The following is a 206,257-nucleotide window of genomic DNA, read 5'->3' on the forward strand; positions in this document are numbered from 1 at the left end:
CTTTGCCTGATGACCATAGCGAGTCGGTCCCACCCCTTCCCATCCCGAACAGGACCGTGAAACGACTCTACGCCGATGATAGTGCGGATTCCCGTGTGAAAGTAGGTAATCGTCAGGCTCCCCTCAAGACAGAAACCCCCGCCCGATCAGGCGGGGGTTTTTGCATTTCGGCGCCAAGAAAAAGCACGTGGAGAAGCGCCGTTGTGGCAGGAGCTGGGTGTCGACCGAAGGTGTCGGCTCAAATCGGAGCCGCCTCCGCGAGATTGGCACAAATGCACCTCGTCTCTCGGGGTGCCTGCACGCCAGCGTGTTGCTGAAAAACTGTCCTCTTACTTACTTCTCGTTTGTGTGGGCGGTCATCAGATGCGCAACGAGAAATCGCCTTGGCACTTCTCCGTGGCAATCTCCGCCCGGCCTTGCTCAGCACCGGCGCAAACGAGATGTTGCGAGTTCTCCTCATCCGATAATCGATCAGCGTGCGTTGACCACCGGTGTATTTGGCCCATCTTCTACCTCGGTACGCTATGGCTATCGTCTGGCAGCGGGACATGTCTCGCGCTCGCTCTGTCTCCTGCGCGTAGTTGGCAGAACGGGCAGAATGTTGGCGCTCTCAACCCTCTTGTCGCCGCCGCTAATTGTTCGTTCCCCATGGAGCCGCGCGACTGAACTGCGTCAAGAGACGAACGATGTCGCTATCAAGCGCTACTTTTAGTCTATTCGCAGCATTTCACATCGAAATAGCCGTATTGGTACGTGACCCACGCCTGAGTCGGGGCAGGAGGTGCCCCCAGGTCGAGGACTGGCTGCGCCGTGTGCGTATAGCGGGCCAAAGAAGATCAAAAGTCGGCGCGGTTCTTCTCGACGGTCATCTGCAGACCGTCTCATCACGCGTAAATTTTCTTGATGAGCGAATAGGCGGCATTGCCTGCGTGGCATCGCGTTTTTCCCATCTGAAGGGCGTGCAGTCTGCGTCGACGCCTAGAGCCAGGCTTGTATGTGTCGTATTGGGATCGCCGAACGGAGGGCCTCCCACAGCGGAGGGGGCTGTGTTCCGGTCGTGATTCCGGGCCGGCTCGAACATTGCCGGGCAGTGCTCGTCGGATGTCGATGCTCCGGCGCCACATATCGGCTTTCCGACGTTTTCGGGAGTGGGAGGCGTGGTGAGGGTACTCGCGCCGAACCCAGCGCCGGCATTTGCGCCCAGCTGGACGAGGCGGGCACCGTACGAGCGGCTGCGAGGTCGCATGTGCATGTATGTCGACGAGTCGCTGCGGTAAGGCGGTCCGACGACGACGTTGGGCGACTTGCTCGACGAGATGCAGCGGCGCAGACCATCGGAACATTCGACGCGGCGACAAGGCATGGAGAGACCGGAACAGGGAGCTCGTCGTCACCAGGTAGCGGCCATAAGCACATCGAGGCACGCAGAACCGCCGGATGCATCCCGCGAGACGTCGTTGGGCCATCGCACTCCGATCCATCCGTTGTGCCGCGTGCTAGTCGACGCCCATCCAAACCCCCACAAAGCAACCGGGGCTTCGGTCCCGACCGTTGAGCCGCTCCGAGCGTGGAGCGCGCCTCCGGCGCTCCGCGGCGAAGCGGTGAGTCACGCTGCCGTCGGATCACCTGATCGGTATCGCGAGCGGCACCAGGAGTCTGCCAAAGCCGTGGAATGTACCGTTGCGACCACAAAGGAATGCGGTTCAGGAGCAAGCGGGCACATGGGAAGGTAGGCGGGCGATTCCTGCAGGAATCGCCGTCGAACCTCTCGAGAACCATCGGTGCCGGCTCGCCAAGTCGGCCCGGCACGAAATTTGCCGAAATTTCGTGCGTACCGCTTGGCATTGCGCGAAAGAGGCCGTATGATGGCGGTCTTTCGTTTTTAGCGCAGATGTAGATCGGCGTTGAAGACGGAGTCTGACGAAGATGTGGTGCCGATCGGCAACATCTCGCGCTTGCCTTAGCCGGGCGAGGGCGAGGATCGGAGGGAAGCGGAAGTCGGGAAGAGAATGAAAATAATCTTCCGGATGTGCTTGACAGGAGTGCGATGCACCCCCATAATCGTCAGTTCTCTACGGAGGGGTGCCCGAGTGGCTAAAGGGGGCAGACTGTAAATCTGTTGGCTTACGCCTACGTTGGTTCGAATCCAACCTCCTCCACCAAGATATCAGCGCAGTGAGCGGCAAGGAATCGTTAGTGGCCCGTGCGGGTGTAGCTCAATGGTAGAGCAGAAGCCTTCCAAGCTTACGACGAGGGTTCGATTCCCTTCACCCGCTCCAGACCGCTAAGTTGAAGCGTAGCGCCCATGTGGCTCAGTGGTAGAGCACTCCCTTGGTAAGGGAGAGGTCGGCAGTTCGATCCTGCCCATGGGCACCAGCAGTAAAAAGTCAGTGTCTTGTTTGCGCGCGGCGCAACCTGTGAAATTCCTTTTGGGAGTTGAAAATGGCCAAGGAAAAGTTTGAGCGGACCAAGCCGCACGTGAACGTTGGTACGATTGGTCACGTTGACCACGGCAAGACGACGCTGACGGCAGCGATCACGACGGTTCTGACGAAGAAGTTCGGCGGCGAAGCGAAGGCGTACGACCAGATCGACGCGGCACCGGAAGAAAAGGCGCGCGGCATCACGATCAACACGGCGCACGTCGAGTACGAAACGGCTAACCGCCACTACGCACACGTCGACTGCCCGGGCCACGCTGACTATGTGAAGAACATGATCACGGGTGCGGCGCAGATGGACGGCGCGATCCTGGTTTGCTCGGCAGCAGACGGCCCGATGCCGCAAACGCGCGAGCACATCCTGCTGGCACGTCAGGTTGGCGTTCCGTACATCATCGTGTTCCTGAACAAGTGCGACATGGTGGACGACGCTGAACTGCTCGAGCTGGTCGAGATGGAAGTTCGCGAACTCCTGTCGAAGTACGACTTCCCGGGCGACGACACGCCGATCGTGAAGGGTTCGGCGAAGCTGGCGCTGGAAGGCGACACGGGCGAGCTGGGCGAAGTGGCGATCATGAACCTGGCGGACGCACTGGACACGTACATCCCGACGCCGGAGCGTGCGGTTGACGGCGCGTTCCTGATGCCGGTGGAAGACGTGTTCTCGATCTCGGGCCGCGGTACGGTGGTGACGGGTCGTGTCGAGCGCGGCATCATCAAGGTCGGCGAAGAAATCGAAATCGTCGGTATCAAGCCGACGGTGAAGACGACCTGCACGGGCGTTGAAATGTTCCGCAAGCTGCTGGACCAGGGTCAGGCAGGCGACAACGTCGGTATCCTGCTGCGCGGCACGAAGCGTGAAGACGTGGAGCGTGGCCAGGTTCTGGCGAAGCCGGGTTCGATCACGCCGCACACGCACTTCACGGCTGAAGTGTACGTGCTGAGCAAGGACGAAGGCGGCCGTCACACGCCGTTCTTCAACAACTACCGTCCGCAGTTCTACTTCCGTACGACGGACGTGACGGGCTCGATCGAGCTGCCGAAGGACAAGGAAATGGTGATGCCGGGCGACAACGTGTCGATCACGGTGAAGCTGATCGCTCCGATCGCGATGGAAGAAGGTCTGCGCTTCGCAATCCGCGAAGGCGGCCGTACGGTCGGCGCCGGCGTCGTCGCCAAGATCATCGAGTAAGCCAGTTATTCGTTGATCGACAGTTTTGGGGCTGGCGGCAGCCGGCCCCAACATGGTTTAGGGGTATAGCTCAACTGGCAGAGCGTCGGTCTCCAAAACCGAAGGTTGGGGGTTCGATTCCCTCTGCCCCTGCCAAAAATCGCCACGTGTCCTACGTGGCATTTGTTTTAAGGTGTTATGGCGAATCCATCCGTCGAAACTGTAAATACCTCCGGCGATAAGCTGATGCTGGCCCTGGGCGTATTGCTGGTCTTGGCCGGATTCGTGGGCTTCTTCTGGCTGGCCAATCAGCAGTGGTATGTCCGCGGTGCCGCATTGGCGGTAGGTATCATCGCCGGCGTGGCCGTCGGGCTCATGTCCGCCCCTGGCAAGGGTCTCATCGCATTTGCCAAGGATTCGTACAAGGAAGTCCGGAAGGTCGTATGGCCCACCCGCAAGGAAGCAACGCAAACCACACTCGTCGTGTTCGGTTTCGTGCTCGTGATGGCGATTTTCCTCTGGTTGAGCGACAAATCGATCGAATGGGTGATTTTCTCGGTGATTCTGGGTTGGAAATGATATGAGCGATACTCCGGCATCCCCGAGCGGAAAACGTTGGTACGTCGTGCACGCCTACTCCGGTATGGAGAAGAGCGTGCAACGTGCGCTTCAGGAGCGCATCGAACGTGCTGGCATGCAGGACAAATTCGGTCAGATCCTGGTCCCGACCGAAGAAGTGGTCGAAGTCAAAGGCGGTCACAAGGCAGTGACCGAGCGTCGTTTCTTCCCCGGCTATGTGTTGGTGGAAATGGAAATGACGGACGAAACGTGGCATCTCGTGAAGAACACCGCGAAGGTCACCGGTTTCGTCGGCGGTGCGCGTAACCGCCCGACCCCGATTTCCCCGAAGGAAGTCGAGAAGATCATGTCGCAGATGCAGGAAGGCGTCGAAAAACCGCGCCCGAAGACCCTGTTCGAAGTCGGCGAGATGGTGCGTGTCAAGGAAGGTCCGTTCACGGACTTCAACGGCACCGTCGAAGAAGTCAACTACGAGAAATCGCGCGTGCGTGTGTCGGTCACCATTTTTGGCCGCTCCACCCCCGTCGAACTCGAGTTCGGTCAGGTCGAAAAAGTTTGATCCCGATTCGGTGGGCAGCCTCGGCTGCCCACCTTCGCGCTTACGGCCCGCGTCATGGCCGTTGAGGAGCGTCAGTAGCCAGCGGCGAAAGCGCGTTATCACTCACCGAACGCCTTCCCCGGCGTTCCAATGAGGTTTCAAATGGCAAAGAAGATTATCGGCTTTATCAAGCTGCAGATCCCTGCAGGTAAAGCCAACCCGTCGCCGCCGGTCGGTCCGGCACTGGGCCAGCGCGGCCTGAACATCATGGAGTTCTGCAAGGCGTTCAACGCGCAGACTCAAGGCATGGAGCCGGGTCTGCCGGTGCCGGTGGTCATCACGGCATTCGCTGACAAGAGCTTCACGTTCGTGATGAAGACGCCGCCGGCGACCGTCCTGATCAAGAAGGCGGCGAAGGTGGACAAGGGTTCGAGCAAGCCGCACACCGACAAGGTCGGTTCGATCACGCGCGCTCAAGCCGAAGAAATCGCGAAGACCAAGATGCCGGACCTTACGGCAGCTGATCTGGACGCAGCCGTTCGCACCATCGCTGGTAGCGCACGCTCGATGGGTATCACTGTGGAGGGCGTGTAAATGGCTAAGATCTCCAAGCGCCGTCAGGCATTTGCCGCCAAGGTCGACCGTCAGAAGCTGTATGCGATCGAAGACGCACTGAGCCTCGTGAAGGAATGCGCGAGCGCGAAGTTCGACGAGTCGATCGACGTCGCAGTCCAGCTCGGCATCGATGCGAAGAAGTCGGACCAAGTCGTGCGTGGTTCGGTCGTTCTGCCGGCAGGTACGGGCAAGTCGGTTCGCGTTGCCGTGTTCGCGCAAGGCGAAAAGGCCGAGCAGGCTCGTGCAGCAGGCGCGGAAATCGTCGGTATGGAAGACCTGGCAGAGCAGATCAAGGCTGGCCAGATGGACTTCGACATCGTGATCGCTTCGCCGGACACGATGCGTATCGTCGGTACGCTCGGCCAGATCCTCGGCCCGCGCGGCCTGATGCCGAACCCGAAGGTCGGTACGGTCACGCCGGACGTCGCAACCGCCGTCAAGAACGCGAAGGCTGGTCAGGTGCAATTCCGTGTCGACAAGGCCGGTATCATCCACGCGACCATCGGCCGTGCATCGTTCGAGCCGACCGCGCTGCGTTCGAACCTGTCGGCGCTGATCGACGCGCTGCAGAAGGCAAAGCCGGCAACGAGCAAGGGCGTGTACCTGCGCAAGATCGCACTGTCGAGCACGATGGGCGTCGGCGTGCGTGTCGACCAGGCTACGCTGGCAGCACAGTAAGCAAGTATTCGGGCCGCTTCGTTCGCGAAGCGGCCTACATGGGCTTTGGGCGGTTGTTCGTGCAGCAGGGCGGACAACCGGTTATCAAAGACCGTTGGTGGGGCGCAGCAGTCAGGTGATCCCTTAATTCAAGCCAACGCAGATGGCGAACCCGAAAAAGTTTTGCAGTGGTGAAGCCGCAGGCCGCGAAGCGATTCGCGGCGTGAGGTGGAAATACTCCTAACGAGGTCGGACGCCGTTGTTGAACGAGGTACGTGAGGTTTCGACCATGCCGGTCGCGCCCAACGTATCGTTTCTGGAGGCTAACCGTGCCGCTTAATAGAGAAGACAAGCAAGCCGTCGTCGCTGAGGTTTCCGCGCAAGTCGCGAAGGCCCAGACCGTTGTGCTGGCTGAGTATCGTGGAATTGCGGTTGGCGATCTGACCAAGCTGCGCGCGCAAGCGCGTGAGAAGCAGGTGTACCTGCGCGTGTTGAAGAACACGCTGGCGCGTCGCGCTGTCGAAGGTACGCCGTTTGCTCCGCTGGCAGAGCAGATGACTGGTCCGCTGATCTACGGCATCTCGGAAGATGCAATTGCCGCTGCTAAGGTCGTCAACGACTTCAGCAAGAGCAATGACAAGTTGGTCATCAAGGCTGGTTCGTTCGATGGCAAGGTGATGGACAAGGCTGGCGTGCAAGCGCTGGCAAGCATCCCGAGCCGCGAAGAACTGCTCTCGAAGCTGCTGTTCGTTATGCAATCGCCTGTTTCGGGCTTCGCGCGTGCTCTGGCCGCGCTGGCCGAGAAGAAGCAAGCAGAAGCTGCGTAAGCGAACGTGCATCAGCGTTACTGATCGCTGGCTGTATCCGAATTCAATTTAGGAGTATTTCAAATGGCAATCGCAAAAGAAGACATCCTGGCAGCAGTCGAAGGGATGACCGTTCTGGAACTGAACGAACTGGTCAAGGCGTTCGAAGAGAAGTTTGGCGTGTCGGCAGCTGCAGTGGCAGTCGCTGGCCCGGCAGGCGGCGGCGCAGCTGCTGCAGCAGAAGAGAAGACCGAATTCACGGTCGTCCTGGCTGAAGCCGGCGCCAACAAGGTTTCGGTCATCAAGGCCGTTCGCGAACTGACGGGCCTGGGCCTGAAGGAAGCGAAGGACCTGGTTGACGGTGCACCGAAGCCCATCAAGGAAGGCGTCGACAAGGCTGCTGCTGAAGAAGCCAAGAAGAAGCTGGAAGAAGCTGGCGCGAAGGTCGAAGTCAAGTAAGTTTCGGCGCGCTGTGCGAAGGCTGGCGGTATTTTCACCGCCGGCCTTTTTGTGCTTTGTGGGGACGTTATTCTGGCACTCATTCGGGAGCCCGAATAATCGACCCCAGAAGCCAAAGAAAACCGCCTGATCGTTGTGATCGTTGTGACGCATCACACGCGATTGGCGGTTCTCTTTGTCTTCTGAAGCGACTGCAGAAGGCAAGTTTGGTCGGGTAGCGGGCAACACAGGCATCCGCTGCCGTCAGCCAGCGGTTGGTAGCGGCCAACCACCAAGCTTCTCGGCTCGTTCAAGCCGTCGAACGGCCATCGGGTCTCAGTCGGTGAACACTCGGGTTTGAAACGTCCAGGTATTCCGCCTCGATAGCACCCGCCGTGATTCGGAGATCGTATGCAATATTCCTTCACCGAGAAGAAGCGCATTCGCAAGAGTTTCGCGAAGCGCCCCATCGTTCACCAAGTTCCGTTCTTGCTGGCTACTCAGCTTGAATCATTCAGCACGTTTCTGCAAGCCGATGTGCCGGCGACGCAACGCAAGCCTGAAGGTTTGCAGGCCGCGTTCACATCGGTATTTCCCATTGTTTCGCACAACGGTTTCGCGCGCCTCGAGTTCGTGAGCTATGCGCTGTCCTCGCCGGCATTCAACATCAAGGAATGCCAGCAGCGTGGCCTGACGTACTGCTCCGCGCTGCGCGCGAAGGTCCGCCTCGTCATCCTCGACAAGGAATCGCCGAACAAGCCGGTCGTCAAGGAAGTGAAGGAGCAGGAAGTGTACATGGGCGAAATTCCGCTCATGACGCCGACGGGCTCGTTCGTCATCAACGGCACCGAGCGTGTCATCGTCTCGCAGCTGCACCGTTCGCCGGGCGTATTCTTCGAACACGACAAGGGCAAGACGCACAGCTCGGGCAAGCTGCTGTTCTCGGCACGGATCATTCCGTACCGCGGCTCGTGGCTCGACTTCGAATTCGATCCGAAGGACATCCTGTACTTCCGCGTCGACCGTCGCCGCAAGATGCCGGTGACGATCCTGCTGAAGGCCATCGGCCTGACGCCGGAACAGATCCTCGCGAACTTCTTCGTGTTCGACAACTTCACGCTGATGGACGAAGGCGCGCAACTCGAGTTCGTGCCCGAGCGCCTGCGTGGTGAAGTCGCGCGTTTCGACATCACGGATCGCGACGGCAAGGTCATCGTCCAGAAGGACAAGCGGATCAACGCGAAGCACATTCGCGACCTCGAAGCCGCGAAGACCAAGTTCATCTCGGTGCCGGAAGACTATCTGCTCGGCCGCGTGCTGGCGAAGAACGTCGTCGACGGCGACACCGGCGAAGTGATCGCGAGCGCGAACGACGAAGTCACGGAAAGCGTGCTCGAGAAGCTGCGCGAAGCGGGTATCAAGGACATCCAGACGCTCTACACGAACGATCTGGATCAGGGTCCGTACATCTCGTCGACGCTGCGTGTCGACGAAACGACCGACAAGACGGCCGCGCGCATCGCGATCTACCGCATGATGCGTCCGGGCGAGCCGCCGACCGAAGAAGCGGTCGAGGCGCTGTTCAACCGCCTGTTCTACAGCGAAGAAGCGTACGACCTGTCGAAGGTCGGCCGCATGAAGTTCAACCGCCGCGTCGGCCGTGACGAGATCGTCGGTCCGATGACGCTGCAGGACGACGACATTCTCGCGACGATCAAGATTCTCGTCGAGCTGCGTAACGGCAAGGGCGAAGTGGACGACATCGACCACCTCGGCAACCGTCGCGTGCGTTGCGTCGGCGAACTGGCGGAAAACCAGTTCCGCGCGGGCCTCGTGCGTGTCGAGCGCGCGGTCAAGGAACGCCTCGGCCAGGCCGAAAGCGAAAACCTGATGCCGCACGACCTGATCAACTCGAAGCCGATTTCGTCGGCGATCCGCGAGTTCTTCGGTTCGTCGCAGCTGTCGCAGTTCATGGACCAGACCAACCCGCTGTCGGAAATCACGCACAAGCGCCGTGTTTCCGCACTGGGCCCGGGCGGTCTGACGCGCGAGCGCGCAGGCTTCGAAGTCCGCGACGTGCACCCGACCCACTACGGCCGCGTGTGCCCGATCGAAACGCCGGAAGGTCCGAACATCGGCCTGATCAACTCGCTCGCGCTGTACGCGCACCTGAACGAGTACGGCTTCCTCGAGACGCCGTACCGCAAGGTCGTGGACGGCAAGGTGACCGACCAGATCGACTACCTGTCGGCGATCGAGGAAGGCCGCTACATGATCGCTCAGGCGAACGCCGCGATCGACGAGGACGGCCGACTGATCGACGAACTCGTGTCGTCGCGTGAAGCCGGCGAAACGATGATGGTCACGCCGGACCGCATCCAGTACATGGACGTCGCGCCGTCGCAGATCGTGTCGGTCGCAGCGTCGCTGATTCCGTTCCTCGAACACGACGACGCGAACCGTGCACTGATGGGTTCGAACATGCAGCGTCAGGCCGTGCCGTGTCTGCGTCCGGAAAAGCCGGTCGTCGGGACGGGCATCGAGCGCACCTGCGCGGTCGACTCGGGTACGACGGTCCAGGCGTTCCGCGGCGGCGTCGTCGACTACGTCGATGCAGGCCGTATCGTGATTCGCGTGAACGACGACGAAGCGGTCGCGGGTGAAGTCGGTGTCGACATCTACAACCTGATCAAGTACACGCGTTCGAACCAGAACACGAACATCAACCAGCGTCCGATCGTGAAGATGGGCGACAAGGTCTCGCGCGGCGACGTGCTGGCCGACGGCGCCTCGACGGACCTGGGCGAGCTCGCGCTCGGCCAGAACATGCTGATCGCGTTCATGCCGTGGAACGGCTACAACTTCGAGGATTCGATCCTGATCTCGGAGAAGGTGGTCGCGGACGATCGCTACACGTCGATCCACATCGAAGAGCTGAACGTCGTTGCACGCGACACGAAGCTCGGGCCGGAAGAAATCACGCGCGACATCTCGAACTTGGCGGAAGTCCAGCTCGGCCGTCTCGACGAATCGGGCATCGTGTACATCGGTGCCGAAGTCGAAGCGGGCGACGTGCTGGTCGGCAAGGTCACGCCGAAGGGCGAGACCCAGCTGACGCCGGAAGAGAAGCTGCTGCGCGCGATCTTCGGCGAGAAGGCTTCGGACGTGAAGGACACGTCGCTGCGCGTGCCGTCGGGCATGAGCGGCACCGTGATCGACGTCCAGGTGTTCACGCGCGAAGGCATTCAGCGCGACAAGCGTGCGCAACAGATCATCGACGACGAACTGAAGCGTTACCGCCTCGACCTGAACGACCAGCTGCGCATCGTGGAAGGCGACGCGTTCCAGCGTCTCGCGCGCATGCTCGTGGGCAAGGTCGCGAACGGCGGTCCGAAGAAGCTCGCGAAGGGCACGAAGATCGACCAGGCTTACCTGGAAGACCTCGACCACTACCACTGGTTCGACATCCGTCTCGCGGACGACGAAGCAGCGGCGCAGCTCGAAGCGATCAAGAACTCGATCGAGGAAAAGCGTCACCAGTTCGACCTCGCGTTCGAAGAGAAGCGCAAGAAGCTCACGCAAGGCGACGAACTGCCGCCGGGCGTGCTGAAGATGGTCAAGGTGTACCTGGCGGTGAAGCGCCGCCTGCAGCCTGGCGACAAGATGGCGGGCCGTCACGGTAACAAGGGTGTCGTGTCGAAGATCGTCCCGATCGAAGACATGCCGTACATGGCCGATGGCCGTCCGGCAGACGTCGTGCTGAACCCGCTCGGCGTGCCGTCGCGGATGAACGTGGGTCAGGTTCTGGAAGTGCACCTCGGCTGGGCCGCGAAGGGCCTCGGCTGGCGTATCGGCGAAATGCTGCAGCGTCAGGCGAAGATCGAGGAACTGCGCGCGTTCCTGACGAAGATCTACAACGAGTCGGGCCGCCAGGAAGATCTGGAAAGCTTCACCGACGACGAGATCCTCGAACTCGCGAAGAACCTGCGCGAAGGCGTGCCGTTCGCAACGCCGGTGTTCGACGGTGCGACCGAGGAAGAAATGGGCAAGATGCTCGACCTCGCGTTCCCGGACGACATCGCCGAACAGCTCGGCATGAATCCGTCGAAGAACCAGGTCCGCCTGTACGACGGCCGCACGGGTGAAATGTTCGAACGTCGCGTGACGCTCGGCTACATGCACTACCTGAAGCTGCACCACCTGGTCGACGACAAGATGCACGCGCGTTCGACGGGCCCGTACTCGCTCGTCACGCAGCAGCCGCTGGGCGGTAAGGCGCAGTTCGGTGGCCAGCGTTTCGGTGAAATGGAAGTGTGGGCACTCGAAGCGTACGGCGCGTCCTACGTGCTGCAGGAAATGCTGACGGTGAAGTCGGACGACGTGACCGGCCGGACGAAGGTGTACGAAAACCTCGTCAAGGGCGATCACGTGATCGATGCAGGCATGCCGGAATCCTTCAACGTGCTCGTGAAGGAAATCCGCTCGCTCGGTATCGATATCGATCTCGACCGCAATTAATCGGACTACGGAGAGAAAGCAATGAAAGCTCTGCTCGATCTATTCAAGCAAGTCCAACAGGAAGAAGTTTTCGACGCGATCAAGATCGGTCTGGCCTCGCCCGACAAGATCCGTTCGTGGTCGTTCGGCGAAGTGAAGAAGCCGGAGACCATCAACTACCGTACGTTCAAGCCGGAACGCGATGGTCTGTTCTGCGCGAAGATCTTCGGGCCGATCAAGGACTACGAGTGCCTGTGCGGCAAGTACAAGCGCCTGAAGCACCGCGGCGTGATCTGCGAGAAGTGCGGCGTCGAAGTGACGCTGGCGAAGGTGCGTCGCGAACGGATGGGCCACATCGAGCTGGCCTCGCCGGTCGCGCACATCTGGTTCCTGAAGTCGCTGCCGTCGCGTCTGGGCATGGTGCTCGACATGACGCTGCGCGACATCGAACGCGTGCTGTACTTCGAAGCGTACGTGGTGATCGAACCGGGCATGACGCCGCTGAAGGCGCGGCAGATCATGACCGAAGAGGATTATTACAACAAGGTCGAGGAATACGGCGACGAATTCCGTGCCGAGATGGGCGCGGAAGGCGTGCGTGAACTGCTGCGCGCGATCAACATCGACGAGCAGGTCGAGACGCTGCGCACCGAGCTGAAGAACACCGGCTCGGAAGCGAAGATCAAGAAGTACGCGAAGCGCCTGAAGGTCCTCGAGGCATTCCAGCGCTCGGGCATCAAGCCCGAGTGGATGATCCTCGAAGTGCTGCCGGTGCTGCCGCCGGAACTGCGTCCGCTCGTGCCGCTGGACGGCGGCCGTTTCGCGACGTCGGACCTGAACGACCTGTATCGCCGCGTGATCAACCGTAACAACCGGTTGAAGCGCCTGCTCGAGCTGAAGGCCCCTGAAATCATCGTCCGCAACGAAAAGCGGATGCTGCAGGAAGCCGTCGACTCGCTGCTCGACAACGGTCGTCGCGGCAAGGCGATGACGGGCGCGAACAAGCGTCCGCTGAAGTCGCTCGCCGACATGATCAAGGGCAAGGGCGGCCGTTTCCGTCAGAACCTGCTGGGCAAGCGCGTCGACTACTCGGGCCGTTCGGTCATCGTGGTCGGCCCGACGCTGAAGCTGCACCAGTGCGGTCTGCCGAAGCTGATGGCGCTCGAACTGTTCAAGCCGTTCATCTTCAACAAGCTGGAAGTGATGGGCGTCGCGACGACCATCAAGGCTGCGAAGAAGGAAGTCGAGAACCAGACGCCGGTGGTGTGGGACATCCTCGAAGAGGTGATCCGCGAGCATCCGGTGATGCTGAACCGTGCGCCGACGCTGCACCGTCTCGGTATCCAGGCGTTCGAGCCGGTGCTGATCGAAGGCAAGGCAATCCAGCTGCATCCGCTCGTCTGCGCGGCGTTCAACGCCGACTTCGACGGTGACCAGATGGCCGTTCACGTGCCGCTGTCGCTCGAAGCGCAGATGGAAGCGCGCACGCTGATGCTCGCGTCGAACAACGTGCTGTTCCCGGCCAACGGCGATCCGTCGATCGTGCCGTCGCAGGATATCGTGCTGGGTCTGTACTACGCGACCCGCGAAGCGATCAACGGCAAGGGCGAAGGCCTGTCGTTCACGGGCGTGTCGGAAGTCATCCGCGCGTACGAGAACAAGGAAGTCGAGCTGGCCTCGCGCGTCAACGTCCGGATCACCGAAATGGTCCGCAACGAGGACACGTCGGAAGGCGCGCCGGAGTTCGTGCCGAAGATCACGCTGTACGCGACGACCGTCGGTCGCGCGATCCTGTCGGAGATCCTGCCGCATGGCCTGCCGTTCTCGGTGCTGAACAAGCCGCTGAAGAAGAAGGAAATCTCGCGCCTGATCAACACGGCGTTCCGCAAGTGCGGTCTGCGTGCGACGGTGGTGTTCGCCGACCAGCTGATGCAGTCGGGTTTCCGTCTCGCGACGCGCGCCGGCATCTCGATCTGCGTGGACGACATGCTCGTGCCGCCGCAGAAGGAAACGATCGTCGGCGACGCCGCGAAGAAGGTGAAGGAATACGACCGCCAGTACATGTCGGGTCTCGTCACCGCGCAGGAACGCTACAACAACGTGGTCGACATCTGGTCGGCAACGTCGGAAGCGGTCGGCAAGGCGATGATGGAGCAGCTGTCGACGGAGCCGGTGATCGATCGCGACGGCAACGAGACGCGCCAGGAGTCGTTCAACTCGATCTACATGATGGCCGACTCGGGCGCCCGGGGTTCGGCGGTTCAGATTCGTCAGCTGGCCGGTATGCGTGGCCTGATGGCGAAGCCGGACGGCTCGATTATCGAGACGCCGATTACCGCGAACTTCCGCGAAGGTCTGAACGTGTTGCAGTACTTCATCTCGACCCACGGTGCACGTAAGGGTCTGGCTGATACGGCACTGAAGACCGCGAACTCGGGTTACCTGACGCGTCGTCTCGTCGACGTCACGCAGGACCTGGTGGTGGTCGAGGACGATTGCGGCACGTCGAACGGCGTGGCGATGAAGGCGCTCGTCGAAGGCGGTGAAGTCGTCGAAGCGCTGCGCGACCGTATCCTCGGCCGCGTCGCGGTTGCGGACGTCGTGAATCCGGAAACGCAGGAAACGCTGTACGAATCGGGCACGCTGCTCGACGAAACGGCGGTCGAGGAAATCGAACGCCTCGGCATCGACGAAGTGCGCGTGCGCACGCCGCTGACCTGCGAAACGCGTTACGGCCTGTGCGCATCCTGCTACGGCCGCGACCTCGGCCGCGGCTCGCTGGTGAACGTCGGCGAAGCAGTCGGCGTGATCGCGGCGCAGTCGATCGGCGAACCGGGCACGCAGCTGACGATGCGTACGTTCCACATCGGTGGTGCGGCATCGCGTGCGGCCGTGGCTTCGTCGGTCGAAGCGAAGAGCAACGGTATCGTCCGCTTCACGGCGACGATGCGCTACGTCACGAACGCGAAGGGCGAGCAGATCGTCATTTCCCGTTCGGGCGAAGCGATGATCACCGACGACTTCGGTCGCGAGCGCGAGCGTCACAAAGTGCCGTACGGCGCGACGCTGCTGCAGCTCGACGGCGCGACCATCAAGGCCGGCACGCAGCTCGCCACGTGGGATCCGCTGACGCGTCCGATCATCACCGAGTACGGTGGTACGGTGAAGTTCGAGAACGTCGAGGAAGGCGTGACCGTCGCGAAGCAGATCGACGACGTGACCGGCCTGTCGACGCTGGTCGTGATCGACGTGAAGCGCCGCGGTTCGCAGGCTTCGAAGAGCGTGCGTCCGCAGGTGAAGCTGCTCGACGCGAACGGCGAAGAAGTGAAGATTCCGGGCACGGAGCACGCGGTGCAGATCGGCTTCCAGGTCGGCGCACTGATCACCGTGAAGGATGGCCAGCAGGTGCAGGTCGGTGAAGTGCTCGCACGTATCCCGACCGAAGCGCAGAAGACGCGTGACATTACCGGCGGTCTGCCGCGGGTGGCGGAACTGTTCGAAGCGCGTTCGCCGAAGGATGCCGGCATTCTCGCGGAGGTCACCGGTACGACGTCGTTCGGTAAGGACACGAAGGGCAAGCAGCGTCTCGTCATCACGGATCTCGAGGGCAACCAGCACGAGTTCCTGATCGCGAAGGAAAAGCAGGTTCTGGTTCACGATGCCCAGGTCGTCAACAAGGGCGAAATGATCGTGGACGGTCCGGCCGATCCGCACGACATCCTGCGTCTGCAGGGTATCGAGGCGCTGTCGCGCTACATCGTCGACGAAGTGCAGGACGTGTACCGTCTGCAGGGCGTGAAGATCAACGACAAGCACATCGAGGTGATCGTTCGCCAGATGCTGCGTCGTGTGCAGATCACCGACAACGGCGATACGCGCTTCATCCCGGGCGAACAGGTCGAGCGTTCCGACATGCTGGACGAGAACGATCGCATGATCGCCGAGGGCAAGCGTCCGGCTTCGTACGACAACGTGCTGCTCGGTATCACGAAGGCGTCGCTGTCGACCGACTCGTTCATCTCCGCGGCATCGTTCCAGGAAACGACCCGCGTGCTGACCGAAGCGGCGATCATGGGCAAGCGCGACGATCTGCGCGGCCTGAAGGAAAACGTGATCGTCGGCCGTCTGATTCCGGCCGGTACGGGTCTCGCGTTCCACAAGGCACGCAAGGCGAAGGAATCGTCGGATCGCGAGCGTTTCGACCAGATCGCAGCGGAAGAGGCATTCGACTTCGGCACGCCGAGCGCGCCGGCGGAAGAGCCGCAACACCCGGCAGCCGAGTAAGCGCGGGGCGGCGCAAGCCGCCTTGCCTTGCTATCATCGCTGTCACCGAAACCGCCCGGTTCTGCCGGGCGGTTTTTTTTCATCCTTCGTTCACGTGCATCACGGGCCGGCACAGCGCCGGCGCATGCGTCGCGATCGCGTCCGGTACGGGCGCGGCAGGCCCGTGATGCACGCGAACGAACCCTGACCGAACGGCCAATATCGCGCGATTCGCCCCGCGTCGCGCGAGCGGGTTGTTAAAATTGCGGTCATCGCTTAGCCGTCCCTGCTCTCATTCATGTCCCGCGCCCTCGAAATACTCGACGAAGTCTTTGGTTATTCCGCCTTTCGCGGCCAGCAGGGCGAGATCGTCGAGCACGTCGCCGGCGGCGGCGATTGTCTCGTGCTGATGCCGACCGGCGGCGGCAAGTCGCTGTGCTACCAGATTCCCGCGCTGCTGCGCCGCGAGGCCGGGCAGGGCGCCGGCATCGTCGTGTCGCCGCTGATCGCGCTGATGCAGGACCAGGTCGCCGCGTTGAGCGAAGTTGGCGTGCGCGCGGCCTATCTGAATTCGACGTTGTCGGGCGCCGAGGCAGCGGCCACCGAGCGCGCGCTGCGCGAGGGCGAAATCGACCTGCTGTACGTCGCGCCGGAGCGGTTGATGACGGGGCGCTTCCTCGAGCTGCTCGAGCGCGCGAAGATCGGCCTGTTCGCGATCGACGAAGCGCACTGCGTGTCGCAATGGGGGCACGATTTCCGCCCGGAATACATCCAGCTGTCGGTGCTGCACGAGCGCTTCCCGTCGGTGCCGCGCATCGCGCTCACCGCCACGGCCGATGCGATCACGCGCGACGAGATCATCCATCGTCTCGCGCTCGACGATGCACGCGTGTTCGTGTCGAGCTTCGACCGGCCGAACATCCGCTACCGGATCGTCGAAAAGGACAACGCACGCGCGCAGCTGCTCGATTTCATTCGCGCCGAGCACACGAATGCCGACGGCACGACGGACGCGGGTGTCGTCTATTGCCTGTCGCGCCGCAAGGTCGAGGAAACGGCCGAATGGCTGAAGGCGCAGGGCGTGCGCGCGCTGCCGTACCACGCGGGAATGGAGTTCGAGATGCGGCAGAAGCACCAGGAAATGTTCCAGCGCGAGGAAGGCATCGTGATGTGCGCGACGATCGCGTTCGGCATGGGCATCGACAAGCCCGACGTGCGTTTCGTCGCGCATCTCGACTTGCCGAAGAGCGTCGAAGGCTACTACCAGGAAACCGGCCGCGCGGGCCGCGACGGGCTACCCGCGAACGCGTGGATGGCGTATGGCCTCGGCGATGTCGTCCAGCAGCGCAAGATGATCGACGAGTCCGATGCGGACGACGCGCACAAGCGTGTGCAGACGTCGAAGCTCGATGCGCTGCTCGGCTTGTGCGAGACGATCTCGTGTCGCCGCGTGCGGCTGCTGAACTACTTCGGCGAGGCGAGCCAGCCGTGCGGCAACTGCGACACGTGCCTCGAGCCGCCCGCGTCGTGGGACGCGACGCGCGAGGCGCAGATGGCGCTGTCGTGCGTGTTCCGCGCGCAGCGCGCGAGCGGCTTCAATTTCGGTTCCAGTCACCTGATCGAGATCCTGCGTGGCGGGCGCACCGAGAAGGTGTTGCAGCGCGGCCACGATCAGCTCAGCACGTTCGGAATCGGCGCAGCGCTGTCCGAGCCCGAGTGGCGCGCGATTTTCCGGCAGCTGGTCGCGTACGGCTACCTGGCCGTCGACCATGGCGGCTTCGGCGCGCTGATGTTGACCGAGGCCGCGAAGCCCGTGCTGAAGAACGAGGAAAAGGTCACGCTGCGCCGCTATGTGAAGCCGCAGCGCACCCGCCAGTCGTCGAGCCGCAGCGCCACGCGCGTCGATCCGACGGCTGGCATGGGCGCCCGCGAGCGCGCACGGTGGGATGCGCTGCGCGCATGGCGGGCGGAAACCGCGAAGACCGACGGCGTGCCGGCCTATGTGATTTTCCACGACGCGACGCTCGCCGAAATCGCGCGCAACGCGCCGGAGACGATCGACGACCTGCGTCACATCCCCGGCATGGGCGTGCGCAAGCTCGAACGCTTCGGCGACGAGATCATCGACGTCGTCGAATCGGCCTGACACAGGTGTTCCGCCCCCTTCTGTAAACCGCGCGGTCGGTCGGCACATCACGCAAGCCGTTGACTTAGTTGGTATTTCCGGAATATCATGTTGGGTTCCGGTATTCGGTGGGCCGAGTCGCGTTCGAAGGTTCGTGTCCGTCTCGCCGGTTCGGAAGTCAACTGTGCGTCGATTTTCGCTTTGCCCGAAATCGATGTGCAGATTTTGTTCAATTTCAGGAATAAACAATGCCAACCATCAACCAACTGGTTCGCAAAGGCCGTCAGTCGGAAACGACGAAGAGCAAGAGCCCGGCCCTGCAGGACTGCCCCCAGCGTCGCGGCGTGTGCACCCGTGTGTACACGACAACGCCGAAGAAGCCGAACTCGGCACTCCGTAAGGTCGCCAAGGTTCGTCTGACGAACGGCTTCGAAGTGATTTCGTACATCGGCGGTGAAGGCCACAACCTGCAGGAGCACTCGGTTGTGCTGATCCGCGGCGGCCGTGTGAAGGACTTGCCGGGTGTGCGTTACCACATGGTTCGCGGCTCGCTGGATACCCAGGGCGTCAAGGACCGTAAGCAAGCGCGCTCGAAGTACGGCGCGAAGCGTGCAAAGGCTGCCAAGTAAGCAGTTTTTGATCAGGGATCGCCGCAGGGCGGTCAAGGCGGGAGTGCCGGATTGCCGGTGCTGTCGAGTAAGTGGTCACCCGGCCAAGCTGGTTAGTCGTGAAGATGTGATCGGGTTTGTTGGTGGCCGCGGAGCTGGTTGCAGCTCCAACTGAACAAGTAAAGGAAGAATCATGCCGCGTCGTCGCGAAGTCCCCAAGCGGGAAGTGTTGCCGGATCCGAAGTTCGGTAACGTTGATGTTGCCAAGTTCATGAACATGCTGATGCTGTCCGGCAAGAAGTCGGTCGCAGAGCGCATCGTTTATGGCGCATTCGAACAAATCCAGACCAAGGGTGGCAAGGACCCGCTGGAAGTGTTCACGGTTGCGCTCAACAACGTGAAGCCGGTGGTCGAAGTGAAGAGCCGCCGCGTTGGTGGTGCCAACTATCAAGTTCCGGTCGAAGTGCGCCCGTCGCGTCGTATGGCATTGGCGATGCGCTGGCTGCGTGAGGCTGCGAAGAAGCGCAGCGAGAAGTCGATGGCTCTGCGTCTGGCAGGCGAACTCACCGAAGCGGCCGAAGGCCGTGGCGGCGCGATGAAGAAGCGCGATGAAGTTCACCGCATGGCAGAAGCCAACCGCGCGTTCTCGCATTTCCGTTTCTAAGCGCCTGGCTGGGCTGTTTGCGGAAATAAATTCCGGGCGGGTGCGCTTTTCAGGCGCCTCGCCCGTTTGTGTTGAGGCGTGATGCAGCAGGGCTGCATCACGTCATCCCAGTAGAGGATCAAAGTGGCTCGCAAGACTCCTATCGAGCGCTACCGCAATATCGGTATTAGCGCTCACATCGACGCCGGCAAGACGACGACGACCGAGCGCATTCTGTTTTACACCGGTGTGAACCACAAGATCGGTGAAGTCCACGACGGCGCAGCCACGATGGACTGGATGGAGCAGGAACAGGAACGTGGCATCACGATCACGTCCGCTGCTACCACGGCCTTCTGGAAGGGCATGGGCGGCAACTATCCGGAACACCGCATCAACATCATCGACACCCCGGGCCACGTCGACTTCACGATCGAAGTGGAGCGTTCGATGCGCGTGCTCGACGGCGCGTGCATGGTGTACTGCGCAGTGGGCGGCGTGCAGCCGCAGTCGGAAACGGTGTGGCGCCAGGCGAACAAGTACAAGGTGCCGCGTCTCGCGTTCGTCAACAAGATGGACCGTACCGGCGCGAACTTCTTCAAGGTCTACGACCAGCTCCGTCTGCGCCTGAAGGCGAACCCGGTTCCGGTCGTGGTGCCGATCGGCTCGGAAGAAAACTTCAAGGGCGTGGTCGACCTGATCAAGATGAAGGCGATCATTTGGGACGAAGCGTCGCAAGGCACGAAGTTCGACTACGTCGACATCCCGGCCGAACTCGCAGAGACCTGCAAGGAATGGCGCGAAAAGATGGTCGAAGCGGCTGCCGAAGCCAGCGAAGACCTGATGAACAAGTATCTGGAAGAAGGCGATCTGCCGGAAGCCGACATCGTCAAGGCGCTGCGTGACCGTACGATCGCGTGCGAAATCCAGCCGATGCTGTGCGGTACCGCGTTCAAGAACAAGGGCGTGCAGCGTATGCTCGACGCCGTGATCGACTTCCTGCCGTCGCCGGTCGACATTCCGCCGGTCAAGGGCGAGCTCGAAAACGGCGAAGAAGCAGAGCGCAAGGCATCGGACGAAGAGAAGTTCTCGTCGCTCGCGTTCAAGATCATGACCGACCCGTTCGTCGGCCAGCTGATCTTCTTCCGTGTGTACTCGGGCGTCGTCAACTCGGGCGACACGCTGCTGAACTCGACCAAGGGCAAGAAGGAACGCCTCGGCCGTATTCTGCAGATGCACGCGAACCAGCGTGAAGAAATCAAGGAAGTCCGCGCAGGCGACATCGCTGCAGCGGTCGGCCTGAAGGAAGCCACCACGGGCGACACGCTGTGCGACCCGGCGAACCCGATCGTTCTCGAACGCATGGTGTTCCCGGAGCCGGTGATTTCGCAGGCGGTCGAGCCGAAGACCAAGGCCGACCAGGAAAAGATGGGCCTCGCACTGAACCGTCTGGCTCAGGAAGACCCGTCGTTCCGCGTGCAGACCGACGAAGAGTCGGGCCAGACCATCATTTCGGGCATGGGCGAGCTCCACCTCGAAATTCTGGTCGACCGGATGAAGCGTGAATTCGGCGTGGAAGCGACCGTCGGCAAGCCGCAGGTTGCATACCGCGAAACGATCCGTTCGACGGCGAAGGACGTCGACGGCAAGTTCGTCAAGCAGTCGGGTGGTCGCGGCCAGTACGGTCACGCGGTCATCACGCTCGAGCCGAACGAACAAGGCAAGGGCTACGAGTTCTTCGACGAGATCAAGGGTGGTGTGATTCCGCGTGAATACATCCCGGCGGTCGACAAGGGTATCCAGGACACGCTGAAGTCGGGCGTGCTGGCAGGCTTCCCGGTCGTCGACGTGAAGGTTCACCTGACGTTCGGTTCGTACCACGACGTTGACTCGAACGAAAACGCGTTCCGCATGGCCGGTTCGATGGCGTTCAAGGAAGCGATGCGCAAGGCGAACCCGGTCGTCCTCGAGCCGATGATGGCTGTCGAAGTCGAGACGCCGGAAGACTACATGGGCAACGTGATGGGCGACCTGTCGGGCCGTCGCGGTATCGTCCAGGGCATGGAAGACATGGTTGGCGGCGGCAAGATCGTGCGCGCCGAAGTGCCGCTGTCGGAAATGTTCGGCTACTCGACGTCGCTGCGCTCGCTGACGCAAGGTCGTGCAACGTACACGATGGAGTTCAAGCACTACGCTGAAGCTCCGCGCAACGTTGCCGAAGCGATCATCAGCGCAAAGTCGAAGTAAATCTTTAGCTACCAATCGATTATTTTTTGAAAGAAGAGAATCATGGCAAAAGAAAAGTTTGAGCGGACCAAGCCGCACGTGAACGTTGGTACGATTGGTCACGTTGACCACGGCAAGACGACGCTGACGGCAGCGATCACGACGGTTCTGACGAAGAAGTTCGGCGGCGAAGCGAAGGCGTACGACCAGATCGACGCGGCACCGGAAGAAAAGGCGCGCGGCATCACGATCAACACGGCGCACGTCGAGTACGAAACGGCTAACCGCCACTACGCACACGTCGACTGCCCGGGCCACGCTGACTATGTGAAGAACATGATCACGGGTGCGGCGCAGATGGACGGCGCGATCCTGGTTTGCTCGGCAGCAGACGGCCCGATGCCGCAAACGCGCGAGCACATCCTGCTGGCACGTCAGGTTGGCGTTCCGTACATCATCGTGTTCCTGAACAAGTGCGACATGGTGGACGACGCTGAACTGCTCGAGCTGGTCGAGATGGAAGTTCGCGAACTCCTGTCGAAGTACGACTTCCCGGGCGACGACACGCCGATCGTGAAGGGTTCGGCGAAGCTGGCGCTGGAAGGCGACACGGGCGAGCTGGGCGAAGTGGCGATCATGAACCTGGCGGACGCACTGGACACGTACATCCCGACGCCGGAGCGTGCGGTTGACGGCGCGTTCCTGATGCCGGTGGAAGACGTGTTCTCGATCTCGGGCCGCGGTACGGTGGTGACGGGTCGTGTCGAGCGCGGCATCATCAAGGTCGGCGAAGAAATCGAAATCGTCGGTATCAAGCCGACGGTGAAGACGACCTGCACGGGCGTTGAAATGTTCCGCAAGCTGCTGGACCAGGGTCAGGCAGGCGACAACGTCGGTATCCTGCTGCGCGGCACGAAGCGTGAAGACGTGGAGCGTGGCCAGGTTCTGGCGAAGCCGGGTTCGATCACGCCGCACACGCACTTCACGGCTGAAGTGTACGTGCTGAGCAAGGACGAAGGCGGCCGTCACACGCCGTTCTTCAACAACTACCGTCCGCAGTTCTACTTCCGTACGACGGACGTGACGGGCTCGATCGAGCTGCCGAAGGACAAGGAAATGGTGATGCCGGGCGACAACGTGTCGATCACGGTGAAGCTGATCGCTCCGATCGCGATGGAAGAAGGTCTGCGCTTCGCAATCCGCGAAGGCGGCCGTACGGTCGGCGCCGGCGTCGTCGCCAAGATCATCGAGTAATATCGACGATCCGCGGATCCCTGCGGGGTCCGCGATTCCACGGTAAGCAACTCGTACCGTAGAAACCGGGTGTCCAGTTCGATCTGGCACCCGGTTTTTCTTTGTGGCGTGCGAACCGCTCGATTGACAAACGCCCACCGCCGCGAATTTTCGTGTAGAATCGCGGGCTTAGCAGTGGAAGTACCGCCCGGAACCTGATGCTTCGCTCCCCGCTGGCGTCGTGTTTCACGTTCTTTTAGTGTCCGGTGATGCAACATCGCCTCGCTCTTTTCAAGGAATCGTCATGCAGCAACAGAAAATCCGCATTCGCCTGAAGGCCTTCGACTATCGTCTGATCGATCAATCGGCTGCCGAAATCGTCGATACCGCGAAGCGGACTGGCGCAATCGTCCGTGGCCCGGTGCCGCTGCCGACGCGCATTCAGCGTTTTGACATCCTGCGTTCGCCGCACGTCAACAAGACGTCGCGCGATCAGCTCGAAATCCGCACCCACCAGCGCCTGATGGACATCGTCGACCCGACGGACAAGACCGTTGACGCGCTGATGAAGCTCGACCTGCCGGCTGGCGTCGACGTGGAAATCAAGCTGCAGTAAGGCTTCCGGCGCCGGCCGGCGAGCCGGGTGGCGCTAAGTCTTTGTATTGCTTGCGGAAATCGAGAAGTCGGGCTATACTGCTTGGCTTTTCGCGTATTCGCGTAAAAAAGTTGGGCCTTGCGTGCCCGGCATTTTGTAAATCAGCCCCGACCAATCGCAGTCGGGAATGGAGAAAATGATGAGCCTTGGACTCGTAGGTCGCAAGGTTGGCATGACCCGTATCTTCACGGCTGAAGGGGATTCGATTCCCGTCACCGTGCTGGACGTGTCGGACAACCGCGTGACGCAGATCAAGACTGTTGAAACCGACGGCTACACGGCCGTGCAGGTTGCATTCGGCTCCCGCCGCGCATCGCGCGTGACGAAGCCGCTGGCAGGTCATCTCGCCAAAGCCGGTGTCGAAGCCGGTGAAATCCTCAAGGAATTCCGCATTGACGCGGCCAAGGCAGCCGAGCTGTCGAATGGCGCCGTGGTCGGTGCAGATCTTTTCGAAGTGGGCCAGAAGGTCGACGTGCAAGGCGTGTCGATCGGTAAGGGCTACGCCGGTACGATCAAGCGTTACAACTTCTCCTCCGGCCGTGCCACGCACGGTAACTCGCGCTCGCACAACGTGCCGGGCTCGATCGGTATGGCGCAGGATCCGGGTCGTGTTTTCCCGGGTAAGCGCATGACGGGTCACATGGGTGACGTGACGGTGACGGTGCAGAACCTCGAAATCGCCCGTATCGACGCAGAGCGCAAGCTGCTGCTCGTGAAGGGTGCGATTCCGGGCGCGAAGGGCGGCAAGGTCTTCGTGACGCCGGCCGTCAAGACCAAGGGGGCGAAATAATGGAACTCAAGCTCCTGAACGAAAATGGTCAGGAAGGTGCAGTGGTCAACGCATCGGACGTCGTGTTCGGTCGTGACTACAACGAAGCGCTGATCCACCAGGTCGTCGTCGCTTACCAGGCGAATGCTCGCCAGGGTAACCGCGCACAGAAGGACCGCGAGCAAGTCAAGCACACGACCAAGAAGCCGTGGCGCCAGAAGGGTACGGGCCGCGCTCGTGCCGGTATGTCGTCGAGCCCGTTGTGGCGTGGCGGTGGTCGTATCTTCCCGAATTCGCCGGAAGAAAACTTCTCGCACAAGGTCAACAAGAAGATGCATCGCGCAGGCCTCTGCTCGATCTTCTCGCAGCTGGCCCGCGAAGGCCGTCTGTCGGTCGTCGAGGACATCATCCTCGAAGCGCCGAAGACCAAGCTGCTGGCCGACAAATTCAAGACCATGGGTCTCGACTCCGTGCTGATCATCACCGACACGGTTGACGAAAACCTGTACCTGGCATCGCGCAACCTGCCGCACGTGGCAATTGTCGAGCCGCGCTACGCTGACCCGCTGTCGCTGATCTACTTCAAGAAAGTGCTGGTCACGAAGGCTGCGGTCGCCCAGATCGAGGAGTTGCTGTCATGAGCGAGATTCGCAAGAACGATCATCGTTTGATGCAGGTCCTGCTCGCACCGGTGATTTCCGAAAAGGCGACGCTGGTTGCCGACAAGAACGAGCAAGTCGTGTTCGAAGTCGCACCGGATGCCACGAAGCAGGAAGTGAAGGCGGCTGTCGAGCTGCTGTTCAAGGTTGAAGTTGATTCGGTCAACGTGCTGGTTCAGAAGGGCAAGCAAAAGCGCTTCGGCCGTTCGATGGGCCGCCGCAAGGACGTGAAGAAGGCGTACGTTTGCCTGAAGCCCGGCCAGGAAATCAACTTTGAAGCGGAGGCCAAGTAATCATGGCAATCGTGAAAGTTAAACCGACTTCGCCGGGTCGCCGCGCGATGGTCAAGGTGGTCAACAAGAATCTGCACCAGGGCAAGCCGTACGCGGCACTGCTCGACTCGCAGAGCTCGACCGCCGGCCGTAACAACAACGGCCGTATCACCACGCGTCACAAGGGTGGTGGTCACAAGCAGCACTATCGTATCGTCGATTTCCGTCGCACGAAGGATGGCATCCCGGCAAAGGTCGAGCGTCTCGAGTACGACCCGAACCGCAGCGCGAACATCGCGCTGGTGCTCTACGCAGACGGCGAGCGTCGCTACATCATCGCCCCGAAGGGCCTGACCGTCGGCCAACAGCTGATGTCGGGTTCGGAAGCGCCGATCCGTGCAGGTAACACGCTGCCGATCCGCAACATTCCGGTCGGTACGACGATCCACTGCATCGAGATGCTGCCGGGCAAGGGCGCGCAAATGGCGCGTTCGGCTGGCACGTCGGCCATGCTGTTGGCGCGTGAAGGCGTCTACGCGCAGGTTCGTCTGCGTTCGGGCGAAATCCGCCGCGTGCACATCGAGTGCCGTGCAACGATCGGTGAAGTCGGCAACGAAGAGCATAGCCTGCGCCAGATCGGCAAGGCTGGCGCGAACCGCTGGCGCGGTATCCGCCCGACGGTGCGTGGCGTTGCGATGAACCCGGTCGATCACCCGCACGGTGGTGGTGAGGGCAAGACGGCTGCAGGTCGCGACCCGGTGAGCCCGTGGGGTACGCCGGCTAAGGGTTACCGCACCCGCAGCAACAAGCGCACGACGACGATGATCGTCCAGCGCCGTCACAAGCGTTAAGGAGTAGGCAATGGCACGTTCTGTTAAAAAAGGTCCGTTCTGCGACGCCCATTTGCTGAAGAAAGTTGAGGCGGCTGCAGCTTCGCGCGACAAAAAGCCGATCAAGACCTGGTCGCGTCGCTCGACGATTCTGCCGGATTTCATCGGCCTGACGATCGCTGTTCACAACGGCCGTCAACACGTTCCGGTGTACATCTCGGAAAACATGGTCGGCCACAAGCTTGGCGAGTTCGCACTGACCCGTACGTTCAAGGGTCACGCAGCCGACAAGAAGGCCAAGAAATAAGGGGCAATCAAGATGGAAGTGAAAGCAATTCATCGCGGTGCCCGCATCTCGGCGCAGAAAACGCGCCTTGTGGCTGACCAGATCCGCGGTTTGCCGGTCGACAAGGCGCTGAACGTTCTGACGTTCTCGCCGAAGAAGGCGGCTGGCATCGTGAAGAAGGTTGTGCTGTCGGCAATCGCGAATGCGGAGCACAACGAAGGCGCTGATATCGACGAGCTCAAGATCAAGAGCATCTACGTCGACAAGGCTGCATCGCTCAAGCGTTTCACCGCGCGCGCCAAGGGCCGCGGTAACCGCATCGAGAAGCAATCCTGTCACATCACTGTGACGGTCGGGAATTAAGGAGCCATACGATGGGACAGAAAATTCATCCGACTGGCTTCCGCCTGGCTGTCAGCCGCAATTGGGCTTCGCGTTGGTACGCGAACAACAACAATTTCGCGGCGATGCTGCAGGAAGACATCGGTGTTCGTGAATACCTGAAGAAGAAGCTGAAGAACGCTTCGGTCGGTCGGGTGGTCATCGAGCGTCCGGCGAAGAACGCGCGCATCACGATTTACAGCTCGCGTCCGGGCGTGGTCATCGGCAAGAAGGGCGAGGACATCGAACAGCTGAAGACGGAACTGCAACGCCGCATGGGCGTGCCGGTTCACGTCAACATCGAGGAAATCCGCAAGCCGGAAACCGATGCTCAGCTGATCGCTGACTCGATCACGCAACAGCTCGAGCGCCGGATCATGTTCCGTCGCGCGATGAAGCGTGCGATGCAGAACGCGATGCGTCTGGGTGCCCAAGGCATCAAGATCATGAGCGCAGGCCGTCTGAACGGTATCGAAATCGCTCGTACGGAGTGGTATCGCGAAGGTCGCGTGCCGCTTCACACGCTGCGTGCTGATATCGACTACGCGACTTCGGAAGCGAAGACGACTTACGGGATCATCGGTGTCAAGGTGTGGGTCTACAAGGGCGATACGCTCGGCCGCAACGATGCACCGGTGGTGGAAGAAGTAGCCGAAGACAAGCGTCCGCGTCGCAATGCGCGTCCGGGCGACCGTCGTCCGCGCCGTGACGGCGAAGGCGGCGCTCCGGGTGCTCGTCGTGGCGCACCGCGCCGTGGCGCCGGCAAGCCCGAAGACGGCAAGACTGGAGAATAACGATGCTGCAACCGAAACGCAGAAAGTATCGTAAAGAGCAGAAGGGTCGTAACACCGGCAAGGCGACGCGCGGCAACGCAGTGTCGTTCGGTGAATTCGGCCTGAAGGCGATCGGTCGCGGTCGTTTGACCGCACGTCAAATTGAAGCGGCGCGTCGTGCAATGACGCGTCACATCAAGCGTGGCGGCCGCATCTGGATCCGGATCTTCCCGGACAAGCCGATTTCGCAGAAGCCGGCCGAAGTGCGTATGGGTAACGGTAAGGGTAACCCGGAGTACTACGTCGCCGAGATTCAGCCGGGCAAGATGCTCTATGAAATGGACGGCGTAACCGAAGAACTGGCACGCGAAGCGTTCCGTCTGGCTGCAGCCAAGCTGCCGCTCAAGACGGCATTCATCGTGCGCCAGCTCGGCGCCTAAGGAGAAAACATGAAGGCTTCCGAACTTCTCCAGAAAGACCAGGCCGCGCTCAACAAGGAGCTGGCGGACCTGCTGAAGGCGCAATTCGGCCTGCGCATGCAACTCGCGACCCAGCAGCTCACGAACACGAGCCAGCTGAAGAAGGTTCGTCGCGACATCGCACGTGTGCGGACCGTCATGACTCAGAAGGCGAACCAGAAATGAACGATAGCGTGAAAACCTCGCTGAAGCGGACGCTGGTCGGTCGGGTCGTCAGCAACAAGATGGACAAGACCGTCACCGTGCTGATCGAGCACCGCGTCAAGCATCCGATCTACGGCAAGTATGTCGTGCGTTCGAAGAAGTACCACGCGCACGATGAAGCGAACACCTACAACGAAGGCGATCTCGTCGAAATCCAGGAAACGCGTCCTGTTTCGAAGACGAAGGCCTGGACGGTGTCGCGCCTCGTCGAAGCCGCTCGCGTCATCTAAGCGGGCAGCGCAGTAGGCAGTAACGGGCACTTCTCCACGAAGTGCTTGAAATCGCAAAGTTTTTGCTTGCGTGACCGGGATTATTTGTTATAATCCCGGTCTTCCCTCTTTATGGGAGCCCCGTCGCGGGCGAAGTTGGTGGGGGAAGCGGACTGGCGCCTGCCTGTCCGAAAGATTCACCGAATTGCGATGGCGGGTTTCGTTTGCCGTCGCTGCTGTTCCAACCCAAGCAGCCGATTGGCTGACGGGACCAAGACTGACCGAATGCATCATGGTGGTGCATCCGGATTAAGTTGGGAAAGACAAACCATGATCCAGACCGAATCTCGGCTCGAAGTAGCCGACAACACGGGTGCACGTGAAGTCCTGTGCATCAAGGTGCTCGGCGGCTCGAAGCGTCGTTATGCCGGCATTGGCGACATCATCAAGGTGAGCGTCAAAGAGGCAACGCCGCGCGGGCGCGTGAAGAAAGGCGAAATTTACAACGCCGTGGTGGTCCGCACCGCCAAGGGCGTGCGCCGTCAAGACGGCTCGCTGATCAAGTTCGACGGCAACGCCGCTGTGCTTTTGAATAACAAGCTCGAGCCGATCGGCACCCGTATCTTCGGGCCGGTGACGCGTGAGCTGCGTAGCGAACGATTCATGAAGATCGTTTCGCTGGCGCCGGAAGTGCTGTAAGGAGTCGCGATGAACAAGATTCGCAAAGGTGACGAAGTCATCGTCGTCACTGGCAAGGACAAGGGCAAGCGCGGCGTCGTGCTGGCTGTCGGTGCTGAACATGTGACGGTTGAAGGTATCAACCTCGTCAAGAAGCATGTGAAGCCGAACCCGATGAAGGGTACGACGGGCGGCGTGGAAGCGAAGACGATGCCCCTGCATATTTCGAACGTCGCACTGGTCGACGCGAATGGCAAGGCGTCGCGTGTTGGCATCAAGGTCGAGGAAGGCAAGAAGGTTCGCTTCCTGAAGACGACCGGTGCCGTACTGAGCGCCTGACGCAGCGGAGTAAAAAATGGCTCGTTTTCAAGAGTTTTACAAAGAAAAGGTTGTGCCCGGCCTGATCGAGAAGTTCGGTTACAAGTCGGTCATGGAAGTGCCGCGCATCACCAAGATCACGCTGAACATGGGTCTTGGCGAAGCGATCGCTGACAAGAAGATCATCGAGAACGCCGTTGGCGACCTCACGAAGATCGCCGGCCAGAAGCCGGTCGTCACGAAGGCCCGCAAGGCAATCGCAGGCTTCAAGATCCGCCAGGGTTACCCCATCGGCGCGATGGTGACGCTGCGTGGCCGCGCGATGTACGAATTCCTCGACCGTTTCGTGACGGTTGCCCTGCCCCGCGTGCGTGACTTCCGCGGCGTGTCGGGTCGTGCTTTCGATGGCCGTGGCAACTACAACATCGGTGTGAAAGAGCAGATCATTTTCCCCGAAATCGATTACGACAAGATCGACGCACTGCGTGGGCTGAACATCAGCATCACGACGACTGCGAAGACCGACGACGAAGCAAAGGCTCTGCTCGCCAGCTTCAAGTTCCCGTTCAGAAACTGAGGTTACCGTGGCTAAACTGGCACTGATCGAACGTGAAAAGAAGCGCGCCCGCCTGGTCGCGAAGTTCGCAGCAAAGCGCGAAGCGCTGAAGGCGATCGTCGAAGACCAAAGCAAGTCGGAAGAAGAGCGCTACGAAGCACGCCTGGAGCTGCAGCAACTGCCCCGCAACGCAAACCCGACCCGCCAGCGTAACCGCTGCGCGATCACGGGCCGTCCGCGTGGCACGTTCCGTAAATTCGGCCTCGCGCGTAACAAGATTCGTGAAATCGCATTCCGTGGCGAGATTCCTGGCCTGACCAAGGCGAGCTGGTAATAGGAGAAACGTAAATGAGCATGAGTGATCCTATCGCCGATATGCTGACTCGCATCCGCAACGCGCAGATGGTCGAGAAGGTATCGGTCGCGATGCCCTCGTCGAAGGTCAAGGTTGCAATCGCGCAAGTCCTGAAGGACGAAGGTTATATCGACGATTTCGCCGTGAAGGCGGAAGGTGCGAAGTCCGAACTGAATATCGCGCTGAAGTACTACGCAGGTCGCCCGGTCATCGAACGCCTTGAGCGCGTGTCGAAGCCTGGTCTGCGCGTGTATCGCGGCCGTAACGACATTCCGCAGGTCATGAATGGCCTCGGTGTGGCAATCGTGTCGACGCCGAAGGGCGTGATGACCGACCGCAAGGCGCGCGCTACCGGCGTCGGCGGCGAAGTCATCTGCTACGTCGCTTAAAGCCGAGGAGAGAGAAACATGTCTCGAGTAGGTAAAAGCCCGATCGCGCTGCAAGGCGCGGAAGTCAAGCTGGCCGACGGTGCAATCACCGTCAAGGGCCCGCTGGGCACCATCACGCAAGCGATCAATCCGCTCGTGAACGTGGCGAACAACGACGGCACGCTGAATCTGTCGCCGGTCGACGAAAGCCGCGAAGCAAATGCACTGTCGGGCACGATGCGCGCGATCATCGCGAATGCCGTGCACGGCGTGACCAAGGGTTTCGAGCGCAAGCTGACGCTGGTTGGCGTCGGTTACCGTGCGCAAGCGCAAGGCGACAAGCTGAACCTGTCGCTGGGTTTCTCGCACCCGGTGGTGCACCAGATGCCGGAAGGCGTCAAGGCTGAAACCCCGACGCAAACCGAAATCGTGATCAAGGGGATCAACAAGCAACAAGTCGGTCAAGTGGCTGCGGAAGTTCGCGGTTACCGTCCGCCGGAGCCCTACAAGGGCAAGGGCGTGCGTTATGCCGACGAGGTTGTGATCCTCAAAGAAACGAAGAAGAAGTAAGGGTGCGCAATCATGGATAAGACTCAATCTCGCCTGCGCCGCGCTCGCCAGACGCGTATCAAGATCGCTGAGCTGCAGGTCGCGCGTCTCGCCGTGCATCGCACGAACACGCACATCTACGCTCAAGTGTTCTCGCCGTGCGGCACCAAGGTGCTCGCCAGCGCGTCGACGCTCGAAGCAGAAGTGCGCGCAGAACTGGCCGACAAGTCGGGCAAGGGCGGCAACGTCAATGCTGCGACGCTGATCGGCAAGCGTATTGCCGAGAAGGCAAAGGCTGCCGGCATCGAATCCGTCGCCTTCGACCGCTCGGGCTTCCGCTACCACGGCCGCGTCAAGGCGCTGGCTGAGGCAGCTCGCGAAGCTGGGCTCAAGTTCTAAGGAAGGAATTCGTCATGGCAAAGATGCAAGCGAAAGTTCAGGCTGACGAGCGCGACGACGGCCTTCGCGAAAAGATGATTTCGGTCAATCGCGTGACCAAGGTCGTGAAGGGTGGCCGTATTCTCGGCTTCGCCGCACTGACCGTGGTTGGCGACGGCGATGGCCGCATCGGTATGGGCAAGGGCAAGGCGAAGGAAGTGCCGGTTGCTGTCCAGAAGGCAATGGAACAAGCTCGCCGCAACATGTTCAAGGTGCCGCTCAAGAACGGCACGCTGCAGCACGAAGTGCACGGCAAGCATGGCGCATCCGCTGTCCTCCTCGCTCCGGCGAAGGCAGGTACGGGCGTGATCGCCGGCGGCCCGATGCGCGCAGTGTTCGACGTGATGGGCGTTCAGAACGTCGTGGCGAAGAGCCACGGTTCGACGAACCCGTACAACCTCGTTCGCGCCACGCTGGACGGTCTGCGCAAGCAGTCGACCCCGGCAGACATCGCGGCGAAGCGCGGCAAGTCCGTCGAAGATATTTTGGGCTAAGCCCGGGTGGTCACCATGTCTGAAAAAACTGTCAAGGTTCAGCTCGTCAAGAGCCTGATCGGGACCCGCGAATCGCACCGCGCAACCGTGCGTGGCCTGGGCCTGCGCCGACTCAACTCGGTTAGCGAGCTGCAGGACACGCCGGCGGTCCGCGGCATGATCAACAAGGTCTCGTACCTCGTTAAGGTCATCGCGTAAGCGGCCCTACGGATCAAGGAGTTGATATGGAATTGAATAACCTGAAGCCGGCCGCTGGCGCCAAGCACGCCAAGCGTCGCGTCGGTCGTGGCATCGGTTCGGGCCTCGGCAAGACGGCTGGCCGTGGTCACAAGGGTCAGAAATCGCGTTCGGGCGGCTTCCACAAAGTCGGTTTCGAAGGCGGTCAGATGCCGCTGCAACGTCGTCTGCCGAAGCGCGGCTTCACGTCGCTGACGAAGGAATTCGTCGGTGAAGTGCGCCTGGGCGACCTCGAGAAGCTGCCGGTCGACGAGATCGATCTGCTCGCACTGAAGCAAGCCGGCCTGGTCGGCGAGCTGACGAAGAGCGCAAAGATCATCGCGACGGGCGAACTGAAGCGCAAGATCGTCGTGAAGGGTCTCGGTGCCACCAAGGGTGCGCGTGCTGCGATCGAAGCGGCTGGCGGTTCGTTCGCCGAGTGACACGCGTAGCGCGTCGTCACTTGCATTCATCGGAGAAGGTACTTGGCTAACAGCCCGAGTCTTGCAAAACCCGGTCGAAGCACGGCGAAATTCGGCGATCTGCGCCGGCGAGCGATGTTCCTGCTCCTGGCGCTGATCGTCTATCGCATCGGCGCGCACATTCCCGTGCCGGGCATCGATCCGGATCAACTGGCTAAGCTGTTCCAGAGCCAGGCGGGCGGCATCCTGGGCATGTTCAACATGTTCTCGGGTGGCGCGCTTTCCCGCTTCACGATCTTTGCGCTGGGGATCATGCCGTACATCTCGGCGTCGATCATCATGCAGTTGCTGGCGATCGTTTCGCCGCAACTCGAGGCGCTGAAGAAGGAAGGGCAGGCAGGGCAACGGAAGATCACGCAGTACACGCGGTATTTCACCGTGGTGCTCGCGACCTTCCAGGCATTCGGTATCGCGGCTGCGCTGGAAAACCAGCCGGGCCTCGTCACCGATCCCGGCATGCTGTTCCGTCTGACGACGGTCGTGACGCTGGTTACGGGCACGATGTTCCTGATGTGGCTCGGTGAGCAGATTACCGAGCGTGGTCTGGGCAACGGTATCTCGATCATCATCTTCGGCGGGATCGCAGCAGGGTTCCCGAATGCCGTGGGTGGGTTGTTCGAACTGGTGCGTACGGGTTCGATGAGCATCATTTCGGCGATCATCATCGTCGTTCTGATCGCCGCGGTGACTTACCTGGTCGTGTTCATCGAACGCGGTCAGCGCAAGATCCTCGTGAACTACGCGAAGCGTCAGGTCGGCAACAAGATCTACGGTGGGCAGTCGTCGCATCTGCCGCTGAAGCTGAACATGTCGGGCGTGATTCCGCCGATCTTTGCATCGTCGATCATTCTGTTCCCGGCAACGATTCTCGGCTGGTTCAGTACCGGTCAGCCGACAGGAAGCTGGATTTCCAATACGTTGCATAACGTTGCGGAAGCGCTGAAGCCGGGCCAGCCGGTCTACGTGCTGCTGTACACGCTGGCAATCGTGTTTTTCTGCTTCTTCTACACCGCACTGGTGTTCAACAGCAGGGAGACCGCGGACAACCTGAAGAAGAGCGGCGCGTTTGTTCCGGGCATCCGTCCGGGCGATCAGACCGCACGATATATCGACCGCATCCTCACGCGTCTGACGCTGGCCGGTGCGATCTACATCGTCTTCGTGTGTCTGCTGCCGGAATTCCTGGTGCTGCGCTGGAACGTGCCGTTTTATTTTGGTGGAACGTCGCTGCTGATCATTGTCGTCGTCACGATGGACTTTATGGCGCAGGTGCAGTCGTACGTTATGTCGCAACAGTATGAGTCGCTGCTCAAGAAGGCTAACTTCAAGGGCGGCAACATCCCGATGCGTTGAAAAGGACTATGGCCAAAGACGATGTAATCCAGATGCAGGGTGAGGTAATTGAAAACCTCCCGAATGCGACCTTCCGCGTGAAGCTGGAAAACGGCCATGTCGTGTTGGGGCATATTTCCGGGAAGATGCGGATGCACTACATCCGCATCCTGCCGGGCGACAAGGTGACGGTTGAATTGACGCCTTACGATCTGTCTCGTGCGCGGATCGTGTTCCGGGCGAAGTGATTTGAAAAAAGGGTATTATCATGAAAGTGATGGCATCGGTTAAGCGCATTTGCCGCAATTGCAAGATCATCAAGCGCAAAGGCGTCGTTCGCGTGATCTGCAGCTCGGATCCGCGCCACAAGCAGCGCCAAGGCTGACCGCGCGTTTGTTTGCGCTTTTTGTTTGAGGAAAAACAATGGCTCGTATCGCAGGGGTTAACATCCCGAATCACCAGCATACCGAGATCGGCCTGACGGCTATCTTCGGTATCGGCCGCACCCGTTCGCGCAGCATCTGCGTGGCAGCTGGCGTCGATTTTTCGAAGAAGGTCAAGGATCTGACCGACGCAGACCTGGAAAAGCTGCGTGAAGAAGTAGGCAAGTTTGTCGTCGAAGGCGATCTGCGCCGTGAAGTGACGATGAACATCAAGCGCCTGATGGACCTCGGTTGCTACCGTGGCGTCCGTCATCGCAAGGGCCTGCCGATGCGCGGTCAGCGTACGCGTACGAACGCACGTACCCGCAAGGGTCCGCGTCGTGCAGCGCAAGCGCTGAAGAAGTAAGCGGAACTGACAGTTACAGGAAAACGTAATGGCTAAGGCTTCGAACACCGCGGCGCAACGCGTTCGCAAGAAGGTTAAGAAGAACGTCGCTGAAGGCGTGGTTCACGTTCACGCGTCGTTCAACAACACGATCATCACGATCACCGATCGCCAAGGCAACGCTCTGGCATGGGCGACGTCGGGCGGTCAGGGCTTCAAGGGCTCGCGCAAATCGACGCCGTTCGCTGCTCAGGTCGCAGCCGAGTCGGCTGGCCGCGTCGCGATGGAATACGGCGTGAAGAATCTGGAAGTGCGGATCAAGGGCCCGGGCCCGGGTCGCGAGTCGGCAGTGCGCGCACTGCACGGCCTCGGCATCAAGATCACCGCGATTTCGGACGTCACCCCGATTCCGCACAACGGCTGCCGCCCGCCGAAGCGTCGTCGTATCTAAGGATGTGCTGGCACGTTCGTGCTAGCGCATTGCCTGTCGCCGCTCAGCGTCGACGGGCGTTGCTCTTTTGATTGACTAAGCCCACCGTTCGCCCCAAAGGGAGCGGACTAGCGCGGATTTCGATCCGCGTGACTGATTGATAAAGGAATGCAAAGTGGCACGTTATATCGGCCCCAAAGCCAAGCTTTCCCGCCGTGAAGGCACCGACCTGTTCCTGAAGAGCGCACGCCGCTCGCTCGCCGACAAGTGCAAGCTCGACAGCAAGCCGGGTCAGCACGGCCGTACCTCGGGCGCACGTACGTCCGACTACGGTACGCAGCTGCGCGAGAAGCAGAAGGTCAAGCGTATCTACGGCGTGCTGGAACGTCAGTTCCGTCGCTACTTCGCTGAAGCCGATCGCCGCAAGGGCAACACGGGTGAAAACCTGCTGCAACTGCTCGAGTCGCGCCTCGACAACGTCGTGTATCGCATGGGCTTCGGCTCGACCCGCGCTGAAGCGCGTCAGCTGGTGAGCCACAAGTCGATCACCGTGAACGGCGTCGTTGCAAACGTCCCGTCGCAGCAAGTGAAGGCAGGTGACGTCGTCGCGATTCGCGAAAAGGCGAAGAAGCAGGCGCGTATCGTCGAAGCGCTGTCGCTGGCTGAGCAAGGCGGCATGCCGAGCTGGGTTGCAGTCGATGCGAAGAAGTTCGAAGGCACGTTCAAGCAGATGCCGGAACGCGCTGAAATCGCAGGCGACATCAACGAAAGCCTGATCGTCGAATTGTATTCGCGTTAATCCGATTGACGGCCGAGGTACCCCGATTGCGTTGCGCAAGGACGGGCCTCGGCTGTTTATTTTCTGGTTGTTACCGGTCAGCCTTATCGGTGTAACGAGCCGAGGGTATTGAAAAGGAAAGCCCATGCAAACCAGTTTGCTGAAACCCAAGATCATCGCCGTGGAATCGCTGGGCGAGAACCACGCGAGGGTGGTCATGGAACCGTTCGAACGCGGTTACGGCCACACCTTGGGCAATGCGCTTCGCCGCGTGCTGCTGTCGTCGATGGTGGGCTACGCGCCGACCGAAGTCACGATCGCAGGCGTGGTGCACGAGTACTCGACGCTGGATGGCGTGCAGGAAGACGTCGTCAACCTGCTGCTGAACCTGAAGGGCGTGGTGTTCAAGCTGCATAACCGTGACGAAGTGACGGTTACGCTGCGCAAGGAAGGTGAAGGCGTCGTGACGGCCGGCGATATCGAGCTGGCTCACGATTGCGAAGTCATCAACCCGAATCACGTGATTGCGCACCTGTCGAAGGGCGGCAAGCTCGACGTTCAGATCAAGATCGAAAAGGGTCGCGGCTACGTGCCCGGCAACGTCCGTCGCTACGGCGAAGACACGGCCAAGATCATCGGCCGCATCGTCCTCGACGCATCGTTCTCGCCGGTTCGCCGCGTGAGCTACGCTGTCGAAAGCGCGCGTGTCGAGCAGCGTACCGACCTCGACAAGCTCGTGATGAACATCGAGACGAGCGGCGTGATCACGCCGGAAGAAGCGATCCGCCAGTCGGCCCGCATCCTGGTCGACCAGTTGTCCGTGTTCGCGGCGCTGGAAGGCACGGAAACGGCAGCCGAAGCGCCGTCGCGTGCACCGCAGATCGATCCGATCCTGCTGCGTCCGGTGGACGATCTCGAGCTGACGGTTCGTTCGGCGAACTGCCTGAAGGCCGAGAACATCTACTACATCGGCGACCTGATCCAGCGCACGGAAAACGAGCTGCTGAAGACGCCGAACCTCGGTCGCAAGTCGCTCAACGAGATCAAGGAAGTGCTCGCTTCGCGCGGTCTCACGCTGGGCATGAAGCTCGAGAACTGGCCGCCGGCTGGTCTCGACAAGTAAGCCCGGTCGTAGCCTGGCTATAGCCGTAGTTGGCAAAGATGCGGATTTTCCTTTAAAATCCGCATCTTGCTTTTTTTCGTTACCGGCCCGTGCGCCCTCCGAGGTGCGATAGAAGAGCTGGACCAAAACTTTGAATCAAGGAAACTGAAATGCGCCATCGTCATGGTCTGCGGAAACTGAACCGCACGAGCAGCCACCGTCTGGCTATGCTCCGTAACATGTCCAACTCGCTGATCGAGCACGAAGTCATCAAGACGACGCTGCCGAAGGCGAAGGAACTCCGTAAAGTCGTCGAGCCGCTGATCACGCTCGGCAAGAAGCCGTCGCTGGCAAACCGTCGCCTGGCGTTCAACCGCCTGCGCGATCGTGACTCGGTCGCGAAGCTGTTCGACGTGCTCGGTCCGCGTTTCGCGAACCGTCCGGGCGGCTACCTGCGCGTGCTGAAGTTCGGCTTCCGGGTGGGCGACAACGCACCGATGGCACTGGTCGAACTGCTCGACCGTCCGGAAGTCGACGAAACGGAAAACGTGCAAGAAGCCGAGTAAGCTTCCGGTACGCAGCAGGATCAGAAAGGGGCCGAGCGTTTTGCTTGGCCCTTTTTGTTTTTGAGATGCCGGCTGCGATCGATTGTCGCAGGCCGGTGCCGGCAGCGGCGCGCGGGCTGCGCTACGATACGGGGCAACCGGTGCGGTCGCCGAGCGGGTAGCCGGCGCCGGCAGGAGCCGGCAGACCAGTGAGGAGGGCGCGGATGATAGTGGTGCTGATGCTGACGACGGTACCCGATGCGGCGACGGCTGCGGTGCTGGCCGACGGCGCGCTCGACGCGCGCCTTGCCGCGTGCGTGTCGGAGCTCGGTGCGATCAAGTCGCGCTATCACTGGCAGGGCAAGGTCGAAACGGCCGACGAGATCCAGTTGCTGTTCAAGACGAGCCCCGTGCGGGCGCTCGAACTGGAGCGATTTATCCTCGCGCATCATCCTTACGAGACACCCGAAATCGTCTCGTGGCAGGCGACGGCATCGGCCGCGTATGGCCAGTGGGTGACCGGCGAAACTCAACGTCTATTTCATGTTTAACGGTATGGCGCTTTCGGTGCGCGTGCGTGCGCTGCGGTTTGTTGCGGTCCTGTTGTCGTTCGTGCTCGTACTGGGCGGCCTGTCCGTCGCGCGCGCGGCCGACGATTTCCTCGATCCGGCGGTTGCGTTCAAGTTCAGCGCGAGCGAAGCGCCGGGACAAGTGGACGTGCGTTTCAAGATCGCCAACGGCTATTACATGTACCGCGAGCGGTTCGCGTTCGCGGTGAAGAGCGGTCAGGCGACGCTCGGCGAACCGCAATTCCCGGCCGGCCACGTGAAATTCGACCAGACGTTCCAGAAGAACGTCGAGACCTATCGCGACGAAGTCGTCGTTCACGTGCCGGTGAAGCAGGCAGCCGGGCCGTTCGAGCTCGCGGTGACGTCGCAAGGGTGTGCGGACGAAGGGATCTGTTATCCGCCGGCCGAGCACGTGATGAAGGTCGATGGCGCCGCGCTCGGCGCCGCATCGTCGTCCGGCGATACGGCTGTCGCGGGCAACTGGTTCGACAAGGTCACGAGTGCGGATTTCGCGCAGTCGCTGCTCGAAGGCCACGGCTTCTTCACGATCGTCGCACTCTATTTCGTCGCGGGTGTCGTGCTGAGCCTCTTGCCGTGTTCGTACCCGATGATTCCGATCGTGTCCGCGATCATCATCGGCCAGGGCACGCGTGCGACGCATGCACGCGGCTTTGCGCTGTCGCTGACCTACGTGGTCGGCATGGCGCTGGTCTACACGGTACTCGGCATCGCGGCCGCGCTGGTCGGCCAGAGCCTCGGCGCATGGCTGCAGAACCCGTGGGTACTCGGCGCGTTCGGCGTGCTGCTGACCGCGTTCGCGGTGTCGCTGATCTCGGGCAAGGACATCGCGCTGCCGGCGCGCTGGCAGAACGGCGCGGCCGAGGCATCGAGCGCGCGCCAGGGCGGCCACTTCGTCGCGGTTGCAGTAATGGGCGCGTTGTCGGCGCTGGTCGTCGGCGCGTGCATGACGGCGCCGCTGTTCGCCGTGCTCGCTTTCATCGCGCACACCGGCAATGCGTGGCTCGGCGGCGCGGCGCTGTTCGCGATGGGGCTGGGGCTCGGCGTGCCGCTGCTGGTCGTCGGCGTCGGGGCCGGGACGGTGCTGCCGCGCGCAGGTGCGTGGATGGACGGCGTCAAGGTGTTCTTCGGCATCGTGCTGCTCGCGGCCGCGCTGTGGATCGTGTGGCCGGTGCTGGCGGCCGGGCTGAAGATGGTGCTCGCGGCGTTGTGGCTGCTGATCGCGGCCGCGGCGCTCGGCCTGTTCACGCCGAATGCCGGTGCTGCGTCGGTGTGGCGCCGCCTGGGCCGCGGCGTGGGCGCCGCGTTCGCGATCTGGGCAGCGACGTTGCTCGTCGGCCTGGCCGCGGGCTCGACCGATCCCGTCAAGCCGCTGGCCGTGCTCGCGGCGCGTACGGTGGCGTCCGGCGGTGTGGCGGCGGCTGGCGCGGCTGCCGCGCAGGACGGCCCGGCGTTCGCCCCGGTGCGCTCCAGCGGCGAACTCGACGCGCTGCTGAAGACGTCGGGTCGGCCCGTGATGCTCGACTTCTACGCCGACTGGTGTGTTAGCTGCAAGGAGATGGAGCATCTGACGTTCACCGACGCGCGCGTGCAGGCGCGGCTCGCGCAGCTTCACCTCGTGCGCGCGGACGTCACCGCGAACAATCCGGACGATCAGGCGCTGCTCAAGCGCTTCAACCTGTTCGGGCCGCCGGGCATCATCTTCTTCGATCGCCACGGCAACGAGATCGGCCGCGTGGTCGGCTATCAGGCGGCCGACACGTTCCTGCGCAGCCTCGATCGGGCGGCCGTTCCGACGGCATGACGGCGGCCGGCCGACGCGAACTGGCGAACGGAAGCTTCCGGGCTGGCTGACGGTCTCGATCGACGGTCAACGAAAAACGGCGGAACACCGAGGTGTCCCGCCGTTTTTGCTGGTGCAGCCGGCGCGCGATCAGCGCTGCGCTTTCAGCAGACGCGCGGCATCGAGCGCGAAGTACGTGAGCACGCCGTCAGCGCCTGCACGCTTGAACGCGAGCAGCGATTCGAGCACGACCTTGTCGTGGTCGAGCCAGCCGTTCATCGCGGCCGCCTTCAGCATCGCGTACTCGCCGCTCACCTGGTACACGTAGGTCGGGAAGCGGAACTCGTCCTTCACGCGGCGCACGATGTCGAGATACGGCATGCCGGGCTTGACCATCACCATGTCGGCGCCTTCGTCGATGTCGAGGCGCACTTCGCGCAGCGCTTCGTCGCTGTTCGCCGGATCCATCTGGTAGGTCATCTTGTTACCCTTGCCCAGATTGGATGCCGAACCGACCGCATCGCGGAACGGGCCGTAGAACGCCGATGCGAACTTCGCCGAGTAGGCCATGATCCGCGTATGAATATGGCCGTCGCTTTCCAGCATCTCGCGGACCGCGCCGATGCGGCCGTCCATCATGTCCGACGGCGCGACGATGTCGACGCCGGCTTCTGCCTGCGCACGCGCCTGGTCGACCAGGATCTCGATCGTGTCGTCGTTGATCACGTAGCCGTTTTCGTCGAGCACGCCGTCCTGGCCGTGGCTCGTGTACGGATCGAGCGCGACGTCGGTCAGCACGCCGAGTTCGGGGAAGCGCTTCTTCAGCTCGCGCACGGCGCGCGGGATCAGGCCTTCCGGATTGGCCGCTTCGCGGCCATCGGGTGTTTTCAACGACGGCTCGATGGCCGGGAACAGCGACAGCACGGGCACGCCGAGTTCGACGCACTGTTCGGCGACGTGCATCAGCAGATCGACCGACACGCGCTCGACGCCGGGCATCGACGGGACTGGCTGGCGTTCGTTGGTGCCTTCGACGACGAACACCGGATAGATCAGATCGTCGGTGGTCAGGCGGTTTTCGCGCATCAGGCGGCGAGAGAAGTCGTCGCGGCGCATCCGACGCGGACGATGAAGCGGATGGAAGCTCATGGCGATTTGGCAGAAATCAGGGCAAGAAGGACCTTACGGAACCCTTAGGTCATTTTCGAGATCGTTGGTATATGATAGCGATCGAGCGGTACGCGTTGCGTGCAGCTCCCCGCTTCTCCTCCCTGAGCGGGTGCCTGTCGTTTTTCGATTAGGCTGTTTGACCCGCCGTTCGACGGCGGGTTTTTTTATGAGCCGGCCGAATCCGCAGGTGCCGTCAGGTGCGCACAGCCGATCCCAGCCGCGCGTTGCCCGCTCATTGTGCTACAGGCTCGCTTTTTTCGTCGGCGACGGACGGCCGCAGCCAGCTCTCGATCAGTTCATGGGCCTCGTCGAGCCCCGTGCGCTTCAGCGCCGAGAACAGCTGGACCGTCAGCTTGCCCTGCACGCCCTGGTCGCGATACGCGTCGAGCCCCTTCTGCGTATTGCGCAACGCGTTGATGCTTTCCTGGCGCGTCAATTTGTCGCACTTGGTCAGCAGCGTGTGGATCGGCTTGCCGGTCGGCGCGAACCACTCGATCATGCGTCGATCGAGATCGGTCAGCGGACGGCGCGAATCCATCATCAGGATCAGGCCGCAAAGCTGCGAGCGCGTCGCCAGATAGGACGACAGCAGCATTTCCCAATGTGCCTTCGCGGCGCCGGGCACTTCCGCATAGCCGTAGCCGGGCAGGTCGACGAGGTTCGCGACGGGCTCGGCGGCCGGGCCGACGGAGAAGTAGTTGATATGCTGCGTGCGGCCGGGCGTCTTCGACGCGAAGGCCAGCCGCTTCTGGTTGCAGAGCACGTTGATCGCCGTCGACTTGCCGGCATTCGAGCGGCCCGCGAACGCGATTTCCGGCTGAACCGTCGGCGGCAGGTCGCGCAGATGGTTGACGGTCGTGTAGAAGCGGGCTTGATGGAGCAGAAAGGCCATGGGAACCGGAAGGACGGGCGGCGCGAGCCGCTTGGTGGAGGCGGGGTAGCCCCGATAGGCGCGGGAGCTTTCAACACGATATTGTACAATACGGCGGTTTTACCGAAGGCCACCGGGCGCCTGCCTCGCGCTTTTATGTGGCTTCTGCGGTAGACTGGACGCCGTCGTTTTTTGCAGAACCTCAAATTCCCACAAGACGAAACAGGGTGTGCGAATGAATCGACTGTGCAAGTCTCTGATGGTGCTTCAGGTTGCAGCAGGGTTCGTAGGTTTCGTAGCGGAGGCAAACGCGGCAGATGCGGCCAAGCCGGATCTCGACCGCGGCAAGGCGATTGCCGGGCAGGTTTGCGCGTCGTGTCACGGCGCCGACGGCAATAGCGCGTCGGGCAGTTTCCCGAAGCTTGCCGGCCAGCATCCCGAATATCTGGTCAAGCAGTTGAACGACTTCAAGACGCAGCCGGGCGCGAAGGGGCCGGTGCGGAACAACGCGGTGATGGTTGGATTCGCGAGCGCGTTGAGCGCGGACGACATGCGCAACGTCGCCGCGTACTACGGGTCGCAGACGACGAAGCTCGGTACCGCACGCGATGCGGCGACCGTGCCGGTCGGCCAGAAGATCTATCGAGGCGGCATCGCGGAAAAGGGCGTACCCGCCTGCGCGAGCTGCCACGGCCCGACGGGGCAGGGAATCCCGGTCCAGTACCCGCGTCTGTCGGGGCAATGGGCCGATTACACGGTCGCGCAGTTGACCGCGTTCCAGCAGGGTGCCGGTGCGCGCAACAACAACGAGGCGATGCATCAGATCGCGTCGCGGCTGTCGGATACCGAGATCAAGGCCGTCGCGGATTACATCGCGGGCCTGCGTTGAGCGGTCGGCCGCGAATGGAATGACCGGGCGCCCGAAGGGCGGCCGGAGTCAGAACAAGAAAAGGGTGGGGCGCCGCGCCGTCGCGGTTGCCTCGCCCTTCTTTTTTGTCGGCACTCGCCGGGCCGAGCCGGGATGGAGCGGCTTGCCGGCGATGGGGGCTGCGCCCCCGAAGCGAACATAGTGAGCGTGGGGGCTGTTTCCCCTTAGTCGGAGTTTGAATGAGCGTTACCACGTCGGGGTTGCAGTCGAAGTCGAGCCAGGGTGCATCGAAACGCGCGGTCGAGCTGCTGAGCTCGATGCGCTTCGCGATCGCGCTGCTGGTGGTGCTGTCGATTGCGAGCATCATCGGCACGGTCCTGACCCAGGACGATCCGTATCCGAACTACGTGAACCAGTTCGGGCCGTTCTGGGCGGACATCTTCCGCTCGCTCGGCCTGTACAACGTGTACAGCGCGTGGTGGTTCATGCTGATCCTGATCTTCCTCGTCGCGTCGATCTCGCTGTGCGTGATCCGCAACGCGCCGAAGATGCTCGCCGATGCGAAGAGCTGGAAGGACAAGGTCCGCGAGGGCAGCCTGCGCGCATTCCACCACAAGGCCGAGTACACGGCGTCCGGCACGCGCGCGAGCGTCGCGACCACGCTCGCCGCGTTCGTCACGAAGGCCGGCTACAAGCACGTCGTGCGTGAAACCGACGGCGCGACGCTGATCTCCGCGAAGCGCGGTGCGATGACCAAGTGGGGCTATATCTCCGCGCACCTTGCGATCGTCGTGATCTGTATCGGCGGCCTGCTCGACAGCAACCTGCCGATCAAATTCCAGATGTGGATGTTCGGCAAGAGCCCGGTCAACACGAGCGCGACGATCAGCGAGATCTCGCCCGACCATCGCCTGTCCGCGTCGAACCCGACGTTCCGCGGCTATGCATGGGTGCCGGAGGGCCAGTTCGTGTCGACCGCGATCCTGAACCAGCCGAGCGGCTCGCTGATTCAGGATCTGCCGTTCTCGATCCAGCTCGACAAGTTCATCGTCGATTACTACACGACGGGCATGCCGAAGCTGTTCGCGAGCGACATCGTCGTGATCGATCGCGAGACCGGCCGGAAGATCCCGGCGCGGGTCGAGGTCAACAAGCCGTTCACGTACAAGGGCGTGTCGATCTACCAGTCGAGCTTCCAGGACGGCGGCTCGCAGATGCAGATGACGGCCTATCCGATGACGGGCAGCCACGCGGCGACCGTCCCCGTGAAGGGTACGATCGGCAGCTCGGTGCCGCTGCAGGTTCCGGGGGCCGACGGCGACACGATCGAGTTCTCCGATTTCCGCGCGATCAACGTCGAGAACATGGCCGACGCGACCGGCAAGCCCGACGTGCGCGGCGTCGCGACGACGAGCTCGCTGAAGGAAGTGTTCGACGAGCGGCTCGGCTCGGGCGCGAAGACGTCGAAGCCGACGCAGCTCCACAACATCGGCCCGTCGGTGCAGTACAAGATCCGCGGCAAGGACGGCCAGGCGCGCGAATTCAACAACTACATGCTGCCCGTCGACATGAACGGCGAGCGCGTGTTCCTCGCCGGCGTGCGCGCGAGCCCGAACGACCCGTTCCGCTATATGCGGATTCCGGCCGACAGCCAGGATTCGATCGGCGAATGGATGCGCCTGCGCGCCGCGCTCGAGGATCCGGCCGTGCGCACGGAAGCCGCCGCACGCTTCGCGCAGCGCTCGCTGCCGGGCGACGCGTCGCTGCGCGGCCGTCTGCAGGACAGTGCATCGAAGGTGCTGACCCTTTTTGCGGCAAGCGACGACAGCATCGGTCGCGGAGCGGACGGCCAGCCGGTCGGCGGCTTCCAGGCAGTGGCGACCTTCATCGACCGCTCGGTGCCGAAGGGCGAGCAGGAGAAGGCTGCGAGCCTGCTGCTGCGGATGCTCGAGGGCTCGATGTGGGAGGTCTGGCAGATCGCCCGCGAGCGTGCCGGCGAGCCGGCGGCGCAGCAGGGCACCGACACGATCCGCTTCGTGCAGAACGCGATCAATGCGCTATCCGACAGCTTCTTGTATGGATCGCCGGTCTATTTGCAGCTTGACTCGTTCAAGCAGGTGCAAGCTTCGGTATTTCAGCTGACGCGCGCACCCGGCAAGAATCTGGTGTATCTTGGCAGCCTGTTGCTGGTCGCCGGCATCTTCTCGATGTTCTACGTGCGCGAGCGGCGACTCTGGTTCTGGCTGAAGGACGCCGGTTCGGGCGTCGATGTGGTGATGGCAATGTCCACGGCCCGCAAGACCTTCGATTTCGAGAAAGAATTCGTGCAGACGCGCGACGCGGCCGGCGCCGCCTTGCGCGCCGCACCTCGCGACGCCGCGCCTGCCGGTGCGGCTTCGACGGCCCGCCCGCCTGCCGGCGGCGGTTCCGATTCCGAGAATTCCACCCGGTAACATCATGGATCTCACGCAAGTTTCCTCTTCCCGTACGGCGTCGGCTGCGGCGCCGGCATCGTCGCCGCTGTTCGACGACCGTCCGTTCCTCGCGCGCCTGTCGCTGTTCGACTGGCTGTTCGCACTGGCGCTGGTGGCGGGCGCGGGCTATGCGCTCGTGCACTACAACGCGCACATGGATTACTACGACAAGGCGGTGATGATCGGCACCGTGCCGGCGCTCGTCGCGCTCGGCTGGCGCTGGAAGCCCGCGCGGCTGATGATGGCGTCGATCGCCGTGCTGTCGCTGCTGTCGATCCAGATCTACCAGGGCGATCTCGCCCGCGCCGATTCGGCGTTCTTCCTCAAGTATTTCCTGTCGAGCCAGTCGGCGATCCTGTGGATGAGCGCGCTGTTCGTGCTCGCGACGATCTTCTACTGGATCGGCCTGCTCGCACGCTCCGAAACGGGCGCCGCGATCGGCCAGAAGCTCACGTGGGTTGCCGTGCTGATGGGCTTCACGGGGTTGATGGTGCGCTGGTACGAGTCCTACCTGATCGGTGCGGATGTCGGGCACATCCCCGTGTCGAACCTCTATGAAGTGTTCGTGCTGTTCAGCCTGATCACCGCGCTGCTTTATCTGTATTACGAAGGCCACTACGGCACGCGCTCGCTCGGCGCGTTCGTGCTGCTGGTCATCAGTGCGGCGGTCGGCTTCCTGATGTGGTACTCGGTCGCGCGCGATGCGCAGCAGATCCAGCCGCTCGTACCGGCACTGCAAAGCTGGTGGATGAAGATCCACGTGCCGGCGAACTTCATCGGCTACGGCAGCTTCGCGCTGTCGGCGATGGTGTCGGTCGCGTACCTGATGAAGGAGCGCGGGGTCCTCGCCGATCGCCTGCCGACGCTGGAAGTGCTCGACGACGTGATGTACAAGTCGATCGCGGTCGGTTTCGCGTTCTTCACGATCGCGACGATCCTCGGTGCGCTGTGGGCGGCCGAGGCGTGGGGCGGCTACTGGAGCTGGGATCCGAAGGAAACCTGGGCGCTGATCGTGTGGCTGAACTATGCGGCGTGGCTGCACATGCGGCTGATGAAGGGCCTGCGCGGCGCGGTGGCCGCGTGGTGGGCACTTACCGGCCTGCTGGTCACGACGTTCGCGTTCCTCGGCGTCAACATGTTCCTGTCTGGGCTGCACAGCTACGGCAAGCTGTAAGGTTTCCGCCGCTCGTCCGACCATATGACCGCCGGTGCACTGCGTGCCCGGCGGTTTTCTTTTGTAACGGGCGGGCGAACCGGGCGTCGAACGGCGCGTGACGGGCCGGGTCGAACGCTTATGAAGCATGCGCGCCGCGCATGCGGGAGGAGCTGCACGATGTGGATCAAACGCCCTTTGCGTAACGTACTGACCGGCGCGGATATCGCGCCGAGCGAGATCACCCCGCGCGCGGTGTTCGAGAACCGGCGGCGCGTGCTGCAGGCAGCCGGCCTCGCGGCCGCAGGCGGCCTGTTCGGCGCCAGCGGCGCGGCGCTCGCCGCGTATGCGTCGCCCGATCCGCGGGCGGCGAAGCTCGCGGCAAAAACGAACCCGACATTCGTCGCCATCGACAAGGTGACGCCGTTCAAGGACATCACGTCCTACAACAACTTCTACGAATTCGGCACCGACAAGAGCGATCCGGCGCAGAACGCCGGCACGCTGCGGCCGCGCCCCTGGCGTGTGAGTGTCGAAGGCGAGGTGCAGCACCCGAAGGTGTTCGATCTCGACGAGTTGCTGAAGCTCGCGCCGCTCGAGGAGCGCGTGTACCGGCTGCGCTGCGTCGAGGGCTGGTCGATGGTGATTCCGTGGATCGGCGTGCCGCTGTCCGAGCTGATCAAGCGCGTGCAGCCGACCGGCAACGCGAAATACGTGCAGTTCGTCACGCTGGCCGATCCGTCGCAGATGCCGGGCCTGTCGACGCCCGTGCTCGACTGGCCGTATTCGGAAGGGCTGCGCATGGACGAGGCGATGAATCCGCTGACGCTGCTGACGATGGGCGTCTACGGGCAGGTGCTGCCGAACCAGAACGGCGCACCGGTGCGGATCGTCGTGCCGTGGAAGTACGGCTTCAAGAGCGCGAAGTCGCTCGTGAAGATCCGCTTCGTCGACAAGCAGCCGAAGACGAGCTGGAACACGTACGCGGCAAACGAATACGGCTTTTATTCGAACGTGAACCCGAATGTCGATCATCCACGCTGGAGCCAGGCGACCGAGCGGCGCATCGGCGAGGACGGCTTCTTCACGCCGAAGCGCAAGACGCTGATGTTCAACGGCTACGGCGATCTGGTCGCATCGATGTATCAGGGCATGGACCTGAAGAAGAATTTCTGAGTGCGACCGTGAGAAACGACATGCCTCCTTCGACGCTCACGTCCGCCCGCGCCGCGGGCGACGGGCCGCTCGCGCGCACGGCGCGGGCCGGTGCGATCCGTCCCGCCGCGCCGCGCTGGCTCGCACCGGCCAAGGTGCTGGTGTTCGCGGCCGGCCTCTATCCGCTCGCGCGCATCGTGCTGTTCGGGCTGACCGATCGGCTCGGCGCGAACCCGATCGAATTCGTCACGCGCTCGACGGGTTTGTGGACGCTCGTCCTGTTGTGCATCACGCTTGCCGTCACGCCGGTGAGGCGCATGACGGGTTTCGCGCCGCTGCTGCGCTTTCGCCGGATGATCGGGCTGTTCGCGTTCTTTTACGCGACGCTGCATTTCACGACCTACCTGTGGTTCGACAAGTGGTTCGACGTCGTCGCGATCCTGAAGGACGTCGGCAAGCGTCCGTTCATCACGGTCGGCTTCGCGGCGTTCGTGCTGCTGATTCCGCTCGCCGCGACGTCGCCGCGCGCGATGGTGCGCCGGCTCGGTCGCCACTGGGCGACGCTGCACAGCGCGATCTACGCGATCGCGCTGTTCGGCGTGCTGCACTTCTGGTGGATGCGGGCCGGCAAGCACGATCTCGCGCAGCCGAAGCTCTACGCGGCGATCGTCGCCGCGCTGCTCGGCTGGCGACTGGTTGCGTGGGGATGGCGGCGCGTGCGCGCATGACGGGGCGGCCCGGAAAAAACGAAAGGCGATGACCGAATGGTCATCGCCTCGTTTCGAGCGCCGCGCGGGCGGCAGCGCGGCGTTACTTCGTGGCGGCCGGGCCCGATGCCGGGGCGGGCAGCGTCGATGCGCTGCTCGACAACTCGGGCGACAGCGTGAGCGGCGAGCCGGATGTGTCGGGCATCTCGTCGGACGACGCGTTTTCGTCGGTCGGTTTCACGTCCGACGGCGGCGTGTCCTGTTGCTGGATCGGCTTGGGCATCGGAGGCACGGTGGGCAGATAGAGCGCGCCGCTTTGACCGCAGCCGGCAAGAATCGCCAAAGCCGCTACAATCGCGCTCATCCGGAAAACGACTCGCATGATCGTCCCTGAACAATTTAACCGATAGAGTTTAGCATGTCCGATACTGAATACCTGGCCCGTGCAGAGGCCGTGCTGGCGGCCGTCGAGCGTACCGTGGACGTCGCGAACGACGGCGATCACGACATCGACCTGGAGCGCAACGGCAGTGTGCTGACGCTGACGTTCGAGAACGGCTCGAAGATCATCGTCAACCTGCAGCCGCCGATGAAGGAGGTGTGGATTGCCGCGAAGGCGGGCGGATTCCACTATCGTTTCATCGACGGCGCATGGCGCGATACGCGCACGGGCACCGAGTTCTTCGCAGCGCTCACCGAGTACGCGACCCAGCAGGCCGGCCTGCCGATCACGTTCAGCGCGTGACGGCCGGGGCACTGGGCTCCCAATGTCGTGCCCGAAGAAAAAGCGCCCCGCGGGGCGCTTTTTTCATGTCCGGGCCGCCGGTCAGTGGCCGCGGAACAGGTTCATGATGTCCTGCTTTTCCTGTTCGTCGACGTGCGGCACCGCCTCGTCGACGTTCTGCGCGGCCGGCGCCTGCGGCACGCCGACCGTCGACACGAAGCCGTGACCCGGCGTGAACTCGGTGAAGTACAGTTCGCCGCCGAGCGATTCGACGCCGTCAGGCGCCGTCGGCTTGAACTCGGGCACGCCCTTCAGCGCCGCACCCATGTAGTCGATCCAGACCGGCAGCGACAGGCCGCCGCCGGTTTCGCGATCGCCGAGGCTGCGCGGATTGTCGTAGCCGATCCATGCGATCGCGGCGAGCGTGTGCTGGTAGCCGGCGAACCACGCGTCGTGCGAGTCGTTCGTCGTACCGGTCTTGCCCGCGAGGTCGGTGCGCTTCAGCACGTTGGTCCGCGCGCCCGTGCCGCGCTGCGCGACGCTCTGCAGCAGGCTGTTCATGACGTAGGCGTTGCGCGCGTCGATCGCGCGCGGCGCGTTCTGCTCGGCGACGAGCGGCTGCGCGCGCGCGACGATCGCGCCGTTCGGATCGGTGACTTCGGCGATCAGGTACGGATTGACGCGGTAGCCGCCGTTCGCGAAGACCGAATACGCGCCCGCCATCTGTAGCGGCGTGACCTGACCGGCACCGAGTGCCATCGGCAGGTAGGCGGGATGGCGCTCGGCGTCGAAGCCGAAACGGGTGATGTATTGCTGTGCGTATTTCGTGCCGATGTGGTTCAGGATCCGGATCGACACGAGGTTGCGCGAGCGCTGCAGCGCGGTGCGCATCGACATCGGGCCCTCGAAGCCGCCGCCGTAGTTCTTCGGCTCCCACGGCTGGCCGCCGGTTTCCGCGGCGCTGAAATACAGCGGGCCGTCGTTGATCACGGTGGCCGGCCCGAGGCCCTTGTCGAGCGACGCCGAATAGATGAACGGCTTGAACGACGAACCCGGCTGCCGCCACGCCTGCGTGACGTGGTTGAACTTGTTCTTGTTGTAGTCGAAGCCGCCGACGAGCGAGCGGATCGCCCCATCCTGCGGGACGATCGACAGGAACGCGCCTTCGACCTGCGGCAACTGCGTGATCGACCATTTGCCGGCGTCGTTCTTCACGACGCGGACGATCGCGCCGGGGCGGATGCGGCGGTTCGGCTGCGCGTTGGCGGACAGCGCGCCCGACGCGAAGCGCAGGTTGTCGCCCTCGATCGTCGCAGTGCTGCCGTCGATGAACGCAACCGTGATCTGGCGCGGGCTCGCGGCCGTCACGACCGCGGCGATCAGCTCGCCGTTGTCGGGGTGCTCGAGCAGCGCGTCGTCGATCGCCTGTTCGCGATCGTCGGCGCCGGCCGGCAACTCGATGAAGCCCTCCGGCCCGCGATAGCCGTGGCGGCGCTCGTAATCCATGATGCCCTTGCGCAGCGCGGTGTACGCGACCTGCTGGTCCGCGGAATCGATCGTCGTGACGACGTTGAAGCCGCGCGTGTAGGTTTCCTCGCGATACTGCGCGTACATCATCTGTCTGACCATTTCGGCGACGTATTCGGCGTGCACGCTGAAATCGCGGCCCGGCCCCTTGACGACGAGCGGCTGCGCGGCGGCTTCGTCGTACTGTTCGCGCGTGATGAAGTTCAGCTCGAGCATCCGCTGCAGGATGTATTCCTGGCGCACCTTCGCGCGCTTCGGGTTCACGACCGGGTTGTACGCGGACGGCGCCTTCGGCAGCCCCGCGAGCATCGCGGCTTCCGCGAGCGTGATGTCCTTCAGGTCCTTGCCGAAATAGACCCGCGCGGCGCTCGCGAAGCCGTACGCGCGCTGGCCGAGATAGATCTGATTCATGTAGACCTCGAGAATCTGATCCTTCGTCAGCGCGCGCTCGATCCGGTACGCGAGCAGCATCTCGTAGATCTTGCGCGTGTAGGTCTTCTCGCTCGACAGGAAGAAGTTGCGTGCGACCTGCATCGTGATCGTGCTCGCGCCCTGCGACGCGTGGCCGTTCGTCAGCGCGACGAAGCCGGCGCGGACGATGCCGGTGAGATCGACGCCGCCGTGATCGTAGAAGCGCGCGTCTTCGATCGCGAGAATCGCCTTCTTCAGCGAGTCGGGTACGTCCTTGAAATGGACGACGTCGCGACGTTCCTCGCCGAATTCGCCGATCAGCACGTGATCCGACGTATAGATGCGCAGCGGCACCTTCGGCCGATAGTCGGTCAGCGCGTCGAGCGACGGCATGTTCGGCCACGCCACGACGAGCGCGTAGCCGAGCACGAGGCCGCCGGCCACGACGAGGGCCACGCACATCGCGGCGAAGCCGAGCAGGACTTTTTGCCACCAGGGTCGCTTCTTCGGCTCCGGGGCGGGAGGCGGGGACGTAGGAGTCGTGGATTGCATAGGCATACCGGAAAACAGTCCCGCGATTATAGCTGCCCGGTAAGACCGGTCCTGACGCGGGGCCGCTCGTCGGAAAGCCGTGGGGCGGCGTGCCGTCAGCATAGTCCTGCATGGCCCCCGTGAGCGGATGCTGGCCATTTGGCCGACTGTCGGCCGCACGCGTCGCTTTGCAGAATCAGGTCTCGGAAACGCGGCGTGGGCCGCGACGATCTCGGGAGGCTGGGATGGCAGGACGATGGGTGGCGCGGTTTGCACAGGGCAGGCACCGGTCGACGGGAATCGACGTCGGTGCGCACGAAGTAAGGGTGGCCGTGCTGAGCCGGCGCGGCCGGGACGCGGATGTGCGCGTCGAGGGGCTCGAGCGGGAACCGGTCGGATTGGCGGACGGGCCGGAAGACGCGCGATGGGCGGCGGTCGCGCGGTCGCTGGCGGCGGCCGTGGCGCGGCTGTCGGCGTCCGATGTGCGGTGCGACGCGCGCGGCGTGATGGCGCTGCACGACGAAGAGATGCGTACCGCGACGCTCGATCTGGCCGGGCGCGGCGATATCCCGGACGCCGCGCGGCAGGCGGCCGAGCGCATCTCGGGGCTGGCGCCGGACAGTCTCGCGTTCGACTGGCGGCACTACGGCGGCGCGCGGTCCGGCGAGATCGCGGTGGCGGTGGCGCCGCTGGCGCTGCTCGAGCGGCGGATCGACGTGGCCGCCCAGGCCGGTATCGACCTGACGGTGATCGACGGCGAGTCGGCCGCCGTGCTGCGCGCGCTGCGCTATGCCGCGCAGTTCGAACTCGACGCCCAGGGCGCCTACGCCGCGCTCTGGTTCTGCGACGCGGGCGTGCGCGGCTGGCGAATCGATGGCCCGTCGATCACCCCGGCGCTCACACTGTCCGGCACGTTGCCGGAGGCACTTCCCGATGCGTTGCGCCGACGCGTGCTCGGGGCCGTGCGGTGCGTATTCGTCGCCGGGGACGAGCGATGTATCGCCCGCTTCGATACGTCCGTCGCCGGGATTGGCGATGTGCTCGGCACGGCAGTGGTCCCGTTCGACTGCACGGGCTGGGACGGCCAGCCGTGCGCGCGCGCCGGCATGCCGGGCGGCCCGGCGTTTGCCGTTGCATTCGGGCTGGCGTTGCGCGGGGTGTCGGAATGATGGCCAATCACGTGGCGGCAAACGGAGGCGGGGCGGTGGCGGCCGAGCAGGCGGTACGGGCGGTATTCGGCGACTTCAACCTGCTGCCGTACCGCGAACGATTGGCGCAGGCGTTGCGGCGTCGTCGGGCCGCGCAGTGCGGTGTGGCGATCCTGCTCGGCGTGCTCGGCGCCGGCGTGTGGACGGGCGCTGCTGTGTTATCGCGATGGCGGGTGGACGCCGAGCGCGCCGGCGTGGAGGCACGGTTGCGGCAGTTGCAGCCACAAGTGGCCGTTGCGACGCACGCCGCCCACGCCGCCGCCGCCATCGCGCAGCGCGAAGCGCAGGCGGCTGCGCTGGCCGCGCCTTACCGGCGCGTGACAGGGTTGCTGGCGACCCTGAAGCAGGTGCGCGCCGATCATATCCGGCTCGACGCACTGCGCATGACGACGACCGGCGCCGTGCTCGACGCGCGCGCCGCGAGTTACCGGGCGGCTGCGCGGTGGCTCGCCGCGATGGCGCGCGAGCAGCGCGACTGGCGGATCGATATCGAGACGTTGAAGCCTGCGTCGGATGCGCCGGCTGCCGCGGCCGGGATGCCGTTCCGGTTCTCGGTGCAGTTGCGCTGGCACGACGCGATGTCGTCGCGGACGGTGCCGGGAGGTGGCGCATGACGGCGCTCGTGCGTTGGCCGGCGCTGCGCTCAGGCGCCGGGCCGGGCCGCATGCCGCACGTGTCGCCGGCGGCCGTGCATGCCGCGGGTTGCGTGCTGGCATTCGGCGCCGTGTTGGCAGGCGGCATTCATCTGGCGAATACGGCCGACTGGAGCGGCCTGGCACATAGTCGCGCGTTGCTCGCCGCAGCGCAGGCGCGTGCGGCCGACGCGCAACGCGTGCTCGCTTCCGCCGGACAGCGGCGCGACGGGCATCGTGCGTCGACGCGCGACGATCGCTTGCCGCATGCGCCGGAATGGGCCGAGTTGATGCTGGAGCTGGCCGATCTCGTTGCATCGAGCGGGCTGCAGGGCGTGTCGATCGAACCGCAGCGCGCCGATGGCGCGGCACCGGACGGCCGGCGCACCGTGCGCATCGTCGCGGATGGCGGTTTTCGCGCGCTGGTGCATATGGTCGGCGGGCTGGCGCGCTTCCCGGTGTTGGCCGTACCGTCGGCGCTGCGTATCGAGCGTGGCATGTCGGCGGCGCGCGTGGATATGTCCGTCGACGTGTTTCCGGCGCTGCCGGCAGCAACCGCCGCGGCGGCCGACACGCCGGTTCGCGCCGCTGCGTCCGACGCCGATCCGTTCGGCGAGGCTGGCCCGACCGAAGCGGCGGGGCGCGCAGCCCGCCTTGCCGGCACGATTCGCGATGCGCGTACCGGTCTCGCGTTGTTCGACGACGGCGACGGCGTGTTCACGGCCGTCGCACCTGGCGAGGTGCTGGGGGCTGCGCGCGTGGTGCGTGTCGATCGCGCTGCCGTGACGCTTGCAACGGCAGACGGGTCGCAGCGGCTCGTCCTGGACGACGGAGGCCGGCCATGACGAAACACGGCTGTTGGGTGTTTGTCGTCTGGGCCGGCGTGACGGCGGCTAACGCTGGCGCGTCGTTGCCGCCGTTACCGCCGCTGCCGGCGGTCTGGCCGGCCGGGTCGACGGCGGTGTCGGTGCCGGGCCTGTCGCAGCCGTTGCGCGTGGCTGACGGCGTGGACGGCGCGGTAGCGGAGGACGCCGGCCCCTCGCCGTTCGATCAGGCCGCGCGTGCGGCGCTGCAGACCGAAACCGTCCCACCGCTTTCCACGCTCGAGGGGCCGCCGATCCCGCTGGCGCCGCCGGCCCGAATGAGCGACGCCGCGGCGCGGCAACCCGGCGATGCCGACGACGCGCGCCGGATCTCGCTGAATCTGCAGGGCGCCGGGCTCGCGGCTGCGTTCGACGCGATCGCGCGGTTCACGGGGCTCAATATCGTCGTCGGCGAGCAGGTGCGCGGCACGGTGACGTTACGTCTGAACAATGTCCGCTGGCGCGAAGCGTTCGACACGCTGCTCGACACGCACGGGCTCGCGATGTCCCGGCGCGGAAACGTGATCTGGGTCACGCCGGCAGCCGAACTGGCTGCGCGCGAACGCGAGCGCTTCGAAATGCATGCGCGGGCCGCCGATCTGGAGCCGCTCGCGAGCCGTACGTTCGCGCTGCACTATCCGCGCGCGCAGGACGTGCAACGGCTGCTGGCCGGCGCGACCGGCCAGCGTCTGCTGTCGAAGCGTGGCGCCGCGGCGGCCGATCCGCGCACGAACCTGCTGTTCGTGACCGATCTCGCGCCGCGCCTCGCTCAGATCGCGGCCCTGATCGACGCGATCGACCGGCCGTCGCGGCAGGTCCGCATCGAGGCCCGCATCGTCGAGGGCGAGCAGGGTTTCTCGCGCAACCTTGGCGCGCGCGTCGCGCTGCGTGCGCAGGGACGGCCGTCGTCGGCCGAGGGCGCGTCATTCACGGCGGATGCGCGCAACGCGCTGGATCTCGCCGCGCGGCCGCTCGGCGGTTTCGACGCGGCGACTGCCGGCTTCACGCTGTTCGCCGCGCCGCTTAGCCGCGTACTCGACATCGAGCTGAGTGCGCTCGAGGCACAGGGGCGGGGCCAGATCGTTTCGCGTCCGCGGGTAGTGACGGCGGACCGCGTCAAGGCCATCGTCGAACAGGGTTCCGAACTGCCGTACCAGGCGAAGGTCGGCAATGGCATGAGCGGCGTGCAGTTCCGTCGCGCGACGCTCAAGCTGGAGGTCGAGCCGCAGATCACGCCGGACGGGCGCGTGGTGCTCGATCTCGACGTGACCAAGGATAGCGTCGGCGAGCCGACCGCGGCCGGCCCTGCCATCCATACGAAGCACGTGCAGACGCGCGTCGAGGTCGAGAATGGCGGGACGGTCGCGATCGGCGGCATCTATGAACAACTGAACCGGAACGATGTGACGCGCGTGCCGCTCTTGGGCAGAATACCGTTTCTGGGCGCGCTTTTCCGGCACCGCGCGCAGCGCGATCAACGCAACGAACTGGTCGTCTTCATCACGCCGACCGTCGTCGAGGCGCGTTGCGGCGCATCCGACACGGGCGACGTGGACGCCGAGAAAACGGGGCCGGAAGCCGGCGGCGCAGGCTCGACAAGGCAGCCGCTTTGCCAGTAAGCTGCGCCACACACCAGCAAGATTGAAGCAGAGGAAGCCGTTGCAAGCGCGGGACCCACATGCAAACGTATTTTTCGTCGGCCTTATGGGAGCGGGTAAGACCACCGTGGGCCGTGCGGTCGCGCGTCGTCTCGACAGGACGTTCTTCGACTCCGACCACGAAATCGAGGCCCGTACGGGCGCGCGCATTCCGGTGATCTTCGAGCTGGAGGGCGAGGCCGGGTTTCGCGATCGCGAAACGCAGGTCATCGCCGATCTCGCGCAGCGCGAGAACATCGTGCTCGCGACGGGCGGCGGCGCGGTGCTGCGCCCGGAAAATCGCGACAGCCTGAAAACCAACGGCATCGTCGTCTACCTGCGCGCCAATCCGCACGATCTGTGGCTGCGCACGCGCAAGGACAAGAACCGCCCGCTGTTGCAGACGGAAGATCCGAAGGGGCGTCTCGAAGCGCTGTACGAAGTGCGCGACCCGCTGTACCGCGAATGCGCGGATTTCGTCATCGAGACTGGCCGTCCGTCGGTCAACGGTCTCGTCAACATGGTGCTGATGCAACTCGAACTGGCCGGCGTCGTCGCCAAGCCGCTACAAGCATGATTACTGTCAACGTCGATCTGGGCGACCGCGCCTATCCGATTCATATTGGCGCCGGCCTGATCGGCCGCACCGAGCTGTTCGCTCCCCACGTCAAGGGTTCGTCCGTCACGATCGTCACGAACACGACGGTCGATCCGCTCTACGGCGACGCGCTGCGCGCGGCGCTCGCGCCACTCGGCAAGCGCGTGTCGACGGTCGTGCTGCCGGACGGCGAGGCGTACAAGAACTGGGAAACGCTGAACCTGATCTTCGACGGCCTGCTCACGGAGCACGCGGATCGCAAGACGACGCTCGTCGCGCTCGGCGGCGGCGTGGTCGGCGACATGACGGGTTTTGCCGCCGCGTGCTACATGCGTGGCGTGCCGTTCATCCAGGTGCCGACGACGCTGCTGTCGCAGGTCGATTCGTCGGTCGGCGGCAAGACGGGCATCAATCACCCGCTTGGCAAGAACATGATCGGCGCGTTCTACCAGCCGCAGGCCGTGATCGCGGACATCGGCGCGCTGACGACGCTGCCCGATCGCGAACTGGCGGCGGGCGTCGCCGAAGTCATCAAGACGGGCGCAATCGCCGATGCCGGGTTCTTCGACTGGATCGAGGCGAACGTCGGTGCGCTGAACCGTCGCGAGCCGGCTGCGCTCGCGCATGCGGTGAAGCGTTCGTGCGAGATCAAGGCGAGCGTCGTCGCGGCCGACGAGCGCGAAGGCGGCCTGCGCGCGATTCTGAATTTCGGCCACACGTTCGGCCATGCGATCGAGGCCGGGCTCGGCTACGGCGAATGGCTGCACGGCGAGGCGGTCGGCTGCGGGATGGTGATGGCGGGCGACCTGTCGGTGCGGCTCGGTCTCTTCGACGAAGCGTCGCGGCAGCGCCTCGATGCGGTGATCGCGGCCGCGCATCTGCCGACCCGCGGGCCTGCGCTCGGCGACGCGCGCTACATGGACCTGATGCGCGTCGACAAGAAGGCCGAGTCCGGCGCGATCAAGTTCATCCTGCTGAAGCGATTCGGCGATACGCTGATCACGCAGGCGCCGGACGAAGCGGTATTCGCTACACTGGCGCAGACGACCCACTAACGGTGGCCCGGATGTGCCGGCGCCTTGACATGGAGGAGACGTGAGCGAGACATCCAGCCGCACACTGCCCGAAGCCGGCCGCGCCTGCGCCGCGCCGGTGGCCGAGCCGCCGACGCTGGCGGCGCTGGAAGCCCATCTCGCTCCGTATGCCGCACACGCGTCGCAGTCGCGTGGCCGCCGCCATCCGGAAACCCCGCCGGCGGCGCGCACCGAATTCCAGCGCGATCGCGACCGCATCGTCCATTCGACCGCGTTTCGCCGGCTCGAATACAAGACGCAGGTCTTCGTCAATCACGAAGGCGACCTGTTCCGCACACGCCTCACGCACAGCCTCGAAGTCGCGCAGATCGCGCGCTCGGTCGCGCGCAACCTGCGCCTGAACGAGGATCTCGTCGAAGCGATCTCGCTCGCGCACGATCTCGGCCATACGCCGTTCGGCCATGCCGGGCAGGACGCGCTGAATGCGTGCATGCGCGAGCACGGCGGCTTCGAGCACAACCTGCAAAGCCTCGCCGTGGTCGACGAGCTCGAGGAGCACTACGGCGCGTTCAACGGATTGAACCTGTGCTTCGAGACGCGCGAAGGCATTCTGAAGCACTGTTCGCGCGAGAATGCGCGCAAGCTCGGCGCGCTCGGCGAGCGCTTCCTGCAAGGCCGCCAGCCGTCGCTCGAAGCGCAGCTCGCGAACATCGCCGATGAAATCGCGTACAACAACCACGACGTCGACGACGGCCTGCGCTCCGGGCTGATCACGATCGAGCAGCTCGCGGAAGTCGAGCTGTGGCAGCGTCACTACGAAGCGGCGCTCGCCGAATTCCCGCATCTCGAAGGCCGCCGTCTCGTGCACGAGACGGTGCGCCGCATCATCAACACGCTGATCGTCGATCTGATCGACGAGACGACGCGCAATCTCGCGCGCGTCGCGCCTGCGTCGCTCGACGACGTGCGCGACGCACCGCCGCTCGTGTCGCACAGCCCCGAGGTCGCCGCGCAGGCGGCCGCCCTCAAGCGCTTCCTTTTCAAGAACCTGTATCGCCACTACAAGGTGATGCGCATGGCGAGCAAGGCGCAGCGCGTCGTCACGGGGTTGTTCGACGCGTTCATCGACGATCCGCGCCTGCTGCCGCCGCCGTACCAGTCCGACGACGCGGCGCAGCAGCCGCGTCTCGTCGCGCATTACATCGCCGGCATGACCGACCGCTTCGCGCTGAAGGAATACCAGCGCCTGTTCGTCGTCAACGACAACTGACTGTCACAAACGATCACTAGACTTCGCCGGTTCAATGGCGACGGGAATGTTGCACACGCTGTTGGTAACGTTTTCATAGGAGAGGTCGATGAAGAAGAAGCCTGCGGGGACACTGGTTCGGTCGATCGCGCTCGGCGGCGCGTTGATGTTCGGGGCGCAGCACGTCGCGCTCGCCGCGACGGAAATCCAGTTCTGGCATGCGATGGAGGCCGCGCTCGGCGAGCGGGTCAATGCGATCGCCGACCAGTTCAACGCGTCGCAAAGCGACTACAAGATCGTGCCTGTCTTCAAGGGCACCTACGACCAGGCGCTCGCGGCCGGCATTGCGGCCTATCGCAGCGGCAACGCGCCGGCGATCCTGCAGGTGTATGAAGTCGGCACGGCGACGATGATGCAGGCGAAGAAGGCGGTGGTGCCCGTCTACGACGTGTTCAAGCAGGCCGGCGTGACGCTCGACGAAAAGGCATTCGTGCCGACCATCGCGAGCTACTACAGCGACGCGAAGACGGGCCACCTGGTCTCGATGCCGTTCAACAGCTCGACGCCGGTGCTGTACTACAACAAGGACGCGTTCAAGAAGGCGGGCCTCGATCCGAACCAGCCGCCGAAGACGTGGGCCGACGTGAAGGCGGATGCCGAGAAGCTGCGCAAGTCGGGGATGGCCTGCGGCTTCACGACCGGCTGGCAGGGCTGGATCCAGCTCGAAAACTACAGCGCGTGGCACGGGCTGCCGTTCGCGAGCCGCAACAACGGCTTCGACGGTACGGACGCGGTGCTCGAGTTCAACAAGCCGCAGCAGATCGCGCATATCGCGTTCCTGCAGCAGATGGCGAAGGACGGCACGTTCACGTACGCGGGCCGCAAGGATGAAGCGTCGGCGAAGTTCTACAGCGGCGACTGCGGGATTCTGACGACGTCGTCGGGGGCGCTCGCGAACGTGCAGAAATTCGCGAAGTTCAGCTACGGCACGGGGATGCTGCCGTACGATGCGGACGTGAAGGGCGCGCCGCAGAACGCGATCATCGGCGGCGCGAGCCTGTGGGTGCTGGCCGGCAAGGATCCGGCGACCTACAAGGGCGTCGCGAAATTCCTCGCGTACCTGGCCACGCCTGCCGTCGCCGCGAAGTGGCACCAGGATACGGGCTACCTGCCGGTCACGACCGCCGCGTACGACCTGACGCGCCAGCAGGGCTTCTACGCGAAGAACCCGAGCGCCGAAACCGCGATCAAGCAGATATTGAACAAGCCGCCGCTGCCGTACACGAAGGGGCTGCGGCTGGGCAACATGCCGCAGATCCGCACGATCGTCGACGAGGAGTTCGAACAGGTCTGGGCGCAGAAGAAGTCGCCGAAGGACGCGCTCGATTCGGCCGCCTCGCGCGGCGACGAACTGCTGCGCCGCTTCGAGAAGTCGGGCGGCTGAGCACGCATCGCGTTCGTGCCGCCGGCGGCGCCGCGCGTCAGCGCGTGCCGTCCGGCGGCACGGCTTCCCTTCCGTTTCGCCTGACCGGACACCCGCGATGCAATCCCGTTCCCGTTTCGGTACGAGCCCGGTGCCGTACCTGCTGATCGCGCCGCAGCTCGCGATCACCGCCGTGTTCTTCCTGTGGCCGGCCGGCGTCGCGCTGTGGCAGTCCACGCAGATGCAGGACGCGTTCGGCACGTCGAGCGAGTTCGTCGGCTTCGCGAACTTCGCGCACCTGTTCGCCGATCCGCTGTATCTCGATTCGTTCCGCACGACGCTCGTGTTCAGTTCGCTCGTCACGGTGAGCGGGCTCGTCGTGTCGCTGCTGCTCGCCGCATGCGCCGACCGCGTGATCCGCGGCGCGCGCGCGTACCGCACGCTGCTGATCTGGCCGTACGCGGTCGCGCCGACGATCGCGGCCGTGCTGTGGGCGTTCCTGTTCAACCCGAGCATCGGCCTGATCACGTATGCGCTCGCGAAGGGCGGCATCGTGTGGAACCATGCGCTGAACGGCGGTCAGGCGATGTTTCTCGTCGTGCTGGCGTCGGTATGGAAGCAGGTGAGCTACAACTTCCTGTTCTTCTACGCGGGGCTGCAGGCGATCCCGCGCTCGCTGATCGAGGCGGCGGCGATCGACGGCGCGGGGCCGGTGCGGCGCTTCTTCAACATCGTGCTGCCGCTGCTGTCGCCGACGAGTTTCTTCCTGCTGGTCGTGAACCTCGTCTACGCGTTCTTCGACACCTTCCCGGTAATCGACGCGGCCACGGGCGGCGGCCCGGCGCAGAGCACCAGGACGCTGATCTACAAGATCTTCGCGGAAGGCTTCCAGGGGCTCGACATCGGCAGCTCGGGCGCGCAGTCGGTCGTGCTGATGATCATCGTCGTGGGGCTCACGGTGATCCAGTTCCGCTTCGTCGAACGCAGGGTGCAATACGCATGATCGAGAATCGCAAGGGCTTCGACCTGTTCTGCCACGCGGTGCTGATCGCCGGTGTCGTCCTGATCGTGTTTCCCGTCTACGTCGCGTTCTGCGCGGCGACGATGAATGCGCAGGAAGTGTTCACGGTGCCGCTGTCGCTCGTGCCGAGCACGCACCTGTTCGAGAACGTCGCGTACATCTGGGGGCACGGCAGCGGCGGCACGACGGCGCCGTTCGGGCGCCTGCTCGTGAACAGCTTCGCGATGGCGCTCGGGATCGCGGTCGGCAAGATCGCGGTGTCGATCCTGTCCGCGTACGCGATCGTCTATTTCCGCTTCCCGTTTCGCAACACGGCGTTCTGGCTGATCTTCGTCACGCTGATGCTGCCGGTGGAAGTGCGGATCTTCCCGACCGTGCAGGTCGTGTCGACACTGCATCTGACGAACACCTATGCGGGGCTCGCGATGCCGCTGATCGCATCGGCGACCGCGACGTTCCTGTTCCGTCAGTTCTTCATGACGCTGCCCGACGAGCTGATGGATGCGGCGCGTATCGACGGCGCGGGGCCGCTGCGGTTCTTCTGGGACGTCGTGCTGCCGCTGTCGAAAACGAGCATCGCCGCGCTGTTCGTGATCACGTTCATCTACGGCTGGAACCAGTATCTGTGGCCGATCCTGATCACGACGGAAGCGTCGCTGTCGACGGCGGTGGTCGGCATCAAGACGATGATCGCGAGCGGCGACGCCGCGACCGAATGGCAATACGTGATGGCGGCGACGCTGCTGGCGATGATTCCGCCGCTCGTCGTCGTGCTGGCGATGCAGCGCTGGTTCGTGCGCGGCCTCGTCGATTCCGAGAAATGAACGACCGACGGTAACTCCGGGAGAAGGACCAGGTATGGCTGCACTGAGCTTGAAGGGCGTCAGGAAATCCTACGACGGCAAGCAGCACGTGCTGCACGGCATCGACGTGGAGATCGCCGACGGCGAATTCATCGTGCTGGTCGGCCCGTCGGGCTGCGGCAAGTCGACGTTGTTGCGGATGATCGCGGGGCTCGAGTCGGTGACGGACGGCGAGATCGCGATCGGCGACCGGGTCGTCAACACGCTGGAGCCGAAGGATCGCGACATCGCGATGGTGTTCCAGAACTACGCGCTGTATCCGCACATGACGGTCGCGCAGAACATGGGCTACGGGCTGAAGATTCGCGGCATCGAGCGCGCGACGATCGATTCGCGGGTGGCCGCGGCCGCGAAGATTCTCGAGCTCGAGCCGCTGCTCGCGCGGCGGCCGCGCGAGTTGTCGGGCGGCCAGCGGCAGCGCGTTGCGATGGGGCGCGCGATCGTGCGCGAGCCGTCGGTGTTCCTGTTCGACGAGCCGTTGTCGAACCTCGACGCGAAGCTGCGCGTGCAGATGCGGCTCGAAATCCAGCGGCTGCACGCGCGACTCGCGACGACGAGCGTGTACGTGACGCACGACCAGATCGAAGCGATGACGCTCGCGCAGCGGGTGATCGTGATGAACCGCGGCTACGCGGAGCAGATCGGCGCGCCGGTCGACGTGTACGAGAAGCCGGCGACCGTGTTCGTCGCGGGCTTCATCGGCTCGCCCGCGATGAACCTGATGCACGGCCGGCTGTCGGAAGACGGCGCGACCTTCACGGTCGCGGGTGGCGGCCCCGCGCTGCCGGTCGCCGGCGCGCCCGGCATCGGCAGCGAGATCGCCACCGGGCGCGACTGGGTGCTCGGCGTGCGTCCCGAACACATGACGCCGCAGCCGGGCGTCGCGCAGGCGACGCTGCCGGTCGATTCGTGCGAGCTGCTCGGCGCGGACAATCTCGCGCACGGCCGCTGGGGCAATCACGACGTCGCGGTGCGCCTGCCGCACGCGGACCGCCCCGCGCGTGGCACGGCGCTGGCGGCGGCGTTGCCCGCGCACCGGCTGCATTTCTTCGATCCCGAAACCGGCAAGCGCGCCGGCTGAAACTGTCCGACTGCCGGGAGACCGACGATGACGATCCGCACCGACTGGCCCTATCCGCGCGTCGTCGCCCATCGCGGCGGCGGCACGCTCGCGCCGGAGAACACGCTTGCCGCGCTCGACGAGGGCGCGCGGCGCGGTCACCGGATGGTCGAGTTCGACGCGAAGCTGTCGGCCGACGACGTGACGTTCCTGCTGCACGACGACACGGTCGACCGGACGTCGAACGGCCATGGAGCGGCGGCGGGCATGCGTTATGCGACGCTGGCCGCGCTCGACGCGGGCGCGTGGCGCGATGCGCGCTTCGCGGGCGAACGGATGCCGACGCTCGAGGCCGCGGCGGCGCGCTGCATCGCGCACGGGCTGGCCGCGAACGTCGAGATCAAGCCGTGCCCGGGGCGCGAGCGCGAAACGGGGCGGCGCGTGGCGGCCGACGCGGCCGCGTACTGGCGCGATGCCGCCGTGGCGCCGCTGTTGTCGTCGTTCTCGTTCGACGCACTGCAACAGGCGCGCGCGTCCGCGCCGGCGCTGCCCCGCGGAATTCTCTACGAAATCGTGCCGGACGACTGGCATGCGCAGGTCGTCGACGCGCTCGGCTGCGTGTCGTTGCATGCAGACCACACCCGCCTCGACGAACCGCTCGTGCGCGCGATCAAGGCTGCCGGGCTACGCATCCTGGTTTACACGGTGAACGACCTCGAACGGGCGCGCGAGTTGGCGCGCTGGGGCGTCGACGCGGTCTGCACGGACCGCATCGACCTGATCGCGCCCGATGCACTGGACGATATCGACGTCGTCTGACACCCACGGCGGCGGTCGCAGCTGCGGCGGCGTCCGGTAAAACCCTTGCCCGGGACGGGCCCGACGCGAAAAAACGACGCCCCGACGGGATTCCCGCCGGGGCGTTTTGCATCGTGGAGACGTTACGCCACGAAAAATCCGCTACAAATTGCAGCAGAATTAACCATTCCCCAAATATTCGACTACGCTTAGAAACGGTAGCCGACGTTCAGGTACGTGACGATCGGGTTCAGCGAGATGTGGGCCTTCGACGTTTCCGTCAGCGTCCCGACCGGCGTGCGGCGGGCCGTCGTGAAGGTCGCGGTCACGCTGACGGGGATGTACGAGAGCGACAGGCCCGCGAACCAGTGTTTCGTGAAGTTGTACGTGAAGCCGGCGTTGAAGACGGGCGCCCACTGATTGCTCGTCGTGGCGCTGGTCGGGCCGCCGAGCACGCCGTTCTCGAACGCGCCGTTGGTGATCTTGGCGCCGGTGAACCAGACGTACGTCGCGCCGACGCCGACATACGGACGGAACTTCGCATTGGCGTCGTTGAAGTGGTAGCGAAGCAATACGGCAGGACTCCACTGGTACGCGCGGCCGAGTACGCCGAATCTTTCGAACTGACCCTTGCCGGTAATGTCGAACTTCGGCGGTATCCCCATCACGAGCTCGGTGGAGATATGGTCGGTGATGAAGTAGCCCGTTGCGAGCCCGAGCGTGTCGGCGTCGTTGATACCGGCGCCGGTGTTGGGAATCGACTGGTTGATGGGCGTGCCGCCTACGCCGTAGACGAACAGCGGGTCGCTGCTGTCCTGCGGCGAAAGGTGGAACCAGCCGGTGCTGACGTAGAAATCGCCTGCGGATTGTGCATGTGCCGTACCGCCCGCGAATGCGAGCGCTACGGCCCCCGTAATGGCCAGTTTTCGTTTCATTGTGTCTCCTCCGATCAAAGGCGTGCTCATTATGACGACTGCGTTTAAAACCAAACAAGCTCGTAAGTTAGAGTTTTCTCCCTAGGATTCGCACGACCGTACGCTTACGCGCGCCGCAGGGACGGGCATTCTACGCAGGTGCGCAATTTCGGACCTCCGGGTATTTCCTAACGCGTTCAAACGGACATTCAGCATGGCACGGTTAGCACGACTCTACGTTCCCGACCAGCCGCAGCACGTGATACTGCGCGGCCTGGATCAGCAACCCGCGTTCGTCGACGACCAGGACTACGAACTCTTCATCGATTGCCTGAAGGCCGCCGCACGCGATCATCACCTGTCGGTGCATGCCTACGTGCTGCTGCCGCGCCAGGTGCAACTTCTCGTGACGCCGAGCGACGAGGCGAGTCTGCCGAAGGCGATGCAAGCCGTCGGCCGTCGCTACGTCGCGCATTTCAACCGGCGCTATTCGCGGCGCGGCACCCTGTGGGAAGGCCGCTATCGCGCGACGGTGATCGAAGGCGAGCGCTATTTCCTGCTCGCGAGCCGCGTGGTCGAGATGAGCCCGGTGCGCTCGCAGCTCGTCGCGACGCCCGAGGCCTATCGGTGGTCGAGCTACCGGCATCACGTCGGGCTCACCGTCGACAGCCTGATCACCGACCATCCGCTCTACTGGGCGCTCGGCAATACGCCGTTCGACCGCCAGCGCGCGTACAAGGAGCTGTGCGAGCAACCGCTCGACGAGCGGCAGGCCGACCAGCTGCAGCAGGCGACGCTGAAAGGCTGGGTGCTCGGCGGCGAGAATTACCGCGAGTGGGCGGCGCGTACCGCGAACCGGCGCGTGTCGCCGTTGCCGCGCGGGCGCCCCAGAAAGGTGCGCGAGAACACGCCGCCGATCCAGCAATAAGGCCGGAAAGGCGGGCCAGAAGCGGCGCTGCGGGCGCCGCTTCTTTTTGCACCAAAACGATACGGCACCAATAAAACGGCACCATATCAAGGCATTCATTTAATTGGGGTTCGATCAAGCGGTTTTTGTTGCTATTCCCTTGATTCGTCGCGTATATTCCGAATTCCGGTGGCCCGGGCGCAGCCTGCCCAACCACTGTCGGCCGCGCCGTCTCCCGTCGGGAGCGGGATCGATGGCAACAAGAAAACGGTTCAACGGCCTCCAGGCCCCCTTTACGACGGTGTCCCCATGAACGACCACCAGCAGCCGCTCGCCGCGGTGCCCGCCGCACAAGGTCTGTACGACCCGCAAAACGAACACGACGCCTGCGGCGTCGGCTTCGTCGCTCACATCAAGGGCAAGAAGAGCCACGAGATCATTCAGCAGGGTCTGAAGATCCTCGAGAACCTCGATCACCGCGGCGCGGTCGGCGCCGATCCGCTGATGGGCGACGGCGCGGGCATCCTGATCCAGATTCCGGACGCGTTCTATCGCGAGGAAATGGCGAAGCAGGGCGTGAATCTCCCGCCGGCCGGCGAATACGGGGTCGGGATGATCTTCCTGCCGAAGGAGAACGCATCGCGTCTCGCGTGCGAGCAGGAGCTCGAGCGTACGGTGAAGGCCGAAGGCCAGGTCGTGCTCGGCTGGCGCGACGTGCCGGTCGACCATGCGATGCCGATCTCGCCGACGGTGAAGGCGAGCGAGCCGCTGATCCGCCAGATCTTCATCGGCCGCGGCAAGGACATCATGGTGACGGACGCGCTCGAGCGGAAGCTGTACGTGATCCGCAAGACGGCGAGCCACCGCATCCAGGCGCTGAAGCTCAAGCACGGCAAGGAATACTTCGTGCCGTCGATGTCGGCGCGCACGGTCGTCTACAAGGGGCTGCTGCTCGCGGGCCAGGTCGGCGTGTATTACCGCGACCTGCAGGATCCGCGCGTCGTGTCGGCGCTCGCGCTCGTGCACCAGCGCTTCTCGACCAACACGTTCCCGGCGTGGGAGCTGGCTCACCCGTACCGGATGATCGCGCACAACGGCGAGATCAACACCGTGAAGGGCAACGTGAACTGGCTGAACGCGCGTACCGGCGCGATCGCGTCGCACGTGCTCGCCGACGATCTGCCGAAGCTGTGGCCGCTGATCTACCCGGGCCAGTCGGATACCGCCTCGTTCGACAACTGTCTCGAACTGCTGGTGATGGCCGGCTACCCGCTCGTGCACGCGGTGATGATGATGATCCCGGAAGCGTGGGAACAGCACACGCTGATGGACGAGAACCGCCGCGCGTTCTACGAGTACCACGCCGCGATGATGGAGCCGTGGGACGGCCCGGCCGCGATCGCGTTCACCGACGGCCGCCAGATCGGCGCGACGCTCGACCGTAACGGCCTGCGCCCCGCGCGCTACATCGTGACCGACGACGACCTCGTCATCATGGCGTCGGAAGCCGGCACGCTGCCGATCCCCGAATCGAAGATCGTCAAGAAGTGGCGCCTGCAGCCGGGCAAGATGTTCCTGATCGACATGGAACACGGCCGCATCATCGACGACAAGGAGCTCAAGGACAACCTCGCGAACGCGAAGCCGTACAAGAGCTGGATCGACGCGGTGCGCATCAAGCTCGACGAGATCGAGCCGAAGGCCGAGGAAGTCGCGGCCGGCCGCACGCAGGGCGCCGCGCTGCTCGATCGCCAGCAGGCGTTCGGCTATACGCAGGAAGACCTGAAGTTCCTGATGGCGCCGATGGCGCAGCAGGGCGAAGAGGCCGTCGGCTCGATGGGCAACGACTCGCCGCTCGCGGTGATGTCGAACAAGAACAAGACGCTCTATCACTACTTCAAGCAGTTGTTCGCGCAGGTCACGAACCCGCCGATCGACCCGATCCGCGAGAACATGGTGATGTCGCTCGTGTCGTTCATCGGCCCGAAGCCGAACCTGCTCGACACGAACAACATCAACCCGCCGATGCGTCTCGAAGTGTCGCAGCCGGTGCTCGACTTCAAGGACATCGCGAAGATCCGCGCGATCGACCAGTACACGGGCGGCAAGTTCAGCGCGTACGAACTGAACATCTGCTACCCGGTGGCGTGGGGCAAGGAAGGCATCGAGGCGCGCCTCGCGTCGCTGTGCGCCGAAGCCGTCGACGCGGTGAAGTCGGGCTACAACATCCTGATCGTGTCGGACCGCAAGACCGACGCCGAGCACGTCGCGATTCCGGCGCTGCTCGCCACGTCGGCGATCCACACGCACCTCGTCCAGCAAGGGCTGCGCACGAGCACGGGCCTCGTCGTCGAGACGGGCTCCGCGCGCGAAACGCACCACTTCGCGCTGCTCGCGGGCTACGGCGCGGAAGCCGTGCACCCGTACCTCGCGATGGAAACGCTCGCGAAGATGGCGGAAGGCCTGCCGGGCGACCTGTCGCCGGAGAAGGCCATCTACAACTTCACGAAGGCGGTCGGCAAGGGCCTGCAGAAGGTGATGTCGAAGATGGGCATCTCGACGTACATGTCGTACACCGGCGCACAGATCTTCGAAGCGCTCGGCCTGTCGAGCGACCTCGTCGAGAAGTACTTCAAGGGCACGGCGTCGAAGGTCGGCGGCATCGGCCTGTTCGAAGTCGCGGAAGAAGCGATCCGCCTGCACCGCGACGCGTTCGGCGACAGTCCGGTCCTGCGCGACATGCTCGACGCGGGCGGCGAGTACGCGTATCGCGTGCGCGGCGAAGACCACATGTGGACGCCGGATTCGATCGCGAAGCTGCAGCACGCGACGCGCAGCAACTCGTACCAGACGTACAAGGAATACGCGCACCTGATCAACGACCAGACCAAGCGTCACATGACGTTCCGCGGCCTGTTCGAGTTCAAGGTCGAGCCGACCAAGGCGATCCCGATCGACGACGTCGAGCCGGCGAAGGAGATCGTCAAGCGCTTCGCGACGGGCGCGATGTCGCTCGGTTCGATCAGCACCGAAGCGCACGCGACGCTCGCGGTCGCGATGAACCGGATCGGCGGCAAGTCGAACACCGGCGAAGGCGGCGAGGACCAGAAGCGCTACCGCAACGAACTGCGCGGCATTCCGATCAAGTCGGGCGAGACGCTGAAGTCGGTGATCGGCGACGAGATCGTCAGCGACATTCCGCTGAAGGACGGCGACTCGCTGCGCTCGAAGATCAAGCAGGTCGCGTCGGGCCGCTTCGGCGTCACCGCCGAGTACCTCGCATCGGCCGACCAGATCCAGATCAAGATGGCGCAGGGCGCGAAGCCGGGCGAAGGCGGCCAGCTGCCGGGCCACAAGGTGTCCGACTACATCGGCAAGCTGCGTTACTCGGTGCCGGGCGTCGGCCTGATCTCGCCGCCGCCGCACCACGACATCTACTCGATCGAGGATCTGGCGCAGCTGATCCACGACCTGAAGAACGTGAACCCGGTGGCGAGCATCTCGGTGAAGCTCGTGTCGGAAGTGGGCGTGGGCACGGTCGCGGCCGGTGTCGCGAAGGCGAAGGCCGACCACGTCGTGATCGCCGGCCATGACGGCGGCACGGGCGCGTCGCCGCTGTCGTCGGTGAAGCATGCGGGCACGCCGTGGGAACTCGGCCTCGCCGAAACGCAGCAGACGCTGGTGCTGAACCGCCTGCGCGGCCGCATCCGCGTGCAGGCCGACGGCCAGATGAAGACCGGCCGCGACGTCGTGATCGGCGCGCTGCTCGGCGCGGACGAATTCGGCTTCGCGACGGCGCCGCTCGTCGTCGAAGGCTGCATCATGATGCGCAAGTGCCACCTGAACACGTGCCCGGTCGGCGTCGCGACGCAGGATCCAGTGCTGCGTGCGAAGTTCAAGGGGCAGCCCGAGCACGTCGTGAACTACTTCTTCTTCGTCGCCGAGGAAGTGCGCGAGATCATGGCGCAGCTCGGCATCGCGAAGTTCGACGACCTGATCGGCCGCGCCGACCTGCTCGATACGCGCAAGGGCATCGAGCACTGGAAGGCGAAGGGCCTCGACTTCTCGCGCGTGTTCTACCAGCCGGAAGAATGCGAGGACGTCGCACGGCGTCACGTCGACGTGCAGGATCACGGCCTCGAGCGCGCGCTCGACCACGTGCTGATCGAAAAGGCGAAGGCCGCGATCGAGAACGGCGAGCATGTGTCGTTCATCCAGCCGGTGCGCAACGTGAACCGGACGGTCGGCGCGATGCTGTCGGGCGTGATCGCGAAGAAGCACGGCCACGACGGTCTGGCCGACGACGCGGTGCACATCCAGCTGAAGGGCACGGCCGGCCAGAGCTTCGGCGCGTTCCTCGCGAAGGGCGTGACGCTCGACCTCGTCGGCGACGGCAACGACTACGTCGGCAAGGGCCTGTCGGGCGGCCGGATCATCATCCGTCCGACCAACGACTTCCGCGGCAAGTCCGAAGAAAACATCATCTGCGGCAACACGGTGATGTACGGCGCGATCGAAGGCGAAGCCTTCTTCCGCGGCGTCGCGGGCGAGCGCTTCTGCGTGCGTAACTCGGGCGCGACGGCGGTCGTCGAAGGCACGGGCGACCACGGTTGCGAATACATGACGGGCGGCACGGTCGTCGTGCTCGGCGAGACCGGGCGCAACTTCGCGGCCGGCATGTCGGGCGGCATCGCGTACATCTACGATCCGGAAGGCACGTTCGCGGCGAAGTGCAACAAGTCGATGGTCGCGCTCGATCCGGTGCTGCAGCAGGCCGAGCAGGAGCGCACGGTCGACCGCGCGCTCTGGCACGAAGGCACGACCGACGAAGCGCTGCTCAAGGGGCTCGTCGAGCGTCATTTCCAGTTCACGGGTTCGCCGCGGGCGAAGTCGCTGCTGGAAAACTGGGACGCGGCGCGCCGCCAGTTCGTGAAGGTGTTCCCGCACGAATACAAGCGCGCGCTGGGCGAGATCGGTGCGAAGAAGGCGGCGAAGGAAGTGCTGGCCGCCTGAGCGACGAACGACATAGCGAATGCCGCGCGCGCCTGACGGCCGCGCGCGGCTCCCCCACCCGATACACCGAACAGAAGAGCACCTTATGGGCAAGGCAACCGGTTTTCTGGAGTTCGAACGCCGCCACGAGGCGTACGAAGCACCGCTCACGCGCGTGAAGCACTACAAGGAATTCGTCGCGGCGCTGACCGACGCGGACGCGAAGATCCAGGGCGCGCGCTGCATGGATTGCGGCATCCCGTTCTGCAACAACGGCTGCCCGGTCAACAACATCATTCCCGACTTCAACGATCTCGTTTACCGCCAGGACTGGCAGCAGGCGATCGAAGTCCTGCATTCGACCAACAACTTCCCCGAGTTCACGGGCCGCATCTGCCCGGCGCCGTGCGAGGCGGCCTGCACGCTCGGGATCAACGACGACCCGGTCGGCATCAAGTCGATCGAGCACGCGATCATCGACAAGGCCTGGGCGGAAGGCTGGGTGAAGCCGCTGCCGGCCGAGCACAAGACCGGCAAGAAGGTCGCGATCGTCGGTTCGGGCCCCGCGGGCCTCGCCGCCGCGCAGCAGCTCGCGCGGGCCGGCCACGACGTGACGGTGTTCGAGAAGAACGACCGCATCGGCGGCCTGCTGCGTTACGGGATTCCCGATTTCAAGCTCGAGAAGTGGCTGATCGACCGACGCATGCGCCAGATGGAAGCGGAAGGCGTGACGTTCCGCACGAGCGTGTTCATCGGCAAGGATCCGCTGCCCGAGTCGATCGGCAGCCTCGCGAAGGAAACCATTTCGCCGGACACGCTGAAGGAAGAATTCGACGCGGTCGTGATCGCCGGCGGTTCGGAAACGCCGCGCGACCTGCCGGTGCCGGGCCGCGAGCTCGCGGGCGTTCATTTCGCGATGGACTTCCTGCCGCAGCAGAACCGCGTGAACGCCGGCGACAAGCTGGTCGACCAACTGCTCGCGAAGGGCAAGCACGTGATCGTGATCGGCGGCGGCGATACGGGTTCGGACTGCGTCGGCACGTCGAACCGTCACGGCGCGAAGCAGGTCACGCAGTTCGAACTGCTGCCGCAGCCGCCGGAAGAGGAGAACAAGCCGCTCGTGTGGCCGTACTGGCCGATCAAGCTGCGCACGTCGTCGTCGCACGAGGAAGGCTGCGAGCGCGACTGGGCGGTCGCGACGAAGCGTCTCGAAGGCAAGAACGGCAAGGTCGAGAAGCTGATCGCGGTGCGCGTCGAGTGGAAGGACGGCAAGATGCAGGAAGTGCCGGGTTCCGAGTTCGAAATGAAGGCCGATCTCGTGCTGCTGGCGATGGGCTTCACGCAGCCAGCCGCGCCGGTGCTCGACGCATTCGGCGTCGCGAAGGATGCGCGCGGCAACGCGCGTGCGGCGACCGAAGGCGATCGTTCGTACTACACGTCGGTCGACAAGGTGTTCGCGGCAGGCGACATGCGGCGCGGCCAGTCGCTCGTGGTGTGGGCGATCCGCGAAGGCCGCCAGTGCGCGCGCTCGGTCGATGCGTACCTGATGGGGCATTCGGAACTGCCGCGCTGAGCTGAATCGCGCAAGCGGGTTTCGACCAAAACCGGGCGCCCGAGAGGGTGCCCGGTTTTTTTATTTCCGAAGCGGTGGGCGATCGTGGGCTTGTCCGGTCGGGGCGCCCAGCGGATCGACGGTTCGTCCGTAGCTTGCAAGCTGCTCGTTGCAGTCGATCATCGCGGTATATCGGATTTCGTCCACGCGCAGCGGCCATTCCCACACACCCAGCTTCCACGCGTGATACTGCGGCGCGCCGTCGAACCGAATGCTGTCCGGCCGTATCCCATGCTCCTTGAGGAGGCGGATCTCGACCGTTTTTCGGAGCGTATCGACAGCCATGTCGGGGCAACTGCCTTCGGTCCGCTCATATCGGGAAGTCGCGACGACGAAAAATAGGAGCGCGTAGATGCAGATCGTTACGGTCACCACCCGGAGAACCAGCCGGAACCATCCGCGTACGATTCTGGAAATCATGGCGCTCTCAATGCGGGATGAACAACGGGAGGGGTAACCCCGGCAGCAGAATGCCCGGCGCCGGCAGAGGCCTGCCAGCGCACCTGTCCCAAATCGCGTGTCGGGCCCGCGTGCCCGCAAGACATTGCGACGTCCGGATTTTCACGTCAGGCGCACGCGCCAGCCAACAGCCTGGACCGGAAGGGTCATCGCCTCGCTACCGCCGCATTTTCACGAAGCGTCGTCTAACCTGACGACATCCGGCCTTGATTTTTCATCATCTCAATTTCTTTCGTTTTGTAATAATCCTTGAAAACTGTCATATCATGTCGCCCCTCGGGCCGCGTTCGCGGTCGTCGCACATGACTGACGCTATTTACAAGGACTCTGGATGGAAGCATTCGTGCAAGGGCTGGTCGACGCCGTCAACGGCGTGTTGTGGAATTACGTGCTGATCGCACTGCTGCTCGGCGTGGGCATGTGGTTCACGCTGCGATTCCGGATGATCCAGCTGAAGGCGCTGTTCCTCAGCATCAAGCTGGTCGGCAGCAAGGGCGAACCGGGCAGCATTTCGTCGTTCCAGGCGTTCGCGACCGGGCTTGCGAGCCGCGTCGGCACCGGCAACATCGCCGGCGTCGCGGTCGCGCTGACGGTCGGCGGGCCGGGCGCGATCTTCTGGATGTGGATGACGGCGCTCGTCGGGATGTCGTCCGCGTTCGTCGAGGCCACGCTCGCGCAGATCTTCAAGGTGTCGCACGCGGACGGCAGCTATCGCGGCGGCCCCGCGTACTACATCCAGACGGGCCTGCGCTCGCGCGGCTTCGGCGTGCTGTTCTCGCTGTCGCTGATCCTCGCGTTCGGCTTCGTGTTCAACGCGGTGCAGGCCAATGCGATCGCCGATGCGTTCGACACGTCGTTCGGCTGGAGCCGCGCGAGCGTCGGTCTCGGTCTCGTGCTGCTGACCGCGCCGATCATCTTCGGCGGCATCCGCCGGATCGCGGCGGTCGCGCAGGTGATCGTGCCCGTGATGGCGATCGGTTATCTCGCGCTCGCGGTCTATGCGGTCGCGACGCACATCGCGCTGGTGCCGGGCGTGATCGCGCTGATCGTGAAAAGCGCGTTCGGCCTCGAGCAGGCGGCGGGCGGGCTGACGGGCTATGCCGTCAGCCAGGCGGTCGCGATGGGCGTGAAGCGCGGGCTGTTCTCGAACGAGGCCGGCATGGGCAGCGCGCCCAATGCGGCGGCGACCGCCAGCACGCGCCATCCGGTGGTGCAGGGGTTGATCCAGATGCTCGGCGTGTTCGTCGACACGATCGTGATCTGCAGTGCGACGGCCTTCGTGATCCTGCTGTCGGGCCAGTACGAGCTCGGTACCGGCATGGAAGGCGCGGCGCTCACGCAGCGCTCGATCGCGAGCCACGTCGGCGACTGGGGGGGCATCTACATGGCGTTCGCGATCTTCTTCTTCGCGTATTCGTCGGTGATCGGCAACTACGCGTATGCGGAAGGCAACGTCGAATTCATCACGAAGCGGCGCGGCGTGCTGCCGCTGTTCCGCGTCGCGGTGCTCGGCATGGTGATGTTCGGCAGCGTCGGGCAACTGCCGCTCGTGTGGGCGATGGCCGATACGAGCATGGGGCTGATGGCGATCATCAACCTGATCGCGATCCTCGCGCTCGGCAAGTACGCGCACGCCGCGTGGGCCGACTATCGCCGCCAGCGCGCGGCGGGTGTTACCGATCCGGTGTTCACGCGCAACACGATCCCCGAACTCGCGCGCGTGCTGCCGGGCGATGTGTGGGGCGAACACGGCCCGCTGCCGCAGCGTCCGGCGTCGGCCGATGCATCGAACGCGCCGCGGGCGGCCGTGAGCGAGTCATGAATGGAGACCGGCTCCGTGCGTTCGTCGCGCTGATGCCCGATACGGCGTCGCGCGACGCGCTGCGCGCGTTGCCGGTCACCCGTGGCGCGCGGCGCACGCTGCCCGCGCAACTGCACATGACGCTCGCGTTCGTCGGCGCGATCGAGCGGGAACGGTGCGACGCGCTGGCCGCGCACCTGCCCGCGCTCGCGGCCGCGCATGCGTTGCCGTCGTTGCCTGTCGAGCGGATCGCGTGGTGGCCCAGCCTGCCGCGCGCGAGGCTGATCGTTGCGGAACTTGCGGCCGACGCCGCTTGCGTCGCGCTGAATGCGGGGCTCGCGGCGCTGCTGCGCGAACTCGGGGTGCCGGCCGATCGGCGGCCGTTCCGGCCGCACGTGACGCTCGCGCGGCTGCCGCACGACGCGGTCGGCCAGCCGGCGCACGGCGGTGCGGTGGGGCGTGCCGTCGCGCTGCGGTTCGACGCGCTCACGCTGTTCGAAAGCCGGTTGTCGCACGAAGGCGTGTCGCACCGGCCGATCGTGTCGGCGCCGATTGCCCGGGCGGACGACGCGGCGACGGGTTGAGCCGCCCCGGCGCGTCCGGCGAATCGTTGAGACCGGTCGCCCTCCCGATCGTTTCGGATGCCGACGTGCCGCTCTGCATCGTGCCGCGCACGTCGCCCGGCGTCCTGCCTAGCGCTCGTAGCGCGCGAGCGTCAGCCCCGACAAATCGATCTCCGGCTCCCGCCCCGTGACGAGATCCGCGAGCACCTTCCCCGATCCCATCGACATCGCCCAGCCGGTCGACCCGTGACCGACGTTCAGCCACAGTCCGTCGATGCGGCTCGCCCCCAGCAACGGCGGCCCGTCGGGCGTCATCGGGCGGCGGCCGACCCAGAAGCGGGCGGACGCGCGCTCGGCCGCGTGCGGGAACCAGTCGTCGAGCACCTTCATCAGCGTATCGAGCGCCTGCTGCCGCAGCGCCGCGTGCCGGTTGCCGAGTTCCGCGGTGCCCGCGACGCGCAGCGTCGGGCCGAAGCGCGTAATCGCCGTCTTCAGCGATTCGTCCATCAGCGCGGCGCGCGGCGCCTTTTCGTCGTCGACGACCGTGAGCGTCGCCGAGTAGCCTTTCACCGGATACAGCGGCACGTCGATGCCATGCGGCCGCAGCAGGGCGGCACTGTCGACGCCGAGCGCGACCACGATCGCGTCGGCCGCAAGCAGCCCGTCGCGCGGCAGGGTTCCGGCCGACGCGGCGCGGTCCGGCGCCGGGCGGCTGGGCTGCCCCCCGTCACGCAAGCCGGTGCCCGCGCCTTCATCGCACGGCGCGCGGCCATCCGTTCCGGCCGCGCCTACTCGCACGCCGCGCACCTTGCCGCCCGCGACGTCGAGCGCATGAATCGCGGTGCGGAATCGGAACGTCACGCCGTTCGCTTCGCACAGCGCCCTCAGTTCGCGCGTGAAGCGCGCGCAATCGCCGGCTTCGTCGTCGGGCAGGTAGATGCCGCCGACGGGGGCCTGTCGCGCCCAGCGCAAGCCGGGCTCGATCGCGGTGCAGCCGGCGGCGTCGAGTTCGCGAAACGCGATGCCGGCGTCGCGCAGCACCTTCAGCGCCGGTTGCACCATCTCGACGTCGAATGCGCCGCGCAGCAACTGCAGGTAGCCGCGGCTCGCACCATAGTCGAACGGATGACGGTCGCGAAACGCATGCAGGCACGCGCGGCTGTAATACGCGATGCGCTGCATCCGCTGCTTGTTCACGCGGAATCGCTCGAACTCGCATTCGCGTAGCCAGCGCGCGATCCAGCGCCACTGCGCGGCATCGAGCGTCGGCCGGAAGATCAGCGGCGACGCAGGCTTGAACAGGTATTTGAGGATCTTGCCGGGCATCCCCGGCGCGGCCCACGGCGTCACGTAGCCGGGCGCGATCACGCCCGCGTTGCCGAGGCTCGTCGCTTGCGCGACATCGGCCTCGCGTTCGATCACGGTGACGTCGCAGCCTGCTTCGCGCAGGTGCCAGGCAGTGGTGACGCCGATCACGCCGGCGCCGAGAACGATCACGTGCATGCGGGTTCCCGAACGGGCAAGGTGCTTACGATGCGACGGCCGGATCGTCGGCGAGCGACTTGCCGCGCGTTTCCGGCAGCACGAGCGCGGCGACGATCACGAGCAGGTAGCCGCCGCCGGCGACGAGCCCGATCGCCTTCACGAGCGACATCGACTGCGACAACGATCCGACCAGGATCGGGAAGAACGAGCCGAGCCCACGGCCGAGGTTGTAGCAGAAGCCCTGGCCCGAGCCGCGGATCGCGCCTGGATACAGCTCCGACAGATACGCGCCGACGCCCGCGAAGATGCCCTGCACGACGATGCCGAGCGGGAAGCCGAGCAGCAGCATCGCGGTATCGGTGATCGGCAGCATCGTGTAGGCCATGCCGAGCGAGAACGAGCCGACCGCGAACAGGATGAACGACGCGCGTCGGCCGAGCCGGTCGGACAGGATCGCGCCGACCACGTAGCCGACGAACGAGCCGACGATCAGCACGACGAGATAGCCGCTCGTGTTGAACACCGACAGGTGGCGCACGGTTTTCAGGTAGGTGGGCAGCCACGTCGTGATCGCGTAGTAGCCGCCGAGCATGCCGGTGCACAGCGCGCTGCCGAACAGCGTCGCGCGCAGGTGCGGCGGCGAGAAGATCTCGAGGAAGTGGCCCGACACGCGGCCTTCGTCGCGGGCGCGGCGCGTGGCCGTGTAGATGTCGGGATCGCTGACGTTGCGGCGGATGTACAGGATCCACAGCGCGGGCGCGAGACCGATCCAGAAGCACGCGCGCCACGCGAGCTGCTCGGGCAGCAGCGCGAAGAACGCCCAGTACAGGATCGCGGCCGCGCCCCAGCCGAACGACCAGCTGCTCTGCACGGTGCCGACTGCCTTCGCGCGATGCTCGGGCGAGCGGATCGTCTCGGCCATCATGATCGTCACGACCGACCATTCGCCGCCGAAGCCGAAGCCCTGCAGCGTGCGCGTCGCAAGGAGCTGCCAGAACGAATGCGTGAAACCGGACAGGCACGTGAACAGCGCGAACGTCGCGATCGTCCACTGCAGCACGCGCACGCGGCCGAAGCGGTCTGCGAGGATGCCGGCGACCCAGCCGCCGATCGCCGACGAGATCAGCGAACTCGTCGCGATCATCCCGGCCTCGCTCTTCGTCATGCCCCAGGTGGCGATCAGCGTCGGAATGAGGAACGAATAGATCATGAAGTCGAACGCATCGACCGCATAGCCGCCGAATCCGGCGTACAGCGTTCGTCGCTCGCGCGTCGACAATTCGTTGAACCACTGGAATGCCTGCATGCCTGCCGCCCCCTCTTGTGTCGTCTCTCGTATCGCGCTGCCGTACGGCGGCTATTTTACGGGCGGGATGAAGGGCGCCAAAAAGGTGCGTGCGGGGGCAGGCGCGGCAGCGCGGCGGGTGGACGGTCGGGCCAGGAGCGACGCTCGATCGTGCGTGAGCGCTATGTGGACGCCGGCGGCTACCTGCGCGCCGGCACGGCTGGCACGCGCTCGCGTCAGAGCGTCAGGCCGCCGTCCACGTGGATGACCTGGCCGGTGATCTGCCGTGCCGCGTCCGACAGCAGGAACGCAATCAGCGCGGCGACGTCGTCGGGTTCGGCGATCCGGCCGAGCGGCGTCGCCTGTTCGGCGCGGACCCAAGCGGCCGCATTGTCCGCGCTCGGGCCGTGGTCCTTGCGCGTGAAGCCGGGCGCGACCGCATTGACGGTGATGCCGCACGCGGCGAACTCGGCTGCCGCCGAGCGCACCAGCGATTCGAGCGCGGCTTTCGCGGCGGCGGTCGCCGCGAACGGGGCGTCCGCCCGATAGCGGTGCGCGACGAACGAGCTGACCGCGACGATGCGCGGCGCCGTCGACGCTTCGAGCAGCGGCCGTGCGCGGGCCGCGAGCGCGGAGAACGCGCCGGGCATCGCGGCGAAGGCGGATGCGAGCGCGTCCGCGCAGAGGTCGGAAAAGGATTGCCGCGCGGCGAAGCCGGCGTTCGCGACGAGCTGGTCGAGCCCGCCGAAGCGGGCAGCGGTGGCGTCGACGAGCGCGGCGGCGACGCCCGCTTCGGCGAGATCGCCGGTGAGCGTCACGCATTGCGCGCCCGCTGCCGTACATCGGTCGGCGACGTCGGCGACGCGTGCGCGGGCTGCCGGGTCCGCGCCGCGCGCATGCAGCGCCAGCGCGACGCCGGGCGCCGCGAGTCGCCGCGCGAGCGCCGCGCCGATCCCCGAACCTGCGCCGGTGATCAGCGCGATCCGCGCGATGTGCGCGGCGCGTGCGTTCACGCGGCGACCTTGTCGTCGCTGTTCACGCGCTCGACGTTGATCGTGCCGCCGTGGAACGCGGCCAGCGATTCGCGGTGCGCGATGCTGACGATCGCCGCCTTCGGCAGCCGTTCGGCGAACAGGTGATAGAGGCGGGCTTCGTTGTCGGCGTCGAGCGCGCTGGTCGCTTCGTCGAGGAACAGGAAGTCGGGCTTGTGCAGCAGCACGCGGGCGCCGGCCAGGCGCTGTTGCTCGCCGGGCGACAGCACGCGGGTCCAGTGCGCGGTTTCGTCGAGGCGCTCGACGTAATCCTCGAGGCGGCACGCGCGCAGCGCGTCGCGGCACGCTTCGTCGCTGAACGTGTCGGGCGTCGCCGGGTAGGTGAGCGCGGCCTTCAGCGTGCCGATCGGCAAATAGCTCGTCTGCGGCACGAACATCATCCGCGCGCCGACCGGCGCATCGATCGCGCCGTCGCCGAACGGCCACAGGCCCGCGAGCGCACGCATGAACGTGCTCTTGCCGGATCCCGACTTGCCGACCACGAGCCAGCGCGAGCCGGGCTCGATCGTGACGTCGCCGATGTTCGCGAGCGCGTTGCCGTTCGGCAGCGCGAGCTTGAGCGACGACGTGGACAGCTTCGCCGCGTCGATGTAGTGCAGGTTGATGCCGCCGTGCTCGGTCGCAGGCGACAGGCTTTCCTTCAGGTGCGACGTGCCCATCACGCGCTTGAATTCGCGCAGACGGTTGACGGTGGCGCGCCATTCGACGAGGGTCGAGTAGCTGTTGACGAACCACGAGAACGAATCGCTGACGGTGCCGAACGCGGACGAGATCTGCATCAGCACGCCGAACGAGAACGCGCCTGCGAAGTAGCGCGGTGCGGCGACGACGAGCGGGAAGATGATCGCGATCTGCCCATAGAAGCTCAGCACGAACGTGAGCCGCTTCGTGTACTTCATCACGCGCCACCAGTTGTCGCGGATGCGCATGAAGAGGGTCTGCGCGTTGCCGGTCTCGGTCTTTTCGCCGTCGTAGAACGCGATCTGCTCGGCGTTCTCGCGCACGCGGATCAGCCCGAAGCGGAAATCGGCCTCGACGCGCTGCTGCTGGTAGTTGATCGACACGAGCGGATGGCCGACCTTCTGGATGATCAGCGAGCCGACCACCGCGTACAGCGCGGCCGCCCACACCATGTAGCCGGGAATCGCGATCGGCGTCGCGCCGAGCGTAAACGTCAGCGCGCCGGCGAGCGACCACAGGATCGTGATGAACGACACGAGCGTGACGACCGTCGACAGCAGGTCGAGCGACAGTGCGAGCGTCGTGGTCGCGAACGACTGGAGGTCGTCGGTGATCCGCTGATCGGGGTTGTCCGCGAGGCGGTCGCGCTCGATCCGGTAGAACGCGCGATCGCCGAGCCACTGGCCGAGAAAGCGCTCGGTGAGCCACTGGCGCCAGCGGAAGCCGAGCATCTGCCGCAGGTAGCGGCCGTACACGGCGAGGATGATGAACGCGAAGGCGAGCGCGGAGAACTGCATCAGCAGGTTCGGGAAGTCGTGGACGTCCTTCGACTGCAGCGCGTTGTAGAACTGCGCGTTCCACTTGTTCAGCCGGACGTTGATCCAGACCACGCAGAGGTTGATCGCGATGATCGTGACCAGCAACCCCCACGCGATTTTCCATTCGGACGATACCCAGTAGGGCTTGATGAGGCTCCATGCGGATACCGGGCGCTCGTCCTGCGGCGCGTCGGAGACGGAGCGGACGGGGTCGATCGATTGGGTCATGTGCTTCCTGATGAGTAGCCGGCGCGCGGGCCGGGCGAAGCCGGGCGCGCGCCGCGATACGGCATGCCGGGGCGCGGCGCCGACTGACGGCGGGCGTCCGGATGGTCGCCCGTGCGTCTTAAATGGCACTTAAAAACCGGCGGTGACGCGGCAACCGGCCACTCGCGCGGCCGGCCTGCGGGCATTGTGCCAGAGCGGCGCAGCGCGCCGGCGAATTTGCCGCAAGGGGGACAGTTTGCGGCGCTTTCCGCTTTTATGGTCTAATGGCCGACGACGAAACAGGGGTGCTTCGTGGCGTGGCCGGCAGATGTTCCGGGCAGCGCGGCGAGGCTGAGAAAGACCCTTCGCACCCGATCCGGGTAATACCGGCGAGGGAAGTTTCTGATCCCGCCGGGCCGCGCTGGCCGCCATCCCACATGGTCAGCGCCCGAGTCCCGCCCGGCCGGCCTTTGCTGCCGGTTTCGTCCTTTTGGGTACGCGCATTGCGCGTTACGGAAGGAATGATGACCGCACAATCCTCAGTCTTTTGCATGATTCCCGGCCCGGTGTCGCGTGCGTTCGCATGCGGCGGCGCGTGCGCGTCGACGTTCGTCGCGCGTGGCCGCGCGGAGGGTGCGCGATGAACGTCCGCGATACACGGCCCGATTTCGCGGTGCTCGGCGGCGGGCTCGTCGGCCGCCTGATCGCGTGGCGGCTCGCGGGCGACGGGCATCGCGTCGCACTCTACGAGCGCGGCGGCCCAGACGGCGAGCAGTCGGCCGCGTGGATCGCGGCCGCGATGCTCGCGCCGCTCGCGGAAGCGGCGAGCGCGGAACGGCTGATCACCGAGCTCGGCGCCGCATCGCTCGCGCGCTGGCCGCAGTGGCTCGCCGAACTGCCCGAACCCGTCTTTTTCCAGCATCGCGGCACGCTCGTCGTCTGGCATCACGCGGACCGCGCAGAGGCGCCGCTGTTCGAGCGGCGCCTGCGCGCGAACGCGCCGGCGGAGCTGTTCGACGGCGGCTTCGTGACGCTCGCCGGCGCGCAGGTCGACGCGGCCGAACCCGCGCTCGCGGGCCGCTTCGCGCGCGGGCTGATGCTGCCGCGCGAAGGGCAGCTCGACAACCGCCAGGCGCTGCGCGCGCTCGCGGCGGGCCTCGCGGAACGCGGCGTCGCGCTGCACTGGCACGCGTCGGTCGACGACGCGAACCGGCCTGCCGCCCATTTCACGATCGATTGCCGCGGGCTCGGCGCGAAATCCGCGCTGCCCGGGCTGCGCGGGATCCGCGGCGAAGTCGCGCGCGTGCATGCGCCGGGCATCGGGCTCACCCGGCCCGTGCGGTTGCTGCATCCGCGTTACCCGCTGTACATCGCGCCGAAGCAGGACGATCTCTATGTGATCGGCGCGACCGAGGTGGAGGGCGAGGACATGTCGCCCGTCAGCGTGCGCTCCGCGCTCGAACTGCTGAGCGCGGCGTTTTCCGTGCATCCGGCGTTCGGCGAGGCGCGCATTCTCGAACTCAACGCGCAGTGCCGGCCGACGCTGCCCGATCATCGCCCGGCGGTGATCTGGGACGGCGCATCGACGCTCGCCGTCAACGGCCTTTACCGGCACGGCTTCATGATCGCGCCGGAAGTCGCGCAGGCGGCCGTCGCGTTCGCGCAGGCCGCGCTCGGCGGCTCGCTCGGCGATGCCGACGCGTTCGCCGCATGGCGCGACGCCGCACGCTGGCCGACGCTGCTTCATCACCGCAACGACGCGCGCCAGCCGGCCTGACGCGCGCCGCCGACCGAATCCGACCCAGCCTCATGGATATCCAGATCAATCAACAGACCCTGACGTTGCCCGACGGCGCGACGGTGGCCGACGCGCTTGCCGCGTACGGCGCGCGTCCGCCGTACGCGGTGGCGCTGAACGGCAACTTCGTCGCGCGCACGCAGCATGCGGCGCGTGCGCTCGCGGCGGGCGACAGGCTCGACGTCGTGCACCCCGTCGCAGGCGGCTGAGCGCCGCCGTTTCGCCCCGCTCTTCCAGGAAAACGACATGACGTCCCACACCTCCGCCGACGCGCTCACGCTATACGGCGCCACTTTCGCAAGCCGCGTGCTGCTCGGCACGTCGCGCTATCCGTCGCTGCAGTCGCTGTCCGATTCGATCGCCGCGTCGCGCCCCGGGATGGTGACGGTCGCGCTGCGCCGCCAGATGACGGGCGGCACGGCCGAAGCCGGCTTCTTCGATCTGCTCAAGCGCCACGCGGTGCCGCTGCTGCCGAACACGGCCGGCTGCCAGACCGTCGCCGAAGCCGTGACGACCGCGCACATGGCGCGCGAGGTATTCGACACCGACTGGATCAAGCTCGAACTGATCGGCGACGACTACACGCTGCAACCCGACCCGGTCGGGCTGATCGAAGCCGCCGCGCAACTGATCAAGGACGGCTTCAAGGTGCTGCCGTACTGCACCGAGGATCTCGTGATCGGCCGGCGCCTGCTCGACGTCGGCTGCGAGGCGCTGATGCCGTGGGGCGCGCCGATCGGCACCGGCAAGGGCGTCGTGAATCCGTACGGCCTGCGCGTGCTGCGCGAGCGGCTGCCGGACGTGCCGCTGATCGTCGACGCGGGGCTCGGCGTGCCGTCGCACGCGTGCCAGGTGATGGAGTGGGGCTTCGACGGCGTGCTGCTGAATACGGCCGTCTCGCAGGCCACGCACCCGGAGATCATGGCGCGCGCGTTTGCGCAGGGCGTCGAGGCCGGCCGCGCCGCGTATCTCGCCGGCCCGATGGACGCGCGCGAAACCGCGCACGCGAGTACGCCGGTCGTCGGGATGCCGTTCTGGCACCAGGACGGGGGCGGCGCATGAGCGCGCGCTTCGCCGATGCGTTCTGGCCGCCGGCCGACGAACTGGCCGAAGCGGCCGAGCGGATTCGCGCGCGGCTCGGCGACTGGCCGGACGGCGCGGCGCCGTGGCGGCTCTGCGTGGCGGCGCCCGACGTGCCGGCCGACGGCGACGTGCTGATCGTGTCGGCCGGCGATCGTGCCGCGCAGGCGCGTGCGTCGGCCGTGTCGCGGCCGGCGTCGCCGGCGGCGGTGGCGATCGAATTCGACGAGCAGGGCGCCGTGCTGCATGCGGCCGGCGTGCGCTACGCGCTCGACGCCGCGCATCCGCTCGCGGACGACTGGATCGCGGCGCTCGCTGCGTTCCTCGATTGCGGCTTCGCGCCGGTCGACGCGCTGGTGCTCGCGCTGGCGTGGCGCGACGGCGACGAGACGCGCGCCGCCGACGCGTGGCCGGTCGATGCCGCGCAATTCCCGCGCGTCGCCGGGTTGCCGCCCGCGCCGGAGCCCGCGTTCGCCCCGTGCCCCGCGCAGCTCGGCCTCTATCCGGTCGTGCCGAGCGCCGAATGGGTCGAGCGCGTGCTCGACGGCGGCGCGCGAACCGTGCAATTGCGCGTGAAAGACGCGACGCCGGACGCGCTGCGCCGCGAAATCGCGCGCGCGGTCGCGGCAGGGCGCCGTTATCCCGATGCGCGCGTGTTCATCAACGATCACTGGCAGATCGCCGTGGAAGAGGGGGCGTACGGCGTACATCTCGGCCAGGAGGACCTCGAAACGGCCGATCTGGCGGCGATTGCGCGCGCGGGCCTGCGGCTCGGACTGTCGAGCCACGGCTATTACGAGATATTGCGGGCACTGCACGAGCGGCCGAGCTACCTCGCGCTCGGCCCCGTGTACGCGACCGCCACCAAGGCGGTCGCCGCGCCGCCGCAGGGCCTCGCGCGGATCGCCCGCTATGCGCGCCTGGCCGGCGCGCGGGCGCCGCTCGTCGCGATCGGCGGGGTGGGGATCGACGCGCTGCCGGCCGTGCTGGCGACGGGCGTCGGCAGCGTCGCGGTGGTCAGCGCGGTCACGGGCGCGGCCGACTATCGGACGGCGCTTATTGCACTGCAGCAGTGCTTTGCCGGACAATTTGACAATCATTGACCGCGGGGTCCGGAACGGCGTCACGACATCATTCCAATGCAGGCCCTATAATTCGGCGTTCTGCGTAAAAGGACTGTCAGCTCCGTGAGCCCCACTCCTACCGAGACCCTGCTGGAACTTCGCGACGTCGACTTCGGCTACGGCGATCGCCTCGTCCTGTCCAACCTGAACCTGCGCTTCGGGCGTGGGCAGGTCGTCGCGGTCATGGGCGGCTCGGGTTGCGGCAAGACCACCGTGCTGCGCCTGATCGGCGGCCTCGTGCGCGCGCGCCGCGGCCAGGTGCTGTTCGACGGCGCCGACGTCGGCGCGCAAACGCGCGACGGTCTGTATGCGCTGCGCCGCAAGATGGGCATGCTGTTCCAGTTCGGCGCGCTGTTCACCGACATGTCGGTGTTCGAGAACGTCGCGTTCGCGCTGCGCGAGCATACCGACCTGCCCGAAGACCTGATCCGCGACCTGGTGCTGATGAAGCTGAACGCGGTCGGGCTGCGCGGCGCGCGCGACCTGATGCCGTCCGAGGTGTCGGGCGGGATGGCGCGCCGCATCGCGCTGGCGCGCGCGATCGCGCTCGATCCGCAGCTCATCATGTACGACGAGCCGTTCGCGGGCCTCGATCCGATCTCGCTCGGCATCACCGCCAACCTGATCCGCACGCTGAACCAGGCGCTCGGCGCGACGTCGATCCTCGTCACGCACGACGTGCCGGAATCGTTCGCGATCGCCGACTACGTGTATTTTCTGGCTAACGGCGGCGTGCTCGCGCAGGGCACGCCCGACGAGCTGCGCGCGTCGACCGATCCGAGCGTGCGGCAATTCATCGACGGCGCGCCGGACGGCCCGTTCAAATTTCACTACACGAGCCCGCCGCTGGCGGCGGATTTCGGGCTCGGCGGAGGGCGCGCATGATCAGCGCGATCGGACGTTACGTCATCGGCGGCCTCGAGCGGGCGGGCTACGGCACGCGCCTGTTCGTGCGCCTCGTGCTGGAATTCTTCCCGCTGCTGCGTCGGCCGCGGCTGGTCACGAAGCAGATCCACTTCCTCGGCAACTATTCGTTCGTGATCATCGCCGTGTCGGGGCTGTTCGTCGGCTTCGTGCTCGGCCTGCAGGGGTATTACACGCTGAACCGCTATGGTTCCGAGCAGGCGCTCGGCCTGCTGGTCGCGCTGTCGCTCGTGCGCGAGCTCGGGCCCGTCGTCACCGCGCTGCTGTTCGCGGGCCGCGCGGGCACGTCGCTCACGGCCGAGATCGGCCTGATGAAGGCCGGCGAGCAGCTCACCGCGCTCGAGATGATGGCGGTCGACCCGATCAAGAACGTGATCGCGCCGCGCATGTGGGCGGGCATCATCGCGATGCCGCTGCTGGCCGCGATCTTCAACGCGGTCGGCGTGCTCGGCGGGTACTTCGTCGGCGTCGTGCTGATCGGCGTCGATCCGGGCGCGTTCTGGTCGCAGATGCAGGGCGGCGTCCAGGTCTGGGCCGACGTCGGCAACGGCGTGCTGAAGAGCATCGTGTTCGGCTTCGCCGTGACCTTCATTGCACTGTTTCAGGGGTATGAAGCGAAGCCCACGCCCGAAGGCGTGTCGCGCGCGACCACCAAGACGGTCGTGTTCGCGTCGCTCGCCGTACTCGGCCTCGATTTCCTGCTGACCGCGCTGATGTTCAGCTAAGCCTCAGCCAAGCCAAATTTTGGGATGACGATGAAAAAGACTGCTCTCGACTTCTGGGTCGGCCTGTTCGTGGTGGTGGGCTTCCTTGCGGTGCTGTTCCTGGCGCTGAAGGTCGGCAACATGAGCTCGCTGTCGTTTCAGCCGACCTACTCGGTGAGGATGAAATTCGACAATATCGGCGGGCTGAAGCCGCGCGCGGCCGTGAAGAGCGCCGGCGTCGTGGTCGGCCGCGTGAAGTCGATCGGCTTCGACACGAACACCTACCAGGCGCTCGTCACGATCGACATCGACGGCCAATACCCGTTCCCGAAGGATTCGTCGGCGAAGATCCTGACGTCGGGCCTGCTCGGCGAGCAATATATCGGCCTCGATCCGGGCGGCGACACCGAAATGCTGAAATCGGGCGATACGATCGCGATGACGCAGTCGGCGATCGTGCTCGAGAACCTGATCGGCCAGTTCCTGTACAGCAAGGCCGCCGATGCGGGCGGTGCGAAGCCGGCAGCCGGCGCATCGGCTGCTCCCGCCGCTCCCGCCGCTCCGGCGCCGGTGGCGATACCGGCGTCGGCGGTGTCCGGTTCGGCCGGCCAATAACCACACGAGAGAAAACAAGAGGGTAATGACATGCACACGATCCGCATCAGGCACGCCGCGCTGGCGGTAGCGGCAGTCGCCGCGTTGAGCGGCTGCGCGACCGTGCAGACGCCGACCAAGGGCGATCCGCTCGAAGGCTTCAACCGGACGATGTACAAGTTCAACGACACGGTCGATACGTACGCGCTGAAGCCGGTCGCGAAGGGCTACCAGTACGTGGTGCCGCAGCCGGTGCGCGACAGCGTGACGAACTTCTTCTCGAACATCGGCGACGTCTACATCGCGGCGAACAACATCGTGCAGCTGCGGATCGCGGACGGCGTCGGCGACATCATGCGCGTCGTGATCAACACGGTGTTCGGCGTCGGCGGCCTGTTCGACGTCGCGACGATCGCGAAGCTGCCGAAGCACACGGCCGACTTCGGGATCACGATGGGCCGCTACGGCATGCCGTCGGGTCCGTACCTCGTGCTGCCGCTGCTCGGCCCGAGCACGCTGCGCGACACGGCCGGCCTGGGCGTCGACTACGTCGGCAATCCGCTCACCTACGTGAAGCCGGACGGCCTGAGCTGGGGCCTGTTCGGCGTGAACCTGGTCAACACGCGTGCGAACCTGCTGGGCGCGGGCGACGTGCTCGATGCCGCGGCGCTCGACAAGTATTCGTTCGTACGCAATGCGTACCTGCAGCGTCGCCAGATGCTGATCAACAACGCGCGCGGCGAGGCCGCCACGACGTCGAGCAACGACGCGCTGCCGAAGTACGACCTGCCGGAAGACGGTGCGGCACCGGCGGCAGCCGGCGCGGCCGGTACGGCGGGCGCGGCCGCGGTGGGCGGCGCCGCGCCGGCGGGCGCATCGGGCGCGGCGGTTGCTGCGCCTGCGTCGGGCGCGGCCGAAGCGCCCAACCCGGCGAGCGAAACGAACGTGCCGGCCATGCAGGTGGCGCCGCCGTCGCCGGGCGGGTTCCGGTTCCCGAGCATCCGGCTGCACTGACGGATTTACATTCGTTACAGCCGGAAACGATTCAGTCGGTAGCGTATGCGAACTTGCGCGTAAGCTACCTGCTCCAACCTTCGCATCGACTCATTCATGCAGGCCACTATGATGAAAAAACTGTTCCTGATCTCCGTTTTCGCGGCGCTGTTCTCGTTCGGCAGCGCAGCTCACGCGCAAGTCGACCAGTCGAACCCGCAGGCGCTGATCAAGACGGCGACGCAGCAGGTGCTCGACGAAGTCAAGCAGCAGACGATCAAGCAGGGCGACACCAACCGCATCATCACGATCGTCAACAAGGACATCCTGCCGTACACCGATTTCCGCCGCACCACGCAGCTGGCCATGGGCCGCAACTGGCGCACGGCGACGGTCGAGCAGCAGCAGCAGGTTCAGGAGCAGTTCAAGCTGCTGCTGATCCGCACGTATTCGGGCGCGCTCGCCCAACTGAAGCCAGACCAGCAGATTCAGTACCCGCCGTTCCGCGCCGATCCGGCCGATACCGACGTCGTGGTCAAGACGATCGCGATGAACAACGGTCAGCCGGTCCAGATCGACTACCGCCTGTACAAGACGGCGAACGGCTGGAAGGTGTATGACCTGAACGTGCTCGGCGCGTGGCTGATCCAGACGTACCAGCAACAGTTCAACGAGAAGATCCAGCAAAGCGGCGTGGACGGCCTGATCAAGTTCCTGTCGCAGCGCAACCAGGAACTTGCCGCGGGCAAGCAAGCGTCGTGAGCGGCTTCGCAGCCGCTTCCTCGCTGACCGTCGCGAGCGCGAAGTCCGCGCTCGCGGACGGTCTTGCGCGCATCGGCGCCGGCGCGACCGCCGTCGATTGCGCGGCGCTGACGCAGTTCGACTCGTCGGCGCTCGCCGTGCTGCTCGCATGGCAACGTGCCGCCAAAGCGCGCGGCGCGACCCTCGACATCCTCAATCTCCCTCCGAAGCTCGCCAGCCTCGCGCGCGCCTACGGCGTCGACACGCTCATCGACGGCACCGGGCGACATTGACCCTGTCCGACCGAAGCCTGCCGCGCCAGCCGGCGCGCGCACGCTTCAGGCCGCGCGCCGCCGGCGCCGGCTCCACCAGCCGGTTTGCCCTATAATCAAGCGTTTTGCGGGGCAGCCAATCGGCGTCCGGCCCCCATTTTCTTTCGCAGCAAGCACAGAATAGGCGTCGCGGCCCTTGCGTCGCGCACAGTCATGTCAGCCATAGAAATCCGTCACGTCAAGAAGCGCTACAAGTCGCTTCAGGCGCTCAAGGGCGTCAGCCTGTCGGTCGAGGAAGGCGAGTTTTTCGGTCTGCTCGGCCCCAACGGCGCAGGCAAGACCACGCTCATCAGCATCCTCGCCGGGCTCGCCCGGGCCGACGAAGGCAGTATCTCGGTGCTCGGTCACGACGTCGTCCAGGACTTCCGCAGCGCGCGCCGCGCACTCGGCGTCGTTCCGCAGGAGCTCGTTTTCGACCCGTTCTTCACCGTTCGCGAAACGCTGCGGATCCAGTCCGGCTATTTCGGGCTGCGCCGCAACGACGACTGGATCGACGAAGTGATGGCCAATCTCGATCTCACCGAGAAAGCCGACGCGAACATGCGCGCGCTGTCGGGCGGGATGAAGCGTCGCGTGCTCGTCGCGCAGGCGCTCGTGCACCGGCCGCCCGTGATCGTGCTCGACGAGCCGACCGCCGGCGTCGACGTCGAATTGCGCCAGACGCTGTGGAAATTCATCTCGCGCCTGAATCGCGAGGGTCACACGATCGTGCTGACCACCCATTACCTCGAGGAAGCCGAGTCGCTGTGCGACCGCATCGCGATGCTGCGCCGTGGCGAAGTCGTCGCGCTCGACCGCACCGACGCGCTGCTGCGCCGCTTCGCGGGCCTGCAGCTGTACCTGCGGTTCGCGACGGGCGCGCTGCCGGCCGAGCTGCGCGGGCTGGAAACCGATCCGGCCGCGCGCGCGCCGGGCGAGCACCTGCTGCGCCTCACGAGTTACGACGAGGTCGAACGCATCCTTGCGCAATGCCGCGCGGCGGGCTGCACGTTCGACGAGATCGAGGTCCGCAAGGCCGACCTCGAGGACGTGTTCGTCCAGGTGATGAACGGGGCCGAGGTGATCGAGGGTCTGGCATGAATCAACACTCCCCACGCGAACTGCGTTCGCTGTCGTCCGAGGGGACGGCCCGGCGCGTGCCGGGAAGCGGGTTCCGCACGCTGTTCTACAAGGAACTGCTGCGTTTCTGGAAGGTGTCGTTCCAGACGGTGCTCGCGCCGATCGTCACCGCGCTGCTGTATCTGACGATCTTCGGCCATGCACTGTCGGGCCGCGTCGAGGTCTATCCCGGTGTCGAATACGTGAGCTTTCTCGTGCCGGGCCTCGTGATGATGAGCGTGCTGCAGAACGCGTTCGCGAACAGCTCGTCGTCGCTGATCCAGTCGAAGATCACCGGCAACCTCGTGTTCATGCTGCTGCCGCCGCTGTCGTACCGCGATATCTTCGGCGCGTACGTGCTCGCGTCCGTCGTGCGCGGGCTCGCGGTCGGCGCGGGCGTGTTCGTCGTGACGATCTGGTTTATCCCGATGCACTTCGCGGCGCCGCTGTTCATCATTGCGTTCGCGCTGCTCGGCTCGGCGATTCTCGGCACGCTCGGGCTGATCGCCGGGATCTGGGCCGAGAAGTTCGACCAGCTCGCCGCGTTCCAGAACTTCCTGATCATGCCGCTGACGTTTCTGTCCGGCGTGTTCTATTCGACGCACTCGCTGCCGCCCGTGTGGCGCGAAGTGTCGCGTCTCAACCCGTTTTTCTACATGATCGACGGCTTCCGTTTCGGGTTCTTCGGCGCGTCCGACATTAACCCGTTCGCGAGCCTCGCGATCGTCACCGGTTTCTTCGTGCTGCTCGCGCTGATCGCGATGCGGCTGCTCGCGACCGGCTACAAACTGCGTCATTGATATCGACAGGCCGCGGCCGCCCCGGGGCGGCGCGCGCCGACAGGAGCCCTACACCATGTTGCCGACTCCCGAACAGGTCAAGCAATACATCGCCAGCGGTCTCGCCTGCACACATCTGGAAGTCGAAGGCGACGGCCAGCATTTCTTCGCGACGATCGTGTCGGCGGCCTTCGAAGGCAAGCGGCCGATCCAGCGGCACCAGCTCGTCTATGCGGCGCTCGGCGATCGCATGAAGCAGGAAATTCACGCGCTCAGCATGAAGACGCTGACGCCCGCCGAATGGCAGAACGCATAAACGGAAATCACTGAGTGCAAGTCACCGCCAACGAGCGCGACGCCGTCCAGAGCGTCGCCACGGCACACCCGGCCGCCAACGGGGAATCGCAGGGACAGGGGATGGACAAGCTGGTGATCGAAGGCGGTCGCCGGCTGTCCGGCGAGATCGTCGTGTCGGGCGCGAAGAACGCCGCGCTCCCGATCCTGTGCGCGGGGCTGCTCAGCGCCGAGCCGGTCGAGCTCGACAACGTGCCGAACCTGAAGGACGTGCGCACCACGCTGAAGGTGCTGAACCAGATGGGCGTGAAGAGCGAGACCGACGGCTGCCGCGTGCAGCTCGACGCGTCGCGCGTCGACAACCTCGTCGCACCGTACGAGCTCGTGAAGACGATGCGCGCGTCGATCCTCGTGCTCGGGCCGCTGCTCGCGCGCTTCGGCGAGGCGAAGGTGTCGCTGCCGGGCGGCTGCGCGATCGGCGCGCGGCCGGTCGACCAGCACATCAAGGGCCTGCAGGCGATGGGCGCCGAGATCAGCATCGAGCACGGCTTCATCGAAGCGCGCGCGAAACGCCTGAAGGGCGCGCGCATCGTGACTGACATGATCACGGTGACGGGGACCGAAAATCTGCTGATGGCCGCGACGCTCGCCGACGGCGAGACGGTGATCGAAAACGCCGCGCGCGAGCCGGAAGTGAGCGATCTCGCACACTTGCTGGTCGCGATGGGCGCGAAAATCGACGGCATCGGCACCGACCGCCTCGTGATCCAGGGCGTCGAGCGGCTGCACGGCGCGCGCCATTCGGTGATCCCCGACCGCATCGAGGCCGGCACGTTCCTGTGCGCGGTCGCGGCGGCCGGCGGCGACGTGAGGTTGACGGGCGTGCGCCCGCACATCCTCGACGCGGTGATCGACAAGCTGCGCGAAGCGGGCGTGTCGATCGAGGAAGGCGACAGCTGGCTGCGCGTGAAGATGGACCGCCGCCCGTCGGCGGTGACGATCCGCACGTCGGAATACCCGGCGTTCCCGACCGACATGCAGGCGCAGTTCATGGCCCTCAATACGGTCGCGACGGGCACCGCGCAGGTCGTCGAAACCATTTTCGAGAACCGCTTCATGCATGTGCAGGAGCTGAACCGGCTCGGCGCGAACATCACGATCGACGGCAACACGGCGCTCGTGACGGGTGTCGAGAAGCTGTCGGGCGCGAACGTGATGGCGACCGACCTGCGTGCGTCGGCGAGCCTCGTGATCGCCGGGCTGCGCGCCGACGGCGAAACGCTCGTCGACCGCATCTATCATCTGGACCGCGGCTACGACCGCATGGAAACCAAACTGACCGCCGTCGGCGCGAACGTGCGCCGCCTTTCCGGGAGCCAAGCATGACCGCGCCGCTGACCCTCGCCCTGTCGAAGGGCCGGATCTTCGAGGAAACCCTGCCGCTGCTGGCGGCTGCCGGCGTGCAGGTGGCCGAGGATCCGGAAACGTCGCGCAAGCTGATCCTGCCGACGACCGATCCGAACCTGCGCGTGATCATCGTGCGCGCGAGCGACGTGCCGACCTACGTCGAATACGGCGCGGCCGATTTCGGCGTGGCCGGCAAGGACGTGCTTGTCGAGCACGGCGGCTCGGGCCTGTACCAGCCGATCGATCTGAACATTGCGCGCTGCCGGATGTCGGTGGCCGTGCCGGCCGGTTTCGACTACGCGAGCGCGGTGCGCCAGGGCGCGCGCCTGCGGGTCGCGACCAAATACGTCGAAACGGCGCGCGAACACTTTGCCGCGAAGGGCGTGCACGTCGACCTGATCAAGCTGTACGGCTCGATGGAGCTGGCGCCGCTGGTCGGGCTGGCCGACGCGATCGTCGACCTCGTCAGCTCGGGCGGCACGCTGAAGGCGAACAATCTGGTCGAGGTCGAGGAGATCATGGCGATCTCGTCGCGCCTCGTCGTGAACCAGGCCGCGCTCAAGCTGAAGCGCGCGGCGCTCAAGCCGATCCTCGACGCGTTCGAACGCGCGTCGCAGAATGGCGGTTGAGCGCATCACCGTAACGGAACTCCCATGTCCATCACCATCCGCAAGCTCGACTCGACGAACGAAGGCTTCGGCGCCGCCCTGCGCGCCGTGCTCGCGTTCGAGGCGAGCGAAGACGAGGCGATCGAGCAATCGGTCGCGCAGATCCTCGCCGACGTGAAGTCGCGCGGCGACGCCGCGGTGCTCGAGTACACGAACCGCTTCGACCGGCTGAGCGCGGACAGCGTCGCCGCGCTCGAACTGCCGCAGGACGCGCTGCAGACGGCGCTCGACGGCCTCGCGCCGAAGGCGCGCGCGGCGCTGGAAGCCGCCGCGGCGCGGGTGCGCGCGTACCACGAGAAGCAGAAGATCGAGTGCGGCACGCATAGCTGGCAGTACACGGAAAGCGACGGCACGGTGCTCGGCCAGAAGGTCACGCCGCTCGACCGCGTCGGCCTGTACGTGCCGGGCGGCAAGGCCGCGTATCCGTCGTCGGTGCTGATGAACGCGATTCCCGCGCGTGTCGCGGGGGTCGGCGAGATCGTGATGGTCGTGCCGACGCCGGACGGCGTGAAGAACGACCTCGTGCTCGCCGCGGCGCTGCTCGGCGGCGTCGATCGCGTGTTCACGATCGGCGGCGCGCAGGCGGTCGGCGCGCTCGCGTACGGCACGGCGACGGTGCCGGCCGTCGACAAGATCTGCGGCCCCGGCAACGCGTATGTCGCGTCGGCGAAGCGCCGCGTATTCGGCACGGTCGGCATCGACATGATCGCCGGGCCGTCGGAAATCCTCGTGCTGTGCGACGGCACGACCGATCCGAATTGGGTCGCGATGGACCTGTTCTCGCAGGCCGAGCACGACGAACTCGCGCAGTCGATCCTGCTGTGTCCGGACGGTGCGTTCCTCGATCGCGTCGAGAAGGCGATCGACGAGCTGCTGCCGACGATGCCGCGCCAGGACGTGATCCGTGCGTCGCTCGAGGGGCGCGGCGCGCTGATCAAGGTGCGCGACATGGCCGAGGCGTGCCGGATCGCGAATGACATCGCACCGGAACACCTCGAAATCTCGGCGCTGGAGCCGCAGCAATGGGGTCAGCAGATCCGCCATGCGGGCGCGATCTTCCTCGGCCGCTATACGAGCGAAAGCCTCGGCGACTACTGCGCGGGGCCGAACCACGTGCTGCCGACGTCGCGCACCGCGCGCTTCTCGTCGCCGCTCGGCGTGTACGACTTCATCAAGCGCTCGAGCCTGATCGAGGTCAGCGCGGAAGGCGCGCAGACGCTCGGCGAGATCGCGTCCGAGCTCGCATACGGCGAAGGGCTGCAGGCGCATGCGAGGAGCGCCGAGTTCCGGATGAAGGGCTGAGCGCGCCGTGCGCGGGGCCGGGCGCGCGCCGACGCGCCGGCACCGGCGGCCCCCGGATCGACGCAGGAGACGAGCGCAAGGCGGCAGCCGCCGCCTTGCCAACCATTTGACGCCGGCGCGACGCACGCCGGCTTGAGACCATGACGACGCCACAAGACATCATCCGCCGCGACGTGCTCGCGATGACGAGCTATCCGGTTCCCGACGCGAGCGGGTTCGTGAAGCTCGACGCGATGGAGAACCCGTATCCGCTGCCGGCGCCGCTCGCCGCGGCGCTCGGCGAGCGGCTCGCGCAGGTCGCGCTGAACCGCTACCCGGCGCCGCGCCCGGCCGCGCTGCTCGACAAGCTGCGCCACGCGATGCGCGTGCCGGCCGGTTGCGACGTGCTGCTCGGCAACGGTTCCGACGAAATCATCAGCATGATCGCGGTCGCGTGCGCCCGGCCGGGCGCGAAGGTGCTCGCGCCGGTGCCGGGCTTCGTGATGTACGAGCTCTCGGCGAAGCTCGCGCAGCTCGAATTCGTCGGCGTGCCGCTGAAGGCCGACCTGACGCTCGACATCGATGCGATGCTCGCGGCGATCGCCGAGCACCGGCCGGCGATCGTCTATCTCGCGTATCCGAACAACCCCACCGGCACGCTGTACGACGATGCCGACGTCGAGCGGATCGTCGCGGCCGCGCGGCACAGCCTGATCGTGATCGACGAGGCGTACCAGCCGTTCGCGGAGCGCTCGTGGCTGCCGCGTGCCGCCGAGTTCGACAACGTCGTCGTGATGCGCACGGTGTCGAAGCTCGGCCTCGCGGGTATCCGCCTCGGCTATCTCGTCGGCTCGCCCGCGTGGCTGAACGAATTCGACAAGGTGCGCCCGCCGTACAACATCAACGTGCTGACCCAGGCGACCGCCGATTTCCTGCTCGACCACCTCGACGTGCTCGATGCGCAGGCGGCCGAATTGCGCGCGGAGCGCGCGCGCCTCGCGCAGGCGGTGGCCGCGCTGCCGGGCGCGACGGTGTTTCCGAGCGCCGGCAATTTCCTGCTGGTGCGCGTGCCGGACGCGGCTGCCGTGTTCGATGCGCTGCTCACCGAGCGGGTGCTGGTCAAAAACGTGAGTAAAATGCATCCGTTACTGGCCGAATGCGTGCGGCTGACCGTCGGTTCTCCCGACGAAAACGCCCGCCTGCTGGCCGCCTTGAAACTCGCGCTGCCCGGTTGAGCCCAGGGCGCGGCGGCGCGCGACGATCAATCCCCATTTACATCAGACTCAATCAAGGAATTGCCATGCGTGTGGCGGAAGTCGTTCGCAATACCAGCGAAACGCAGATCCGTGTGAAGCTCGATCTCGACGGCACCGGCCGGCAGAAGCTGGCCACCGGCGTGCCGTTTCTCGACCATATGCTCGACCAGATCGCGCGACACGGTCTGGTCGATCTCGAGGTCGAAGCGCATGGCGACACGCATATCGACGATCACCACACGGTCGAGGACGTCGGCATCACGCTTGGCCAGGCCGTCGCGAAGGCGATCGGCGATCGCAAGGGCATCCGCCGCTACGGCCATTCGTACGTGCCGCTCGACGAGGCGCTGTCGCGCGTCGTGATCGACTTCTCGGGCCGGCCCGGCCTCGAATTCCACGTGCCGTTCACGCGCGCGCGGATCGGCACGTTCGACGTCGACCTGTCGATCGAGTTCTTCCGCGGCTTCGTGAACCATGCGGGCGTGACGCTGCACATCGACAACCTGCGCGGGATCAACGCGCACCATCAGCTCGAGACGGTGTTCAAGGCCTTCGGCCGCGCGCTGCGCGCGGCGGTGGAGCTCGACGAGCGCGCGGCGGGGCAGATTCCGTCGACGAAAGGAAGCCTCTGAACGTCCGAACGGACTGCGCTCGGGACAACCTCACGGCTTCGGCGCGCGGCGCCGGCTTGCGATGGATCTGCTCAAATCGTTCATTTCGCTGCTCGCGCTGATCAATCCGGTCGGTGCGGTGCCGTTCTTCCTGAGCCTGACGGCGCAGCAGACGGAGGCCGAGCGGCGGCGCACGATCCGGATCGCATCGGTGTCGGTGTTCTGCGTGATGACGGTGACCGCGCTGCTCGGGCAGCAGATCATCAACTTCTTCGGCATTTCGGTCGGGTCGCTCGAAGTCGGCGGCGGGATCATCATGCTGCTGATGGCGATCAACATGCTCAACGCGCAGATCGGCAACACGCGATCGACGCCCGAGGAGCGTGACGAAGCCGAGCTGAAGGACAACATCGCGGTCGTGCCGCTGGCGATTCCACTGCTCACGGGCCCCGGCTCGATCAGCACGGTGATCGTCTATGCGGCGAGCGCGCATCACTGGTATGAACGGGCCGGGCTGGTCGCGATCGGCGCGGTCCTGGCTTTTCTGTGTTTCGTCGCGATGCGGCTCGCCGAGCCGATCGCGAACTGGATCGGCCGCACCGGCATCAACATCGCCACGCGGCTGATGGGTCTGATGCTGTCGGCGCTGGCGGTGGAATTCATCGTCAATGGACTGAGGGCGCTACTGCCTGCACTGAGATGAAAACTTCGATTGCGATTGTGGATTATGGGATGGGCAACCTGCGCTCGGTCGCGCAGGCGCTCAAGAAAGCCGAACCGGCCGCCGACGTGGCGATCGTCGACACGCCGGCCGCGATTCGCGCGGCCGACCGCGTTGTGTTGCCCGGCCAGGGTGCGATGCCCGACTGCATGCGTTGCCTCGGCGAATCCGGCCTGCAGGAGGCCGTGATCGACGCGTCGCGCACGAAGCCGCTGCTCGGCGTGTGCGTTGGCGAGCAGATGCTGTTCGACTGGAGCGCGGAAGGCGACACGAAGGGCCTCGGCCTGTTGCCCGGCAAGGTTGTGCGCTTCGAGCTCGACGGCCGGCTGCAGGACGACGGCTCGCGCTTCAAGGTGCCGCAGATGGGCTGGAACCGCGTGCGCCAGGCGCAGCCGCACCCGCTGTGGGACGGCGTGCCCGACGACGCGTATTTTTACTTCGTGCACAGCTATTACGTCGTGCCGGACAACCCGGCGCACACGGTTGGCGAAACGGCCTACGGTGCGCCGTTTACGTCAGCGGTCGCGCGGGACAATCTCTTCGCGACCCAATTCCACCCCGAGAAAAGCGCGGAGGTCGGGTTGCGTCTGTATCGCAACTTCGTACACTGGAAACCGTAAACGTGGTGCGCGAGCCACAGTCGAACTGGCCGAACGGCCTGTCGCGCGGGGCTTGCCCGCTTAAGCGCCGAAAGAGTTGTACTAAACTAGCGAGACGGCGCGGCACCGGTTTGGCCGGTACGCGCCGGATTCTTTTCATTTTCCACGACGACACCCGATTGCTATGTTGCTGATTCCGGCCATCGACCTCAAAGACGGTCAGTGTGTGCGCCTCAAACAGGGCGATATGGACCAGGCCACGATTTTCTCCGAGGACCCGGCGGCGATGGCCCGCAAGTGGGTCGATCTCGGCGCCCGGCGGCTCCATCTCGTCGACCTGAACGGCGCATTCGCCGGCAAGCCGAAGAATCTCGAGGCGATCGAAGCGATCCTCGACGAAGTCGGCGACGAAATCCCGGTACAGCTCGGCGGCGGCATCCGCAGCCTCGAGACGATCGAGAAGTATCTCGACGCCGGCCTGTCCTATGTGATCATCGGCACTGCCGCCGTGAAGAATCCGGGCTTTCTGCAGGACGCATGCACCGCGTTCGCGGGCAACATCATCGTCGGGCTGGACGCGAAGGACGGCAAGGTCGCGACCGACGGCTGGAGCAAGCTGACCGGCCACGAAGTGATCGATCTCGCGAAGAAGTTCGAGGACTATGGCGTCGAATCGATCGTCTACACGGACATCGGCCGCGACGGGATGCTGCAGGGCATCAACATCGACGCGACCGTGAAGCTCGCGCAGGCCGTCGGCATTCCGGTGATCGCGAGCGGCGGCCTGTCGAATCTCGCGGACATCGACAAGCTCTGCGAAGTCGAGGAACACGGCGTCGAAGGCGTGATCTGCGGCCGCGCAATCTATTCCGGCGATCTCGATTTCGCGGCCGCGCAAAAGCGCGCGGACGAACTGAACGGCGAACTCGACAACGCGTAACCGCGGTTGTCCCGTTCGCCGGGGCTGCCCGCGAGCAGCCCCGACCGGACGCCTCGTGCGAGGCCTCCGCAACCGGCCGTCCCAGCGCGGCATTTGGCGCAACATCATGGCTCTAGCTAAACGCATCATCCCCTGCCTGGACGTGACTGCCGGGCGTGTCGTCAAGGGCGTCAATTTCGTCGAGCTGCGCGACGCCGGCGACCCCGTCGAAATCGCCCGCCGCTACGACGAACAAGGTGCCGACGAACTCACGTTCCTCGACATCACCGCGACGTCCGACCAGCGCGACCTGATCCTGCCGATCATCGAAGCCGTCGCGTCGCAGGTGTTCATTCCGCTGACCGTCGGCGGCGGCGTGCGTGCCGTCGAGGACGTACGGCGCCTGCTGAACGCGGGCGCGGACAAGGTCAGCATGAATTCGTCGGCGGTCGCGAATCCGCAGCTCGTGCGCGACGCGGCCGACAAGTACGGCTCGCAGTGCATCGTCGTCGCGATCGACGCGAAGCGCGTGTCGGCCGACGGCGAGACGCCGCGCTGGGAAGTGTTCACGCACGGCGGCCGCAAGAACACGGGCCTCGACGCGATCGAATGGGCACGCAAGATGGCCGAGCTCGGCGCGGGCGAGATCCTGCTCACGAGCATGGACCGCGACGGCACGAAGTCGGGCTTCGACCTTGCACTCACGCGCGGCGTGTCTGACGCGGTGCCGGTGCCGGTGATCGCGTCGGGCGGCGTCGGCTGCCTGCAGGATCTCGCGGACGGCATCAAGGACGGTCGCGCCGACGCGGTGCTGGCCGCGAGCATCTTCCACTACGGCGAGCACACGGTCGGCGAGGCGAAGCGCTTCATGTCCGACCAGGGCATCCCGGTGAGGCTGTGATGAATACCGAAACGAAATCCCTGCCCGCGTGGCTCGACAAGGTCCGCTGGGACGACAACGGCCTCGTGCCGGTGATCGCGCAGGAAGCGTCGACGAACGACGTGCTGATGTTCGCGTGGATGAATCGCGAGGCGCTCGCGAAGACGATCGAGACGCAGCGCGCGGTCTATTATTCGCGCTCGCGCAAGCGCCTGTGGTTCAAGGGCGAGGAGTCGGGCCACGTGCAGCACGTGCACGAGGTGCGGCTCGACTGCGACGAGGACGTCGTGCTGCTGAAGGTCGAGCAGGTGTCGGGCATCGCGTGCCACACCGGCCGGCATTCGTGCTTCTTCCAGAAATTCGAAGGCACCGTGGACGGCGGCGACTGGGTCGCGGTCGAGCCGGTGCTGAAAGACCCCGAACACATCTACAAATGACGCAATCGACCGAAGACACGCTGCTGCGCCTCGCGGCCGTGATCGATAGCCGCAAGGGCGGCGATCCCGATCAATCGTACGTGTCGCGCCTGTTCCACAAGGGCGACGACGCGGTGCTGAAGAAGATCGGCGAAGAGGCGACGGAAGTCGTGCTGGCCGCGAAGGACGTGCGCCAGGGCGGCGCGCCGGCCGCGCTCGTCGGCGAGGTGGCCGACCTGTGGTTTCACTGCCTCGTGATGCTGTCGCATTTCGACCTGAGCCCTGCCGACGTGATCGCCGAACTCGAGCGCCGCGAGGGCTTGTCGGGCATCGAGGAAAAAGCGCTGCGCAAGCGCCGCGAGCGCGAGGAAAACGGCGGGTGACGGACAGACCCCGCCGCGGTGGCAACAGTGCGGTAAGCTGTAAGAATTGTCATCTGACGGGGGTAGCATCATGAACGAAACGTCGAACCAGTTTCCGACGCCGGCGGTGCCGGGAGCAGCGGATGCCGAACGCCTGAACGGGCTGCGCACGCTGACCCACGTGCTGTACGGCCTCTATGCGATTCACTGGCTGACGGGCGGCGTCACCGGCATCATCGCGATCATCATCAACTACGTGAAGCGCGGCGACGTGGCCGGCACGCCGTACGCCGATCACTTCGAGTGGCAGATCCGCACGTTCTGGCGCGCGCTGATCGCTTACGTGATCGGGATCGCGCTGCTGTTCGTCGCGGTCGGATTCGTCGTGATGTTTGTCACATGGATTTGGACGCTGTACCGTATCATCAAGGGTTGGCTGTACCTGAACGACAACAAGACGCTCGATTCGCAGGCGTGGTTCTGACCGGCCGCGTGCGGGCGTTTGCAGGAGCAACATGAGTCACGATCCGAATTGCCTGTTCTGCAAGATCGCGGCAGGCGAGATCCCGAGCACGAAGGTGCACGAGGACGACGAATTCGTCGCGTTCCGCGACATCCGCCCGGCCGCCGAGACGCACGTGCTCGTGATTCCGCGCCGGCACGTGCCGACGCTGTCGGCGGTGGGCGACGCCGATGCGCCGATGCTCGGCCGGCTGATGCTGCTCGTCGCGCGTCTGGCCGACCAGCTCGGGGTCGCGTATACGGGCGGCGAAACCGGTTTTCGCACGGTGATCAACACGGGCCCGGGCGGCGGGCAGGAGGTCTACCACCTGCACGCGCATATCCTGGCCGGCCCGCGCCCGTGGCAACGGATGGGTTGACGAAGCGGGGCGTTTCCCCGCATCCGATAGTCGAAGCCGGCGCGTCGCCGGCGATTTGCGCCGCATCGCGGCGTGGTTGAGGAGAGGTTTCATCATGGGTGGATTGAGCATTTGGCACTGGCTGATCGTGCTGCTGATCGTCGCGCTGGTTTTCGGTACGAAGAAGCTGCGCAACATCGGCAACGACCTCGGCAGCGCCGTGAAGGGTTTCAAGGACGGCATGAAGGAAGGCGAAACGCCGGCGGACGCGCAGCAATTGCCGCGTTCGGGCACGGTCGACGTCAACGCGAAGGAAACGACGCGTTCCGATTCGAACAAGGCGTAACGCCGGCACGCTGACAGGCATTCGCGATGCTGGATCTCGGTCTTTCGAAGATGGCGCTGATCGGCGTCGTCGCGCTCGTGGTGCTCGGCCCCGAGCGCCTGCCGCGCGTCGCGCGTACGGCCGGCGCGCTGTTCGGCCGCGCGCAGCGGTACATCAACGACGTGAAGGCCGAGGTCTCGCGCGAAATCGAACTCGACGCGCTGCGGACGATGAAGACCGATTTCGAATCGGCCGCGCGCAATGTCGAGACGACGATTCACGACAACCTGCGCGAGCACGAGAAGGCGCTGAACGACACGTGGCATTCCGCGGTCGGCGGTGTCAACGAAGGCTCGGTCGATGCCGGCACGTACGGTGGCGACACGCCCGCAGCGCCGTCGTGGCGTGGCGGCAGTTCGGCCGCGCTTGCGCCGAAGCGTCGCAACTGGCGCATCAAGCAGGCGGCGACGCCTGTCTGGTACAAGCGCGCGACGACCCGCCGCACGCACGTGCAGTCGGGCGCCGCACGTGTCGCGCGCCACCAGCCGGCCAGCCTGCGCCGGCCGACGCGCTTCTTCTGAGTCGAGCGCATGCTCGCTCGTCAATCCTACCGAGGGCCGGTGTGAGCGACCCCCAGCAGAACCCGGGCGACGCCCCGGAAGAAACCTTCATTTCCCATCTCGTCGAGCTTCGCGATCGCATCATTCGCGCGGGGCTGGCCGTGATCGTCGTTTTCGTCGGGCTCGTCTACTGGGCGCCCGACATCTTCAGGCTGCTCGCGCGGCCGTTGATGGAGAACCTGCCGAAAGACGGCAAGATGATCGTCACCGACGTCACCGGCTCGTTCTTCGTGCCGATGAAGGTCACGATGCTCGTCGCGCTCGTGATCGCGCTGCCGATCGTGCTGTACCAGATCTGGGCGTTCGTCGCGCCGGGGCTGTACCAGCACGAGAAGAAGCTCGTCACGCCGCTCGTCGGCAGCAGCTACGTGCTGTTTCTGTGCGGGATGGCGTTCGCGTACTTCCTCGTGTTTCCGACGATCTTCCGCGTGATGGCGCACTACAACGCGCCGCTCGGGGCCGAGATGACGACCGACATCGACAACTACCTGAGCTTCGTGCTCGGGATGTTCATCGCGTTCGGCGTCACGTTCGAGGTGCCGATCGTCGTCGTGCTGCTCGTCCGGATGGGCGTGCTGTCCCTGCAGAAGCTGAAGGAGATGCGACCGTACGTGATCGTCGGCGCATTCGTGGTCGCGGCGGTCGTCACCCCGCCGGACGTGTTCTCGCAATTGATGCTGGCGCTGCCGCTCGTCGTGCTGTTCGAGATCGGGCTGCTGGCCGCGCGGTTCTTCGTGCCGAAGAAGCCGGTAGAAGAGGGCGAGGCGGGGAACGGCGAAGCCGCGGGTTGACGGCGCGGCGCCGGGCGGCTTTCCGGGCCAAGCCGGAGGGGCCGGTACCTGTGGTTGGCCGCCAGCCAGCGCATGCCAACGCGGCCTTCCCGGCACCAGACATCGTTGGAAGCAAAGCAAAAGGGCAGCCAGCCGGCTGCCCTTTTTCATTTCTGCGCCGCATCAAATCGCATCGCGAACGGCAAGCGGCGTGCCGCCCGCCGAGCCTCATTCGCTATCGTTGTCCTGCTCGTCGAGCGTCTGCTTCGGCGGCGGCGGACGCTTGCCGATCACGACGTTCACGTCGAACTGCTTGCCCTTGCGGACGACGTGCACCTTGGTCGGCGTGCCCGGCTTGATTTGCGCGACGACGTTCAGCAGCTTCGTCGTGTCGGTGATGTCCTCGCCGTTGACGCTCACCAGGATGTCGCCCGGCTTGATGCCGGCCTTGTCGGCAGGGCCGCCCTGCAGCACGCCCGCGACGATCGCACCCGATTTCTGCTGGAGCCCGAACGACTCGGCGATTTCCGGCGTGACGTCCTGCGGCTCGACGCCGATCCAGCCGCGCGTGACCGAGCCCGTCGTGATGATGCTTTCGAGCACCGTGCGCGCGGTCGAGACCGGAATCGCGAAACCGATGCCGAGCGAGCCGCCCGAGCGCGAGTAGATCGCCGTGTTGATGCCGAGCAGATTGCCGTTCACGTCGACCAGCGCGCCGCCGGAGTTGCCGGGGTTGATCGGCGCGTCGGTCTGGATGAAGTTCTCGAACGTGTTGATGCCGAGGTGGTTGCGGCCGAGCGCGCTGATGATCCCCATCGTCACCGTCTGGCCGACGCCGAACGGGTTGCCGATCGCGAGTACGACGTCGCCGACGCGCGACTGGTCGGAGCGGCCGAGCGTGATCGTCGGCAGGTTCGTCATGTTGATCTTCAGTACCGCGAGATCGGTTTCGGGATCGCTGCCGATCACTTTCGCGGTGGCCGTGCGGCCGTCGGCGAGCGCGACTTCGATCTGGTCGGCGCCGTCCACGACGTGCTGGTTCGTTAGAATGTAACCTTCAGGGCTCACGATGACGCCGGAGCCGAGGTTGGCGGCCGGCTCGTCCTGCTGCTTGCGGGCGTTGCGGTCCCCGAAGAAGTAACGGAACAGCGGATCCTTTGCGCGCGGGTCGGGCGGTAGCGAGCCGTCCTTGCTGGAGAACACGTTGACGACGGCCGGCATCGCCTTCTGCGCGGCTTCGGCATACGACGTGGTCGCCGGTGCGCCGCCGATGCCCGGCGCGACTTCGCGCAGCGCGACGATCGGCGTGGCGAGCTGCTTGCCGAGCTGTCCTTGCCGTTGCAGCCATTGCGGCTTGAGCGTCACGACGATGAACATCAGCGCGAGCAGTACGGTCACCGCTTGCGCGAAGAACAGCCAGAAGCGTCTAAGCATCTGAATGGATTAGAGGTTTATATGGATCGGATCGAACTTGAATTGTACTTGAACAATACCCTTGAAACCGCGCGCTTCAAGGACTATTGCCCGAACGGCCTTCAGGTCGAAGGGCGCCGCAAGATCGAGAAGATCGCCACCGGCGTGACGGCGTCGGTCGCGCTCCTCGAAGCCGCGCTCGAATGGGGGGCGGATGCCGTGCTCGTCCATCACGGCTATTTCTGGCGCAACGAGGCGCCGCAGATCACCGGCCGCAAGTATCGGCGCCTGAAGCTGCTGCTCGCGAACGACCTGAACCTGTTCGCGTTTCACCTGCCGCTGGATGCGCATCCCGAGTTCGGCAACAACGCGCAGCTCGGCGAAAAGCTCGGCCTGATCGGCGAGCAGCGCTTCGGCGAAGGCGACCTGGGCTGGATGGCGACGCTGCCGATGCCCGTCACGCTCGAGCACTTCGTCGCGAAGGTCGAGCGCACGCTCGGCCGCGCGCCGCTTGTGCTGGGCGACCCGGACACGCAGTTGCGCCGCATCGCGTGGTGCACGGGCGCCGCGCAGAGCTATTTCGACGCGGCGATCGATGCCGGCGCGGACGTGTTCCTGACCGGCGAGGTGTCCGAATCGACCACGCACGCGGCGGCGGAGAGCGGTGTCGCGTTCGTTGCGGCGGGGCACCATGCGACCGAGCGCTACGGAATCCAGGCGCTGGGGCGCCACTTGTCCGAAGAATTCGATCTCGAACACCTTTTTATCGATATTCATAATCCGGTCTGAGCGACGGATTTGCGGCAGCGCATCGAAATTTCACAATGTAGCATTTGCTTAAAAGTGAAATGATTTAATCGCTCCGATAGTGGGGGATAACCCTTAACTATCAATCACTTCGAAGGGATTTTCATCGCCGGGCCTTGTAAATGGCGACTCCATTCGCGCAAACTAGCGGCGGAATGAAAAGTCGTGACGGAAAATCCAACTCAGAAGTGGGGCGTGTGATGCGAGACAAGGAAGAGAAACGCGTCGACAGCGGCCGCCGTACCTGGCTGATTGCGACATCCGTAGCAGGTGGCGTAGGAGGCGTAGCCACCGTCATACCTTTCGCGGCGTCGCTCGCGCCGTCCGCGAAAGCGAAAGCGGCCGGTGCACCGGTCGAGGTCGATATCAGCGGCCTGAAGCCCGGCGAAATGGTCACCGTGCCGTGGCGCGGCAAACCCGTCTGGATCCTGAATCGCACCGATTCGATGCTGGCCGACGTGGTCAAGGCCGACAAGGAAGTGGCCGATCCGACCACGAAATCCCCGTATTCGATGCCGTTGCCCGCGTATTGCGCCAACGAATATCGCGCGCGGACCGATCGCAAGAACATTCTCGTCGTGATGGCCGTGTGTACGCACCTCGGCTGCACGCCTAGCCAACGCTTCACGCCGGGTCCGCAGCCGAACCTGCCGGACGACTGGCCGGGCGGTTTCCTGTGCCCGTGTCACGGTTCGACCTACGACCTCGCCGGCCGCGTGTTCAAGAACAAGCCGGCGCCTCAGAATCTCGACATCCCGCCCTACATGTTCACGTCGGCGACGACCCTCGTGATCGGCAAGGACGAGAAAGGAGAAGCGTGATGGCCGCCGACAACAAGGAAGTCTCCACGACAGGTTTCACCGGCTGGATCGATCAGCGCTTCCCGCTCACGTCCACCTGGAAGAAGCACGTATCCGAGTACTACGCGCCGAAGAACTTCAACTTCTGGTACTTCTTCGGCTCCCTCGCGCTGCTGGTGCTCGTCAACCAGATCGTCACGGGCATCTTCCTGACGATGAACTACAAGCCCGACTCGACGCTCGCGTTCGCGTCGGTCGAGTACATCATGCGCGAGGTGCCGTGGGGCTGGCTGATCCGCTACATGCACTCGACCGGTGCATCGATGTTCTTCGTGGTCGTCTACCTGCACATGTTCCGCGGGCTGCTGTACGGGTCGTATCGCAAGCCGCGCGAGCTCGTGTGGATCTTCGGCTGCGCGATCTTCCTGTGCCTGATGGCCGAGGCGTTCTTCGGCTATCTGCTGCCGTGGGGCCAGATGTCGTTCTGGGGCGCGCAGGTGATCGTGAACCTGTTCTCGGCGATCCCGTTCGTCGGCCCTGACCTGTCGCTGTGGATTCGCGGCGACTACGTCGTGTCCGACGTCACGCTGAACCGCTTCTTCGCGTTCCACGTGATCGCGATTCCGCTCGTGCTGGTCGGGCTCGTCGTCGCGCACCTCGTTGCGTTGCACGAAGTCGGGTCGAACAACCCGGACGGCATCGAGATCAAGGCGAAGAAGGACGAGAACGGCATCCCGCTCGACGGCATCCCCTTCCACCCGTACTACTCGGTGCACGATTTCCTCGGCGTGTGCGTGTTCCTGATGGTGTTCGCGCTGATCGTGTTCTTCTCTCCGGAGATGGGCGGCTACTTCCTCGAGGCGAACAACTTCGTCCCGGCGAACCCGCTGCAGACGCCGCCCGAGATCGCGCCGGTCTGGTACTTCACCGCGTTCTACGCGATGCTGCGCGCGACCACCGACCCGTTCAAGATCGTGCTGATGATCGTGATCGCGCTGCTCGGCGTGCTCGCGCTGATCCGCGCGCGCGGCAAATGGAAGGTGGGGTTGCCGGTGCTGGCCGCCGCGATCGTCGTGTTCATGTACCTGACGGAGTCGAAGTTCTGGGGCGTCGTCGTGATGGGCTCGGCGGTGATCACGCTGTTCTTCCTGCCCTGGCTCGACCGCAGCCCGGTGAAGTCGATCCGCTACCGGCCGCTGTTCCACAAGGTGTTCCTCGGGATCTTCGTCGCGGCGTTCCTGACCCTCGCGTTCCTCGGCACGCGCCCGCCATCGCCGGCGGCGACACTGATCGCGCAGGCCTGTGCGTTGATCTACTTCGCGTTCTTCCTCGGCATGCCCGTCTGGACGCCGCTTGGCACGTTCAAGCAGCCGCCGGAACGGGTGCGCTTCAAGCCCCATTAACGTGAGCGAGGAGAGAACGACATGAAGAAACTGCTTTCGACACTCGCGCTGATCGGGGCGACCGCCTGTGCGCTGCTGGCGGCGCCGGCCGTGCGGGCGGAGGGTAATTTTCCGCTCGACCGGGCGCCCGATAACACGGAAAATCTCGTTTCGCTTCAGCACGGCGCGCAATTGTTTGTAAACTATTGCCTGAACTGCCACAGCGCGAACCTGATGCGCTACAACCGTCTGACGGATCTGGGCATATCCCAGAAGGAGATCGAGAAGAATCTCCTGTTTACGACCGACAAGGTCGGGAACACGATGTCCGTCGCGATGCGGCCCGACGACGCGAAGAACTGGCTCGGCACCACGCCGCCCGACCTGTCGGTCGAGGAGCGCGCGCGCGGCCGCGACTGGCTGTACACGTATCTGCGCAGCTTCTACCGCGACGATACGCGGCCGACCGGCTGGAACAACGCGGTGTTCGAGAACGTCGGCATGCCCCATGTGTTGTGGCAACTGCAGGGGCAACGCGTAGCCAAATTCGAAGACAAGACGGACGAGGAGACGGGCGAGAAGGTCCACACGCTCGTCGGCTTCCAGCAGGTCACGCCGGGGACGCTCTCGTCGCCCGACTACGATGCTGCGGTGGCCGACCTGGTGGCCTATATGACATGGATGTCCGAGCCGGCCCAGCAGACCCGCAAGCGCCTCGGCGTGTGGGTGCTGATCTTTCTCGGTGTCCTGACTTTCCTGGCCTGGCGGCTGAATGCCGCGTACTGGAAAGATATCAAGTAAACACGCCTGACCGGCGTGGGGCCGGCGCAAGGCGGAACCCGTGAAAGGGGTTTCGCCGCGTGCCGGCCCTCGGCTTTTTTGAGGAAACGCAAATATGATGGTTCTGTATTCCGGCACAACTTGCCCGTTCTCCCAGCGTTGCCGGCTGGTGCTGTTCGAGAAGGGCATGGACTTCGAAATCCGTGACGTCGACCTGTTCAACAAGCCGGAAGACATTTCGGTGATGAACCCGTACGGTCAGGTGCCGATCCTGGTCGAGCGCGACCTGATCCTGTACGAATCGAACATCATCAACGAGTACATCGACGAGCGCTTCCCGCATCCGCAACTGATGCCGGCCGACCCGGTGCAGCGCGCGCGTGCGCGCCTGTTCCTGCTCAACTTCGAGAAGGAACTGTTCGTCCACGTCAGCACGCTCGAGAACGAGAAGGGCAAGGCGGCGGAGAAGAATCACGAGAAGGCCCGCCTCGCGATCCGCGATCGCCTGACGCAGCTCGCGCCGATCTTCGTGAAGAACAAGTACATGCTTGGCGAGGAGTTCTCGATGCTCGACGTCGCGATCGCACCGCTGCTGTGGCGCCTGGATCACTACGGCATCGAGCTGTCGAAGAACGCCGCGCCGCTGATGAAGTATGCCGAACGGATCTTCAGCCGTCCGGCCTACATCGAAGCACTGACGCCGTCCGAAAAGGTCATGCGTCGTTAATGTTGCAATGAAGGCATGACGGAGCGGGTGGCGCGGCGTGCCGCGTGCCCGCTCCGGGTTCGAGGATTGTGATGCAAGAGATTTCAACGAAGCCTTATCTGCTGCGCGCGTTGTACGAGTGGTGCACCGATAACGGTTACACGCCGCATATCGCGGTGAGGGTCGACAACTCGACGCGCGTGCCGCGTCAGTTCGTGCGTGACGGCGAGATCGTGCTCAACATCAGCTTCGAGGCGACGAGCCAGTTGCAGATGGGCAACGAGTGGATCGAGTTCACGGCCCGGTTCTCCGGGAAGGCGCACAAGATCGAGATTCCGGTTGCCAACGTGCTCGCGATCTATGCACGCGAGAACGGGCAGGGCATGGCGTTCCAGGTCGATGCGGTCGCGGGCGAAGGCGAGGATTCGGGCGCGTTCGACGATGATGCCGTGCCGGCCGATGACGCGCAGCGCGACGAATCGCCAGCTGTGCTGACGCCGGTGGCGGACAGCGGCGCGAACGAGGAGCCGTCCGAAGGGGCCGACGAACCGCCGAAAACCGACGGCGACGGCTCGAAAGGCGGCAGCAGACCTCGCCTCAAGATCGTGAAATGAGGTAGAATCTCGCGCTACGCCGGCTTAGCTCATCTGGTAGAGCAGTTGATTTGTAATCATCAGGTGGCGGGTTCGAGTCCTGCAGCCGGCACCAAACACCCTTCCAAGGCCATCCTTGGAAATCCAGAAACCCGTGATAGCACAAGGCTTCACGGGTTTTTTTTATTCCTGATTTGTCCAGCCTGACCCGTGTGAATCCGGGGGCATGCGGGGGCACCTCTGGGGGAACTTTGGTTGATGGTTGATGCCCCTGACAAAAAATGCCCCTGGGGCTGTAAGGTGCACTATGCCGCTGACCGACATCGCTATCGGAAAGGCCTCTCCGCGTGAAAAGCCGTACCGCCTCGCTGATGGCGGCGGGATGTATCAACATGCGGTTTGTGCCCATCAAGAACGTCGATCAACAGGCGGTTCTTGCATTGCACCGAGCCCGCCAAGGGTTCGTTCGGCCGCGTACCGCGCAGGCCAATCAGATGCGCGGGCTGCTGGGGGAATTCGGTTTGGTGATGCCGCGGGGGATCACCAGCATTGCCCAGCACGTACCTCAGCTCATCGAAGACGCAAGCAATGAACTGCCGGGGTCATTCCGTCTGTTGATACAGCGCTTGACGGACCACTTGAAGGAACTTGACCGGCAGGTCGCAGAGATCGAGACGCAGATCAACGCGTGGCATCACGCGAGCGACGCCAGTCGCCGACTGGCAGAGATTCCCTGCCTCGGCCCGATTACGGTCCGCGCTCTGGTTGCCTCGATCGGCGACGGCAAGTGCTTCAGCAATGCCCGGCAACTGGCGGCCTGGTTAGGTCTGATACCCAGACAGCATTCGAGCGGAGGCAAGCCGACGCTGCTGGGTATCAGCAAGCACGGCGATACCTACCTGCGGACACTGATGGTGCACGGCGCGCGGGCTGTCGTTCGCTATTGCGCCAACAAGGACGATGCGTTCTCGGGCTGGCTTCATCGCTTGCTCACGCGCCGGCACAAGAACGTTGCCGTGGTAGCAGTGGCGAACAGGAACGCCCGGATTGCCTGGGCGCTGCTCACACAAGGCACTGCGTTCCGATCGGATTACGCGCCGTCCGCGGCCGCTGCGTAATCCGATCGGGTTCGGTCAAGGCTCTCCCAGGAGGTTGCTTGGGCAATCGTGACGTGATGGCAAGACAGGTTGGACCGGGATCGGAATACTCTGCCCTCCCACAGGCGCTTCGAGCGCGAGGTGGTGAATAGAGTCCGATCAGCTGATTCCATCAGGGACAGAGGCGTCTCGCTAGCCTCCTGAACAGTCCGGATGTATGGCCGCAATCTCAATCTATCTGCCGATCGTGCTGCCGGCCTTGCGGGCGCGATTGCGCGTGTCGATACGCGAGGACAGACAATGCGGGCAGCGGATTGATGACCCGGACGATGTCGGCGCGGCGGCCTTGGTTGGCGCCGGATCAGGCTTGCTCGGTTCGCCCATCAACGATTCGATCGCGTCGTGCAGGTCGTGGCGAGCTTCGGTTGCAGAGGACGCGTAGGCAGGTTCTTCGCGCCGGCCGAGCGGCGGATAGCTATCGCTCGATTCGACGCTGGCTTCATGTGCCGTGTGGACGACGTGATCGGGATACGGGGCGAACGCTTCCCATTCTTCGAATTCGTCGACAGCGACGGCACGCGGGATGGCAGCGTCGGGAGCCAGCGGTGGAGCGGCGGGGGGAATGTGGGCGTGTCGGCCGGTCCTTGGTGGCGAGCCAATAGAAACCCACCGCGAACATGGCGACGAGCGCGAGGCCCAGCCCGATCAGCACAAAGGTAGGGGGATCAGAGATCACGGAAACTCCTGAGCGAAGTGCGCCGATGCGGAAATGCCGGCCGTAGCCGGCCGTGCTCGGGAAAGTGATATGTGTCCGAAAAAACTGGAATGCGGTTTCGAACTCGGCTTTGCCTTCGCAGAGACCGTTGTAGATACGCGACACGTTGACGTGTGCGATTATCGTGAACGAACCGGCATTTCAATGCATAAAAAAACGATGAAAAAGTTAATTCTGTCAATATTTTTGCTTGACGAGATTGTTTAAGTGATCGAGTTTGCTGGCAAGAAACAGTTCGCGACTGTCTTGAAATTAATTTGCGAAATGGGAGTTCGGTAACGGCGAGAATTGATTTTGCAGAAAAAACAAAGAGAGAGCCGTGTGTTCGATGCTCTGAGGTGTCGAAAGAGGCGGAAGGAAGAGTGCTTCTGGTATCTCTAAATGCGTGAATGGCTAACTTGTTTAAATGTTTATAATTGTTAAATTATAATGGGTGATTGTAGTCGCTTTAATAGAAGTTATCGGGCCAAGAGAGTCGCTACAGCATCGGACCTGGGCGGTCAATCGATTAACCGTCTTTGCAATCCCTGACAATGCACGGGCGAATACTTCGATAGATTACAGCGCGAGAGACCAACCATTACGCCGCTAACAAGTGAAGAAACGAGAAACTTCGGCAGCGTTGATTTCGGCGTTGGCGAGCGTTTCTGCGCTGGCCCAAGGTATTCCGCCATCCGAAACTACGTCCGGCCCACAAATCCAGCGTTTGCAGCAGCAGCAACTTGAGGCTACCAAGGAGCTGAATCCGCGCCCCAACGTATTGACGCCGACAGGAGAGAAGACTTCGATCCCCAGCGTCACGAACCTGCCGCTCGATAATCCGTGTTTTCCGATCAAGGAAATCGCGCTGGAAGACAATGCGTTCGGCTGGCTCGCGCGTTTCCTTCAGCCGGTCGTGGGCCAGTGTGTCGGCAAGACCGCACTCAAGCAGATCCAGGATGCAGCCAATAATGCGCTGATCGAGCGCGGTTACGTGACGTCTCGCGTGCTCGTGCCGACGCAAACGTTGCAATCGGGCACGTTGACGCTGCGCGTTGTGCCGGGGCGCATTAGCGAGGTCCGAGCAGACAAGCCCACAATCGGCTGGTTGCGCGCGGCGTTGCCGACGTCGGGCGGGGTGCTGTTGAACCAGCGCGACATCGATCAAGGGCTGGAGAACCTGCGTCGTCTTCAATCCCAATCCGATGCCACGTTCGACATCGCGCCGGGCCTGAATCCGGGAGACTCCGAACTCGTCTTTCACCCCGGAACCGGCAAGCGCTGGCATGCCGTTATCGGTACGGACAACGCGGGCCTCGATTCCACAGGCAAGTACGAACTGTCGGGCTCGTTCACGTTCGACTCGCCGTTCCACCTCTACGACCAGCTGCAAATCGCCGGCACGACGAATGCGAATTTCGGCGCGTCCGACAAGGGCAACCAGTCGGTGTCTGCGAACTATAGCGTGCCGATTGGCTATGCGATGCTGACGTTGAATGCGAGCCGCTCACGCTATAAGCAGACGGTGGCCGGCTTCGATGCGCCGATCGAATATAGCGGCGTGCAATCACAGCTTCAGGCTGGCCTTTCGGGCGTGATCTATCGGAACGCTCACGCGCGTACGGAGCTTCACGGCAACCTGTTTCACAAAATCAGTCGCAACTCGCTGGATGGTGTCGATCTTCCCGTGCAGCATCGCGACATCATCGGTTACGAGCTCGGCATCGCGCATCGCCAGTACATCGGCGATGTTGTCCTCGACGGCTCGTTCGCTTGGCGCGCATCGCTGCCGGGCCTGTCCAGTAATTCGGGCACGGTGGTTGGCACGCCCGACTTCAACGGCAAGACACAGATCGAGTTGGCGAGCCTCAGTGCACAGGTCCCTTTCAAGATAGGCGGTCAAACGTTCTCGTACCAGTTCGGCTGGAACATGCAGAACGCACGTACGCCACTGACCCCTTCCGACTATTTCACGATCGGCACGCGTTACGCCGTGCGCGGCTTCGATCAGCAACTGACGCTGGCTGCCGAGAGCGGCTGGGTCGTTTCCAACGAACTTGACTGGTACGTGCCGACGCCGGTTGGCACGCAGGCCCTGTATTCCGGCGTCGATGCCGGGCGCGTGCGCGGGCCGGCAGCACAGTACCTGCTTGGCGAAACGTTGGTCGGCGCCGTAGTTGGCGTGCGGGGCAATCTCGCGCCGAAGAACGTGCTCGGCGCGGCGCTGAACTACGACGTGTCACTGGGATTCCCGCTGTCAAAGCCGCAGGGTTTCAAGACAAGTTCGCCGACGCTGCTGTTCCAGGTCAGCACGTTGTTCTAAGCAGTAGGGGCGGTCCGAGCGGAACGACATGTTGCGACTCGGGGTGTTTTTGTCGATCGAGAAAGAGAAGAAGGAAAGACTATGCAGAGCGTGTACGAGAAGCGCCGTGTTTTTCAAGCTGTAACGGCAACGTTTGCGGTGGTGGCTGCGCTGGGCCTGAGCGCATGTGGCGGTGGTGACGATGGTGGCAGCGGTAGCAATGCCGCATCGAGTGGCGCGTCGTCGAACGGAGCACAGTCGGGCAGCGCGTCGTCTTCGTCGGGGATTCGTGTGGAAGGGCAATCGCAATCGATCTCGAGCCAGGTTTCGACGGTTCGTGTTCTGATGCCGCCCGCGTCGTGGAACGGCGGGCAGATGCCGAACGGGAATTACACACTGGTGGCGCTCTCTCAGCCTGTATCGACGCTCAAGGAACACGCGCCGGGTGCGTATGTCGCGATTCCGTATGGTTCGTCGGGCACGATCAAAACGCTGACGAAGGGCGTCGTGACGGACCTCGCTGGAAATGGTGACATCGCGATCGGCCGCTGGACAGACGGCGCCGATTCATCGGGCGCTACGTATAACGCCAATCAAGGCCAGGTCTGGGCAGTCGGCGTACCGGTTGCAATCGATGTGACCTCGGCTGTGCAGATGCAATGTTCGCTCGCTTTTGCAACGCGTCCGACGTCGGCAGACGGCAATACGGCGCCGGGTTCGCTGACTGGCGCTACGGCGACGCTGACGAGCGGAACGGACACGTTCGGCAATACGGCCATCAACTACACGTTGAATCTGCAGTACTCGATCGGGAACGACCAGAACCAGTCGTTCGTCGGGACTTCCTCGGTCGGCCTCACCGAACTCAGCGCCAAAACGAAGTCGACTCTGATGAGCACGGTCATGGGCTCGGATGCGAAGCAACCGTATCTGATCGTGTCGTACGGCATACCGGCTACGACGACGGGCAACATCAACGGCTTGGTGGCACTGAGCTGCAAGTAACGTGAGTGGGGCCGGTCGTTTGCGCGATGTGCGCAATGCCGGCCTGACATGCATTCAAGAATAAAACGATCATGAATTCCGGAATCTTTCGCTTGGTATTCAGTGCCGTGCGCGGCATGCTGGTGGCAGTTGACGAAAACGCATCGGCGCATGGGGGCGGCGAGCGCTCTCGTGTACAACGTGTCGTTCGTCCGGCCGAGGATTCCGGGGTCTCGATCTGGTTCGCGGCACGGGCGACAGTCTTTGCCGCGCTCTGCACATTTGGCATGCAGCCCCTCGTTGCGGAAGCGCAGGCTTCGCTACCGATCACGCCTGATCGAAGCGGTCCGACCCATCCGGTCGTTGGCGTGTCGGCATCAGGCGTGCCGCTCGTCAATATCACCGCACCGAAAAACGGCGTCTCGCTGAACAACTTCGCGCAGTACAACGTGGGTACGAAGGGCGCGGTGCTGGTCAACAGTGGCCAGAATTCGCAAACGCAGCTCGCCGGCTGGGTCCAAGGCAATCCATTTCTCGGCAACAGCTCGGCCCGCGTGATCGTCAACCAGGTCACGTCGGGTAACCCCAGTCAGTTGCTCGGACCGACCGAGATCGCGGGCAATCGCGCAAACCTCGTGATCGCGAACCCGGCAGGCATCACCTGTTCGGGTTGCGGTTTTCTGAATGTGCCGCGTGTCACGCTGACGACCGGCGTGCCGACGTTCAATCCGGACGGCACGTTGGCGGGTTTCAATGTGACGCAAGGACAGATCGGCATCGCCGGGGCAGGACTCGACGCGCACGGCAGTGCGATCGACCTGATTTCGCGTGCGATGACGATCAACGGTCAGGTGTGGGCGGACTCGATCAATGCGGTAGCGGGCGCGAACCGGGTCGACTATGCGAGCAATGCCGCGCAGGCCCAGGCCGGCACTGGCGCGGTGCCGGGCGTCGCAATCGACGTGCAGGCATTGGGTAGCATGTTCGCCAATAGCGTCCGGATGATCGGGACCGAGGCCGGCGTGGGCGTGCGAGACGCGGGTGCTGTCACGTCACTGACCGGCGATATTGAAGTCTCGAACAACGGCGATGTGACGATTGCGCCGACCGCGCGTCTGCAGTCGGCCGCGAACACCCGGATCGATGGCGCCAACGTTTCTCAGCAAGGCACGATTGTCAGTACGCAGGCCACCGATCTGAACGCGTCGCAGGCATTGTCGAACGCCGGAACGATTTCGTCAGGCGGCAACACGAACCTGACAGCCGCCACGTCGTTCAGCAACAGCGGGCAGGCATACGCGGGGGCAGATTCCGCCGGTAATCTCGTCGGCGGTGGCTCCGTCGCGGCACGCGCTGCGAACGTCACGAGCAGCGGCACGCTGGCAGCGGGTGACAACGTTAATCTGTTCGCAAACGACGTCACGCTGGACCACGGGACCGTGAATGCGGCCAGCGCAGTCAACGTCACGGCGAATGGCACGTTGTCGAACGTCGCCGGCATGATGAGCGGCCAGAACGTGACGCTGAATGCGGGGCAACTGGTCAACGACTCGGGCATCATCAGCTCGCAGAACCTCGCGAACGTGACCGCGCAATCGGTATCGAACCGGTCCGGCACGCTGGCGGCCGATGCGTTGTCGCTGAACTCGTCCGGTGCGCTCGACAATACCCAAGGGCACATCACGGCGCGCACGGCGCAGATCGCTGCAACCGACCTGACGAACGTGGCCGGTGAGATCGGCACGTCGACGGGCGTGTTGGTACTGACGGCGACCGGGCGCGTCGCGAACGATAACGGGAAGATTGCAGGCGGCAATGGCCTCACGCTGACGGCGAATACGGTTTCCAACGCACAAGGCCAGATCGGCTCCGTGGCGGGTGACACCTCGCTCGATGTCACGCAATCACTGAACAACGCAAACGGCAAAGTTGCGTCCGGTAATGACCTGTCGATTCACACGGCCCATCTCGACAACTCGGCCGGATCGATCAGCGCACATGCGGCACAGATCACAGCGGCCGATGTCGTGAATACGGGCGGCAAGATCGGCACTACTGACGCACTGACCGTGGCGGCGACGGGCGACGTCTCGAATCAGTCGGGCTCCATGGTCGGCGGCAATGGCCTGTCGGTGACGGCAAACAGCATTGGCAACGCGGCGGGTACGATCGGATCGGCCGCTGGCGACACGACGCTGCGTGCGACGCAGTCGCTGACGAGTACTGGCGGGACGGTGAGCTCGGCCAATGCACTTACCGTCGCAAGCGACACGATCGACAACACGAACGGCAGTATGACGGCCGTGCACGGTGCGCAAATCCAGACGGGGGACCTGGTCAATGCGGGCGGCCAGATCGGATCAACGTCGGATGCATTGTCGCTGACTGCCACGCGCACGCTGTCGAACGATAGCGGCAAGATGGTGGGGTCGACCGGGTTGATCGCAACCGCTGGCACGCTGAGCAACCGTGCGGGCCAGATCGGCACGTCCACCGGCGACATGGCGCTGACTGTCTCTCAGGCACTCGACAATACGCAGGGCAAGATTACCGCAGCTGGCGCGCTGAACACGCAGGCCGGTACGTTCGACAATTCGCAAGGCACGGTGTCGGCGGATGCGGCGAAGCTCACTGTAGCAGGCGCACTGACGAATGCAGGCGGTACGATCGCGGCGACACACGACACGACCGTGGCGGCGCAGACCGTGTCGAACCACGGTGGCACCATCGGTTCGGTTTCCGGTGCGTTGTCAGTGACGACATCCGGCACGACGGACAACGCAGGCGGCAAGCTGCTCGCGTCGGGCGACACGACCCTGACCAATGCGGGATTGCTGAACTCGGGCGGCACGATCACGGGGGCGAACGTCACGCTTGCATCCGGACACGGTGCGATCGACAACACGCTCGGCAAAGTGGCGGCAAGTCAATCGCTGACGAGTCGGGCGGGGGCGGTGGATAACCGGTCGGGTTTGGTGCAGGCAACGGGAGCGGTCGACATCGATACGCGCGGCCAGACGTTCGACAACGGCATACTGGCAGGGCAGTCCACAGGTGGTCAGGTTCTCGGCAATGGTGTCACGCTGACAACCGGAGCACTGAGCAACGTGGGTGGTGCAATCTCGTCGAGCGGTGCGGCGACCGTCAATACCGCATTCGTGACCAACGATGCGGGTTCGCTCGTGGCGGACGGCGCATTGACCGTACGGAGCGCCGGCACGGTGTCGAACGTGGCCGGCCAGATCGGCGGCAACAGGGATGTCACGGTGTCCGGTACGACGGTCGACAACACGCGCGGGGCCATGCACGCGAGCGGCGCGCTGTCGGTGACGGGCGATACGATTCGCAATGCGCAGACAGCCAATTCGACGCTGCCGACGACCGCAGGTGTGCCGGGGCTGACGGCCGGAATGGAGGGCGCAAGCGTTATGTTGAACGCCAACCAGGCGCTCGACAATACGTCCGGCTCGATTCGTGCGGACAAGGATGCCAAGCTGATCGCACCGACCATCGACAACACGTCGGGTAGCATTCAGTCGAAAGGCACCGCAACATTGGGAGCGTCGAATGCGCTGGTCAACAGCCGGGGCGACATCAACGGAGGCCAGCAACTGACGGTCTCGACCGGGACGCTGAACAACGACGGCAAGCTCCAATCGGCGGGCGACGTCAATGTGACGACGCAAGGCGATCTGACCAACACCGGACAGATTGTGGCGGGCCATGATCTGACGACCACGGTCGGCGGCGCGCTCGACAACAGCGGCACACTGTCGGCGGGCAATGTTGCCAACGTGAATGCCAATTCGATCCAGAACCGTGCGGCAGGCGAGATTTTTGGTGGGAATGCTACGAACGTCCACGCGAATCAGTCGATTACGAACGAAGGTCTGATCGATGGTGGCACAACGACGGTGACCGCCGGAGACACCATCACGAATGCCGGTGGCCGGATTTATGGCGATACGGTCGCAGTCGGGGCGAACACAGTCATCAACGACCAGAACGCCCAAGGCGTGGGGGGCGTGATCGCATCGCGTGGCGATCTCGACATCGGCGCGCAGACTTTCAAGAACCAGAACAATGCACTGATCTACGCGAGCAACGACATTCGCGTTGGCGGCGCGCTGGATGCGAATCGTCAGGCAACCGGCAGCGCCCAACTCGTGACGAACAATGGCGCGCAGATCGATGCGGGCCGCGACATCACGATCAGCGCGAACCGGTTCGAGAATCTGAACTCGAACTTCCAGACTTCGAAGGTTACGACCGACAGTGGCAACCAGTTGTGGTATCAGGTGCCGGGCTCGACGGAGAAGATCGATCCGTCGACCGTTTATCTGTACCAGAAGAACAGTCAGGAAATTCATCCGGGCACGGACTATCAGTGGGCGCTGGACGACGACCAGAAATTCATTCTGCTGCCGTCGACCAAGTATCCGTTCGCCGAGTACGCGAAGTACACGATGAACGGCGTGGCCGGCAAAATCGACAACACGGCGTACGCCGCCGATTACTTTGGCTCGGGGGCGGCGGCGGCCCAGACTGGCGCGTATCGTACGGTGCCAGCTGACATCTGGGCGACGTTCGGCGTGACGCCGCCGCCCGAGGCAAACCCGGCGTGGGTCACGCAGGGGCCGTTCGCCATGACGGCGCCCGCCGCGCTAATTTTCGGACGAAGGGGCGTCGGCAGCGACTGGTTTTCCATCAAGGCTCCCACTGAAGCGGACGTAACGGGTGCAAAACCGAATCCCTTCGATCCGGCGAGCCCGTCGTGCCTGACCTCGACCAACGCGGCATGTGCGCCTTTCCAGCAGTGGTACAAGGCGACCGTTGCCGCCTATCAGAGCCTGAATCAGGCGCTGGTCGGGTATAACGCGGACGTGGCGAGCCGCCTCGTCCAGACGTACACCGTTTATACGGCCAACGTGACATCGACCAAGGATGTTGTCACGGCTTCGCAACCGGGCACGATCACGTCTGGTCGTAGTATCACGATCAATACCGTCTCGGGCGTCAACGACAAGAGTCAGATCGTGGCCGGTGACGGTAACAATCCGAAAAACGTACAGAACATCGGTGCGCAAGGCACGGAAACGTTCACGGGTTCAGGCCAGGCGATCTATACGTGGGTTCAGTCTGGCGGTGCGTTCAGCGGTGACGAGCGAGCGACCAGTTCGACTCCCTTCATGCCGGCCATTCCGGCGCAGACCATCGATCTGCCGGTGGTGCTGACCGATCCGAGCAAGCCGTCAAATCCGATCAAGAGCGTGGCGGCAGCGACGTCCGTTGCGCAGGGCGCAAGCGGTACGGGCGTGACGCCGGTGGCGGGCAAGGATATTGGCGGGCAATTGGTGGTCGACTCGGGCGTGTCTGGTGTCGGTGCGGGTAACGTATCGGCCGTAAAGGCCAATGTCGGTGATGTCGTCGTGCGCACGGTGACGCCGAACACGCGTTTGCCCAACAACGCGCTGTATCAGGTCACGAGCGACCCCGGCAGCCACTTCCTGATCGAGACGGACCCGCGCTTTACCGATTACCGGAAATGGCTGTCGAGCGACACGATGCTGGACGCACTCAAGGTCGATCCGAACACGGTTCTCAAGCGCATCGGCGACGGCTTCTACGAGCAGCAGCTGATTCAGCAGCAGATCATCCAGACCACCGGCCAGCGTTTCATTGGCGACTATACGGACAACCAGAGCGAATATCAGGCGCTGATGGCGAATGGCGTGAAGGCATCGCAGCAGTTCGGATTGAACGTCGGTACGGCGCTGACCGATGCGCAGATGGCCGCGCTGACGAGCGACATCGTCTGGCTCGTGAGTCAGACGGTGACGTTACCGAATGGTAGCCAGCAGACGGTGCTGGTGCCGCAGGTCTATCTGCACGCGAACGCGGCGGATGTGACGGGCGAAGGTACGATCATCTCCGGCAAGAACGTCACGATGAATGCCGACGGTGCGTACAAGAACTCGGGCATGATCGCGAGCCGCAACGTCACGATCATCCATGCGGATTCGATCGACAACAGCGGTACCGTGTCGGGCGGAACCGTGCTCGCGAGCGCGAACCAGGATCTCAATAATATTGGCGGGTTGATTCAGGGCAATACCGTAGCGCTGTCGGCCGGGCGGGACCTCAACCTGACGACTACGACGAGTTCGGCCACCACGAAGACCGGTAGTGCAACCGGTCTCGACCGTATTTCGACGATCAATGCTGGCAGCTTACAGGCGGTCGCCGGTCACGATCTGAACGCCAATGCGGCCGTAATCGCGACGACTGGCAATGCAGTACTGGCAGCCAACAATGACGTGAATCTGAATTCGGTTCGCCAAAGTAGCCAGGACGCGGTGAAGTGGGATGCTCGCAACCACGCGGAACATACGGCGTCGAGCGACACGGGCACGCAGATCGCGACGGGCGGCAACTTGGCGATAGTGGCCGGCCATGACGTGAATGCGACGGCTGCATATGCCAACGCGCAGGGCGCAATCGGCGTGAGCGCCGGCCATGATGTCAACCTGAAGGCCGGTGAACAGAGCGCGAGCGCGAACGACGAGCACTACCGCAAGGAAAACGGCTTCCTGTCGTCGAAATCGACGCATACGATCGATTCGAGCAGCTACACCAATGCGGTCGGCACGACGTTGTCGGGCAGCACGGTTGCGGTGCAGGCTGGCAACGATCTGACGGCGAAGGCGGCGACGATCGCGGCGACCAACGACGTGAGCCTTTCTGCCGGCCACGACCTGACGGTCACGACGGCGGATACGGCTTCGAGCGAGTATCACTACAAGGATGTGAAGAAGTCCGGCCTCGGTAGCGCGGGCGCAGGGATCTCGTATGGCACGAACCAGACGATCGATACCAGCCGCGATACGGTGAAGGGTTCGCAGGGCAGCCTGATCGGCAGCACGGACGGCAGCGTGTCGATGGTGGCTGGTAACAAGCTCCATGTGACCGGTTCGGACATCGTCGCCGGTCAGGATGTGACCGGCATCGCGAAGGAAGTCACGATCGATGCATCGCAGACGGATCGTCATCACGAAGAAACGCACGAGGTGAAGAGTTCGGGCTTCACGCTCGCGGTGAAGTCGCCGGTGATCGACGCGATCCAGAACGTGAATCAGCAGGCGCAGGGCGCGGGCGGCAGCAAGGACGGCCGGGCGGCAGCGCTGCACGCGATCGCGGCGGCGGGCGGGATGGCGGATCTTGTCGGTGCAACGGGCAACATGACGAATGCGCTGAACGATCCGAAGGGCAAGGTCGAAGCGAAGATGGAGCTGAGCTTCGGCTCGTCGTACAGCAAGTCGACGTTCACCGAGAACAGCACGCAGAACAACGGCAGCAGCGTGAAGGCGGGCGGTACGGCCGCGTTCGTCGCGACGGGTGACAAGAACGCCGGGCAGGGCAACGTGACGATCCAGGGATCGGACGTGAGCGCGAAGGATGTTCTGTTGCAGGCGACCAACAAGGTCAATCTGGTCAACAGCACGGATACCGACAGCACGCGCAGCACGAACGAGTCGAAGAGTGCGAGCGTGGGTGTCTCGTATGGCACGGGCGGGTTTGGCGTGTCGGCGGCAATGTCGCGCGCGCACGGTGATGCGAATTCGGATGCGGCGACGCAGAACAATACGCACATCAACGCGAGCAATACGGCGACGATCATCAGTGGCGGTGACACCAATATCGTCGGGGCGAACGTCAACGCGAACAAGGTGATTACGGATGTCGGCGGCAACCTGAATCTCGCGTCGGTGCAGGATACGAGCCGCAGCGAGGCTCACCAGAGCAGTTCGGGCGGCGGATTCAGTGTTAGCCAGGGCGGCGGCAGCGCGAGTTTCAGCGCGCAGAGCGGTCATGCGAGCGGCAACTACGCTGGCGTGAACGAGCAATCGGGTATTCAGGCCGGAGACGGTGGTTTTGACATCACCGTGAAGGGCAACACCGACCTGAAGGGCGCGTACATCGCGAGCACGGCGACGCCTGACAAGAATCAGCTGACGACTGGGACGTTATCGTTCTCGAACATCCAGAACAGCTCAAGCTATAACGCGAGCAGCTTCGGGATTAGTGCGGGCGGGGGCGTGGGTGATGGTGGCAACAATTACGCTACGCATGGGCCGACGAGCGGTAAGAATACGGGTGGTGCGTTGCCGCTGTACGTGAGCGAGAGTGATAGCAGCAATGCAACCACGAAGAGTGCAATCAGTGCCGGCAACATCACGATCACAGACAAGGCGAACCAGAAGCAGGATGTGGCGACGCTGACTCGTGATACGTCGGACCTGAATGGCACGGTTAGCAAGACGCCGGATCTGCAGCAGGTGCTGAGCAATCAATCGGATCTCATCAACGCGGCGCAGGCGGCATCGGAGGCGATTGCAAAGCAGATTGGCAGCTATGCGGACAAGAAGCAGCGTGAAGCATTGACGGCGGCGGCAAACGAGACCGATCCGAAGCTTCAGGCGCAATATTTGCAAGATGCGAAGGACTGGGCCGAAGGCGGCGACAACCGCGTCGCGTTGCATATCGCTGGTGGTGCATTGACGGGCGGGTTGACGGGTGGGGGATTGGGAGCAGCTGGTGGAGCTGCGGGCGCCGGTGTGTCGGCGAAGCTCGCGCCGCAGCTGAATGAGCTCGCTAAATCGATTAAGGACGCGGGGCCGACTGGTAACGCGAGCGTAGACGAACTGCTGGGGAATCTTGCGTCGAACGTGCTGGCAGGCGGAGCGGGGGCGTTGGCCGGAGGCGGAGCGGGAGCGTTGACTGGAGCGAGCGCGGATCGCTTCAATCGGCAATTGAGCCCCATGGAAATTGACAAGATCAAGGCTTTGGCAGGGAACAATGTCGATCTCTACAACCGCTTGATTGCAGCTGCTTGCTCGCAAGTCGATTGTTCTGCGGAGTTCGTGAAGGGTACCGCGGACTTCCGGCATTATGACGACATGCAGAAGCTTGGAGCGCAAGACGCTCAAGCACAGAAGATCTTGCGTGATGCGCAAGCGAGCGATCCGACGTTCCTGCAATACACTTGGACACAGAAGGCATGGGATGCTGCAAAGCTCGCGAACAGCAAGGCCACGCAAGTTGCGTCGTGGGTGGGAACGGCCGCTTCATCAGGCATTAAGACAGTAGCCAATGCTGGCGCGCAGGGCGTATTGCAAACGCTGGACGGGTTGTCTGCTGTTGGTGGCGGCGTCGGCGATCCGGTCAGTGAGATCGGCCAATCGATCCGGCAGAACGGTGTGAAGCAAACGGCCGTCAATTCGGTTGCTGGCCTGGCCGATACGATGAAAGCGGTGGGCCAAGGTGATCCAAATGCTGTCGGTACTGTTGTTGGCACCGTTGGGGGCATCGTTGCGGGGGCGAAGATCGGCGGCAAGATTGGCACACCGGACGTGACGGTTGGCGACACCTCAACCGTTTACCGGGTGCAAGGTGGCGAGATGCCTAACGCGAGCAAGACACTTATTACGCTGGATTCTAACGGAAACCCGATTATTCAGAATGGGACGTTGAACATTAGTATTGGTGATTCCGCGCATGCGGAATATTTCAAAACATTGCGCCCTAATAGCTCTGTGACTTCATTCGAAATACCTGCGTGGTTAGATGATTTCATCCAAGAGAATGCGATTCCGCAGTATCGTTATAATCGGAACCCGTTGAACCAGGGTGGATTGGCTCCTAAGATAGTCGATCCGACCACGCCAGGCCGCTCTTACGAGCTGCCATCACCTTGGGGGCAATGGTTGCAGGAGAACGCAGTTCCAGGATCAGGTAAGGTGAAGCAATGACAGATCTCGAAAAAATTCTAGGGCCAGCATCCCCCGACTTGCTTGACCGGCAATATGCCGTTGCGGTGGCGCGTCACAAGGGGGAGGTTTATTGGCTATTGTCCGACCACGATAATTTGGTACTCGATTGGGAAAAGTGGAGGGGCGAGTTTGTCGCTGCAGGCTACGAAGTGCCTGATCAGGGTGCAACGGCAACGGAGAGGGCCGGTATTGTAGTTGTCGACCAGAATGCAGCTGAAGAATTCTTGGCAGAGCCGATAACTCATCGATTAAGTATTGGCTTTTTGAGGAATGCTCTACTGGAGAGATTCCCAAGTGCGAAATCTTGGTGGGACGTTGGTTTTTTGTTCCCAATTGCGTTCATTGATTTTGATAGCAGGCGATTCTTCGCTTTTTATCATGATGGTCCACGGTTGGAGCGCTATGTTCCTGATGGTTGGACCGGGGAATTTGTCGACTTTGCGAATACCTTGCCCGATCATGTGTTCCCGGCCGTCGATAAATTTTGGATCGTTGACGGCCGGGATCTGTTGCATGAACTAAATGAGCGCGGCCGGGCACAGCAGTCGAGTGGTGCCGTAAGCGATCGCTCAAACTGAATTAAGCGCTGGGTTCGTAAGCGGTCTCTATGGGCAGCAAGGCGCGGGCTGACTCGAGATCGCCTTGGAGGACGAGAGAATGCACGCTATGTGCCAGCGGAGTTACGTCGGTGATGCGCTGTATCCACTCATGCACATACAGGTCGACGGCTTGCTTGCTGAGGCCAATCTGTATCGCACGGTGTGTGAGCGGTTGTAGCGATAGATCGCGCTCTGGGTCCCATTGAACGCGTACGGGAGCGCTCTCCTTAATGCGCAACCATTCCTCTCGATTCATTGCTTCCTCAGGGTGACTCGGACAGCTATGAGCCAATGCCCACTCAAAGCCTTGGCGCGATATGTCGATGGCGAGAATGCGTCTTTGTCCGGAATCTTTCAGTCCCCAACCTGAACGGTACATCATCCACATGAACGATGGCTTAATCCAGGTCATTCGTTCCATCTTGAACGGTGGTGAAACGAATGTTCCATTCGTCAGAGCAGAATCGGCGATCGCGTCTGAGTACGCTTGGTAGACTCGGATTGTGTGGTCGTCGTACATCGCGCGGATTTGACGGATTGGGATCTCTCCGTGGTGCGGTTTCAGCTGATTTTCCATGACTGCATTCTAGCTCGGGACTCGTCTTCTAGATGGCTTCGGAGCAAGTTGTTCCGATTGGGTGGGATGTTCGGTGTTCGTGATGAAACAATGCGGTTGTTTAGGATATGGCGCGTACAGCTGAAGAGGCGTTTAAACATACAGTAGAGCTTGCGGAGGCGGGAGGGCTCACGCTTCTGACGACGGCATGGGCTGGAGCACAGGCGAACTACCTTTTCCGGTGTTCGAATGGGCATGAATTCGAGCGGCTTGCGACGTCTATCCTGTACAAAAATGTGACCGCATGTCCCGAATGCAAGCGGGAAGCGCTGCGTGACCGATGGATGGAAATTGTCAGGGAGCGCGGAGGAGAGTTTGTAGGGAGCGAATTCACGACCGTAGCGAGGCGATACCGTCTCCGCTGTGCGAAGGAGCATGAGTGGGAGGCGCTGGGACAGCATACGTTGCCGGCCACTGGTGTCGGCGTTGCGTGGCGGAAGCCAATTCTGCGCGCCGATTGGACCATGACGGACTTGCACGCCTGCAGGCGGCAGCGGCGTTACGGGGTGGGGCTTGTTTGAGCGAAAGCTATACGGGCCTGATGTCACGATACCGGTTTCGTTGTGCAGCAGGCCATGAGTGGCAAAGCTTTGCCGGTTCGATCTTGGATGGGGCATGGTGTACGGCATGTCGATTCGACGAAGCGGGAGCGGTAGCGTTTGAGCGATTGCACGCCACTGTTACGGCGCTGAACTGGCGTTGTCTCTCTGGCACCTGGGCCGGCTACAACGAGCGGTATGAATTCGAATGCGAGAAGGGCCACCGATTTACTCGCAATGCAATGGCGCTACTGTACCGAGGCGAGCAAGCTCGTTGTGAAGCATGCGAAGCGTATGAGATTGAAGCGCGCTGGCTGAATGCTATCGCTAGCCGGAGCGGAGATCTTCTCAATGGACCGTTCCGGGGGCTACCCGTTGTACTTGATTCACCAGAACGTTGGTTACATGGTGTTCAATCAAGCCGGCCCGGTCGTTGACCAGCGCGTGCTGTTTTGGGGTGTCGTCGCTGCGGCGATAGGCACAGCGCTGTTGGTGCATGTGATCGTTGAGAAACCGGCCGCCGGCCTGCTGAAGCGCGCGCTGTTGCGTTCGCTCGACGCACTACAACACCGCGCGCGGGCTCTGGCGTGGCGCCGGCAGGGGCAGCACGGCGATCAGCGTGATCGTCTTACGGGATGAGCGCCGCGGACGTAGCGCGTCGTCATACCCAGCCCGCTGTGGCCGGCCAGGCGCGGCCCTGCTTTCAATCCGCTACTTCCCCATTTCACTGTCACGTCCGCGTCATGATATGTCCATAAGGTGGGAAGCCCCCGTGCCGCGGCGGCATCGCCGGCTGCGGGGCGCGCGCAACCTGCTCGCGACGACGTGCCCGCGTCGCAGGCAGACCACCGGGATCTCGCTCCCGGCGCCGCAGCGATCATGCATCGCACCCTTTCCTTCGAAAATACGATCGACGCCGGTTCGGACCGGATCGCGGACGATCAGGAGACGTGAACCATGCTGAGCCCGCATGAATTCTCGATGCTGCTGCGCATTGCACGTGCGCCGGACAGCGTCGATCAATCGAATCCCGCTTTCGCCGTGCTGGTCGAGAAGCGGTTGGTGGACCCGACGCAGGTGCGCGTGAATGCGGTGGCCGTGCGTCCGGCGCTGACGCCGATCGGCCAGATGCTGCTCGCGCGCTTCGACGAAGCGGCTTGAGGAGACGCGTCACGCCTTCATCGACATGACCGGCGTGACGCGTTGAAGCGCTGGATCGCTGGATCGTTTACTGCGCGACCGGCACCGTCACGTCGCTGCCGAACCAGTGCGTCGAGATCTTCTTCAGCGTGCCGTCCTTGCGCAGCGACTCGAGCGCGTCGTTGATCGCCTTCTCGAACTTCGGGTTGCCCTTGCGGAACGGGATCGCCATTTCCTGCTTGCCGCCGTTCAGCACCGCCCCCGCGCGCAGCGGCAGGTTCGACGTCTTGATCATGTACGGCAGCATCAGGCGGTCGTCGAGCGTCGCCTCGATGCGGCCCGCGGCGAGATCGCGCAACTTCTCCGGCGCGCCCGGATACGTCTGCACCTCGATGCCCGGCACGGTGCGCGCCATCTGGTCGTAGTTGGTGCCGAGCGTCACGCCGAGTTTCTTGCCCTTGAAATCGTCGAGCGACTTGAAGTTGCGCGTGTCGTCCTTGCGCTGGATCAGCTGCGCGGCCGAGTACGTGTACGGTTCGCTGAAGTCGAGCGCTTCCTTGCGCTGCGGCGTGATCGTGACCTGGTTGACGATCACGTCGAACTTGCCGGCCTGCAGGCCGGCGATGATGCCGCTCCATTCGGTCGGGATGAACTGCGTCTTCACGCCGAGCTTGCCGGCGACCGCGTTCGCGACGTCGACGTCGAAGCCCTCGAGCTGGCCGGACGTGCCGCGCGAATTGAACGGCGGATACGTGCCCTCGAGGCCGACGCGCAGCACGCCGGCTTTCTTCACGGAATCGAGCAGGTCGTCCGCGTGCGCGGCGGCTGCCGTGAAGCCGAGGGCGGACGCGAGCAGCAGGCCCGACAACAGGAACTTCGAACGTTTCATCGCAGATCTCCAGTGTGCAGCGTTGTGTAAATGAGTGCAGGGCGCCGGTCGGGCCCGGCTGGGCCGGAATACGGGCACGTAGACACTACTCGCAACCGAGCCTTACCGGAAGTCGAAGTGGCCCTGATTGCAATCGATTTCACGGAAAACCGGTGACGTGCTCGCGCGGGCGGAATAATCTGACGAACACAGTCCGTCGGCGGGTGTCGAAACCACCGGGCCAGGAGCAGATCGACAGGGATTGAGCGGGTGGCCGGCTATGGCGATGCCGAGCCCGTCTCGTTGCGTGGAGAAATGCCGAATATCCCAACTGACGCCGGATGCGCGATGGGCGCAAGGACGGGCGCCGGTCACGATCGTGGTGCGCACGACAGACGGACTGGAACACGTGAAGCAGGGGGGCGGCGGCTTTTGCGGGAACACCGGTCACGGTGCGTATCGACTGACGTGCACCGGAAGGCGGGCGCGCAAGGAATTGGCATAATCACGGCCTGTCGCAGGTCGCGCGCGGCCGATGCAACGCAATCAACCCGGATACCACCGCAATACCCATGTCGCTCGATTCACCGACCGCAGTGTCGCTGCACCATATTCTCGAACGTCCCGGCGATTTCTCCGGGCGGCTTTACCTGCCGCCGATGCCGTGGACGCTCGACACCGAGGGGGCGTTTTTCGAAGACGCCGATGACGTGCAAGCCGACGTTGCGCCTGCCATCGCGGCCCAACCGGACTGGAAAGTCACGCTGGACAGCGCGACGATCGAGGACATCGTGATCAACGCACACGATCAGGTCGACGAACCGAGCGTCGCGCAATTGCTCGATGCGTTCGTCTTCTACGTCGAGAACGACGCATTCATCCTGTTGTGACGACGAGCAGGCGAATGCGAACGGTGCCCGAAGCGCCGGCAGGCGACACGATCGAACTCGTGGCAGGCGGCCAGCGAGGCAGCTGTCCGGCGCGGCAGTGCGTCGATCGGGCAACGGCGACGCAGGCTGCTACATATTTCGTATCGACCGGCGGCGCAGACGACCCGCGGTTGTGCTGGCAACCCGGCTGACTCGCCGAAAGACAGGAAGAAAACGAACATGGCCGACGATCCGGCAGTGCTGCGCGCGCAACAGGATGCCGTTTGCGCACGTTACGGGCTGCATGCCGTCGAACCGGAAGACATGGTTGCCGTCGCGTTGTCGACGCTCGGGCGCATGCCCGTCTACGGCACGCGCATCGCGCTGTCCGAAGGCGACAACGTCGGCTGGTTCTTCCATTGCGGCGAATACAGCGACGCCGCCGACTTCTATCAGCCCGTGCATGCCGCGCACCTGTCGGCGTGCCTGCCATGGGTCCTGCCTTATCTGCGGTTGCCGGCCGGCGCACGCTTCATCATCGACGATGCCGGCTACGAAGACGTCTGGATGGCGTGACGCATCGGTACGCCGTCGATCTTCTTCAGTTGTCCCGATAAAGCGGATAGAAGCGAAAAAGGACCGCCAGGCGGTCCTTTTTCCATGAAGTGGCGTTCGAAAAACGCACGCCTGTTACGGCAGCGAAATCGTCAAATTAGCCGACTCCGGCCCGACCTTGATCACCTGCGAATAGGGGGCGAGCGTCTGCAGCGTCTTGTCCTTCAGATACGTGTTGAGCCCGATGAACGCGAGCAGCGCGACGAGCGCAAAAACCGCGCCGATCGCCCACACCGGCACCTCGCGCTTCAGCCGATGCGCGATCTGATCGGGCAGCGGCCAATGCGGCGCGAACGGCGCACGCTTGCCCTTCATGTGTGCGATCTCGTCGCCGAGCCGCGCGGTCAGATACGCGAGCTTTTCCGGCCCCTCGAGCAGATACTTGCCCTGGAACCCGAGCAGCAGGCACATATGGAATACCTCGAGCGACTGCAGTCGGGCCGCACCCTGCGCACGACCTTCCTCGAGATACTGAAAGAACTTCTCGCCCGCGAGTTGCTCGCCGAACAGCACGAGCTGCAGCGGCCGGCGTTCCCAGTCGGTCCGGATCTTGAACTGCGACGACAGCACCATCTCGTCGATGGCCGCGCAGAACGCGAACTTCGCGCCGTACACGTCCTCGGCGGCGATGTTCAGCTTCTTCGCGCCGCGCTCGAAATCCGACAGGAATTCCTGGATCCGCGTGCTGAACTCGCTGGCGCTGTCCGGTTCCCGCCCGTTCTTGAGCAGGAACAGCATGAAGAACCCGTCGTACAGCAAATCGAGCAGCGAGCGGGCCTGGAACGCGGAGTCCGTCGACGCCGGGCTATGCTGGGGCGGCGGCACGTTGTCGCCGAACAGGGAAGGCGCGTAGCTCATGATGTGACCGCGATCAGTTCGAATTTCAGGTCATTGATGCCAGTCGGCGCGTAGATCATCGCGGACTGGGCCTGCAGCATGCGCTCGTACAGCGGGCTGCGCGAATCGAGCGCGAAGTAGCACGCGCCGGGGCGCACCGGAATCGCGGGCGGCACTTGCGGCGTGTACGACAGCCGCACGCCGGGCATGGCCGACAGCACGAGCTTGTCGACGTCGTCGGGCGCGCCGACCTTGAAGCGGGCCGGCACCGCATCGACGAGCTCGACGCTCGGCATGTCCGCCGACACCGCGAGGTAGAACTCGGTCTTGTCGTCGATCTTGCCGGAATCGAGGCGGCCGAGGTGGAACGACGGGCGCACCTCGTCGAGCGTGATCGCGAAATAGCGCGTCGAGATCACGGTGTCGAGCAATTCGCGCAGCATCAGGTCGAGACGCGCGAAGCTCGGCCCGGGATCGTCGTGGCGGTACACGGGCAGGTCGGCGAGCGTATAGCCCTTCGAGAACGTCATCAATTGACCTGCGAGGCGCAGCAGTTCGTGGAACAGCCGCTCCGGATGCAGCGCCGCGTGCTGGTGCAGGTGCGCGAGCGTCGCGAACGCGGCGTTCGCAGTGTGCAGCAGCCAGAACGACGCGATGTCGCCGGAGCGGAATTCGATGATGTTCTTCGACGGCTCGCGGTGAAAGCCGTACAGCGCGTTCACCTTCGCCTGCAGCGCGTCGACCAGTTGGCGCAGCCGCTGGTGCAGGATCGGCGACGCTTCGATCGCGAGGCATGGCGGCACGAAGTTGTCGTCGATCTCGAAACCGGACGTCGCGGTGCGGCGCACGCGCACGAGCGGCACGGACAGCAACTGGTCGCGCGGCTCGCTGTGCGCGATCAGCTTGACCTGGGTCTTCAGGAACGTGATGTCGGCTTCGGCGGCGTCGGTGAAGTTGTCGGCGACGCTCGTCTGCTCGCTGACGAACCGCGTCATGAAGCCGGCGGCCGGATCGTCGCTGTAGTTGGTGCCGTTCTCGCGCAGCGGGTGCAGCGCGAGATAGAACACGAATTCGTTGATGCCGTCGGGCAACGTGTCCAGCGCGATCGGCGGCGGCAGGTCGTCGGCCTGCGGCGCGGCATACAGCGCGCCGTCCGGGAACACGAGCGCGAGCTCGGCCACCCGCAGCACGTTGCTGCCGAGCGCGTCGCGGTCGATGCGCACCGAGCGCACGCCCCAGTTGTACGGCTGGATCGCCTGGATGGACTCGAACAGGCGCGCCTCGTGGTACGCGTCCTGCCGCTGAAAATGTTGAGGCCGGAGGAACAGCCCTTCCCCCCACAGCACCTTGGCCGAATAACTCATGTCAAATCCGGTTAATGTGGCGTTGCGATGTAATCGATTTGTTCGTGCCCGAATTAAATCGCCAAGTGTTAACTCTTGTTAATTGACATTCGTGCGTCATGTTTAACCGCAGGAGACCGAAGAAAGCATATTCAGCGGTTGCGACGGCGCACCCTGCTGCGGAGCGATGACCGTACCGTCGGTGACCGTCATCGCGCAATTATGCAGGCCGACGATTATGCCGGATTTCTCCGACTTCACCGGATCGAACGTCAGTTTCCATCGTTGTATTGCGGGATCGCGGAACAGCGCGACGATGCCGAATGCCTGCGCTTCACGCGACACCTTCTCGGTTGCCGTATAGCGCTGGCCCGGAATCAGCGTGATTTCGCGCACATTCAGCAGATCGGCGCCGAGTGCGGCTTTTTCCTTGGTCGGATCGGTAAATGCGTCGAACGGCGCTTGCTGGAACGAGGTCGGGTCCTTCAGCGCATAGAGCCGGACGACGAGCGCGAGCGGCTTGTGGTCGGTCGCGGCATTCAGGTTCGGCGCGGCGGCCAGCGTGAGGCCGATATTGCGCGGCGGTTTCTGCGCGTCGGGCACCTCGGGCTTGCCGATGCCGGCCGCGGACATCACGGCGCTGGCGGCCGAGCCGAGCAGCGGGGCGGCCGCGCATCCGGCCAGAAGGGCGCACGCAACCAGCGGCAGCGCGTAGCGAATCATGGACGATCTCATCGTTTTTCCGGCGTGCCGCCTTTATCCCTGTCAAAACTGCCGGGATATTGCCGCGTTCGCTGCGTATCCCCGACATTGCACCGTTCAACTATTAAGCACGCCCGCGCCAGGCAAGCGTTCGGAAATTTTTTCCGCCATCCGGGCGGCGGGTCGTGCGGCCAGTAAAACTTGCGCATTCCGGCCGAAAGAAAAACCGCCGCGAGCCCGCGGCGAGAGGCCATTCGAGGGGGTAGCGCCCGGTTTTAAAAGGAATTACTCTTCACACGACGATTGAATTATGAAAAATTGATCGGTACTATACCCGCGCGCTTCTTGCAAAGCAAAAGAACCAGATTCTCAACGATTTAAAACTCACGCGCCGGTGGATATAACGATGAAAGACCGTCTGTTCGCAAAACTGTCTGGGGTAGTGGTGGCTTGCGGCGTGATCGCCGGCTGTGCGAGCCAGCCTCCCGCGCCGCCGACTGCGGAAGTGTTCAACAAGTCGCTGGCCGATGCAGACGCCGTCGCGAAGGCGGGGGACCAGGACAAGGCGCTCGGCCTGTACCAGCAGCTCGCGAAGTCGGATCCGACGCGCGAGGAACCGTGGTCGCGCATCGCGCAAATCCAGTTCGCACAAAACCATTACGGGCAGGCGATCGTCGCCGCCCAGGAAGCGCTGCAGCGCGACGCGACCGATCGTCAGGCGAAGAGCGTGCTGGCCGTCGCCGGCCTGCGGATCGCGACGCAGTCGCTCGGCGAGCTGCGCCAGGACGCGTCGCTCGCGGGCGATGCGAAGTCCGACGCGCAGGCGCTCGCGAAGCAACTGCGCGACACGCTCGGCGAATCGGCGCTGTTCCCGCCGGAAACGAAGGTCGCGAAACCGCGCCCGCCGCGCCGGGTCGTCCATCGTCCGAGGGGCGGCGCCGCACCGGCCGCCGAGGCGGCGGCGTCGACCACGCCGACGCCGCCCACGGCGCAAAAGGGCAGCGCGGATCCGTTCGGCGCACTGCGCAACTGAAACCGCAACTGACGCGATAACCACAACTAACCTGGGAGCCGTCGAGATGGCCAAGAAAGAAAGCATTCAGAAAAGCTTGCAGAAAATACGGCCGCCGCGCGTCCAGCTGACCTACGAGGTCGAGAAGGGCGATGCGATCGAGGTGAAGGAGCTGCCGTTCGTCGTCGGGGTCGTCGGCGATCTGGCGGGCCAGTCCGAAATCGAGCAGCCGAAGCTGCGCGATCGCAAGTTCGTCAATATCGACCGCGACAATTTCGACGACGTGATGAAGGCGATCGAGCCGCGTGCTGCGTTCCAGGTGGAAAACCGCCTGAGCCCGGAAGGCGGCAAGTTCGCGGTCGACCTGAAGTTCCGCTCGCTGTCGGATTTCAGCCCGGACCAAGTCGTCGAACAGGTCGAGCCGCTGCGCCGCCTGCTCGAGGCGCGTTCGAAGCTCGCCGACCTGCGCAACAAGCTCGCCGGCAACGACAAGCTCGAGGATCTGCTGTCCGAGGTGCTGAAGAACACGCAGCAGCTGCAGGCGCTCGCGAAGGGCACCGGCGGCGACAAAGACGGCGAATGACGACGGAGTGTTGAGATGAACCAGCAAACGGCTGCGGCCCAAGCGAGCGGCGCGGAATACGCCGCCGGGACTTCGTTGCTCGACGACATCGTCGAGAAGAGCAAGGTCGCGAAATCCGATTCCGAGCATGCGCGTGCGAAGGACCTGATCGGCGAACTCGTGCACCAGGTGCTCGACGGCACGGTGATCGTGTCGGACAACCTGTCGGCCACGATCGACGCGCGCGTCGCGGAACTCGACCGCCTGATTTCCACGCAGCTTTCCGCCGTGATGCACGCGCCGGAATTCCAGCGCCTCGAAAGCACGTGGCGCGGGATGGACTATCTGGTCAAGGAAAGCAACACGGGCCAGACGATCAAGATCAAGGCGCTGCACGCACCGAAGCGCGATCTCGTGCGCGACTTCAAGGGCGCGAGCGAGTTCGACCAGAGCGCGCTGTTCAAGAAGGTTTACGAAGAAGAATTCGGCACGTTCGGCGGCTCGCCGTTCGGTGCGCTGATCGGCGATTACGAGATCTCGCGCCAGCCGGAAGACATGTACTTCATCGAGCAGATGTCGCACGTCGCGGCGGCCGCGCATGCGCCGTTCATCGCGTCGGCGTCGCCGGAACTGCTCGGTCTCGAGTCGTTCTCCGACCTCGGCAAGCCACGCGACCTCGGCAAGGTGTTCGATACCGTCGAATACGCGAAGTGGAAGTCGTTCCGCGACGCCGAGGACTCGCGCTACGTCGGCCTGACGCTGCCGCGCTTCCTCGGCCGCCTGCCGTTCAATCCGAAGGACGGCCAGACCGCGGAGAACTTCAACTTCGTCGAGGAAGTCGACGGCACCGATCACGACAAGTACCTGTGGTGCAACGCGGCATGGGCCTTCGCGGCACGCCTGACGGCCGCGTTCGACGACTTCGGCTGGTGCGCGGCGATCCGCGGCGTCGAAGGCGGCGGCCTCGTCGAGGATCTGCCGACCCACACGTTCAAGACCGACGACGGTGAAGTCGCGCTGAAGTGCCCGACCGAAATCGCGATTACCGATCGCCGCGAGAAGGAGCTGAGCGACCTCGGCTTCATCCCGCTCGTCCATTGCAAGAACTCGGATTACGCCGCGTTCTTCGCTGCGCAGTCGGTGCAGAAGCCAAAAAAATACAGCACCGACAGCGCGAATGCGAACGCCGTCCTGTCCGCCCAGCTTCAGTACATCTTCTCGGTATCGCGCGTCGCGCACTACCTGAAGGCGATGATGCGGGACAAGATCGGCAGCTTCGCATCGGCGCAGAACGTGGAGACTTTCCTCAACCGGTGGATTTCGCAATACGTCCTGCTCGACGACAACGCCTCGCAGGAACAGAAAGCGCAATTTCCGCTGCGCGAGGCATCCATACAAGTGTCGGAGATTCCGGGCAAGCCGGGCTCGTATCGTTCGGTCGCGTTCCTGCGCCCGCACTTTCAGCTCGACGAACTCTCGATTTCTCTGCGACTTGTCGCTGATCTGCCCAAACCGGCAAATTCATAAGCGAGTAAATCGCCCGGGCGGGCCGCCTGGGTAGGACGTTAAAACCACCTCTTTGGGGAGTCGAAGGGCCATGTTACATATGCACTTGCAGTTTGGTAGTCCCGCGGTGAAGGGCGAGTCCGCGGACAAGGACCACCAGGGCTGGATCGAACTGAAATCGTGGGATCACTCGATCGTTCAGCCGCGTTCGGCAACCGCATCGACCGCTGGCGGTCATACGATGACGCGTTGCGAGCACGGCGACATGATCTTCACGAAGGAAATCGATTCGTCGAGCCCGCTGCTGTATCAGCACGCTTCGGGCGGTACCACGTTCGACGAAGTGACGGTCCATTTCTCGCGCGCGGACGGTGAAGGCAAGCGCGTGCAGTATCTGGAAGTCAAGCTCAAGTACGTGATCATCTCGAGCATCGCGCCGAGCGTTCGCGAGGAAGGTCTGCCGATCGAGACGTTCTCGCTGAAATACGCAGCCGTGCAGTGGAAGCAAACCCAGCAGAAGATCGGCGGCAACCAGGGCGGCAACACGCAAGGCGCCTGGAGCCTGACGAAGAACGACAAGACCTACGCGGTCTAAGGTCGGTTGCGGCAACGGGGCGCGTCGCGTCCCGTTGCCGTTTTCGTCATGAAACGATTCGAACCCAGTTTTCTCGACAAGCTGTTCGACGACGAACCGCATCTGCCCGCAGCGGCGGCGATGCGGCAATTGTCGCTGGACGAGCTCAAGAATACGGTCGCCCGCGACGTCGAGGCGATCCTCAACACCCGTATCGCGCACACCGAGGACGAGCTGGCCGCACTGCCGGAATGCCAGAAATCGGTGCTGACCTACGGACTGAACGATTTCGCGGGGCTGAGCCTCGCGAGCCACTACGATCGCGCGTTCATCTGCAAGTCGATCCAGCAGGCCATCGCGCGCCACGAGCCGCGCCTGCAGCAGGTACAGGTGACGTTCGAGCTGAACGAGCAGGCCACCAACGCGCTCTACTTCGCGATCCAGGCACTGCTCGTCGTGCACCCGGCCGAGGAGCCGGTGAGTTTCGACGCGATGTTGCAACCGTCGACGCTGCAATATTCGGTCACGCGCGCACGCGCGGCACGAATGCAGTAAATCAAGCCGCCGAGCGGGCCGGACCGCCCGGTGGTCGATCAGGTCCGGCATGAAATATTGAGGTTCGGGGTCGTCGATGGAAGAGTTGCTGCCGTATTACGAACGCGAATTATCGTTTTTGCGGCGCTATTCGCGAGATTTCGCCGAACGCTATCCGAAGATCGCCGCGCGCCTCGCGCTGTCCGGCGAGCATTGCGAGGATCCGCACGTCGAGCGGATGATCGAATCGTTCGCGCTGCTCGGCGCGCGCATCAACAAGAAGCTCGACGACGACTACCCCGAATTCACCGAAGCGCTGCTGGAAGTGCTGTATCCGCACTACCTGCGGCCGTTCCCGTCCTGCTCGATCGCGCAGTTCACGCCGGCTTCGCCCGGCCAGCAGACCGAACCGGTCGTGGTCGATCGCGGCACCGAGCTGAAGAGCCGCCCGATCCGCGGCGTGCAATGCCGGTTCCGCACCGCCTACGACGTGACGCTCGCGCCGATCCGCATCTCGGAGGCGCGCTATACGCCGGTCGCGCTCGCGCCGAGCGCGACGGTGCTGCCGTCGAACGCGACGGGCGTGATCTCGATCACGTTCGAATCGCTCGCCGCGCAGCTCGATCTCGGCGCGCTGAAGGTGTCGACGCTGCGTGCGCATCTGCACGGCGAGCAGTCGTTCGTCGCCGCGCTGACCGACTGCCTGTTCGTCAACGTGCTCGGCGCGTACGTCGAGCCCGAACGCAACGGCCGCTGGACCGCGCTGCGCAAGCTGCCGATCGCGCAGGCCGGCTTCGCCGAGGACGACGCGCTGATCGACTATCCGGCGAAATCGCATCCCGCGTACCGGCTGCTCACCGAATACTTCGCGTTCCCCGACAAGTTCGATTTCGTCGACTTCGACCTCGCGGCGATCGCACGCGCGTCGGGCCGCTGCCAGCGCGCGACGCTGCATCTGGTACTGCAGGACGTGCGCAGCGATTCGCACGTCGCGCGCCTGCTCGAGCTGCTGACGGCGAGCCATTTCCGGCTGTTCTGCACGCCGATCGTCAACCTGTTCCGCCAGCACGGCGAGCCGATCCGCATCACGCACCGCGCGGTGTCGTATCCGGTGATCGCCGAGGCGCGGCGTGCGTTTGCGTACGAGGTGTATTCGATCGATTCGGTGAAGCTCGTCCGGCAGCAGGCGCACGAGGAATCGGTGATCGAGTTCCGGCCGTTCTATTCGCTGCATCACGGCGAATCGGCGCGGATCGGTCATTACTGGTTCGCGCGCCGCAACGACTGGGTCGCGCAGAAAAGCCCCGGCTACGAAACCGAGATTTCGATCGTCGACATCGACTTCGAGCCGACGTCGCCGCAGACCGACACGCTGAGCCTCGACCTCACCTGCACGAACCGCGACCTGCCGGCGATGCTGGCGTTCGGCCTCGAAGGCGGCGACCTGTTCCAGGAAGGCGGCGCGCAGACGAGCGGCATCTCGCTGCTGCGCCGCCCGACGCAAAGCGTGCGCTTCGAGCGCGGCCGCGCCGCGCACTGGCGGCTCGTGTCGCACCTCGCGCTCAACCACGTGTCGCTCGTCGCGCACGGCCTCGCGCCGTTGAAGGAAATGCTGACGCTGTACGACCTGCGACGCACCGCCGTGTCGATGCGCCAGATCGACGGCCTCGCCGGCATCGAGCAGCGCGGCGCCGTGCAGTGGCTGCCTGGCAAGCCGTTCGCGACGTTCGTGCGCGGCATCGAGATCCGGCTGACGATCGACGAGGAACACTTCGTCGGCGCGAGCCTCGCGTCGTTCGTGCGCGTGCTCGACAGCTTCTTCGGGCTGTACGTCCACCTCAACAGTTTCGTTCAATTGGTCGTCGTGTCGAAGCGCACCGGCGAGGAGATCATTCGATGCAAGCCCCGAACCGGCGAATCGATCCTGGCGTAGTCGACGCGCTGCTCGACGAGCCGCATCGCTTCGAATTCTTCCAGGCGGTGCGCGTGCTCGAAGGGCTGTTCGCGCGGCAGGCGTCGGATGCGCCCGGCGCGTGGCGGCAGGGCGACGTGGTCGCGCAGCGCATCGCATTCCGCAACACGCTGTCGCTCGGCTTCCCGCCGAGCGAGATCGAGGGCGCGCGTTCGTACGACGACGACGGCACGCCGCTGAACTCGGATGAGCAGCGCGACACCGCACTGGCCGCCGGCGAGCTCGGCCGCGTCGAGCTGACGCCCGCGTTCTTCGGGCTGCTCGGCGGGCAGGGCGCGCTGCCGCTGCACTACACCGAGCAGATCGTCGCGCGCGAGCATCTGAGGCGCGACCACGCGGCGCGCGCGTTCTTCGACGTGTTCTCGAACCGCGCGACCGCGCTGTTCTATGCGGCGTGGAAGAAATACCGGCTGCCGTTCCATTACGAACTCGACCGCGACGAGCGCTACCTGCCGCTGCTGCTCGCGATCGCCGGCGTGCCGAGCGACGAGGTGCGCGACAGTCTCGCCGCCGGCCCGGGCGGCGTGCTCGACGAGGCCGTGGCCGGCTACGCGCTGGCCGCGCGGCACCGGCCGATGTCGGCGGCTTACCTGCAGCGCACGCTGTCCGATTACTTCCGCGTGCCGGTGAAGATCGACCAGTTCGTCGGCAAGTGGTACGACGTGCCGCCCGATCAACTGAGCGTGCTCGGCGAAGTCAACGCGGTGCTCGGCGCGACGGCGCTCGTCGGCGAGCGCGTGTGGCAGCGCGACATGCGTGCACGGATCGTCGTCGGCCCGCTGTCCAAGCGCGATTACGAGGCGTTCCTGCCCGGCGGCGCGCACGCCGTCGCGCTCGAGCGGATGCTGACGCTGCTCGCCGGCGTCACGCTCGAGTACGAGGTGAGGCTCGTGCTGAAGCGCACGGAAGTCGGCGCGAGCATGCTCGGTGTGGGCTCGCGGCTCGGCTGGGATGCGTTCCTCTGCACGCGCGACGCCGCCGAAGACCGCTCCGACGCCCGCTACGAGCTGCACGTGATTCACTGACCCTGACAACAACAAGCAATCGAACCTGAGATCGACGCCATGAGCACGCCTCTGAAGACCCTGATCACGAAACTGAACCCGCTGTGCCGCCACGCGACCGAGCGCGCGGCGAGCGCGTGCCTGGCGCGCGGCCACTACGAGGTCGATCTGGAGCACCTGTTCCTCGCGTTGCTCGACGAAGCAACGGGCGACCTGCCGCTCGCATTGCGCGCGAGCCGCGTCGACCCGCATGCGCTGCATGCCGATCTCGAACGCGAGCTGACGCGCCTGAAGACGGGCAACACGCGCACGCCGGTGTTCTCCGTGCATCTGATCGCGCTGTTCGAGCAGGCGTGGCTGATCGCGTCGCTCGATTCGCAGCTCGGTCGCATTCGCTCGGGGCACCTGCTGCTCGCGCTGCTGACCGCGCCCGATCTCGCGCAGTTCGCGCAACGGATGTCGTCGCGGTTCGCGGAAATGAACGTGACGGACCTGAAGCACAAGTTCGACGAAATCATGGCCGGTTCGAGCGAAGCCGAGCCGCGTCAGGCGGATGAAGACGGCAGCGACGTCGCGCCGGCCGCCGACGGCATGGCGCCCGCGGCCGGCCCGTCGAAGACGCCCGCGCTCGATACGTACACGACCAACCTCACGCAGCGCGCGCGCGACGGCAAGATCGACCCGGTGATCGGCCGCGAAGCGGAGATCCGCCAGGCGATCGACATCCTGATGCGCCGCCGCCAGAACAACCCGATCATGACCGGCGAGGCCGGCGTCGGCAAAACGGCGGTCGTCGAGGGGCTCGCGCTGCGGATCGCGGCCGACGACGTGCCGCCGCCGTTGCGCGGCGTCGCGCTGCACGTGCTCGACATGGGGCTGCTGCAGGCCGGCGCGAGCGTGAAGGGCGAGTTCGAGAACCGCCTGAAGAGCGTGATCGACGAAGTGAAGAAGAGCGCGCATCCGATCATCCTGTTCATCGACGAGGCGCACACGATCATCGGCGCGGGCGGCCAGGCCGGCCAGAACGACGCGGCGAACCTGCTGAAGCCGGCGCTCGCGCGCGGCGAGCTGCGCACGATCGCCGCGACGACGTGGAGCGAATACAAGAAGTACTTCGAGAAGGATGCGGCGCTCGCGCGGCGCTTCCAGGTCGTGAAGGTCGAGGAGCCGAGCGAGCCGCTGGCCGCGGCGATGCTGCGCGGGATGTCGGGCCTGATGGAGAAGCATTTCGACGTGCGGATTCTCGACGACGCGATCACCGAGGCCGTACGCCTGTCGCACCGCTACATCAGCGGCCGCCAGTTGCCGGACAAGGCGATCAGCGTGCTCGACACCGCGTGCGCGAAGGTCGCGCTCGCGCACAGCGCGACGCCGGCGGCGATCGACGATACCAGGAAGCGCATCGAGCGCATCGACGCGGAAATCGCGTCGCTGGAGCGCGAGGCGGCGGGCGGGGCGGTGCACGACGAGCGGCTCGGCGAGCTGCGCGGCGCGCGCGACACGGCGCTCGAACAACTGGCGAAGGACGAAGAACGCTACGAAGCCGAGCGCGCGATCGTCGCCGAGATCGCCGAACTGCGCGACGCGCTCGACCGCGCGCGCGGCCCGTCGGAAGACGGCCAGCCGGTCGACGTGCAGGCCACCCGCGACAAGCTCGCCGAACGCGTCGCGGCGTTGCATGCGCTGCAGGGCGGCGAGCCGATGGTGCCGCTGCAGGTCGACGGCCACGTGGTCGCCGAGATCGTCGCCGCGTGGACGGGCATTCCGCTCGGCCGGATGGTGAAGGACGAGATCGACACCGTGCTGAACCTGCAGCCGCTGCTCGCCGCGCGCGTGATCGGCCAGGATCATGCGCTGGAGGCGATCGCGCAGCGCGTGCGCACCGCGACCGCGAACCTCGAGGATCCGAACAAGCCGCGCGGCGTGTTCATGTTCGTCGGGCCGTCGGGTGTCGGCAAGACCGAGACGGCGCTGGCGCTGGCCGACATCCTGTATGGCGGCGAGCGCAAGATGGTCACGATCAACATGAGCGAGTACCAGGAAGCGCACAGCGTGTCCGGCCTGAAGGGTTCGCCGCCGGGCTACGTCGGTTACGGCGAAGGCGGCGTGCTGACCGAGGCCGTGCGCCGCAATCCGTATTCCGTCGTGCTGCTCGACGAGGTCGAGAAGGCGCACCCGGATGTGCTCGAAATGTTCTTCCAGGTGTTCGACAAGGGCACGATGGACGATGCCGAAGGCCGCGAGATCGACTTCCGCAACACGCTGATCATCCTGACGTCGAACGTCGGCTCGGCCGCGGTGATGCAGGCCTGCCTGAACAAGCCGGCCGACGAATTGCCCGATCCGGACGCGCTCGCCGAGACGTTGCGTCCGCAACTGTACAAGACCTTCAAGCCGGCGTTCCTCGGCCGGATGAAGGTCGTGCCGTACTATCCGATTTCCGACGACGTGCTGGCCGAGATCATCGAGCTGAAGCTCGAGCGCATCCGCCGCCGGATCGAGACGAACCACAAGGCCGCGTTCGAATGGGACGAGTCGCTCGTCGAGGCGGTGCTCGCGCGCTGCACCGAGGTCGACTCGGGTGCCCGCAACGTCGACCACATCCTGAACGGCACGCTGCTGCCGGAGATCGCGGGCCACGTGCTCGGCCGGATCGCCGACGGCGCGGCCATCGCGCGCATCGCGGTGCGCGCGGACGAGGCCGGCGAATTCGCGTACACCGTCGAATGAGCGCGGCCGCGCCCAGTCAAGCATTGATGAACTGACCGAACCATGCCGATCAATCTCCCCGAGCTGCTGACGCCGATCAGCGAGGCGTCGCCCAGCGGCGACGACTTGCTGTTTTCGAACGAATTCGACGCGATCCAGGACGCGCGGCGCTATGACGACCCGACGCTCGACCAGGGCGAATGGGTGACCGAGATCAAGGAGGCCGACTGGGGCTTCGTCGTCGATCATGCGGGCGAGCTGCTGCGCACGCGCACGAAGGACCTGCGGCTCGCCGTATGGCTGACCGAGGCGCTCGCGCTCGAGGACGGCATCACGGGTCTCACCGAAGGCTATGCGCTGCTCGAAGGCCTGTGCCGCGAGTTCTGGGACACCTTCCACCCGCTGCCCGAGGACGACGACATCGAGCACCGGCTCGGCAACGTCGCGTGGCTGTCCGGCCGCACGGCCGAGTTGCTGCGCGCGGTGCCGCTGACGGACGGCGCATCGAATGCGTTCAGTACGCTCGACTGGGAAGTCGCGCAGCACGTCGCGCAGTCGATCAAGCGCGACCCGGACCACGCGGACGACATCGCGCGCGGCAAGCCGTCGATCGAGCAGATCGATGCGTCGCGGCGCGTGACGTCGATCGCGTTCTACACGGCGCTGCTGGCGAACCTGAAGGCGTTCGAATTCGCGCTCGATGCGTTCGAGGAGCGGCTGGTCGAGCGCGCGGGCGATTCGGCGCCGAGCTTCCGGCAGGCGCGCGACGCGTTCGAGACCGTGTACCGGCTCGCCGAGCGCTTTGCGCGCGAACAGGGCTATACGGGCAGCGCACCGCACGCGCAGGTAGCGCCGCAGGCCGAGCCCGAGCGCATCGAGCCGGTGTTCGGCCAGCCGATCCAGACCGAGGAGACTCACGTGCCGCAGCAGACCGCTTCGCGTCCTCCGGTGACGCAGATGATCGCCGGCATCCAGAACCGCGCGCAGGCCGTCGACCAGCTGCGTGCGGTGGCGCGCTATTTCCGCCAGACCGAGCCGCACAGCCCCGTCGCGTATCTCGCCGACAAGGCGGCCGAATGGGCCGACATGCCGCTGCACAAGTGGCTCGAGAGCGTCGTGAAGGACGACGGCTCGCTGTCGCACATTCGCGAGCTGCTGGGCGTGCGGCCCGACGAGCAGTCGTAAACGCAAGACGGGCGGCGCATTGCTGCCGCCGCCCGTCGTGTGCCGCGCCGTGCCGCTTCGCCATCGCGCGAGCGGCCGGCCGATTTCCCGTTACTGCCCGACGCGGAATTCGATCCGCCGGTTCCGCGCCCTTCCGTCCGCCGTATCGTTCGGCGCGATCGGCTGATCCGGCCCGACGCCCGTCGTCGTCATCTGCTGCGGCGGAATGCTCTTCGTGATCAGGTAGCCCTTCACCGCATCCGCGCGCGCCTGGCTCAGCGCGATGTTCGACGTCCGGTTCCCCGAGTTGTCGGTGTGGCCGATGATGTCGACCGTGCGGTTCGGCATCTTCGCGAGCGCGGCCGCCATCTGGTCGAGGATCAGCTTGCCCTGCGGCGTCAGCGTCGCGCTGCCGGTCTCGAACTCGATCGTCCGGTTCGCGAGCGTCTGGTCGAGCACGCCCTGTTCGGACGCGGACACGCGCAGCCCGTTCTTGATCGTATACGTCGGGTTCAGCGTGTTCGCCATGTCGCTCGCGAGCTGCTGGCGCTGCGCCTCGTTGTGCACCTCGCCCTTCATCTCGATCTGCGTACCGTTGATCTTCAACTGGCCCTTGCTGATCTGCTTGAGCTGCGCACCGAGCAGCTTCTGCACGTTCGCGCTCCAGTTCGGCGGCGTCGCGACGTCGCCCACCTCGATCTGGTCGACGACGTTCGTCGCGCCGTAGGTATCGCGCAGCTTCTGCAGCACGGCCGCCTTGGTCGCTTCGTCGGGCACCTTGCCGCCGACGACCACCTGGCCGGGCGTCGCGTTCGCGGGCGGCGGCGCGATCGTGCCGGCGGTGCCGTGCACCACCGTGCCGGACGCGCCGCCGGCGTTCGGGTTGGCCTGCGGCAGCGCGGTCGTCGCGACCGTGCCGTTGCCGACCGGCGTGACGGTCGCGCCCGTGTTCTGCGCGAAGGCCGCGCCGCTCGCGACGAGGCCGGCCGCGAACAGCGCGGCGAGGGCGGGCGAGACGGCGGCCGACAGGCGCGCGCGCCGGACCTGAATCGTGCGATGCATGCCGTCAGCCTCCGATGAACGCTTCGCGGAACGCGTCGATGGCGACGCGCAGCGAGAGTTGCGGTTGGTCGAGGTAGCTGACGAGCTTGCTGATCTGCTGATCGTTTTGCGCATGGGCGTCGATCCACTCGGGATCGTCGATGTCGATGTTGTGGGCGGCGTAGGTCTGCGGGTCGACGACGCTCAGCAGCGTTTTCGCCGACGCACCGTTGAAGCCGATGATGAGCCGTTCGCGCTCGGCGATCGTGCCGATGAAGATCGCGAGCTCGAAGTCGGCCTGCGCGACGAACGGCGCGATCAGCTCGAGCCAGAACGCGGCGACGAGGCTGCGGTAGAACGGATCGACCGGCAGCGGCAGCGTGAGGCCGCGCTCGATGTGCGACGAGCCGCTCTGCATCACCGGCCGCAGCAGCGAGCCGAGCGCGAGCATCGCGCCGCGCAGCCGCACCGGATGACCGCTTTCGAGCAGCATCTGCTGCAGGCCGTACAGCGACTGGTGTTCGACGAAATCGTTGAAGGTGCCGTCGTGCGACGTGCCCGGGCCGCCGATGTCGATCGGCACCTGGGTGTCGCCGAGCGCCTGCAGCGCGCCGGGCGGCTCGTCCTTGCCGAGCAGCGGCGGGATCTGCGTGGCGACGCGTGACCACAGCCGCGCGAACGCGAGCGGGCTGCGCGCGAGGAATGCGAGCGGCCGGTCGACCTCCAGCGCGGTGGCGCCGAGGAACGGGAAGCGGCGCATCGACACGTCGTGGCTCGCGACCATGTGGCCCGCGATCGCGAGCTTGCTGCGCGAGCCGAGGAACGCGAAATGCATCGGCTTCGCATCCTCGTAGACGATCTTCCAGCGCGGATCTTCCGCGAGCAGCTCCAGCGCCTGCGCGATCCAGCGATCGAGCGTCTGCAGCAACTGCGGATTGTGCGCGCTCTTCACGAAGTCGCCGCGCGACGGAATCTTGCCGAAGTAGGCGATTTGCGCCTGTACCGTTTGCGTCATTGCGCCCTCTGTGCATTCGTTGCGTTGGCGGCCGCGACGGCCGGCGCTGCGCCTGGCGTGCCGGACGTGCCGGTAGCGGACGTGCCGGTGGCGGACGTGCCGGTGGCGGACGTGCCGGTGGCGGTCTGCGTCGCGTTCTGCGCGGCGCCGGCGCTCGCGTCGGCGACCGACGACGGCAGCTGCAGGCCGCGCAGGCTCTGTTGCTGCGGCTGGTCGCCGCCGCCGGCCGACGGTTGCGACGTGCTGATGATGCGCATCGTCACCGACACGTTCACGCTGCCCTGTGCCCACGTCAGGTCGAAGGTGCCGTCCGGACGGCGCTTGCGCTGCGCCGAATTGATCAGCTTCTCGAGGCCGTAGCGGCCCGGCTCGTTGACGAGCTGCACCGTGCGGCCGTCGAAGGTCGTCGCGGACAGCGTCGCGCCCGGCGAGCCCTGCGGGTTCGGCCACACGAAGTTGGTCCACTGCGGCGGCGTGTTGCGGTAGCGCAGCTGCTGGCCGTCGATCGCGATCGTGTATTCCGTCGTGCCCGTGCTCGGTTGCGGCAGGATCTGGAACACGGTCTGCGGCTCGGCCGACGCGGCCGCGCTGCCGGCGGCGCCGCCGGCGAGCGGCGCGACCCAGCGCGCGAAGCCGTTCGTGAACTCCGGCGTGAGCCCGATGCCCATGTCGCCCCACGTGCGGGCGGCGAGCGTGTCGCCGCGGCGCACCGCGAGCGGCCCGAGCGTCGTGCCGACGAACTTCGCGATCGAGCCGTCCGGACCGAACACCTGCGCGATCTCGCCGGCGCCGGCCTCGACCTTCGCGTTCGCCGCGAACGGGTATTTCGTCGCGAGCGAGCTCTGGAACGGCTGGTAGACCTGCGCGTTCCACACCTTGTTGACTTCGGCGCTGGCCGGCTGGATCACGACCGCGAACGCCTGCATCAGCGGCCGCACCAGCAGCGGGCGCAGCGACTTGCGTTGCGAATCGGTCAGGCCCGTCAGCATCTGCTCGTCGACGAGCTTCAGCGAATCGGCGAGTTCCGAACCGCTGCCGTCGAGGGTCTGCTGCATCAGCTGGCGCGCGCCCGGGCCCGGGTCGCCCTGGTTCTTGATCACGTTGAAGCGCGTGCGGACCTTCGACAGCGACTCCATGTAGCCCTTCAGCATCGACGTGCCGTCATGCGTCGCGACGATCCGCGCGAGCCCGACGAACTCCTGGCCGATCGGGCCCATCGGCACCTCGGCCGGATTGCCGTTGATGTCGATGTTGGCCGCCGCCACCTGGCCGGCCTGCGAGCGCGAGAACAGTTGCTTGACCCAGTTCACGACGCCCGTCTGCGCCTTCTTGATCGTCACGTTCGCGAGCGACGGGTTGTCCCACGACGTCTGGTCGTACGCGGTCTCGAGGATCTTGCGGATCGGCGAATCCTGCGGGTCGCCGAGGCGGTTCATCCCGTCGACGGCTTGGCCGAAGCTGGTGAAGCCCTGTACCGCGATCCCCTGCATGAACTTCTGCCAGTGCTGCGCGTACTCGGTCTTGTACATGCCGACGAGCGTCTTCTGGATCTGCTCGGGGCTGCCCTCGAGCGTCAGGTCGTCCTGCGTCGACGTGTTGAGCACCCAGTCCTTCGCCTGCAATTCCTTCGTCGCCGCATCGCGGATCGCCGGCTGCACGTAGTCGAACCACGCCTCGCGCGTGAACGTGCCCGGAATCGCGTAGCTGCCGGCAACCAGCGACTGGTTGCCGTCGCCGACGATGCGCGCGATGGTCATCGGCGCGAAGCGGGTCGATGCGCGGGCCTTGATTTCCTCGTAGCCGCGCTGGCGGGCCGGCATGCCGCGCACCACGCGGCGCAGGTTCTCGCGGGTCTGGTCGACGAGCGCGAGGTTCGCGTCGATCATCGGCCAGTCGTTGTCGTTTACGCGCGACAGGTAGAACGAGATCATGCGCTCGGCGCTCCTGATCATCTCGTCGCGCGGCATGTTGCCGCGATTCGTCTCGAGCCAGCCGCGCCAGAAGCGGGCGAGCTGGTCGGTCAGGTGCGCCTGCTCGACGTGACGCTTGTCGGACAGCATCAGGTACGTCTTCAGCGCGTTGTACGCGTCCTGCACGTTGGTCGGCGACGCGTCGCTGTAGAGGCCGCCCTGCGGCGCGGCCGCCTGTTGCGGGGCGGCGGCCGGCGTGGCGCCCGACGCGGCCGGCACGGCGCCGGCCTGCGGCGCGGCGCCTGCCGCGTTCGTCGAGACCGGCAGCGTGCCGCCCTGCACGGCACCCGATTCGGGCGGGCGCGTCATCGGCACGAGCTGTTCGGGGTGCGCGTTCACGTCCTTCATGAACGACGCGAGATTCTGCGACACCGGCGCCAGCAGGATCTGGCGCACGCCGTTGTAGTACTCGGTCAGCAGGTGTTGTTCGAGACGGTCGCCCTGGTACAGGCCGAGCGATACCGAAAGCGGCTTGTCGCGGCGGAACTGTTCGAGCTGCTCGATCCGGTCCTCGAGGATGTCCATCGCCTGCAGGCGCGACTGCAGGTCGTTGCGGCCCTGCTGCAGGCGCGTGACGTTGTCGAGGTCGGCCTGCACGTTCGCGACGAGCTGCTGGTTGCCGATCGTCGACCAGGTCCAGCCGCCGAGCGCGAGCGCGAGCGCCGCGACGAAGCCGAAGAAGGTCGCGTAGCGCAGCCGCGTCTTGGTCGGGCTCGCGAACTGGCGCACCGTCTGACGGTCCGCGAAGATCACCTTCGAGAACAGGTCGCGCAGGAAGAAGCCGTTCTTCGAGAACGCGCTGTGCGGTTTCGGCAGCGCGCTTCCGTCGAGGCCGAAGCGGTGCGCGATGCGCTGCGCGGCCGCACTGTTGGTTTCGCCTTCCTGCAGCGCGCTGGTGAAGTAGAAGCCGCGGAAGATCGGCTTGTACTGGAAGGGGTTGTTCTCGAACAGCGTCGCGAGGAACGCGCGCAGCGACGGCTTGATCGTCGAGAATTCGAGCGGGAAGCTCAACTGGCCCGGCGACAGCTGGTTGCCGCGCGACAGCGACAGCTGCGCGACGCTGATCTCCTTCAGCCCTTCGTAGAGCTCCTCGAAGTGCGTGTCGAACTGCGCGACGACGTCACGCTTGTCGTCGGGCTCGTAGGGCAGGGTGGCGCCCCACACGCGGTCGTACTCGTGCTTGTCGCTGCTGCTGAAGAATTCGGTGAAGCCGGTGATCAGGTCGGCCTTCGTGAACATCACGTAGACCGGCGCGAACACTTCCAGCTTTTCCGTCAGCTCCTGAACGCGCTGGCGGAGGTTTTTCGCGAGGTTGATCGCGAATTCGGGGCGGTTGCCGGTGAGTTCGGCGATGCTGGCCGTGACGATGATGCCGTTGATCGGCGCCTTCGGACGGTAGCGCTTGAGCAGCCCGAGGAAGCCGAGCCATTCGCTGCGGTCTTCCTCGTGCACCGAATAGCGGCCGGCCGTGTCGAGCAGGATCCCTTCGGTCGTGAAGAACCAGTCGCAGTTGCGCGTGCCGCCGATGCCGTGGATCACGGCGTTGTTCTTGTCCGCGAACGGGAACTGCAGGCCGGAATTGAGCACGGCGCTGCTCTTGCCCGCGGCCGGGTTGCCGATCACGATGTACCACGGCAGTTCGTACAGCGCGGAGCCGCCCGACACCTGGCCGATCTTCGACGTCTTGATCGTCTTCACCGCATCCGACAGGCGCGTGCGCAGCACGTCGAGGTCGGCCGTCTTCGCGTCCGGTGCGAGCGCGGCAGCGGCCGGTGCGGCGATCTTGCCGGTTTCCGCCTGCTCTTCCAGCACCTGGCCGAGCTGCTGGTTCGCGCGCTTCACGCGCCAGCGGCGCCACAGCGCGACGACGAGCCACAGCGCGAGGACCGCCGCGAACGCGAGCGCCGCCCACAGGAGCGGCAACTGCAGCATGTCGGCGACGATGAACAGGATGGCCGCTAGCGCGACGATCCCGACGATCGAGAGCGTACGCGGATGAGTCAGCACGTTGAGGATGCGTTGCATAGGACGTTCAGGTTCCGGTGCGATTCGGTGAGGCGACGCAGGCGCGCCGAGCGGCAAGGGTGGCGCCGCGATGTGTCGCCATGCTGTCAAACGGGATGAAGGAGGCTGGCATCAACGCGCTCGCGGCATCGGAGAAGGCGCGCGCATTAACGAAAGGACGCTGTGAGATTTAAAACGGAAGCGGCGGCCGGAAAAAATCGCGCACCGGAATGCCCGATCGTTTGCGCCGCTCAAATCGTTTCCTGCCGGGTGATTAAAAAGCCCCATGCCGCCCTCATTATTTCTTGTCCGGCAGCCCTGGCTAGCTGCCGCGTCCCAGTTTAAAACCGGGTTTATGGTATTCCACGTGCCCGAGATCCATCATTTTCCATCGGCCGCCCCAGGTCAGGCCGACTTGTTCGGCGACCTGGCCGTACAACTGATAGCCGCGCATCGCCCACGGATCTTTCTCGGAAATGACCAGCTTGCCGTCGCGCAGGAATGCATTATCGGCCGCCAGCCCGAATTGGTGATAACTCTGGAAGGCTGCCGCGTTGGTCACGTTGCTGCCCATCTGCGCCAGCCGGTTCTGCCGTTCCGGGCTCCGGTAACCTTCCAGCAACGCCATTTCATAACCGTGCTGTTCGTGCATGATCTTGTAGACCAGCAGCAAACGCGTACGGAAATCCGGGTCCAGCAGGTTCCAGTCGCGGCTCGCATCCTTCAGCGCCGGGCGGACCTGTTCGACCTCCTTGGTGGCGAAGACTTCCGGCGGCAGCGGCGGGGGCGGCACGAGTTGTTCGCCCTGCAGCAGCGCGGCGATTTTCTCGTCGGGCACGCGCGCCGTGTCGTCGTACTGGAATAATTGCCGGCCGCGTAACGCAATGGCGACCAATGGCGGCGTCGCAAGAATACCTGCCGATACCATAATCATCAAGCGCCGCCGAACCAGTAAATTTTGCACATCGCTTAATGCGCCGCGCGTCGCGCTTGCCGATTTAACAATCTGACTCCGCGTGCGTGCGGCGCGATCGTTCGCACGACGCGTAAGGCGGCCGTGAAACTGGGCGACGGATTCGAAAACGGTCGCGCGGATACCCGGTAAAAGCAACAGTGCCGCGACGGCGACGGCAAGGGCGAAATAGGCGACGAGTGCGACGGCAATCAACGAAATCCCCGGAAATTGGAATTGATTGTGTTTTGCAATGCTTGCTCTTAGAATCAGGCTGCTTCGAGAAGCCGGGCTATATTATCGCGGTGAATTAAACCAGGATTCAATGAGACGCTGAATGAGTGCGCCGGAAAATTCAAATTCGAAAACTCCGCCCAGCCTGCTGTCCGATACCAAACCGGCAGGCGAGGGAGGACCTCGGCAGTCGCGCATTCTCGCGGATCTGGAAGGGCGTGTCACGCCGCCCGCCGAGCCGCCGCGCCGTTCGCTGAAGGCGCCGATCGCCGCCGTGGTGGCGTTGGTCGTGGCCGTCGGCGGCTGGGGCGCGTGGCGCATGCAGCAGTCGTCGGGCGAGCGGCCCGCGGTCGTCGCGGCCGCGCCGGCACCCGCGGCGGCTGCGCCGGACAAGGCCGCACCGGCCAGCGGCGCCGCCGCGCAGGTCGCGCAGAACGGCGCATCCGCCGCGTCGGCCGTGCAACCGGCCACGATCGTCAACGACGATTCGGCGTCCCAGGCCGTTGCATCTGCTTCGACTGCGTCCGCGGACAACGGCCGTCTGTCGCGCGCGCTTGCCAACGGCGCCGACGACGCATCGGGCGCGGCCACGGCCGGCGCGGCCGCAACGGCGGCCGCCGCGGCGGCGACGGCCAGGACCGCGAAGGCCGACGCGTCGAAGGGCACGAAGGTCGCCGCGCACGGCAAGACCGACACGAAAGCCGAAGCGAAGGCCGAAGCCCGCAAGCATCGCAAGGAACAGCAGGCCGAGCTCGCGCAGGCGAAGAAGCGCCGCGACGCGACGCCGACCCGAACCGCGAAGGCGGCCGGGAAGGACGATCCGGATGCCGATCTGCTCGCGGCGCTCGTCGCGCGCACGAAGCCGGCCGACAAGAAACTCGCCGCGCAGAAGGCGCAGGCGGTGCCGACCAAGGCGGCAGCGGCGACCGGCGGCTCGCTGGCGTCGCGCGTGAAGGAGTGCTCGGAGCGCGGTTTCTTCGAGGATCAGCTGTGCCGCTGGCGCGTATGCGACGGCCACTGGGGCAAGGACCCGGCGTGCCCGAGCGCCGCGCAGTCGGAGACGCGGCAGTAACGCGTGCCGCGCACGCCGCGAGGTCTTTCCTGTCAGCGCCGCCCAATGGGCGGCGCGTTGTTTTTTTGGGGCACGGAGCGACCGCCGGTATGATGCCGCGTGACGGTGTCACGAACGCGTCACGCCCGTCGGGCATACGTTTTCTTTCTTTTCCCGGCGCGGGCCCGCGACCCGCGATGTGCGGCGCGGCGCGCGCCGCACGACCTTCGACACGATGGACCTGATCGTACAGACTTACGGCGCCGACACGTCCGGCATGGTGTGCGGATTCCGCTTCGTTCCGGGCGGCGCCGGCACGATGCTCGATGCCGACGCGGCCGCCGCGTGGTTGCGCACGTGCCGCGAGCACGGCGCGGCCGCATCGGGCGATTTCGTCTGGCTGCATTTCAATCTCGCGCATGGCGCGAGCGAGCGCTGGATGCGTACGCATCTCGGGTTGCCCGACAGCTTCTTCGAATTCCTGCACGAAGGCTCGCGCTCGACGCGCATCGAGCAGGAGGACGGCGCGTTGCGCGCGATCGTCAACGACGTGATGTTCAATCTCGAGCTCACGCCGTCGGAGATCGCGACGCTGTTCGTCCACGTCGAACGGCGCATCATGGTGACCGCGCGGCTCAAGCCGCTGCGCTCGGTCGACACGCTGCGCGCGAGCGTGCGCGACGGCGAGCGGTTCCGGTCGCCCGCGGAACTGCTCGTGCACCTGCTGCGCGACCAGGCCGACCTGCTGATCCAGATCATGCGGCGCACGAGCATCGATGTCGACCGCATCGAGGATCGTTTCCTGTCGCAGCGGCTCACGTCGAACCGCATCGAGCTCGGTGCGATGCGCCGCACGCTGACGCGCCTGCAGCGCATGCTCGCGCCGGAGCCGGGGTCGATCTTCCGGCTGCTCGCGAAGCCGCCTGCGTGGCTGCACACGGAGGACGTGCAGGAGCTGCGCGAGTCGACCGAGGAATTCTCGCTGGTGCTCGCCGACCTGGCGGGACTCAACGAGCGCATCAAGCTGCTGCAGGAAGAGATCGGTTCGCGCCTCGACGAACAGAACAACCGGACGCTGTTCACGTTGACGCTCGTCACCGTGATCGCGCTGCCGATCAACATCGTCGCCGGCTTCTTCGGGATGAACGTCGGCGGCGTGCCGTTCGCGGAGAACAAGCACGGCTTCTGGCTGATGGTGCTGCTCGTCGCGGGCTTCACCGCGCTGGCCGCGTGGTGGGCGTTCCGGCGCCGCGACGATCGCTAGCGCGGCATCGCGCGCTGCATCGCCGCAGCCGCGCGTTTCGCCCCGTGGTTCCCGCAGCCTGCGTGGGAAACGCCGCGTGGGCGAGACGGCGGGCCGAGGCGCCGCCGCATGAAAAAAGGGCCTCGCATGCGAGGCCCGTCAACAGGTCGGAGAAACCGGTACGCCGGCCGGCACCGCGGGTGGCGCGGCGCGGGCCGGAGCCGCACCGTTACTGCGTCACTACCTTGCGCGGCTTGAAGATGCCCTGGTATTGCCGTGCCGGGCGCTCCTTCGTCACCGGTTCGATGCCGCCGAAGGTCGGCGTCTGGCGCAGCTTCATCGCGGCCGGCGAAGCGACCGAGCCGATCGACGTCGAGCGCGAGGCCGGCGCGAGGTTGTTCGCGACGAGCAGGGCCGCTTCGCTCTTCAGGTTCGCCAGCAGCACCGGATCGGTCGAGCTGTTGACCTGCGTGAGCAGCCCGCTCCAGGCCGCGTCGCTGTAGTTCACGACGTAGTAGTCGAGCCCGCTCGGGTCGGCGACCACGCCCGTGCAGCCGTCGATCCGCGTCTGTGCCTGCGTATCCTTCAGCGCGAGCGTCGTGCGTTTCGCGAGCCCCTGGCCGTACGCGAGCGTGATCGGCACCGTCCACTGCAGGCCCGGATACGCGTTCTTGTTCGGGAACGGCTGCTGTTTCAGCGTGACGACCGTCTGGTTCTTCGTCAGGTCGCACTGCGTGTCGAGCGAGATCAGCGGCACGCCGGTCTGACGCACGTAGCTGTCGCCGATCGGGCCGACCGCCTGGCCGCTTTCCTTCGACAGCGCATCCCACAGACGCTTCGGCGTCCCGTTGCCGAACGAGTAGTCGACCAGGTACTGCTGCAGCCCCTTGCGCAAGGTCTGCTCGCCGAGATAGTTCTCGAGCGTCTTCAGCACGTGGCCGCCCTTGTCGTACGTGAACGCGCTGGCGCTCAGCACGAAGTCGTTCGACGCCCAGTCGTTGAAGTTCGGCGCGACCGGGAACGCGTTCGGGCCGATGTCACGATTGATCACGCGATACTTGTTCTTCACCTGGTCGAGCCAGCTGAACTCGTTGGGGAAGAACTGGATCGTGGTCTTCGTCTCGAAGAACGTCGCGAACGATTCGTTGAGCCACACGTTGTCCCACCAGTCGGTCGTCACGAGATCGCCGAACCACTGGTGCGCCACTTCGTGCGTCAGCACTTCGTTGCCGTAGTGCGACATCGGCTGGCCCGGCTGCGGCAGGATGTCGTCGGCGAACTCGAGGATCGAGCCCCAGTTCTCCATCCCGCCGAAGTTCAGGTCCTTCTGCTCCTTGAATGCGTCGTTCGCGGCCACCGTGTCGAACTTCGTGAGCGGCAGCGGGATGCCCGTGTAGCGGTAGTAGAAGTCGAGCGCCTGCTTGGTGCGGTCCATCGCCGGCTTCGCCCACTCGCTCATGCCCGGCGGCGTGAACACGCGCAGGTGCAGGCCGCCCTTGCCGCCCGGCAGCGGGCTCGTGAAATCGTCCTCGTAGGTGTCGAACATGCCGCCGCCGAAGAACAGCAGGTACGACGGCATCGGCGGGGTCTTCTCGAACTGCACGAGCTTGTAGCCGCCGCCGACGTTGGTCGACGGCTTCTCGGCCGCGTTCGACACGACGCGCCAGCTTTGCGGCACTTCGGCCGTCACTTCATAGGTCGGGCGGAACGCCGGCTCGTCCCAGCCGGGGAACCATTGGCGCGACAGGTTGGTTTCGCCCTGCGTGAGGATCGCGCCGCTCGTCTTGCCGTCGGTGCCCTTCAGGTCGACGCGGAACACGCCTTCCGCGGCCGAGCAGCCCGGATACGGATCGTCGCCGCAGCTGCCGCCCGTGTGGTTGACCGGATCGTCGTACGACTTGAAGTTGATGATGCCCGACCACTCCATGTGCAGCGAATAGTTGCCCGGCGAGATCGTGCCGGCGACGGGGCGCAACTGATAGAAGTCGCCCTTGTCCTGCGGCGTCGCGATCAGCTGGATGTTGCCCGGCTGCAGCGTGATGCGGCCGTTGGTGAACTTGATCCGGTGGCCGGCGACCACGATGTTGTTGACCGGTTTCAGCACCTTGATCTCGACGTCGGCGCGGCCGTCGAACGCGTTCAGCGCGTCGTTCGGGCGGAACCACAGCCGGTAGTTCACGGGCACTACGGTGTCCGGCAGTTCGACGGGAGAGACGCTCTTGTCGACATTGGATGCGCTCGGCGGCGCGGTGACGGCGGGCGACGAGCTCGTGTGCGGCGCGCCGGCGGAGCTGAGCGCGGAAGCGGAGCCTGCACCGCCGTCGTCGCCGCCGCACCCGGCGAGCGCGAGTGCGGCGACGAGCGGCAGATAACGCATCTTGCGAATATGGATCGACATGACTGAATCCTCGATTGTTGAAAGAATCGTTCAGTGCTGCGAAAACGCCGGCAAAAGCAATCCCCTCGCCGTTTAATCAACAGCGAAAAAATGCCAATGACGGATTATTCGAAAAAGACGGCGGCCGACTACGTGAAGGTAATCATGGTTTACTGCCCCCTCTGAATTTCCGGATATCGGTTAACTGGCCGGTTCAAAATGGCCGGGCGCGTGTTGTACTGAATTGATTTCGCGCGCACGACACGGGGCCGCACGCCCGGCGCGGGCGCGCAATCCCTTTGAACCGACGACCTACGGGGCTGGCCGGGCCAGTCCGCAGGACGGAGGGACAGCGTGTAGCCGTCCCGTAAATGCGCCGTCATGCGGCTTCAAGGTTTGTCGGCTTGCTCCAAGGATGCGTAAATATACTTGATGGTTTTGGGTAAAGGAAACGAAAAAATTAGAAAGCGCATCTATTGAATTCCTGGCGCTTCATTGAATGCTGAAAGGCATTAATGCGCTCTCCGTTCGACTGGAAATTTCGTAGTTTTAATCTATTAACGATCTTGCGGCGTCACGGAAACTACGAAATCCGGTGAAGGGCGGCACGATCGGTACAATGCAGCGACGACCCCGTTCATCGATTGCCGCGAGGAGGCTGTCCCATGCCGCGAGCCCTGTTCCGTGTCGCGCCGTTGCGCGCCGTGCTGTTGCTGTTCGCCGCCGTGTTCCTGCTGGGTGGTTGCGCGGCGCTCACGCGCGAGCCGGTGCGCGTGTCGGTCGCCGGGCTCGACCCCTTGGTCGGGCAGGGCCTCGAGATGCGCTTCAGCCTGAAGTTGCGCGTGCAGAATCCGAACGATGCGCCCATCGACTACGACGGCATCTCGGTCGCGCTCGACCTGAACGGCACGCCGTTCGCAAGCGGCGTCAGCGACCGGGCGGGCACCGTGCCGCGGTTCGGCGAAGCCGTGCTCGACGTGCCGGTTTCGGTGTCGGCTTTCGCGGCCGCGCGGCAGGCGTGGAACCTGCCCGGCGCGGCCGCGAACGGCGAGCTACCGTATGCGCTGCGCGGCCGGCTCGCGGGCAGCGTGCTGGGCACCGTGCACTTCAGCGACGTGGGCACGCTGCGTCTGCCGGCCATGCCGGGGTGGGGCGGCTAGGTCGTCCGGTTGATGTGCAACGTCGGTCAAATGTGTCTGAAAATTCACCATTTAACAATATTTAACGCTTATCTCCGTGGAATATCGATTTTCGTCGGCGTGGGCTCTACACTTGACGATGTCCGAGGGTCGGACATTCTTTTAGGGGAAATCCATGGCGGCAAAATTCGAGCTCAAGAAAGCCACGAACGGTCAGTACTACTTCCATCTGAAGTCGGCGAACGGCGAGATCATCCTCGCGAGCGAGCGGTACGAGGAGAAAAGCGGCGCGAAGAACGGGATCGCGTCCGTACGGGAAAACGCGCCGCTCGACGCGCGCTACGAACGGAAGCTCGCCCACAACGGTGAGCCCATGTTCAATCTGAAGGCGGCCAATCACCAGGTCATCGGCACGAGCGAGACGTACAGCAGCGAGCAGGCACGCGAGAACGGCATCGCGGCCGTCAAGCGCGACGCGCCCGTTGCGGAAACCTTCGATCTCGCCTGATTGACGGTTGCGCCGCGACGAACGCTTTCGGGCGGCCGTCGCGGCGCCTGTTTTGCCGGGTCGGGCAAAGCGCGGTATGGTGTGGTCCGCGCGGTGAATTCTCGCCGCCGTTGAAGCCAACCGTACCGAGTTCGCGTGACCGATTCCCCCGTTTTCCACTGGACCGACGCCGACGGCGTCGATCATGCCGTGCGCTGGCGCTCCGAAGCCGGCGTGCAACCGCCGAAGCGCGCGGTGTCTGCCGACGACCGCCTCACCGCCGACGCGGCCTACCGCCTCGCCTGCGAGGGCACCGCGCTCGTCTGGCAGGGCGACTTCCAGAATGCGCGCCAGCTCGTGCAGGCGATGGCGCGCCGTGTCGAACGCAAGCCGAAGAAGGCGAAAGCCGCGGCCGGCGTCGATGCGTTCAACCTGCATCGTCTCGCGCAATCGCAGCGCGCCCGCACGCTCGGCATGCTGCTGATCCCGCTCGACGCCGATTACACGATCCCGCTGCGCCGCGCGCCCGACGTGCGGGCGGCCTGCGAGGAGGCGTACGGCCCCGGCGGCGCGCCGTCGGTCGTGTCGCTGCGCGAACTGCTCGGCCTCGTCGGCGCGCACGAATGGCGCAAGAAGGGCGTGCCGATCCCGGCGCTCGGCGGCGCGCCGATCCATCCGCACTACGGCGTGTTCTCGCCGGTGCGCGGCGAATACGTGGCGCTCGTCGCGCGCGCGCCGCTACCGGCGACGTCGCTCGCGTTCGATATCGGCACGGGCACCGGCGTGCTGGCGGCGGTGCTCGCCGCGCGCGGCGTCGAGCGCATCGTCGCGACCGACCAGGATCCGCGCGCGCTGGCTTGTGCGCGTGAGAACGTCGCGCGGCTCGGGCACGCGGCCCGGGTCGATATCGTCGAAGCCGACCTGTTTCCGCCCGGCCGCGCGCCGCTCGTGGTGTGCAACCCGCCGTGGGTGCCGGCCCGGCCGAGCGCGCCGATCGAATACGCGGTCTACGACCCGGACAGCCGCATGCTGCGCGGTTTCCTCGCAGGGCTGGCCGCGCATCTGGAGCCGGGCGGCGAGGGCTGGCTGATCTTGTCCGATTTCGCCGAGCATCTCGGCCTGCGGCCGCGCGACACCTTGCTGCAGTGGATCGACGAAGCCGGCCTCGTCGTGCTCGGCCGTGACGACATTCGCCCCGCGCATCCGAAGTCGATGGACGCCGACGATCCGCTGCATGCGGCGCGTCGGGCCGAGGTCACGTCGTTGTGGCGGCTCGGCGTCCGGGCCTGAGCGCGTATTTTCGGTAAACTACCGCCATTCCTCACGAATTCCCGCCGCCGGGCCGTGGTCGACAGACCGTGGCCCGGCGCCGCTTCACGATGTCGAACAAGACCCACGAAATCCGTCCGGAGCAGTCCGTCGAGCTGCTGAAGGAGCTGCACATCCTCACCCGCGACGGGAAGCTGAACCAGGACAGCCGCCGCAAGCTGAAGCAGGTCTACCATCTGTTTCAGTTCATCGAGCCGCTGCTCGCCGGCGTGCAGGCCGACAAAGGCAACGTGACGCTCGTCGATCACGGCGCCGGCAAGTCGTATCTCGGCTTCATCCTGTACGACCTGTTCTTCAAGCAGCAGCCGGGGCACGGCACGCCGGCGTTTGCGTCGCACGTGTACGGCATCGAGACGCGCGAGGAACTCGTCGCGCGCTCGACCGAGCTCGCCGCGCGGCTCGGGTTCGGCGGCATGTCGTTCCTGAACCTGTCGGTCGCCGATTCGATCACGTCGCCGCGACTGCCCGAAACGGTCGATGTCGTCACCGCGCTGCACGCATGCGACACGGCGACCGACGACGCGATCCGCTTCGCGCTCGCGAAGCGCGCGCAGCACATCGTGCTGGTGCCGTGCTGCCAAGCGGAAGTCGCGGGCGTGCTGCGCAAGAACAAGGGCAAGTCGCTCGCGAATGCGCTGACCGAGGTATGGCGGCATCCGCTGCATACGCGCGAATTCGGCAGCCAGATCACCAACGTGCTGCGCTGCCTGCAGCTCGAAGCGCACGGCTATCAGGTCAGCGTGACCGAGCTGGTCGGCTGGGAGCATTCGATGAAGAACGAGCTGATCATCGCGCAGTACAAGAACCTGCCGCGCCGCAAGCCCGGCGAGCGGCTGACCGAGATCCTCGCGATGTTCGGGCTCGCCGAACTCAACCAGCGCTTCTTCGTCGCGCAAGCCGCCGCGGCGGGCGGCGGCGCCGTCGAGCCGGCCGAAGGCTGACGTGCGGCCGCGCGGGCATCGCGCCCGCGCCGCTCCACGTTGCACGCCGCGTCACACGTCGTCGCCCGGCCGGCGCATCCATTCGCGCCAGCCTTCGTGGCCGAGGCGGCGTAGCGTTTCCTGATTCTTTTCGTAGATCGCGGACGCGTCCGGGAACGCGTCGACCGCGCGCGCGATGCTGTCCTCGCGCAGCAGGTGCAGGATCGGATAGGGCGCGCGGTTCGTGTAGTTCTCGATGTCGTCGGGTTCGGCGCCTTCGAACTGGTATTGCGGATGGAAGCTCGCGATCTGCAGCACGCCGTCGAGCCGCAATTGCCGCACGAGCCGCTCGGCGAAGAACAGCGCATCGTTGTAGTCGACGAAATCGGCGAACGCGTGCGGGTAGATCACGAGCGTCGTATCGACCTGCCGCGGGTCCGCCGCTTCCAGCGCGCGCAGCTCGGTTTCGAGTTCGGCGAGCGCGTCTTCCAGCGTCGTCGCTTCGCTGATCGCGTAGCGCACCTGTTCCTTCACGTAGACGCTTTTCGCGAACGGGCACAGGTTGAGCCCGATCACCGCGCGCGCGAGCCAGTGCCGCGTGGCGGCGAGGATGTCGTCGTGCGAATCGGGGCGGGTGTCGGTCATCGTGATGCCAGTCGGGCGAAAGGGCGAAGAGAGCGGCATTGTAGCGGGCGCGCCGAGGACGAGCGCGCGCCGGCCGTCACGCGCAGGCGGCTTCGATCAACTGCGTGACGAGCGCGGGCGCAATGCCGATCGGCGTTTCGCCGTGCCGGTAGGTCTGGCTCGCCGCGTAGATGCCTTCGACCACCAGCGCGAGCGCATCGGCCAGCGCCTTCGGCTGTCGCGCGCCGGCGCCTTCGCAAAGCGCGACGAGCCGTTGCATCAGTTGCGCCTTGTTCTGCGCGACGCGTTCGCGCGCCGGGTGCGACGCATCCGGGAATTCGGCGGCGACGTTGACGAACGGGCAGCCGCGATAGTCCTTTTGCGTCGCCCGCTCGGCGAGATCGACGAAGTACTGGATCAACTGCGCCTTCGGCTGCCCCGGATGCTTCGCGGCGCTCGTGTCGAGCCGTTCGAAGAAGCACGCGTCCATCCGCTCCAGATACGCGAGAATCAGCTCGTCCTTCGACGAAAACTGGCGGTACAGGCTCATCTTGTTGACTCCCGCGCGCTCCACCACCGCCTCGACGCCGACCGTTCGCACGCCTTCCTTGTAAAACAGTTCCTCGGCGGCTCGCAGCAGGTGCTCCTGCGCGGTCGCGCCGTCGATCGGCCGGCGCGTGCGCCGCGCCAGCGGCTTGGCGACCTCGATGTCCGACATGATGACCCTCGACTTCGTGATGAATTGCTTGACATGTTACCGACTGGTAACTACGATCGCAACACACTTGTGACCGACCGGTAACAATGCCGGCCGGATCGACGGGAAAAATGCCAAGCATCGGCCCGGGTCAGCCGATGCAGTGTGCGGCGGAGGTGGCCTGGTTGGGGCGGAGCCGGTGCGACGACACCGGAGCCGCCAACTGGAGAACATGAAGATGAACTGGGCAGTGACACGAATCGGCGGGCGCTTCCATTACGGATGGCTCGCGGCGGCGGTGGTATTCCTGATCCTGCTGGCGGCGGCCGGCACGCGCGCGACGCCGAGCGTGCTGATGGTGCCGCTCGAGCGCGAGCTCGGCTGGAGCCGCGCGGCGATTTCGCTGGCGATTTCGGTGAACATCGCGCTGTACGGCCTGACGGGCCCGTTCGCGGCCGCCGCGATGCAGCGCTTCGGGTTGCGCCCGACGATCCTCACCGCGCTCGTGACGATGAGTGCGGGCGTCGCGCTGTCGTCGATGATGACGCAGAGCTGGCAGATGGTGCTGATCTGGGGGCTGATGGTCGGCTGCTCGACGGGCGTCGTCGCGCTGACGCTGTCCGCGACCTTCGTCACGCGCTGGTTCCATGCGCGGCGCGGCCTCGTGATGGGGATCCTGACCGCGAGCACGGCCACCGGCCAGCTCGTGTTCCTGCCGATGCTCGCGGCGGTCGCGCAGCGCCACGGCTGGCGGCCGGTCGTGCTGGTCGTCGCGGTGGCGGCCGCGGTCGTGATTCCGCTCGTCGCGTTCCTGCTGCCCGAGCGGCCGGCCGACGTGCAGTTGCGCCCGTACGGCGAGCCGGCCGATGCGCCGCCCGCGCCCGACGCGACGAAGGAGAACCCGCTCGCAGTCGCGTTCCGCACGCTGCTGACGGCGAGCCGCTCGCGCGACTTCTGGCTGCTGTTCTTCAGCTTCTTCATCTGCGGCGCGAGCACCAACGGCTATGTCGGCACGCACCTGATCGCGATGTGCAGCGACTACGGGATGACCGAAGTGCAGGGCGCGTCGCTGCTCGCGGCGATGGGCGTGTTCGATCTGTTCGGCACGACGCTGTCGGGGTGGCTGTCCGACCGTTACGACAACCGCGTGCTGCTCTTCTGGTACTACGGGCTGCGCGGGCTGTCGCTGATCTACCTGCCGCATGCGTTCGGGATCGATTTCTTCGGGCTGCCGCTGTTCGCGATGTTCTACGGGCTCGACTGGATCGCGACCGTGCCGCCCACCGTGCGGCTCGCGACCGACGTGTTCGGCAAGGCCGCGGCGCCGGTCGTGTTCGGCTGGATCGTCGCCGGCCACCAGCTCGGCGCGGCGTTCGCGGCGCTCGGCGCGGGGCTGCTGCGCGCGAGCCTCGGCACTTATACGATCGCGTCGATGATCTCGGGCGGGTTGTGCATCGTCGGCGCGCTGATCGTGCTGCGGATCAACCGCGGCCCGTCGCGCGCGGCCGCGCAGGCAGCCTGATCGCGGCGGCCCGGCCAGCCGCACCCGCTGCGGCCGGCCATTGCACGTACGGAGATTTGCATAGCGCGGCAGCATCGGGCGCGCTGTCGCTCAAGCAGGTATGCTTGCGGTTCGCCGGGCGTTCGCGCCCCTTCATCGATGTCAGCGAGGAACCGCATGTCCGTCAAACCTGCTCCCACCACTGTTTCGATTCACGATCTGATCGCGGGCCGCTGGAGCCCGCGCGCGTATTCGGATGAACCCGTCAGCGCCGGCGATCTCCACGCGGTGCTCGAAGCGGCGCGCTGGGCGCCGTCCGCGTACAACGCGCAACCGTGGCGTTTCATCGTATTCGATCGCACCCAGGACGAAGACGCGTTCAAGCGCGCGTTTGCGACGCTGGTGCCGTTCAACCAGGGCTGGAATGCGCCGGCGCCGGTGCTGATCGCGGTCACCGCGCACACGTTGACGCCGAAGGGCGAGCCGGCGCCGACCGCGCTGTACGACGCCGGCGCCGCCGCGATGTCGCTGGTGCTGCAGGCGCACGCGCTCGGCCTCGCCGCGCACCAGATGAGCGGGTTCGACGCGAAGGCGTTCCGCGACGCGTTCGCGATTCCGGCGGACGTCGCGATCGTGTCGATCATCTCGCTCGGCCACTACGGCAACGTCGACAAGCTCGATCCCGTGCTGCGCGATCGCGAGAAGGCGCCGCGCACGCGCCATGCGATCGGCGAAGTCGTCTACGCGGGCGCGTGGAAGAAGAGCTTCGACACGGCAGCCTGACCCCGCAGGCGGGCGGGCTGCGTCGCGCATCCTGCCCGCGCATGTTCCCGGCGCGCCACGCCGCGCGCCGCGGCCGGCGCCCGTTGCGCGACACCGGTGGCCGACCCCGGTTGTGATCCTGCGGGCTTCATGTTAAAAAGCCCGTCCTTTCCGTTTTCGCGCCGGCCTGCTGCGGCAATTTCCCATGACTTACTGCGCGATCGATTTCGGCACGTCCAATTCCGCCGTGGCGCTGCCCGACGGCGATGGCATGCGCCTCGCGCCCGTCGAAGGCGACCACCTGACGCTGCCCACCGCGATCTTCTTCAACAACGACGAAGAGACGGTCGAGTACGGCCGGGCGGCGCTGGCCTCCTATATCGACGGTTTCGACGGCCGGCTGATGCGCTCGATGAAGAGCATCCTCGGCTCGCCGCTCGCAGAAACGACGACCGATCTCGGCGACGGCAGTGCGATCGCGTACACCGAAATCATCGCGCGCTTCCTGATGCACCTGAAGCGCAAGGCGGAAGCGCGCGCGGGCGCGCCGATCGGCCGTGCGGTGCTCGGCCGGCCGGTGTTCTTCGTCGACGACGATCCGCGCGCCGACCGCCTCGCCCAGGCTCAGCTCGAGGCGGCCGCGCAATCGGTCGGCTTCACGGACGTGCACTTCCAGTACGAACCGATCGCCGCCGCATTCGACTACGAATCGCGCCAGCCGACGGAGCGTCTGGTGCTCGTCGCCGACATCGGCGGCGGCACGTCCGACTTCTCGCTGGTGCGCGTCGGCCCGCAGCGGATGGCGCGGCTCGAGCGCAAGGACGACGTGCTCGCGCACCACGGCGTGCACGTCGCCGGCACCGACTACGACCGGCGTGTCGAGCTGGCGGCGATCCTGCCTGCATTCGGCTACCGTTCGCTCGACCCGGAAGGGCGCGAACTGCCGAACAAGATCTACTTCGATCTCGCGACCTGGCACCTGATCAACACCGTCTACACGCCGAAGCGGATCGGCGAGCTGAAGCTGATGAAGCACCTGTACCAGGATGTGCGGCAGTACGACCGGCTCACGAGCGTGGTCGAGCAGCGGCTCGGGCATGCGCTGATGGCGCGCGCGGAAGAAGCGAAGATCGGCGTCGCGGCGGGCGGGGAAACGATGATCGACCTGAACGACGTGGAAGAAGATCTGCTGATCGCGTTCGACGCGGATCGCCTCGTCGACGCGAGCCGGGACGATACCGCGCGCATCGTCGACGCCGCGCGCGAGACGGTGCGGCTTGCGGGCGTTGCGCCGCGCGATGTCGGTGCGCTGTATTTCACCGGCGGTTCGACGGGGCTCGCGTTCCTGTCGGGCGCGCTCGCCGGCGCGTTCCCGGATGCGCAGCCGGTGTTCGGCGATCGCCTCGCGAGTGTCGCGACGGGTCTCGGTATTCACGCGCAGCGACTGTTCGGCTGAATGGCGGGCGATGACCGGTCGCCATGCAGGATGACCGGCACCCAAAAGCAAAAAGCCCCGCCGAAGCGGGGCTTTTTTACACGAATGATCGCGCCAGCTTAGACCGGACGGATGTTCGCAGCTTGCAGACCCTTCGGGCCCGTCTTCACTTCGAATTCAACCTTCTGGTTTTCTTGCAGCGTCTTGAAGCCTTCGACGCGGATTTCCGAGAAGTGCGCGAACAGATCGTCGCCGCCGCCTTCCGGGGTGATGAAGCCGAAGCCCTTTGCGTCATTGAACCACTTGACGGTACCGGTTGCCATGTTACTTGTTCCTAAAAAAATAAAACGGGGCCGAAGCCCATGGTGTGCGGAAAATCAAGGAAGGGGTAATAGGACCAACCGGAGTACCGTTGATGGGCGAACTACGAAAGAACCAATTCACTCGCCACTTGAAATCCTGCGAAGTCCTTTATACGGCTAATCGGTCTGACGGTCAACCGTATTCCCATGCTCTCAGGGTTATTGCGGAGATCAGGTTTACAAAGCTTGCAAGCGATGCGAATTTTTTGTAGGGGCCGATCGATTTTGGCGCCACGTTCGAGGTGCAACCGTTAAACTACGCGCCGCGTGGACGGGTTGCCCCGATCGGGTGACCCTCCCCCCAAGAATGCGTGCGCGGTGCGGTCCGAGCCGATCCCGGACCGCCGGCCGACCATGCTTTTTGAGACACAGGAGAGGATGTGAAGAGTTCTATTCAACGGAACATCGGCCCGTTTGCATTGATGCTGACGGGGCTGGGTTCGATTATCGGCTCGGGCTGGCTGTTCGGTGCCTGGAAGGCCGCGAAGATTGCCGGTCCGGCGGCGATCTGCGCATGGATCATCGGCGCTGTCGTGATTCTCGCGATTGCGCTGACGTATGCGGAACTGGGCGCGATGTTCCCCGAGTCCGGCGGCATGGTGCGCTACGCGCGTTACTCGCACGGTTCGCTGGTGGGCTTCATCAGCGCATGGGCCAACTGGATCGCGATCGTATCCGTGATCCCGATCGAGGCCGAAGCGTCGATCCAGTACATGAGCACGTGGCCGTATCCGTGGGCGCATGCACTGTTCGTGAACGGTGAACTGCAGACGCTCGGCCTGCTGCTGTCGGCCGTGCTGGTCGTCGTCTACTTCATGCTGAACTACTGGGGCGTCAAGGCCTTCGCGCGGGCGAACACCGCGATCACGATCTTCAAGTTCCTGATCCCCGGCCTGACGATCCTCGGCCTGATGCTGACGAGCTTCCACTCGGAGAACCTCGGCACCGCGTCGAGTACGAGCTTCGCGCCGTACGGCTGGTCGGCCGTGCTGACCGCGGTCGCGACGAGCGGCATCGTGTTCGCGTTCAACGGCTTCCAGAGCCCGGTGAACCTGGCCGGCGAAGCGCGCAACCCGGCGCGCAGCGTGCCGTTCGCGGTGATCACGTCGATCCTGCTCGCGCTCGTGATCTACGTGCTGCTGCAAATGGCGTATATCGGTTCGGTGGACCCGGCCGACGTCGCGAAGGGTTGGGCGCACTTCAACTTCTCGTCGCCGTTCGCGGAACTCGCGATCGCGCTGAACCTGAACTGGCTCGCGGTCCTGCTGTATGTCGACGCGTTCATCAGCCCGAGCGGCACCGGTACGACCTACATGGCGACGACCACCCGTATGATCTACGCGATGGAGCGCAACAACACGATGCCGAAGATGTTCGGCAACGTGCACCCGATCTACGGCGTGCCGCGCCAGGCGATGTGGTTCAACCTGCTCGTGTCGTTCGTGTTCCTGTTCTTCTTCCGCGGCTGGAGCTCGCTCGCGGCGGTGATCTCGGTCGCGACGGTGATCTCGTACCTGACCGGCCCGATCAGCCTGATGGCGCTGCGCCGTTCGGCGACCGACATCGAGCGTCCGCTGTCGATTCCGCTGATGAAGCTGATCGCGCCGTTCGCGTTCGTGTGCGCGTCGCTGATCCTGTATTGGGCAAAGTGGCCGCTGACGGGCGAAATCATCCTGCTGATGATCGTCGCGCTGCCGGTGTATTTCTACTTCCAGGCGAAGTCGGGCTGGACCGGCTGGGGCGCCGACCTGAAGGCCGCATGGTGGCTGGTCGCGTATCTGCCGACGATGGCCGTGCTGTCGCTGATCGGCAGCAAGGAATTCGGCGGTTACGGCATGCTGCCGTACGGCTGGGACATGCTGGTCGTCGCGGCAATCTCGCTGGTGTTCTACTTGTGGGGCGTGAATACCGGTTACCGGACCCAGTATCTCGACGAGCGCGAGTCGCACGACGAGATCCTCGAAGGGGTCGGTGTCTGACGGCTGACCTGTCGCCGGATTCGGCGGCGGCAGGATGCAGGGATAAAAGAAGCCCGCCCGAGCGATGCCCGGGCGGGCTTTTTTGCTGGCCTGGCGGTTGCGCCGCGGCTCAGGCGCCGGCGCTCGCGAACACGTAGTTCGTCATCGCGAGCACGCGCTGGTAGGTGCCGAGCGACTGGATGCCGAGCCGGTAGTCGTCGTCCGCCGCGCCGAGCGCCGCGAAGACCGGCAGCAGGTGCTCGTCGGTCGGATGCATCAGCGCCGCGTGCGGCGCCTGCCGACGGTAGTCGAGCAGCGCGTCGACGTCGCGCGCGGCAAGTCTCGCCTCGAACCAGTCCGTGAATTCCGCGACGCGCGGGTCCGCATCCTCGGGCGCCGCGCCGAAATCGGCGGCGCGCAGGTTGTGCGTGATCTGGCCCGAGCCGATCACCATCACGCCGTCGTCGCGCAGCGGCCGCAGCGCGCGGCCGAGCGCGAAGTGATGCGCGGCGTCCGCGCGAGGCTGGATCGACAGTTGCGCGACGGGCACGTCGGCTTCCGGAAACATCAGCAGCATCGGCACCCACGCGCCGTGATCGAGGCCGTGTTCGGTCGTCGCGGTTGCGATGCCGGCCGCGTTCAGCAGCGCGGCCGCGCGCTCGGCGACGTCGGGCGCGCCCGGCGCCGGATAGCGGATGTCGTACAGCGCCTGCGGGAAACCGTAGAAGTCGTGAATCGTGTCCGGATGCGCGGCGACGCTCGCGACCGGCCGTTGCGTGCCCCAGTGCGCGGACAGCATCAGCACCGCGCGCGGGCGCGGCAGTTCGGCGCCGAGGTGCGTGAACGCGCCGGACGGCAGCGCCGGGTCGATCGGCAGCGTCGGGGCGCCGTGGGACAGGTACAGCGAAGGCAAGCGGTTCATGGTGGTGACCTGCAAAAGGGTTTGCCTGTGACTATATGCGCGCACCGTGCATTGATAAATCAGCGAACGGGAATTTGATTGACGCTTGTTTGTTGATAATCGTCTCGGCGCCAGGCAATCGAATACCGGTTCGCATCCGAAAGCGCGAAATCAACGGGGTTGCTGCGCAAATCGACGGAGATGCGCGCAAAAGAGGCGTTACTGCGCGTGACGGATACCGGCCCACGGTGTCGTGAGCGGCGCGCTGAGCGCGAAGAGGTCGAGGACGCGCGTGACGGTCTGGTCGACGAGTTCCTCGATCGTCTTCGGCATCGCATAAAACGCCGGCAGCGGCGGAAAGACGATGCCGCCCATTTCGGTGACGGCGATCATGTTGCGCAGATGCGCGAGGTTGAACGGCGTTTCGCGCACCATCAGCACCAGACGGCGGCGTTCCTTCAGGGTAACGTCGGCCGCGCGCGTGATCAGGTTGTCGGACAGCCCGTGCGCGACGCTCGCGAGCGTCTTCATCGAGCAGGGTGCGATCACCATGCCGTCGGTCGCGAACGAACCCGACGCGATCGTCGCGCCGACGTCGCGCACCGAATGCACGACGTCCGCACGGCTTTCGACATCGGCTTTCGGCAGCTTCAGTTCATGCTGGATGTTGAGCCAGCCGGCGTTCGAAATCAGCAGGTGCGTTTCGACGCCGCCGGCGGCGCGCAGCAGGTCGAGCAGCCGCACACCGTAAATCGCGCCGGTGGCGCCGGTGATCGCGACGATCAGCCGGCGTGGCGGCACGCTGGGAGATGCCATCGAAAGGGGGCGGGTGCCGCGTTTAAGCGGCGGCGAACAGTTGCTGCAGTTCGCCCGACTGGTACATCTCCATCATGATGTCCGAGCCGCCGATGAATTCGCCCTTTACGTAGAGCTGCGGGATGGTCGGCCAGTTCGAGAATGCCTTGATGCCCTGGCGGATTTCGTCGTCCTCGAGCACGTTGACCGTCTTGAACTGGTCGACGCCGCAGGCCTTCAGCACCTGCACGGCGCGGCCCGAGAAGCCGCACATCGGGAATTGCGCGTTGCCCTTCATGAAGAGCACGACCTGATTTTCGTCGACGATTTGCTTGATACGTTGTTGGGTGTCCATGACTGACCTTGCGTTTGCGGGGCGTTAGATCGAAATGATAGCGGATTTCAACCGGGCGGGCCGGGCGTCAGCCCGGCAGGCGGCCGCCGGTCGTGCGTTCGATGGCGGCGAGATCGGCGCGCGATTCGACCGCGACGAAGCCGTGCGACGCCAGTATCGCGCGGACGGCTTCGGCCTGGTCGTAGCCGTGCTCGATCCAGAGCGTGCCGCCCGGTTTCAGATAGGCGCCGGCGCCCGCGACGATCGTGCGGATCGCGCTGAGGCCGTCGGCATCGTCGGTGAGCGCGCCGCGCGGCTCGAAACGCAGGTCGCCTTGTCCGAGGTGCGGATCGTGCTGCGCGATGTACGGCGGGTTGCTGACGATCGTATCGAACGCGAGCGCGGGATCGAGCGCCGCGTACCAGTCGCTCTGCAGCCAGTGCAGCGGGCCGCCGGGGCGCGGCGTGCCGAGCAGCTTGTCGGCATTGCGTTGCGCGACGGCGAGCGCGTCCGGCGAACGGTCGAGCGCCCACACGCGCGCATCGGGACGCTCGGCCGCGATCGACACGGCGATCGCGCCGCTGCCGGTGCCGAGATCGAGCACGGCTGCGTGCGGCAGCCCGTCGATCGCATCGAGCGCGGCTTCGACGAGCAGCTCGGTTTCGGGGCGCGGGATCAGCACGTCGGGCGTCACCTCGAACGGGCGGCCGAAGAACTCGCGCATCCCCACCAATTGCGCGACGGGCTCGCCGGCGATGCGCCGCGCTTCGAGCGCGCGGTAGCGTTCGACCGCGGCGGCGTCGAGCGGCGCGTCGCCGCGCGTGATCAGTTGCGTGCGGGTCCAGCCAAGCGCGTGCGCGAGCAGCACGCGTGCATCGACCGGGTCGAGCGGCGAGGCGCGCAGCAGCGCGTCGGCGGTGGTGTCGGACATCGCGGCCTCAGTCGGCTTCGCCGAGCGACGCGAGCAGCTCGGCCTGGTGCTCGGTGACGAGCGCGCCGATCAGTTCGTCGAGATCGCCGTCCATGATCGCCTCGAGCCGGTACAGCGTCAGGTTGATCCGGTGGTCGGTCATCCGGCCCTGCGGGAAGTTGTACGTGCGGATCCGCTCCGAACGGTCGCCGGAGCCGATCAGGCTCTTGCGCGTCGCCGCTTCCTTCGCATGCTGCTCGTGATACTGCTTGTCCTTGATGCGCGCGGCGAGCACCTTCAGCGCGCGATCCTTGTTCTTGTGCTGCGAGCGGTCGTCCTGGCATTCGACGACGATCCCGGTCGGCAGGTGCGTGACGCGCACCGCCGAATCGGTCTTGTTGATGTGCTGGCCGCCCGCGCCGGACGCGCGGAACGTGTCGATGCGCAGGTCGGCCGGATTGATCTCGACCTCGCCGATCTCGTCGGCTTCCGGCATCACGGCGACCGTGCACGCGGACGTATGGATGCGCCCCTGCGTCTCGGTGGCCGGCACGCGTTGCACGCGATGGCCGCCCGATTCGAACTTCAGGCGCGAATACGCGCCCTGGCCCGCGATCCGCACGATCACTTCCTTGTAGCCGCCGAGGTCCGACGCGCTTTCCGACATCATTTCGACCTGCCAGCGCTGGCGTTCCGCGAAGCGCAGGTACATGCGCAGCAGGTCGCCCGCGAACAGCGCCGATTCGTCGCCGCCCGTGCCGGCACGGATTTCGAGGAAGATGTTGCGGTCGTCGTTCGGGTCCTTCGGCAGCAGCATCTTCTGCAGCTCGGTCTCGAGGCGCGCCATGTCCTCGCGCGCGCTGCGGATTTCGTCTTCCGCGAAATCGCGCATCGACGGATCGGCGAGCAGTTCCTGCGCGGCCGTCTCGTCGCTGCGCGACTGGCGCCATAACGCGTATTGCTCGACGACCGGGCCGAGTTCCGCATGTTCGCGTGTCAGCTTGCGGTACTGGTCGAGGTCGGCCGTGACGTTTTCGCGGCTCAGCAGGTCGTTCAGTTCGGCCAGCCGTGTGGAAAGCTGGTCGAGCTTGCGTTGCATGCTCGTCTTCATGGTGTGGAGCGGCGCTCCCGGGCAAGGGGTATTCGGAAAGGATAGACCGGCGGCAGAACGACGACCGGCCGGCGGCAGGGCGAGCGGCGCTAGTGGCCGGACGGGTCGTTCGAGCGTGGCGCGTGCTGGTAGAAGCCGCGCATCAGGTCGATCAGCGAATCGCGATCGGCGCCGTTGACGCGGTTGAGCGCGCTCGTCGGGCCGTGGATCAGCTTGTTGGTCAGCGCCTGCGACAGCGCTTCGAGCACGGCCGCCGGATCGTCGCCGCGCGCGAGCAGCTTCTGCGCCTTCTCGACTTCGGCCCGGCGCAGCGCATCGGCCTGCGTATGCATGTGACGGATCACCGGCACGACGCTGCGCGTGTCGAGCCATTGCATGAAATTCTGCACGCGCGTCTCGATGATCGCTTCGGCCTGGGCGACCGCGGCCTGGCGCGATGCATTGCCTTCGCGCACGATCGCGCCGAGATCGTCGACGGTGTAGAGGAACACGTCCTTCAGCTTGCCGACTTCGGGCTCGATGTCGCGCGGCACCGCGAGGTCGACCATGAAGATCGGACGGTGGCGGCGCGCCTTCACCGCGCGCTCGACCGCGCCGAGGCCGATGATCGGCAGCGTCGATGCGGTGCACGACACGATGATGTCGAATTCGTGCATGCGGGTGGGCAGATCGGCCAGCGGCATCGCGCGGCCGTTGAAGCGTTCGGCGAGCCGCTGGCCGCGTTCGGCCGTACGGTTCGCGACGACGAGTTCGCGCGGGCCTTGCGCGGCGAAGTGCGTCGCGCACAGCTCGATCATTTCGCCGGCGCCGATGAACAACACGCGCTGATCCGACACCTTTTCGAAGATCCGCTGCGCGAGGCGAACCGCGGCGGCGGCCATCGACACCGACTGCGTGCCGATTTCGGTCGTACCGCGCACTTCCTTCGCGACCGCGAACGTGCGCTGGAACAACTGGTTCAGATAGGTGCCGAGCGCGCCGGCTTCGGTCGCGGTGCGAACGGCATCCTTCATCTGGCCCAGAATCTGGGTTTCACCGAGCACCATCGAATCGAGGCCGGAGGCGACGCGGAACGCGTGCCGGACCGCTTCCGACTGCGGCAGCGCATAGACGTGCGGCGCGAGCTCGTCGACCGGAATCCGGTGATATTCCGACAACCAGCGGATCGCGCCTTCGCGGGCCGCGCGATCGTCGGTCGCGCAATACAGTTCGGTGCGGTTGCAGGTGGAGAGGATCGCCGCTTCGGGCGTATTGGGCGCCTGCGGGCCGAGAAACACGTTCTTGAACGTAACGAGAGCCGGTTTGATTTGCTCGAGCGGAAACGCCACGCGTTCGCGCAGGGCGACAGGCGCAGTGTGGTGATTGATTCCGATCGTGAGGAGTTGCATATCGAGGGCTATCGTTTAGCCCCATATTATAGCGTTTCGGCGATTTCCTCACTCGCCGCATACCGGGCATCGGCGTGGCGCGGCCGCGAATTTGGGGGCTCGATCGGTACGCGGTCGAGCTGATAGCCGAAGCCGTAGAGCGGCAACAGCTGGTAGCCGCGCTCCGGAAGCAACTGCAATTTGCTGCGCAGCCGGGACGCGTGCGTGTCGAGCGTGCGCGACTTCATGTCGCGGCGGCGTGCCCATACCGTTTCCAGGATGTGCGCGCGCGACACGGGTCGCGACAGGTTCGTGAACAGCAATTGTGCGAAACGGAACTCTTTCGGCGTGAGTGAAACGATTGCGTCGCCGAAACGCACGAGACAATGCGTGGCGTCGAACGCGTATTCGCCATACATTTCGCGCGAGCGGGTGGGCGCCCGCCGTACGCCGGCGCGCCGGCTCAGCGCGTTGACGCGCGCGAGCAGCTCGGGCCCGCTCACCGGGCGCACGAGGCAATCGTCGGCGCCCGCGTGCAGGCACGACACGATTTCGCTTTCGCGCGCCGACTGCATCACCGCGATGGCCGGCAACCCGGGCAGGACCGCCTGCGCGCGCGGGATGACTTCCTGCGCCGGCTGGTCGCCGGCCCAGTGGCCGGTGACCAGCATGTCGCAGGTGTTGTCGGCAGCGAGCCACTCGAAGAATGCGGTGCTGGACGAAAACGCATGGCACACGTGGCCGCCCGCGAAGAGCAGGCGGTTCAGGAGTGCGGTATGACGCGATTCCGGATCGATCAGAGCGATTCGCATGAGGATTTCTTCAATACGGCAGCCGGTGTGCGCTTGCCATAACGTCGAGTCGGCCCCTACACTCGAATGTTCGCGGCGCCCGGCTGGTCTCGGGTTCGATGGATGAATCGATGCTAGCCGCTGGCAGCGTTCACGCCTATGGGACGAATCTGAATTTATAGAAGGCGTTGAATGAACTGGTTTGGAATCCTTGTCCTGGGAGCGGCCGTCGGGCTGTTCGGCCGCTGGCTGCATCCGCTGCGGCGCACGGGCCGGCCGGCGTGGTGGATCGCGGTGCTCGTCGGCATCGTGGGCGCGGCCGCCGCCCGCATGGTCGGCAATCTCTCGGGACTGTTTTACGATGGCGAGACGCTCGAATGGCCGGTCTGCACCGGCGTCGCGTTCCTCGCCGTAGCCGTGACGGTCGCGCTGTCGGCCCGTCGCTGAATGCTCTCAGGTGAAATCATGAATGCCCGTCTCCCCGAAGTCTCGCCGGTGCCGGCCCGTCTCGCGCTGCTGCGCGACGCCATGGCGCGCGAGAATCTGGCCGCCTATCTCGTGCCGTCCGCCGATCCCCACTTGTCCGAATACCTGCCCGAGCGCTGGCAGGCGCGCCGCTGGCTGTCCGGCTTCACGGGCTCGGTCGGCACGCTGGTCGTGACCGCGGATTTCGCGGGGCTGTGGGTCGACAGCCGCTACTGGGTGCAGGCCGATGCCGAACTGGCGGGCACGGGCGTGCAGTTGATGAAGATGACGGGCGGGCAGCAGAGCGCACCGCACGTCGACTGGCTCGCGCGGAACGTGGCGGCCGGCGCGACGGTTGGGGTCGACGGCGCCGTGCTCGGCGTTGCGGCCGCGCGCGGGTTGACGGCCGCGCTGAGCGCGCGCGGCATCGCGCTGCGTACCGACGTCGACCTGCTCGATGCGATCTGGCCGGAGCGGCCGGGGCTGCCCGGGGACGCGGTATTCGAGCACGTCGCGCCGCAGGCCGACACGACGCGCGCGAGCAAGCTCGCCGACGTGCGCCGCGCGATGCACGCGCAGGGCGCGCAATGGCACTTCGTATCGACGCTCGACGATCTCGCGTGGCTGTTCAACCTGCGCGGCGCCGACGTCAACTTCAATCCGGTGTTCGTTGCGCACGCAATGATCGGCACCGATCGCGCGACGCTGTTCGTCGCCGACGGCAAGGTGCCGCCGGCGCTGGCCGCGTCGCTCGCGCAGGATGGCGTCGACGTCCGCGCCTATGACGCCGCGCGTGCGTCGCTCGCGGCGCTGCCCGACGGCGCGACGCTGCTGATCGACCCGCGCCGCGTGACGTTCGGCACGCTCGAGGCCGTGCCGGCCGGCGTGAAGCTTATTGAGGCCGTGAATCCGTCGACGTTCGCGAAGTCGCGCAAGACGTCCGCCGAGATCGAGCACGTGCGCGTGACGATGGAGCACGACGGCGCCGCGCTCGCGGAATTCTTCGCGTGGTTCGAACAGGCCGTCAATCGCGAGACGATCACCGAGCTGACGATCGAGGAAAAACTCACGGCCGCGCGCGCGCGCCGCCCCGGCTACGTGTCGGCGAGCTTCGCGACGATCGCCGGCTTCAACGCGAACGGCGCGATGCCGCACTACCATGCGACGCGCGAGTCGCACGCGACGATCGCCGGCGACGGGCTGCTGCTGATCGATTCGGGCGGCCAGTACATGACGGGCACGACCGACATCACGCGCGTCGTGCCGGTCGGCACCGTCAGCGACCTGCAGCGGCGCGATTTCACGATCGTGCTGAAATCGATGATGGCGCTGTCGCGCGCCCGCTTCCCGCGCGGCATCCGCTCGCCGATGCTCGACGCGATCGCGCGTGCGCCGATGTGGGCGGCCGGGCTCGACTACGGCCACGGCACCGGGCATGGCGTCGGGTACTTCCTGAACGTGCACGAAGGGCCGCAGGTTATCTCGCACTATGCGCCGGCCGAGCCGTACACGGCGATGGAAGAGGGGATGATCACGTCGATCGAGCCGGGCGTGTACCGTCCGGGCCAGTGGGGCGTCCGGATCGAGAACCTGGTCGTGAACCGTGCGGCCGGGCAGACGGAATTCGGCGATTTCCTCGCGTTCGAGACGTTGACGCTGTGCCCGATCGACACGCGCTGCGTGCTCATCGAGATGCTGCACGACGAAGAGCGCGCGTGGCTGAACACGTATCACGCGACAGTGCGCGAGCGCGTCGGCCGGCACCTGAGCGGGGACGCGAAGGCGTGGCTCGATGCGCGCACGCAGCCGATCTGACGCAACGCGCGGTAATGGCTGGATGGCGGCGGGATAGCGACCGCACGACGGCGGAACAATCACAGCGAGGGCAAGTCATGGCGGACACTGCGGTGATCGTGGTCGACATGCAGCGCGGGCTGGTGGAGCGGGCGCAGCCCGCGTACCGGCTTGACGACGTGGTGTCCGGCATCAACCGGCTGACGGCGGCGGCGCGCGCGGCGAACGCGCCGGTGTGCTTCGTGCAGCACGACGGCGACGCGGACGACGACATCGTGCCCGGCACGCCGGGCTGGGAGCTGCATGCGGGGCTCATCGTCGGTCGCGACGACTGGCGTGTGCGCAAGCAGGCGAGCGACGCGTTCCACGACACGCCGCTCGCGGTGCAGCTCGATCGCCATGGCATCCGTTCGGTGCTGATCTGCGGCTATGCGACCGAGTTCTGCGTCGATTCGGCCGCGCGCCGTGCCGCGCTGCTCGGCTACCGGACGACGGTCGTGTCTGATCTGCACACGACGAACGAGCGCGCTCACCTGTCGGCGGCGCAGATCGTCGCGCATCATCACTTCATCTGGAACAATAATTCGCTGTCGGGTAACGCGGTGACGCCGCGTCCGCTCGCAGACGTGCTCGCCACGGAGTTCGCATGACGATCAAGGCAGTGGTGTTCGATTTCGGCGGCGTGCTGATCGACTGGAGTCCCGAGTACCTTTACCGTGAACTGATTCCCGACGATGCCGAGCGCCGCTGGTTCCTCACGCACGTGTGCGCGATGGACTGGGTGGTCCGCCAGGACGGCGGGCAGACGATCGAGGAAGGCACGGCCGAACTCGTCGCGAAGTTTCCGGAGCACGAAGCGCTGATCCGCGCGTTCTACGCGCGCTGGCACGAGATGATCGGCGGCGTGCTTGAAGAGGGCGCGGCCCTCGTCGACCGGCTGGACGCGCAAGGGATGCCGCTGTTCGGGCTGACGAACTGGTCCGCGCAGACGTTTCCGTATGCATGGGACAACTTCCCGGTGCTGCGCCGGTTCAAGGACATCGTCGTGTCGGGCCGCGTGAAGCTCGTGAAACCCGATCCGGCGATCTACCGCGAGATGCATGCGCGGATCGATCCGCACCTGCCAGGCATCGCGCCGCACGAGCTCGTGTTCATCGACGACAACGCGAAGAACGCCGCGGCTGCGACGGCGCTCGGCTGGCACGGCATTCATCATACGAGCGCGGCGACGACCGAGGCGCGGCTGCGCGAGCTGGGCGCGCTCGCGTAAGCGGCGGGGCGAACGTCGGGCGAAAAAAAAGCGAGCCAAGGGCTCGCTTTTTCGTCGTGCCGTTCCGGATGCGGCCGCTTTCGGCATCCGGCGCCGCGCGATCGCGGCGCAGGGCGCCGGGGCCGCGCCGGTCAGCGGCTGATCGGCTTGTAGCGCAGGCGCTTCGGCTTCGCGGCTTCCTCGCCGAGGCGCGCACGCTTGTCGGCTTCGTACTCCTGGTAGTTGCCGTCGAAGAACGTGACCTGCGAATCGCCTTCGAACGCGAGGATGTGCGTCGCGATCCGGTCGAGGAACCAGCGATCGTGCGAGATCACCATCACCGAGCCCGCGAATTCGAGCAGCGCGTCTTCCAGCGCACGCAGCGTTTCGACGTCGAGGTCGTTCGACGGTTCGTCCAGCAGCAGCACGTTGCCGCCCGAGATCAGCGTCTTCGCGAGGTGCAGGCGGCCGCGTTCGCCGCCGGACAGGTTGCCGACGATCTTCTGCTGGTCGCCGCCCTTGAAGTTGAAGCGGCCGATGTACGCGCGCGACGGCGTTTCGTACTTGCCGACCGTCAGCACGTCGGCGCCGCCCGAGATTTCCTCGAACACCGTCTTCGAACCGTCGAGCGCGTCGCGGCTCTGGTCGACGTATGCGAGCTTCACCGTCGGGCCCATCACCACTTCGCCCGAATCCGGCTGTTCCTTGCCGGTCAGCATCTTGAACAGCGTCGACTTGCCGGCGCCGTTCGGGCCGATGATGCCGACGATCGCGCCGGCCGGGATCTTGAAGCTCAGGTTGTCGATCAGCAGGCGATCGCCGAACGACTTGCTGACGTTCTTGAACTCGATCACTTCATTGCCGAGGCGTTCGCCGGCCGGGATGAAGATTTCCTGCGTTTCGTTGCGCTTCTGGTATTCCTGGCTGCTCAGTTCCTCGAAGCGCGCGATACGCGCCTTCGACTTCGCCTGGCGGCCCTTCGGGTTCTGGCGCACCCACTCCAGTTCCTTCTTGATCGCCTTCTGGCGCGCGGATTCCGACGCCTCTTCCTGCTTCAGGCGCTCTTCCTTCTGGTCGAGCCAGCTGCTGTAGTTGCCCTTCCACGGAATGCCGTGGCCGCGGTCGAGTTCGAGAATCCACTCGGCCGCGTTGTCGAGGAAGTAGCGATCGTGCGTGACGGCGACGACGGTGCCCGGGAAGCGCACCAGGAACTGCTCGAGCCAGTCGACCGATTCGGCGTCGAGGTGGTTGGTCGGCTCGTCGAGCAGCAGCATGTCGGGTTTTTCGAGCAGCAGCTTGCAGAGTGCGACGCGGCGCTTTTCGCCGCCCGACAGGTGCTCGATCTTCGCATCCCACGCCGGCAGGCGCAGCGCGTCGGCGGCCACTTCGAGCTGCTGCTCGGGGCTGCCGCCGTCGCTCGACGCGAGGATCGCCTCGTATTTCGCCTGCTCGGCTGCGAGCGCGTCGAAGTCGGCGTCCGGCTCGGCATACGCAGCGTAGATTTCTTCCAGTTTCTTGTTCGCCTGGAACAGGTCGCCGAGGCCTTCCTCGACGGCTTCGCGCACGGTCTTCGTCGGATCGAGCTGCGGTTCCTGCGGCAGGTAGCCGATGTTCAGGTTCGGCATCGGCGTCGCTTCGCCTTCGATGTCCTTGTCGATGCCCGCCATGATGCGGATCAGCGTCGACTTGCCCGAGCCGTTCAGGCCGAGCACGCCGATCTTCGCGCCGGGAAAGAACGACAGCGAGATGTCCTTCAGGATCTGGCGCTTGGGCGGCACGATCTTGCCGACCCGGTTCATCGTGAAAACGTATTGGGCCATTTCGGTGTGAAAGTCAGAAGTGGTTGAGACGGCCGCGCAGCGCGCGGGCGTGGCGGCGTCGGGGGATTCGGTACGGAGCGTGCCGCGCGGGGCGCGGCGGTGCGAGCGCGTATTGTACTTCGCCGCCGGCTGCCGCTGGCGCGGTGCAGGCCATTCGGCCGATCCGCGCTCACAGCCATGCGGCGACGCCCCCGTGCCCCGAGCACGTGCCGCGCCGGTGGCGGCTGAAGCTGTACGTGCCGTCGCGGCAACGCGCGCTCGCGCCGTCCGGCACGCGGCCCGATTTCGAATGCGCGGGCGCATGCACGGTTTCGCCGTCGCGGTTGCGATACGTGTCGTGACGGTCGAGATCGGCTTCGTTGCCGTAGCCGGGCGGCGCGCGATACGCGTGCGCGGAAGCGGGCAATGCGGCGCCCGCGACGAAGAGCGCGGCGGACAGGGTCGCGCGATGGAGCAGGGCACGCATGGTCTCTCTCGTTCTGTACGTTGTCGTCGATGCCGGGCCGGTGGCCCGCGCCGCATGTTAGCGGATCGACGCCGTGGCGCCGCGCGACGCTACGCCGCGCCGGACATCGACGCCGCGCCGTCGGCCTGCGCGGCGTCGAGAATCCACCGGCGGAACGCGGCAACCTTCGGCCGTTCCGCGTGATGCGGCGGATAGACGAGGTAGTACGCGAAATCGTCGAGCCATGCGGCGTCGGCAAGCTGCACGAGCCGGCCGCTCGCCAGCTCGCCGCGCACCATCGCGGCCGGCAGCAGCCCGGCACCCTGGCCGGCGACGATCGCCTGCAGCAGCAGGCCCGAGTCGTCGAACGCGGGGCCGCGCGGCGGGCCGAAATCGTCGATCCGCTGCGCGCCGAACCAGATGTGCCAGCCCTTGCGTTCGGCGTCGTGCAGTTGCGGCCAGCCGACGAGCGCGGCCGGCGTCGCCGGCATGCCGAGCCGCGCGACGAGGTCGGGCGACGCGAGCGCGACGATTTCGACCGTCAGCAGCCGTTCGCTGCACAGCCCGACGTAGCGCCCGAGGCCGTGGCGGATCGCGACGTCGACGCCGTCGCGCGCGAAATCCGCGAGCGCATGGCTCGTGACGACCTGCAGGTCGACGTCGGGGATAGCCTGCCGGAACTGCGCGAGGCGCGGGACGAGCCACGCGGACGCGAAGAACGGCGTGACGCTCACCGTCAGCACGCCGCTGTCGGCGGCGCTCGACACGCGCTGCGACGCATCGGCGATCTGCCGGAACGCGTTGCGCACGGGCGGCAGGTAGTCGCGGCCGGCGGCCGTCAGCAGGATGCCGCGGTTCACGCGTTCGAACAGCTGCACGCCGAGATGGGTCTCGAGCGTGCGGATCATCTGGCTCACTGCGCCGGGCGTGACCGACAGTTCCTCGGCCGCCGACTTCACCGACAGGTGGCGGGCGGCGGCTTCGAAGGCGCGCAAGGCGTTAAGCGGCGGCAGGCGGGAACGATTCATTCAGTTTTTCTAAAGCGAAAGGCCGACGAAATATGGTTTGAGGCGACGCGTACGCGCGAGTACCGTTGACACATCGGATCGCACGTTTCGCGGCTGCCTGCGGGCGGCCGATGCGATCAACATAGTTCAACTATATCCACGGGGCAACCCGGACGCCGCCCGGCAGCCGGTGGAACCCGAAAGGAGCATCGTCATGAAGCGCCCCGGCACATCGCGCCTTTTCTACGGCTGGTACGTGGTGGCGGCCGCGTTCGCCGTCACGTTCGTCGGGTTCGGCAGCGCGTATACGTTCAGCGCGTTCGTCGAGTCGCTGCAGCGGGATTTCGCCGCGTCGCGCGGCCAGATCTCGCTCGTGTTCTCGCTCGCCGGCTTCCTGTACTTCGGCTTCGGCATCGTCAGCGGGCCGCTGGCCGATCGTTTCGGCTCGCGGCGGCTCGCCGTCGCCGGGATGCTGCTGACCGGCGCGGGGCTCGCGGCCGCCGGCGCCGCGCATACGCTGCTGCAGGTCTATGTCGCGTACGGGCTCGGTGTCGGGCTCGGCGTCGGTTGCGCGTACGTGCCGGCCGTCGGCGCGGTGCAGCGCTGGTTCGTGCGCCGGCGCGGGTTCGCATCGGGGCTCGCGGTCGCGGGGATCGGCGTCGGCACGCTGGCGATGCCGCCGCTCGCGTCCGCGCTGATCGCGCAGGTCGGCTGGCGCGGTGCGTATTTCACGCTGGCGGCGATCGCGATCGTGCTGGGAGCCGGCATGTCGCTGCTGATCGAGAACGACCCGCACAGGCGCGGATGGCTGCCGGACGGCGATGTCGCTGGCGATGGCAGCTGGAATGCCGCTGCTGCATCGACCGGCGCGAACGTGCGTGCCGGCGCGACGGTGCGCGAAGCCGTCACGTCGCGGCCGTTCGCGAGTCTCTATGCGGCCTGCCTCGTCTGCTCGTTCGGTGTGTTCGTCCCGTTCGTTCATCTCGTGCCGTATGCGCTCGATCACGGTGTCGCGCCGTCGACGGCCGTGCTGCTGCTCGGCGCGATCGGCGTGGGCAGCACGGCCGGCCGCTTCTTCCTCGGCGGTCTTGCCGACCGCTTCGGCCGCCGCGCGTCGCTGCTCGCGATGTTCGCCGGCATGGCCGTCGCGCTGGTCGCGTGGGCGGGCGCCGGCACCGTCGCGACGCTGGCTGCGTTCGCGCTCGTGTTCGGCGTGTTCTACGGCGGCTGGGTCGCCGTGCTGCCGGCGGTCGTGATGGACTATTTCGGCGGCCGCAACGTGAGCGCGATCATCGGCATCCTGTACACGAGCGTCGCGTTCGGCACGCTGATCGGGCCGGCCGCCGCCGGCTTCATCTACGATGCCGGCGGCGGCTATCTCGTGCCGATCCTCGCGAGCGCCGCCGCGAATGCGATCGCGTTCGCGATCGTCGCGACCACCGGGCGTGCGCCGGACGCCGCGCGCGCGGCCGGCGGATAACGCCACCTGCTGGGCGCGTCGCGCGATTTCCGGTAAGGTGGCCGGACCGTCAACCATCGACGCAGGGCCGGGGAGGCATCGTGACATTCGACGAAGTCCGGCAGATCGCATTGGCGTGGCGCGGCGTCGAGGAAGGCACGTCGTACGGCACGCCCGCGCTCAAGGTGAAGGGCAAAGTGCTCGCGCGGCTGCGCGAGGACGGCGACACGCTCGTCGTGAAGGGCGTCGGCCCCGACGAGCGCGCATGGCTGATCGAATCGGCGCCCGACGTGTATTACGTGACCGATCACTATGTCGGCTGGCCGATCGTGCTGGTGCGCCTGTCGGCCGCGCATCCCGACGCCGTGAAAAACCTGCTTCTGCGAGAATGGCACGCACGCGTGCCGGCGAAGTGGCGAGACGAAGCCGCCCGCGACGGGAACTGAACGGCGCGCCCGGCGCACGAGCCGCCGCCGAACCGGATCAAGCGTTGCATCGGTTCGTATCGATGCAACGAGTGGTTCCATCGAAATTCTTCAATTGGTTCTTAGTGACGAACCGTTTGATGCTTACACTCCTTCGCTTCGAAGGCGGCTGACGACAGCCGACGGAACGGGCGTACGCGATGCGCCGGCGCCCGGCGCGCCGCATCGCACCCGCAGCTTCGCAGACTGCGCGGACGACCCGACCGGAACGGCCCGGTCCGGCCTCGTGCCCGTGTGCGATTGCATGCGCGGCCGCAGCCGGATTCGACAACGACAACTCCCCGCGCCGCCTTCACGCGACACCGGTCGTACCGGAACCGTTTTTTGGAGAGAGACAGATGAGTGGAAGCAACACGGGCCTCGGCACTGGCCTGAAGCAGCGTCACGTGACGATGATGTCGATTGCCGGCGTCATCGGCGCGGGCTTGTTCGTCGGCTCCGGCCATGCGATCGCGGAAGCCGGGCCGGCATCGATACTCGCGTATGCGATCGCGGGCGTGCTGGTCGTGCTGGTGATGCGCATGCTCGGCGAAATGGCCGTCGCGCATCCGGACAGCGGGTCGTTCTCGACCTATGCCGATCGCGCGATCGGCCACTGGGCCGGCTTCACGATCGGCTGGCTGTACTGGTGGTTCTGGGTGCTCGTGATCCCGATCGAGGCGACCGCCGCCGCGACCATCCTCAATGCGTGGTTCCCGGGCATCGCGACGTGGATCTTCGCGCTCGGCATCACGCTGCTGCTCACCGTCACCAACCTCTTCTCCGTCAAGAATTACGGCGAATTCGAATTCTGGTTCGCGCTGATCAAGGTCGTCGCGATCGTCGTGTTCCTGTGCATCGGCGGCGCGGCGATCGTCGGCATCGTTCCCGCGCCGGCCGTGTCGGGCGTGTCGAACCTGTTCGTGCACGACGGCTTCATGCCGCACGGCGCGAGCGCGGTGCTCGCGGCGATGCTGACGACGATGTTCTCGTTCCTCGGCACCGAGATCGTGACGATCGCGGCCGCCGAATCGGACAACCCGCAACGCCAGATCGTGCGCGCGACGAACTCCGTCATCTGGCGTATCACGCTGTTCTATCTCGGCTCGATCCTCGTCGTCGCGGCCATCGTGCCGTGGAACGACCCGTTGCTGCCGAAGCACGGCTCGTATCAGCGCGCGATGGAGCTGATCGGCGTGCCGAACGCGAAGGCGATCATCGACGTGATCGTGCTCGTGTCGGTCGCAAGCTGCCTGAATTCGGCGTTGTACACCGCGTCGCGGATGCTGTTCTCGCTGTCCCGGCGCAAGGACGCGCCGGCCTTCCTGCATCGCACCGATTCGACCGGCACGCCGCGCGCGGCCGTGCTGGCGTCGACCGCGTTCGGTTTCCTGACCGTGATCGCGAACTACCTGATGCCGGAACAGGTGTTCGGCTTCCTGCTGGCGACCTCGGGCGCGATCGCGCTGCTCGTGTATCTCGTGATCGCGATCTCGCAGTTGCGGATGCGCAAGACGCTCGAAGCGGGCGGCACCGACCTGACGCTGCGGATGTGGCTGTTCCCGTGGCTCACGTGGGCCGTGATCCTGTTCATCTGCGGCACGCTGACCGTGATGCTCGTCAGCGAGGAGCACCGGATGGAAGTCGGCGCGACCGCCGTGCTGGCGTTGATCGTGCTGCTCGCGTCGTGGCTGAACAAGCGTGGGCGCGATGCGCAGGCGCAAGCGGGGCGGCGCGTGTCGGCGACGTGATCGGATCGAATGACGTGACGGCGGGGCGCAAGCCCCGGTCATGAAAATGGCCCGAGCGGCGTTTGCCGGTCGGGCCATTCGTCTTTCGTGCCGGGGCACGCGTTGCGCGATGCCATGCGTATCGCACGGCATCGTGCCGATGCAGGTGTCAGACGTTGAACAGGAAGTTCATCACGTCGCCATCGTGCACGACATATTCCTTCCCTTCCGCACGCATCTTGCCGGCTTCCTTCGCGCCTTGCTCGCCCTTGTACGCGACGAAGTCGTCGAACGCGATCGTCTGCGCACGGATGAAGCCGCGCTCGAAGTCGGTGTGGATCACGCCGGCCGCTTGCGGCGCGGTATCGCCGATGTGGATCGTCCACGCGCGCACTTCCTTCACGCCCGCGGTGAAGTAGGTCTGCAGGCCGAGCAGCTTGAAGCCCGCGCGGATCACGCGGTCGAGGCCCGGCTCTTCCATGCCCATGTCGGCGAGGAACGCTTCCTTGTCCGCGTCGTCGAGATCGGCGATTTCCGCCTCGATCGCCGCGCACACGGCGACCACCGGCGCGTTTTCGCTTTCCGCGTACTTGCGCACCGCCTCGAGGTGCGGGTTGTTCTCGAAACCGTCGTCCTTCACGTTGGCGACGTACATCGCCGGCTTCGCGGTGATCAGGCAGAACGGCTTGAGTAGCGCCTCTTCGTCGTCCGACAGCGCGAGGCCGCGCACGGCCTTGCCCTGGTCGAGTTGCGCGCGCACCTTTTCAAGCACCGCGACGAGCTTCGCCGCTTCCTTGTCGTTGCCCGACTTCGCCGCCTTCGAGTAGCGCGTGAGCGCCTTCTCGACGGTGCCGAGGTCGGCGAGCGCCAGTTCGGTGTTGATCACTTCGATGTCGTCGATCGGGCTGACCTTGCCGGCGACGTGAATGACGTTGTCGTCCTCGAAGCAGCGCACGACGTGCGTGATCGCGTCGGTTTCGCGGATGTTCGCGAGGAACTGGTTGCCGAGGCCTTCACCCTTGCTCGCGCCCGCGACGAGGCCCGCGATGTCGACGAATTCGACGACGGCCGGCACGACACGTTCCGGCTTGACGATCTCGGAGAGCGCCTTCAGGCGCGTATCCGGCACTTCGACGATGCCGACGTTCGGCTCGATCGTGCAGAACGGGTAGTTCTCGGCGGCGATGCCGGCCTTGGTCAGCGCATTGAACAGGGTGGACTTGCCGACGTTGGGCAAGCCGACGATGCCGCATTTGAGACTCATGGAATCCTTCGGACGGGTGAGGCGGCGCGGCCGGACAGGGCACGGCGGCGCGGGAAAAAAGGGCGGCCGGCGCATGGAGCGCGGCGGGCCGACGGTCAAAAACGCTATTGTACCGTGCCGGCGCCCTGGATTCCGGGCTGGGCGCCGAACGGCCGATGCGGCGGGCCGCCGCGTCGGCGCACCGGCCCGCGGTTCTGCTGATTTCCCGCAAAGTCCGGCCGCGTAAGGGTTTGGCCCCGCGGCTATAATGCCCGCCATGACTGCCCACCATACCTTCGACGTCGCCGTGGTCGGCGGCGGGCTCGTCGGCAAGACGGCCGCGCTCGCGCTGACCCAGTCCGGCTACAAGACAGCCTTGCTCGCCCAGCCGGCCACGCCGCGCCCCGCGGATCTCGCGTTCGACACGCGTGTCTACGCGCTGTCGTCCAGTTCGCAGGCGTTGCTCGAGCGGCTGCGGGTCTGGCAGGCGCTCGACCATGGCCGGCTCGCGCCGGTGTACGACATGCGCGTGTATGGCGATGCGCATGCCGAACTGCATTTCTCCGCCTACCAGGCGTCCGTGCCGCAGCTTGCGTGGATCGCCGAATCGTCGCTGGTCGAGGCGTCGCTCGACGCCGCGCTGCGATTCCAGCCGAACCTCACGTGGTTCGACGCACGTGCGCAGGGTTTCGACGTGCGCGACGACGCGGCCGTGCTCACGCTGTCGTCGGGGCAGGTGCTCGAAGCGGATCTCGTGGTCGGCGCCGACGGCGCGCATTCGTGGGTGCGCTCCCAAATAGGGGCCAGGGTAGAGCGGCGCGACTACCGGCAGACGGGCGTCGTCGCGAACTTCAAGGCGTCGCTGCCGCACCGCGAGACGGCCTACCAATGGTTTCACGAAGGCGAGATCGTTGCGCTGCTGCCGCTGCCGGACGGCCACGTGTCGCTCGTGTGGTCCGCGCACACCGCGCATGCTGACGAACTGCTCGCACTCGATCCGGCGCAGCTCGCGGCCGAGGTCGAACGTGTGTCGCACGGCCAGGTCGGCGCGCTCGAATGCGTGACGCCGGCCGCCGGCTTCCCGCTGGCGCTGCAGACGGTCGACAAGCTGATCGCGCCGCGCGTCGCGCTGGTCGGCGATGCCGCGCACCTGATCCACCCGCTCGCGGGGCAGGGGATGAACCTCGGGCTGCGCGACGTCGCGGCGCTCGCCGATGCGATCGCGGGCAAGGAAAGCTTCCGCAATCTCGGCGATACGGTGCTGCTGCGCCGCTACGAGCGTTCGCGCCGCGAGGACATCCGCGCGCTGATGGTCGCGACCGACGGCCTGCAGCGGCTGTTCGCGGTGCCGGGCTCGCTCGCGAAGGCGGTGCGCAATGCGGGCATGGCGTTCGTCGGCGCGCAACCGCTCGTGAAGCGCTGGCTCGTGTCGGCCGCGCTCGGCTGAACGAACCTTCTGCCGCCGCGCCGGTCGGAGACGGTTCCGTTACGGCGTACACTGTGCCGTGCACTCCGATTGAGCTGAAGGGAAGATTTCGATGAAAAAAACGATCCGCATCGCATCGCTGGCGCTGGCCGTCACGATGGCGACGCTTGGCTGCACCGCGCAGGCCGACCAGACCACCGACAAGCTGAAGGCCACGCTGCAAGCCCGTCTCGGTAACGACGCGCCGATCAAGAGCGTGTCGAAATCGCCGGTGGCCGGCCTTTACGAAGTGAACCTCGGCTCGCAGATCATCTATAGCGACGCGGCCGGCGACTACGTGCTGCTCGGCGATCTCGTCGACGCCAGGACGCACAAGAATCTGACCGACGCCCGCCTGTCCGAAATCAACAAGATCGACTTCGCGAGCCTGCCGTTCACGAATGCGATCAAGGTCGTCAAGGGCAACGGCGCCCGCAAGATCGCGGTGTTCTCCGATCCGAACTGCCCGTACTGCAAGAAGCTCGAGACGACGCTGCAGTCGGTCGACAACGTGACCGTCTACACGTTCCTGTACCCGGTGCTGTCGCCGGATTCGACCGCGAAGTCGAAGGCGATCTGGTGTGCGACCGACCGCGCGAAAACGTGGGAAAGCTGGATGCTCGACCACCGCGCGCCGTCCGGCGCCGGTACCTGCGACACCACCGCGCTCGACAAGAACCTCGCGCTCGGCCGCGGGATGAACGTCACCGGCACGCCGACGATCTTCCTGCCGGACGGCCGCCGCCTGCCGGGCGCGGTATCGGCCGACCAGCTCAACCAGGCGCTCGCCTCGAGCAAGTAACCGACCGCACGCCGGGCGCACGGCCCGGCCGGCGAGGGGCGCCCGCATGATCTGCCGGCGCCTCTCTTCGTTTTCGCCCGCCCCGACCGATTGCCACGATGACCCAGCCGATCCGCTATTCGATTGTCCCGAAAGATCTTGCCGCGCACTTGTTCGAAGTGACGGTGACGGTTGCCGATCCCGATCCCGAAGGCCAGCGTTTCTCGCTGCCGGTGTGGATTCCGGGCAGCTACCTCGTGCGCGAGTTCGCGCGCAACATCGTGACGCTGCGCGCGTTCAACGACGCGGGCCGCAAGGTGCGCATCGCGAAGACCGACAAGCACACGTGGCAGGCCGCGCCCGTGACCGGCGCGCTGACGCTGCGCTACGACGTCTATGCGTGGGACCTGTCGGTGCGCTCCGCGTATCTCGACGAGTCGGGCGGCTTCTTCAACGCGACGGCCGTGTTCCTGAGCGTCGCCGGCCGAGAGGACGCGCCGTGCGAAGTCGACATCGCTAAACCGGCCGGCGCCGCGTTCCGCACGTGGCGGGTCGGCACTGCGCTGCCCGAGGCGAGCGGGACGAAGCGCTACGGTTTCGGCGCGTATCGCGCGGCGAACTACGACGAGCTGTCCGACCATCCGGTGACGATCGGCGAATTCGCGCTCGCGACGTTCGACGCGCACGGCGTGCTGCACGACATCGTGATCGCCGGGCGCGTGACGCAGCTCGACCTGGAGCGGCTGCGTACCGACCTGAAACGCGTGTGCGAAGCGCAGATCGCGCTGTTCGAGCCGAAGTCGAAGAAGGCGCCGATGGACCGCTACGTGTTCATGACGCTCGCGGTCAGTGACGGCTATGGCGGCCTCGAGCATCGCGCGTCGACCGCGCTGATCTGCAACCGTACCGACCTGCCGGTGAAGGGGCGGCCGGAAACGACGGAAGGCTATCGCACGTATCTCGGCCTCTGCAGCCACGAGTATTTCCACACGTGGAACGTGAAGCGCATCAAGCCGGCGGCGTTCGTGCCGTACGACCTCACGCGCGAGAACTACACGTCGCTGCTGTGGCTGTTCGAGGGCTTCACGTCGTATTACGACGACCTGATGCTGGTCCGCAGCGGGCTGATGTCGCAGGACGAATATTTCGCGGCGCTCGGCCGCACGATCGGCGGCGTGCTGCGCGGCACGGGCCGGCTCAAGCAGAGCGTCGCGGAAAGCTCGTTCGACGCGTGGATCAAGTACTACCGTCAGGACGAGAACGCGACCAATGCGATCGTCAGCTATTACACGAAGGGCTCGCTCGTGGCGCTCGCGTTCGACCTTGCGATTCGCGCGCAGACGCGTAACCGGAAGTCGCTCGACGACGTGATGCGCCTGCTGTGGCAACGCTACGGCCGCGACTTCTATCGCGGCAAGCAGGCGGGCGTGGAGGAAAACGAAGTCGAGACGCTGATCGAAGAGGCGACGGGCGTCGCGCTCGGCCGCCTGTTCGCGGACGCCGTGCACGGCACGCGCGACCTGCCGCTCGGCGACCTGCTCGCGCCGTTCGGCGTGACGCTGGCCCCCGACGTCGCGCTCGGCGCGGCCGAGAAGCCGACGATCGGCGCGCGCTTGCGCGGTGGCGCGGACTGCACGTTGGCGGCGGTCTACGAAGGCGGCGCCGCGCATCGCGCGGGGTTGTCGGCCGGCGACACGCTGATCGCGGTGGACGGGTTGCGCGTGACGGGCACGAATCTCGATGCGCTGCTGGCCCGCTACCGGCCGGGCGACAAGGTCGAGGTCCACGCGTTTCGCCGCGACGAGCTTCGCACCGCGAAACTGAAGCTCGACGGTCCGGAAGTCACGCGCTACCGGCTGACGGCGGCCGCGAAGCCGGCTGCGGCCACGAAGGCCCGCGAAGCCTGGCTGAAGGGGTAAACGTACGCGAGCGGGTATCGGGGCGCGATCGGGTATTGTCCCGCTGCTGCAACAATCCGTCGCCCAGAACCCGCTTTTTCGCGGTCATGCGGCCCCGCACAATGGCGTCACTCGCGCTACCGAAGCGCAACCCCTACCGGAGCCTGACATGACGACCATTCTGCAAATCAATTCCGCCGCGCGTTCGCAAGGTGCGCAATCCACGCTGCTGGCCAACGAACTGACGGCAAAGCTGCAACAATCGAACCCCGGCGCGAACGTCGTGGTTCGTGACCTGCTGGCCGATGCGCTGCCGCACCTCGACGAATCGGTGCTCGGCGCGTTCTTCACGCCGGCCGACAAGCGCACCGCGGAACAGAATGCGATCGTCGCGAAGAGCGATGCGCTGATCGCCGAGCTGCAGGCTGCCGACATCATCGTGATCGGCGCACCGATGTACAACTTCGGCATCTCGTCGCAACTGAAGACGTACTTCGACTGGATCGCCCGTGCAGGCGTCACGTTCCGCTACACCGAGAACGGGCCGGAAGGCCTGATCAAGGGCAAGAAGGTTTACGTGGTGACGGCGCGCGGCGGCAAGTACCTGGGTACGCCGAACGACAGCCAGACGCCGTACCTGCGCACGTTCCTCGGCTTCGTCGGCATGACCGACGTGAGCTTCATCCACGCCGAAGGCCTGAACCTTGGCCCGGATGCGCAGAGCGCCGCGCTGGCCGGCGCACGCGAAGCGATCGCCGCCGCGTAACGCGTCAGGTCGATGCGGGTGCGATGCACCCGCTGCATCGCCCGATAAAAAATGCCGCGCCCCGAAAGGGACGCGGCATTTTCGTATTCGCCCGGCGAACCTTGGGGCCAGCGCAAGCCCGTTATTAGCGTGGACGGGCGCTAGGCCGTTACGCGAGCGTTTCGGCTGCGTCCGGCAGGCGCCAGTCGATCGGTTCGCGGCCTGCATCGATCAGATAGTCGTTCGCGAGCGCGAAATGGCGGCAGCCGAGGAACCCGCGGTGCGCGGACAGCGGCGACGGATGCGGCGCCTCGAGCACGCAATGCGCGTTCGCGTCGAACAGTGCGCGCTTCGCCTGCGCATGCGCGCCCCACAGCATGAACACGAGCCCGCGATGGCGGCCGGCGAGCTCGCGGATCAGCGTGTCCGTGCATTGCTCCCAGCCACGCTTCGCATGGCTCGCGGCCGCGCCGCGCTCGACCGTCAGCACGGTGTTGAGCAGCAGCACGCCTTGGCGCGCCCATGTATCGAGGCAGCCGTGACGCGGTGTGTCGTGACCGAAGTTCGCGGAGATTTCCTTGAAGATGTTGCGCAGCGACGGCGGCGGGCGCACGGCCGGCGGCACCGAGAACGCGAGGCCGTGCGCCTGCGGCGTGCCGCGGTCGTCGCCGTGATACGGGTCCTGGCCGAGGATCACGACCTTCACGTCGTCCGGGCTCGTCAGGCGCAGTGCGCGGAACACGTCGGTCGGGTAGACCGTCTTGCCGGCCGCGCGCTCCTCATCGACGAAGCGGCACAGCGGCGCGTACGCGTCGCTGTCGGTGAACGGTTTCAGCACGTCGCGCCAGACGGCCGGCAGCGCGTCGAATTGCGCGGCGAGATGTGGCACGTCGGCAGCAACGGGCTGCGGTGTCGAGGCGGTCGGGGCCGGCGCGGGCGCCGGTGCGGCTGTCTTCTTCGTGGATTTTCGCTGGGCCGCGGGCGGCTCGGAAGCCTCGGACGGAATATCGGCCGGTGCCGGTTCCGGCACGGGATCGTCGAACAGCGACGCTTGTTGCGGCGCGCGGGAAGTCTTGCGGGTTGCCATGCGTGATGCGTGTTTATTGCGCGCGCAGCCGGTAGCCGCGCTGCGCCTTGCTGATGTTTTCGGGAACGAGGCCCGGCAGCGCCTGCTGCAGTTCGGCGGCGAGCGTCGCGAGCGCCGTTTCCGGGCCGTCGATCAGTTCGAGTTCGATTTCGCTGATCGGTTCGCGGCGCGTTTCGTGTTCCGCCTGGACGACGATCTCGCCGAGGTCTACCGCGGCCTCGACGGTCGCGCCGCCGATTGCGATGCGCCACAGCGTACGCGAAAAATCCGTGCGGAACAGCGCGTACAGTGCACCGGCCGCGTCATTCAGCGCGGCGGCGGCTTCCGGCACGTCGCAGGCCGCGACGAGCGCGTCGATTTCGAGCGCGTCGCCCGCGACCGGCAGTTCCCATTCGTGGCGGCGGTGCAGGCCGCCTTCCGCGCTGCCGACCGTCTTGAACGTCTGCAGCCAGCCGTCCGGCGTGCGGCGCACGCGCACCGCGCTCTTCGAGCGCGCCAGCGCGAGATCGGGCGTGTCGTAATAGACGTTCGCGAGCGTGATCGTGTGGCCGGGTTCGCCGGTCAGCGTCTCGAAGAAGCGGCGCGCGGCGTCGGCCTGGCCGGCCGGCAGCGCGAGCTTGATTTCCTTTTCGATCGCCATCAGAAGAACATCCGTGCGAGTTCCTCGCCCGGCTGGTCGGCGCGCATGAACGCCTCGCCGACGAGGAACGTGTTCACGTTCGCCGCGCGCATGGTGTCGACGTCGGTGCGCGACAGGATGCCCGATTCGGTCACGACGATGCGGTCCGCCGGAATCATGTCGAGCATGTCGAGCGTGGTCCGGATCGACGTCTCGAACGTGCGCAGGTTGCGGTTGTTGATGCCGAGCAGCGGCGTCTTGAGCGTCAGCGCCTGTTCCATCTCGTTACGGTCGTGCACTTCGACCAGCACCGCGAGGCCGAGCGAGTGCGCATAGGCTTCCAGATCCTGCATCAGCGGCGTGTCGAGTGCCGCGGCGATCAGCAGGATCGCGTCGGCGCCCATCGCGCGGGCTTCGACGATCTGGTACGCGTCGACGATGAAGTCCTTGCGTAGCACCGGCAGCGTGCAGGCCGCGCGCGCTTCCTCGAGGTAGCGGACGCCGCCCTGGAAGAACTGCTCGTCGGTCAGCACCGACAGGCACGCGGCGCCGTGCGCCGCATACGAGCGCGCGATGTCGGCCGGCACGAAATGCTCGCGCAGCACGCCTTTCGACGGGCTTGCCTTCTTGATTTCGGCGATCACGGCGGCGTTGCCGGCCGCGTGTTTCGCCCGCAGCGCGCCGACGAAGTCGCGCAGGTCGCGCGCGGAGGCTTCCAGCTTCAGCGCCTCGAGGGGCGTGCTACGCATGGCCGCCGCCACTTCTTCGCGCTTGACGGCGATGATTCGGTCGAGAATGTCGCTCATAGGGATTCCTGCTTGATTCGTAAGAGGGTCAGCGCTTGAACTGCTGCGTGAAGCGCACGAGTTCGTCGACCTTCGCGCGGGCCTTGCCGCTCGCGATCGCTTCGCGGGCCAGCTGGATACCGTCCGCGATCGACTCGGCGATATTGGCCGCATAGAGCGCGGTGCCCGCGTTCAGCGTGACGATCTCGCGCGCGACGCCCGGCTGGTTGTCCAGCGCGCCGAGCAGCATCGTGCGCGATTCGTCGGCATTTTCCACCTTCAGCGTGCGGTTCGACACCATCTGCAGGCCGAAGTCCTCCGGATGGATCTCGTATTCGTGCACCTCGCCGTCGCGCAATTCGCCGACGAGCGTCGCGGCGCCGAGCGACACCTCGTCCATCCCGTCCTTGCCGTACACGACGAGCACGTGCTGTGCGCCGAGGCGCTGCATCACGCGCACCTGGATGCCGACGAGGTCGGGGTGGAACACGCCCATCAGCTGGTTCGGCGCGCCGGCCGGATTGGTCAGCGGGCCGAGGATGTTGAAGATCGTGCGCACGCCGAGTTCGCGGCGCACGGCCGCGATGTTCTTCATCGCCGGGTGATGGTTCGGCGCGAACATGAAGCCCATGCCGGTTTCGGCGATCGATGCGGCGACCTGGTCCGACTGCAGGTCGATGTTCACGCCGAGCGCCTCGAGCACGTCGGCGCTGCCGGACTTGCTCGACACGCCGCGGTTGCCGTGTTTCGCGACCTTCGCGCCCGCGGCCGCCGTGACGAACATCGACGCGGTCGAGATGTTGAACGTGTGCGAGCCGTCGCCGCCGGTGCCGACGATGTCGACGAAATTCGAGTTGTCCCGCACCTCGACGTGGTTCGCGAATTCGCGCATCACGGTCGCGGCGGCGGCGATCTCGCCGATCGTCTCCTTCTTCACGCGCAGCCCGGTGATGATCGCGGCCGCCATCACGGGCGACATGTCGCCGCGCATGATCAGCCGCATCAGGTGCAGCATTTCGTCGTGGAAGATCTCGCGGTGCTCGATCGTGCGCTGCAGCGCTTCCTGCGGGGTAATCGTCATCGTGCGTCTCCCGTCAGGCGGCCGGTGCGGCCGCAGCGCGGCTCTGTTTCAGGAAATTCTCGAGCAGCGCATGGCCGTGCTCGGACAGGATCGATTCCGGGTGGAACTGCACGCCTTCGACCGGCAGCGTCTTGTGGCGCACGCCCATGATCTCGCCGTCGTCGGTCCATGCGGACACCTCGAGGCAATCGGGCAGCGATTCGCGTTCGATCGCGAGCGAGTGATAGCGCGTGACGTCGAAATGCTTCGGCAGGTCGGCGAACACGCCGCGGCAGTCGGTTTCGATCCGGCTCACCTTGCCGTGCATGATGGTCTTCGCGCGCACCACGCGGCCGCCGAACGCTTCGCCGATCGCCTGGTGGCCGAGGCAGACGCCGAGGATCGGCTTCCTGCCCGCGAATTCGCGCAGCACGTCGAGCGTGATGCCCGCGTGTTGCGGATTGCTCGGCCCCGGTGACAGGCAGATGGTGTCGGGATTCAGGCGCGCGATGTCGTCGAGCGTGATTTCGTCGTTGCGGTAGGTGCGCACGTCCTCGCCGAGTTCGCCGAAGTACTGGACCAGGTTGTAGGTAAACGAGTCGTAGTTGTCGATCATGAGCAGCATGGTCAGTCTCCGGTCAGAAGTCGCTATCGAGGCCGTCCTGGACCTGTTCGGCCGCACGCAGCACCGCGCGCGCCTTGTTCTCGGTCTCTTGCCATTCGGATTCGGGCACCGAATCCGCGACGACGCCTGCCGCCGCTTGCACGTACAGGTTGCCGTTGTGGATCAGGCCCGTGCGGATCGCGATCGCGAGATCCATCTCGCCCGAGAACGACAGGTAGCCGACCGCACCGCCGTACAGCCCGCGCTTGACCGGCTCGAGCTCGTCGATCAGTTCCATCGCGCGCACCTTCGGCGCGCCGGACAGCGTGCCGGCCGGGAACGTCGCGCGCAGCACGTCGTAGTTCGTCATGCCGGGCTTCAGCTTGCCTTCGACCGAGCTGACGATGTGCTGCACGTGCGAGTACTTCTCGATCACCATCTTGTCGGTCACCTGCACCGAGCCGATCTCCGCGATGCGTCCGACGTCGTTGCGCGCGAGATCGATCAGCATCACGTGTTCGGCGATCTCCTTCGGATCGTTCAGCAGCTCGGTCGCGAGTTCCGCGTCACGCTCCGGCGTGTTGCCGCGCGGGCGCGTGCCGGCGAGCGGACGGATCGTGACGATCTGGTCGTCGCCGCGCTTTTCCTGGCGCACCAGGATTTCCGGCGACGCGCCGACCACGTGGAAATCGCCGAAGTTGTAGTAATACATGTACGGCGACGGATTCAGCGAACGCAGCGCGCGATACAGCGACAGCGGATTGTCGCGGTACGGCTTCGTCAGCCGCTGGCCGACCTGGATCTGCATCAGCTCGCCGGCCGCGATGTATTCCTTCGCCTGACGCACGGCGGCCAGATAGTCGTCCTTCTTGAATTCGCGGAACGTCTCGGTGCGCACGCTCGCCGACGTGACGGGCGGCTGCACGGTCGTGCGCAGGCGCTGCTTCAGTTCGCGCAGCCGCTGTTTTGCCTTTGCGTACGCTTCGGGCTGGCCCGGGTCCGCGTAGATGATCAGGTACAGCTTGCCGGCGAGGTTGTCGATCACCGCGACTTCCTCGGTCAGCAGCAACTGGATGTCGGGCAGCCCGAGATCGTCGCGCGGCGCGGTGTTCGCGAGCTTCTTCTCGATGTAGCGCACCGCGTCGTAGCCGAAGTAGCCGGCGAGGCCGCCGCAGAAACGCGGCAGGCCCGGGCGCTGCGCGACCTTGAAGCGCGCCTGGAACGATTCGATGAACTGGAACGGGTCGCCGTCGTGCGTCTCGACGATCTGGCCGTCGCGCACGACTTCCGACACGCCGTTGCGGGTGCGCACGAGCGTGCGGGCGGGCAGGCCGATGAACGAGTAGCGGCCGAAACGTTCGCCGCCGACCACCGATTCGAGCAGGAACGAGTTGGCGCCCGCGCGTTCGGGCTGGGCCAGCTTCAGGTAGAGGGACAGCGGCGTTTCGAGATCGGCGAGCGCTTCCGCGATCAGCGGGATGCGGTTGTAGCCTTCGTTCGCGAGCGATTGGAATTCGAGTTCGGTCATGTTCCGGTCCTGTTCGGGACGAGCGGCGCGGGCGCCAGGGATCACTTGACGCTGCGCGGGTGGCCGTCGGCGAAAGGGCGGTCGATCGAGAAGTGCCTGTTGCCGGCCGGCACTCCGGGCGTGAACGTCGCGAGCCTGCGGCCGGTCCTGAACGCAAGCGTTCGGGCGCGGTGGAACTCGAGGTGGTGCGACGATCGGCGCGCGGATGCGCAGCGAGATAAAAAACGGCGCTGAAGACGTGCTTCAGCGTACCTCATCGAAGAGGTCAGCGCGACCAGCGACGCCAGGGCCAGGCTCCCCGGTCGATGCTGCTCAGACTCCGTTTTTTATTCAGAAACATGCGGATGGAAGAAATAATCAGACGGTTGGCCGGCCGGCGTTGTGCGCGGAAATTGCGCGAGCCGCGACCAGCAACGAATCGACTATACCATCCGAATTTATCGTTTGTATAGCCTTGCCGTGGTTGTAGCCGTACGGCACCGTCAGCGTCGCCATCCCGGCCGCGCGGCCGGCCAGCGCATCGTTTTCCGAGTCGCCGATCGCGACTGCGGTGTCCGGCGCGACGCCGAGCGCGTCGCAGGCCGTCAGCATCGGCAGCGGATCGGGCTTCTTGCGCGCGACGCTGTCGCCGCCGAGCACGATGCCGAAGCAGCCGGCCAGCCCGTATTGCTCGAGCAGCTCGACCGCGAAGCGGTGCGGCTTGTTCGTCACGCACGCGAGCCGGATGCCGGCCGCGCGCAGCGCGTCGAGCCCGGCCGCCACGTCCGGATAGAGACGCGTGTGGCGGCCGTTGATCTTCGCGTATTCGGTCTGGTAGATCGCGAGCGCGTCGTCGAAGCGCGCGTGCGCTTCATCGGCCGGGAAGCGCGGCTTCAGCACGCTCTGGATCAGGTGTTCGGAGCCCTTGCCGACGTAGCCGATCACTTCGTCGCGCGACGTGGCCGGCGCGCCGAGCCGCGCGAGCATCCCGTTCAGGCCGGCCGTGAAATCGTCGGCCGTGTCGACCATCGTGCCGTCGAGGTCGATCAGCGCGGCATCGATGCGCGGCGCGGTAAAGCGGATCGCGGCCGCGTCCGAGGCGGCCCCGGCCGGCGCGTGGCCGGCGAACGACGAGTCGGCCACGGCGTCAGCTCCGCTCGACGGTGGCGAGCGCCGCGCGCATCTCGTCGATCACCTTGCGATAGTCGGGCTTGCCGAAGATCGCCGAACCCGCGACGAACGTGTCGGCGCCGGCTGCCGCGATTTCCGCGATGTTGTCGGCCTTTACGCCGCCGTCGACTTCGAGCAGGATCTCGCGGCCCGTGCGTTCGGTGTACGCGTCGATGCGGGCGCGCGCCTCGCGCAGCTTGTTCAGCGTTTCCGGAATGAACGACTGGCCGCCGAAGCCCGGGTTCACCGACATCAGCAGCACGAAGTCGAGGCGGTCCATCACGTGGTCGAGGTAGTTCAGCGGCGTGGCCGGGTTGAACACGAGGCCGGCCTTGCAGCCGTGGTCGCGGATCAGCGACAGCGTGCGGTCGATGTGGTCCGAGCCTTCCGGGTGGAAGCTGATCAGGTTCGCGCCGGCCTTCGCGAAATCGGGCACGATCCGGTCGACCGGGCGCACCATCAGGTGCACGTCGATCGGTACCTGCACGTGCGGGCGGATCGCCTCGCAGACGAGCGGGCCGATCGTGAGGTTCGGCACATAATGGTTGTCCATTACGTCGAAGTGAATCCAGTCGGCGCCGGCGGCGACCACGTTGCGGACTTCTTCGCCGAGCCGTGCGAAGTCGGCCGACAGGATGCTGGGAGCGATGCGGAATTGAGTCATGACAGGGGAGCGGGGACGTTGCGGCGCAAAACCGTCATTCTACCGTCCGGCGACCCGGTGCGCGGCGGCAGGCCGTGCGGTTGCGGCCCGATTGCGCATAGAATGCCGAACCAATGCAGCGCGCCCGCGGCCCGGCCGCCCGAGTCGGCGCGCGCGGTTACCTACAGCGGACACACCATGAGTCAGTATCAGTTCACCGTTTCGGTGAAAACCAGCTACTTGCCGGAACAATCCGACCCCGATCACCGTCAATACGCATTCGCGTACACGCTGACCATCCGCAACACGGGGCAGGTCGCGGCCCAACTGATCGCGCGCCACTGGATCATCACGGACAGCGAGAGCCACGTGCAGGAAGTCAAGGGGCTCGGCGTCGTCGGCCACCAGCCGCTGCTGCAGCCGGGCGAGCATTTCGAATACACGAGCTGGGCCGTGATCGCGACGCCGGTCGGCACGATGCGCGGCGCGTACTTCTGCGTGGCGGAGGACGGTGAGCGCTTCGAGGCGCCGGTCGACGAGTTCGCCCTGCACATGCCGCGCACGCTGCATTGAGCGTGCGGCGCGCGTCAGCGCGGCTGGCGGTCGTTGTGGCGGGCCTGCTTCTTTCTGCCCGACGACGTCCACACGACGATGAAGATCAGCAGGGCAAGCGCTACGAAGGCTTCGAGCGCGAAGATGAGCATCGGATATTGGTCGAGAAAATCTGACATGGCGGTTTCCATCAAGAACGGACATTGTATGTGGTTTGGGCCCCGGCTGGCCGGGTGGATGGCCGCAGCCGCGGCGGCGGCGCTGCTCTCCGCGTGCGGCGGCGCGCCGACGCGAACCTCCGCGCTGAAGCCGCCGACCGGCGCGGCGATCGTGCCGGGGCAGGTCGCCGCGAAGCGGCTCACGCCGGTCGCGTGGCAGCAGGTGCCGGGCTGGCAGGACGATTCGCTGATCGGCGCGACGGCCGCGCTGCGGCAGAATTGTGCGCGGCTCGCGCGCCAGCCGGCTTGGACGCGCGCTTGCGCGGCCGCCGATCGGCTCGACGAACTCGACGTCAGCAGCGCACGCACCTTCTTCGAAACGTATTTCACGCCGTTCCAGCTCGCGAATACCGACGGGACGCTCGACGGGCTCGTGACCGGCTATTACGAGCCGCTGCTGCACGGGTCGCGCGTGCGCCGCGGCCCGTATCAATACGCGCTCTATCGCTGGCCGGCCGGCTATCGCGCGGGCGCCGCGCTGCCGGCACGCGCGCAGCTCGAGCGCGCCGGCATCCTGAACGGCAACGAGCTCGTGTGGGTCGACGATCCGATCGAGGCATTCTTCCTGCAGGTGCAGGGCTCGGGTCGCGTGCTGCTCGACGACGGTTCGGTGATGCGGGTCGGCTTCGGCGGCACCAACAATCAGCCGTACCGTTCGATCGGCAAGTGGCTGCTCGATCGCGGCGAGCTGACGCCCGCGCAGGCGACGATGCAGGGCATCAAGGCCTGGGCGAAGGCGAACCCGACGCGCGTCGACGCGCTGCTCGACACGAATCCGCGCTTCGTGTTCTTCCGCGACATGCCGACCAAGGAAGATGCGCCGCACGGCGGCGCGGACGGCCCGATCGGCGCGCTCGGCGTGCCGCTGACCCCGGAGCGCTCGATCGCGGTCGATCCGTCGTCGATCCCGCTCGGCACGCCGGTGTTCCTGCAGACCACGCGTCCGCTGACGAATACGCCGATGAACCGGCTCGTGTTCGCGCAGGATACGGGCTCGGCGATCAAGGGCGGCGTGCGGGCAGACTATTTCTGGGGGCTCGGCGACGATGCCGGCGACCTGGCCGGCCGGATGAAGCAGGTCGGCAGGATGTGGCTGCTGTTCCCGAATTCGTGATGTCGGGCGGCGCCGGCTGGCAGGACGGTCGCGCGCGAACGAAGCGGCGGCATTGATGGCGCACCTCGTGCGCGTGGGTGTGCCGGTCTGATCGCCGGTGTGCCCATGTGATTTCAGTTCGCGTAATGCTGTGCGCGTCACGTCGAACGACGCTTTGGAGTCGAGCAGCCCGATCGGCATTGGCCGACCGGGCTGTTTCGTTTGCAGGCGCGGATCGGCCGCTGCGCGCCGCATGCGCGGCGCGCGACCTCAGCCCTTGCGTTTGTCGACGACGCGGCGCGCCTTGCCGACCGAGCGCTCGATGCCGTTCACGGGCAGCACGTTGATCACGGCCGTCACGCCGATCAGCGACTTGATGTCGTACGCGAGCGCCTGTTTTGCCGCCTGGATCGCCGCGGTATCGGGCGCGGTTTCCGGGCACGGCTCGACGTTGAGCGTCAGCACGTCGAGCGGACCTTCCTTGGTCAGCACGATCTGATAGTGCGGCGCGAGCGCGCGCTGCTTGAGCAACTGTTCCTCGATTTGTGTCGGGAACACGTTGACGCCGCGCACGATCATCATGTCGTCCGACCGTCCGGTGATCTTCTCCATCCGGCGCATCGTCCGGGCGGTGCCCGGCAACAGGCGCGTGAGGTCGCGCGTGCGATAGCGGACGATCGGCAGCGCTTCCTTCGTCAGCGACGTGAACACGAGTTCGCCGAGTTGGCCGTCCGGCAGCACTTCGCCGGTGTCGGGATCGATGATTTCCGGATAGAAGTGGTCTTCCCAGATGGTCGGGCCGTCCTTGGTCTCGACGCATTCGGACGCGACGCCCGGGCCCATCACTTCGGATAACCCGTAGATGTCGACCGCGTCGATGCCCATCCGCTGTTCGATCGCGACGCGCATGTCGTTGGTCCACGGCTCCGCGCCGAAGATGCCGATGCGCAGCGAACTCTGCACGGGATCGAGACCCTGGCGCTCGATCTCGTCGGCGATCGACAGCATGTAGCTCGGCGTGACCATGATGATGTCGGGCCGGAAATCCTGGATCAGCTGTACCTGTTTTTCGGTCTGGCCGCCGCCGAACGGGATCACGGTCAGCCCTGCGCGTTCGGCGCCGTAGTGCGCGCCGAGCCCGCCCGTGAACAGCCCGTAGCCGTAGCTGACGTGGACCTTGTCGCCGCGGCGCGCACCGGCGGCGCGGATCGAGCGTGCGACGAGATTCGCCCACGTATCGATGTCGGCGGCCGTATAGCCGACGACCGTCGGCTTGCCGGTCGTGCCCGACGACGCGTGGATGCGCGAGATCTGGTCCTGCGGCACCGCGAACATCCCGAACGGATAGCTGTCGCGCAGATCGCCCTTGGTCGTGAACGGAAAGCGCGACAGGTCGGCGAGCGCTTTCAGGTCGTCCGGATGCACACCGGCTTCGTCGAACTTGCGGCGATAGACGGGCGAGTGGTCATACGCGTGCCGGAGCGACCACTTGAGGCGTTCGAGCTGCAGCGCGGTCAACTCGTCGCGTGAGGCGGTCTCGATCGGCTCGAGCGGTAGCGGGGTAGTCATGCATGTCTCCAGTGTTTGTTATGGGGCGAGCCGTCGACGTCAGCGGTCTTCCGGGATGACCGTGCCCTTGATCTGGGCCGATTTGCCGCGAAACATCGCGATCGTGTCGCCTGTCTGGTTCGTGACGCGGATGTCGTAGATGCCGTGGCGGCCGGCACGCGCCTGTTCGACCGCCTCGGCCGTCAGCACGTCGCCACCGTGCACGGGGCGCAGGAATTCGATTGAGCAGCCGGCTGCGACCGCATTCAGGTTGTACGAGTTGCACGCGAACGCGAACGTCGAATCGGCGAGCGTGAAGATGATTCCGCCGTGACAGGTCTGGTGCCCGTTCAGGAATTCGGGCCGCACGCGCATCTGCAGGCGGGCGTAGCCGGCGCGTACTTCGACGATTTCCATGCCGAACGCGCGGCTGCAGGCGTCGGCGTCGTACATGGCCTGCGCGGTGGCGCGGGCAAGCGAATCGGGGTCGAGCGTGGCGGTGGCGTTCATCATGTCAACGCCCTTCGAAGCGCGGCGCGCGCTTCTCGATGAAGGCCTTCACACCTTCCGCATAGTCGTCCGACTGGCCGAGCTTGCGCTGCAGGTCGCGCTCGAGGTCGAGCTGCTGATCGAGCGTGTTAGTGACGCTGTCTCGCATCGACTGCTTGATCGATGCGATGGCGAGCGTCGGCTGCTGCGCGAGCTGGGTGGCAAGCTGGCGGACCGTGGCGACGAGCGCGTCGTCGTCGACCGCGCGCCAGATCAGGCCCCACTGTTCGGCTTGTTCGGCGCCGAGCTTGTCGCCGGTCAGCGCGAGCCCCAGCGCGCGTGCCATGCCGACGCGTTGCGGCAAGAACCACGTGCCGCCCGAATCGGGCACGAGCCCGATCTTGACGAAGGCCTGGATGAAACTGCTCGAGCGGGCAGCGAACACAAGGTCGCACGCAAGTGCGAGATTTGCGCCGGCGCCGGCCGCCGTTCCGTTGACGGCGGCGATCACGGGAATCGGCAGACGCTGCAGGCGGCGGATCAGCGGATTGAAATGCTCGTCGATCAGCGTGCCGAGGTCGGTGGAGGCGCCTGGCGTGAAGTCGAGGTCGGCGAGGTCCTGGCCCGCGCAAAAGCCGCGTCCCGCACCCGTCAGAATCAGTGCGCGTGCGCCGGCCGCTTCGACTTCATCGAGCGCCGATTGCAGTTCGCGATGCATCGCCCGTGTGAAGCTGTTCAGCTTGTCGGGGCGGTTGAGCGTGATCGTGGCCACGCGCGCGGCCTGATCGATATCCAGCTGGATCGCCTGATAGGACATGCAGTGTCTCCTTCATGACTTCGTTATAGGCGCGCGGCGCGTCGGTTACACGCGTTCGATCGCGAGCGCGATGCCCTGGCCGACGCCGATGCACATCGTACAGAGCGCGAAGCGGCCGCCGGTACGCTCGAGTTGATGGAGCGCTGTGGTGACGAGCCGCGCGCCCGATGCGCCGAGCGGGTGGCCGAGCGCGATCGCGCCACCGTTCGGGTTCACGCGGGGATCGTCGTCGGCGACGCCGAGCATGCGCAGCACCGCGAGACCTTGCGACGCGAACGCCTCGTTCAGTTCGATCACGTCGAACTGGTCGATGCGCATGCCGAGCTGGTGCAGCAGCTTCTGCGTGGCCGGCGCGGGGCCGATGCCCATCACGCGCGGCTCGACGCCGGCCGTCGCCATCCCGACGACGCGCGCGCGGCGGCGCAGGCCATATTGGTCGGCCGCCTGCGCATTGGCGAGCAGCAGCGCGCAGGCGCCGTCGTTGACGCCCGACGCGTTGCCGGCCGTGACCGAGCCGTCCGGGCGCACGACGCCCTTCAGCTTCGCGAGCGCTTCGAGCGACGTTTCGCGCGGATGCTCGTCACGCGACACGACCACGGGATCGCCCTTCTTCTGCGCAATCGTGACCGGTACGATTTCCTCGGCGAGCGTACCGTCCTGCTGTGCCCGCGCGGCCTTCTGCTGGCTGCGCAGCGCGAACAGGTCCTGATCCGCGCGGTTGATGTGGTAATCGACCGCAACGTTCTCGGCCGTCTCCGGCATCGAATCGACCCCATACAACTGCTTCATCAGCGGATTGACGAAACGCCAGCCGATCGTCGTATCGAAGATGTCGGCCTGGCGCGCGAACGCGCTCGCGGCCTTGCCCATCACGAACGGTGCGCGCGTCATGCTCTCGACGCCACCTGCGATCATCAGGCGCGCTTCGCCTGCCTTGATCGCGCGCGCTGCCGTGCCGACCGCATCCATTCCGGAGCCGCACAGTCGGTTCAGCGTCGTGCCCGGCACGGCGGTGGGCAGGCCTGCCAGCAGCGCGGCCATGCGCGCGACGTTGCGGTTGTCTTCGCCGGCCTGGTTCGCGCAGCCGTAGATCACGTCGTCGATCGCTGCCCAGTCGACGTCGCGGTTTCGCTCGATCAGCGCCTTGAGCGGCACCGCGCCGAGGTCGTCGGCGCGGACATCTTTCAGGGCGCCGCCGTAGCGGCCGATGGGAGTGCGAATCGCGTCGCAGATGTAGGCGTCTGTCATGAGCGTATCGGTGAGTGACGAACCCGCCGGGTGGTGGATTCGTTCATGGTAGAGAACGTGGCGGCGTTTGCACGTCGGCCATTCGGGTTATGCCGTCTGGCCAGCTTCCGCAGGTACTGCCTTCGGGGCAACATGGACGCGGCTTTGAACCACGCGGAACCGGTTGGCGACGAATGCCGGGTCGGCCAGCGCGGCGTTGGCGGCTGGATTCGCGCCCGTGCCGTGGAAGTCGGAGAAGGCGGCTGACTGATTGACGAATACGCCGCCCGTCAGGTTGATCGACAGCGCGACGCCGCCACGCACCGCCGCGTCGTGTGCGGCGTTGACGATTGCGTCGTCGGTGCTGTAGACGGAGAGGGTCAGTGCGCCATGCTCGGCGGCGATTGCACCGGCCAGATCGAGCGACTGCGCGGTCGAGTCGGTCGCGATCACGAACGAGATCGGGCCGAACCACTCCTGCGTGAATTTCTCGCGGTCGGCCACGTCGAGTTGCAGTACGAGGGGCGTACGCACGCGCGCATCGGGGAAAGCGGGGTGCTGGAGGGGCACGCTGTCCGCGAGCACACGGCCGAGTTTGCGCGCGTCGTCGATACGCGCGGTCACGCCGTCGTTCTGGATCGCGCCGATCAGTTCGACCGAGCGTGCCGGGTCGCCGGTGAGTTTTTGCACGGCAATCGCGATCGCTTGTGCGACGTCGTCGAAGCTCGCATGGCCGTCGGCCGTCCGGATGCCGTCGCGCGGCACGTAGATGTTCTGCGGTGCCGTGCACATCTGGCCGGAGTACAGCGCCAGCGAGAACGCGATGTTCTTGGCGGCGGCCTTCAGGTCGTCGGTCGAGTCGATCACGATCTGGTTGACGCCGGCTTTCTCGGTGTAGACCTGCGCCTGATGGGCATGGCGTTCGAGCCACGTGCCGTTCTGCGTGCTGCCGGTGAAGTCGATCAGCTTGATCTCCGGGCGCAGCGCGAGATCCTGGACGAGGGCGCCGTCGTTGGGTTCGGTCGCGAGGAGCGTGACGACGTTCGGATCGAACCCTGCTTCGCGCAGCACGTCGCGGGCGATCCGCACCGTGATGGCGAGCGGCAGAATCGCGCCCGGATGCGGTTTGACGATCACGGCATTACCCGTTGCCAGATCGGCGAACAGGCCCGGGTAGCCGTTCCAGGTCGGGAACGTGCAGCAGCCGAGCACGAGGCCCGTGCCGCGCGGCACGATCGTATAGCGCTTGTGCATCGCGAGCGGCGGGTTCTTGCCTTGCGGCTTTTCCCAGTGCGCATCGGCGGGGATGCGGCGCAGCTCGTCCCACGCATAGGCAACTGCCTCGAGGGCGCGGTCCTGCGCGTGCGGGCCGCCGGCCTGGAACGCCATCATGAAGGCTTGCCCCGTGGTGTGCATCACGCTGTAGGCAATTTCGAAGCTTGCGCGGTTCAGGCGCGCGAGGATTTCGAGGCTGACGCCGACCCACGCGCTCGGGCCGGCTTCGCGCCACGTGCGTCGCGCGGCCGCTGCGGCAGCGATCAGGGCGTCGGGCGTCGATTTCGGATACCGGACGCCCAGCGCGATGCCGTAGGGCGAGCGCTCGGCGCCGACCGTTTCACCGGACGCCGGCTGGTCGAGCACGAAGGTCTTGTCGAGGTGCGACTTGAACGCGGCCTCACCGTCCGCGCTTGCTCTTTCCCCGTACACTTTGGGACTCGGCATTTCGGCGAACGGGCTCCAGTACCCGCGGCTCTCGATGGCGGCGAGTGCGTGTTTCAGCGTGTCTTCGTGCTTCGTGAACAGGGCATGGGTCATGGCGGCGGCCTGATGAACGTTGAGAGGGATCGGATCGATTAATTAACCGACCGGTTGGTCGGAGAATGGTAGCATCAAACTATTCGCATGTGCGAGGCGTTTCTCATTTCATTGATCGAGGAGAAATAGATGGCTTACGAGAACATCCTGGTGGAGACCCGCGGGCGTGTCGGTCTGGTGACGCTGAACCGTCCGAAGGCGCTGAATGCGCTGAACGATGCGCTGATGGACGAGCTGGGTGCTGCGCTGAAGGCGTTCGATGCGGACGACGATATCGGCGCGATCGTCGTGACCGGGAGCGAGAAGGCGTTCGCGGCCGGCGCGGACATCGGCATGATGGCGGCCTACTCCTATATGGATGTCTATCGGGGCGACTACATCACGCGCAACTGGGAGACGGTCCGCGAGATCCGCAAACCGATCATTGCTGCGGTTTCGGGCTTTGCGCTGGGCGGTGGCTGCGAGCTCGCGATGATGTGCGACATCATCTTCGCGGCGGACACGGCCAAATTCGGTCAGCCGGAAATCAAGCTGGGCGTCATGCCGGGTGCGGGCGGCACGCAGCGTTTGCCGCGCGCGGTATCGAAGGCGAAGGCGATGGACATGTGCCTGACCGCGCGCTTCATGGACGCCGCCGAAGCCGAGCGTGCCGGGCTCGTGTCGCGCGTGCTGCCGGCCGACAAGCTGCTCGACGAGGCGATTGCCGCCGCGACGACGATCGCCGAGTTCTCGCTGCCGGCGGTCATGATGGTCAAGGAGTCGGTGAACCGCGCGTACGAGACGACGCTGGCCGAAGGCGTCCACTTCGAGCGCCGGTTGTTCCATTCGTTGTTCGCAACCGAAGACCAGAAGGAAGGGATGGCGGCATTCGTCGAGAAGCGCAAGCCGGTGTTCAAGCACCGTTGATCGGCGGGCGCCGCGCACCGCGGTAGGTATCCGGTGACTGCTCTGTATCGATTCTCGGCGTGATTGCTTCGCTCGGTTCTTCAAAAGCCTCCGTGCGCGGCAGCGCACGGAGGCTTTTTCAAACTTTCTTCACAAAGAGCTTGCACGGAAGGGGGCGGATGCATAGAATCACGCCTCTTTCGCGCTAACGGAAACGCAGCGCGGGAGGAAGGGAAGCGGTGCTGTTGGGGTTCGGAGGTAGCGAGCCCGACGGCGCAGGAAGAGAGCCCCGTAGTCGCAACGATGTCGTGCAGAAAGTTGTTGACGCGCTGCGAAACACGGTTCATAATCTCGCTTCTCTGCTGCTGAAAACGCAGTGCTGCTAAGGGGTTCAAGATCCCTCGCAGAATGCTCTTTAAAAATTAACAGCCGATAAGTGTGGGCGCTTGATGAAAGCGAGCTGATCCTCGGATCAGATAGCAAAAGTATCAAGAGTCTCACACTAAAGTAAGTCAGGTTTATGAAGCAATTCATATTCCTGTCAGCTTTGAGTGAGCGACCGGTTCGAAAGAACCGAAAACAGTAACAGGTTTGAACTGAAGCGT

The 206,257-nt window shown here is 65.1% G+C and carries 194 protein-coding genes, 5 tRNA genes, 1 rRNA gene, 1 pseudogene and 1 riboswitch; of the genes and pseudogenes, 152 read left to right on the forward strand and 49 right to left on the reverse strand.

Going from position 1 to position 206,257, the window contains the following annotated elements:
• The first annotated feature begins 5 nt into the window (after positions 1-5).
• The 50 genes from rrf (at position 6) to dsbD (ending at position 40,157) form a co-directional block, all read left to right on the forward strand.
• A 5S ribosomal RNA gene (gene rrf, locus WT97_RS11590) occupies positions 6-118 on the forward strand.
• A gap of 1,958 nt (positions 119-2,076) precedes the next feature.
• Positions 2,077-2,162, forward strand: a tRNA-Tyr gene (locus tag WT97_RS11595).
• 43 nt (positions 2,163-2,205) lie between these two features.
• A tRNA-Gly gene (locus tag WT97_RS11600) sits at positions 2,206-2,279 on the forward strand.
• Positions 2,280-2,301: 22 nt separating this feature from the next.
• Positions 2,302-2,376: transfer RNA gene (locus tag WT97_RS11605), tRNA-Thr, on the forward strand.
• Between the two features lie 66 nt (positions 2,377-2,442).
• A complete protein-coding gene (tuf, locus tag WT97_RS11610) occupies positions 2,443-3,633 on the forward strand; it encodes an elongation factor Tu (RefSeq protein ID WP_034209732.1) in 1,191 nt (396 codons plus the stop codon).
• A gap of 59 nt (positions 3,634-3,692) precedes the next feature.
• Positions 3,693-3,768, forward strand: a tRNA-Trp gene (locus WT97_RS11615).
• Between the two features lie 42 nt (positions 3,769-3,810).
• Positions 3,811-4,191: a preprotein translocase subunit SecE gene (gene secE, locus WT97_RS11620; RefSeq protein ID WP_059499776.1), complete on the forward strand. Its 381-nt coding sequence runs from the start codon at positions 3,811-3,813 to the stop codon at positions 4,189-4,191.
• A 1-nt stretch (position 4,192) separates the two neighbouring features.
• Positions 4,193-4,750 carry a transcription termination/antitermination protein NusG gene (gene nusG, locus WT97_RS11625; RefSeq protein WP_006400672.1) on the forward strand — a complete coding sequence of 186 codons (558 nt, stop codon included), beginning with the start codon at positions 4,193-4,195 and terminating at the stop codon, positions 4,748-4,750.
• Between the two features lie 141 nt (positions 4,751-4,891).
• On the forward strand, positions 4,892-5,323 hold the full coding sequence (rplK, locus tag WT97_RS11630; RefSeq protein WP_006477201.1) for a 50S ribosomal protein L11: 432 nt from the start codon (positions 4,892-4,894) through the stop codon (positions 5,321-5,323).
• A complete protein-coding gene (gene rplA, locus WT97_RS11635) occupies positions 5,324-6,022 on the forward strand; it encodes a 50S ribosomal protein L1 (protein WP_034209724.1) in 699 nt (232 codons plus the stop codon). It abuts the gene before it with no gap.
• Between the two features lie 308 nt (positions 6,023-6,330).
• Positions 6,331-6,828 carry a 50S ribosomal protein L10 gene (gene rplJ, locus WT97_RS11640; RefSeq protein WP_059499775.1) on the forward strand — a complete coding sequence of 166 codons (498 nt, stop codon included), beginning with the start codon at positions 6,331-6,333 and terminating at the stop codon, positions 6,826-6,828.
• Positions 6,829-6,891: 63 nt separating this feature from the next.
• Positions 6,892-7,266 (forward strand): 50S ribosomal protein L7/L12, encoded by a 375-nt coding sequence (rplL, locus tag WT97_RS11645; RefSeq protein ID WP_006482911.1) that lies wholly within the window; start codon positions 6,892-6,894, stop codon positions 7,264-7,266.
• A gap of 390 nt (positions 7,267-7,656) precedes the next feature.
• On the forward strand, positions 7,657-11,763 hold the full coding sequence (rpoB, locus tag WT97_RS11650; protein WP_034209726.1) for a DNA-directed RNA polymerase subunit beta: 4,107 nt from the start codon (positions 7,657-7,659) through the stop codon (positions 11,761-11,763).
• Between the two features lie 21 nt (positions 11,764-11,784).
• A complete protein-coding gene (rpoC, locus tag WT97_RS11655) occupies positions 11,785-16,026 on the forward strand; it encodes a DNA-directed RNA polymerase subunit beta' (protein ID WP_059499774.1) in 4,242 nt (1,413 codons plus the stop codon).
• Positions 16,027-16,303: 277 nt separating this feature from the next.
• Positions 16,304-18,151, forward strand: a complete 1,848-nt coding sequence (recQ, locus tag WT97_RS11660) for a DNA helicase RecQ (protein WP_060353508.1) — start codon at positions 16,304-16,306, stop codon at positions 18,149-18,151.
• 227 nt (positions 18,152-18,378) lie between these two features.
• Positions 18,379-18,759: a 30S ribosomal protein S12 gene (rpsL, locus tag WT97_RS11665; protein ID WP_006400662.1), complete on the forward strand. Its 381-nt coding sequence runs from the start codon at positions 18,379-18,381 to the stop codon at positions 18,757-18,759.
• A gap of 172 nt (positions 18,760-18,931) precedes the next feature.
• Positions 18,932-19,402: a 30S ribosomal protein S7 gene (rpsG, locus tag WT97_RS11670; protein WP_034209730.1), complete on the forward strand. Its 471-nt coding sequence runs from the start codon at positions 18,932-18,934 to the stop codon at positions 19,400-19,402.
• A gap of 123 nt (positions 19,403-19,525) precedes the next feature.
• The gene (fusA, locus tag WT97_RS11675; protein WP_034209731.1) at positions 19,526-21,628 is read left to right on the forward strand and encodes an elongation factor G; all 2,103 of its coding nucleotides are present in this window, start codon (positions 19,526-19,528) and stop codon (positions 21,626-21,628) included.
• 42 nt (positions 21,629-21,670) lie between these two features.
• Complete coding sequence (gene tuf / locus WT97_RS11680) at positions 21,671-22,861, forward strand: elongation factor Tu (protein WP_034209732.1); 1,191 nt, start codon at positions 21,671-21,673, stop codon at positions 22,859-22,861.
• Between the two features lie 283 nt (positions 22,862-23,144).
• A complete protein-coding gene (gene rpsJ / locus WT97_RS11685; RefSeq protein ID WP_004199280.1) occupies positions 23,145-23,456 on the forward strand; it encodes a 30S ribosomal protein S10 in 312 nt (103 codons plus the stop codon).
• Between the two features lie 178 nt (positions 23,457-23,634).
• The gene (rplC, locus tag WT97_RS11690; protein ID WP_006482922.1) at positions 23,635-24,285 is read left to right on the forward strand and encodes a 50S ribosomal protein L3; all 651 of its coding nucleotides are present in this window, start codon (positions 23,635-23,637) and stop codon (positions 24,283-24,285) included.
• Complete coding sequence (gene rplD, locus WT97_RS11695) at positions 24,285-24,905, forward strand: 50S ribosomal protein L4 (RefSeq protein ID WP_006477192.1); 621 nt, start codon at positions 24,285-24,287, stop codon at positions 24,903-24,905. The genes rplC and rplD overlap by 1 nt, the downstream gene beginning before the upstream one ends.
• Positions 24,902-25,216 carry a 50S ribosomal protein L23 gene (rplW, locus tag WT97_RS11700; RefSeq protein ID WP_004199275.1) on the forward strand — a complete coding sequence of 105 codons (315 nt, stop codon included), beginning with the start codon at positions 24,902-24,904 and terminating at the stop codon, positions 25,214-25,216. The genes rplD and rplW overlap by 4 nt, the downstream gene beginning before the upstream one ends.
• Before the next feature lie 2 nt (positions 25,217-25,218).
• The gene (gene rplB, locus WT97_RS11705; protein ID WP_034209733.1) at positions 25,219-26,046 is read left to right on the forward strand and encodes a 50S ribosomal protein L2; all 828 of its coding nucleotides are present in this window, start codon (positions 25,219-25,221) and stop codon (positions 26,044-26,046) included.
• Positions 26,047-26,056: 10 nt separating this feature from the next.
• The gene (rpsS, locus tag WT97_RS11710; RefSeq protein ID WP_004199273.1) at positions 26,057-26,332 is read left to right on the forward strand and encodes a 30S ribosomal protein S19; all 276 of its coding nucleotides are present in this window, start codon (positions 26,057-26,059) and stop codon (positions 26,330-26,332) included.
• A gap of 12 nt (positions 26,333-26,344) precedes the next feature.
• Positions 26,345-26,674: a 50S ribosomal protein L22 gene (gene rplV, locus WT97_RS11715; protein WP_004199272.1), complete on the forward strand. Its 330-nt coding sequence runs from the start codon at positions 26,345-26,347 to the stop codon at positions 26,672-26,674.
• 11 nt (positions 26,675-26,685) lie between these two features.
• Positions 26,686-27,486, forward strand: coding sequence for a 30S ribosomal protein S3 (gene rpsC, locus WT97_RS11720; protein WP_006482899.1), 801 nt, complete (start codon positions 26,686-26,688; stop codon positions 27,484-27,486).
• A gap of 2 nt (positions 27,487-27,488) precedes the next feature.
• Positions 27,489-27,905, forward strand: a complete 417-nt coding sequence (gene rplP / locus WT97_RS11725; protein ID WP_006482873.1) for a 50S ribosomal protein L16 — start codon at positions 27,489-27,491, stop codon at positions 27,903-27,905.
• A 9-nt stretch (positions 27,906-27,914) separates the two neighbouring features.
• The gene (rpmC, locus tag WT97_RS11730; protein ID WP_006400652.1) at positions 27,915-28,109 is read left to right on the forward strand and encodes a 50S ribosomal protein L29; all 195 of its coding nucleotides are present in this window, start codon (positions 27,915-27,917) and stop codon (positions 28,107-28,109) included.
• Entirely contained in the window at positions 28,106-28,378 is a 273-nt protein-coding gene (gene rpsQ, locus WT97_RS11735) for a 30S ribosomal protein S17 (protein ID WP_006477189.1), read from the forward strand. The genes rpmC and rpsQ overlap by 4 nt, the downstream gene beginning before the upstream one ends.
• Before the next feature lie 309 nt (positions 28,379-28,687).
• Entirely contained in the window at positions 28,688-29,056 is a 369-nt protein-coding gene (rplN, locus tag WT97_RS11740; RefSeq protein WP_006482918.1) for a 50S ribosomal protein L14, read from the forward strand.
• Between the two features lie 9 nt (positions 29,057-29,065).
• Complete coding sequence (rplX, locus tag WT97_RS11745) at positions 29,066-29,374, forward strand: 50S ribosomal protein L24 (RefSeq protein ID WP_006477187.1); 309 nt, start codon at positions 29,066-29,068, stop codon at positions 29,372-29,374.
• A gap of 16 nt (positions 29,375-29,390) precedes the next feature.
• Entirely contained in the window at positions 29,391-29,930 is a 540-nt protein-coding gene (gene rplE / locus WT97_RS11750) for a 50S ribosomal protein L5 (protein WP_006482882.1), read from the forward strand.
• 7 nt (positions 29,931-29,937) lie between these two features.
• Positions 29,938-30,243 (forward strand): 30S ribosomal protein S14, encoded by a 306-nt coding sequence (gene rpsN / locus WT97_RS11755; protein ID WP_006482884.1) that lies wholly within the window; start codon positions 29,938-29,940, stop codon positions 30,241-30,243.
• 14 nt (positions 30,244-30,257) lie between these two features.
• Positions 30,258-30,653 (forward strand): 30S ribosomal protein S8, encoded by a 396-nt coding sequence (gene rpsH, locus WT97_RS11760; protein ID WP_006477185.1) that lies wholly within the window; start codon positions 30,258-30,260, stop codon positions 30,651-30,653.
• Between the two features lie 18 nt (positions 30,654-30,671).
• A complete protein-coding gene (gene rplF, locus WT97_RS11765) occupies positions 30,672-31,202 on the forward strand; it encodes a 50S ribosomal protein L6 (protein WP_006477184.1) in 531 nt (176 codons plus the stop codon).
• Positions 31,203-31,214: 12 nt separating this feature from the next.
• Positions 31,215-31,580 carry a 50S ribosomal protein L18 gene (gene rplR, locus WT97_RS11770; RefSeq protein WP_006477183.1) on the forward strand — a complete coding sequence of 122 codons (366 nt, stop codon included), beginning with the start codon at positions 31,215-31,217 and terminating at the stop codon, positions 31,578-31,580.
• Between the two features lie 14 nt (positions 31,581-31,594).
• Positions 31,595-32,113: a 30S ribosomal protein S5 gene (rpsE, locus tag WT97_RS11775; protein WP_006752931.1), complete on the forward strand. Its 519-nt coding sequence runs from the start codon at positions 31,595-31,597 to the stop codon at positions 32,111-32,113.
• A 15-nt stretch (positions 32,114-32,128) separates the two neighbouring features.
• Positions 32,129-32,311: a 50S ribosomal protein L30 gene (gene rpmD, locus WT97_RS11780; RefSeq protein ID WP_006400644.1), complete on the forward strand. Its 183-nt coding sequence runs from the start codon at positions 32,129-32,131 to the stop codon at positions 32,309-32,311.
• A 26-nt stretch (positions 32,312-32,337) separates the two neighbouring features.
• Positions 32,338-32,772: a 50S ribosomal protein L15 gene (rplO, locus tag WT97_RS11785; protein ID WP_006482880.1), complete on the forward strand. Its 435-nt coding sequence runs from the start codon at positions 32,338-32,340 to the stop codon at positions 32,770-32,772.
• Between the two features lie 42 nt (positions 32,773-32,814).
• The gene (gene secY, locus WT97_RS11790; protein WP_006482915.1) at positions 32,815-34,164 is read left to right on the forward strand and encodes a preprotein translocase subunit SecY; all 1,350 of its coding nucleotides are present in this window, start codon (positions 32,815-32,817) and stop codon (positions 34,162-34,164) included.
• A gap of 8 nt (positions 34,165-34,172) precedes the next feature.
• Positions 34,173-34,391 carry a translation initiation factor IF-1 gene (infA, locus tag WT97_RS11795; protein WP_004521905.1) on the forward strand — a complete coding sequence of 73 codons (219 nt, stop codon included), beginning with the start codon at positions 34,173-34,175 and terminating at the stop codon, positions 34,389-34,391.
• 20 nt (positions 34,392-34,411) lie between these two features.
• Entirely contained in the window at positions 34,412-34,528 is a 117-nt protein-coding gene (rpmJ, locus tag WT97_RS11800; RefSeq protein WP_004199844.1) for a 50S ribosomal protein L36, read from the forward strand.
• Positions 34,529-34,566: 38 nt separating this feature from the next.
• Positions 34,567-34,932 carry a 30S ribosomal protein S13 gene (gene rpsM / locus WT97_RS11805; RefSeq protein ID WP_006400641.1) on the forward strand — a complete coding sequence of 122 codons (366 nt, stop codon included), beginning with the start codon at positions 34,567-34,569 and terminating at the stop codon, positions 34,930-34,932.
• A 28-nt stretch (positions 34,933-34,960) separates the two neighbouring features.
• Complete coding sequence (gene rpsK / locus WT97_RS11810) at positions 34,961-35,362, forward strand: 30S ribosomal protein S11 (RefSeq protein WP_004197937.1); 402 nt, start codon at positions 34,961-34,963, stop codon at positions 35,360-35,362.
• Positions 35,363-35,516: 154 nt separating this feature from the next.
• Complete coding sequence (gene rpsD / locus WT97_RS11815; protein ID WP_006477177.1) at positions 35,517-36,140, forward strand: 30S ribosomal protein S4; 624 nt, start codon at positions 35,517-35,519, stop codon at positions 36,138-36,140.
• A gap of 124 nt (positions 36,141-36,264) precedes the next feature.
• Positions 36,265-37,242, forward strand: coding sequence for a DNA-directed RNA polymerase subunit alpha (locus tag WT97_RS11820; RefSeq protein WP_006477176.1), 978 nt, complete (start codon positions 36,265-36,267; stop codon positions 37,240-37,242).
• A gap of 149 nt (positions 37,243-37,391) precedes the next feature.
• On the forward strand, positions 37,392-37,787 hold the full coding sequence (rplQ, locus tag WT97_RS11825; protein WP_006477175.1) for a 50S ribosomal protein L17: 396 nt from the start codon (positions 37,392-37,394) through the stop codon (positions 37,785-37,787).
• Between the two features lie 203 nt (positions 37,788-37,990).
• Entirely contained in the window at positions 37,991-38,317 is a 327-nt protein-coding gene (gene cutA, locus WT97_RS11830) for a divalent-cation tolerance protein CutA (protein WP_059499772.1), read from the forward strand.
• On the forward strand, positions 38,310-40,157 hold the full coding sequence (gene dsbD, locus WT97_RS11835) for a protein-disulfide reductase DsbD (RefSeq protein ID WP_060353509.1): 1,848 nt from the start codon (positions 38,310-38,312) through the stop codon (positions 40,155-40,157). The genes cutA and dsbD overlap by 8 nt, the downstream gene beginning before the upstream one ends.
• Positions 40,158-40,286: 129 nt before the next feature.
• On the opposite strand, the gene hemB is transcribed toward dsbD, so the two are convergent.
• Together hemB and yihA are read right to left on the reverse strand one after the other, a co-directional pair.
• Positions 40,287-41,285: a porphobilinogen synthase gene (hemB, locus tag WT97_RS11840; protein WP_034209736.1), complete on the reverse strand. Its 999-nt coding sequence runs from the start codon at positions 41,283-41,285 to the stop codon at positions 40,287-40,289.
• A gap of 253 nt (positions 41,286-41,538) precedes the next feature.
• Positions 41,539-42,198 carry a ribosome biogenesis GTP-binding protein YihA/YsxC gene (gene yihA / locus WT97_RS11845; protein ID WP_034209737.1) on the reverse strand — a complete coding sequence of 220 codons (660 nt, stop codon included), beginning with the start codon at positions 42,196-42,198 and terminating at the stop codon, positions 41,539-41,541.
• Positions 42,199-42,412: 214 nt separating this feature from the next.
• Between yihA and WT97_RS11850 the strand changes: the two genes are divergently transcribed.
• The 5 genes from WT97_RS11850 to msrQ all read left to right on the forward strand — a co-directional run bounded on the left by WT97_RS11850 (position 42,413) and on the right by msrQ (position 48,555).
• A complete protein-coding gene (locus tag WT97_RS11850; protein WP_011546640.1) occupies positions 42,413-43,066 on the forward strand; it encodes a cytochrome c in 654 nt (217 codons plus the stop codon).
• Positions 43,067-43,284: 218 nt separating this feature from the next.
• Entirely contained in the window at positions 43,285-45,498 is a 2,214-nt protein-coding gene (locus tag WT97_RS11855; RefSeq protein ID WP_060353510.1) for a cytochrome c biogenesis protein ResB, read from the forward strand.
• Positions 45,499-45,502: 4 nt separating this feature from the next.
• Positions 45,503-46,693, forward strand: a complete 1,191-nt coding sequence (ccsB, locus tag WT97_RS11860; protein ID WP_060353511.1) for a c-type cytochrome biogenesis protein CcsB — start codon at positions 45,503-45,505, stop codon at positions 46,691-46,693.
• A 159-nt stretch (positions 46,694-46,852) separates the two neighbouring features.
• Positions 46,853-47,848, forward strand: a complete 996-nt coding sequence (gene msrP / locus WT97_RS11865) for a protein-methionine-sulfoxide reductase catalytic subunit MsrP (protein ID WP_059499783.1) — start codon at positions 46,853-46,855, stop codon at positions 47,846-47,848.
• 20 nt (positions 47,849-47,868) lie between these two features.
• On the forward strand, positions 47,869-48,555 hold the full coding sequence (msrQ, locus tag WT97_RS11870; protein ID WP_059499768.1) for a protein-methionine-sulfoxide reductase heme-binding subunit MsrQ: 687 nt from the start codon (positions 47,869-47,871) through the stop codon (positions 48,553-48,555).
• An 82-nt stretch (positions 48,556-48,637) separates the two neighbouring features.
• Here msrQ and WT97_RS11875 read toward each other — a convergent pair whose 3' ends face one another.
• Positions 48,638-48,916: a lipoprotein gene (locus WT97_RS11875; RefSeq protein WP_059790955.1), complete on the reverse strand. Its 279-nt coding sequence runs from the start codon at positions 48,914-48,916 to the stop codon at positions 48,638-48,640.
• A 36-nt stretch (positions 48,917-48,952) separates the two neighbouring features.
• On the opposite strand from WT97_RS11875, the gene cyaY reads away from it, so the two are divergent.
• Positions 48,953-49,279, forward strand: coding sequence for an iron donor protein CyaY (gene cyaY / locus WT97_RS11880; RefSeq protein WP_059499766.1), 327 nt, complete (start codon positions 48,953-48,955; stop codon positions 49,277-49,279).
• An 81-nt stretch (positions 49,280-49,360) separates the two neighbouring features.
• Here cyaY and WT97_RS11885 read toward each other — a convergent pair whose 3' ends face one another.
• Entirely contained in the window at positions 49,361-51,754 is a 2,394-nt protein-coding gene (locus WT97_RS11885) for a penicillin-binding protein 1A (protein WP_059795111.1), read from the reverse strand.
• A 218-nt stretch (positions 51,755-51,972) separates the two neighbouring features.
• Here WT97_RS11885 and WT97_RS11890 point away from each other — a divergent pair, with 218 nt between their 5' ends.
• The 12 genes from WT97_RS11890 (at position 51,973) to ugpQ (ending at position 64,134) form a co-directional block, all read left to right on the forward strand.
• Positions 51,973-52,896, forward strand: coding sequence for a hypothetical protein (locus WT97_RS11890; RefSeq protein WP_060031531.1), 924 nt, complete (start codon positions 51,973-51,975; stop codon positions 52,894-52,896).
• A complete protein-coding gene (locus WT97_RS11895; protein ID WP_060353512.1) occupies positions 52,896-53,549 on the forward strand; it encodes a hypothetical protein in 654 nt (217 codons plus the stop codon). The genes WT97_RS11890 and WT97_RS11895 overlap by 1 nt, the downstream gene beginning before the upstream one ends.
• Positions 53,546-54,412 (forward strand): hypothetical protein, encoded by an 867-nt coding sequence (locus WT97_RS11900; RefSeq protein WP_060353513.1) that lies wholly within the window; start codon positions 53,546-53,548, stop codon positions 54,410-54,412. The genes WT97_RS11895 and WT97_RS11900 overlap by 4 nt, the downstream gene beginning before the upstream one ends.
• Positions 54,409-56,049 carry a type IV pilus secretin PilQ gene (locus tag WT97_RS11905; RefSeq protein ID WP_060353514.1) on the forward strand — a complete coding sequence of 547 codons (1,641 nt, stop codon included), beginning with the start codon at positions 54,409-54,411 and terminating at the stop codon, positions 56,047-56,049. Before WT97_RS11900 ends, WT97_RS11905 begins: the two co-directional genes overlap by 4 nt.
• A 40-nt stretch (positions 56,050-56,089) precedes the next feature.
• Positions 56,090-56,644, forward strand: coding sequence for a shikimate kinase (locus WT97_RS11910; RefSeq protein ID WP_059499760.1), 555 nt, complete (start codon positions 56,090-56,092; stop codon positions 56,642-56,644).
• Positions 56,641-57,720 (forward strand): 3-dehydroquinate synthase, encoded by a 1,080-nt coding sequence (aroB, locus tag WT97_RS11915; protein ID WP_059499759.1) that lies wholly within the window; start codon positions 56,641-56,643, stop codon positions 57,718-57,720. The genes WT97_RS11910 and aroB overlap by 4 nt, the downstream gene beginning before the upstream one ends.
• Positions 57,721-57,760: 40 nt before the next feature.
• A complete protein-coding gene (locus WT97_RS11920) occupies positions 57,761-58,969 on the forward strand; it encodes a deoxyguanosinetriphosphate triphosphohydrolase (protein WP_059499758.1) in 1,209 nt (402 codons plus the stop codon).
• An 88-nt stretch (positions 58,970-59,057) separates the two neighbouring features.
• A complete protein-coding gene (ugpB, locus tag WT97_RS11925) occupies positions 59,058-60,392 on the forward strand; it encodes a sn-glycerol-3-phosphate ABC transporter substrate-binding protein UgpB (protein ID WP_060353515.1) in 1,335 nt (444 codons plus the stop codon).
• Between the two features lie 97 nt (positions 60,393-60,489).
• Complete coding sequence (gene ugpA / locus WT97_RS11930) at positions 60,490-61,374, forward strand: sn-glycerol-3-phosphate ABC transporter permease UgpA (RefSeq protein ID WP_059795123.1); 885 nt, start codon at positions 60,490-60,492, stop codon at positions 61,372-61,374.
• Positions 61,371-62,216 (forward strand): sn-glycerol-3-phosphate ABC transporter permease UgpE, encoded by an 846-nt coding sequence (gene ugpE / locus WT97_RS11935; RefSeq protein WP_034209753.1) that lies wholly within the window; start codon positions 61,371-61,373, stop codon positions 62,214-62,216. Before ugpA ends, ugpE begins: the two co-directional genes overlap by 4 nt.
• A 34-nt stretch (positions 62,217-62,250) precedes the next feature.
• The gene (locus tag WT97_RS11940; RefSeq protein WP_059795125.1) at positions 62,251-63,336 is read left to right on the forward strand and encodes a sn-glycerol-3-phosphate import ATP-binding protein UgpC; all 1,086 of its coding nucleotides are present in this window, start codon (positions 62,251-62,253) and stop codon (positions 63,334-63,336) included.
• Positions 63,337-63,363: 27 nt separating this feature from the next.
• Positions 63,364-64,134, forward strand: coding sequence for a glycerophosphodiester phosphodiesterase (ugpQ, locus tag WT97_RS11945; protein ID WP_060353516.1), 771 nt, complete (start codon positions 63,364-63,366; stop codon positions 64,132-64,134).
• Between the two features lie 188 nt (positions 64,135-64,322).
• Here the strand turns inward: ugpQ and WT97_RS11950 are convergent, their stop codons facing one another.
• Positions 64,323-65,048 (reverse strand): OmpW family protein, encoded by a 726-nt coding sequence (locus WT97_RS11950; RefSeq protein ID WP_059499754.1) that lies wholly within the window; start codon positions 65,046-65,048, stop codon positions 64,323-64,325.
• 193 nt (positions 65,049-65,241) lie between these two features.
• On the opposite strand from WT97_RS11950, the gene WT97_RS11955 reads away from it, so the two are divergent.
• The 3 genes from WT97_RS11955 (at position 65,242) to WT97_RS11965 (ending at position 72,499) form a co-directional block, all read left to right on the forward strand.
• Positions 65,242-65,955, forward strand: coding sequence for a transposase (locus tag WT97_RS11955; protein WP_027783329.1), 714 nt, complete (start codon positions 65,242-65,244; stop codon positions 65,953-65,955).
• Positions 65,956-66,243: 288 nt separating this feature from the next.
• Positions 66,244-70,947, forward strand: coding sequence for a glutamate synthase-related protein (locus WT97_RS11960; protein ID WP_059795128.1), 4,704 nt, complete (start codon positions 66,244-66,246; stop codon positions 70,945-70,947).
• Between the two features lie 85 nt (positions 70,948-71,032).
• A complete protein-coding gene (locus WT97_RS11965) occupies positions 71,033-72,499 on the forward strand; it encodes a glutamate synthase subunit beta (protein ID WP_034209758.1) in 1,467 nt (488 codons plus the stop codon).
• A gap of 60 nt (positions 72,500-72,559) precedes the next feature.
• Here WT97_RS11965 and WT97_RS11970 read toward each other — a convergent pair whose 3' ends face one another.
• Positions 72,560-72,958 (reverse strand): hypothetical protein, encoded by a 399-nt coding sequence (locus WT97_RS11970; RefSeq protein WP_059795130.1) that lies wholly within the window; start codon positions 72,956-72,958, stop codon positions 72,560-72,562.
• Positions 72,959-73,328: 370 nt separating this feature from the next.
• Here WT97_RS11970 and WT97_RS11975 point away from each other — a divergent pair, with 370 nt between their 5' ends.
• Together WT97_RS11975 and thpR are read left to right on the forward strand one after the other, a co-directional pair.
• Positions 73,329-74,819 carry a sodium:alanine symporter family protein gene (locus WT97_RS11975; protein ID WP_059499751.1) on the forward strand — a complete coding sequence of 497 codons (1,491 nt, stop codon included), beginning with the start codon at positions 73,329-73,331 and terminating at the stop codon, positions 74,817-74,819.
• Positions 74,816-75,382, forward strand: coding sequence for an RNA 2',3'-cyclic phosphodiesterase (gene thpR, locus WT97_RS11980; RefSeq protein WP_060353517.1), 567 nt, complete (start codon positions 74,816-74,818; stop codon positions 75,380-75,382). Before WT97_RS11975 ends, thpR begins: the two co-directional genes overlap by 4 nt.
• A 108-nt stretch (positions 75,383-75,490) precedes the next feature.
• Here the strand turns inward: thpR and WT97_RS11985 are convergent, their stop codons facing one another.
• From WT97_RS11985 to WT97_RS12000, 4 genes are all read right to left on the reverse strand, one after another.
• A complete protein-coding gene (locus WT97_RS11985) occupies positions 75,491-76,864 on the reverse strand; it encodes a D-amino acid dehydrogenase (RefSeq protein ID WP_060031503.1) in 1,374 nt (457 codons plus the stop codon).
• Positions 76,865-76,889: 25 nt separating this feature from the next.
• On the reverse strand, positions 76,890-78,152 hold the full coding sequence (locus tag WT97_RS11990) for an MFS transporter (protein ID WP_059499748.1): 1,263 nt from the start codon (positions 78,150-78,152) through the stop codon (positions 76,890-76,892).
• A 215-nt stretch (positions 78,153-78,367) separates the two neighbouring features.
• A complete protein-coding gene (locus WT97_RS11995) occupies positions 78,368-79,144 on the reverse strand; it encodes an SDR family oxidoreductase (protein WP_059499747.1) in 777 nt (258 codons plus the stop codon).
• On the reverse strand, positions 79,141-80,910 hold the full coding sequence (locus WT97_RS12000; protein WP_059499746.1) for an ABC transporter ATP-binding protein/permease: 1,770 nt from the start codon (positions 80,908-80,910) through the stop codon (positions 79,141-79,143). The genes WT97_RS11995 and WT97_RS12000 overlap by 4 nt, the downstream gene beginning before the upstream one ends.
• Before the next feature lie 270 nt (positions 80,911-81,180).
• Positions 81,181-81,304: riboswitch (TPP riboswitch) on the forward strand.
• 225 nt (positions 81,305-81,529) lie between these two features.
• Here WT97_RS12000 and WT97_RS12005 point away from each other — a divergent pair.
• The 29 genes from WT97_RS12005 (at position 81,530) to tatC (ending at position 103,066) form a co-directional block, all read left to right on the forward strand.
• A complete protein-coding gene (locus WT97_RS12005) occupies positions 81,530-82,666 on the forward strand; it encodes an FAD-dependent oxidoreductase (RefSeq protein WP_060353518.1) in 1,137 nt (378 codons plus the stop codon).
• 32 nt (positions 82,667-82,698) lie between these two features.
• Positions 82,699-82,896, forward strand: a complete 198-nt coding sequence (gene thiS / locus WT97_RS12010; RefSeq protein WP_006488534.1) for a sulfur carrier protein ThiS — start codon at positions 82,699-82,701, stop codon at positions 82,894-82,896.
• A gap of 37 nt (positions 82,897-82,933) precedes the next feature.
• Positions 82,934-83,749, forward strand: a complete 816-nt coding sequence (locus WT97_RS12015) for a thiazole synthase (protein ID WP_059499745.1) — start codon at positions 82,934-82,936, stop codon at positions 83,747-83,749.
• Positions 83,746-84,870 carry a thiamine phosphate synthase gene (gene thiE / locus WT97_RS32645; RefSeq protein WP_082751377.1) on the forward strand — a complete coding sequence of 375 codons (1,125 nt, stop codon included), beginning with the start codon at positions 83,746-83,748 and terminating at the stop codon, positions 84,868-84,870. Before WT97_RS12015 ends, thiE begins: the two co-directional genes overlap by 4 nt.
• 84 nt (positions 84,871-84,954) lie before the next feature.
• A complete protein-coding gene (locus WT97_RS12025) occupies positions 84,955-85,776 on the forward strand; it encodes an ABC transporter ATP-binding protein (protein WP_006477138.1) in 822 nt (273 codons plus the stop codon).
• Complete coding sequence (gene mlaE / locus WT97_RS12030; RefSeq protein WP_034209767.1) at positions 85,773-86,540, forward strand: lipid asymmetry maintenance ABC transporter permease subunit MlaE; 768 nt, start codon at positions 85,773-85,775, stop codon at positions 86,538-86,540. The genes WT97_RS12025 and mlaE overlap by 4 nt, the downstream gene beginning before the upstream one ends.
• A 24-nt stretch (positions 86,541-86,564) precedes the next feature.
• Positions 86,565-87,134, forward strand: a complete 570-nt coding sequence (gene mlaD, locus WT97_RS12035) for an outer membrane lipid asymmetry maintenance protein MlaD (RefSeq protein WP_060353519.1) — start codon at positions 86,565-86,567, stop codon at positions 87,132-87,134.
• A 30-nt stretch (positions 87,135-87,164) separates the two neighbouring features.
• Complete coding sequence (locus WT97_RS12040; protein WP_059499743.1) at positions 87,165-88,127, forward strand: VacJ family lipoprotein; 963 nt, start codon at positions 87,165-87,167, stop codon at positions 88,125-88,127.
• 111 nt (positions 88,128-88,238) lie between these two features.
• Positions 88,239-88,868 carry a phospholipid-binding protein MlaC gene (locus WT97_RS12045; RefSeq protein WP_060353543.1) on the forward strand — a complete coding sequence of 210 codons (630 nt, stop codon included), beginning with the start codon at positions 88,239-88,241 and terminating at the stop codon, positions 88,866-88,868.
• Positions 88,865-89,140: a lipid asymmetry maintenance protein MlaB gene (locus tag WT97_RS12050; RefSeq protein ID WP_059499742.1), complete on the forward strand. Its 276-nt coding sequence runs from the start codon at positions 88,865-88,867 to the stop codon at positions 89,138-89,140. Before WT97_RS12045 ends, WT97_RS12050 begins: the two co-directional genes overlap by 4 nt.
• 192 nt (positions 89,141-89,332) lie before the next feature.
• Entirely contained in the window at positions 89,333-90,259 is a 927-nt protein-coding gene (locus tag WT97_RS12055; RefSeq protein WP_060353520.1) for an ABC transporter ATP-binding protein, read from the forward strand.
• Positions 90,256-91,077: an ABC transporter permease gene (locus WT97_RS12060; RefSeq protein ID WP_230624984.1), complete on the forward strand. Its 822-nt coding sequence runs from the start codon at positions 90,256-90,258 to the stop codon at positions 91,075-91,077. The genes WT97_RS12055 and WT97_RS12060 overlap by 4 nt, the downstream gene beginning before the upstream one ends.
• Before the next feature lie 55 nt (positions 91,078-91,132).
• Positions 91,133-91,372, forward strand: a complete 240-nt coding sequence (locus tag WT97_RS12065; protein ID WP_060353521.1) for a BolA family protein — start codon at positions 91,133-91,135, stop codon at positions 91,370-91,372.
• Positions 91,373-91,386: 14 nt separating this feature from the next.
• The gene (murA, locus tag WT97_RS12070; protein ID WP_059499741.1) at positions 91,387-92,736 is read left to right on the forward strand and encodes a UDP-N-acetylglucosamine 1-carboxyvinyltransferase; all 1,350 of its coding nucleotides are present in this window, start codon (positions 91,387-91,389) and stop codon (positions 92,734-92,736) included.
• Positions 92,733-93,386 (forward strand): ATP phosphoribosyltransferase, encoded by a 654-nt coding sequence (gene hisG, locus WT97_RS12075; protein ID WP_059499740.1) that lies wholly within the window; start codon positions 92,733-92,735, stop codon positions 93,384-93,386. Before murA ends, hisG begins: the two co-directional genes overlap by 4 nt.
• Positions 93,387-93,410: 24 nt before the next feature.
• Positions 93,411-94,727, forward strand: a complete 1,317-nt coding sequence (gene hisD / locus WT97_RS12080) for a histidinol dehydrogenase (RefSeq protein WP_027783351.1) — start codon at positions 93,411-93,413, stop codon at positions 94,725-94,727.
• A gap of 140 nt (positions 94,728-94,867) precedes the next feature.
• Positions 94,868-95,941, forward strand: coding sequence for a histidinol-phosphate transaminase (hisC, locus tag WT97_RS12085; protein ID WP_059499739.1), 1,074 nt, complete (start codon positions 94,868-94,870; stop codon positions 95,939-95,941).
• Positions 95,942-96,006: 65 nt separating this feature from the next.
• Positions 96,007-96,594, forward strand: a complete 588-nt coding sequence (hisB, locus tag WT97_RS12090) for an imidazoleglycerol-phosphate dehydratase HisB (protein ID WP_011546606.1) — start codon at positions 96,007-96,009, stop codon at positions 96,592-96,594.
• A gap of 61 nt (positions 96,595-96,655) precedes the next feature.
• Positions 96,656-97,276, forward strand: coding sequence for a YchE family NAAT transporter (locus WT97_RS12095; protein ID WP_059499738.1), 621 nt, complete (start codon positions 96,656-96,658; stop codon positions 97,274-97,276).
• Positions 97,273-97,914, forward strand: coding sequence for an imidazole glycerol phosphate synthase subunit HisH (hisH, locus tag WT97_RS12100; protein WP_059499737.1), 642 nt, complete (start codon positions 97,273-97,275; stop codon positions 97,912-97,914). Before WT97_RS12095 ends, hisH begins: the two co-directional genes overlap by 4 nt.
• Positions 97,915-98,077: 163 nt before the next feature.
• Entirely contained in the window at positions 98,078-98,833 is a 756-nt protein-coding gene (gene hisA, locus WT97_RS12105; RefSeq protein ID WP_059499736.1) for a 1-(5-phosphoribosyl)-5-[(5-phosphoribosylamino)methylideneamino]imidazole-4-carboxamide isomerase, read from the forward strand.
• Positions 98,834-98,939: 106 nt separating this feature from the next.
• Positions 98,940-99,713 (forward strand): imidazole glycerol phosphate synthase subunit HisF, encoded by a 774-nt coding sequence (gene hisF / locus WT97_RS12110; RefSeq protein WP_059499735.1) that lies wholly within the window; start codon positions 98,940-98,942, stop codon positions 99,711-99,713.
• Complete coding sequence (hisI, locus tag WT97_RS12115) at positions 99,713-100,129, forward strand: phosphoribosyl-AMP cyclohydrolase (protein ID WP_011546604.1); 417 nt, start codon at positions 99,713-99,715, stop codon at positions 100,127-100,129. The genes hisF and hisI overlap by 1 nt, the downstream gene beginning before the upstream one ends.
• Entirely contained in the window at positions 100,126-100,491 is a 366-nt protein-coding gene (locus WT97_RS12120; RefSeq protein WP_059499734.1) for a phosphoribosyl-ATP diphosphatase, read from the forward strand. Before hisI ends, WT97_RS12120 begins: the two co-directional genes overlap by 4 nt.
• Positions 100,492-100,561: 70 nt before the next feature.
• Complete coding sequence (locus tag WT97_RS12125) at positions 100,562-100,954, forward strand: hypothetical protein (protein ID WP_059499733.1); 393 nt, start codon at positions 100,562-100,564, stop codon at positions 100,952-100,954.
• 31 nt (positions 100,955-100,985) lie between these two features.
• Entirely contained in the window at positions 100,986-101,351 is a 366-nt protein-coding gene (locus tag WT97_RS12130) for a histidine triad nucleotide-binding protein (protein WP_034209779.1), read from the forward strand.
• A 94-nt stretch (positions 101,352-101,445) separates the two neighbouring features.
• The gene (gene tatA, locus WT97_RS12135; protein ID WP_034209780.1) at positions 101,446-101,676 is read left to right on the forward strand and encodes a Sec-independent protein translocase subunit TatA; all 231 of its coding nucleotides are present in this window, start codon (positions 101,446-101,448) and stop codon (positions 101,674-101,676) included.
• 26 nt (positions 101,677-101,702) lie between these two features.
• Complete coding sequence (tatB, locus tag WT97_RS12140; protein ID WP_060353522.1) at positions 101,703-102,236, forward strand: Sec-independent protein translocase protein TatB; 534 nt, start codon at positions 101,703-101,705, stop codon at positions 102,234-102,236.
• A 41-nt stretch (positions 102,237-102,277) separates the two neighbouring features.
• Positions 102,278-103,066: a twin-arginine translocase subunit TatC gene (gene tatC / locus WT97_RS12145; RefSeq protein ID WP_059499731.1), complete on the forward strand. Its 789-nt coding sequence runs from the start codon at positions 102,278-102,280 to the stop codon at positions 103,064-103,066.
• A 207-nt stretch (positions 103,067-103,273) separates the two neighbouring features.
• Here the strand turns inward: tatC and WT97_RS12150 are convergent, their stop codons facing one another.
• Positions 103,274-104,479, reverse strand: coding sequence for a Do family serine endopeptidase (locus WT97_RS12150; RefSeq protein ID WP_059499730.1), 1,206 nt, complete (start codon positions 104,477-104,479; stop codon positions 103,274-103,276).
• Between the two features lie 21 nt (positions 104,480-104,500).
• Here WT97_RS12150 and WT97_RS12155 point away from each other — a divergent pair, with 21 nt between their 5' ends.
• The 12 genes and pseudogenes from WT97_RS12155 to WT97_RS32660 all read left to right on the forward strand — a co-directional run bounded on the left by WT97_RS12155 (position 104,501) and on the right by WT97_RS32660 (position 125,071).
• Positions 104,501-105,247, forward strand: coding sequence for a Nif3-like dinuclear metal center hexameric protein (locus WT97_RS12155; RefSeq protein ID WP_060353523.1), 747 nt, complete (start codon positions 104,501-104,503; stop codon positions 105,245-105,247).
• A 218-nt stretch (positions 105,248-105,465) separates the two neighbouring features.
• Complete coding sequence (gene petA / locus WT97_RS12160) at positions 105,466-106,086, forward strand: ubiquinol-cytochrome c reductase iron-sulfur subunit (protein ID WP_059499728.1); 621 nt, start codon at positions 105,466-105,468, stop codon at positions 106,084-106,086.
• Positions 106,086-107,468, forward strand: coding sequence for a cytochrome bc complex cytochrome b subunit (locus WT97_RS12165; RefSeq protein ID WP_059499727.1), 1,383 nt, complete (start codon positions 106,086-106,088; stop codon positions 107,466-107,468). The genes petA and WT97_RS12165 overlap by 1 nt, the downstream gene beginning before the upstream one ends.
• Before the next feature lie 21 nt (positions 107,469-107,489).
• Positions 107,490-108,248: a cytochrome c1 gene (locus WT97_RS12170; protein ID WP_059499726.1), complete on the forward strand. Its 759-nt coding sequence runs from the start codon at positions 107,490-107,492 to the stop codon at positions 108,246-108,248.
• A gap of 94 nt (positions 108,249-108,342) precedes the next feature.
• Positions 108,343-108,954, forward strand: coding sequence for a glutathione S-transferase N-terminal domain-containing protein (locus WT97_RS12175; RefSeq protein ID WP_006400565.1), 612 nt, complete (start codon positions 108,343-108,345; stop codon positions 108,952-108,954).
• A 71-nt stretch (positions 108,955-109,025) separates the two neighbouring features.
• Positions 109,026-109,547, forward strand: a complete 522-nt coding sequence (locus WT97_RS12180; RefSeq protein WP_060353524.1) for a ClpXP protease specificity-enhancing factor — start codon at positions 109,026-109,028, stop codon at positions 109,545-109,547.
• Positions 109,548-109,565: 18 nt separating this feature from the next.
• Positions 109,566-109,641, forward strand: a tRNA-Thr gene (locus tag WT97_RS12185).
• A gap of 274 nt (positions 109,642-109,915) precedes the next feature.
• Positions 109,916-110,644: pseudogene (locus WT97_RS12190) on the forward strand (IS110 family transposase); the annotation flags it as partial.
• Between the two features lie 1,349 nt (positions 110,645-111,993).
• Positions 111,994-113,700, forward strand: a complete 1,707-nt coding sequence (locus WT97_RS12195; RefSeq protein WP_060353525.1) for a ShlB/FhaC/HecB family hemolysin secretion/activation protein — start codon at positions 111,994-111,996, stop codon at positions 113,698-113,700.
• A gap of 81 nt (positions 113,701-113,781) precedes the next feature.
• A complete protein-coding gene (locus WT97_RS12200) occupies positions 113,782-114,684 on the forward strand; it encodes a hypothetical protein (RefSeq protein WP_059499721.1) in 903 nt (300 codons plus the stop codon).
• Positions 114,685-114,755: 71 nt separating this feature from the next.
• Positions 114,756-124,472, forward strand: a complete 9,717-nt coding sequence (locus WT97_RS12205) for a hemagglutinin repeat-containing protein (RefSeq protein WP_257128485.1) — start codon at positions 114,756-114,758, stop codon at positions 124,470-124,472.
• Positions 124,469-125,071, forward strand: a complete 603-nt coding sequence (locus WT97_RS32660; RefSeq protein WP_082751378.1) for a hypothetical protein — start codon at positions 124,469-124,471, stop codon at positions 125,069-125,071. The genes WT97_RS12205 and WT97_RS32660 overlap by 4 nt, the downstream gene beginning before the upstream one ends.
• A 1-nt stretch (position 125,072) precedes the next feature.
• Here WT97_RS32660 and WT97_RS32665 read toward each other — a convergent pair whose 3' ends face one another.
• A complete protein-coding gene (locus WT97_RS32665) occupies positions 125,073-125,669 on the reverse strand; it encodes a DUF4291 domain-containing protein (RefSeq protein WP_082751379.1) in 597 nt (198 codons plus the stop codon).
• Positions 125,670-126,598: 929 nt separating this feature from the next.
• Between WT97_RS32665 and WT97_RS12210 the strand changes: the two genes are divergently transcribed.
• Positions 126,599-126,886, forward strand: coding sequence for a hypothetical protein (locus tag WT97_RS12210; protein ID WP_156440247.1), 288 nt, complete (start codon positions 126,599-126,601; stop codon positions 126,884-126,886).
• Between the two features lie 318 nt (positions 126,887-127,204).
• Entirely contained in the window at positions 127,205-127,408 is a 204-nt protein-coding gene (locus WT97_RS12220; RefSeq protein WP_027783368.1) for a hypothetical protein, read from the forward strand.
• A gap of 67 nt (positions 127,409-127,475) precedes the next feature.
• Here the strand turns inward: WT97_RS12220 and WT97_RS12225 are convergent, their stop codons facing one another.
• Complete coding sequence (locus WT97_RS12225) at positions 127,476-128,276, reverse strand: transporter substrate-binding domain-containing protein (protein WP_060031456.1); 801 nt, start codon at positions 128,274-128,276, stop codon at positions 127,476-127,478.
• Positions 128,277-128,827: 551 nt separating this feature from the next.
• Between WT97_RS12225 and WT97_RS12230 the strand changes: the two genes are divergently transcribed.
• The 3 genes from WT97_RS12230 to WT97_RS12235 are packed head-to-tail and all read left to right on the forward strand — an operon-like array spanning position 128,828 to position 129,700.
• Positions 128,828-129,145 carry a hypothetical protein gene (locus WT97_RS12230; protein ID WP_059499715.1) on the forward strand — a complete coding sequence of 106 codons (318 nt, stop codon included), beginning with the start codon at positions 128,828-128,830 and terminating at the stop codon, positions 129,143-129,145.
• 14 nt (positions 129,146-129,159) lie between these two features.
• The gene (locus WT97_RS35175; RefSeq protein WP_082751380.1) at positions 129,160-129,336 is read left to right on the forward strand and encodes an Imm1 family immunity protein; all 177 of its coding nucleotides are present in this window, start codon (positions 129,160-129,162) and stop codon (positions 129,334-129,336) included.
• A 28-nt stretch (positions 129,337-129,364) separates the two neighbouring features.
• Positions 129,365-129,700 carry a hypothetical protein gene (locus WT97_RS12235; RefSeq protein WP_059499714.1) on the forward strand — a complete coding sequence of 112 codons (336 nt, stop codon included), beginning with the start codon at positions 129,365-129,367 and terminating at the stop codon, positions 129,698-129,700.
• A gap of 114 nt (positions 129,701-129,814) precedes the next feature.
• Here WT97_RS12235 and icmH read toward each other — a convergent pair whose 3' ends face one another.
• The 3 genes from icmH to tssJ all read right to left on the reverse strand — a co-directional run bounded on the left by icmH (position 129,815) and on the right by tssJ (position 132,654).
• A complete protein-coding gene (gene icmH, locus WT97_RS12240) occupies positions 129,815-130,597 on the reverse strand; it encodes a type IVB secretion system protein IcmH/DotU (RefSeq protein WP_034209792.1) in 783 nt (260 codons plus the stop codon).
• Positions 130,594-131,940 carry a type VI secretion system baseplate subunit TssK gene (gene tssK, locus WT97_RS12245; RefSeq protein ID WP_059499713.1) on the reverse strand — a complete coding sequence of 449 codons (1,347 nt, stop codon included), beginning with the start codon at positions 131,938-131,940 and terminating at the stop codon, positions 130,594-130,596. Before tssK ends, icmH begins: the two co-directional genes overlap by 4 nt.
• Before the next feature lie 102 nt (positions 131,941-132,042).
• Entirely contained in the window at positions 132,043-132,654 is a 612-nt protein-coding gene (tssJ, locus tag WT97_RS12250) for a type VI secretion system lipoprotein TssJ (RefSeq protein ID WP_034209794.1), read from the reverse strand.
• 373 nt (positions 132,655-133,027) lie between these two features.
• Between tssJ and WT97_RS12255 the strand changes: the two genes are divergently transcribed.
• From WT97_RS12255 to tssA, 9 genes are all read left to right on the forward strand, one after another.
• Positions 133,028-133,654: a M48 family metallopeptidase gene (locus WT97_RS12255; protein WP_059499712.1), complete on the forward strand. Its 627-nt coding sequence runs from the start codon at positions 133,028-133,030 to the stop codon at positions 133,652-133,654.
• Between the two features lie 46 nt (positions 133,655-133,700).
• Complete coding sequence (gene tssB / locus WT97_RS12260; protein ID WP_059499711.1) at positions 133,701-134,216, forward strand: type VI secretion system contractile sheath small subunit; 516 nt, start codon at positions 133,701-133,703, stop codon at positions 134,214-134,216.
• 15 nt (positions 134,217-134,231) lie between these two features.
• Complete coding sequence (gene tssC, locus WT97_RS12265; RefSeq protein ID WP_059499710.1) at positions 134,232-135,722, forward strand: type VI secretion system contractile sheath large subunit; 1,491 nt, start codon at positions 134,232-134,234, stop codon at positions 135,720-135,722.
• Between the two features lie 70 nt (positions 135,723-135,792).
• On the forward strand, positions 135,793-136,296 hold the full coding sequence (locus WT97_RS12270) for a type VI secretion system tube protein Hcp (RefSeq protein WP_059449787.1): 504 nt from the start codon (positions 135,793-135,795) through the stop codon (positions 136,294-136,296).
• A 48-nt stretch (positions 136,297-136,344) separates the two neighbouring features.
• Positions 136,345-136,830: a type VI secretion system baseplate subunit TssE gene (tssE, locus tag WT97_RS12275; protein WP_059499709.1), complete on the forward strand. Its 486-nt coding sequence runs from the start codon at positions 136,345-136,347 to the stop codon at positions 136,828-136,830.
• A 76-nt stretch (positions 136,831-136,906) separates the two neighbouring features.
• Positions 136,907-138,742 (forward strand): type VI secretion system baseplate subunit TssF, encoded by a 1,836-nt coding sequence (gene tssF / locus WT97_RS12280; RefSeq protein ID WP_059499708.1) that lies wholly within the window; start codon positions 136,907-136,909, stop codon positions 138,740-138,742.
• Positions 138,706-139,806, forward strand: a complete 1,101-nt coding sequence (tssG, locus tag WT97_RS12285; protein WP_059499707.1) for a type VI secretion system baseplate subunit TssG — start codon at positions 138,706-138,708, stop codon at positions 139,804-139,806. Before tssF ends, tssG begins: the two co-directional genes overlap by 37 nt.
• 39 nt (positions 139,807-139,845) lie before the next feature.
• The gene (gene tssH, locus WT97_RS12290) at positions 139,846-142,515 is read left to right on the forward strand and encodes a type VI secretion system ATPase TssH (RefSeq protein ID WP_060353528.1); all 2,670 of its coding nucleotides are present in this window, start codon (positions 139,846-139,848) and stop codon (positions 142,513-142,515) included.
• 42 nt (positions 142,516-142,557) lie between these two features.
• On the forward strand, positions 142,558-143,679 hold the full coding sequence (gene tssA / locus WT97_RS12295) for a type VI secretion system protein TssA (RefSeq protein ID WP_060353529.1): 1,122 nt from the start codon (positions 142,558-142,560) through the stop codon (positions 143,677-143,679).
• Positions 143,680-143,769: 90 nt separating this feature from the next.
• On the opposite strand, the gene WT97_RS12300 is transcribed toward tssA, so the two are convergent.
• The 4 genes from WT97_RS12300 to WT97_RS12315 form a co-directional block, all read right to left on the reverse strand.
• The gene (locus tag WT97_RS12300) at positions 143,770-144,720 is read right to left on the reverse strand and encodes an OmpA family protein (RefSeq protein ID WP_059499704.1); all 951 of its coding nucleotides are present in this window, start codon (positions 144,718-144,720) and stop codon (positions 143,770-143,772) included.
• 4 nt (positions 144,721-144,724) lie between these two features.
• Positions 144,725-145,714, reverse strand: coding sequence for a type VI secretion system-associated protein TagF (tagF, locus tag WT97_RS12305; RefSeq protein ID WP_060031440.1), 990 nt, complete (start codon positions 145,712-145,714; stop codon positions 144,725-144,727).
• Entirely contained in the window at positions 145,711-149,709 is a 3,999-nt protein-coding gene (gene tssM / locus WT97_RS12310; protein WP_060353530.1) for a type VI secretion system membrane subunit TssM, read from the reverse strand. Before tssM ends, tagF begins: the two co-directional genes overlap by 4 nt.
• A 301-nt stretch (positions 149,710-150,010) precedes the next feature.
• On the reverse strand, positions 150,011-150,856 hold the full coding sequence (locus tag WT97_RS12315) for a M15 family metallopeptidase (protein WP_027783396.1): 846 nt from the start codon (positions 150,854-150,856) through the stop codon (positions 150,011-150,013).
• A gap of 121 nt (positions 150,857-150,977) precedes the next feature.
• Here WT97_RS12315 and WT97_RS12320 point away from each other — a divergent pair, with 121 nt between their 5' ends.
• Both WT97_RS12320 and WT97_RS12325 read left to right on the forward strand, forming a co-directional pair.
• Entirely contained in the window at positions 150,978-151,946 is a 969-nt protein-coding gene (locus WT97_RS12320; RefSeq protein ID WP_059795200.1) for a hypothetical protein, read from the forward strand.
• A 214-nt stretch (positions 151,947-152,160) separates the two neighbouring features.
• A complete protein-coding gene (locus WT97_RS12325) occupies positions 152,161-153,189 on the forward strand; it encodes a transporter (protein ID WP_060353544.1) in 1,029 nt (342 codons plus the stop codon).
• Positions 153,190-153,397: 208 nt separating this feature from the next.
• Here the strand turns inward: WT97_RS12325 and WT97_RS12330 are convergent, their stop codons facing one another.
• Complete coding sequence (locus tag WT97_RS12330; protein WP_059499701.1) at positions 153,398-155,566, reverse strand: M1 family metallopeptidase; 2,169 nt, start codon at positions 155,564-155,566, stop codon at positions 153,398-153,400.
• A 644-nt stretch (positions 155,567-156,210) separates the two neighbouring features.
• On the opposite strand from WT97_RS12330, the gene WT97_RS12335 reads away from it, so the two are divergent.
• The 4 genes from WT97_RS12335 to WT97_RS12350 all read left to right on the forward strand — a co-directional run bounded on the left by WT97_RS12335 (position 156,211) and on the right by WT97_RS12350 (position 159,441).
• Positions 156,211-156,705, forward strand: a complete 495-nt coding sequence (locus WT97_RS12335) for an LEA type 2 family protein (RefSeq protein WP_060353531.1) — start codon at positions 156,211-156,213, stop codon at positions 156,703-156,705.
• A gap of 154 nt (positions 156,706-156,859) precedes the next feature.
• A complete protein-coding gene (locus tag WT97_RS12340; protein ID WP_059499699.1) occupies positions 156,860-157,192 on the forward strand; it encodes a YegP family protein in 333 nt (110 codons plus the stop codon).
• Between the two features lie 135 nt (positions 157,193-157,327).
• Positions 157,328-158,461, forward strand: a complete 1,134-nt coding sequence (locus tag WT97_RS12345) for a class I SAM-dependent methyltransferase (RefSeq protein WP_059795205.1) — start codon at positions 157,328-157,330, stop codon at positions 158,459-158,461.
• An 89-nt stretch (positions 158,462-158,550) separates the two neighbouring features.
• Complete coding sequence (locus WT97_RS12350) at positions 158,551-159,441, forward strand: SAM-dependent methyltransferase (protein ID WP_059499697.1); 891 nt, start codon at positions 158,551-158,553, stop codon at positions 159,439-159,441.
• 51 nt (positions 159,442-159,492) lie between these two features.
• Here the strand turns inward: WT97_RS12350 and WT97_RS12355 are convergent, their stop codons facing one another.
• Positions 159,493-160,065, reverse strand: a complete 573-nt coding sequence (locus WT97_RS12355; protein ID WP_034209813.1) for a DUF1415 domain-containing protein — start codon at positions 160,063-160,065, stop codon at positions 159,493-159,495.
• Positions 160,066-160,141: 76 nt separating this feature from the next.
• The gene (locus WT97_RS12360) at positions 160,142-160,762 is read right to left on the reverse strand and encodes a TetR/AcrR family transcriptional regulator (RefSeq protein WP_059499696.1); all 621 of its coding nucleotides are present in this window, start codon (positions 160,760-160,762) and stop codon (positions 160,142-160,144) included.
• A 217-nt stretch (positions 160,763-160,979) separates the two neighbouring features.
• Between WT97_RS12360 and WT97_RS12365 the strand changes: the two genes are divergently transcribed.
• The 3 genes from WT97_RS12365 to WT97_RS12375 all read left to right on the forward strand — a co-directional run bounded on the left by WT97_RS12365 (position 160,980) and on the right by WT97_RS12375 (position 164,460).
• On the forward strand, positions 160,980-162,263 hold the full coding sequence (locus tag WT97_RS12365) for an MFS transporter (RefSeq protein WP_060353545.1): 1,284 nt from the start codon (positions 160,980-160,982) through the stop codon (positions 162,261-162,263).
• Between the two features lie 156 nt (positions 162,264-162,419).
• A complete protein-coding gene (locus tag WT97_RS12370; protein ID WP_034209815.1) occupies positions 162,420-163,025 on the forward strand; it encodes a nitroreductase family protein in 606 nt (201 codons plus the stop codon).
• A gap of 184 nt (positions 163,026-163,209) precedes the next feature.
• Positions 163,210-164,460, forward strand: coding sequence for an Hsp70 family protein (locus WT97_RS12375; protein ID WP_059795212.1), 1,251 nt, complete (start codon positions 163,210-163,212; stop codon positions 164,458-164,460).
• Between the two features lie 98 nt (positions 164,461-164,558).
• Here WT97_RS12375 and WT97_RS12380 read toward each other — a convergent pair whose 3' ends face one another.
• Complete coding sequence (locus WT97_RS12380; protein WP_006477070.1) at positions 164,559-164,762, reverse strand: cold-shock protein; 204 nt, start codon at positions 164,760-164,762, stop codon at positions 164,559-164,561.
• 419 nt (positions 164,763-165,181) lie between these two features.
• On the opposite strand from WT97_RS12380, the gene WT97_RS12385 reads away from it, so the two are divergent.
• Positions 165,182-166,780, forward strand: coding sequence for an APC family permease (locus WT97_RS12385; RefSeq protein WP_060353532.1), 1,599 nt, complete (start codon positions 165,182-165,184; stop codon positions 166,778-166,780).
• Positions 166,781-166,889: 109 nt separating this feature from the next.
• On the opposite strand, the gene WT97_RS12390 is transcribed toward WT97_RS12385, so the two are convergent.
• From WT97_RS12390 to WT97_RS12420, 7 genes are all read right to left on the reverse strand, one after another.
• Complete coding sequence (locus WT97_RS12390) at positions 166,890-167,681, reverse strand: class III extradiol ring-cleavage dioxygenase (protein ID WP_060353533.1); 792 nt, start codon at positions 167,679-167,681, stop codon at positions 166,890-166,892.
• 198 nt (positions 167,682-167,879) lie between these two features.
• The gene (locus WT97_RS12395) at positions 167,880-168,476 is read right to left on the reverse strand and encodes a UbiX family flavin prenyltransferase (protein ID WP_060353534.1); all 597 of its coding nucleotides are present in this window, start codon (positions 168,474-168,476) and stop codon (positions 167,880-167,882) included.
• A gap of 22 nt (positions 168,477-168,498) precedes the next feature.
• The gene (gene grxD, locus WT97_RS12400) at positions 168,499-168,810 is read right to left on the reverse strand and encodes a Grx4 family monothiol glutaredoxin (RefSeq protein WP_006477066.1); all 312 of its coding nucleotides are present in this window, start codon (positions 168,808-168,810) and stop codon (positions 168,499-168,501) included.
• A 67-nt stretch (positions 168,811-168,877) separates the two neighbouring features.
• Positions 168,878-169,720 (reverse strand): peptide chain release factor N(5)-glutamine methyltransferase, encoded by an 843-nt coding sequence (gene prmC, locus WT97_RS12405; RefSeq protein ID WP_034209819.1) that lies wholly within the window; start codon positions 169,718-169,720, stop codon positions 168,878-168,880.
• Between the two features lie 7 nt (positions 169,721-169,727).
• Positions 169,728-170,810 (reverse strand): peptide chain release factor 1, encoded by a 1,083-nt coding sequence (prfA, locus tag WT97_RS12410; RefSeq protein WP_059499691.1) that lies wholly within the window; start codon positions 170,808-170,810, stop codon positions 169,728-169,730.
• Positions 170,811-170,899: 89 nt separating this feature from the next.
• Positions 170,900-172,198 (reverse strand): glutamyl-tRNA reductase, encoded by a 1,299-nt coding sequence (hemA, locus tag WT97_RS12415; RefSeq protein WP_034209821.1) that lies wholly within the window; start codon positions 172,196-172,198, stop codon positions 170,900-170,902.
• 26 nt (positions 172,199-172,224) lie between these two features.
• Positions 172,225-172,989 (reverse strand): response regulator transcription factor, encoded by a 765-nt coding sequence (locus WT97_RS12420; RefSeq protein WP_059499690.1) that lies wholly within the window; start codon positions 172,987-172,989, stop codon positions 172,225-172,227.
• A gap of 171 nt (positions 172,990-173,160) precedes the next feature.
• Here WT97_RS12420 and WT97_RS12425 point away from each other — a divergent pair, with 171 nt between their 5' ends.
• The 4 genes from WT97_RS12425 (at position 173,161) to WT97_RS12440 (ending at position 176,497) form a co-directional block, all read left to right on the forward strand.
• A complete protein-coding gene (locus WT97_RS12425) occupies positions 173,161-173,415 on the forward strand; it encodes a hypothetical protein (RefSeq protein ID WP_034209823.1) in 255 nt (84 codons plus the stop codon).
• Between the two features lie 18 nt (positions 173,416-173,433).
• On the forward strand, positions 173,434-175,248 hold the full coding sequence (locus WT97_RS12430) for an aminopeptidase P family protein (protein ID WP_059499689.1): 1,815 nt from the start codon (positions 173,434-173,436) through the stop codon (positions 175,246-175,248).
• A gap of 77 nt (positions 175,249-175,325) precedes the next feature.
• Entirely contained in the window at positions 175,326-175,877 is a 552-nt protein-coding gene (locus tag WT97_RS12435) for a cysteine hydrolase family protein (protein ID WP_059795224.1), read from the forward strand.
• Positions 175,874-176,497, forward strand: coding sequence for an HAD family hydrolase (locus WT97_RS12440; RefSeq protein WP_059499687.1), 624 nt, complete (start codon positions 175,874-175,876; stop codon positions 176,495-176,497). Before WT97_RS12435 ends, WT97_RS12440 begins: the two co-directional genes overlap by 4 nt.
• Before the next feature lie 131 nt (positions 176,498-176,628).
• On the opposite strand, the gene ettA is transcribed toward WT97_RS12440, so the two are convergent.
• The 3 genes from ettA to gcvA form a co-directional block, all read right to left on the reverse strand.
• Entirely contained in the window at positions 176,629-178,296 is a 1,668-nt protein-coding gene (ettA, locus tag WT97_RS12445) for an energy-dependent translational throttle protein EttA (RefSeq protein ID WP_059499686.1), read from the reverse strand.
• Positions 178,297-178,465: 169 nt separating this feature from the next.
• Positions 178,466-178,762 carry a DUF3761 domain-containing protein gene (locus tag WT97_RS12450; RefSeq protein ID WP_059795228.1) on the reverse strand — a complete coding sequence of 99 codons (297 nt, stop codon included), beginning with the start codon at positions 178,760-178,762 and terminating at the stop codon, positions 178,466-178,468.
• Between the two features lie 89 nt (positions 178,763-178,851).
• Complete coding sequence (gene gcvA, locus WT97_RS12455; RefSeq protein ID WP_059795231.1) at positions 178,852-179,769, reverse strand: transcriptional regulator GcvA; 918 nt, start codon at positions 179,767-179,769, stop codon at positions 178,852-178,854.
• A 193-nt stretch (positions 179,770-179,962) separates the two neighbouring features.
• Between gcvA and WT97_RS12460 the strand changes: the two genes are divergently transcribed.
• The 3 genes from WT97_RS12460 (at position 179,963) to gabP (ending at position 183,422) form a co-directional block, all read left to right on the forward strand.
• The gene (locus WT97_RS12460) at positions 179,963-181,228 is read left to right on the forward strand and encodes an MFS transporter (protein WP_059795234.1); all 1,266 of its coding nucleotides are present in this window, start codon (positions 179,963-179,965) and stop codon (positions 181,226-181,228) included.
• Positions 181,229-181,308: 80 nt separating this feature from the next.
• Positions 181,309-181,653, forward strand: coding sequence for an MmcQ/YjbR family DNA-binding protein (locus tag WT97_RS12465; protein ID WP_059499682.1), 345 nt, complete (start codon positions 181,309-181,311; stop codon positions 181,651-181,653).
• A 377-nt stretch (positions 181,654-182,030) separates the two neighbouring features.
• A complete protein-coding gene (gene gabP / locus WT97_RS12470; protein WP_059499681.1) occupies positions 182,031-183,422 on the forward strand; it encodes a GABA permease in 1,392 nt (463 codons plus the stop codon).
• A gap of 148 nt (positions 183,423-183,570) precedes the next feature.
• On the opposite strand, the gene ychF is transcribed toward gabP, so the two are convergent.
• Complete coding sequence (gene ychF / locus WT97_RS12475) at positions 183,571-184,665, reverse strand: redox-regulated ATPase YchF (RefSeq protein ID WP_060031407.1); 1,095 nt, start codon at positions 184,663-184,665, stop codon at positions 183,571-183,573.
• Between the two features lie 247 nt (positions 184,666-184,912).
• On the opposite strand from ychF, the gene WT97_RS12480 reads away from it, so the two are divergent.
• From WT97_RS12480 to WT97_RS12495, 4 genes are all read left to right on the forward strand, one after another.
• On the forward strand, positions 184,913-186,091 hold the full coding sequence (locus tag WT97_RS12480) for a UbiH/UbiF family hydroxylase (RefSeq protein WP_059795243.1): 1,179 nt from the start codon (positions 184,913-184,915) through the stop codon (positions 186,089-186,091).
• Between the two features lie 91 nt (positions 186,092-186,182).
• Positions 186,183-186,911, forward strand: coding sequence for a DsbC family protein (locus WT97_RS12485; RefSeq protein ID WP_060353535.1), 729 nt, complete (start codon positions 186,183-186,185; stop codon positions 186,909-186,911).
• Between the two features lie 98 nt (positions 186,912-187,009).
• Positions 187,010-188,809: a M61 family metallopeptidase gene (locus WT97_RS12490; protein WP_060353536.1), complete on the forward strand. Its 1,800-nt coding sequence runs from the start codon at positions 187,010-187,012 to the stop codon at positions 188,807-188,809.
• A 148-nt stretch (positions 188,810-188,957) separates the two neighbouring features.
• On the forward strand, positions 188,958-189,554 hold the full coding sequence (locus tag WT97_RS12495; RefSeq protein ID WP_059499665.1) for an FMN-dependent NADH-azoreductase: 597 nt from the start codon (positions 188,958-188,960) through the stop codon (positions 189,552-189,554).
• Positions 189,555-189,702: 148 nt separating this feature from the next.
• Here the strand turns inward: WT97_RS12495 and WT97_RS12500 are convergent, their stop codons facing one another.
• The 8 genes from WT97_RS12500 to rpe all read right to left on the reverse strand — a co-directional run bounded on the left by WT97_RS12500 (position 189,703) and on the right by rpe (position 197,029).
• Positions 189,703-190,620 (reverse strand): uracil-DNA glycosylase, encoded by a 918-nt coding sequence (locus WT97_RS12500; RefSeq protein ID WP_060353537.1) that lies wholly within the window; start codon positions 190,618-190,620, stop codon positions 189,703-189,705.
• Between the two features lie 13 nt (positions 190,621-190,633).
• Positions 190,634-191,260, reverse strand: a complete 627-nt coding sequence (locus WT97_RS12505) for a CYTH domain-containing protein (RefSeq protein WP_059499663.1) — start codon at positions 191,258-191,260, stop codon at positions 190,634-190,636.
• Complete coding sequence (gene trpC, locus WT97_RS12510; protein WP_059499662.1) at positions 191,260-192,045, reverse strand: indole-3-glycerol phosphate synthase TrpC; 786 nt, start codon at positions 192,043-192,045, stop codon at positions 191,260-191,262. The genes WT97_RS12505 and trpC overlap by 1 nt, the downstream gene beginning before the upstream one ends.
• Positions 192,046-192,073: 28 nt before the next feature.
• The gene (gene trpD / locus WT97_RS12515; RefSeq protein WP_034209840.1) at positions 192,074-193,105 is read right to left on the reverse strand and encodes an anthranilate phosphoribosyltransferase; all 1,032 of its coding nucleotides are present in this window, start codon (positions 193,103-193,105) and stop codon (positions 192,074-192,076) included.
• A 13-nt stretch (positions 193,106-193,118) separates the two neighbouring features.
• Complete coding sequence (locus WT97_RS12520) at positions 193,119-193,709, reverse strand: aminodeoxychorismate/anthranilate synthase component II (protein ID WP_034209841.1); 591 nt, start codon at positions 193,707-193,709, stop codon at positions 193,119-193,121.
• Between the two features lie 13 nt (positions 193,710-193,722).
• Entirely contained in the window at positions 193,723-195,216 is a 1,494-nt protein-coding gene (trpE, locus tag WT97_RS12525; protein WP_060353538.1) for an anthranilate synthase component I, read from the reverse strand.
• A 357-nt stretch (positions 195,217-195,573) separates the two neighbouring features.
• Complete coding sequence (locus WT97_RS12530) at positions 195,574-196,338, reverse strand: phosphoglycolate phosphatase (protein ID WP_059795261.1); 765 nt, start codon at positions 196,336-196,338, stop codon at positions 195,574-195,576.
• 4 nt (positions 196,339-196,342) lie between these two features.
• Positions 196,343-197,029: a ribulose-phosphate 3-epimerase gene (gene rpe, locus WT97_RS12535; RefSeq protein WP_006482066.1), complete on the reverse strand. Its 687-nt coding sequence runs from the start codon at positions 197,027-197,029 to the stop codon at positions 196,343-196,345.
• A gap of 177 nt (positions 197,030-197,206) precedes the next feature.
• Here rpe and apaG point away from each other — a divergent pair, with 177 nt between their 5' ends.
• Entirely contained in the window at positions 197,207-197,581 is a 375-nt protein-coding gene (gene apaG / locus WT97_RS12540) for a Co2+/Mg2+ efflux protein ApaG (protein WP_006477037.1), read from the forward strand.
• 14 nt (positions 197,582-197,595) lie between these two features.
• Here the strand turns inward: apaG and WT97_RS34900 are convergent, their stop codons facing one another.
• Positions 197,596-197,739 carry a hypothetical protein gene (locus WT97_RS34900; RefSeq protein WP_006482075.1) on the reverse strand — a complete coding sequence of 48 codons (144 nt, stop codon included), beginning with the start codon at positions 197,737-197,739 and terminating at the stop codon, positions 197,596-197,598.
• Positions 197,740-197,767: 28 nt separating this feature from the next.
• On the opposite strand from WT97_RS34900, the gene WT97_RS12545 reads away from it, so the two are divergent.
• The gene (locus tag WT97_RS12545) at positions 197,768-198,892 is read left to right on the forward strand and encodes a murein transglycosylase A (RefSeq protein WP_257128486.1); all 1,125 of its coding nucleotides are present in this window, start codon (positions 197,768-197,770) and stop codon (positions 198,890-198,892) included.
• 249 nt (positions 198,893-199,141) lie between these two features.
• Here the strand turns inward: WT97_RS12545 and paaK are convergent, their stop codons facing one another.
• The 5 genes from paaK to paaN form a co-directional block, all read right to left on the reverse strand.
• Complete coding sequence (gene paaK / locus WT97_RS12550) at positions 199,142-200,440, reverse strand: phenylacetate--CoA ligase PaaK (protein ID WP_060353539.1); 1,299 nt, start codon at positions 200,438-200,440, stop codon at positions 199,142-199,144.
• 39 nt (positions 200,441-200,479) lie between these two features.
• A complete protein-coding gene (gene paaI, locus WT97_RS12555; RefSeq protein ID WP_059499657.1) occupies positions 200,480-200,932 on the reverse strand; it encodes a hydroxyphenylacetyl-CoA thioesterase PaaI in 453 nt (150 codons plus the stop codon).
• Between the two features lies 1 nt (position 200,933).
• On the reverse strand, positions 200,934-201,725 hold the full coding sequence (gene paaG / locus WT97_RS12560; RefSeq protein WP_059795264.1) for a 2-(1,2-epoxy-1,2-dihydrophenyl)acetyl-CoA isomerase PaaG: 792 nt from the start codon (positions 201,723-201,725) through the stop codon (positions 200,934-200,936).
• 45 nt (positions 201,726-201,770) lie between these two features.
• Positions 201,771-202,973, reverse strand: coding sequence for a 3-oxoadipyl-CoA thiolase (gene pcaF, locus WT97_RS12565; RefSeq protein WP_060353540.1), 1,203 nt, complete (start codon positions 202,971-202,973; stop codon positions 201,771-201,773).
• A gap of 87 nt (positions 202,974-203,060) precedes the next feature.
• Positions 203,061-204,767, reverse strand: a complete 1,707-nt coding sequence (gene paaN, locus WT97_RS12570; RefSeq protein WP_060353541.1) for a phenylacetic acid degradation protein PaaN — start codon at positions 204,765-204,767, stop codon at positions 203,061-203,063.
• A gap of 129 nt (positions 204,768-204,896) precedes the next feature.
• On the opposite strand from paaN, the gene WT97_RS12575 reads away from it, so the two are divergent.
• Positions 204,897-205,673: an enoyl-CoA hydratase gene (locus tag WT97_RS12575; protein WP_059499653.1), complete on the forward strand. Its 777-nt coding sequence runs from the start codon at positions 204,897-204,899 to the stop codon at positions 205,671-205,673.
• The last annotated feature ends 584 nt before the right edge of the window (positions 205,674-206,257 follow it).

The sequence above is a fragment of the Burkholderia sp. MSMB1459WGS genome, assembly GCF_001534535.1.
Classification (GTDB): Bacteria; Pseudomonadota; Gammaproteobacteria; order Burkholderiales; family Burkholderiaceae; genus Burkholderia.

Bases quoted from the DNA above. Each gene is read 5' to 3' on its own strand.
- tuf (WP_034209732.1), top strand. From the start codon at position 2,443: ATGGCCAAGGAAAAGTTTGAGCGGACCAAGCCGCACGTGAACGTTGGT.
- secE (WP_059499776.1), top strand. From the start codon at position 3,811: ATGGCGAATCCATCCGTCGAAACTGTAAATACCTCCGGCGATAAGCTG.
- nusG (WP_006400672.1), top strand. From the start codon at position 4,193: ATGAGCGATACTCCGGCATCCCCGAGCGGAAAACGTTGGTACGTCGTG.
- rplK (WP_006477201.1), top strand. From the start codon at position 4,892: ATGGCAAAGAAGATTATCGGCTTTATCAAGCTGCAGATCCCTGCAGGT.
- rplA (WP_034209724.1), top strand. From the start codon at position 5,324: ATGGCTAAGATCTCCAAGCGCCGTCAGGCATTTGCCGCCAAGGTCGAC.
- rplL (WP_006482911.1), top strand. From the start codon at position 6,892: ATGGCAATCGCAAAAGAAGACATCCTGGCAGCAGTCGAAGGGATGACC.
- rpoB (WP_034209726.1), top strand. From the start codon at position 7,657: ATGCAATATTCCTTCACCGAGAAGAAGCGCATTCGCAAGAGTTTCGCG.
- rpoC (WP_059499774.1), top strand. From the start codon at position 11,785: ATGAAAGCTCTGCTCGATCTATTCAAGCAAGTCCAACAGGAAGAAGTT.
- recQ (WP_060353508.1), top strand. From the start codon at position 16,304: ATGTCCCGCGCCCTCGAAATACTCGACGAAGTCTTTGGTTATTCCGCC.
- rpsL (WP_006400662.1), top strand. From the start codon at position 18,379: ATGCCAACCATCAACCAACTGGTTCGCAAAGGCCGTCAGTCGGAAACG.
- rpsG (WP_034209730.1), top strand. From the start codon at position 18,932: ATGCCGCGTCGTCGCGAAGTCCCCAAGCGGGAAGTGTTGCCGGATCCG.
- tuf (WP_034209732.1), top strand. From the start codon at position 21,671: ATGGCAAAAGAAAAGTTTGAGCGGACCAAGCCGCACGTGAACGTTGGT.
- rpsJ (WP_004199280.1), top strand. From the start codon at position 23,145: ATGCAGCAACAGAAAATCCGCATTCGCCTGAAGGCCTTCGACTATCGT.
- rplC (WP_006482922.1), top strand. From the start codon at position 23,635: ATGAGCCTTGGACTCGTAGGTCGCAAGGTTGGCATGACCCGTATCTTC.
- rplD (WP_006477192.1), top strand. From the start codon at position 24,285: ATGGAACTCAAGCTCCTGAACGAAAATGGTCAGGAAGGTGCAGTGGTC.
- rplW (WP_004199275.1), top strand. From the start codon at position 24,902: ATGAGCGAGATTCGCAAGAACGATCATCGTTTGATGCAGGTCCTGCTC.
- rplB (WP_034209733.1), top strand. From the start codon at position 25,219: ATGGCAATCGTGAAAGTTAAACCGACTTCGCCGGGTCGCCGCGCGATG.
- rpsS (WP_004199273.1), top strand. From the start codon at position 26,057: ATGGCACGTTCTGTTAAAAAAGGTCCGTTCTGCGACGCCCATTTGCTG.
- rplV (WP_004199272.1), top strand. From the start codon at position 26,345: ATGGAAGTGAAAGCAATTCATCGCGGTGCCCGCATCTCGGCGCAGAAA.
- rpsC (WP_006482899.1), top strand. From the start codon at position 26,686: ATGGGACAGAAAATTCATCCGACTGGCTTCCGCCTGGCTGTCAGCCGC.
- rplP (WP_006482873.1), top strand. From the start codon at position 27,489: ATGCTGCAACCGAAACGCAGAAAGTATCGTAAAGAGCAGAAGGGTCGT.
- rpmC (WP_006400652.1), top strand. From the start codon at position 27,915: ATGAAGGCTTCCGAACTTCTCCAGAAAGACCAGGCCGCGCTCAACAAG.
- rpsQ (WP_006477189.1), top strand. From the start codon at position 28,106: ATGAACGATAGCGTGAAAACCTCGCTGAAGCGGACGCTGGTCGGTCGG.
- rplN (WP_006482918.1), top strand. From the start codon at position 28,688: ATGATCCAGACCGAATCTCGGCTCGAAGTAGCCGACAACACGGGTGCA.
- rplX (WP_006477187.1), top strand. From the start codon at position 29,066: ATGAACAAGATTCGCAAAGGTGACGAAGTCATCGTCGTCACTGGCAAG.
- rplE (WP_006482882.1), top strand. From the start codon at position 29,391: ATGGCTCGTTTTCAAGAGTTTTACAAAGAAAAGGTTGTGCCCGGCCTG.
- rpsH (WP_006477185.1), top strand. From the start codon at position 30,258: ATGAGCATGAGTGATCCTATCGCCGATATGCTGACTCGCATCCGCAAC.
- rplF (WP_006477184.1), top strand. From the start codon at position 30,672: ATGTCTCGAGTAGGTAAAAGCCCGATCGCGCTGCAAGGCGCGGAAGTC.
- rplR (WP_006477183.1), top strand. From the start codon at position 31,215: ATGGATAAGACTCAATCTCGCCTGCGCCGCGCTCGCCAGACGCGTATC.
- rpsE (WP_006752931.1), top strand. From the start codon at position 31,595: ATGGCAAAGATGCAAGCGAAAGTTCAGGCTGACGAGCGCGACGACGGC.
- rpmD (WP_006400644.1), top strand. From the start codon at position 32,129: ATGTCTGAAAAAACTGTCAAGGTTCAGCTCGTCAAGAGCCTGATCGGG.
- rplO (WP_006482880.1), top strand. From the start codon at position 32,338: ATGGAATTGAATAACCTGAAGCCGGCCGCTGGCGCCAAGCACGCCAAG.
- infA (WP_004521905.1), top strand. From the start codon at position 34,173: ATGGCCAAAGACGATGTAATCCAGATGCAGGGTGAGGTAATTGAAAAC.
- rpmJ (WP_004199844.1), top strand. From the start codon at position 34,412: ATGAAAGTGATGGCATCGGTTAAGCGCATTTGCCGCAATTGCAAGATC.
- rpsM (WP_006400641.1), top strand. From the start codon at position 34,567: ATGGCTCGTATCGCAGGGGTTAACATCCCGAATCACCAGCATACCGAG.
- rpsK (WP_004197937.1), top strand. From the start codon at position 34,961: ATGGCTAAGGCTTCGAACACCGCGGCGCAACGCGTTCGCAAGAAGGTT.
- WT97_RS11820 (WP_006477176.1), top strand. From the start codon at position 36,265: ATGCAAACCAGTTTGCTGAAACCCAAGATCATCGCCGTGGAATCGCTG.
- rplQ (WP_006477175.1), top strand. From the start codon at position 37,392: ATGCGCCATCGTCATGGTCTGCGGAAACTGAACCGCACGAGCAGCCAC.
- cutA (WP_059499772.1), top strand. From the start codon at position 37,991: ATGATAGTGGTGCTGATGCTGACGACGGTACCCGATGCGGCGACGGCT.
- dsbD (WP_060353509.1), top strand. From the start codon at position 38,310: ATGTTTAACGGTATGGCGCTTTCGGTGCGCGTGCGTGCGCTGCGGTTT.
- hemB (WP_034209736.1), bottom strand. From the start codon at position 41,285: ATGAGCTTCCATCCGCTTCATCGTCCGCGTCGGATGCGCCGCGACGAC.
- yihA (WP_034209737.1), bottom strand. From the start codon at position 42,198: ATGGCCTTTCTGCTCCATCAAGCCCGCTTCTACACGACCGTCAACCAT.
- WT97_RS11850 (WP_011546640.1), top strand. From the start codon at position 42,413: ATGAATCGACTGTGCAAGTCTCTGATGGTGCTTCAGGTTGCAGCAGGG.
- WT97_RS11855 (WP_060353510.1), top strand. From the start codon at position 43,285: ATGAGCGTTACCACGTCGGGGTTGCAGTCGAAGTCGAGCCAGGGTGCA.
- ccsB (WP_060353511.1), top strand. From the start codon at position 45,503: ATGGATCTCACGCAAGTTTCCTCTTCCCGTACGGCGTCGGCTGCGGCG.
- msrP (WP_059499783.1), top strand. From the start codon at position 46,853: ATGTGGATCAAACGCCCTTTGCGTAACGTACTGACCGGCGCGGATATC.
- msrQ (WP_059499768.1), top strand. From the start codon at position 47,869: ATGCCTCCTTCGACGCTCACGTCCGCCCGCGCCGCGGGCGACGGGCCG.
- WT97_RS11875 (WP_059790955.1), bottom strand. From the start codon at position 48,916: ATGCGAGTCGTTTTCCGGATGAGCGCGATTGTAGCGGCTTTGGCGATT.
- cyaY (WP_059499766.1), top strand. From the start codon at position 48,953: ATGTCCGATACTGAATACCTGGCCCGTGCAGAGGCCGTGCTGGCGGCC.
- WT97_RS11885 (WP_059795111.1), bottom strand. From the start codon at position 51,754: ATGCCTATGCAATCCACGACTCCTACGTCCCCGCCTCCCGCCCCGGAG.
- WT97_RS11890 (WP_060031531.1), top strand. From the start codon at position 51,973: ATGGCAGGACGATGGGTGGCGCGGTTTGCACAGGGCAGGCACCGGTCG.
- WT97_RS11895 (WP_060353512.1), top strand. From the start codon at position 52,896: ATGGCCAATCACGTGGCGGCAAACGGAGGCGGGGCGGTGGCGGCCGAG.
- WT97_RS11900 (WP_060353513.1), top strand. From the start codon at position 53,546: ATGACGGCGCTCGTGCGTTGGCCGGCGCTGCGCTCAGGCGCCGGGCCG.
- WT97_RS11905 (WP_060353514.1), top strand. From the start codon at position 54,409: ATGACGAAACACGGCTGTTGGGTGTTTGTCGTCTGGGCCGGCGTGACG.
- aroB (WP_059499759.1), top strand. From the start codon at position 56,641: ATGATTACTGTCAACGTCGATCTGGGCGACCGCGCCTATCCGATTCAT.
- ugpB (WP_060353515.1), top strand. From the start codon at position 59,058: ATGAAGAAGAAGCCTGCGGGGACACTGGTTCGGTCGATCGCGCTCGGC.
- ugpA (WP_059795123.1), top strand. From the start codon at position 60,490: ATGCAATCCCGTTCCCGTTTCGGTACGAGCCCGGTGCCGTACCTGCTG.
- ugpE (WP_034209753.1), top strand. From the start codon at position 61,371: ATGATCGAGAATCGCAAGGGCTTCGACCTGTTCTGCCACGCGGTGCTG.
- WT97_RS11940 (WP_059795125.1), top strand. From the start codon at position 62,251: ATGGCTGCACTGAGCTTGAAGGGCGTCAGGAAATCCTACGACGGCAAG.
- ugpQ (WP_060353516.1), top strand. From the start codon at position 63,364: ATGACGATCCGCACCGACTGGCCCTATCCGCGCGTCGTCGCCCATCGC.
- WT97_RS11950 (WP_059499754.1), bottom strand. From the start codon at position 65,048: ATGAAACGAAAACTGGCCATTACGGGGGCCGTAGCGCTCGCATTCGCG.
- WT97_RS11955 (WP_027783329.1), top strand. From the start codon at position 65,242: ATGGCACGGTTAGCACGACTCTACGTTCCCGACCAGCCGCAGCACGTG.
- WT97_RS11960 (WP_059795128.1), top strand. From the start codon at position 66,244: ATGAACGACCACCAGCAGCCGCTCGCCGCGGTGCCCGCCGCACAAGGT.
- WT97_RS11965 (WP_034209758.1), top strand. From the start codon at position 71,033: ATGGGCAAGGCAACCGGTTTTCTGGAGTTCGAACGCCGCCACGAGGCG.
- WT97_RS11970 (WP_059795130.1), bottom strand. From the start codon at position 72,958: ATGATTTCCAGAATCGTACGCGGATGGTTCCGGCTGGTTCTCCGGGTG.
- WT97_RS11975 (WP_059499751.1), top strand. From the start codon at position 73,329: ATGGAAGCATTCGTGCAAGGGCTGGTCGACGCCGTCAACGGCGTGTTG.
- thpR (WP_060353517.1), top strand. From the start codon at position 74,816: ATGAATGGAGACCGGCTCCGTGCGTTCGTCGCGCTGATGCCCGATACG.
- WT97_RS11985 (WP_060031503.1), bottom strand. From the start codon at position 76,864: ATGCACGTGATCGTTCTCGGCGCCGGCGTGATCGGCGTCACCACTGCC.
- WT97_RS11990 (WP_059499748.1), bottom strand. From the start codon at position 78,152: ATGCAGGCATTCCAGTGGTTCAACGAATTGTCGACGCGCGAGCGACGA.
- WT97_RS12000 (WP_059499746.1), bottom strand. From the start codon at position 80,910: ATGACCCAATCGATCGACCCCGTCCGCTCCGTCTCCGACGCGCCGCAG.
- WT97_RS12005 (WP_060353518.1), top strand. From the start codon at position 81,530: ATGAACGTCCGCGATACACGGCCCGATTTCGCGGTGCTCGGCGGCGGG.
- thiS (WP_006488534.1), top strand. From the start codon at position 82,699: ATGGATATCCAGATCAATCAACAGACCCTGACGTTGCCCGACGGCGCG.
- WT97_RS12015 (WP_059499745.1), top strand. From the start codon at position 82,934: ATGACGTCCCACACCTCCGCCGACGCGCTCACGCTATACGGCGCCACT.
- thiE (WP_082751377.1), top strand. From the start codon at position 83,746: ATGAGCGCGCGCTTCGCCGATGCGTTCTGGCCGCCGGCCGACGAACTG.
- mlaE (WP_034209767.1), top strand. From the start codon at position 85,773: ATGATCAGCGCGATCGGACGTTACGTCATCGGCGGCCTCGAGCGGGCG.
- mlaD (WP_060353519.1), top strand. From the start codon at position 86,565: ATGACGATGAAAAAGACTGCTCTCGACTTCTGGGTCGGCCTGTTCGTG.
- WT97_RS12040 (WP_059499743.1), top strand. From the start codon at position 87,165: ATGCACACGATCCGCATCAGGCACGCCGCGCTGGCGGTAGCGGCAGTC.
- WT97_RS12045 (WP_060353543.1), top strand. From the start codon at position 88,239: ATGAAAAAACTGTTCCTGATCTCCGTTTTCGCGGCGCTGTTCTCGTTC.
- WT97_RS12055 (WP_060353520.1), top strand. From the start codon at position 89,333: ATGTCAGCCATAGAAATCCGTCACGTCAAGAAGCGCTACAAGTCGCTT.
- WT97_RS12060 (WP_230624984.1), top strand. From the start codon at position 90,256: ATGAATCAACACTCCCCACGCGAACTGCGTTCGCTGTCGTCCGAGGGG.
- WT97_RS12065 (WP_060353521.1), top strand. From the start codon at position 91,133: ATGTTGCCGACTCCCGAACAGGTCAAGCAATACATCGCCAGCGGTCTC.
- hisG (WP_059499740.1), top strand. From the start codon at position 92,733: ATGACCGCGCCGCTGACCCTCGCCCTGTCGAAGGGCCGGATCTTCGAG.
- hisD (WP_027783351.1), top strand. From the start codon at position 93,411: ATGTCCATCACCATCCGCAAGCTCGACTCGACGAACGAAGGCTTCGGC.
- hisC (WP_059499739.1), top strand. From the start codon at position 94,868: ATGACGACGCCACAAGACATCATCCGCCGCGACGTGCTCGCGATGACG.
- hisB (WP_011546606.1), top strand. From the start codon at position 96,007: ATGCGTGTGGCGGAAGTCGTTCGCAATACCAGCGAAACGCAGATCCGT.
- WT97_RS12095 (WP_059499738.1), top strand. From the start codon at position 96,656: ATGGATCTGCTCAAATCGTTCATTTCGCTGCTCGCGCTGATCAATCCG.
- hisH (WP_059499737.1), top strand. From the start codon at position 97,273: ATGAAAACTTCGATTGCGATTGTGGATTATGGGATGGGCAACCTGCGC.
- hisA (WP_059499736.1), top strand. From the start codon at position 98,078: ATGTTGCTGATTCCGGCCATCGACCTCAAAGACGGTCAGTGTGTGCGC.
- hisF (WP_059499735.1), top strand. From the start codon at position 98,940: ATGGCTCTAGCTAAACGCATCATCCCCTGCCTGGACGTGACTGCCGGG.
- hisI (WP_011546604.1), top strand. From the start codon at position 99,713: ATGAATACCGAAACGAAATCCCTGCCCGCGTGGCTCGACAAGGTCCGC.
- WT97_RS12120 (WP_059499734.1), top strand. From the start codon at position 100,126: ATGACGCAATCGACCGAAGACACGCTGCTGCGCCTCGCGGCCGTGATC.
- WT97_RS12125 (WP_059499733.1), top strand. From the start codon at position 100,562: ATGAACGAAACGTCGAACCAGTTTCCGACGCCGGCGGTGCCGGGAGCA.
- WT97_RS12130 (WP_034209779.1), top strand. From the start codon at position 100,986: ATGAGTCACGATCCGAATTGCCTGTTCTGCAAGATCGCGGCAGGCGAG.
- tatA (WP_034209780.1), top strand. From the start codon at position 101,446: ATGGGTGGATTGAGCATTTGGCACTGGCTGATCGTGCTGCTGATCGTC.
- tatB (WP_060353522.1), top strand. From the start codon at position 101,703: ATGCTGGATCTCGGTCTTTCGAAGATGGCGCTGATCGGCGTCGTCGCG.
- WT97_RS12150 (WP_059499730.1), bottom strand. From the start codon at position 104,479: ATGCTTAGACGCTTCTGGCTGTTCTTCGCGCAAGCGGTGACCGTACTG.
- WT97_RS12155 (WP_060353523.1), top strand. From the start codon at position 104,501: ATGGATCGGATCGAACTTGAATTGTACTTGAACAATACCCTTGAAACC.
- petA (WP_059499728.1), top strand. From the start codon at position 105,466: ATGCGAGACAAGGAAGAGAAACGCGTCGACAGCGGCCGCCGTACCTGG.
- WT97_RS12165 (WP_059499727.1), top strand. From the start codon at position 106,086: ATGGCCGCCGACAACAAGGAAGTCTCCACGACAGGTTTCACCGGCTGG.
- WT97_RS12170 (WP_059499726.1), top strand. From the start codon at position 107,490: ATGAAGAAACTGCTTTCGACACTCGCGCTGATCGGGGCGACCGCCTGT.
- WT97_RS12175 (WP_006400565.1), top strand. From the start codon at position 108,343: ATGATGGTTCTGTATTCCGGCACAACTTGCCCGTTCTCCCAGCGTTGC.
- WT97_RS12180 (WP_060353524.1), top strand. From the start codon at position 109,026: ATGCAAGAGATTTCAACGAAGCCTTATCTGCTGCGCGCGTTGTACGAG.
- WT97_RS12200 (WP_059499721.1), top strand. From the start codon at position 113,782: ATGCAGAGCGTGTACGAGAAGCGCCGTGTTTTTCAAGCTGTAACGGCA.
- WT97_RS12205 (WP_257128485.1), top strand. From the start codon at position 114,756: ATGAATTCCGGAATCTTTCGCTTGGTATTCAGTGCCGTGCGCGGCATG.
- WT97_RS32660 (WP_082751378.1), top strand. From the start codon at position 124,469: ATGACAGATCTCGAAAAAATTCTAGGGCCAGCATCCCCCGACTTGCTT.
- WT97_RS32665 (WP_082751379.1), bottom strand. From the start codon at position 125,669: ATGGAAAATCAGCTGAAACCGCACCACGGAGAGATCCCAATCCGTCAA.
- WT97_RS12210 (WP_156440247.1), top strand. From the start codon at position 126,599: ATGGACCGTTCCGGGGGCTACCCGTTGTACTTGATTCACCAGAACGTT.
- WT97_RS12220 (WP_027783368.1), top strand. From the start codon at position 127,205: ATGCTGAGCCCGCATGAATTCTCGATGCTGCTGCGCATTGCACGTGCG.
- WT97_RS12225 (WP_060031456.1), bottom strand. From the start codon at position 128,276: ATGAAACGTTCGAAGTTCCTGTTGTCGGGCCTGCTGCTCGCGTCCGCC.
- WT97_RS12230 (WP_059499715.1), top strand. From the start codon at position 128,828: ATGTCGCTCGATTCACCGACCGCAGTGTCGCTGCACCATATTCTCGAA.
- WT97_RS35175 (WP_082751380.1), top strand. From the start codon at position 129,160: ATGCGAACGGTGCCCGAAGCGCCGGCAGGCGACACGATCGAACTCGTG.
- WT97_RS12235 (WP_059499714.1), top strand. From the start codon at position 129,365: ATGGCCGACGATCCGGCAGTGCTGCGCGCGCAACAGGATGCCGTTTGC.
- icmH (WP_034209792.1), bottom strand. From the start codon at position 130,597: ATGAGCTACGCGCCTTCCCTGTTCGGCGACAACGTGCCGCCGCCCCAG.
- tssK (WP_059499713.1), bottom strand. From the start codon at position 131,940: ATGAGTTATTCGGCCAAGGTGCTGTGGGGGGAAGGGCTGTTCCTCCGG.
- tssJ (WP_034209794.1), bottom strand. From the start codon at position 132,654: ATGAGATCGTCCATGATTCGCTACGCGCTGCCGCTGGTTGCGTGCGCC.
- WT97_RS12255 (WP_059499712.1), top strand. From the start codon at position 133,028: ATGAAAGACCGTCTGTTCGCAAAACTGTCTGGGGTAGTGGTGGCTTGC.
- tssB (WP_059499711.1), top strand. From the start codon at position 133,701: ATGGCCAAGAAAGAAAGCATTCAGAAAAGCTTGCAGAAAATACGGCCG.
- tssC (WP_059499710.1), top strand. From the start codon at position 134,232: ATGAACCAGCAAACGGCTGCGGCCCAAGCGAGCGGCGCGGAATACGCC.
- WT97_RS12270 (WP_059449787.1), top strand. From the start codon at position 135,793: ATGTTACATATGCACTTGCAGTTTGGTAGTCCCGCGGTGAAGGGCGAG.
- tssE (WP_059499709.1), top strand. From the start codon at position 136,345: ATGAAACGATTCGAACCCAGTTTTCTCGACAAGCTGTTCGACGACGAA.
- tssF (WP_059499708.1), top strand. From the start codon at position 136,907: ATGGAAGAGTTGCTGCCGTATTACGAACGCGAATTATCGTTTTTGCGG.
- tssG (WP_059499707.1), top strand. From the start codon at position 138,706: ATGCAAGCCCCGAACCGGCGAATCGATCCTGGCGTAGTCGACGCGCTG.
- tssH (WP_060353528.1), top strand. From the start codon at position 139,846: ATGAGCACGCCTCTGAAGACCCTGATCACGAAACTGAACCCGCTGTGC.
- tssA (WP_060353529.1), top strand. From the start codon at position 142,558: ATGCCGATCAATCTCCCCGAGCTGCTGACGCCGATCAGCGAGGCGTCG.
- WT97_RS12300 (WP_059499704.1), bottom strand. From the start codon at position 144,720: ATGCATCGCACGATTCAGGTCCGGCGCGCGCGCCTGTCGGCCGCCGTC.
- tagF (WP_060031440.1), bottom strand. From the start codon at position 145,714: ATGACGCAAACGGTACAGGCGCAAATCGCCTACTTCGGCAAGATTCCG.
- tssM (WP_060353530.1), bottom strand. From the start codon at position 149,709: ATGCAACGCATCCTCAACGTGCTGACTCATCCGCGTACGCTCTCGATC.
- WT97_RS12320 (WP_059795200.1), top strand. From the start codon at position 150,978: ATGAGTGCGCCGGAAAATTCAAATTCGAAAACTCCGCCCAGCCTGCTG.
- WT97_RS12325 (WP_060353544.1), top strand. From the start codon at position 152,161: ATGGACCTGATCGTACAGACTTACGGCGCCGACACGTCCGGCATGGTG.
- WT97_RS12330 (WP_059499701.1), bottom strand. From the start codon at position 155,566: ATGTCGATCCATATTCGCAAGATGCGTTATCTGCCGCTCGTCGCCGCA.
- WT97_RS12335 (WP_060353531.1), top strand. From the start codon at position 156,211: ATGCCGCGAGCCCTGTTCCGTGTCGCGCCGTTGCGCGCCGTGCTGTTG.
- WT97_RS12340 (WP_059499699.1), top strand. From the start codon at position 156,860: ATGGCGGCAAAATTCGAGCTCAAGAAAGCCACGAACGGTCAGTACTAC.
- WT97_RS12350 (WP_059499697.1), top strand. From the start codon at position 158,551: ATGTCGAACAAGACCCACGAAATCCGTCCGGAGCAGTCCGTCGAGCTG.
- WT97_RS12355 (WP_034209813.1), bottom strand. From the start codon at position 160,065: ATGACCGACACCCGCCCCGATTCGCACGACGACATCCTCGCCGCCACG.
- WT97_RS12360 (WP_059499696.1), bottom strand. From the start codon at position 160,762: ATGTCGGACATCGAGGTCGCCAAGCCGCTGGCGCGGCGCACGCGCCGG.
- WT97_RS12365 (WP_060353545.1), top strand. From the start codon at position 160,980: ATGAACTGGGCAGTGACACGAATCGGCGGGCGCTTCCATTACGGATGG.
- WT97_RS12370 (WP_034209815.1), top strand. From the start codon at position 162,420: ATGTCCGTCAAACCTGCTCCCACCACTGTTTCGATTCACGATCTGATC.
- WT97_RS12375 (WP_059795212.1), top strand. From the start codon at position 163,210: ATGACTTACTGCGCGATCGATTTCGGCACGTCCAATTCCGCCGTGGCG.
- WT97_RS12380 (WP_006477070.1), bottom strand. From the start codon at position 164,762: ATGGCAACCGGTACCGTCAAGTGGTTCAATGACGCAAAGGGCTTCGGC.
- WT97_RS12390 (WP_060353533.1), bottom strand. From the start codon at position 167,681: ATGAACCGCTTGCCTTCGCTGTACCTGTCCCACGGCGCCCCGACGCTG.
- WT97_RS12395 (WP_060353534.1), bottom strand. From the start codon at position 168,476: ATGGCATCTCCCAGCGTGCCGCCACGCCGGCTGATCGTCGCGATCACC.
- grxD (WP_006477066.1), bottom strand. From the start codon at position 168,810: ATGGACACCCAACAACGTATCAAGCAAATCGTCGACGAAAATCAGGTC.
- prmC (WP_034209819.1), bottom strand. From the start codon at position 169,720: ATGTCCGACACCACCGCCGACGCGCTGCTGCGCGCCTCGCCGCTCGAC.
- prfA (WP_059499691.1), bottom strand. From the start codon at position 170,810: ATGAAGACGAGCATGCAACGCAAGCTCGACCAGCTTTCCACACGGCTG.
- hemA (WP_034209821.1), bottom strand. From the start codon at position 172,198: ATGCAACTCCTCACGATCGGAATCAATCACCACACTGCGCCTGTCGCC.
- WT97_RS12420 (WP_059499690.1), bottom strand. From the start codon at position 172,989: ATGCGAATCGCTCTGATCGATCCGGAATCGCGTCATACCGCACTCCTG.
- WT97_RS12425 (WP_034209823.1), top strand. From the start codon at position 173,161: ATGAACTGGTTTGGAATCCTTGTCCTGGGAGCGGCCGTCGGGCTGTTC.
- WT97_RS12430 (WP_059499689.1), top strand. From the start codon at position 173,434: ATGAATGCCCGTCTCCCCGAAGTCTCGCCGGTGCCGGCCCGTCTCGCG.
- WT97_RS12435 (WP_059795224.1), top strand. From the start codon at position 175,326: ATGGCGGACACTGCGGTGATCGTGGTCGACATGCAGCGCGGGCTGGTG.
- WT97_RS12440 (WP_059499687.1), top strand. From the start codon at position 175,874: ATGACGATCAAGGCAGTGGTGTTCGATTTCGGCGGCGTGCTGATCGAC.
- ettA (WP_059499686.1), bottom strand. From the start codon at position 178,296: ATGGCCCAATACGTTTTCACGATGAACCGGGTCGGCAAGATCGTGCCG.
- WT97_RS12450 (WP_059795228.1), bottom strand. From the start codon at position 178,762: ATGCGTGCCCTGCTCCATCGCGCGACCCTGTCCGCCGCGCTCTTCGTC.
- gcvA (WP_059795231.1), bottom strand. From the start codon at position 179,769: ATGAATCGTTCCCGCCTGCCGCCGCTTAACGCCTTGCGCGCCTTCGAA.
- WT97_RS12460 (WP_059795234.1), top strand. From the start codon at position 179,963: ATGAAGCGCCCCGGCACATCGCGCCTTTTCTACGGCTGGTACGTGGTG.
- gabP (WP_059499681.1), top strand. From the start codon at position 182,031: ATGAGTGGAAGCAACACGGGCCTCGGCACTGGCCTGAAGCAGCGTCAC.
- ychF (WP_060031407.1), bottom strand. From the start codon at position 184,665: ATGAGTCTCAAATGCGGCATCGTCGGCTTGCCCAACGTCGGCAAGTCC.
- WT97_RS12480 (WP_059795243.1), top strand. From the start codon at position 184,913: ATGCCCGCCATGACTGCCCACCATACCTTCGACGTCGCCGTGGTCGGC.
- WT97_RS12485 (WP_060353535.1), top strand. From the start codon at position 186,183: ATGAAAAAAACGATCCGCATCGCATCGCTGGCGCTGGCCGTCACGATG.
- WT97_RS12490 (WP_060353536.1), top strand. From the start codon at position 187,010: ATGACCCAGCCGATCCGCTATTCGATTGTCCCGAAAGATCTTGCCGCG.
- WT97_RS12495 (WP_059499665.1), top strand. From the start codon at position 188,958: ATGACGACCATTCTGCAAATCAATTCCGCCGCGCGTTCGCAAGGTGCG.
- WT97_RS12500 (WP_060353537.1), bottom strand. From the start codon at position 190,620: ATGGCAACCCGCAAGACTTCCCGCGCGCCGCAACAAGCGTCGCTGTTC.
- WT97_RS12505 (WP_059499663.1), bottom strand. From the start codon at position 191,260: ATGGCGATCGAAAAGGAAATCAAGCTCGCGCTGCCGGCCGGCCAGGCC.
- trpC (WP_059499662.1), bottom strand. From the start codon at position 192,045: ATGAGCGACATTCTCGACCGAATCATCGCCGTCAAGCGCGAAGAAGTG.
- trpD (WP_034209840.1), bottom strand. From the start codon at position 193,105: ATGACGATTACCCCGCAGGAAGCGCTGCAGCGCACGATCGAGCACCGC.
- WT97_RS12520 (WP_034209841.1), bottom strand. From the start codon at position 193,709: ATGCTGCTCATGATCGACAACTACGACTCGTTTACCTACAACCTGGTC.
- trpE (WP_060353538.1), bottom strand. From the start codon at position 195,216: ATGACCGAACTCGAATTCCAATCGCTCGCGAACGAAGGCTACAACCGC.
- rpe (WP_006482066.1), bottom strand. From the start codon at position 197,029: ATGACTCAATTCCGCATCGCTCCCAGCATCCTGTCGGCCGACTTCGCA.
- apaG (WP_006477037.1), top strand. From the start codon at position 197,207: ATGAGTCAGTATCAGTTCACCGTTTCGGTGAAAACCAGCTACTTGCCG.
- WT97_RS34900 (WP_006482075.1), bottom strand. From the start codon at position 197,739: ATGTCAGATTTTCTCGACCAATATCCGATGCTCATCTTCGCGCTCGAA.
- WT97_RS12545 (WP_257128486.1), top strand. From the start codon at position 197,768: ATGTGGTTTGGGCCCCGGCTGGCCGGGTGGATGGCCGCAGCCGCGGCG.
- paaK (WP_060353539.1), bottom strand. From the start codon at position 200,440: ATGACTACCCCGCTACCGCTCGAGCCGATCGAGACCGCCTCACGCGAC.
- paaI (WP_059499657.1), bottom strand. From the start codon at position 200,932: ATGATGAACGCCACCGCCACGCTCGACCCCGATTCGCTTGCCCGCGCC.
- paaG (WP_059795264.1), bottom strand. From the start codon at position 201,725: ATGTCCTATCAGGCGATCCAGCTGGATATCGATCAGGCCGCGCGCGTG.
- pcaF (WP_060353540.1), bottom strand. From the start codon at position 202,973: ATGACAGACGCCTACATCTGCGACGCGATTCGCACTCCCATCGGCCGC.
- paaN (WP_060353541.1), bottom strand. From the start codon at position 204,767: ATGACCCATGCCCTGTTCACGAAGCACGAAGACACGCTGAAACACGCA.
- WT97_RS12575 (WP_059499653.1), top strand. From the start codon at position 204,897: ATGGCTTACGAGAACATCCTGGTGGAGACCCGCGGGCGTGTCGGTCTG.